The sequence below is a fragment of the Agromyces chromiiresistens genome, assembly GCF_029167465.1.
In the GTDB taxonomy this organism is placed as follows: domain Bacteria; phylum Actinomycetota; class Actinomycetes; order Actinomycetales; family Microbacteriaceae; genus Agromyces; species Agromyces chromiiresistens.
In genome coordinates this window covers 631141-855614 of the sequence record NZ_JARFNL010000004.1, presented here as the reverse complement: position 1 = coordinate 855614, position 224474 = coordinate 631141, and the positions used below count along the sequence as shown (strand labels likewise).

Genomic DNA, 224474 nt, shown 5'->3' with positions numbered 1-224474 from the left:
CGCCCGTGTCGGGGTCGACGACCGCGAGCGTCAGGTGCTCGACGTTCAGCATCAGCGCGTCCTTCCCGCCGCCCGGCGTCCGCCGAGCTGCTCTCCCACGTAACCGAGCGCGGCCACGGTGATCACGATCGCGAGGCCCGCGAAGACGCTCTGCTCCCAGTACCCCTGCAGCAGCGAGGCCTGGCCGTTCGAGACCATGAGGCCCCAGTCGGGCGTCGGCGGCTGCACGCCGAGCCCCAGGAACGAGAGCGCGGCGAGGTCGATCATCGCGTAGCCGAAGTTGATGGTCATGCCCGTGAAGATCTGGGTGCGCACGTTCGGCAGGATGTGGCGCCCCGTGATGACGAGTCCCGAGATGCCCTGCAGTTGCGCAGACGACACGTACGGCAGGTTGCGCTCGCGCAGCGCCACCGACCGGATGACGCGGGCCGAGTACGGCGTGAAGCCGATGGCGAGCGCGATCGAGGCGGTGAGCAGCGACGGCCCGAAGATCGCGACCGCGAGGATGGCGAGCAGCATGTTCGGGAACGCGAACAGCACGTCGAGGACGCGACCGATGAACGCGTCGACCCGGCCGCCGAACCACACCGCGGTCAGCGCGAGGAGCGAGGCCGAGACGGCGGCCACGAGCACGACGACCGTGGGGCCGATGAGGCTCGTGCGCGCTCCCCACACGATGCGCGAGAAGATGTCGCGACCCGACTGGTCGGTGCCGAACCAGTGCTCGAGGCTCGGCGGGAGGTGCCGGTCGACGATCGATCCGACGTACGGGTCGTACGGTGCGATGTACGGCGCGAAGACGGCCGTGAGCACGACGACGGCGAGGATGCCGGCGCAGACGAGCCCGAGGGTGCCGAGCCGCAGGCGCAGCCGCCGCCAGCCCGTGACCGGGCCGTCGAGTCGTTGCCGGCGGATCGCCTGCACCGCGACGGTGTCCTGGCCGACGGTGTTCGCCGGCGGCTCCGTGGTGATCTGCCGACTCGTCATGCCGACACCTCCCTGGCGAGTCGTACCCGCGGATCGATGACGGCATAGAGCAGGTCGACGATGAGGTTGATGAGGCCGAACGCGAGCACCATGATGAGTGCGATCGCCTGGACGACGGCGAAGTCCTTCTTCTGCACGGAGTTGACGAGCAGCGATCCGATGCCGTCGAGCGTGAACGCGTACTCGATCACGAATGCACTCGCGAGCAGGCCCGCGATGTTCGTGCCGATGACCGTGGTCACGGGCAGCATCGAGTTGCGGATCGTGTGCCGACCGAGCACGATGCGCTTCGGCACCCCGCGCGCGACCGCCATCACGACGTGCTCGGAGCCCTGCTCCTCACGCACCGCCGTGCGGGTGATCCGGGCGACGACCGCGATCGCCGGGAACGCGAGGGCGATCGCCGGCAGCGTCAGGTGCCAGACGCGGTCGGCGAACCCCTCCCCCGATCCCGACACCGGGAACCAGCCGAGGTTCGCACCGAACAGCGCCATCAGCACGAGCGCGGCGAAGAAGGTCGGCACGGCGAACCCGAGGTTCGAGCCGAACACGACGACCTTCTCGAAGGCGCCCGAGCGCGTGGCCGCGAGGATGCCCAGCCCGACGCCGAGGAGCACGATCAGGATCGCCGCGTATGCCGCGAGGAAGAGCGTGGTGGGCAGGCGCGACTCGATGAGGGTCGAGACATCCTGCTGCGTCAGCAGGGACCGGCCGAAGTCGCCGTGGAGCACGTCGATGAGCCAGTTCCAGTAGCGCACGAGGAAGGGATCATCCAGCCCGTACTGCGCCCGGATCGCGTCGAGCACCTCGGGGCTGACCGTGCGCCCCTGCACGAGGAACTGCTCGGGACTTCCCGGAGCGAGGTACATCCCGCTGAACACGATGAAGCTGGAGACGAGCAGCACCAGCGCCAGTGCGACGAGGCGTTTCAGTACGTAGAGCATGGACGATCCCTTCCCGCGCGCACCCGGCTACTCGGCCGAGCCGAGGTCGGCGGCCCAGGGGTAGTACAGGTAGATGAAGGAGGCGGGAACCCCGGTCACCGACTGGTCGAGGTAGAGCCGGACCGCGAGGTCGTTGATCGGCACCCAGGGCTGCTGCTGCATGACGAGCGCCTCCGCGTCGACCGTGAGCTCTGCCCGCTTGGCGGGGTCGCTCTCCGCGTAGGCGGCGTCGATCGCCGCGTCGATCTCGGGGTCGGAGAAGCCCGCGTAGTTCTGCTGGCTGCCCGTGTAGGCGACGTTGTCGAGGTGCGCGAGCGGCGACGGGCTCGAGAGGTAGTTGGTGGTGACGAAGCCGTCGTAGCCCTTGCGCGCCTCGGGGTCGGAGAAGAACGCTCCGAACTGGGCGCTCGGCACGCCGGTCGGCTCGAGGGTGAGGCCGAGCTCCTTGGCACCGTTCGCCATCTCGTTGAGGATGTCGGCGTAGAACGAGCGCTCGCTCGGATAGGCGATCTTGATCGGCTGCGAGAGGTCGACGGTCGCGGCCTCGAGCTCCTGCTTCGCGGCGTCCAGGTCGTAGCTCAGGTCGGGCAGCTCGGCGTCGCGCTGCTCGGCGACGTCGGGGTAGTGGTTCCACGGTCCCTGCGGCACGATCGAGCGCGACGGCGTGCCCGTGCCCTCGTAGACGGTGTCGGCGATGGCCTGGCGGTCGGTCGCCCGGGTGAGGGCGCGCCGCACTGCAGGGTCGCCGAAGGTGCCGTTGCCGGTCGAGATGATCGCCATGATCTGCATGCCCTCGCCGTACGAGAGTGCGCCCGTGCTGCTCGTCGAGAGCTGTCCGAGTGCCGGCAGCGGAACGTCGTAGGAGCCCTGGATCTCACCGGTCGAGAGCCCCGTCGCGATGGCGGTGGGGTCGACGACGAAGCCGATCTCGACCTCCTTCGCCTTGGCGCGCTTCTCGGCGTTCCAGTAGTCGTCGTAGCGGTCGAGCGAGATCGACTGGCCCTGCTTCCATTCGCCCACCTGGAACGGCCCGGTGCACATGACGCCGGCCTCGGGGTTGCCGTAGTCCTCTCCCGCGGCCTCGCGCTGCTGCTGCTGCACGACCGCGCCGAGGTTCGTGGCAAGTTCCTCGTCGAGGATGGTGTTCGGCTCCGAAAGGGTGAGCGTGACCTCCCACTCGCCGGTCTTCTCGATGCCCGTGACATCGGCGAAGCTCGATGCGAGGTAGCTGCCCTCGGAGGGGTCGAGGTGGCGGTTCAGGCTGAACACCACGTCATCGGCGGTCATCGGCGTGCCGTCCCAGAAGGTGACGTCGTCACGGATCTGGAAGACGTAGGTCTGTGCGTCGTCGGAGACCTCGAAGCTCGAGGCGAGGTTCGGCTCGACCGAGAAGTCCGGCTGCATCTGGAACAGGGACTCGCAGAGGTTGGAGAGGATCGTGTTCTCCGGGTAGTTGAACGCCTTGACCGGGTCGAGCGTCGCGAGTTCGCCGTAGGTCGAGTTCCACGTGACCTTGTCGACCTCGCCGGTCGCGGCCGGCGTGAGCTGCAGGAGCTCGCCCTCGTCGAGCGTCGAGCCGGAATCGCCGCCTCGATCCGCCGTGCATCCCGCGAGCCCCAGGCTCGCGACCGCGAGGAGCGCGATCGATGCTCTTGTCATTGCGGTTTTCACTGTGTCCTCCTGAGCTTCTCCGTCGAATCTCACGCCGTCGAGTGCGATGAGCTACGGCGAAGCTACTAGAAGAATCGATTCTTGTAAATCGATTCCGTAAATCGATTCTCTTTGTGAGGATCCCTGCTGCGATCAGCGCAGTCCGCTTGCTACGCTGGCCGGGTGTCCATCGATGCGGCGAGACCGACGATCAACGACGTCGCCGAGCGCGCCGGCGTCTCGCGAACGACGGTCTCGAACGCGCTGAACGGCAAGGGCACGATCGGCGCCGAGACCATCGAGCGGGTCAAGCGCGTCGCAGACGAACTCGGCTACGAGCCCAACGCCATGGCCCGCGGACTCCGGCAGTCGAAGCTCGGGGTCATCTCGCTGCTGATCCGGCCGCTCGAGTCGCTCGACACCGCGATGCCCGAGGGGGTCGACTACTTCCTCCGGTTCGCCGGCTCCGCCGCCCTGGCCGCGATGGACCACGGGTACTCGCTCATGCTCATCTCCGACCCGACGAAGCCCGGCGCGCCGCCCTCGTCGCTCGCCGCCGACGGCTGCCTCGTCGAAGCGCCGATCCGCAACGATCCCGCGCTCACCCTGCTCGACCGCAAGCGCATCCCGTTCGTCGCGGTCGGCGTCGACCCCGCGCGCCCCGACGCCTTCCCTGCGATCGCGCAGCAGACCGAGCGCGACACGCGGCTCGCCCTCGACCACCTCCTCGACGCCGGGGCGCGACGGGTCGCGCTCGTGACCGGCACCGACGAGAACTCGTGGAACGCGCACGCACGGCGCGGCTACGAGCAGTGGGCCGCCGAGCACGGCATCGAGCCGATGATTCGCGCACGCGACGAGACGAGCGGAGTCGACGGCGGTCGCACGGTCGCGCATGAACTCCTCACGGGCGACGCCCCGCCCGACGGCGTGTACTGCCTGACCGGTCGTCATGCGGCGGGATTCGTCGCAGGGGCCCGCGAACTCGGCGTCGGCGTCCCCGACGACCTGCTCGTCGTCGCCGGCTCGGACGCGGTCATGAACCGCACCTCGACCCCCACCATCACCGCGCTCGACCTCCGCCCCGTCGAGACCGCGCGGCTCGCCGTCGACGCGTTGATCCGCCTGCTCGACGGAGAGCCCGTCGACTGGTCGAGCCTCGATCCGGCCAGTGAGCTCGTCGTCCGCGACTCGACGTCGCGGCGCAACGGCGACGCCGCCGTGACGGCCTGATCCCCGGGCAGACCCCCCGGGCGGCCGCTCGCAGCCGACTCACCGTTCGAGGCCGTAGGCTCGATGCACCGCAAAACCCTGATCTGCAGAGGAGTCCGCCTGCCATGAGCGACGCCGCGAACCTTGACGTCTTCAACCGCCGCGAGTCCGAGGTGCGCGGCTACGTGCGCTCGTTCCCGACGGTGTTCGACCGGGCGACCGGTTCGACCCTCGTCGACGCCGACGGCCGCGAGTACCTCGACTTCTTCGCCGGGGCCGGCGTCTTGAACTACGGGCACAACAACCCGGCGTTCACCCGCGCGATCATCGAGTACCTCGAGCGCGACGGCATCATCCACGGGCTCGACATGGCGACCTCGGCCAAGCGCGCCTTCATCGAGGCGTTCGAGCGCCTCATCCTCGAGCCGCGCGGGCTCGACCACAAGCTGCAGTTCACGGGTCCGACCGGTGCGAACGCCGTCGAGGCCGCACTCAAGGTCGCCCGCCAGGCGACCGGCCGCCCGACCGTCGTCGCGTTCACGAACGCGTTCCACGGCCTGAGCATGGGCGCCCTCGCGGCCACCGGCAACAGCCACTACCGCGAGGCCGCTGGCGTCACCCTCGACGACGTCGTGCGCCTGCCCTACGACGGCTACCTCGGCGAGAACGTCGACACCCTCGACCTCTTCGAGAAGATGCTCGACGACCCGGGATCGGGCCTCGACCTGCCTGCGGCGGTCATCGTCGAGGCGGTGCAGGGCGAGGGCGGCATCAACGTCGCGAGCGTGCCGTGGCTGCAGCGCCTGCGCGCGATCACCGCCGAGCGCGGCATCCTGCTCATCCTCGACGAGATCCAGGCGGGCGTCGGCCGCACCGGTGCCTTCTTCGCCTTCGAGGCCGCGGGCATCGTGCCCGACCTCGTGACGGTGTCGAAGTCGATCTCGGGCTCCGGCCTGCCGATGTCGCTGGTGCTGCTGCGCCCCGAGGTCGACGTGTGGAAGCCGGGCGCCCACACGGGCACCTTCCGCGGCAACAACCTCGCGTTCGTCTCCGCCCGTGTCGCCCTCGAGGCGTACTGGGCCGACACGGCGTTCGTCGACGAGGTCGCCCGCAAGTCGGCGCTCCTCGCCGGCGAGCTCGAGCTGATCGCCGCCGAGAACCCGTCGCTCGGACTCACCGTGCGCGGGCGCGGCCTCATGTACGGCCTCGTCTCCGACGGCGACCGCGGCCTCGCGGGGCGCATCTCGAAGGAGGCCTTCACGCGCGGGCTCGTCATCGAGACCTCTGGCGCGTTCGACGAGGTGCTGAAGTTCCTGCCGGCGCTCACGATCACCGACGACGAGCTGCTGCGCGGCCTCGCGATCGTGCGCGAGAGCCTCGCCGCGGTGACGGCGACCGCGGTCGCGGCGAGCTGACCGGCCGGCTCGAGCGGCCCCTCGGCCCGCGGGAACAACCCGACTCATGACCGACGACGCGGCACGGCCGCCCCGCCGCGGGGCCGGCCGGCCGCGCGTCGCGGTGCTGAACCGCGAGCGCATCACCGACGAGGCGCTGCGCCTCGTCGACCGCAAGGGCGCCGGCGCACTCACGATCCAGGCGCTCGCCGACCGTCTGGGCGTCGTCCCGAGCGCCATCTACAACCACGCCGCATCGCGAGCCGTCATCCTCGGGTGGATCCAGGAGCGCCTCGTGCGCGAGGTGGATGTCTCGGGCTTCGGCCCGCTTCCGTGGCGAGCGGCGACCGAACGCTGGGCGTGGAGCTACCTTCGCGTGCTGCGCGCGCACCGGGAGTGCGTCGCGATCTACGCGCACCTGCCGATCCGCGACACCCCTGAGGCGACGCAGATGTACCAGCGCGTCATCGTCGGGTTCCAGGCTGCCGGTTTCCCGCCGCCCGAGGTGTTCGCGTCGATCTCGGCGATCGAGCAGCTCGTGTTCGGCGGCGCCATCGACTCGCTCGGCCCCGAGGACGTCTACGCCCCCGAAGCGCCCGGGATCGTCGCCCAGGCGTACGCACTGCACCGCCGGCGACTCGTCGAGGAGCGCGTGCTGGTCGCCGACCGCGCGTTCGAGCTCGCACTCGGACTGCTGCTCGACGGGCTCGCGGCGCGATACCGCATCGCGCCCGCACGCTGACGGCGATGCAGCACACTGCGCGCCCGCGCCCGCGCAGGCGCGCGCGGGCGCGGATGCATCGCGCGAGTTCGGCACGCGGCCGAGCCATCCGCGCCGTCGCCGCCCTACCCCGCGGCCAAGATGCGCTTCGCCGTGTCGGCGCCGATGCGGATCGCGCCGTCGACGTGCAGGTAGCCGACGCCCTGGATGTCGCTCGACGCGAAGAAGATCGGGCCGACCGGCTCGTTCTGCAGGTGACCCCAGCGGCTGAGCCCGCCCAGGTCGTAGCTGCACGCATAGGCGCCGCGCGTCCACTCCTCGTCGCCCCAGTCCGACATCGCGACCGCGACCGGGTTTCGCGCCTCGTCGCCGAAGTACGCGGCGAACGAGTCGAGCACCGCGGCCCGGCGCTCGGCCTCGGGCATCGCCCAGAGCCGCTCGGCCTCGACATCGACGACGAACCCGACGAGCATGCCCTGCGACGAGTCGTGCGTCGAGTTGTCGTAGACCTCGCACACGAACTCGTCGCGCCCGAAGCCCGTACCCGCGAGGCCCCGCTCGCGCCAGAACGGCGTCTCGTACGCGGCCTGCACCTTGACGACGAGGCCCATCGACTGGTGCTGCTGCGCGACCATGCGCTCGCGCGGCAGGTGCGGCTCGTAGCGGATGAGCGAGTACAGGTTCGGGGGCACGGCGACGACCGCGAAGCGCGCGCTGACCCGCAGCTCGTCGCTCTCGGCGACGACGGATGCCGCGCGGCCCGGCCCCTCGTCGGTCCAGTCGAGCCTCCGCACGGGCGACGACAGGAACACGACGTCGTCGCCGAGCTCGTCGGCGAGCTGGGTCGACACCGACTGCATGCCGCCCACGACGCGCCGGTCGAGCAGCAGGCCGTCGTCGACGAGCTCGTGCAGCGAGCCCGCCGACGCGGCCATGAGCATCGCCTGCAGCACCGAGAAGGTGTGCGCCGGCTTCGTCAGCATGCCGCCGGCGATGAAGTGGTCGAACGAGCGGATCGCCTCCTCGTCGTCGCTGAGGGTGCGCAGCCACGCGCTGAAGCTGATCGCGTCGAGCTCGGCGGCGCGCGGGTGCTCCCACGGCGCGGCGGGGTCGAGCTCGGCGGCGAGCGCATCGAGCGCGGCGATGAGGGTGTTCATCGCCGCGACCGTCTCGGACGCGGTCGGGAAGTCGTCGCCCTCGAACTCGGTGCGGCGCCCGTCGGGCGCGAGGTAGACCGAGCGGCCCTCGCGGTAGCGCGGATAGCTCTCCTTGCCGAGCTCGCCGAGCAGCGACTCGAGGGCGTCCTGGCCGGCCGAGATCCACTGGCCGCCGAGCTCGAACCACTCGCCGTCGACCGTGTCCGACCAGGTGCGGCCGCCGACGCGGTCGCGGGCCTCGAGCAGCGCGACCGATGCGCCTCCCTCGACCAGTCGGCGGGCGGTCACCAGACCGCTGACGCCGCCGCCGATCACGACGACGTCCCGGGTGATCTCTCTCACGTTCATGCTCCTCATCGAGTCCTCGAACCGCTCGGTCGTCGAGCCGTCGACGGCGGCATCGATGCGGCCGTCGCGAGGGAGCCTACGAGCATGGGGCGCCCGCGGGTGAGCCGCCGGCGCGGCGGATTCATTTACGCACGCCCCCGCACGCCGCCCGGGCGGGGCGCGAGGATGCGGCCGTTCATTTTCGCGCCCCCGTGCGAGGGTCGGGACGTCCACCCCGAGGCCGTCGCGGGGCGGGTCGGAATCTGGCAGGGTGAACGCTCGAAACCGAGAAGTTCGAGGCCCGCGTGTGACCTTCGAGTGTTTCCGCGACATTCCTGCAGTGAGGAGGTACTCCGTGGAGGACGATGAACCCGGGGACGCCGAACTGCTCCGCAGCATCGGCGCCGGCGACCAGCGAGCCCTGTCGAAGGCGTTCGACCGGCATTCGAACACGGTCGCCCGCTATGCGTGGGCGCTCGCGCCGAGCCGCATGGATGTCGAGGAGATCGTCCAGGACACGTTCCTGGCACTGTGGCGACGAGGCCCGGAGATCGCGCTGCTTGATCGGTCGCTGCTGCCCTGGTTGCTCGTGACCTGCCGCAACATCGCCGCGAACGCGGGCCGCAAGCGTGCACGCGCCGCCACCGACGCGTTGCCCGACGAATGGATGCCGGCGCACTTGTCGATCGTCAGGGCGGACCAGGCGCGCGAGTCCGCCCGCGAGGAGTTGCGATGGGTGCTCGACGCGATCGAGCGGCTCGAGCCGGTCGACCGCCGCGTCTGCGAACTGTGCCTCCTCGACGGCCTGCCGTACGCGCAGGCCGCCACCGAGCTCGGCCTCAGCGTCGGCGCGGTGAAGCAGCGGGTCTCCCGCAGTCGGATTCGCTTGAGGAAGGCGGTGACCGTCGATGAGAACTGAACCACCGAACGGCGACGAGATGGCGCGCCTGCTGGCGTCCGCCAAGGGCGGACTCATGGCCGAGGCCCGACGAACGCCCCGACGGCGACCCCGCACCGAACTGCTCGTCGGCAGCCTCGTCGCGGCGGTGCTGCTCATCGTGCTCGTCACGGGCGGCGCGCTCGTGGCCTTCACCGGAGGCCCGGCGCCGTTCGCGGGCCCGGGGCCCACCCCGGCGACCTCCGCACCGCCGACCGACACGACGCCCGCACCCGACGAGCCCGGGCCCACGCCGACCGAGTCGGCCACCGAGCCGCCGGATCGGCTCGCGGCGGTGACGACGATCGTCGTGCGCGCCGAGGGCCTCGACTTCGAAGACGCCGCCGGCGAGGTCGTGACCTCGACCTCGTACGACGACGACACCGGCCTGATCGTCGGGACGCTCACGGCGGTGCTCGGCGAGGTGCCGACCGTCGAGGAGGAGGGTGCGGAAGAGTACCTCGCCTATGTCTGGCCGGGCATCCGCGTCAGCGACGATCTCGGCGAAGGACCGGGTCGCATGCCGACGAACGTCGCGGTGAAGTTCACCCTTCCGGTCGTCGGTGACGGCGTCGCCGTGACCACGCAGCGCGGGGTCGCGCCCGGCGACGAGCTCGCCGCCTCCCTCGCCGACGAACCGATCTACCCGGGGTACCCCGAGACCATCGGCATCGTCGCGCTCGAGACGGGACCCGAGCTCGGGCCGCCGTCATCTGAAGGGGTGCCGAACGCGTACGCGGTCGTGGCGTCCGACTCCGTGGAGGAGGACGGCATCCCCTCGGTGGTGAGCGCTCCCGTCAATCTCGGGACCGCCCAGCAGTTCGGTTTCTGAGCGGCGATCTTCGGGCACCGATGCGGGCCGTGCGCACGACGCTCGTGCCCGCATCGCGGCCGCGCGGATGCCCGGTGCCGATCAGTCGAGCCCGGTGCTCGCGAGGTGCCGCGCCCCGTGGCTCAGCACCTTGACGACGACCCCGCGCCGGCGAAGCTCGGCGAGCGTGCGCAACTCTTCTTCGACGTCGCGGCCGAGCGCGTGCACGTTCGCGACGACGAGCACGTCGCCGCCGTGCAGGGTGCCGAAGAACCGGGCGAGTCGTTGCTCCCACGACTCGCCGACGTTCTCGGGCGCCGGGTAGCGGAAGTCGAGGATCGCGACCCCGAACGCGAGCAGGTCTTCGCGCTGCTCGAGGATGGGGGGCATGTCGGCCCTGGCCACGACCAGGCCCACCAGACGCGACCCCTCGGGCCGCGCCATCCACCAGTCGCCGTCGCGTCGCAACTCGACGAAGCACTCGGGGCACTCAGTGGCGGCGTGGGCGTGCGTCGCCGACGACCCGCCCACCGTGGGGTGCTCGTCAGTCATCCGGTCGCCTCGCTCCTACCCGTTCCGTCCGGCATTCATCGTACGCGCTCGCGCCGACACCGGGGGTGGGGCCGGTACGGGGCCGGATGCCCCGGCGTGCGCTCAGCGCGGACCCGACGCGGCGCGCCGATCGCGAGACCGGCCGAGCGCGTACGCGCCGGCGCCGGCCAGCAGCAGCGCGATCGCGGCGAGCATCGGCTGCAGCGCCTCGAAACCCGAGGCGGGCAGGGCCCCGGCGTCCGGCGGCTCGGGCGCGGGCGGCTCGGGCGGCTCGGGGGGTTCGGGCGGCAGCACCTGCGAGTTCGCGAACGTGCACACGACCGTCTCGCCGAGCCCGAGCGCGATCACTGCGTTCGCGCCGTCGATCGTCGGCTCCGACGCGCCGCCGGTGCACGTGACCCCGTCGAGCGCCCACCCGGCGGTCTCGAGCTCGGTCACCCGATAGTCGCCGGACGCGAGCGGCGCGGTGGTGAACGGCTCCGAGGCATCCGACAGAGCGAAGCCCGCTTCGTCGCCGCCGTCCGGCCCCCATTCGAAGCCGAACTCCTGCGACGAGCCGGGCGGTGTCGTCGACTTGTCGACGACGATGACGCCCCATTCGGTGTTCGTGAACGTGCAGGTGACGGTCTCGCCGGGGTCGAGCCCGATCGAGCCGACGAGGTCTGCCGTCGTCGACGGGGTGCCGTCGGCGGCGCCGTCGACGCAGGCGAGCCCGGTCGTCTCATAGCCGTCGCGCGCGAGCTCCTCGACGGTGTAGCTGCCGGGAACGACCCCGTCGAACGCTGCCGCCCCCGTGCCGTCGCTCGTCGTGATCGTGAACTCGGGCGGTGACCGCCAGTCGCCGGTGAAGCCGAACTCGCCGTCGGCCCCGTCGACGGCCTTCACCACGACGATGCGGCCGTAGGCGGAGTTCACCGCACTGCAGGCGCCCACGTCGCCGGGGTTCACCGAGAAGTCGCTGAGATCGTCGAGCACGAACGGGGGGCCGCCGTCGCCCGGCGTGATCGTGCAGGTGAGCGCGCCCTCGATCCAGTCGGGGCGGTCGACCTCGACGAACGAATAGCGCACGCCCGGGATGATCTGCGGCAGCTCGACCTCCGCGCCGCCGCCCGCGGTCGTGACGCCCACGGTGATCGGGTCGATCGCGTGGTCGAGGTCGGTGAGCACGAACTCGAACTCGCCGTCGCCGCCGAGCGAGGTCTTGGTGAGCGCGCCCGTGCCGGCCGTCGCCCGGTTCGTCATCGTGCACTCGAGGTCCAGACCGACGGGCGCCGTGAACTGCAGCCCGGGCGCCTCGAGGTCCTCGTCCGCGAGCCCCGTGCAGGCGACGTCGCTCGACCAGCCCGACGCACCCGACTCGGTGATCGAGTAGCTGCGGCCGGGCATCAGCGCACCCCAGGTCACGATCTCGCCCGACTGCCCGACACCGCTGACGACCTTCGGGCTCGACTCGCCCGTCGGCACCGGATCGATGCCGAGGTCGAACGACCACGCGAAGTCGTCGCCGATGCCCGCGGCCACCTTCGCGACGCTGATCGAGGATGCCTCGGCGGTGTTCTCGACCGTGCACTCGACGGCCTGTCCCGGCGTCGGTGAGAACTGCAGTCCCGCCGTCGCGGGATCGAGGTCCTCGAGGCCGCAGACGGGTGCACCGCGGGACCACCCCGCCTGGGCGGCGCCCGATTCGCGCAGAGTGTACGTCGCACCCGGCACGAGCTCGTCCCACTGCACGGTCGGCGCTGCCTGGGTCGCGGTCCGACCGATGGTGGTGCCGTCGGGTCCGACGAGGTCGAACGCGAACGACCACGCGAGATCCGCATCGGCGCCCGCGACCGTCTTCGTCAGGGTGAGCGAGGCCGTGTCGGCACGGTTGGTGAAGAAGCAGACCGCCGCGTCGGTGTCGGCGAGGTCGACGACGACGCCGCGGCCGTCCGCGCTCGGCTGCCATTCGGCGCCGTTGCAGTCGAGTCCTTCGAGCGTCCAGCCGTCGACGTCCGCAGGCTCCGTGACGGTGTACGACCCGGGCTCGAGCGACCCGAACGACCGGAGCGCGACGTTCGGCGGAGTCGAGTCGCCGTTGAGCTGGAATCCCGTCGGCGCCGCGTCGGGCGGCGTGAACACGAAGTCGAACAGCTGGTCGTACTCGACCGGCACGGTGCGCTTGATGACGGCGATCGAGCCCGGAAGGCTGTTCGTGAAGAAGCAGCGCACGGTCTCGCCCGGCAGCACGGTGAAGTCGATGCTGCGCGCAGCGGTGTCGCCCGTGTGATCGGTGCCGCCGTAGGTGCACGAGAGGTCGGCGAGCCGGGTCGGCGGATCGGCCGCGTCCGAGTCCTCGCTGAGCGTGTACTCGCCGGGCGGCACGCCCGTGAACGTCTCCTCGTAGAGTGTCCCGTCGCCGTTCGGCACCTCGATGTCGAAGGCCTCGCCACCGGGCAGGTCGCTGGCGAACGAGAACGTCCGCCCGTCGACCCCGTGCGCCTCCTTCGACACGATGACCGTGCCGAGCTGCGTGTTCGTGAACGTGCACGTGATGTTCTCGCCCGCCGCCGGCGTCACGGTCGCCGAGCGACCGTCGACCTCGGCGCCGCCGCCGTCGCACGCGATGTCGGGCGCGAGCCAGCCGTCGGCCGCCGCCTCGGTGATGGTCACGTCCTCGCCGACGGGCACGGCGAACGAGCGGCGATCGCCGTCGCCGAGCGTGACGTCGTCCTGGCCGGTCACCTCGAACCCGAAGGCACCGGCCGCCCCGTCGGGCAGCGTCTGCTTCTCGACCGTGACGACGGCCGCGGCATTCGTGATGACGCAGTCGGTCGTGTTCTCGGGTGAGACGAGGAACGCGTCGGACGGGTCGTCGATGACGAACTCCTGCGGCGGACCGCCGCCGAGCGGGATCGCCGTGCAGACGATCGACTGGAGCGACCACGGCGGTGGGATCGACGTCTCGGTGAGGTGGTACTGCGAGCTCACGAGCACGTCCTCGTACGTCTTCGTCTCGCCGGCCGCGAGCGTGTCGACGATCGAGTCGACGGGCGGCGGCCCCGGGATCACCGGTCCGCCCTCGCGGGTGATGGTGAACCCGAAGTCGTCGGTCGGCTCCACGTCGTCGGGCACGGTCGCCTTCGTGACCGTGAGCGCGCCGCAGTTCGAGAGGCTCATGGCGTCGGGTGCGTGGTCGGCGAAGTCCTGGATGTTCGCCTGGGCGGAGTTGCCCGTGCGGGTGAACATCTCCGACACCTCGAAGGTGCGGCACTCGGTCGGGGCGAAGATGCCGGAGGTGTTGAGGTCGATCGCGAACTCGCCGAACGTGTCGAGCGGCTGGTTCGTGAGCGGCGGCCCCTCCTGCCGGATGCCCGTCGCCCAGGTGAAGTCGGCCGTGCCGGGCTGTGCCACCCACGTGCCGGCGCCGAGTGGGTTCGCACAGGCGTCTCCCGCGGTCGGCGCCCAGCGCAGCACTCGCGCCGTGGTGCCCGACGACTCGTAGTCGAACTCGATCAGCACGTCGTTGCAGCGCCCGTTGCCGGGCCCTTCGAGGTGCTGGAAGATGCTGACCTCGCCGTTGCCGACGTAGCGGGTCCAGTACCCGTAGAGGATGGTGTGGCGGGTGCCCGCCGCATCGGTGACCACCTCGAGCCCGTACGCCGTCGAGCAGAGGTCGCCCTTCTCGTTCGGCTTCGCCGTGCCCGGCAGCCACGGGTTGGTGTTCGGGCTCTGGCTCGGCGGGGCGCCGGTCGGCTCGGCGCCCGCGGCGCAGGCAGCGGCCAGCGAGCTGTTGTCCCAGTCGAAGGCACCCTCGATAATGCCGGTCGACGCCAGGCCCTGGGTCGTCGTGTACGGGCCGGTCGGGGTGAACGTGAAGCTGCTGTCGGGCTGCACGCCGGTGATGAAGTCGCCCCAGTTGAAGGTGTTCGGCGGAGTGCCGGGGTCGACGGTGCCGTCGACGATCATGCCCGTCGCGAGGCCCGACGGCTGGAGGGTCGCGGCCGTCGCCGAGGTGGCCGCCCCGAACGGGGCGAACAGCGCGGCGATCAGCGCGCCGACGGCAACGGCCGCCCGCGCTCGCCCACCGCCGGATCGCCGCCGCGAGCGACTCGCCGCCACGTTCGACCTGCCCGTTCCCCCCGGACTGCGCACGCACTCACCGTATCGAAGTCGACCCGGCGACGGCACCCCTCCGACGATCGCGCGGCGCGGGGATCGGATCGGCGCCGCTCCCGGCCGCGATCAGCCGACCGCGAGGAACTCCGCCGCCGCCTGCCGGAACACCCGCGATCCGGGCGTGTTGAAGTGGTGCCGCCGCGGCACCTCGACGAAGGTGCCGTTCGGCGTCGCCGCCGCCAGGCTGCGCGACTGCTCGACGATGGCGTCCTCCGTGCCGGTCGCGAAAAGCACCGGCTGGCGCGGCGGGTCGGCCGGGTCGGGGTCGGCGTCGCCGAGTCGCATGCCCTCGGCGAGCGCGATGAGCGCGCGCAGGTCGTTGCCGGGCACGCGCTCGGCGAGGGTCACGTAGTTGCGGGTGACCTGGTCGTCGACGGGCGCGCCCTCGTCGACGTAGGCGCGCGCCTGGTCGATCTGCAGGCGGGCGAGCGGCCGCCCGTCGGGGATGCCGCCGAGCACCGCGCGTGACACGTGCTCGGGCGCCTGCACCGCGAGCTGCCAGCCCACGCGCCCGCCGAGCGAGTACCCGAGATAGCGCACCCCCTCGACCAGCAGGTACGTGTCGAGCACGGTCACGAGGTCGTCGACGAACGCCGACATGCGGTAGGCGGATGCCTCGTGCGGCGTGCCGCTCGCACCGTGGCCGCGCTGATCGACGCCGATCACCCTGAAGCCGGCCGCCGTGAGGTCGCGCACCATGCCGGTGTCGACCCAGTTGTCCTTGCAGCTCGAGGCGAACCCGTGCACGCACAGCACGGTCGGCGCGTCGTCGTCGCCCCAGGTGTAGGTCGCGATGCGGGTGCCGTCGGCGGCCATCACGTACTGCGGCTTCGGCATCACGGTTCGCGCCGGCAACGAGGCATCCATGCCTGCCATTCTGCCGCGCCGTCGCGCGCATCGCGCGGCGCGGCGCTCAGCCCTCGAAGTCCTCGGGGTCGACGTCGTCGAGGAACCGCTTGAACTCCTCGAGCTTCGACTCGTCGATCGGCATGGCGGCTCCGCCCGAGGCATCCCCGTGGTGCGACGACCCGGAGGGCTCGGACGCCGCCTCGCCGGCGAGCTCCGCCGGGATTCCGGCGTCCTCGAGCACCTGCTCGGCGATCCAGATCGACGCCTCGGACCGCACGGCGAGCGCGATCGCGTCGGACGGCCTGGCATCGACGATGCGCGGCCCCTGCCGGGTGACGAGCGTGAGCTCGGCGTAGAACGTGCCCTCGTCGAGCTTCGTCACCTCGACCCGCTCGAGGCGGGCGCCCAGGGTGCCGAGCAGCGTCGTCATGAGGTCGTGCGTGAGCGGGCGCGGGGTCGACTCGCTGCTGAGTGCGATGAGGATCGAGTTCGCCTCGTTCCGGCCGATCCAGATGGGCACGACGACCGGCCCGTCCGGGTCGTCGGCGAGCGGGCGCAGCAGCACGAGATGCTGCCCCGACTGGTCGAGCGCGATGCCGAGCACCCGCACCTGGATCATGCCGTCCTCCGTCCCGCGACCTCCTTCGAGCGTAGGCTCGTTCACCTGCCGGCACATCATCCGAGACCGAAGGAGCCGCCGATGACCGACTGGACCGCCGACGAGCTCGACCGCGTCGGCGCCGCCGAAGAGCTGCAGCTCGCGTCTCGGCGCGCCGACGGGTCGCTGCGCCCGTACGTCACCATGTGGGTCGCCCGCGTCGGCGACGACCTCTTCGTGCGCTCGGCGTACGGCCCCGAGGCCGGCTGGTACCGCCGCGCCGTCGCGAGCGGCACGGGCCGTGTCAGGGCCGGCGGTGTCGAACGCGACGTGAGCTTCGCGGGCGCCTCGGCCGAGGTGCAGCGCGACCTCGACGCTGCGTACCGCGCCAAGTACGCCCACCATGCCGAGCGCATCGTCGCCACGGTGGTGGGCGAGCGCCGCTACGACGTCACGATCCGGCTCGTCCCCGAGGCCGACGCCGGCTGATGCCCGATCTCGAGATGGTGCGCCTGCCCGCGGGCATGGTGGGCCTCCACGACGCGCGCCGGAAGGTGCGGTGGACGGTCGAGCTCGAATCGTTCGAGATCGGCCGCTTCGCCGTCACCCAGGAGCAGCTCGCCGAGGCGATCGGCGAGACCGCGAGCCATCCGCTTCGCCCGGCGGCCGATGTGAGCTGGCTGCGGGCGATCCGCTTCTGCAACGCCGCTTCCGAGTGGGAGGGGCTCGACCCGGCGTACGCGTTCGACGGGCTCGACGTCCACTGGGACGCGACGAGCGACGGCTATCGCCTGCCGACCGAGGCCGAGTGGGAGTACGCGTGCCGTGCCGGGTCGACGGGGCCCCACTACGGCCCGCTCGCCGAGGTCGCGTGGACGGCGGCCGACGGCGTCTCCGCGCCGCAGCGGGTCGGGCTCAAGCTGCCGAACCTCAACGGGCTGTTCGACACGCTCGGCAACACGTGGGAGTGGTGCTGGGACCTGCTCGACCCGGCGCGCTACGACGACTACCGCGTGTTCCGCGGCGGCGGCTTCGCCGACGACGCGTGGAGCGTGCGCGCGTCGACCCGGCGCGGCGGTGCGCCCGGCATGCACCACGAGGACGTCGGCTTCCGCGTCGCTCGGGGTGGCTTCGACGAAGCGGATGCCGCGCAGGGGTGGTCGCTCGCGGCCGACCTCGAGCGGGCGACGATCGACGAGCCGCTGCCGCCGGGGTGGACGCCTCGGCGCTGAACGGCGCCGCGCCGCGTCGGCTCGGCGCGGCGCCGCACGTGTCGGCGGCGCATGGCAGACTCGCGGCATGGCGCAGCAGATCGGCACCCCGGGCGGCACGCCCGAACGCCCCGCGGTGTTCTTCTCCGGGCCCGACGAGTTCCGTGCGTGGCTCGAGGCGAACCACGACACCGAGACAGAGCTGTGGATGGGCCTCTACAAGAAGCACGTCGCCGATCGCCCGCTGACGTGGGAGCAGGCCGTGCCGGTCGCCCTCTGCTACGGCTGGATCGACTCGGTCGCCCAGCGCATCGACGACGATGCGACGCGCCAGCGCTGGTCGCCGCGAAAGCCCTCCAGCATCTGGTCGAAGGTCAACATCGCACTCGTCGAAGAGCTCACCGCGCAGGGCCTCATGACCGAAGCCGGCCTCGCCGCATACGCCCGCCGGCGCGAAGATCGCACGGGCGTGTACTCGCACGAGAACCCCGACCAAGAGCTGCCGCCCGAGTGGGCCGCCCGAGTCGAGGCGAACCCCGCGGCATCCGCCTTCCTCGAGGCGGCGACGCCGACGTACCGCCGGCAGGTGACGCACTGGGTGCTGCAGGCGAAGCAGCAGGCGACCCGCGAACGCCGGCTCGCCCAGCTCATCGACGACAGCGCGGCGGGCGAGCTCGTGCCGTTCCAGCGCTACGGCGAGACGCCGAAGTGGGTCCTGCGCGCCGCCGAGGCGGCGCGCGCGGCCGGCGGGTCGAGCTGACGTGACGAAGGGGCCGATGCCTGGGCCCAGGCATCCACCCCTTCGTCGCTCGGTCGTCGCGGCACGATGAGCCGCTCACCGGCGTCAGGCCCGCGCGAGTCCGTAGATCGGGCTCTTCTCCTGCTCGGCCTCGTGGTCGGGGCCGAGCGGAATGCCCGAGCGGTCGCGCAGCAGCAGGGTCGCCACGAGGCCGATCAGCGTCATGCCCGCCAGGTACCACGTGACGGCGTCGGTGGAACCGGTCGTCTGCACGAGCCACTGGGCGATGGTCGGGGCGAACGCGCCGCCGAGGATCGCACCGATCGCGTACGAGATCGAGACGCCTGAGAAGCGGATCGAGGCCGGGAACAGCTCGGAGTACAGCGCCGCCTGGGGCCCGTACGTGAAACCGAGGCCGATCGTGAGCGTCACGAGCCCGAGCGTCAGCAGTGCGAGGTTCGCGGTGTTCACGAGCGGGAACAGCAGGAAGACGCCGACGAGCTGCAGGATCCAGCCGATGATGTACGTCGTGCGACGGCCGATGCGGTCGCTGAGCCAGCCCGCCACCCAGGTGAAGACGAGCCACGAGACGGCCGAGACCGTCACGGCGCCGAGCACGTCGGCGGTGGCGAGCCCGATCGGGCCCTTCTCGTCGGTCGCGTAGCGCTGGATGTACCCGCCCGTCGTCATGTAGCCGACGGCGTTGTTGCCGGCGAAGACGAGCGCGGCGATGAGCACGAGCAGCGCGTGCCTGCGGAAGAGCTGCACGATCGGCATGCGCGTCTGCTCCTTGCGCTCGGCGATCTCGGTGAAGACCGGGCTCTCCTCGACCTTTCGACGCACGTAGTAGCCGATGAGGATGAGCACGACGCTCAACAGGAACGGCACGCGCCAGCCCCACGCGAGGAAGGCGTCGCCTGGGGCGATGACCGCCATGAGCGCCATGGTTCCCGAGGCGAGCAGGAGCCCGAGCGGCACGCCGATCTGCGGCGAGGCCCCGAACATGCCGCGTTTCTGCTTCGGCGCGTGCTCGACGGCCATGAGCACCGCGCCGCCCCACTCGCCACCCGCCGAGATGCCCTGCAGGATGCGCAGGAGGATCAGCAGGATCGGGGCCGCGATGCCGATCGCCTCGTAGGTCGGCAGCACGCCGACGAGCGTCGTCGCCGCACCCATCAGGATGAGGGTCAGCATCAGCACGAGCCGGCGGCCGTACTTGTCGCCGAGGTGACCGGCCAGGAACGCGCCGAGGGGGCGGAACAGGAAGCTGATTCCGACGGTGATGAACGCCAGGATCTGCGCGAACTGCTCGCCGGCCGGAGCGAAGAACAGCTGTGCGAAGACCGTGCCGGCCGCTGTCGCGTAGATGAAGAAGTCGTACCACTCGACGGTCGTGCCGACGACCGTCGCGAAGACGACCCGTCTTCGGTCGCCCACCGCTGAGATCGTGCCGGTGGGGGTGAATCCGGGCTGGTCGGGTGCGCTCATCGTGCGACTCCTTCGTCTGGTGAGGGGCCCGGTGACGCGCGCGGCGCCTCACCGAGGAGGCCGCCGTGAAGGGTCGACGACGACCTGCGCTCGATCATATACGATTTCAGATCTGATTGGGAGATCCACGTGCAGGCCGATATCCGTCCACTCGCAGCAGGCACGGGCAGCGCCCGGCAGCCCCGTATCCTTGCCGAGTGACGACGACGGCTTCCCGGTTCTCAGCGGTGCTCTTCGACTGCGACGGCGTGCTCGTCGACTCGGAGCGGATCACGCTTCGGGTACTGCGCGAGATGCTGGGCGAACTCGGCTGGCGGGCGACCGAGGCCGACGTCGTCCGACACTTCCTCGGGCGCTCGCTGCGTGACGAGTGGCGCGTCATCCTCGAGCACACCGGCTTCCGCATCGACGACGCCTGGGTGCTCGGGTTCCGGGCCCGGCGCGACGCCGCCCTCGCGGCGGAGGTCGCACCGATCCCGCGGGTCGCCGACGCCCTGTCGGCGATCGCGGGCCTCGTCGGCGAGCGCATGGCGTGCGTCTCGGGGGCAGACCGCGGCAAGGTCGAGCTGCAGCTCGACACGACCGGGCTGCGTCCGTTCTTCGGCGAGCGCATCTTCAGCGGCATGGAGCAGGCGCGCACGAAGCCCGCGCCCGACGTCTACCTCGCCGCCGCCCGCTCGCTCGAGGTCGACCCGACCACGGCGCTCGTCATCGAGGACTCCGTCGCCGGCGTCACCGCGGGCGTCGCCGCAGGCGCGACGGTCTACGGCTTCGCCCCGCTCGGGCCGACGCGCACCGACCCCGCGGCCCTGTCGGCCGCCGGCGCCGGGCTCGTGTTCACCGACATGGGAGAGCTCGCGGCGCTCGTCGCCGCCTGAATCAGCTCGAGCCGGCGAGTGAGCCGCAGCACGATCAGGAGCGGCACGATGCCGATCACGCCGAACGAGATGTCGATCAGCTGCCAGCCGAGCGGGATGCCTCGGATCGAGCCCGCGATCAGCGCGAGCGGCACGACGCCGAGGCAGGCGAGCATCCCCCACTGGGTGACCCAGACGTTGCGCACCGGATCGCGGTAGGGACCGATGAATGCCGCCGCGATGACGAGGTGCGCGAACGCGAGCCAGTCGGTGCCGTACGCGAGGAATGGGTGCGCACGGTAGCTCTCGCGCAACCCCTCGTCGACGCGCTGCACCCACTCGACGACGCCCGGCGCCCAGTCCGCGGCACCGAGGCGTTGCAGCACCTCGGCACCGAACGCGAGCTCGACGTCGAGCGGGAAGGCGGTGACCCCGCTCACCACGAGCCCCGCGATCATGACGACCAGCCAGATCCGGATCCACCGCAGGAGGTGCCGCGATCCGGTCGGCGGAGCGAGGCGGCCATCGGTGAGGGCGGGCTGTTCCATGGGCGCGAGCCTAGTGCCGCCGGGGTCAGACCCGGGCGACCGGTGCGAGTTCGTCGATCGCGGTCAGGAGCGCCCGTCGGTCGTAACCGGCGGTCGGCAGCGTCGACCCGTGCGCGTGTCGCACGAGCCCCGCGGCGTCGACGAGCACGGTGCCCGACTGCTGCATCGACCCGAAGACGCGCTTCGTGAGGCCGACCGCCTGGTGAGCCGTGCCGTCGGCGCCCGTGACGACGGGGAACGGCACGCGGCGGCGATCCTTCCAGGCCGCCGCCTCGTCGCGATCCTCGGGCACGGCGATCAGCACCGAGATGCCGCGCGCCGAGAGCTCGCCGGCCCGGCCGACCAGGTCGCGCACGTGCGCGTTGCAGACCGGGCACGTCGTCGTTCGCATGAAGAACGCGACCATCCCGCGCTCGCCCAGGTGATCGAGCAGTCGAACGGACTCGCCGGTGCTGCTCTGCAGTTCGAGGTTCGGCATCCGAGTACCTGCCGTGATCATGTCGTCTCCTCCGCTATTTATTCAGGTTACCTGATCAACAGGCTACTTGAAGATTTACGTCTCGGCTACCGTTGAGCCATGGCCAACTCGCCGGCGTTGCCCCTCGGGATGCTCGCCGCCCGCCTGGCGAAGGAGTTCGAGGGCGAGGTCTTCGAGCAGCTCACGCGGGCCGGCTACCCCGATCTGCGCGTGCGCCACTCGGTGCTGCTCGGCGCGCTCGACAGCACCGGCCTGCGCCTGACCCAGCTCGCCGCCCAGGCGGGCATGACCCCGCAGGCGATGGGCGAACTGGTCGACGACCTCGAGCAGGGCGGTTACCTCTCGCGGCGCGCCGACCCTGCCGACCGGCGGGCGCGACTCATCGTCGCGACCCCGAAGGGCGAACGCGCGCTGGCCGACTGCCTGCGCATCGTCGCGTCGATCGAAGCGTCCTACGCGCGCAGGCTGGGCGCGGAACGCTTCGAGGCCGTGCAGGGGGCGCTCGCCGAGCTCCTCGAGCCCTGATCGGTCAGTCGCCGGCCTTCCCGTCGCCGAGCCGGGCGGTGAGCCGGTCGACCTTCGCGTTGAGCTCCTCCACGGCGGCGAACAGCTCGGCCCGCGTCGGGCCGTCGTGCTCGACGACGTGGACGAGCAACTGCCCGTTGGGCTCGAGCCGCGCTCGCTTCACGTCCTTCAGGCGTGGCACGCCGGCATCCTGCAGCGCGATCTTCAGGTCGGAATGCGTGAAGCGCTGCCGGCGGAGGGCCGCTTCGTCGGGCTTGCCGTCGCGCACCACGACCACGGCATCGCCGGCGACGAGCTTCTGCGCGCGCGGACTGCGGAACATGACGTAGGCGAGCGCGGCGTTCAGTGCGAAGAGCGCGACGGCCCCGATGATGGCGCCGCTCACGGTGTTGTCGTCGCCGATCAGCCCGTTCTGCACGGTGTTCGAGACGAGCAGCAGCAGGATGAAGTCGAACGTCGTCAACTGCGCCATGAGCCGCTTGCCGCTGAGCCTGAGGGCGACGATCAGGAACGCGTACAGCAGGGCCGTGCGGATGAGCTTCTCCCAGACCGACACGTCCAGTTCGAACATCGAGCTCCACATGCGACCATCATCGCCCCGACCGGGCGCTGCGGCTCGCAGCCCCCGCCCGGCAGCGTGGACCGGCGGCCTCGCGGGCCACGAGGCGTCCGTCGCCCCGTTCGGCCTACTCGACGGCCGCCGCCGCGTACTCGTTGGCGACGGTCGCGACCTTGTCGACGTAGTCGTTGTCGTGGTTGTACGAGTACACCGCGGCGCGCCAGCCCTCGGGGTCGGTCATCGCCCCCGAGGCGCAGAGGTACCGCGCGGTCGTCAACGCGGCGTCGTCGATCTGGTGCGGGTCGGCGACGTCGTCGCCGTTGCCGTCGCTCGCCCATTTCGACCAGGTCGTGGGGATGAACTGCATCGGGCCGACCGCGCGGTCCCAGGTGGTGTCGCCGTCGAGCCGGCCGCCGTCGGTGTCGGCGATGGCGGCCACGCCCTTGCCGTCGAGCGCAGGACCGATGATCGGCGGGTCGGCGTACCCGCTCGCGTCGAGCGAGCTCGCGCCGTGTCTGCCGTGATCCGATTCGATGTCGCCGATCGCGGCGAGCGTCGCCCAGTCGACTCCGCAGTCGGGCGCCTCCTCGGCGAGCACGATGTGCGCGGCCGCGTAGGCCGCGAGCGCCCGCTCGGGGATGCCGGCGTTGGCAGCGATGCGGGAGATCCACTCGGTGTCGACCGTCGGAAGCGGCACGACCTCGGATTCCGAGAGCACGGTGGGCCCCTCGGGGGTCTCGCCGTCGGTCGCCTCGGGCGTCCCGGGCTCGGAGTCGGGCTCGGAGGCGACCGGGGGCAGCGCCACCCTCGCGCCGTACGCGGCCGGTGCGGCGAACCCGCCCGGATTGGCCGCCGTGCCCATCACGTTGACCGCGAACACGACGCCGACCACCAGCGCGACGGCACCGACGACGCCCCCGACGGCGAACCCGGCGATGACGGCGACGCGACGGACGAGCCGCCATCCGGTCGCCCGCTCGCGCGGCGGCCGGTACTCGCTGCGGTCGTCGACGTCGGACTCGTCGCTCCAGGACATCAGGTGGTTCGCTCCGTTCGGGCGCTGGTTCAGAGGTGCCCGCCGGATCGGTCGTCGTTGCCTCGAGGCTCGGCGATCACGACCCGTCCTCCCACGGTACGCGCCTCAGCCGGCTCCCGCACGAATTCATCCACAGGAGGCACCGCCGCGAGCGGTGCCGGCGGTGCCGAGCCGCGTCGACGCGCGGGTGACCGATCAGTAGCCGACCGTGAACCGCTCGCGCCGGTGGTCGCCGTTCTCGACCTCGTCGACGACGGCGATCGCGAAGTCGGCGCCCGAGATGAACGACGAGCCGTCCTCGGCGACGACGACGACCTCGCCGCCCGTGCGGTAGGCACCCGTGCGCTCGCCGGGCTGCCACGAGCCGAAGACCTTCGGAGGGTGCACGAGGAACCAGTCGAGCCCGGACTCGCTCGCCTCGAGCAGGTCGAGCGACTCGATGCCGACGGTGGCCTCGTGCAGGTACTGCTCGGGCACGCCGAGGTCGTAGAGGCGCGGTCCGCCCGGGGCGGAGAGGCTGCCCATCGCTCCCCCGACGACGCCGAGGCGGGTGGGCGTGCCGGTGAGCCGGTCGGCGAGGGCGCGCAGCGCACCGGGCACCTCGTCGGTCATGTCGCCGCGCGGGGCGACCGCCGAGATCACGGCATCGGCACCGTCGAACTGCGCCGCGAGTCCGTCGAGGTCGAGGATCGACTCGCGCACGTACTCGACGCCGGCGACCTTCTCGCTCGGCTCGTTGCGCGACACCGACACGACCTCGTGTCCTCGTGACGCGGCTTCGGTCGCGATGTGTCCGCCGGCGTAGCCGGTGCCTCCGATGACGACGATGCGTGCCATGCTGCTCTCCTCCTGCCGCCCCGATGGCGGCACACGATGAAATGCAACGCTCTGGTGCACCGGGCATTCCGGACTAGGCTCGGCCTCGGCACGTGGAAGGGCTGAGATGGCCGGGTCGAACGCATTCTCCGAAGATCAGCTGGCGATCGTCGACGCCGTGCGCGAGTTCACGGCGACCGAGCTCGCGCCCTTCGCGAACGAGCGCGACCGCACGAAGCACTTCCCGCTCGACACGCTCGAGCGGGCGGGCCTGCTGGGCCTGGGCGGCATCTACGTCGGCGAGGATGTCGGGGGCTCGGCGCTCGATCGATTGACCGCGACGCTCGTCTTCGAAGAGCTCGCCAAGGGCGACACGACGATCGCCGCGTACCTGTCGATCCACAACATGGTGGCGTGGATGATCGATCGGTACGGCGACGACGCGCAGCGGGAGCGCTGGCTGCCCGGGCTGACGTCACTCGTCGACCGCGCCAGCTACTGCCTCACCGAGCCGTCGGCGGGCTCCGACGCCGCGGCGATCACCACGACGGCACGGCGCGAGGGTGACGAGTACGTGCTGAACGGGGTGAAGCAGTTCATCTCGGGCGCCGGCGTCTCGGCCGTCTACCTCGTCTTCGCCCGCACCGGCGAGCCGGGTGCACGCGGAATCAGCGCGATCGTCGTTCCGGCCGAGGCTTCCGGCCTGTCCTTCGGTCCCGACGAGCAGAAGATGGGCTGGCGCGCCCAGCCCACCCGGCAGGTCGTGCTCGACGGCGTCCGGGTGCCGGTCGGCCACCGCCTGGGCGATGAGGGCGACGGGTTCCCGATCGCCCTGTCGGGACTCGACGGCGGACGGGTGAACATCGCGGCGTGCTCGCTCGGCGGCGCGCAGTGGGCGCTCGATCGTGCCCTGCGGCACGTGCGGGAGCGCGAGACGTTCGGGCGCCCCCTCGCCGAGCACCAGACGGTGCGCTTCACGCTCGCCGACATGGCGACCGAACTCCACGCCGCGCGACTGCTCGTGCACGACGCCGCCGCCGCGATCGACGACGGCGTGCCCGACGCGACGGCGAGGTGCGCGATGGCGAAGCGCTTCGCGACCGATGCCGCATTCACCGTGGCGAACGCCGCGCTGCAACTCCACGGCGGGTACGGCTACCTCTCGGAGTTCGGCATCGAGCGCGTCGTGCGGGACCTGCGCGTGCACCAGATCCTCGAGGGCACGAACGAGGTCATGCGCATGATCGTCGCCCGACGCCTGCTCGGCGGCCGATGACTCGGAGCGGTCGCCGGCGCGGCCGCCGTGACGGTCAGTCGGCGAGCAGTCCCGCGTGCAGCAGCTCGAGGTAGTTCTCGCTGACGCTCGCCGCGGTGTGGCTGCCACCCGGCCGGTACCAGAACACCGTCGACCAGACCGCGTCGCGGATGAACCGGAACGCGAGCCGCGGATCGACCGAGTCGCGGAAGGCGCCGTCGGCCTGGCCGGCCGTGATCTGCTCGAGCCAGAGCTCCTCGATGCGCGCGGCCCCGTCGGCGAGGAACTCGAAGCCGGGCTGGGTCATCATGAACCCGGTCTCGTTCTGGTAGATGCGCACCTCGTCGGGGCGCTGTTCGATCGTGAGGAATGCGTGCTCGATGAGCTGGTCGAGGTGCTCGCGGTAGCTGCCCTCGCTCGCGACGATGCGCTCGAAGTGCGCGAGCGTGTCGTCCATGAACGCGCGCAGGATCTCCTGCAGCACCGCCTCCTTCGAGGAGAAGTGGTGGTACAGGCTGCCCGAGAGGATGCCCGCCTCGTCGGCGATGTCGCGCACCGTCGTCGACGAGTATCCGCGCGAGGCGATCAGCCTCGTCGCGATCGCGATGATCTCGTCGCGCCGCCCCGAACCGTCGCCCACGTCAGCGCCCGCTGACCTTGCCGAACAGGCGGGCGATGGGAGCGAGCACGAGCGGCCGCGCTGCGATCCAGGCGACCGCGATCACGACGAGCGAGGCGACGAAGATCCAGAAGCCGACCCAGTTCACGGCGTCCTGGCTGGCGTACATGTGGTTGAGGTTGCGCAAGATCCCAGTCGCGAACACGAGCCCGACGTGCACGATGATGAAGGCGACGAAGTACAGCATCACCGGGAAGTGCACGGCACGAGCCCACTCGACCGGGTAGATGCGGTTCAGCGTCTTCGCGTTCTTCGGCCAGATCCCCGACATGCGCACGCCCGTGATCACCGCGAGCGGGGCTGCGACGAAGACGGTCATGAAGTAGGCGATCTGCTGCAGGCTGTTGTAGTTCACCCAGCCGTTCTCGGTCGGCCAGTCGAGCGAGAGGTACTGCAGCAGCGCCGAGATCGCGTTCGGGAAGACCTCCCAGCTCGTCGGCACGATGCGCATCCACTGGCCGGTCGCGAAGAGCAGCACGACGAACACGACGCCGTTGACGAGCCACAGGATGTCGAGCGACTGGTGGAACCACAGCGCGAGGCTGATCTTGCGCTTCGCGTTCCAGCGCGGCGACCAGAACGCGGTCGGGCGCTTCTGCGTCCGCACCTGCAGGCCCGACCGGATGATGAGCACGATCAGGAACACGTTGAAGAAGTGCTGCCAGCCGAGCCACGCCGGAATGCCGACGGGCGCCGACTCGGGCAGGTGGTACTCGCCCGGGTAGCTCGCGATGAAGTCCTGCATCGGCGCGGTGGCGAGCAGCCAGTTGACGACGACGACGACCCCGGTGCCCGCGAGCAGCAGCCCGAACCCGCCGATGACGAGCACGGCGGCCCACTCGGCGCGCGAGTACGGTCCGTACAGCTTCGGCCATGGTTCGGCGACGGGCGGGGTGGATGCCGCGACGGAAGTCGCTCGTCGAGGCTGCGGCATCGGGGCGCGCCGGGGCGCGGCACCGGGCGCGGCGACGGGAGTGGGCGCGGGCGCGACGGTGGGCGTGGGCGCGACGACGGCAGCGGCCTCGACCGTCGGGGCGACCTCGGCGACCGGCGTCTCGACGACGCGCTCGGGCCGGGCGGGCGCAGTGCCGGCCGGGGGCCAGGGGTCGCCGTCGGGCGTGCGCGGCAGCCCGCGTCGCAGGGCGACCGCCCCGGCGACGGTGCTCGCGCCGGCGGGGGTCGCTGCCGGAGCCACCTTCGCGGCGGGCGGGGCCGTGGCGGCGGGGGCCGCCGTAGCGGGGGGCGCGGGCGCGACATCCGTCGGCGGCGTCGAGTCGAGCGCCGCGGCCGGAGCGAACGACGCGGGGGGCCATGGCTCGCCGCCGGGAACGCGCGGGAGACCGCGCCGCACGGGCCGCGGCGACGGCGCAGCGGGGACGACGACCGCCGTCGCGGGGGCTGCCGCGGTCGCCGCGACCGCGGTCGCCGGGGCGGCAGCCGCCGCGACCGCCGGAGACGCCTCAGCGGTATCGGTCGCCGCCACGACACCCGCGGGCATCGTCGCCGCCTCCGCGACCTCGGACACCGGAGGCCAGGGGTCGCCGCCCGCGAAGCGGGGCAGGCCCTGCCGTGTCGTTCGCCCGTACGTCGCCATCGGGCGCTACGCCTTCCGCGCCTCGAGCGCGGCGATCAGCTGCGGCACGACCGTGAACAGGTCGCCGACGATGCCGAAGTCGGCGATCTCGAAGATGGGGGCGTCGCCGTCCTTGTTGATCGCGACGATCGTCTTCGCCGTCTGCATGCCGGCCCGGTGCTGGATCGCGCCCGAGATGCCGAGTGCGATGTAGAGCTGCGGCGACACCGAGACACCGGTCTGGCCGACCTGGTACGACTGCGGCACGTAACCGGCGTCGACCGCCGCGCGCGAGGCGCCGACCGCGGCGCCGAGCACGTCGGCGAGCTGCTCGACGAGCGCGAACTGCGCCTCCGAGCCGAGACCGCGGCCGCCCGACACGACCTTCGCCGCGCCGCGCAGTTCGGGACGCGACGACGTGACGACCGCCTCGTCGACGCGCCCGATGGCGGCGGCCCGACGACCGGATGCCTCGACCGCGAGCTGCTCGGTCGAGACCGGCTGCGCCTCGGCGCGGGCATCGACCGCGCCCTCGCGTACGGTGATCACCGGGGCGCCCCACGTGACCGCGGAGTCGACGTTGTAGGCGCCGCCGTAGACCGAGTGATGGGCGACGACCCCCTCGGCGTCGCGCGAGACCGCGACGGCGTCGACCGCGAGACCCGAGCGCGAGCGGGCCGCGTAGCGGCCGGCGACCTCGCGCCCCTCGATCGAGTTCGGGACGAGGATCGCGTCGGGTCGCACGAGCTCGGCGGCCGCGGCGAGCGCGTCGGCCCCGGGCACCGTCACCTGCGCACCGGCCTCGGCGCCCTCGGCGACGAGCACATGGGTCGCCCCGAGTGCCGCGGCATCGGCCGCGGCCTGCTCACCGGCGCCGGCCGCGCCGACGATGAGAGCGACCGGAGTGCCGACCCCGGCGGCGGCGCCGAGCAGTCCTGCGGCGCTCTTGGTGAGCTCGCCAGAGGGGGTGAGGTCGAGGAGGACGAGGATCGAGTCGGCCTGGAAGTCAGTCATGTCGATCCCCTTACGCGAGCCGGTTCTGGACGAGGTACTCGGCGAGCCGCTCGCCGGCGTCGCCCTCGTCGACGATCTTGGTGCCCGCCGTGCGGGGCGGCTTCTCGGCGAGCGAGATCATGATCGAGCGCGACGCCTCGGTCGTCTCGGCATCGACGCCGAGGTCGGCGAGCGAGAGCGTCTCGAACGGCTTCTTCTTCGCGGCCATGATGCCCTTGAAGTTCGGGAACCGGGCGTCCGGCAGCCGTTCGGTGATCGAGATGACCGCGGGCAGCGCCGCCGTGACCTGCATCGTGCCGTGGTCGCTCGCGCGCTCGCCGCGCACCTCGCCGTCGGCGATCTCGACCGAGTTCAGGCTCGTCGCGTTCGGCACGTCGAGGAGCTCGGCGATCATCGCCGGCACCACGCCGCCGGAGCCGTCGGTCGACTCGTTGCCGGCGATCACGAGGTCGTACCCGATGCGCTGCACCGCGGCGGCGAGCACCTCGGCGGTGAGCCCGAGGTCGGCCCCGGCGAGCGCGTCGTCGACGACCTGCACGGCCGACGACGCCCCCATCGCGAGGCCCTTGCGCACGGTCGCCGCAGCGGACCCGGGCGACATCGAGAGCACGACCACCTCGGTGCCGGCGTTCGCGTCGGCGTACGAGAGCGCGACCTCCAGGGCGCGCTCGCCGATCTCGTCGAGCACCGTGTCACTCGCGGCGCGATCGGCGAGGCCGGTCTGCAGGTTCAGCTTGCGGTCCCCGTAGGTGTCGGGGACCTCCTTGACCAGGACGACGATCTTCATTCCGCTCCCTCTGTGCACGAGTCGCTCCATCCTAACCAAGCACTTGCTTGCCTCGACAGGGCACTCTTTTGTGGGATGCCGCCAACCCGGTGCGGCGCTCGACCGAGCACCTTCGTCGAACGTGCACAGTTCCCGGCTGCCGCGCGGGATGCCGGGGTTACGCTGCGGGCATGAGCGGATTCCGACCCCCTGTTGCAGATATCGCCTTCGCCCTCGAGCACGTCGTCGACTACGACGCCGTCGCGCAGCTGCCCGGTTTCGAGCACGCCGACCTCGAGACCGTCTCCGAGATCCTCGACGAGGTCGGCAGCTTCATGGCCGAGGTCGTGGCGCCCACCAACCGCGCCGGCGACCTCGAGGGTTCGACGCTGAACCCCGACGGCAGCGTGACGACGGCGACCGGCTTCAAGGAGGCGTACGCCGCCTACGTCGACGCGGGCTGGGGCTCGGTTCCGCTGCCCGAGGAGTACGGCGGCGGCAACTTCCCGCGCACGGTCGGCCTCGCCGTGCAGGAGCTCATGATGACGGCGAACATGGCGTTCTCGCTGGCTCCGCTGCTCACTCAGGGCGCGATCGAGGCACTGCTGCACTACGGCAGCGACGAGCAGAAGCAGCAGTGGCTGCCCAAGATGGTCTCCGGCGAGTGGGCCGGCACCATGAACCTCACCGAGCCGCACGCCGGCTCCGACGTCGGCGCGCTGACCACGAAGGCGGTCAAGCGCGAGGACGGCACCTACGGCATCACCGGCCAGAAGATCTTCATCACCTTCGGCGACCACGACCTCAGCGAGCAGATCGTGCACCTCGTGCTCGCACGCACGCCCGACGCCCCGGCCGGCACGAAGGGCATCTCGATCTTCATCGTGCCGAAGTTCCTCGTGAACGAGGACGGCTCGCTCGGCGAGCGCAACGGCGTGCACACCGTCGGCGTCGAGCACAAGATGGGCATCCACGGTTCGCCCACCTGCGTGCTGTCGTACGAGGACGCGACCGGCTACCTCGTCGGCGACGAGAACATCGGCATGCGCATCATGTTCGTCATGATGAACAGCGCTCGCCTCTCGGTCGGCACGCAAGGCCTCGCCGTCGCCGAGCGCGCCTACCAGCAGTCGCTCGACTACGCGCGCGAGCGCATCCAGGGCCGCGCGATCGGCGCGACGCAGGACAGCCCGATCATCGACTTCCCCGACGTGCGCCGCATGCTCATGACGCAGAAGGCATATATCGCCGCGATGCGTCGCATGATGCTCCTGAACGCGACCTACGTCGACGTGTCGACCCACCACCCCGACCCCGCGACCCGGGCTCGCGCGAACGAGATCGTCGGCCTGCTCACCCCGATCTGCAAGTCGTTCGGCACCGACCTCGGCAACTAGCTCACCTCGCTCGCACTGCAGATCCACGGCGGCATGGGCTTCATCGAGGAGACCGGGGCCGCCCAGCACTACCGCGACGTGCGCATCGCGGCGATCTACGAGGGCACGAACGGCATCCAGGCCGCCGACCTCGTCGGTCGCAAGCTCCCGGTCCGCGACGGCGCGTCCGCGCTCGAGTTCATCGCCACCATGCGCGAGCTCGACACCGAGCTGGCCGCGGCGGGCGAGGAGTTCGCCTCGATCCGCTCGCACCTGAGCGCACAGCTCGACACCCTCGAGCAGACGACGGCGTGGATGCTGCGCACCGGTGCCACCGACCCGAACGCGGTGCTCTCGGGGTCGTCCCCGTACCAGCGCATCTGGGGCCTCGTCGTCGGCGGGTGGCTCATGGCGAAGTCGGCGCTCGGTGCACGCGGCGTCGACGCCGACGGCGTCGCCGAGACGCAGCTGCCGCTCGCCCGCTTCTACGCCGAGCAGCTGCTGCCGCAGGCCGCCGGCCTGGCCAGCTCCGCGACGGCCGGCTCGCGCGACCTGTTCGCACTCGACGCCGCCGCCCTCGGCGACCCCGCAGCTCGCGGGGCCCGCGTCTGAGCCGACCCGAGGCCTGACGATGCGCTCGCCCTCCGGGGCGGGCGCATCGTCGTCTCGCCCGAGTCCGTCAGGCGTTCGCCGGAGCTAGGCGCATGGTCTCGCCGGCCCGGTCTGCGAACGCCGTCGCCGTGGTCGCGATCGTGCGCTGCATCACCTCGACGGCGGCGGCGGGCGCGACATCGGCGGGCCGGGCCAGGCTGATCGTTCGGGTGAGCGTCGGTGCCTCGAGCCGCACCGATCGCAGGCCCGGGCGGTCGATGAGCACCATCGCCGGCACGATCGCGACGCCGAGGCCGCGCTCGACGAAGCGCAACACGGCATCCATCTCGGCACCTTCGAGCACGATCTCGGGCGTGAGGCCGGCCGCCGCGAACGCCGCGTCGGTCGTGCCGCGCAGGTCGTAGGTCGCGCTGAACACGATCTGCGGCAGCGCCGCGACCTCGGCGAGCGAGACGGCCTCGCCCGTCGCGACCGGAGGCATCCCCGCCGATGAGATCACGACGAGCTCCTCGACGAGCAGCGGGGCCAGCGTGAACCGCTCGGCCGAACGGCCGTCGGAGGTCGTGATGAGCGCCAGGTCGAGCTCGCCGCTCGCGAGTTCGTCGAGCAGGCGCCGCGACCCCTGCTCCGAGAGGTGCAGTTCGATGCCGGGATGCTCCGCGTGGAACGCGCTGAGCACCTCGGCGACGAGGCTGATGCAGAGGGTCGGGGTCGCGCCGAGCCGCACCCGGCCGCGTTCGAGGCCGGCGAGCTCGGCGAGGTCGCGGCGCACCGACTCGGCGTCGGCGAGCATGCGGCGCGCGAGCGGCAGCAGCGACTCGCCGGCGGGGGTGAGCGTCGAGCCGCCTCGGGCCCGGCGGAACAGCTCGGCGCCGAGGTCGTGCTCGAGCGCGGTGATCTGGCGGCTGAGCGTGGATTGCGCGAGGTAGAGCTCTTCGGCGGCGCGGGTGAAGTTGCCGAAGCGGGCGACCGTGACGAAGCTCTGCAGCTGTTCGAGGTTCACATGCATACTCTATGCGCATCGTGGCGACACGATATATGCATTGGAGTAATCATCCAGACGCGCCTACCGTGGCTGCCATGACCACCCCCACGTTCAACGCTCCGACCACCGCCGAACGACAGATCTCCACGACCGTGCTCGTGATCGGCACCGGCGGCTCGGGGCTGCGCGCCGCCATCGAGCTCGCCGAGGCGGGTGTCGACGTGCTCGCGCTCGGCAAGCGCCCGAAGTCCGATGCCCACACCTCGCTCGCGGCCGGCGGCATCAACGCCGCCCTGGCGACCATGGACGCCGACGACAGCTGGCAGCAGCACGCCGCCGACACGCTCAAGGAGAGCTACCTGCTCGCCGACCCGCGCACCGTCGAGACCGTGACGAAGGGCGCGGCACGAGGCATCCAGGATCTCGAACGCTACGGAATGCCGTTCGCCCGCGAGGCCGACGGCCGCATCTCGCAGCGCTTCTTCGGCGCGCACACGTACCGCCGCACGGCGTTCGCGGGCGACTACACGGGGCTCGAGATCCAGCGCACGCTCGTGAACCGCGCGGCGCAGCTCGAGGTGCCGATCCTCGACACCGTGTACGTCACCCGCATCCTCGTGAACGACGACGGCGCGGTGTTCGGCGCGTACGGCTTCGACCTCGAGAACGGGACCCGCTACCTCATCCACGCCGACGCCGTCATCCTCGCGGCGGGCGGGCACAACCGCATCTGGCGGCGCACCTCGTCGCGGCGCGACGAGAACACGGGCGACTCGTGGCGGCTCGCCGTCGAGGCGGGCGGACGCGTGCGCGACCCGGAGCTCGTGCAGTTCCACCCGTCCGGCATCATCGAGCCCGAGAGCGCGGCAGGCACCCTCATCAGCGAGGCGGCGCGCGGCGAGGGCGGCATCCTCACCAACGGCCTCGGTGAGCGCTTCATGCACGAGTACGACCCCGAGCGCCTCGAGCTGTCGACCCGCGACCGCGTCGCGCTGGCCTGCTACACCGAGATCAAGGAGGGCCGCGGCACCCCCAACGGCGGTGTCTGGCTGGATGTCTCGCACCTGCCCCGCGAGACGATCATGCAGCGGCTGCCGCGGGTGTACCAGACCATGCTCGAGCTGCAGATGCTCGACATCACGAAGCAGCCCATCGAGATCGCGCCGACCGCGCACTACTCGATGGGCGGGGTCTGGGTTCGGCCCGACGACCACGGCACCGACGTGCCCGGGCTCTACGCCATCGGCGAGGCATCCAGCGGCCTGCACGGAGCCAACCGGCTGGGCGGCAACTCGCTCATCGAGCTGCTCGTCTTCGGACGCATCGTGGGGCAGGCCGCCGCCGCGTACTCGCGGTCGCTTCCGGCGCAGCAGCGCTCGGCCGCCGCGGTCGAGACCGCCCGCGACGAGATCTCCGCACTGCTGGGGTCGGACGGCGCCGAGAACGTGCGCGCCCTGCAGCGCGCCATCCGCGACACGATGACCGAGCATGCCGGCGTCGTGCGCGACGAGGAGGGCCTGCGCGCCGGCCTCGCCGAGCTCGACGGGATCGAGGCGCGCATGGCCGACATCGGCGTGCACCCCGACATCGCGGGCTACCAGGACCTCGCGCACGCGTTCGACCTCAAGTCCGCCGCGCTCGCGGCCCGCGCGACGCTCGAAGCCGCGCTCGAGCGTCGCGAGACCCGCGGCTGCCACAACCGCAGCGACTACCCCGCCACGGATGCCTCGCTGCAGGTGAACCTCGTGTGGTCGCCCCAGACCGGGGTGACGCGCGAGGCGATCCCGCCGATCCCGGAGGAGATCGCGGGGCTCATGCGCGAGGTGTCGACGGTCGGCAAGCTCGTCGAGTAGGCGCGTCTCGACCGGCACGACGAAGGGCCGGATGCCCGAGGCATCCGGCCCTTCGCTCGATCAGTACGACGAGACGGCTCAGTACTTCGAGATGGTGATGTAGCCGGGCGAACCCGAGGCCGGCTTCTCGACGTAGCAGCCGGCGTCGTACGCCGCCTGCCACGCCGTGCGCTTCGCCGCGCTCGAGCTCGCGTACGCGAAGTTGACCTGGCCAGCGTACGAGCAGAGCGTGTTCCACGTGTTGCGTCCGACGATGCCGTCGGAGGTGATGTAGACCCAGCTCTGGAACTTGCGCACCTGCGACTCGGTCGCGGGACCGAACGAGTTGTCGACGGCGAGCGCGCTGCCGAGGCCGTAGGCCGACTGGACCCCGTTCAGCATGCGCTGGATCTGCCCGACGCACGTCGAGTACCCGCCGCGCGAGTAGACGTAGGCGGTGCAGCCCTTGCCCGAGGTTCCGCTGTACGCGTTCGCCGCGGTTGCCGGTGCGATCGCGCAGAGCCCTGCGACCGCGAGCGCGACCGCTCCCCCGGCGATCCCTCTCCTGAGCTTCTTGATCATCTGCGTGCGTCCCCAATCGTTGTCGGCGGGTGGCTCGACGCCCCCCGGTCTGGTCGGCGCATCCGCGCACGGACCGATCAGACCACGGCCGGGGATGCCTGCAGAATGGGCAGCACTCCCCATCGCCGGGTTCGGCCGGTCGAGACGTCGGCCCATACGATGATCGGATGGGCCTCTTCGATCACATCGGCATCTCCGTCGACGACCTGACCCGTTCGACCGCGCAGTTCGACCCGGTGATGCAGGCGCTCGGCTGCACGCGGCAGGACGCCGACAACGGGGTGTCGTGGTACCTGGGCGAGGAGGAGCTGATCCTCTTCCCCGCCCTCGAGCCGGGCACCGGACCGCACCGCCACGGCCGGGTCGGCTGGCAGCACCTCGCCTTCCCCGTCGAATCGCGCACCGAGGTCGATCGGCTGCACGAGATCGCCGTCGGCGCGGGGTGGACGGCGGTGCGCGACCCGAAGCCGTACCCGCGCTTCAACGAGCGCTACTACGCCTCGTTCGTCGAGGACGACAACGGCATCCGCCTCGAGTTCATGCACAACCCGCCGCGCGAGCCGGTCACGGACTAGCTGCCGCCGCGCCATCGCTCCGGGCGTGGCGAGAGCGGCTGGCAGCGCTTCGCGCCGATGAACGCGGCGAGATCATCAACTGACGGCGTCGGGCGCGCATCATGGCCGAACGTGCATGCCGCACCCGCGTGCGCTGACGACCTCGGCGCTGCTCAAGCGCTCAGCGCCGCCGCGACCGCAGCACGCAGCGCGGGAACCGTCTCGGCCTCGAACCACGGGTTGCGCTGCTGCCAGGCGATGTTGCGCGGCGACGGGTGGACGACGGGGAGGACCTCGGGCCCGTAGTCGCGCCAGTGGCGAACGGTCTCGGTGAGCGTCATCCGCCGGTCGGGCAGGTAGGCCCGCTGGGCGTACGCGCCGACGAGGACGGTCAGCCGCACGCTCGCGAGCTGCTCGAGAAGCGGCGGATGCCACGTCGCCGCGAATCCTCGGCGGGGCGGAAGGTCGCCCGAGGCGGCCTTGCCCGGGAAGTAGAAGTCCATCGGCACGATCGCGAACGCCGCCGGGTCGTGGAACGTCTCTCGGTCGACGCCGAGCCAACGAACGAGGGTGTCGCCGCTGGCGTCGTTCCACGGGATCCCCGACTCTTGCGCCCGGCGGCCGGGAGCCTGGCCGATGAGCAGGATGCGCGAATCGGGCGCAGCGGCGAAGACGGGCTGCCAGCCGCGGGCGGTGAACGGCGCGTTCTGCTCGTCGGCGATGATCGCGTCGCGGATCCGCTGGATCTCGTCGGTCATGGTCGCACCAGACTATGACGTGACCTGAAAATAATCATTGACTTATATAAGTGATGATGCAATCATTGCCCCATGCACGCGCTCGATGTCCTCGGAGATCCGGTCAGGCGCCGCATCCTCGAGCTGATCGCCGACGGTGAGGCGTCGGCCGGCGACGTCGGCCGTGTCATCCAGGCCGAGTTCGGCATCTCGCAGCCGGCGGTCTCCCAGCACCTGCGCGTGCTTCGCGAGTCGGGGTTCGTGACCGTGCGCCCCGAGGGGGCGCGGCGGTTGTACGCGGTCGACCCCGCGCCGCTCGCTCAGGCCGACGCCTGGTTCGACGCGTTCCGCCGGTTCTGGGAGCCCAAGCTCGACGCCCTCGGCACCGAGCTCGCGCGCGGTCGGCTCGCGCAGCGGAAGGCGGCAGAGAAGCAGCGCCCTGCTGGGGCATCCCCGCCCGCCCGGCCTGACGACGACACCCGCACCGATCCGCACGACGACTGAACGAAGGAGTACCGACATGGTTGACGTGAACGCCCAGCTCGACGCCGTCACGCGCAGCATCGAGACGAAGGAGGTCGACGGCGAGCGCACGTACGTGCAATTGCTCACCCAGACCTACCCCTCCCCCATCGACGACGTGTGGGACGCGGTGACGAGCGCCGAGCGCATTCCGCGTTGGTTCCTGCCGATCTCGGGCGACCTGCGACTCGGCGGCACGTACCAGTTCGAGGGCAACGCGGGCGGCGAGATCAGGAGCTGCGAGCCGCCGCGCGACGGCACGGCCGGCTACTCGGTCACGTGGGGCATGGGCGTCGGCGAGCCGGCCATCGTGAGCGTTCGCCTCATCGAGGTGGATGCCTCGCACACCCGTTTCGAGCTCGAGAACGTCGCCACGGCGACGAGCCTGCCCGACGGCATGTGGGAGCAGTTCGGGCCGTCGGCGACCGGCATCGGCTGGGACCAGGGGCTCCTCGGCCTCGCGCTGCACTTCTCGGGCGGCGACGACGGCATCTCGCCCGAAGAGGCCCCGGCCTGGGTCGCGTCGGATGAGGGGAAGGCGTTCATGCGCCGCTCAGCCGACGCATGGGCCGCGGCTCACGAGCGCGACGGGGTCAGCGCAGAGGTCGCGAAGGGTGCGTCCGATCGCACGTATGCGGCGTACACCGGTGATGCCGCGGGGGCCGAGATGGGGTGACGGCGGCGGGGCCACCGGCTCGAACGCGATGAGGGGTGGATGCCTCACGGCTTCCACCCCTCACGGAGCCCCTCAGACGTGCTACTTCTCGACGACCGTCAGCGGGATACGCCCCTCGCTCCCGAGTCCGGAGGTGAGGACGACGTCGTAGGCCCCGGGCTCGACCGACTTTGGCACGCGCCACTTCACCATCGCGGTGCCGTTCCCATCGGCCACGAGCCTGTCGATCTCGACCTCCGACCCGTTGCCGCGAAGGGTCAGGGCGATCTGCGCGCCGACAGGCAGCTCTGTCGCCGTGATGGTCACCTTCTTGCCGGCCCGCACCTCGTCGTCCGACAGCTGCAGGGCTCCGACGGCGACGGGGGGCTCGTAGACGTCGACTCGGAACGGCACCGTCTGCGAGAGGCCTTCAGGACCGGTCACGGTCACGGTCGCCGAGGCGCCGGTATCAGCACCGAGAACGTGGGTGCCGGTCACGTCGAAGACCGTCGCAGCGTCTGCACCTGCCGCATCGGCCCCGCTGATCACACCGTCGGTGACGGCACCGTCGGGCCAGGTGATCGTCGCCTGGAGCTGCGCCAGCGGTACGCTCGGGCTCGCGATCCGTGCGACCACGCCGGCGACCTCGCCGCTCTCCACCTGCGGGACTTCGCGCCCGACGACCGCGGTCTGCCACGGGATCTCAGGATCAGCCCAGAAGTTGCCCCCGAGCAGCTGGAGCCGAGCGCCATGCGAGCCGGCTCGCTGCGCGAACGTCTCGAACGAGGAGCTGTCGAACTGCGTCGCCCACCCCTTGTCGGCGATGCCGAGCGTGCGGGGCCACGCCATGTACTCGAGGTCCTCGCCGCCTCGACGGAATGTCTCGCCCCATGCGGCAGCCTCCACACCCTGCACGTCGGCCTCGGTCAGCCCGAACGAGGCGTTCAGATTCTTGCGCGTGGTGGCATCGATCACCGCGGTCGGGTCCCACGCGTACTGGTACTTGGTCGAGTAGATCGGTTCACGGAATCCGAGCGGCGCGCCGGGGAACTTGTAGTCCATGTACGCGTGGTTGACCGGAGAGAGGATGACCGGGCGCCCCTCGAACCAACCCTTTGCGAGATGGTTCTTCCGGTCCGCCCAGTACTGGTGCACGGCGTCCTTCGACGTGCCGGCCTGGGGCATCGGCGTCCAGCCGATGATCTTCTTGCCGTTGTCGGCGGCGACCTGCTCGACCATTCGGATGAATTCGCCGTACTGCGTCGTCGTGATGCCCTCGACTTCGTCGGCGCCGACGTGAATGTACTCACCGGGTGTGAGCTCGGCGACCTCGCGGATGACGTCGGAGATGAATCGGGTCACCTCGGGCTTGCCGACGCACAGCGAATTGGTCGAGATGCCGCCGGTCGTGCGGATCGGGATGATTCGCTCCTGGCAGTCGAGCACGGGGTACGACGAAAGTGCGGCATCGGAGTGGCCGGGAACGTCGATCTCGGGAACGACGTCGATCTGACGGGCGGACGCGTACGCGACGATGTCCCGGAAGTCGTCCTTCGTGTAGAACCCGGACTGGCCGCCCGCCATCGACGACGACGCGCCGTGCGCGGTGAGGTTCGGCCAGGAGTCGATCTGGATGCGCCAGCCCTGGTCGTCGGTCAGATGGATGTGCAGGCGGTTCATCTTCACCAGCGACATCTGGTCGACGAGGGCTTTCACGGCGTCGACGGTGAGGAAGTTGCGGGCCGGATCGATCATCAGGCCACGCTGAGCGAAGCGGGGATAGTCCACGATCTCAGTGGCGGCGACGCTCCACGCCTGGACGACGTCGCTGTCGTCGCCGAGCGCCCAGACCGGCAGCAGTTGCAGCAGCGTGCGGGTTCCGTTCCACGCGCCGCGCAACTCGCTCGCGGTGATCTGCACGCCCGTCGGCGCCGACACGAGGCGGTACGCCTCGGCCTTCTGATACTGCTGCTCCGCGCCGGACGCGGGGTCGCCCTGGACCAGCACGATGTCGCCGTCCGCGGCGCCCGCCTCCACGATCGGCAACTCGAAGCCGGTGCTCGCGCGCAGCGTGTCGGCGAGGAGCCCCGCCGCCTCGGAGAAGGCCGCCGGGCTCACGATGCGGCTGTCCTCGGTGATCTCGTACGGCGCGCCCTCGGCGTCGGCCCGTGACACGGGCTGCGGGGTGATGTCACCGGTGGGCGGCAGCTCCGGGGCGGGCTTCTGGGCTCCCCAGACCTCGAAGGCGAACAGCGAGTAGCCGTAGATGCCCGCCGTCTCGACGCCCTGCATACGCACGAACTTCCACGCCTCTGCGGTGTCGACGACGATGCTCTGCGCGCCCGCCCCTGTTGCGGCGCCATCGTGCACCGTGGTCCACGAGGTGCCGTCGTTCGACACCTGCAGGAGGTACTTCTTGCCGTAGGCCGCCTCCCAGTTGAGGACGACCGTGTGGATGCGCGATGCCTCGGCGAGCTCGACCTGAATCCAGTCGGCCGTGTTGTCGTAGATCGGCGCCGTGCGCGTGTACTTCGATCCCCAGCGAGTGGTCGAGTCTCCGTCGATCGCGTTCGCGGCGACGAAGCGGTCGTCGTAGAACGACTTCGCCGTCGCCCTGCCGTCGCGGGCCAGGTCGCGCGCCTCTCCGGGGGGCGTGTCCGAAGGCTGGTTCCAGACCTGGAACGAGTACAGCGAGAGACCGTACTTCGTCGCCGTGGCCTGCGACACGACGCGCACGAACGACCATGCGTCGGAGGTGTCGACCACCTCCTCCTGCACGAGGTGGCCGCCGGCTGCCTGACCGGTCGGCGTGGTCACCCGGCGGAGACTCGTCCACGTCGCCCCGTCGTTCGACACCTGGATCTCGTAGTCGGTCGAGTAGGCCGCCTCCCAGTCGAGCACGACCTTCAGGATGTAGGTCGGCTCGGCGAGCTCGATCTGAGCCCACTCCCCCGTCACGTCGTACGTGTCACTGGGGCTGGTACGGGTGTACCGCGAGCCCCAGCGCGTCGTGGAGTCGCCGTCATTCATTCGAGCAGGCTCGAAGCTGCCGCTCAGCGTGTACGTCGAACGGGCCGTCGCCGTGCCCTCGCGGGCGACATCCCGGCTCGCCGCCGCGGAGGCGGGACCAGCGGCGAAGACCAACCCGCTCACGGTGACGACCAACGCGATCAGCGCGGCGATGCCACGACGGAGGGCGGGCGGGCGGCGGCGGCGGTCTCGGAGGCGGGCGTCGTTGCTCATCTTCATCTCCGTCGAGAAAGTTTGTTGACCATCTAAAGAAAGTAATTGAGAGGACACTAGCGCCCCGCGCGTCATTCGACAAGGCCCATGCCGCCGCCGCTCGCCGGACCGAGACACATCTCGGCGACGATGGTGGCGCACGCACACGCCTCGAGCTCTGCATGATCGCCGGAGGAGGGTGCGGAGCCATCGCCGGAGGCACGATCATCGGCCTGGCAATGGAGGAGATCGCCGGTCGCATTCTGCGAGTCGACGTGTGTGTCGGTTGCTGTGCGTAGGCTCGCATCGTGCCCGACCTCGACGATGTGCGCCGCGCCGCCGCCCGGCTGCCGGGCAGCGAAGAGCGGGCGACGACCGGCGGCGCGGCCTGGTTCGTGCGCGGCAAGCTCTACGCGTGGGAGTGCCACCCGTGGCCGAGCATTCCCGACGACCTGCGCGAGATCATCGCGGCCGAGCTCGTGGTCGGGGTGAAGGTCGCCGATCCGGTCGATGCGCTGGCCCTCCGCGAGATGGCGCCAGACGTCTTCCTCGGCCCGACCACCCGGTGGGGCGAGCCGAAGATCGCGTTCCGCATGGCGCACATCGACGCCGACCACCTCGCCGAGCTCGTGACCGAGGCGTGGCGCGTGCAGGCTCCGAAGTACCTGCGGCGCGAGTTCTTCGGCGACGACGCGTAGTCGAGCCCCGCGGGGAGCTGACTCCTCCGAGAGCTCCAGTCGTTGTCTTGGGTGAACTCCGTGCGGGATCGATCAGCCGAGCGGGACGCGGAAGTAGAGATCCCAGTGCAGTTTGCATCCGGGGTTGAACGGCGCCGCGCAGGACGGACATGCGTGCGCGTCCGCATACTCGGCGATGGTCAGCAATGTTCCGCACACCCCGCAGAGCACCGCCCGTTCCTGAAATTCCTCGGTCCGCCACTGGGCAGCCGGATGATCAACGGCCTCGCTGTGACAGAGATGACAGGGATAGAAGTCGCCGCAGCACGCGAACTCGATGGCGATGACGTCGAGATCGGTTCGGTAGTGAACGCAGCGGGTTTCAGCATCGACGACCGCCCCGCGCACCAGCGGCCTCACGGCGACCCCGAACCGTGTTCGAGCTCGTCGGCGTCTGGCCGCACGTCCTCGATGTAGCGTCCGCCGATCGTGGCGATTCCGAAGGTGGCGGGCTTGCCTCGCAATCGGAGGATCACTTCGACGATCATCATGGTGCACATCGTCAGGGTGCCGAGGATCCATACGACGACCGTCACCCACATCGGCGGGTACACCCAGTCGGGTGCGCCGAAGATGACGCCGAAGACGATGATCTCGAGCAGGATGAGCGCAAGTCCGATGAGGAACACCGCGCCCGACACCAGATAGATCGACCGCGCGGGGTCGCCCTTGTAGATGAGTTGGAAGCGGGGGCGCCTCACGGGCGCGCGGTTGACCGCGGCTGCGGCTCGCTTCGTCCGCTTCTTGCGACGACGAGCATTCGATCTCCCCACAACTCCCTCTCCTCGATCGGCGTGCGGCCGTCGGACTCGACCCGAGTCCCGCGTCGAACCTACCGTGGCGAGCCTCCTCGAACGTACGCCGACGTTGAATCCCCCTGCGTCCGTCGCCGTGCGCCAGAAGAGGTGGATGCCTCGCGGCATCCACCTCTCATGCGAACGCTGGACGGCCTAGAAGTCCCAGTCCTCGTCTTCGGTGACCACGGCCTTGCCGATCACGTACGACGACCCCGACCCGCTGAAGAAGTCGTGGTTCTCGTCGGCGTTCGGCGAGAGCGCCGAGAGGATCGCCGGGTTCACGTCGGTGACGGTCTTCGGGAACATCGGCTCGTAGCCGAGGTTCATGAGGGCCTTGTTGGCGTTGTAGTGCAGGAACTTCTTGACGTCTTCGGTCAGGCCGACGCCGTCGTAGAGGTCTTGCGTGTACTGCACCTCGTTGTCGTAGAGCTCGTAGAGCAGCGAGAACGTGTAGTCCTTGAGGTCGTCGCGCGTGGCCTGGTCGACCAGCTCGAGGCCCTTCTGGAACTTGTAGCCGATGTAGTACCCGTGCACGGCCTCGTCGCGGATGATGAGGCGGATGAGGTCGGCCGTGTTGGTGAGCTTCGCACGGCTCGACCAGTACATCGGCAGGTAGAAGCCCGAGTAGAACAGGAAGCTCTCGAGCAGCGTCGAGGCGACCTTGCGCTTCAGGGGTTCGTCGCCACGGTAGTACTCCATGACGATCGCGGCCTTCTTCTGCAGGTTCTCGTTGTCGACCGACCAGCGGAAGGCATCGTCGATCTCCTTCGTCGAGCACAGCGTCGAGAAGATCGACGAGTAGCTCTTCGCGTGCACCGACTCCATGAACGCGATGTTCGTGTAGACCGCCTCTTCGTGCGGGGTGATCGCGTCGGGGATGAGCGAGACCGCACCGACCGTGCCCTGGATCGTGTCGAGCAGCGTGAGGCCGGTGAACACCCGCATCGTCAGCGTCTGCTCGTCGGGCGTCAGCGTGTTCCACGACTGGATGTCGTTCGACAGCGGCACCTTCTCGGGCAGCCAGAAGTTGTTCACCAGGCGGTTCCAGACCTCGAGGTCCTTGTCGTCCTGGATGCGGTTCCAGTTGATGGCGTTGACGTGGTCGACGAGCTTGAGCTTGCCGCCGGTGTGCGCCGGGTCGTTGCCGGCCGCGTTGACCGGATCGGTGAGGGTCATGTCGGTTCCTTCGAGAAGAGGGGTTGGATGTCGCGGGGCCGGTGGTCTCGATACGCTTCGCTACTCGACCGACCGAGCAATGCTCAGAGCATGCAGCTGACGCACTCGTCCAGGTTCGTGCCCTCGAGCGCGAGCTGACGCAGGCGGATGTAGTAGATCGTCTTGATCCCCTTCTTCCATGCGTAGATCTGCGCCTTGTTGATGTCGCGGGTCGTCGCCGTGTCCTTGAAGAAGAGCGTGAGCGAGAGGCCCTGGTCGACGTGCTGCGTCGCCGCGGCGTAGGTGTCGATGACCTTCTCGTAGCCGATCTCGTACGCGTCCTGGTAGTACTCGAGGTTGTCGTTCGTCATGAACGCCGCCGGGTAGTAGACGCGCCCGAGCTTGCCCTCTTTCCGGATCTCGATCTTCGAGGCGATCGGGTGGATCGACGCCGTCGAGTTGTTGATGTACGAGATCGAGCCGGTCGGCGGCACCGCCTGCAGGTTCTGGTTGTAGATGCCGTGCTCCTGGATCGAGGCCTTGAGCTCGAGCCAGTCCTGCTGCGTCGGGATGTGCACGCCGGCGTCGGCGAAGAGCTGCGTGACCTTCGCCGTCTCGGGCACCCACGCGGCATCCGTGTACTTGTCGAAGAACTCGCCCGATGCGTACTTCGAGTCGGCGAAGCCGTCGAAGACCTCACCGCGCTCGATCGCGATCCGGTTCGACGCGCGCAGCGCGTGGAACAGCACCGTGTAGAAGTAGATGTTCGTGAAGTCGATGCCCTCTTCGGAGCCGTAGAAGATGCGCTCACGGGCGAGGTAGCCGTGCAGGTTCATCTGGCCGAGGCCGATGGCGTGGGACTTGTCGTTGCCGTCCTCGACCGAGCGCACCGAGGTGATGTGGCTCTGGTTCGACACCGACGTCAGGCCGCGGATCGCGGTCTCGACGGTCTTGCCGAAGTCGGGCGAGTCCATCGTGAGCGCGATGTTCAGCGAACCCAGGTTGCAGGAGATGTCCTTGCCGATCTCCTTGTACGAGAGGTCCTCGTTGTAGGTCGTCGGCGTGTTCACCTGCAGGATCTCGCTGCAGAGGTTCGACATGTTGATGCGGCCCTTGATCGGGTTCGCCTTGTTCACCGTGTCTTCGAACACGATGTACGGGTAGCCCGACTCGAACTGGATCTCGGCGATCGTCTGGAAGAAGTCGCGCGCGTTGATCTTCGTCTTCTTGATGCGCGGGTTGTCGACCATCTCGCGGTAGTGCTCGGTGATCGGCACATCGCCGAACGGCTTGCCGTAGACCTTCTCGACGTCGTAGGGCGAGAAGAGGTACATGTCCTCGTTGTTCTTCGCGAGCTCGAACGTGATGTCGGGCACGACGACGCCGAGCGACAGCGTCTTGATGCGGATCTTCTCGTCGGCGTTCTCGCGCTTCGTGTCGAGGAACCGCATGATGTCGGGGTGGTGCGCGCTGAGGTACACCGCACCGGCGCCCTGGCGGGCACCGAGCTGGTTCGCGTAGCTGAACGAGTCCTCGAGCAGCTTCATGACGGGGATGATGCCCGACGACTGGTTCTCGATCTGCTTGATCGGGGCGCCCGACTCGCGGATGTTCGAGAGCAGCAGTGCCACGCCGCCGCCGCGCTTCGACAGCTGCAGGGCCGAGTTGATGCCGCGGGCGATCGACTCCATGTTGTCTTCGATGCGCAGCAGGAAGCACGAGACGAGCTCGCCGCGCTGCGCCTTGCCCGTGTTGAGGAAGGTCGGCGTGGCCGGCTGGAAGCGGCCGCCGATGATCTCTTCCACCAGGTCGATCGCGAGCTGCTCGTCGCCCTGCGCGAGCCCGAGCGCGGTCATGACGACGCGGTCCTCGAAGCGCTCGAGGTAGCGCTTGCCGTCGAACGTCTTGAGCGTGTAGCTCGTGTAGTACTTGAACGCCCCGAGGAACGTCTCGAAGCGGAACTTCTTCGAGTAGGCGAGGTCGTTGAGCTTCTGGATGAACTCGAACGAGTACTGCTCGAGCACCTGGGGCTCGTAGTACTCCTTCTCGACGAGGTAGTCGAGCCGTTCCTTCAGCGAGTGGAAGAAGACCGTGTTCTGGTTGACGTGCTGCAGGAAGTACTCGCGCGCCGCCTCGCGGTCTTTGTCGAACTGGATCTCGCCGTTCGGACCGTACAGGTTCAGCATCGCGTTGAGCGAGTGATAGTCCATCGCCGTGCGCGGGGCCTCCATGAGCGCTACGCCGTCTGCTGCAGTTGACTTGACCAAAATGCGTCCAATCCATCGTCGACGGCGCGAACGTCGTCAGGGGTTCCGAATACTTCGAAGCGGTAGAGGTGCGGCACCTTGCACTTCGCGGCGATGATGTCGCCGGCGAGGCAGTAGGCCGACCCGAAATTGGTGTTGCCGGCGCTGATCACGCCGCGGATGAGCGCGCGATTGCGCTCGTCGTTGAGGAACTTGATGACCTGCTTCGGCACGGCGCCCTTGCCGTCGCCTCCGCCGTAGGTCGGGACGACGAGCACGAACGGCTCGTCGGCGTGCAGTGCCTCGTCGCGGGCGTGCAGCGGAATGCGCTCGGCCGGGCGGCCGAGCTTCTCGATGAAGCGCTTCGTGTTGCCCGAGACGCTCGAGAAGTAGACCAGGTTCGTCATGATCGTCTCCCTTCGCGGTTCCGGTTCACTCCCCCGAGCTCACCGGACGCGACTAGGCGAGACGGGCGGCGAGCTCGTCGATCTTGTCGGGGCGGAAGCCCGACCAGTGGTCTTCGTCGGTGATGACGACCGGGGCCTGCAGGTAGCCGAGCTCCTTGACCTGCGCGAGCGCGCTCTCGTCGACAGAAAGGTCGAGCACTTCGTACTCGATGCCCTTGCTGTCGAGGGCGCGATACGTCGCGTTGCACTGGACGCAAGAAGGCTTGGTGTAGACCGTGACCGTCATTGTTTTCCCCTCGTTCTCGGGCCCTGGAGGAGCCCGTCCCCCGTGTTGCTATTTGGTACTTCAATACTACATCTAGTGTCTGCCGAACTGAACCGCCACAACATGCTGTAGTTACATTCGTGTAGTTATCCACGGGGTTTTCCACCGGTTGTGAACAACCGAAGTCGCGATGATCGGCCTGTTTCCGGGCTTCGGCGCGAGGTTCTCCACAGCTGTGCCGAATCGAGATTTCTCGACTGTGGATGAATCCCCGGCGTGTCGCGCTGCACGACACTTTGGGGCCTTTCGGCACCGATACCCCTACATATGGTGTTGTGCCTCCACCATGCCACCGACCACCGACATCGGGCCGGCGACGCGCGCGCGTCTCGAGCCCGACTCATGAATTCCGTCGACCGGCGTCATGATCCGGCCGCGGGCGCATCTCTTCAGTAGGGACGGTACTCGGCGTCCCCCCAAGCGACGAGCCGGGTACCGTCCCGCCTTCATCGCCCGCGTCGGCGCATCGTCGCCGCGACCGGTGGAGTCGACCGGCCCCGCGGCGTAGCCTGTGCGCGAGCATGGGAGGCCGCATGACCGAGTTCGTGACCTCAGCCGACGGCACGCGCATCGCCTTCGACCGAGCAGGCTACGGGCCGCCCGTGATCCTCGTCGGCGGAGCGATGCAGTATCGCGCATTCGACCCGACGACGGTCGCAATGGCCGCGGCCCTCGCCGCCCACGGCTTCGACGTCGTGAACTTCGACCGGCGCGGGCGCGGTGAGAGTCCCGCCGCTCCCCCGATCACCCTCGCCCAGACCGTCGACGACCTGCGGGCGATCACCGACGAACTGCGACGCGATGCCATCGCCGACGACGTCGCACTGTTCGGCAACTCCTCCGGCGGCGCGATCGCGTTGGCCGCGGCCGCGGCGGGCCTGCCCGTCTCGAAGCTCGTGCTGTTCGAGGTGCCGCTCGACGAGGAGCTCGGCGGTCAGGGCGACGAGTTCCTCGCGGGCCTCCGCGAGCGGATCGCGGCCGGCGACCCCGCCGCCGTCATCGAGCACTACATGGCGGACATGCCGCCCGAATGGCTCGCCGGCGCGAAGCAGAGCCCCGCATGGCCGCTCATGCTCGAGCTCGGTCCGAGCCTCGAACCCGACGCCGAGTCGCTCGCCTGGAGCCAGTCGGCACCGCGCGCCGAACTGTGGCGGGGCGTCACCGCGCCCACGCTCGCCCTCGTCGGCGAGGAGACCCTGCCGATCATGACCGCCGCTGCCGCCTCGATCGTCGCGTCGATGCCGAACGCCGAGTCGCGCAGCATGCCCGCCGTGAACCACGCGTGGGAGCCGTCGACGATGGCGCTCGCGATCGCCGGGTTCCTCGTCGGCTGACCCGCATCGCGGATGCCTCGGGGCCGGCCCCGAGGCATCCGCCGTGTTCGATGGTTCAGGCCCTGGCGGCCTTCGCCGCCGCCTTCATCGCCTGCTTGTGGGCGCGCACCTTCGCCAGCGACTCGGGGCTCACGATGTCGGCGACCGACGAGAACGAGCCCTCGTCGCCGTAGGCGCCCGCCGCCTCGCGCCAGCCCGGCGCCTCGAGGCCGCACTGCTTGCCGAGGAGGGCCAGGAAGATCTTCGCCTTCTGCTCGCCGAAGCCCGGCAGCGCCTTCAGGCGCTTCAGCACCTCGGCGCCCGACGGGTCGCCCTGCGTCCAGACGGCGGCGGCGTCGCCGCCCCACTCGTCGCGCACCGCGGCGGCGAGCGCCTGCACCCGCCCGGCCATCGAGCCGGGGTACCGGTGCACCGCGGGAGTCTGCCGGAACACCTCGACGAGCGCATCGGGGTCGGTCGCGGCGATCGCCGCGGGCTCGATCGTGCCGAGCCGCTCGCGGATCTTGGCCGGGCCCGAGAACGCCGTCTCCATCGCGACCTGCTGGTCGAGCAGCATGCCCGTGAGCAGCGCGAACGCGTCGGTCGAGAGCAGTTCGTCGGCGGCCGGGTCGTCGGTGATGTGCAGAGCCATGCGATCCATCCTCGCACCGGGGGCCACGAGCGGCCACCGGGATGCGGATGTCGGCGCCCGGTGCTGGAATGGGGGTCGAGCCCGCAGCCCGCGTCGCGAGACCCGAGATCCTTCAACGATTCAGCATCACCGACGATCAACGGAGAAGAGCCATGGCCATCGAGATGGACGTCAAGATCGAACTCATCCACGTGCCCGTCACCGACGTCGACCGCGCGAAGGCGTTCTACGCCGACCGGTGCGGCTTCAACGTCGACTACGACCAGCGCGTGAGCGAGACCCTGCGCTTCGTGCAGATCACCCCACCCGGTTCGGCGTGCTCGATCGCCATCGGCGAGGGCATGGGCGCGACGATCGAGCCCGGCAGGCTCGACGTGATCCAGGCGGTGATCCCCGACGCCGACGCCGCCCTCGCCCAGCTGCGCGCCGCCGGCGTCGACGCGCAGGGCGTCGACGAGCAGCCGTGGGGCCGGTTCGTCACGTTCGCCGACCCCGACGGCAACAAGTGGACGCTGCAGCAGCTGCCCGAGTGGTCGCAGCAGGCGCGGGCCGAGTGACCCCGGCGCGGCCGGGTCGCCGCCGACGGCCCGCCGCCCGCGCATGACGACGGCCCCCGCTCCCGAAGGAGCGAGGGCCGCCGTCAGTGCGTCGTCGTCCGGAGCGGTCAGCCCGCCTGGTTGACGATGTCGAGGAGGTTCGGGTTGTTGGCGTACGCCTCGGCCGCGTTCTCCTTGGTCACGATGACCGGGTCGAGCAGGTACGCGGGAACGACCTTCACGCCGTTGTCGTACTGCTCGGTGTCGTTGACGTCGACCTCTTCGCCGGCCTGGAGCTGCTTGATCATGTTGATCGTCTGCTCCACGAGGAGGGTCGTGTCCTTGTTGATGGTCGAGTACTGCTCACCGGCCATGATCGACTTCACCGACTCGACCTCGGAGTCCTGACCGGTGACGGTCACCTTCGAGACGTCCTTGCCGGCCTGCTTGATCGAGGTGAGGATCGCGCGGGCGAGGTTGTCGTTCGGCGAGAGCACGCCGTCGATGTTCGCCGACGCGTAGTTCGCCGCGAGCAGCGAGTCCATGCGGCTCTGCGCGTTCTCGGCCTCCCAGCCCTGCGTCGCGGTCTGCGCGATGTCGGTCTGGCCCGAGGTCACCACGAGGGTGCCGTCGTCGATCTTCGGCTGCAGCACCTCCATCGCGCCGTTGAAGAACACGGCCGAGTTCGCGTCGTCGGGCGAGCCGCTGAAGAGCTCGATGTTGTACGGCGCCTCGTGGCCCGAACGTGCGGCGAGACCGTCGAGCAGGGCCTGGCCCTGCAGCTGGCCGACCTTGAAGTTGTCGAACGCGACGTAGTAGTCGACGTTCGGCGTGTTCTCGATGAGCCGGTCGTAGGCGATGATCTTGACGCCCGCGTCGGCGGCCTGCTGCAGCTGCGTGCCGAGCTGCTTGCCGTCCTTCGCGCCGATGACGATGACCTTCGCGCCGTTGGTGACCATGGCCGAGATCTGGTTCTGCTGCTCGGCGACGGTGTTCGAGGCCGGGGCGTACTGCACGTCGCCCTTGAAGCCGGCCTCCTTCAGGCCGTCCTCGAAGAGGCCGCCCGCGAGCACCCAGTTCTCACTGGTCTTGTCGGGCAGGGCCACGCCGATGGTCGAGTCGGCGGCGAAACCGGCCGAGGTGGTCTCGTCGCCGCCGCCCGACGAACCGCCGCGGTCGCCGGAGCAACCCGTCAGCGCGAGGGCTGCGATCGCGGCCACGGCGGTGGCTGCGAGAGTGAGCTTCTTCATTGATCAATCACTTTCTGGTTGGGATATTCGGACTTCTCTTGGAGGGGAAGGTCTCTGGGGCGGGCGAGGGTGCCCGTGGATGCCTCGGCGCGGCGCCGAGGCATCCGTTTCGTCACCGCGGCAGGTCGGCCGGCTGGGACGACTCGTTCGACACGTTGGTGGGGGCGACCGCAGGGGGTTCGGTGGGACCCTGCGACTCGAGCCTCGCCTTGCGGCGGTTCGACCAGATGCCGAAGATCGAGGCACCGCCCTGGCGCTTCGACCAGACGTCGACCGCGACCGCCAGCAGCAGCACGAGGCCCTTGATGATCTGCACGACGTCGGCGCCGGCGCCGATGAGCTGCAGGCCGTTGTTGAGGAAGGCCATGACGAGGCCACCGACGATCGACCCGATCACGGTGCCGATGCCGCCCGAGACCGCCGCGCCGCCGATGAACACGGCCGCGATCGCGTCGAGCTCCCAGCCGTTGCCGTCCTGCGGACCGGAGGCGGTCGAGCGGGCGACGAAGATCATGCCCGCGAGGGCGGCGAGCACCGACATGTTCATCATGACGAAGAAGTCGACTCTGCGGTCCTTCACGCCCGAGAGGGTCGCCGCGAGGCGGTTGCCGCCGACTGCGTAGATGTGGCGGCCGAAGATCGTGTTGTTCGTGATGAACGAGTACACGATCACGAGGACGACGAGGATGATGCCCGAGATCGGGAAGCTCGTGCCGGGGCGACCGGTCGCGAACAGCCACGCGGCCCAGAGGATGACGCCCGCGAGCACGACGACCTTGACGACGCTCACCCAGACGGGCGCCATCTCGGAGCCCAGCTTCTTCTGCGTACGGCGCAGGTGGATCTCGTTCCAGACGATCCAGGCGGCGCCCGCGAGGCCGAGCAGCATCGTGAGCACGTTGAAGTCGAGCGGCACCGAGAGCTCGGGCAGGTAGCCGGCGCCGATGAAGCTGAACTCCTGCGGCACCGGCGTCGTCGTCGACTGGCCGATGAACTGGTTGCCGCCTCGGAACACGAGCATGCCCGCCAATGTCACGATGAACGCCGGTACCCCGACGAACGCGACCCAGAAGCCCTGCCACGCACCGATCGCGATGCCGACGGCGAGGCCGAGCAGGATGGCGAGCGGCCACGGCATGTTCCATTCGGCCATCGCCTTCGCCACGACGATGCCGGTGAACGCCGCGACCGAGCCGACCGACAGGTCGATGTGGCCCATGATGATGACCATCACCATGCCGATCGACAGGATCAGGATGTAGGAGTACTGGTTGACGACGTTGATCAGGTTCGTCGGCGAGAGCGTCAGCCCGTCGGTCCAGATCTGGAAGATCAGGATGATGACGATCAGGCTGCCGAGGATGCCGAACTGGCGCAGGCTCGACTGGCCGCCTCCGAAGACCTTCCGGATGTCGGAGAGGCCGCCCTTCTTCTGGGGGCTCGCAGGGGTGCTCGCGGTGCTCATGCGTTCGCCTTCTTCTTGGCCGAGGTCATGCTGCGCATGAGCGCCTCGGGGTTCGCCTCTGATGCGGGGATGTTGTCGGTGATCTGGCCTTCGAAGACCGTGTAGATGCGGTCGGCTATGCCGAGCAGTTCGGGCAGCTCGCTCGAGATGAGGATGACGCCCTTGCCCTGCGCCGCGAGCGCCTGGATGATCGTGTAGATCTCGTACTTGGCGCCGACGTCGATGCCGCGGGTCGGCTCGTCGAGGATGAGCAGGTCGGGGTCGGTGAACATCCACTTCGCCAGCACGACCTTCTGCTGGTTGCCGCCCGAGAGCTTCGAGACGCCGACGTCGACGCTCGGGGTCTTGATGCGCAGCTGCTTGCGGTACTCCTCCGCGATGCCGAACTCCTGCGAGTCGTCGACGACGCCGCGCTTCGAGATTTTGGAGAGCTTCGCCGCGACGATCGACCGCTTGATCGTGTCGAGCAGGTTGAGGCCGAGCTGCTTGCGGTCCTCACTCACGTAGGCCAGGCCGTGCTCGATCGCCGACTCGACGTCCTTCAGGACGATCTCCTTGCCGTCCTTCACGATCGTGCCGGCGAGGTAGTTGCCGTACGAGCGGCCGAAGATGCTCATCGCGAGCTCGGTCCGGCCGGCGCCCATGAGGCCCGCGAGGCCGACGATCTCGCCGCGGCGCACGTTGAAGCTCGAGCCCTTCGCGACGAGGCGCTCGGGCACCTGCGGGTGCTGGATCGTCCAGTCCTTCACCTCGAAGAACACGTCGCCGATGTGCGGGGTGCGGTCGGGGAACCGGCTCTCGAGGGAGCGGCCGACCATGCCGCGGATGATGCGGTCCTCATCGACGCCGCCGGCCTTCACGTCGAGAGTCTCGATCGTGTGGCCGTCTCGGATGATCGTGATCTCGTCGGCGATCTCCTCGATCTCGTTGAGCTTGTGGGAGATCATGATCGAGGTGATCCCCTTGCCCTTGAGGCCGCGGATCAGGTCGAGCAGGTGCTCGGAGTCGTCCTCGTTGAGCGCCGCCGTCGGCTCGTCGAGGATGAGGAGCTTCACGTCCTTCGCGAGCGCCTTCGCGATCTCGACGAGCTGCTGCTTGCCGACGCCGAGGTGCTTGATCTGGGTGTCGGGGTCCTCCTCGAGGCCGACGCGGGCGAGCAGGTCGAGGGCGCGGATCTTGGCCTCGGCCCAGTCGATGCGGCCGCGCTTGGCGATCTCGTTGCCGAGGAAGATGTTCTCGGTGATCGACAGCTCGGGGATGAGCGCGAGCTCCTGGTGGATGATCGCGATGCCGGCCGCCTCGCTGGCGCGGATGTCCTTGAACTGCACCTCCTCGCCACGGAAGTAGATCTCGCCCGTGTAGGTGCCGTGCGGGTAGACGCCTGAGAGCACCTTCATGAGCGTCGACTTGCCGGCGCCGTTCTCACCGCAGATCGCGTGGATCTCGGCCGGCATCACGGTGAGGGTGACCTCGGAGAGCGCCTTGACGCCGGGGAATTCCTTCGTGATGGAGCGCATCTCGAGGATCGGCTGCGCGCTCATCGGCGGCCTGCCGGTGCTGCGGTCATCGTCGACGGGTTCATCACGACCTCTGTGTCAGGATCCAGGACTCGATGTGACTCGTGTGACCGTTCACATCGGAACCAATGGTGCATCCGAGATCGGCCGGTGTCAAGCGGGGCCCCGGACGGGGGTCAGACCCGCGACCGTCGGCCCGGCGCGCCCCCCGTGGCGTCCCCCGCCGCGCGGACGACGGGCGCCTCGGCCGTCGAGCCCCGGACGACGAGCCGGGGCACGACCTGCTCGACCTCGAGCACCCGCTCGCCGTGCACCTGGTTCAGGAGCAGCGCCACCGCGCGCCGGCCGGTCTCGCGGTAGTCCTGGTAGACCGTGGTCAGCGGCGGCCACACGTGCTGCGCGACCGGGATGTCGTCGAACCCGACGACGCTGATGTCGCCCGGCACGTCGAGGCCCATGTCGCGCACGGCATGCATGAAGCCGATCGCCATCTGGTCGTTGGCCGCGAACACCGCGGTGAAGTCGCGATGCCGCAGCAGCTCGCGCCCCGCGAAGTAGCCGAAGTCCGCGCTCCAGTCGCCGAGGATCGGCGGGCGCAGGTCGAGGTCGGCGTCGCCGATGGCGTCGAGGAACCCGCGCATCCGCGCCTCGGCCTCGATCCAGTCCTGCGGGCCCGCGAGGTGCACGATCTGGCGGTGGCCGAGGTTGATCAGGTGCTGCGTCGCGCGACGGGCGCCGGTGACCTGGTCGACCGACAGCGCGAGGTGGTCGCTGCGCCCCGTGGACTGCAGGCTCACGAACGGCACGCCCACCGGCGAGGCGGCCAGCACCTCGAAGACGCGCACCTGCGGCGCGATCACGACGAGCCCCTCGATCGCCTGCAGCATCAGGTGCTCGAGCGCGTCGGCGATGCCCTCGGCGGACTGGTCGGCGATGTTCGCGGTGTTGACGTAGTAGCCGTGCTCGCGCGCCGCGTCCTCGATCGCGGCGATGCTCGTCGCCGGGCCGTACTCGGTGCTCGTCGAGGCGAGCACGCCGATCGTGTGCGAGCGGCTCGTGACGAGCGCGCGGGCCGCCCGATTCGGCCGGTACTGCAGCGTCTCCATCGCGGCGAGCACGCGCTCGCGGGTCTCGGGCCGGATGCTCGGGTGATCGTTCAGCACCCGCGAGACCGTCTGGTGCGAGACCTCGGCCAGGCGCGCGACATCGCGGATGCTGGGCGCCCGCCCCTTGGGTGTCTCAGGATTCACTGCCAGACCGTTCTGGAACCGATGTGCACGGTCACATCGAAGCTGGTTCCATTATGCACACCCGGCCGCGTCGCGGACAGGCGAATCATGTGACAGTCACATGGCGGGGTCGAATCGTATCGACTTCCGGTGGTCGTCGCGCCGCGGCATCCTCGTCGCCGGGGTCGCGCTCTCATGGCCCCGTGGCACCCGGGGCAGGAGGACGCTTACGAGGCCCCGGATGCCTCGGGTCGGACCCTCGGCGCGAGCAGCAGCGCGACGACGGCGATGACGAGCGTGACGGCGAAGTCGGCCGAGAAGCCGCCGACGACGACCGCGCTCGAGACGAGCGCGGTGACCGCGAGCGCGACCGACGCGCCGAGCGATTCGGCGATCGAGAGGGCCGCGCTGTTGAAGCCCTGCTCCGACACCTTCGACATGCCGAGCACCGAGACCGAGTGACGCGGGTACATGAAGCCCATCGCGCCGCCCGCGAGCGTCCACGCGACGAAGGCGACCGCGGGCGGCAGGTGGAACGCGGCCACGGCGAGCACGACGGCGAGCGCCACCACGAGCAGGCCCGAGCCGATCAGGACGGCCCGGGCGTTCGAGACGCGGTCGCCGAGGCGGCCCTGCAGCCACGAGGCGGCGGCCCAGCTGATGCCGGCACCGGTGAGCACGGCTCCGGCCGCGCTCGCACTGAACTCGTAGTCCTCCATCAGCAGGTAGGGCAGGTAGATCTCGCTGCCGAAGAACGCACCGGCGACGACGAAGCGCGACAGCACGGTCGCGGGAAGCCCGCGAGCGGCGCGGACCGCGCCGGCCGGCAGCAGCGGCCGCACCGCCACGACGACGAGCACGATCGCGACGGCGGCGACGATCCAGCGCCACGGGTCGCCGAACTCCTTCGCGAGCGAGATCCCGAGGGCGCCGACCGCGGTGAGCACGGCCCAGCCCACGCGGCCGAGGCTCCACGGCACCGACGGGTCGCCGGCGATCTCGCCGCGCACCCGGAGGATCGGCGGGAGGATCATGGCCGCCGCCGGGACGAGCAGGCCGATCACTCCGAGGAAGACCCAGTGCCAGCTCCAGGTCTCGGCGATCACGCCCGCGACCGCCGGCCCGACCATCGACGGGATGACCCACGCCGCCGCGAATCCGGCGAAGACGCGGGCGCGCAGCGCCTCGGGATACACCCGCGCGACGATGACGTAGAGCGGCACGATCACGGCGGCGCCCGACAGGCCGTGCACGAACCGGCCCACGATGAGCACGTTCATGTCGGTCGCGGTGCCCGCGATGACGAGTCCGACGACGAAGAGCCCCGCGGCCGTCACGAGCGACGGCAGCGGGCCCGAGCGGTCGGTCCAGTTGCCGGCGATGACCATGCCGATGATGCCCGCGGCGAGCGGCACCGCGAATGCGAGCGCGTAGAGCGCCTCGCCGTGCAGGTCGCTCGCGACGAGCGGCATGATCGTCGTGACCGCCATGGCCTCGAACGCCGCGAGGAAGATGAGCGCGAACATGCCGATCGACAGCCACCGGTACGGCGGGGACAGCGGGCTGCGGGCCTCGATCGGCGTGGCCGCCGGTGCGTCGATCTCCCCGTTCTCGCGGGTCGGCATCGGGGTCTCGGCGGTCGGATCACTCACCCGGTCGAGCCTACGACCTCAAGGGCACTTGAACTCAAGCCGCGGCGTGCCGACGCGCCGGGGACGGCACGCCCATGCCCGTGCGGCGGGCGGTCACCAGGTCGACGGCGCCCGGACCACGAGGCGCATCGGCAGCGACACGCGCTCGGGGGCGCGGGACCGATCGATCAGCCGCGTCATCGCGAGCCCGGCGGCTCGCCGGCCGAGGGCGTCGACATCCCCCGCGACCACCGTGATGCCGAGCACGCGAGCCCACTCGACGTCGTCGAATCCGACCAGCGTCGGGCGGGCGGCACGGTCGCGGGTGGCGAGTTCCTCGACCGCGCCGAGCAGGATGCGGTTGTTGCCGGCGACGATCGCCGTGGGCGGCTCGCGGAGTGCGAGCAGCTCGGCGGTCTGGGCGCGTGCCGATGCCACGTCGTGCGCGTCGGTGCGCAGCAGTGCGCGCCAGTGCGACACCGCGCCCTCGTCGAGGACGTCGCCCATGCCGGCCAGGCGCTCGACGTGGGTGGGCAGCCAGCTGTAGTCGCCGATGAACGCGATCCGCCGATGGCCCGCCCCACGGAGATGCTGTGCGGCGATCCGGCCGCCCGCCCGGTTGTCGAACACGACCGAGTCGGCGTCGAGGTGCTCTGCCGGGCGGTCGACGAACACGACCGGGATGCCGCGGGCCTGCAGGCGCGCGTACTCGGAGTGGTCGGGCATGGCGGACACGACGATCAGCGCCTTCGTCTTGCGATCGGCGAGATCCTGCACCGTCCGTCGTTCCTGCTCGGCCGACTCGCGCGAGTTCGCGACCGCGAGGTGGATCCCGTGCGGCCGCAGCTCGTCCTCGACGGCCTGCGCGAGTGCCGAGTAGAACGGGTTGCTGAAGTCGCCGGTGACCAGCCCGATCGAGTCGGCCAGGCGTCCGCTCGCGAGCAGGCTCGCCGCGGTGTTGCGCTGGTAGTCGAGCTCGCGCGCGGCCGCGAGCACCCGGGCGAGCGTCGCCTCGCTGACGTAGGACTCTCCCCCGAGGGCCCGCGACGCCGTCTTCAGGCTGACGCCGGCGCGCTCCGCGACCTGCGCGAGCGTCGCGCGAGCCGCGGGCGACGCGGGCGGCCCCGCTGGTGATTCCATGGCGCTCCTCGTGACCGATCGGTAGGCCCATTCTCCCGGTCCGGAGCGATCCGTCCACTCGTGGCACTCGGGTGCACCACGGTCTTCCGGACGGGACGGCAACCGTGGTAGCTTCCATCAGTGTATGACAGCGGTGTCATAACTTCGCAGTGCAGCGAGAGGGAGCGACGGTGAAGCAATTCATCCGGTCGGGCAACGCCCGCCGAACGCGGGCGACCGCAACAGCAGTGATCACGTTGGCGATGGCCGCGGCGGCGTTGACGCCGATCTCGGCCGCAGCGGCGCCCGGGGAGGTGACGTTCCAGTCCTCCTTCGAGGCGGGCGACGCCGTTCCGGCCCTCGCCGGAACCGGCGAGTCGGTGAACGTCAGCGGCGATCGCAACGTGCCCGGCAGCCTGCTGCCGCAGGTGGCGGCGGTCACCGCCTCGGGCGAGAACCCGCCCAACGAGACCGCCGGCAACCTCGCCGACGGCAATCCCGGATCGAAGTGGCTGGTCTTCAGCGCCACCGGCTGGGCGCAGTACGAACTGGCCGAGGCGCAGCCGATGGAGGCCTACACGCTCACCTCCGGCAACGACGCGCCCGAGCGAGATCCCCGCGACTTCCGCGTCCTCGGCTCGAACGACGGGTCCGACTGGACCGTCGTCGACACGCGCAGCGGCGAGTCGTTCTCCGCGCGCGGGCAGACCCGGAGTTTCGCGCTCGCCGCCCCGAGCGCCCCGTATCGCTACTACCGCCTCGACATCACCGCGAACCACTCGGGCGGCCTCATCCAGCTCGCCGGCTGGGAGCCGATCTCCGACGCCGACGCCGAGCCCGTCGCCTCCGACCTCGCACTCGAGGTCGACTCGGGCCCGACGAGCTCGTACACCGCGAAGACCAACGTCGGCTTCTCGGGCACGCACGCCCTCCGCTACGCCGGCAGCCACCTCGGCGCCGGGCCCGCGGCGTCGACGTCGGTGCTCTACGACGACCTCGACATCGCCATCCAGGCCGACAGCCGACTCTCGTACACCGTCTTCCCCGTGCTCGACTCGGGGCAGACGTACGCATCGACGTTCGTCGCCGTCGACCTCGTGCTCGACGACGGCACGACCCTCGCCGCCGCCGACCTGACCGACACGTACGGCTACGGCGCCGACGCGCGCTCGCAGGGTCTCGCGAACGTGCTCTGGCCCGACCAGTGGAACAAGGTGACCGTCGACCTCGGCTCGCTCGCCGGACGCACCGTCACCGGCGTCCTGCTCGACTACGACCACCCGGGCGACGGCGTCACCGGCGTCGAGACGCCTGCCGCCGGCACGACCGTCCTCGGATGGCTCGACGACATCAGCATCGAGGAGGCCGAGCCGCTCGACACCGCAGCCGGTCTCGTCTCCTACGTCGACACGCGCCGCGGCACGAACTCCACCGGCGGGTTCTCACGCGGCAACAACATCCCGGCGGTCGGCTGGCCGAACGGCTTCAACTTCATCACCCCGATGACGAACGCCGACAACACCGGCACGATCTACCAGTACCAGGGCGCCAACACCGCGCAGAACCTCCCGGCACTGGAGGGCATCGGCTTCTCGCACCAGCCGAGCATCTGGATGGGCGACCGCAACCAGCTCGCCGTCCTGCCCGCGGTGGGTGCGAACCCCACCTCGACGCTCGACGACCGGCGCCTCACGTTCCACCACGAGAACGAGCTCGCGCGGCCCGACGTCTACGGGGTCGAGTTCGACAACGGGATCACGACCGAGGTCACCGCGACCGATCACGGCGCCATCTACCGGTTCGGCTTCACCGGGGACCGGAACTCGGTGATCGTCGACCAGCTGGTGAACTCCTCCAAGCTCACGATCACCGGCGACACGGTCACCGGCTGGGTCGACGGCGGCTCCGGCTGGCCGGGCCGCACCCGCATGTTCGTGTACGGCACCTTCGACGCCCGGCCGACGACGGCCGGGCCGACGACGCAGGGCAATCGCAACGGCAGCGCACGCTTCGCCGCCTTCGACACCTCGGGCGACCGCACCGTCGAGCTGCGCATCGCATCGTCGTTCATCTCGCAGGAGCAGGCGCAGCGCAACCACGGGCTCGAGCTCGACGGTGTCTCGTTCGAAGACGCCCACTCCGCCGTGCAGCAGGCCTGGAACGACCGCCTCGGCGTCATCCACGACGTCGAGGGGGCGACCGAGACGCAGCTCGTGACCCTGTACTCGAGCCTCTACCGCCTGAACCTCTACCCGAACTCGCAGTTCGAGAACGTCGGCACGGCCGGCGACCCCGAGTACCGGTACGCGAGCCCCGTGTCGGCCACGACCGGCTCGGCGACCGACACCACGACCAACGCGAAGATCGTCGACGGAAAGATCTTCGTCAACAACGGGTTCTGGGACACGTACCGGACGGCGTGGCCGCTCTACTCGCTGCTCTACCCCGACGTCACCGAGGACCTCGTCGACGGCTTCGTTCAGCAGTACCGCGACGGCGGATGGATCGCCCGCTGGTCGTCGCCCGGCTACGCCGACCTCATGACCGGCACGAGCTCGGACGTCGCCTTCGCCGAGGCCTACCTCGCGGGCGCCCTCGACACCGAGACCGCGCTCGAGGCCTACGACGCCGCGGTGAAGAACGCCACGGTGCTCCCCGTGTCGAACGCCGTCGGCCGCAAGGGCCTCGCGCAGTCGATCTTCCTCGGCTACACCGAGGAGAGCACCCACGAGAGTGCGTCGTGGGGCCTCGAGGGCTTCATCAACGACTTCGGCATCGGCGAGATGGCGGCGGCGCTCGCCGACGACCCGAACACGCCGGCCGACCGCGTCGAGCGGCTCCTCGAGGAGGCCGACTACTTCGCGGCACGTGCCGGCCACTACGCCGAGATGTTCAACCCGGAGGCCGGAACCTTCACCGCCCGCAACGCCGACGGCACCTGGCCGGTCGGCGCCGACTTCGACCAGAAGGCCTGGGGCGGCGCGTTCACCGAGGCGAGCGCGAAGACCTTCGGCTTCCACGCGCCGCACGACGTCGCGGGGCTCGCCGCGCTGTACGGCGGGCGGCAGGGGCTGATCGACGAGCTCGACGAGTTCCTCACGGTCCGCGAGAAGGCCGACTACTCCGGCATCCACGAGGCGCGGGAGGCGCGCGACGTGCGGCTCGGCATGCTCGGCATGTCGAACCAGGTCGCCCACCACATCCCGTACGTGCTCGCCGAGGCGGGCGACCCCGCCGAGGCGCAGGCGCTGATCCGCGACATCCAGCAGCGGCTCTTCGTCGGCTCCGACATCGGCCAGGGCTACCCCGGCGACGAGGACAACGGCGAATTCTCGGCCTGGTACGTCTTCTCGGCCCTCGGCCTCTACCCGCTCGAGGTGGGATCGGGCGACTACACGATCGGCACGCCGCTGTTCGATCGCGCCACGCTCCGCATCGGCGACCGCGACCTCGTGATCTCGGCCCCCGGCGCCTCCGCGGGCAAGACGTACGTCTCCGGGGTCTCGCTCAACGGCGCGCCGATCGACGAGACCACCCTCGACGGCGACCTGCTGCGCGACGGGGGCGAGCTCGAGTTCGCGATGAGCGACGAGCCGAGCGACTGGGCGGCGAAGGACCTCGGCGAGGAGCTCGACGTTCCGCGCACCCTGGTCGACGCCACCAAGGTCGGCCGCGGCACGCTCTCGGCGGGCGACGCGACCTCGACCGCCGCGCTCGTCGACGACAGCATGAACACGACGACGACCTTCGACTCGGGCAGCGCCGAACTGACCTGGACGTCGCAGTCCGGGCCGGTCACGGTCGGCCAGTACACGCTGACGGGCGCCGCGCTCGACACCGCACCCGCGGCGTGGACCCTCTCGGGCTCGACCGACGGGGAGAACTGGACCGAGCTCGACCACCGCGACGGCGAGGCCTTCGACTGGCCGACCCAGACGCGCCCGTTCTCCACCGACGCCGATGGCGTGTTCACGAGCCTCCGGCTCGACGTGGAGTCCGGCGGCGGCCCGCTGACCCTCTCGGAGGTCGAGCTGTTCGCCTCGGCCGGCACGGCCGAGGGCCTGACGGTCAGTCCGGCGGCGGCGCAGTCGGTCGCGGTCGGCACCGAGTTCACGGGCGCCGTCGCGACGATCGTCGGCACCGAGACCTCCGCCTCCGGGTACCAGGTCACCGTCGACTACGGCGACGGCACCGGCCCGGTCGAGTCGACGCTCACCCGCGACGACCTCGGCGGCTGGCGCGTCTCGGCACCGCACACCTTCGCGGCCCCCGGCGTGTACACGGCCGCGGTGATCGTGCAGGACTCGACCGGGGCCGTCGCCTCGGCGGCCTCGAACGTCGCGGTCGCCCGTGACGAGTCCCTGGTCGGCTCGTTCGGCTCCGTCTGCATCGGCGACCTCGGCACGACGGCCGCGAACTGCGACGGCCAGGGCTTCGGGTACTTCCGCGACAAGCTCGCCGCCGACGGCTTCGTGCAGGGCTCGACCCTCGCGATCCCCGGCACCGAGCTGACCTACGACCTCCCCGCGGTGGCGGCCGGCGAGGCCGACAACATCACGGGCGAGGGGCAGACCGTGCGCATCGACCTCGGCACCGGCGCGACGCAGCTCGCGTTCGTCGGCACGGCGACCGAGAGCGCGCGCCAGCCCGAGGCGGTGCTGCACTTCACCGACGGCACGTCGCAGACCGTGCAGATCTCGTTCGGCGACTGGGTCGGTGCCTCCGGCAACCCGGCCTTCGGCAACACCGTGCTCGCGATCTCGGAGGGCCGGCTCTCCGGTACCGCGGCGGAGTCGCAGGTCAAGAACACCGCGATCTACGCGACGGCGCCGATCACGATCGACACCGATGCCGATGGTGCCCCGAAGTTGGTCGAGTCGCTGACGATGCCCACCGAGGAGGGCACGCTCAGGGACGGCCGGGTGCACGTGTTCGCCGTCGCCTCCGACGGCGACCGCTCCGCAGCGACGCCGCTCGAGGTGCAGCCGCAGGCGGTCGACGCGCAGGTCGCGGGCGAGCCGTTCGAGGCGACGCTCGCGACCACGACGGGCGGTGCGCCCGACCAGACGGCCATCGTCAACTGGGGCGACGGCACCTCGGTGTCGTCGGTGCCGGTGGTCGGGGGCGACGTCGTCGGCGAGCACACCTACGCCGTCGCCGGCGAGTACACGGTCTCCGTGACGGTGGACGACGGCATCCGATCAGCGACGACCACGCTCGAGATCGTCGTGGAAGAGCCCGCGCCCGTGTACACGCCAGAGATCGCGGTCGAACCGACCCAGTCGGCTCCGGGCGGCACGATCCGCATCACCGGCGACGGGTTCGCCCCCGGCGAGTCCGTCGAACTCCGGTTCGCCGACGGTGCGCCGGTGCAGACGACCGCGAGCGGCGAGGGCGCGATCGATGCCGAGCTCACCGTCCCGGGCGACGTCGTCGACGGCGAGTACCCGGTGACGGCCGTCGGAGCCGTTTCGGCGGTCGAGGCGTCGGCCACGCTCACCGTGCTCACGCCCGCGGTGGCCACCACCGTGACGCTCGGCTCCGATGCCGCCGAGCCGGTGGCGGGCGACCTCGTGCCGTTCACCGCCACCGTCGCGCCGGCCGAGGCCGGGGGGTTGGTGGAGCTGCTCGAGGGCGACGTCGTCGTCGGCACCGCGACCGTCACGGCGGGCACGGCGACCGTGGACGTGCGTGTGGAGACCTCGGGCACCCACACCTACACGGCGCGCTTCACCCCGGACAACCCGGGAGCCTACCTCGGGTCGGTCTCGGAGCCGTTCTCGATCGAGGTCGGCGACGCCCCGGTGGCCGAGGCCGAGCTCGTGCTGGGCGACGACCACGTCGTCCAGGGCGGAACGCTCCAGATCACCGGCCGCGGCTTCGGCCCGGGAGAACTCGTGACGGTCAGGCTGCACTCGGAGCCGATCCGGATCGCTGAGATCACCGCCGACGAGGAGGGCGCATTCGAGGCCGTGGTCACCATCCCGGCGACCGCGGAGCTCGGCGACCACACCCTCATCGCCGAGGGCGCCACCTCGGGCCTGAGCGCCCAGGCGACGCTGACGGTCACGCGCGCGACCGTCGAGGTCCCGACCATCGCCGTCGGTGCACCGAACAAGCTGCTCGCGAAGTCGGGGTCGACGATCCGGTTCGTGGCGAAGGTCGTCGCGCTCGACGGCAGCTCGCCGCTGGGCACGTTCACGGTGTACGACGGCGACGACGTGATCGCCGAGGTCCCGGTGACCGCGGCGGCCGACGGCAGCGTGAGCGTGAAGCTGCCGAAGCTGGGTGCCGGGCTCCATCTCGTGCACGGCGAGTTCACGGGCGACGGCGGATTCGGCGATTCGGGGACCGTGACGGTGCCGCTGATCCTCTGGTGACGCTTCGGCCCGGTGGCCCCGTCGGGGTCACCGGGCCGGACACCGTCGAGCACCTGCGGGATGCCGCGGCCGGGCGCCGGTCGCGGCATCCCGCTTCGCTGCCCGAGTCTGCGGAGGCCGCGGCAACCGGCGGACCCCGCCCTAGAACTCCTCGTGCGTCGCCGGGTCGGCGCCCCAGATGCGCCCCCGCTCGAGCGCCGACATGGCGTCGACCTGGTCGGCGCTGAGCGAGAAGCCGAAGATGTCGAGGTTCGCGCGGCGCCGTTCGGGATCGGACGACTTCGGGATCGGCACGGTCTCGAGCTCGACGTGCCAGCGCAGCACGACCTGCGCCGGCTCGACGCCGTGCGCGGCGGCGATGTCGACGATCACCGGCTCGCGCAGCAGGTCGGTGCGGCGGGCGAGCGGGCTCCAGCTCTCGGTGCGGATCTCGTGCTCGTCATGGAACGCGCGGAGCTCGGCCTGCGGGAAGTACGGGTGCAGCTCGACCTGGTTGACGACGGGGGTGACCCCCGTCTCGTCGATGAGCCGGCTGAGCATCTCGGGCGTGAAGTTCGAGACCCCGATCGAGCGCACGAGCCCCTTCTCGCGCAACGAGATCATCGCCCGCCAGCTCTCGACGTACTTGTCGATGCGCGGCAGCGGCCAGTGGATCAGGTAGAGGTCGACCCACTCGAGCCCGAGCCGCTTCCGCGACTCCTCGAAGCTCGCGATCGTCTCGTCGTAGCCGTGGTGGCGGCCGGGCAGCTTCGTCGTGATCACGAGGTCGCTGCGGTCGACCGCGGTGCGTTGGATCGCCTCGCCCACCGCGTCTTCGTTGCCGTAGTTGTAGGCGGTGTCGATGAGGCGGTAGCCGTCGGCGATCGCCGAGACGATCGCGTCGATGCCGAGCTGGTCGTTGAGGCCGTACGTGCCCAAACCGATCGCGGGAATCGTGTTGCCGTCGCGAAGGGAGTAGGCCGGTGCGCTCATCCCCCAATACTCACGCACACCGGGCGCGTGCGCCACAACCCGCGCGGCTCAATCGGCGGAAGCGATGGGCAGTTCCGCGAACGCGCGCACCGGGAAGGTGCCGAACCCCTCGACGCGGGGCGGCACGGCGGTGAACCGCGCCCCGCGCGGCGGCACCTGCTCGAGGCCGGTGAGATGCTCGACGACGTGCACCCCCGCTTCGAGCAGGATCGAGTGCGCCGGCCGCTCGCCGCCCGACTCGGTGTCGTCGATGTTCAGCGCGTCGATGCCGACGATCGCGACCCCGGCGTCGGCGAGGTGCCGCGCGCCCGCCTCGGTGAGGAACGGCGACCCGTTCGCGTACTCGGGTCGGCCGAAGTGGCGGCTCCATCCGGTGTGCAGCAGCACCGCGGAGCCCGCGAGGTCGCGGTCGAAGAACACCTCGGCCGGGATGCCTCGCTCCGAGGCATCCGCCAGCCTGAAGACCTCGGCGGGGACGCCGGCCAGGGTGTCGAGCGACAGGCTCGCGAGATCGCCGCCCTCGGCGTACCGGTGGAACGGGCTGTCGAGATAGGTGCCGGTGTTGCCGATCATCGAGATCACGTCCATCGCGAACTCGGTGCCGGGCGCGTAGCGCTCGCGCGAGGCCTCGCGCGTGAGGAACGGCGTGATGGCGGGCGCCGGCAGCCCCGGGTAGGTCACCAGCCCCGCCGAGATCGTGTGGCTGAGGTCGACGAGGCGGCCGCGAGCGGCCCCGGCCGACCGACCGCCGTCGCCCTCGCCGACGCCGCGCGACCCGCGGTGCGGCTCTTCGACGACGGCGAGGTTCGACAGCTTCACGCTCGCGACGAGCGCGAGGCCCAGGTGCCGCACGAGCAGTTCGGCGATCTCGGCCTCGGTCACCTCGTTCGACGGCAGGTCGAGGCGGAAGCCCGTCGTGCGGAGATCGCCCCCGTTGGCGAAGGCGATCTCGGCGTCGAAGTGGGCGCGGTACTCGGTCATGCGGGTTGCTCCTCGGGGATCGTCGGGTGGTCGGTGGCGGTCTCGGTGCTCGACTCGGACGCCCGGCCTGCGCGCCGGTCGCGGACACGGCGCACGACGGTGACGGCGACCGCGGCGAGCGCGAGCAGCGCGGGAACGAGCAGGTTCGACCACGCGAGCACGAGCAGGGCGACCGTCATGATCGTGGCGACGACCGCGAGCCACCACCCGAACGACCAGGTGCGCAGCAGCAACGTCGCCGCGAGCATGCCGGCGGCGTAGATCGCGACCATGTTGCTCGTGTGGATGAGGATGAACCCCGTGAGGTCGAGGTCGTTGAGCAGCATGAGCCCGTAGTAGGCAAGGATGAGCACGCCCGTGAGCGCGAGGGCGCGACGCGGCACCTCGCCGTCGGCGGCGCCCTTGGCGAGGAAGCGCGGCAGGTCGCCGTCGCGGCCGAGCGCGGCGCCGAGCTTGCCGAAGGCGGGCAGGTAGGCGTTCATGACGCCGACGGTGACGATCGCCGCGATGATCGCGACGAGCACTGGCCCGATGCCGGGAGCGGTCGTCTCGACGAGGTCGAGCAGCGGCACCTGGCCGTCGCCCGCGCGGTCGCCGAGCACGGCGACCGTGACGAACTGCAGCGCCAGGTACCCGATGCCGACGACGACGACCGCGATCGCCGTGGCGATCGGGATGGTGCGCCGGGGGTTCTTGAACTCGCCGGCGATGTGGGTGCCGACCTCCCACCCGGCGAAGGCCCACACGAAGAGGCTGATCGCAACGCCCACGCCCGCCCAGCCGTGCGGCAGGAACGGCTGGAAGTTCGCCGCGTCGGCCGCCGGGAAGGTGACCGCGACGACGCCGACCACGACCGCGATGAGGAGCCCGGTGAGCACGAACTGCACCCAGCCCGCGACGCGCACGCCGAACCAGTTGGCGACGAACGGCGGCACGAACACCGCGAGGCCGATGATCGGCACGGCCGACCGGTCGACGCCGAGCACGGCGACGACGTACTCGCCGCCGAGCACGGCGAGCACCGGCGCCCCGATGCACACGCCGAAGTAGAACCAGTAGCCGGCCATGCGCGCAGCCGTGTCGCCGAGCGCGCGCCGCACGTAGCTCGCCACGCCGCCCGCGTCGGGGTAGCGGGCTGCGAGCGCGGCGAACGTGCCGGCGAGCGGGATCGAGAGCACGAGCACCGCGGCGACCGCGACGATCGAGGCCGGGCCGGCCGCCTCGGCGGCGAGGCCCGGCAGCACGAGGATGCCGGTGCCGAGCACGCTCGCGATGTAGAGCGCAGTGCCCTGGCCGAGGCCGAGCGTGCCGTGCGGCTGTTCGGTCTCGGGTACGAGCGCGGGAGTCGGGGTCGAAGTCACCCGCTCATTCTGCTGGATGCCTCGGACACCCGCCGCTGGCAGTCAGGACACCGTTCGTCGATATCCTGCCGCATCGCGCGTCACCGCATTCGGGCGAGCGCCGCCTCGCGCTCGATGAAGGTCGTGAGGTCGCCGATCGATCCCATGAGCGGCGCCGGGAACAGCACGAGCGTGTTCTTGTCGACGCCCACCTCCACGAGGGTCTGCAGCGTGCGCAGTTGCAGCGCGAGCGGGTGCGCCATCATCGTGTCGCTCGCCACGCCGAGCTGCGTCGCGGCGAGCGACTCGCCCTCGGCGGCGATGATCTTGGCCCGCTTCTCCCGCTCGGCCTCGGCCTGCTTCGCCATCGCGCGCTTCATCGAGTCGGGCAGGAGGATGTCCTTCAGCTCGACGAGCGTGACCTCGACGCCCCAGTCGAGCGTCGTGACATCGAGGATCTCGCGGATGTTCGCGTTGAGCGCGGCCGTGTCGGCGAGCGTCTCGTCGAGATGGTGCTGTCCGACGACCCGGCGCAGCGTGGTCTGCGCGATCTGCTCGATCGCCGCCTTCACGTTCTCGATCGCGATCACCGACTTCACCGCGTCGGCCACCCGGTAGTAGGCCACGGCGGACACCCCGACGGTGACGTTGTCCTTCGTGATGATGCCCTGCGACTGGATCGGCAGGGTCACGATGCGCAGCGAGACCTTCGTCATCACGTCGACGATCGGGATGATGAAGCGGAGCCCGGGGTCGCGCACGCTGTGCAGCCGGCCGAATCGCAGCACCACGCCGCGCTCGTACTGCTTCACGATCTTCACCGACATGAAGAAGAGGACGATCGCGAGGATGGCGACGACGATCAGGGTGATCCAGAGCCAGACCATGGGAATCATCTCCTGCGGCGCCGGTGACGTGCCGTGCGTCACCTCCATTGTCCCACCGCGGGGACGTCGACGGCCGTGCTCGCGATCCGCGTCACCCGACGGGCGTCGGGGTCACAACCGGTCGAGCGTCTGATCGATGTCGGCGAGCAGGTCGTCGACGTCCTCGATGCCGACCGAGAGCCGCACGACCGACTCGGGCACCTCGGCCTCGGTGCCGCGCACCGAGGCGTGCGTCATCTCCGAGGGGTAGTTGACGAGCGACTCGACCCCGCCGAGCGACTCGGCGAGCTGGAACAGGGTGGTCGACTCCGCGAAGCGGCGTGCCGCCTCGCCGCCGCCGGCGAGCGCGATCGACAGCATGCCGCCGAACCCCGACATCTGGCGCGCGGCGAGCTCGTGGCCCGGGTGCGACTCGAGCCCCGGGTAGTAGACCTGCTCGATCGCCGCATGCTCCTCGAGACGCCGGGCGATGGCGAGGGCGTTCTGGCTGTGCCGCTGCATCCTGACCCCCAGCGTCTTGATGCCGCGCGAGGTGAGGAACGCGTCGAACGGCCCCGACACGGCACCCGCCGCGAACTGGGTGAACTTCACGCGGTCGTGCAGCTCGTCGCGGCCGGCCGCGAACACGAGCGCACCGCCCACGACGTCGGAGTGCCCGCCGAGGTACTTCGTCGTCGAGTGCACGACGACGTCGGCGCCGAGCGCGAGCGGCTGCTGCAGCGCGGGCGAGGCGAACGTGTTGTCGACGACGACCACGAGTCCTGCCTCGTGGCCGAGCTCGGCGAGCGCCGCGACATCCGAGATCTTCATCAGCGGGTTCGAGGGGGTCTCGATCCAGAGCACCCCGGTGGCCGGCTCGATCGCTGCGCGAACGGCGTCGAGGTCGCTCGTGTCGACCGTGGTGTCGCGCACGTCCCATGCGCCGAAGACGCGGCGGATGAGGCGGTGCGTGCCGCCGTAGACGTCGTTGCCGATGATGACGTGGTCGCCAGGCGCGAGCACCGTGCGCAGCAGCGCGTCCTCCGCGGCGAGGCCCGAGGCGAACGAGAGGCCGTGGGCGCCGCCCTCGAGCGCCGCGAGCTGCGCCTCGAGCGCATCGCGGGTCGGGTTGCCGCCGCGCGAGTACTCGTAGCCGCCGCGGAGCCCGCCGATGCCGTCCTGCACGTAGGTCGAGGTCTGGTAGATCGGCGGGATCACGGCCCCCGTCGTCGGGTCGAAGGCCTGGCCGGCGTGGATCGCGCGGGTGTCGAAGCGGGCGTGGTCGGTGTTCATGGGGTGGTGCCTTACGTGAGGGGAGGTCAGTGGGAGAGGTAGGTGAGCAGGTCGGTGCGCGTGATCACGCCGAGCGCCTTGCCCCCGTCGGTCACGAGCATCGCGGGCGCGTCGGTGAAGGCGGTGCGCGCGGCGGCGACCGGCTCCTGCACGCCGATGAGCGGCAGCGGCTCGCCGACCACGCTGCCGACCTCGTCGGTCAGCTTCGCGACGCCCGTGAAGACCTGCTCGAGCAGCACCTCTTCGTGGAGCGCCCCGAGCACCTCGCCCAGCACGACGGGCGGCTCGTGCCCGACGACCACGAGCTGCGAGACGCCAGTCTCGGTCATGCGGTCGATCGCCTCGCGCACGGTGTCGTTCGGGTGCACGTACACGAGCGGCGCCGTGCGGTCGGCCTTCGCCGCGAGCAGGTCGGCGATCGTGTGACCGGAGGGCGCGTTGCCGAAGCCGTACGCGCGCATCCATTTGTCGTTGAAGATCTTTCCGAGGTAGCCGCGGCCGCCGTCGGGCAGCAGCACGACGAACACGTCGTCGGCCGTGACCCCCGGCGCGGAGGCCGCGCGCAGGGCTGCGACGACGGCCATGCCGCTCGACCCGCCGACGAGGATGCCCTCCTCGCGCGCGAGGCGACGGGTCATCGCGAACGAGTCGGCATCGCTCACGGCGATGATCTCGTGCGGCACCGCCGGGTCGTAGGCGTCGGGCCAGAAGTCCTCGCCCACACCCTCGACGAAGTACGGGCGCCCGGTGCCGCCCGAGTACACCGATCCCTCGGGGTCGGCGCCGATGATGCGCACCCGGTCGCCCGAGACCTCGCGCAGGTACCGTCCGGTGCCGGTGATCGTGCCGCCCGTGCCGACGCCCGCGACGAAGTGCGTGACCCGTCCATCGGTGTCGCGCCAGATCTCGGGCCCCGTCGTCTCGTAGTGCGACCGCGGCCCGTTCGGGTTGGCGTACTGGTTCGGCTTGAACGCACCCGGGATCTCGCGGGCGAGCCGGTCGGAGACGCCGTAGTACGACTCGGGGCTGTCGGGCGCGACCGCGGTGGGCGTGACGACGACCTCGGCGCCGTAGGCGGTGAGCACGTTGCGCTTGTCTTCGCCCACCTTGTCGGGGCAGACGAAGACGCAGCGGTAGCCGCGCTGCTGCGCGACGAGGGCGAGGCCGACCCCGGTGTTGCCGCTCGTCGGCTCGACGATCGTGCCGCCCGGCTTCAGCAGGCCGTCGCGCTCGGCGGCGTCGATGATGCGTCCGGCGATGCGGTCCTTCGACGATCCGCCCGGGTTGAAGTACTCGAGCTTCACGAGCACGGTCGCCTCGGTCACCCCGGCGGTGACGCGGTTGAGCTTGACGAGCGGGGTGTCGCCGACGAGGTCGACGATCGATTCTGCGTACTTCATGCGGTGTCCTTGCGAGTCGGCCACGGCTCGGCCGGGGTGCGGCGAACGATCGGGCGTGCGTGCGGGGTCGGTGGAGGACGTCAGCGACAACACAGCGAGAGGAGCACGGCTCAACTCTAGCCCGCCGGCGCGCGGCATGTCACGGCGGCAGGGTGCATGTGACCTTGGTCCCGGTGGTCTCCGACGGATCGCCCGAGAGTCGGAGCATGCAGGAACGACGAAGCAGTGATCGCATCCTCGTCGGCGTCGACGGCTCGGCCTCGTCGGTCGAGGCGCTCCGGTATGCGGCGCGCATCGCGGACGCGTTCGGCGCACCGCTCGAGGTTCTGACCACTTGGACCTTCCCGCCGATCGCCGGCGCGTACGTCATCGACGGCTGGTCCCCCGAGGAGGATGCCCGGAGCGCCCAGGACGCCGCGATCGAGGAGGCGTTCGACGGCGAGCCTCCCGCCGGACTGCGGCGCGCCGTGCTCGCGGGACCGGCCGCTCGCACGCTCATCGAGGAGAGCCGTCGCGCGGGCATGCTCGTGCTCGGCAGCAGGGGGCACGGCGGCTTCGTGGGTCTCCTCCTCGGCTCGGTGAGCGCGACCTGCGCCGAGCACGCGCGCTGCCCCGTGCTCGTGGTGCGCTCCGGCGGCGACCGACCGGAGGGCGCCTGAACCGGCGGACACCACCCCATCTCCCAGATCGGAGCACGCATGCTGGCATGGAGGACGGGCGCTCCAGGTGAGCTGGTCCGCGTGGACGCACCCGCGCCCGAGCCGCTCGACGACGAGGTGGTCGTGCGGGTCGAGGCATGCGGCGTCTGCCGGACGGACCTGCACGTCATCGACCGCGAACTGCCGGTGCACCGCCCCGGCGTGATCCCCGGACACCAGGTCGTGGGTGTCGTGACCGGCACGGGTGCCTCGGTCCGCCGGCTCAGGCCAGGCGACCGGGTCGGCATCGCATGGCTGCGACGCACGTGCGGCGCCTGCCGATGGTGCCGCGAAGGGCGGGAGAACCTCTGCCCGGCTTCCGAGTACACCGGCTGGGACGCCGACGGCGGGTTCGCCGAGTCCGCCACGGTTCCCGAGTCGTTCGCGTACCCCCTCCCCGCGGGTGCCGACCCCGTCACCACGGCGCCGCTGCTCTGCGCGGGCATCATCGGCTACCGTGCGCTGACCCGCGCGAACCTGCCGGCGGGAGGCAGGCTCGGGATCTACGGGTTCGGATCGAGCGCGCACCTCACGGCGAAGCTGGCACTCGCCGGCGGCGCCGAACTGCACGTCATGAGCCGAGGGCGCGAGAATCGCGCCCTCGCCACCCGACTGGGCGCCGTCTTCGTCGGCGACGCCACCGCGACCCCGCCGCAACCGCTCGACTCGGCCATCGTCTTCGCACCCGCGGGCGAGCTCGTCCCGCTCGCGCTGCGGGCGACCGCGCCCGGCGGCACCGTCGTGCTCGCGGGCATCCACATGACCGACGTTCCGGCCATGAGCTACGGCGAGCACCTGTTCGGCGAGCGGGACCTGCGCACCGTCACCGCCAACACCCGCGCAGACGGCGCCGCGTTCCTCCGGCTGAGCGGAGCGCTCGACCTCGTGCCGAGCGTCACCCGCTACGACCTCGCGCGAGCCGACGCCGCCGTCGACGCGTTGCGTGCCGGCGAGGCATCCGGATCGATCGTGCTGGTGCCGTGACGCGACGGCGCACGATGTGACCTATGGCCCAAGCGGCGAAGCCCGGCACGACGAGGCTGTCGGCATGAACGCGACGCTGCGATTCCTCGGTGCTGCCGACACCGTCACCGGCTCCCGCTACCTCATCGACACCGGGGCGGCCCGCGTCCTCGTGGACTGCGGGCTCTTCCAGGGCTACAAGGTGCTGCGCGAACGCAACCGCGCCCCGTTCCCGGTGCCGCCCGAGTCGATCGACGCCGTCGTCCTCAGCCATGCGCACCTCGACCACACCGGGTACTTGCCGGCGCTCGTTCGCGACGGGTTCGCCGGCCGGGTCTATGCGACCTCGGGCACTGCCGACCTCAGCGAGATCATGCTGCGCGACAGCGCCCACCTGCTGGAGGAGGAGGCGCGACACGCCGCGCACGGGCACTGGTCGAGGCATACCGACCCGAGGCCCCTGTACACCGTCGCCGATGTCGAGCGAGCCCTCGACCGGCTCCGGCCGGTGGGCTTCGACGAGGAGATCGACCTCGGCGATCGGTTGTCGGCGACGCTCGCACCCGCCGGGCACATTCTCGGTGCCTCATCCGTGCGGATCGCCGTGGGAGGTCGCATCACCCATTTCACCGGCGACCTCGGTCGCGACGACGACCCGCTCATGCGACCGCCGCGCCGGTTCGCCGGCGCCGCGGTGCTCGTCACCGAGTCGACGTACGGCAACCGACGACACGCGCCGATCGATCCCGAGGCGCCGCTCGGCGAGATCATCCGCCGGGTGAGCGCCCGGGGCGGGGTCACGCTCATTCCGGCCTTCGCCGTCGGACGGACGGAGAGCATCCTCCTGCACCTCTCCCGCCTTCGCGATCGAGGCGAGCTCCCCGACGTGCCGATCTACCTCAACAGCCCGATGGCGGTCGACGTCAGCGCGGTCTACCAGCGCCATGCAGAGGAGCACCGGATGCCGCCCGACGAACTCGCGAGGATGTACGCGATCGCCACGCCGGTGCACGAGGTCGACGACTCGAAGCTGCTCAACCTGCGCGGCGGCCCGATGGTCATCATCTCGGCGAGCGGCATGCTGACCGGCGGCCGGATCCTGCACCACCTCGTCGCGTACGGCCCGGACCCCCGCAACGCCGTCGTGCTGACCGGCTTCCAGGCCGGCGGCACGCGCGGCGCCGCACTCGTCGCCGGCGAACGCTCGCTGCGGATCTTCGGCGAGGACGTCCCGATCCGGGCCGAGGTCGTGAACATCGACACGATGTCGGCCCACGCCGACGCCGATGGTGTGATCGCGTGGATGCGCCGGGGGCCGGCGGCCCCCGAGCAGGTGTACGTCACCCACGGCGAGCCGGCTGCGGCCGATGCACTGCGAGTGCGCATCGAGCGCGAACTCGGGTGGCCCGCCCGTGTGCCGGAGCACGGCGAGCTCGTCGGGCTCTGATCCGTGCGCCGACCGGTTCACCGTAACGGGGGCGCCGTGGCCGTTCACTCGACGCGGTGCGTCGTCTCGCCGCGCGCGAGCTGGTAGACGGCGGCCTGGGTGCGTCGCTCGAAGCCGAGCTTGCGCAGCAGCCCCGAGACGTAGTTCTTCACCGTCTTCTCGGCGAGCGACAGCCGGTCGCCGATCTGCCGGTTGGTGAGGCCCTCGGCGATGAGGCCCAGGACCTGGCGCTCGCGGAGGTTGAGCGAGCCGAATCGGGGGTCGTTCCGGTCGTCGGCTTCGACGGGAGGGCGCAGCCGGGCGGCGACGGTCGGGTGGATGAGCGACCTGCCGGCGGCGACCGCCCGGACGGCATCGACGAGGCCGGAGCCGGCGATCGTCTTCAGCACGTAGCCCGAGGCACCGGCCATCACGGCCGCCGCCGCCGCGGCGTCGTCGTCGTACGCCGTCAGCATGAGGCACTGGACCTCGGGATGCCTCGACCGGATCTCGCGGCAGAGCGCGATCCCGTCGTCGTCCTGGAGGCGCACGTCGAGGACTGCGACGTCGGGCAGGAGCGCGGCGATCCGCACGAGCGCCCGGTCCGCGCTCGGCGCTTCGCCCACCACTTCGAGGTCGTGCTCGCGCTCGAGCAGCTGCGCCACCCCTCGGCGGACGATCTCGTGGTCGTCGACGAGGAACACCCGGGTCATGGGGCCTCCCGTTCGAAGGGCGCCCGCCAGGCGGCCGTCGTCCGTCCGGCGATCGAATCGATCGCGAATGTGCCCCCGCGTGCCCTCGCCCGGGCCGCGATGTTCTCGATGCCGCTTCGACGCCCGCCTTCCGGCAGGCCCACCCCGTCGTCCTCCACCTTCACGCCGACCCCGAGGTCGTCGGCCGCGACGGCGACGCTCACGCGATGGGCGGACGCGTGCCTGACCGCGTTCGTGAGCAGCTCGCGCACCGTGGCGGTGACGTCGTCGGCGAGGGCCCCGTCGACCGTCAGGTCGACCGGCCCGTCGAAACTCACGGTGATCGGCTGCGACAGCCCGGGCGAGCACTCGGAGGCGATGTCGAGGACTCGGTGCCGCAGCGACTCGTCCTGCCCGGGCCGCGGGGTCATCGCGAAGACGATCGTCCGGATCTGCATGATGTCCTCGTCGAGCGTCGCCACCGCCTTGCGGATGCGCTCGGAGAGACGGGCGTCGTTGATGGTCTCGGCGATCGACTGGAGTTCGAGCCCGGTGCCGAACAGCTGCTGGATCACGTGGTCGTGCAGGTCGCGCGCGATCCGCGAACGGTCCTCGACGAGGAGGGCGCGCTGCTGCCGCTCGCGAGCCCTGGCGAGTTCGAGCGCGAGGGCGACCCGGTCGACGAGGTCGGCGGCGATGTCGAGTTCCGCGGCGCTGAACGCCGGGCGGCTCGGATGCCTCGCGACCGCGAGCACGCCCCAGGTGCCGGAATCGCTGCGGAGCGGCAGGAACATGACGGCGCCCGCGCTCGAGCCGTCGAGGATGGCGAGCGCGTCGGGGGCGGGATCGTGCCGGCCGCCCGGTCGGACCGCCGGCTCGCCGCGTTCGAACACCTCGCCGGCGCCGGTGGTCGCGGCGGGGACGACCCGCCCGGTGACCTCCGCTGCGCCGTCGCCCCGTGCCTCCGCGACCCGAACCGTCGGCGGCTCGTCTCCATCGGGCAGGATGACGCAGACGCGGTTCGCCGTGGTGCGCGTGATGAGCTCGTCGGCGAGCATCGCCGGCGCCGACCCGTCGACGGACTCGAGGAGTGCAGCGGTGATGTGCGCCGACGCGGCCATCCACCGCTGCCGCTGGCGGGTCTCCTCGAGCAGGCGGGCATTCGCGATGACGAAGCCCGCTGTGGCTGCGAGCGCGGTCACGAGCTGCTCGTCCTCCTCGGTGAAGAGTCCGCGCCGCGGGTTCGAGAGATAGAGGTTGCCGTACACCTCCGCACGCACGCGGATCGGCACACCGAGGAAGGCGTCCATGCTCGGATGCCCCGCCGGGAACCCGACCGACCGCGGGTGATCGGAGATGTGCTGCAGGCGGATCGGGCGCGGGTCGTCGATCAGGGCCCCGAGCACGCCCCGGCCTTCGGGGAGGTGCCCGATGGCCGCCGCCGCGTCGTCCGAGATCCCGACATGGATGAACGCCTCGAGCCCGTCGCCGTCGGCGGCGATCACGCCGAGCGCGCCGTACTCCGCGTCGACCAGCTCGACGGCCGACTGGGCGATGCGCTCGAGCACCACCGGGAGCTCGGCATGTTCGACGACGGCCTGCGTGGCACGGAGCAGCGCTTGGAGACGGCCCTGGGTGTGGACCATGGCGTCGGCCCGCTCGGCCAACTCGCGCATGGCGCGATCCAACTCCGACCGCGGCCGGTCGGCGAAGGGCAACGACGACCGGTCCGACATGGCTCCTCCGTACGGATGGCGGCAGGTTACCACTCGGGCCCGACGACGGACACCGCGCGACGGGACCAATGGCCCGGTCGCGTACGACTCCCGTCCGCGAACCTGAGAGGGCCGGTCCCGGATGTGCGGGGCCGAGGAAGGGGCGGAGCGGGTGAAGCCGGTACTGGTCGGAGTCGACGGCTCGATCGCGAGCCGGGCGGCCGTGAGCTGGGCCGTCGAACGCGCCCGCGCGGACGGCCGCGAGGTGGAGTTGCGCTTCGTCGTCGACGACGAATGGGGCGTCGTCGGGGCTCCTGCGCGCGATGAGCTGCGTGCGGGCGCCGAGGCCCTGGTCCAGCGCGAGCTGGCGTCCGCACGCGGCCCCGCCGGCGCGGTCCCCGTGCGGGCCGGATTCTCCGTCGGGCCGCCCATCCTCACCCTCGCCGATGCCGCTCGCGACGCCGACGTCGTCGTCGTCGGCACGCACAAGGTCGGTGTCTTCCACGGAATGGCGCTCGGATCCCGCTCACTGCAGCTCGCCGCGATCTCACCGGTGCCGGTCGCCATCGTGCCCGCACCGTCCGGCGAGTCCCGGAGCGGCATCGTCATGGGCGTCGGCGGCGGCATCGACGAAGACGTGGTCGTTCGAGCGGCGGTCGCCGAGTCGAATCGGTCGGGCGAGCCGTTGGTGCTCGTGCGCTCCTTCACCGACCGCGTGGCCCTCGGCGAGCAGGCGCTCGACCACGCGACGCGGCTCGCCGAGACGCTCGCACCGTCGGCGGGAGTGTCCCGGCGACGGTCGAGCACATCGGCCGGGGAAGCCCTCGCGGTCATGTCCGGCCAGGCGGTGCTCACGGTGGTCGGGCGGCCGACCGCACCGGGCCAGCACGGGTACCGGCCGCTCGGACGCGCCGTCTCCGACCTGCTCATGAACCTCCGCGGCCCCGCCCTCGTCGTCCCGTTCCCGCACACCGACGAACGGCGCGAGCGATCGACTTTCTCAGCGCACCACGATGAACGGAGACCCCATGCGATCCCTGGTCCTGTATGAATCGATGTTCGGCGTCACCCGTCGCGTCGGAGAGGCCATCGCCGACGGGCTGCGGGCCTTCGGCGACGCCGACGCCATGCCCGTGTCGACGGGCGCCGGCGAGGCGGACGACGCGGATCTGGTCGTGATCGGGGTGCCGACCCATGCGCACTCCATCCCCGGGCCGAGATCGCGCGCGGAAGCCGCCGAGTGGGCGGCAGATCCCGAACGCGGTCTCGCACTCGAGCCCGGTGCGACCGGGCCGGGCGTCCGCGAATGGATCAAGGCGCTGGACGCACCGCCGCGGCACTGGGCCGCGTTCGCCACGCGCGCCGATCTCCCGCGGATCCTGGCCGGCGACGGTGCGGTCGGGATCGAGCGGCGCATGCGGCGCTTGGGCGTTCCCCCGCTGCACGACGGCGAGTGCTTCATCGTGTCCGTCGACAACGCGCTGCTGCCGGGCGAACTCGACCGCGCCCGAGCGTGGGGCGGCACCCTCGGTCGCGCGGCGGCCGAGGCGGATCGTGATCGCCGGACCGACGCCGGCTGAGCGGAAGGAAGAACGACATGTTCGAACGAATCGTGGTCGGTGCCGACGGCTCCCCCGCCTCGGCGGCGGCGGTCGACTGGGCGGCCGCCCGAGCCGGCGAGGCCCAGCTCGTCCTCGTCCACGTCGAACGCGACCGCGAGCGGGGCAGCGAGTACCTGAGCGCCACCTCGGAGCGCGCGGGAGCGAGAGTCCGGCTGATCGACGAGGCGGAACGCGTGCGCGAGGCCCACCCGGGCCTGCACGTCGTGACGTCGACCGAGACCGGACCGGTCGTCGACGTGCTGCGATCGTTCCTGCGACGAGGAACCCTCGTCGTGGTCGGCCGCGACTCCGATCGGCCCGGGCGCTGGTCGGCCGGCGTCCGACTCGCGGGCTCGCACGGCGGCGGCGGCGTCGCCGTCATCCCGCCCGGAGGTCGGCCCGGCGGCGGCGAGCTCGGCGTGGTCGTCGGCATCGACGGCTCCGCGCTCGGCGACGCGGTCGTCCGCGTCGCCGCCGACCTCGCGGCGATGACCGGCGAGCCGTTGACGCTCCTGCACGCGTGGACTGCACCGGCGATGTGGGAGGCGGACCTGAAGCAGTTCGCCGGCGAGTTCGGCGAGTACGAGCAGATGCATCGCGACACGCTCGCGGCCGCGATCGATGCGAGCATCGCCTCGGGCGCACAGCCGCATGGCCGGCTCGTGCACGGACGTCCCACCGACGAACTGCTCGAGGCGGCCGAGCGCGCATCACTGCTCGTCGTGGGCAGCCACAGCGGATCTTCGGTGGCCCGCTTCCTCCTGGGGTCGGTCAGTCACGAGCTCCTGCTCCGAGCCACGATCCCCGTGCTCGTCGTGCTCCCCGAATGACGTCTGCGCCACGCGCTCACGTGATGCATGCATCACGTGAGCGCACCGTCATGCGTCGTGCTCCGTTGCGGCAGTCGGCTCCGACTCCGCCGACGGAACGACCTCCGTCACGACGAGGACCGGGCACGGCGGGTCCAGCAGCAGCATCACGCTCACGGACCCGAGGAAGAAGCGCCGGATGCGTCCATAGCCGTGGCTCGCGACGACGACGGCCGATGCAGAAGCCCCGAGTTCGTCGAGCAGCTGCGCCGCATCGGCGCGGTGCAGGCGACCGCTGCACTCCGCACCGAGTTCTCGGGCGCGCCCGACCGCCTCGTCGAGCGCACGCCGATGCATCGACTCGAAGACCTCGAGGTCGTCGGTGACCTCGCCGAAGACCGGCGTCCACGTCGACGGCGGGTGCCAGGCATGGACGATCTCGAGGGGCGCTCCGCGCAGACGGGCCTCATCGGCGGCGACCTCGACCGCGGCGAGCGCCGCTGCCGACCCGTCGATGCCGATCACGACCGGTCGCCCGTCCTCGGGCGGCGGTCCGGGCGGCACGACCGCCACCGTCCCTCCCCCATGACGGCCCGCCAGTCGGGCGGCGAGGCTCCAGCGCGATCCGCGCTTGTGCGCAGGCGCTCCGACGACGACGAGCGACCCGGGTCGCACCTGTTCGGCGAGCACCTGCTCGGGCGCCCCTTCGACGACCCGCGTCTCGACGTTCCAGCGCTCGCGGGAGCCATGGCGGGCGAGGACCGCTTCGACGCGCTCCTCGTTGAATCGCGAGTCGGGGTCTTCGAGCACGTGGAGGAGCACGATCGGAAGCCGATCTCCACGACGCAGCGCCCAGTCCAATGCCGCTTCGGCCTCGGGCGCCCCGTTCCAGCCGACGATGATCCTGGTGAACATGTGCCACAGCTTCGCGCGTCGCCGCGAGCGACGGCGGGTCGAAAGTCACATCGGATCAGGGACCGTTCCTCGCCGCGGGCGGTGCGGCGTGCTTTGATTCGGCTCATGGACGACATCGAGGGTGGCGGCCCCGCTCGGGCCGAACGCCCGCTCACGAACTGGCACGAAGAGAACGCCCGAGGGCTGTCGCGCGGGCAGCGGTCGGCCGACCTCCTCCGCAACGGCATGGGAAGCTGGCCGTTCGTCGCCGGCTTCCTGGCGTTCATGGGGGTGTGGGCGCTGCTCAACATCACGGCAGCGGCCTGGGATCCGTACCCCTACATCCTGCTCAACCTCTTCCTCAGCATGCTCGCCGGCCTGCAGGGCGCGATCCTGCTCATCGCCGCGAAACGGCAGGACGCCGTGGCGGCCGCGCTCGCCCAGCACGACTACGAGACCAATCTCGCCGCGAAGACCGAGATCGAGGAGCTCATGGCCCTCAACCGCACCCAGCTCGCGCTGATCGAGGAACTGCGCGAGCTCTCGCAGGAGCGCGTGGTGCCGGCGTCCCCCCGCCGTCGTCTCCGCCGGTCGCGCGGCTGATCCCGCGGGACCAAGGTCCCCGCGGTCGCCGGTCGGGCCGCCGCACGCTGGGCTCATGGAAGACCACCCTCGGATCCGTCTCGCTCTGGTGTGGACGCAGGTGTTCGTCGCCGTGACCGCGGTCGCGGGCGGCGTCGCCCTCGCGATCGGTTCGCTCTCCACCGAGCTCATGACGTTGTTGAGCCCACCCGCCGAGTACCTCGCCGGCTCGCCCTTCGGCAGCTATCTCGTCCCCGGTCTGATCCTCGCCGTCGTCCTGGGCGGCGTTCACGTCGCCGCATTCGTCGCCGTGCTGCGGCGCAGCGGCTCGGCGCTCGTGCTGTCGGCCGCCGCAGGCTACGCGACGCTCATCTGGATCTTCGTGCAGATGATGTTCATCCCGTTCAGCCCGTTGCAGCTCCTGTATTTCGCGGTCGGTTCGTTCGAGCTCGGCCTGGTGATGCTCCTGCTCGGCCTCCTCCCCACCCGTGGGACCCTCCATCGCGCGGCGGATGCCCGGGCGGACCGCGGACTCGGAGGGTCGGCCGCGTTCGAGCGGTAGGAACCGCGGGTCCGGCGTGTCGCCGCGACGATGCGGCGTTCTCCCAGCCGCATGCATTCGTATTGGTATCGGCGCCGGCGCACGGCACCGCCCCCGACGTCCCCATCGAGAGAGGCCCCGCGTGAGCGCGACCCCGCCCGTTCCCCCGAAGGCGAAGCAGCAGGCACAGCAGCAGAGCACGAAGCAGCAGCGCGCGGCCGAGCGGCAACGGCAGCTCGAGGAGTTCAAGAAGCGCGAGGCGCGCTCGAAGCGCAACCGCCGCATCCTCACCTGGGCGGGCGTCGCCGTCGGCGTCGCCGCGGTCGCGCTGCTCATCACCGCGATCGTGGTCGCCCCGAAGGACACGTCGCCCGCGGCGGGCGGTGAGGGCGGCTCCGGCACGGGCGCGATCGAAGGCGTGCAGACCTTCTCGTACCAGGGCGGCGGGCACGTCGAGGGCGAGGTCGACTACGCCGAGACGCCGCCGGCGGGCGGCGACCACAACGCGGTGTGGCTCAACTGCGGCGTGTACGGCCAGCCGGTGCCGAACGAGAACGCCGTGCACTCGCTCGAGCACGGCGCCGTGTGGGTGACGGTCGACCCCGACCTGCCGGCCGACGAGCTCGGCAAGCTCACCGCCGAACTTCCGACGTCGTACGTCGTGCTGTCGCCGTACGACGGCCTGCCCTCCCCCATCGTGCTCAGCGCCTGGAACGCGCAGCTGCAGGTCGACGACGCCGCCGACCCGCGCATCGCGCAGTTCATCGAGCAGTACTGGCAGAGCTCGGCGGCCCCCGAACCGGGCGCTCCCTGCTCGGGCGCCTACGACGCGCCCGGCAAGCTGTCGTGAGCGCGCCGGCCGACGCTCCCGCCGGCGCGGTCGCGTCGGCCGACGCCTTTCCCTCGGCCGACCCTGCCGGGCTCGACGGCGAGCGACGCGGCAGCCGGGTCGCGGCGGTGGTCGCGGCATCCGTCGCCGTCGTGGTGGTCGCGATCGCCGCGTTCTCGATCGGGCGGCTCTCGGCCCTCGGCGACCCGACGCCGACCGGCACGAGCGCCGAAGCCGGCTTCGCGCGCGACATGCAGGTGCACCACCAGCAGGGCGTCGAGCTCGCGATGATCGTTCGCGACGCGACCGACGACGACGAGGTGCGCCTGCTCGCGTACGACATGGCGACGACGCAGGCGCAGCAGGCCGGCCAGATGTACGGCTGGCTGAGCGCGTGGGGCCTCCCGCAGGCGGGCGACGAGCCGTCGATGACGTGGATGACGCGTGCCGCGCCCGGCGGCGTGCACGACGGGCACTCGGCCGGGGCGGACCACGAGCCGGGCGCGCCGATGCCCGGCCTCGCGACGAGCGAGCAGGTGGCCGAACTCCGTACGCTGTCCGGCGCGGCGGCGGAGCGGCGGTTCCTCGAACTCATGATCGCGCACCATCAGGGCGCCGTCGAGATGGCCGACGCGCTGCTCGAGCGATCGTCGAACGAGGCGGCGACCGCACTCGCGCGCTCGATCGTCACGAGCCAGACGAGCGAGATCGAACTCATGCAGCAGATGCTCGCCGACCGCTCCTGACCCTCAACCCGCTCGCGTCGCGCGGCGCTTCGCCGAACCCTTCGGCGGGAACAGGGTCTCGGACTGCTCGAGCGACATGCCGTTCGTCTCGGGCACCTTCGCGAGCACGAAGAAGAACGAGAGCGCGGCGAACGTCGCGTACATGCCGTAGGTGAACACGAGCGAGTAGTCGCTCAGCACGGGGAACGTGACCGTCACGAGGAAGTTCGCGATCCACTGCGCGGCCGCGGCCAGCCCGAGGGCGCGCGCCCGGATGCTGTTCGGGAAGATCTCGCCGAGCAGCACCCACACGAGCGGACCCCACGAGAACCCGAAGGCGACGACGAACACGTTCGCCGCGACGAGCGCCGTCGGACCCCACCCGCCCGGCAGCGACAACGCCCCGTCGACCGTCACGGCGTTGCCGAACGCGACGGCCATGACTGCGAGCGCGACCGTCATGCCGACCGAGCCGACGAGCAGCAGCGGCCGCCGCCCCACCCGGTCGACGAGCGCGATCGCCACGAACGTGACGGCGATGTTCGTCACCGAGGTGAGCACGCTGATCAGCAGCGAGTTCGACTCGTCGAAGCCGACGGCGCTCCACAGCGTCGTCGAGTAGTAGAAGATCACGTTGATGCCGACGAACTGCTGGAACACCGACAGCAGGATGCCTATCCACACGATCGGCCGGAGCCCGAGCACGGGGCCGCGGAGCGCGCCCTTGCGGGTCGAGAGCTTGTCGTTCGCGATCGAGTCGTGGATCTCGCGAACCGACCGGTCGATCTCATCGGCGGGCTGGATCTGCGCGAGCACGCCGCGCGCGACCTCCTCCTTGCCCTGCTTCACCAGGAACCGGGGCGACTCGGGCAATCGCAGCGCGAGCAGTCCGTAGACGACCGACGGCACGATGCACGCGAGGAACATCCAGCGCCACGCCTCGAGCCCGAACCAGAACGGCTCGCTCGCTCCGCCCGCGGCGGTCGCGAAGAGCGCGTCCGACAGCAGCGCCGCGAAGATGCCGAAGACGATCGCGAGCTGCTGCAGGGAGGCGAGCCGCCCGCGCACCTTGCGCGGCGAGATCTCGGCGATGTAGGCGGGCGCCACGACCGAGGCGATGCCGATGCCGACACCGCCGATGATCCGCCAGATCGTGAGGTCCCAGCCCGAGAACGCGAAGCCCGAGCCGATCGACGAGATGAAGAACAGCGCCGCCCCGAGCAGCATCACGGGGATACGGCCGAACCGGTCGGCGAGCCGACCGGCGAGCTCCGACCCGAGCGCGCAGCCGAGCAGCGCGCTCGCGATCGCGAAGCCGGTCGCCGCCGCCGAGAGCCCGAACTGCTGCTCGATCGCGTCCACCGCGCCGTTGACGACCGACGAGTCGAATCCGAAGAGGAACCCGCCGACGGCTCCCGACGCCGCGAGTGCGACGACCCTGCGGTTCAGGGCCCGTGCGGTCGGAGAGGTCGCGGTCGCCGACCCCGTCGCGGTGCTCGCCGCGGCATCCATGCCCGTGCTCTCGGCCCCGGTCGGCTGGCGCCCTCCGGTGCCCGAATTCTGCTCCGCCCGATCGTCCATGATCTCCCCCTCGGCGTCGTGCGACCACGCTACTGCGCGGGTCGACCGACGGTCGAGAGGCGGTGAGGTCAGTCGGCGGCCTCGCCGACCTGCACCGGCCGCTCCTCCTGCTGCCGGTAGAGCGATGCGTAGACGCCGCCCGCCTCGACGAGCTCGGCGTGCGTCCCGCGCTCGACGACGCGGCCCGCGACGACGACGAAGATGACGTCGGCGGCGACCACGGTCGAGAGCCGGTGCGCGATCGCGATCGTCGTGCGGCCGCGCGCGGCATCGTCGAGCGCCTGCTGCACGACCCGCTCGGAGATCGTGTCGAGCGCGCTCGTCGCCTCGTCGAGCACGAGCACCGCCGGGTCCTTCAGCAGCACCCGCGCGATGGCGATGCGCTGCTTCTCGCCGCCCGAGAGCCGGTACCCCCGCTCGCCGACGACGGTGTCGTACCCCTCGGGGAAGGAGGCGATCGTCTCGTGGATGTTCGCGGCCCGGGCCGCGGCCTCGAGCTCGGCGTCCGAGGCATCGGGGTTCGCGTACCGCAGGTTGTCGGCGATGGAGGCGTGGAAGAGGTAGGTCTCCTGGCTGACGATGCCGATGTGCGACATCAGCGAGTCGCGGCGGAGGTCGCGCACGTCGACGCCCGCGAACCGCACCGCACCGCTCGTCGCCTCGTAGAGCCGTGGCACGAGGTACGACACCGTCGTCTTGCCGGCGCCGCTCGGCCCGACGAACGCCGCGAACTGGCCCGGCTCGATCGTGAAGCTCACTCCGTCGAGCGTGGGACGGGGCTCGTCGCCCTCCGCGCGCACGGCATCGGGGTAGTGGAACGAGACGTCGTCGAACTCGACCCGGCCGAGCGCCCCGTCGGTCGGCACGTCGCGCGCATCGGGCGCGTCGGTGATCGCCGGTCGCAGGTCGAGGTACTCGAAGATGCGGGCGAACAGTGCGCTCGAGGTCTGCAGGTCGAGCGCGACGCGCATGAGCCCCATGAGCGGGAACAGGAGGCGAGCCTGCACCGTCGTGAAGGCGACGATCGTGCCCGCGGTGACGTCGGTGTCGCCGCCCGCGATGAGCCAGCCCGAGACGAGGTAGACGATCGCGGGGATCGACGACATGAAGATGTTCACCATCGCGAAGAACCACTGGCCGGTCATCTGCTGCCTGACCTGCAGGCCGATCTGGTTGCGGTTCTCGTCGGAGTACCGCTCGATCTCGCTCTGCTGGCGGCTGAAGCTCTTCGACAGCAGGATGCCCGAGACCGAGAGCGTCTCCTGCGTGATCGCCGTCATCTCCGACAGCGACTCCTGCGTCCGCCCGGCCAGCCGCGCCCGCACCTGGCCGACCCGCCGCTGCGCGATGACCATGAACGGCATGAGCACGAGGGCGACCACCGTGAGCTGCCAGTTGAGCAGCAGCATCGCGACGAACGCGCTGATCACGGTGACCGTGTTGCCGAGCACGCTCGACACCGTGTTCGTCAGCACGCCGGCGACGCCGCCGACGTCGTTCTGCAGGCGCGACTGGATGATGCCCGTCTTCGTGCGGGTGAAGAAGCTCAGCTCCATCGCCTGCAGGTGGCTGAACAGCCGCACCCGCAGCGCGCCCATGACCTTGTTGCCGATGGTCGAGGTGAGCCAGGTCTGCCAGACGCCGAGCAGGGCGGCGACGACGAAGACCGCGATCATGGCGAGCACGAGGGTCGTCAGCACGGGCAGGTTCGGCGGGGATGCCTCGCCGCCGGCGCCCGTCGGGAAGAGGCCGTCGTCGAAGGCCCGCTGGGTGAGCAGCGGGGGGATGACGCTGAGCGCGGCGCCGATGAGCACGAGTACGACCGTCGTCACGAGGGCCGCCTTGTGCGGGGCGAACAGTTCGGAGATGCGGCGCAGGAGGTGCGGGATCTTCGGAGCGTCGGCGTTCTCGGCCCGCTGGGCCGCCTCGTCGGCCGAGGCGATGCGCGTGCGCGCCTTGCCGTAGCGGCCGACCTGCGCGCCGCCGCCTCCCCCGCCGTGCATGCTCATGGGTTCACCCTACGGCGGCGCGCCGACGAGCCCGCGGGCGTTCGCCCCGGGCGCATCGGGTACTGCGCGCCGGTCAGCCCTTCGTCGAGCCGGCGAGCAGGCCGCGAACGAAGTACCGCTGCAGGCTGAAGAAGACGATCAACGGGACGATGAGCGAGATGAACGCGGCCGCGGTCAGCCGCTGCCACGTCTGTCCGCGCTGGCCCGCGAGTTCTGCGAGGCGCTGCGTGAGCGGCGCGACGTCGGCGGTGCCGCCCGAGAACACGAGGGCGACGAGCAGGTCGTTCCACACCCAGAGGAACTCGAAGATCGCGAACGAGGCGAGGATCGGCACCGAGAGCGGCACGACGATGCGCATGAAGATCTGCCCGTGCGTCGCCCCGTCGACGCGCGCCGCCTCCATGAGCTCACGCGGAATCTCGGAGATGAAGTTGTGCAGCAGGAAGATCGCGAGCGGCAGGCCGAAGATCACGTGGGCGATCCAGACCTGCACGTACGTCTCGTCGGGGATGATCGGCACGAGGCCGTGGACCCATTCCTGCGCCGGCTTGAGGGTCGAGGTGAAGATCTGCAGCAGCGGGATGAGCGCCATCTGCAGCGGCACGATCTGCAGCGCGAAGATGCCGATGAACACCCAGTCGACGAAGGGGAACTTGATCCACGCGAGCGCGTAGGCCGCCATGGCCGCGAGCACCGTGCAGAACACGACGACGGGGATGGTGATCGCGAGGGAGTTCACGAAGTACGACCCGAGCTGCGGTGCGCTGGACGACGCCGAGAGCAGCACCTCGCTGTAGTTGTCGAGGGTCCAGCCCCAGTTCTGGAAGACCGTCCACCAGCCGGTGGTGTTGATGAGCTCGGCCGGCCGGAACGAGGAGATGAGCAGCCCGAAGGTCGGGAGCGTCCACAACACGGCGATGAGCAGCGCGAAGACCGTCGCCGGGCGCGAGGTCAGGCGCCGTTTGACCCTCATCGCCTTGGTGCCGTCGAGGTTGTAGCCGCGACGCGCGGCCGCGTCGAGCTCTTTCACGATCGCCTTGTCGGTCGAGCCGGTGGCCTGGCTCATCGGATCTCCCTCTGCTTGCGGAGCACGCGGATGTTGTAGACCACGATCGGCACGACGAGCAGGAACAGCACGAGCGCGAGCGCGGCGCCGCGCCCCGCCTCGGCGGCTCGGAAGGCCTGCGTGTACATCTCGTTGGCGATCACGCTCGTGTTGAAGTTGCCGCCGGTCATGACGCGCACGATGTCGAACACCTTGAGCGTCGCGATCGTGATCGTCGTGACGACGACGACCAGACCGCCTCGGATGCCGGGCAGCGTCACGTTGCGGAACCGCTGCCAGTTCGTCGCGCCGTCGAGCTCGGCGGCCTCGAGCTGCTCGGACGGGATGCCCTTGATCGACGCGGAGAGCACGACGACGGCGAACCCGACCTGCACCCAGATCATCACGACGATGAGCAGCAGGGTGTTGATGAACGGCTCCTGCAGCCAGAGCACGGGCTCGCCGCCGAACCAGACCACGATCTGGTTGAGCAGGCCGATCTGGGGGCGGCTCGCCGGGCGGTACTCGTAGATGAACTTCCAGATGATGCCGGCCCCGACGAACGAGATCGCGACGGGCATGAAGACGAGCGACTTGTAGATGCGTTCACCGCGCGAGCGGTCGATGAACACCGCGTACGCGAGCCCGATGCCGGTCGAGATCGTCGGCACGAGCACGACCCAGAGGATGGTGTTGCCGAGCGTCAGCAGCGCCTCGGGCTGGGTGAACATCCAGACGTAGTTGTCGATTCCGACGAACTCGCCCGCCCGGTTGGTGAACGAGGTGAAGGCGGTGCGCACCGCCGGGTAGAGCAGCCCCACCGCCAGCAGGATGCAGGCGGGCGCGAGGAACAGCACGAGCTGGTACCACTCTCGGCCGCGCTTCGGCGCGCGGTCGATGAGGAACAGGATCAACCCGATCACGGCCGCGAAGATCGCGAGCCCGAGCAGGATCTGGAAGATCTTGCCGATGAGGTCGGCGGTGGTCACGTCGATGGCCTCCGATCGCAGGGGATACAGACGGGCCGGCGCACGGCGCGGCAGGGGTGGGGAGCGGGAAGCCTCGGGGCCGCGCGCGGCGCGGCCCCGAGGCATCCATCACTCCTGCGGCCAGCTCGCCTCGATGAAGTCGAGCGTGTCAGCCGTGCTCTTGCCGCCGATCCAGTCGACCATCCCCGTCCAGAACGTGCCCGAGCCCACCGCGGCGGGCATCACGTCGGAACCGTCGAAACGGAACGTCGTGTTCGGGTCCTGCAGCAGGGCGACCGACGCCTTCAGCAGTTCGCTGCCGGCGTTCTCGGGGTCGAGCCCGGTGTTGGCGCTGATGACGCCGCCGAGGCTGACGCGCGAGTTCGCCCACTCGGGGCTCGACAGGTACGTCTGCGTGGCCACGACCTCGTCGCTGTCGGCGAACGCGGCGACGATCTCACCGCCGCCCGTGACCGCGTTGGCCCCGGCCTCGGTGCCCGGCAGCATGAACGCCCAGACGTCGCCGTCCTCTGCGACCGTCGTGCCCTCGGGCCAGAAGCCCTCGTAGAACGAGGCCTGGTGGTGCAGCGCGCACGCGCCGTCGAGGATCGGCAGGCCCGCGTCACCGAAGTCGGTCGTCGCGATCGAGCGCACGTCGCCGAGCCCGCCGTTGACGTTGTCGTCGGCGCGGATGTAGTCGCCGACCGAGTCGAACGCCTCGGCGATCTTCGGGTCGTTGAACGGGATGTCGTGCGCGACCCACTCGTCGTACACGTCGGCGCCCTGCTGGCGGAGCACGAAGTCCTCCACCCAGTCGGTGCCGGGCCATCCGGTTGCGACGCCCGAGGCGAAGCCGACGCACCAGGGCTTGTCGACCGCGCCCGATTCGCGGATGTCGTCGGTCAGCGTCGCCAGCTCGTCGAGCGTCGTCGGCACCTCCCAGCCGTTCTCCTCGAACATCGACGGCGAGTACCAGACCCAGCCCTTGATGTTCGCCATCAGTGGCGCACCGTAGAGCGTGTCGTCGACGGTGCCGTAGGCGGCCCAGTCTTCGGACCAGTACTCGGCGACGTTGTCGGCCACCGCCTTCGGCGCCGGCAGCAGGTCGCCCTGCTGGGCGAGACGGGCGATGAGGCCCGGCTGCGGCGTGATGCCGAGGTCGGGCGGGTTGCCGCCCTCGATGCGCACGTTCAGCTGTTCTTCGTACTGGTCGGAGCCCTCGTAGACGATGTCGATGCCGGTGCAGTTCTCGAAGTCGACCCACGACTCGTTCAGGAGGTCGGCCTCGGCGTCGAGGATCGTGCCGTAGACGTTGACCTCGGTGCCGTCGTCGAAGGTGCCGTAGGTCTCGTACGGGCCGCAGTCGCCCGTGGCGGAGTCGTCGTTCGCGATGTCGCCCGTGCAGGCCGTGAGCGTGAGGCCGACCGCCGCGGCCACCACGACGGGGGCCATCAAACGGCGATGCCGTGTGAATCTCATGTCTTCTCCTCGTTGAGTGTGGTGCAGGGCGGAGCCGGAACCGGTTCCAGATTCCACGCTATGGCAGGGCGAGCGGCTCCCACAAGGGGGCGGCCGGTCACGATCCGGCACCGATCGCACGGCCTGCGAACATTGCGAGAGAGCGCTCCCCTGCGCATCGAGACGGATGCCTCGGGGCGGGCGCCGAGGCATCCGCAATCGGTTCCAATCACGGGTCGGCCCGCAGTATGCTCGGCACCGGGACTGCCCGACGGAGGGGGTTGCTGATGGCGGCGATCGGCGATGTCGCCCGCCTGGCCGGAGTGTCGAAGGCGACCGCGTCGCGAGCACTCTCGGGCCGCGGTCACGTCGCGGTCGCCACGCGCCGGCGGGTCGAGGCGGCTGCAGCCGAGATCGGCTATATCGCCTCGCCCGATGCGGCGAGCCTCGTCACCGGCCGCACGAAGAACGTCGGCGTCGTCATCCCGTTCGTCAACCGCTGGTTCTTCGGCGAGGTGCTCGAGGGCATCGAGCGGGCGCTCCTGGCCGCCGGCTACGACCTCACGCTCTACAACGTCGGCGACACGGGGCCGGTGCGCGACCGCGTGTTCGAGTTCTTCCTCGCGCGCAAGCGCGTCGACGCGGTCATCGCCGTCGGCGTCGACCTCACGAGTCGCGAGGCGGAAGGGCTCGAGCAGCGGGGCAAGCCGCTCGTGCGCCTCGGCGGCGGCGAGCCGGGCGGCGCCAGGCTCTCGATCGACGACCGGGCGGTCGGCGCGCTCGCGACCGAGCACCTGCTGCACCTCGGCCACACCCGCGTCGCGCATCTCGCCGGCGCGGGCGCGGCCGCAGCGCCGTGGAGCGTGCACGGCCAGCGTCGGCTGGGCTATCTCGACGCCATCGCGGCGGCCGGGCTCGGCGATGCAGTCGCCGGGAGCGCCGCGTCGGGCGCCGCGGCGACGCTCCTCGAAGGCGAGATGACCATGCCGGGGGGTTACACGGCCGCGCTGCAGCTGCTCGGCAGGCCCGGGCCGCGCGCGACGGCGGTGTTCGCCGCCTCCGACGAGATGGCGTTCGGGGTGATCCGCGCCGCCGAGCGGCTCGGCCTCTCGGTGCCGCGCGACCTCTCGGTGATCGGCGTCGACGGCCACGAGTACGGCGAGATGTTCGGTCTCACGACGATCTCGCAGTCGCCGGGCGACCAGGGCCGGCTGGCCGTCGACGTCGTGCTGCGGCTGCTCGGCGAGGGCGAGCACGCCGACCCGCTGCCCGATTCGGGTGCCCCGCTGCCGACGCGCCTCGTCGTGCGCGCGAGCACGACCGCCCCGGGGCGCTGACACCGGCCGGCTCTCCGCGCCTCGTCACGGACGGGATCGGGTCGTGGCGCGGTTCACGCCGCGTCGCCGACCGAGATCGCCTCGGCCTCGACGAGGGATGACTCGGGTTCGGACTCGACCCGGTCGACCCGGCGCAGCGCGCGGTGCCCGGCGACGACGATCACGAGCGCGACGCCGACCGAGATCGCCGCCGCGTAGTACGGCGCGTCGGGCGAGATGAGGTGGGCGAGCTCGGCCGCCGCGGGCGGGGCGACCGCACCGCCCAGGAACCGCACCGCCGAGTAGGCGCTCGACGCGACCGAGCGCTGCAGGTCGGTCGCCTCCATGACGCACTCGGTGAGCACGGTGTTGAGCACGCCGAGCACGAGACCGCCGACGACGATGCAGACGACGAGCGCCGCGGGGTCGGAGATGAACAGGCCCGCCGCGACGAGGTCGAGCGAGAGCAGCGGCAACGCGATCCAGAGCACGCGGGTGCGCGGCATCCTCGCCGTGAGCAGGGGCGCCACGAAGACCGAGGTGATCGCGAGCGCGAGGCCCCAGCCGAAGAACGTGAAGCCGAGGCCGAGCGCGTCGAAGCCGAGCGGGAACGGCGAGTACGCGAGCAGCACGAAGAAGCCGATGTTGTAGAACAGCGCGGCGGCGGCGAGCACGGCCAGTGCGGGCTGGCGCAGCGCCCGGATGGGCGCCGACAGCCTGGTGGGCTCGGGCCCGGCGGTGGCACCCGCGTCGTCCTTCAGGAACGCGACGATCGCGATGAAGCCGACCGCCATCAGCGCGGCGGTGCCGAAGAACGGGCCCCGCCAGCTGACGTGCCCGAGCAGTCCGCCGAGCAGCGGGCCGATCGCGATGCCGAGACCGAGCGCCGCCTCGTAGAGGATGATCGCCGAGCCGGTGCCGCCCGCTGCGGCGCCGACGATCGTCGCGAGCGCCGTCGAGATGAACAGTGCGTTGCCGAGTCCCCACCCGGCGCGGAACCCGATGACCTCCTCGACGTTCTGCGAGAGGCCGGCCGCCGCGGCGAACACGATGATGAGGCCGAGCCCGATGAGCAGCGTCTTCTTCGCGCCGATGCGGCTCGACAGCCAGCTCGTGCCGAGCATCGCGAGCCCCGTGATGAGCAGGTAGCTCGTGAAGAGCATCTCGGTCTCGGTCGGGGTCGCCTTGAGGCTCTCGGCGATCGCGGGCAGGATCGGGTCGACGAGGCCGATGCCCATGAACGCGATCACGCACGCGAACGCGACGGCCCAGACGGCCTTCGGCTGCTTCAGGATCGATGCGGATGTCTCGTGGCTGGCGTGGCTGGTCACGCGGTCGCTGCTCCATTCCGCGCGGTGTCGTCCGCGCGCTCGATGCGGGTACGGATGACGGCGACCGCTCGGGCGAGCGTCTCGCGCTCGTCGATCGAGAGGTCGTCGAAGTAGGGGGCCATCGCGCCGACGAGCTCGTCGCGCCACGCGTCGAGCGCCTCGAGGCCCGACGGGTCGGCCGAGATGAGCCACGCGCGAGCGTCGTTCGCGTCGGCGATACGGCGAATCCACCCCCGGTCGTCGAGGGTGTGCACGAGCTTCGTCATGGTCGGCTGGCTGACCCGGCTGACGCGGGCGAGTTCGCCGAGGCGCATGGGGCCGAGGTCGCGCAGCACCGCGATGGTGCGCCAGACGGCGGGTGACTCGGCGGACGCCGTCGACGCGGCGGCGAGGCGGGTGAGGCGGTGGTTCACCGAGACGAGATCGCCGATGAGCGCGGTCAGGCTCGACGTGTCGGTGGAAGAATGCATAGCCCAACTATATAGCTAGGCTAAGCAATTGTCGAATGGGTTGCTCCCCCGATTGGGCCCGAGAACGACGGATGCCCCGTGGTCGATGATCGACCACGGGGCATCCGTGTGTTCAGGTGACGCGGTCACCTCAAGCAGCGCGCCCGAAGCGGGCGCCCTGATTACTTGAGGGTGACGGTTGCGCCGGCTTCCTCGAGGGCAGCCTTCGCCTTCTCGGCGGTCTCCTTGTTCGCGCCCTCGAGCACGGCCTTGGGAGCACCGTCGACGACGGCCTTGGCCTCGCCGAGACCGAGCGAGGTGAGCTCGCGGACGGTCTTGATGACCTGGATCTTCTTGTCGCCGGCAGCCTCGAGGATGACGTCGAACGAGTCCTTCTCCTCCTCGGCCTCAGCGGCACCGGCGCCACCGGCAGCGCCGGCGACGGCGACCGGGGCGGCCGCGGTGACTTCGAACTTCTCCTCGAACGCCTTCACGAACTCGCTGAGCTCGACAAGCGTGAGACCAGCGAACTGCTCGAGCAGCTCTTCGGTGGTGAGCTTCGCCATGATGTTTCTCCTAATGGGTGGGGTTTGTAGAACGAGATCGTCGGGCGCTTACGCGGCCTCGGCGGTCTCCAGCTTTTCGCGAAGCGCGTCGATGGTGGCGGCAGCCTTGCCCATCGTCGCCTTCATCATTCCCGCAGCCTTCGCAAGCAGAACCTCACGGCTCTCGAGCGAGGCGTACTTGTTGACCTCGTCGGCGCTGAGGGTCTTGCCCTCGAAGACGCCGCTCTTGATCACGAGATGCGGGTTCGCCTTGGCGAAGTCACGCACGGCCTTGGCGGTGGCGACGAAGTCGCCGTGCACGAAGGCGACGGCGGACGGACCGTTGAGGTCGTCGTCCAGCGTCGTGATCCCCGCGTTGTTGGCGGCGATCTTGGTCAGCGTGTTCTTCACCACGGCGTAGTTCGCGTCCTGACGGATGCTGTTGCGCAGCTCCTTGAGCTGTGCAACCGTCAGGCCGCGGTATTCGGTCAGCAGAACGGCAGTCGAGCTCTCGAACAGGTTCGTGAGTTCGGCAACCGAGGCTTCCTTGTTCGCCATGGCCACTCCTTGTGTACTCAACGCGCATCGCGGAGGCGATGCACGGCCTGGGAGCGCTGGAAGCATGGGGAGAAAGAAAAAAGCTCCGGCGCAGTTGCGCGGAGCTCGGCCGATCACTCGGAAGTCTTCGTCACACCTGCGCGGGCCCTTGCTTTCGCAAGACTTCGGTCGCATGCGCCCGCTTTCACGAGCGCGCACGACAACCAGCGGTCTTCGGCTCCGTCAAGATTAGCGGATGCCTCGGCCCTCGCCAAATCGGGGGGCGCACCGGCGCACGCGGAAGGGGCACCCGGGGCCCTTCGGCCCCGGGTGCCCCTTCGCGATCATCCGGACGAGGATGCGCCGATGCGGCGCGTCAGCCCGTTCAGGGGCGCACCTCGACGGTGAACGCCTCGACCGGACCGATGTTGCCCGCGGCATCCGTCGACCGGTACTCGACGCGGTGCTCGCCGTAACCCGGCTCGCGCGCCTGGAACGGCGAGAGCGACATGCCGCCCGTGCCGAGGTTGCCGTAGATGAGGTCGTCGACGTTCGTGCCGGTCGGCGTGAACAGGAACGGCGCATCCGCGTCGGTCGGCCAGCCGTAGTAGTTGTGCCACCCGTCTCCGTCGAGGCGGAACTCGGTCACGAGCGCGCCGGCCTGGTCGTCGCTCGCCGTCAGCTTCATCGTGAACGACTCGTCGACGACGTAGTGCGGCTCGCCGTTCGCGCCGGTCGAGGTCTCGACCGGGGTTCCGACGACCGCCTCGACGGTCGGACCGGTCGCGTCGACCGTCCAGGCGCGGGTCTCGGTCGCCGCGGCGGCCCGCTTCGAGTCGCCGACGGACGCGGTGACCGTGTGCGTACCGGCGGAGAGGTCGAGGTCTGCGAGCTCGAGGGTGCGCGCGTTGTGCGGATTCGGCTGACGCTCGCCGTCGACCGTCCAGATCACGTCGAACACCCGGTCGGGGCGATGCGTGGTCTCGACGTAGAGCACGTCGTCGGAGCCGACGGGGCGCTCGGTCTGTGTCGACTCGGTGAACGCCGGCTCGACGTCGGTCGCCGCTGCGCGGCCGGTGCCCACGGTCCACGAACGCGTCTGGGTCATCGACGCCGAGTCGCGCAGCGCGGGGTCGCGCACGAACGGCGTGTTGTCGACGACGGTGACGGTCACCGTGTCGCCGGGCTTCGCCCTGGTCTTCGCGAGCTCGAGCTGCGTCGTGTTGTGCGGGTTCGGCACCGCCTTGCCGTTGATCGCCCAGGCGACGTCGAGCTCGTGGTAGACGGGGTGGGCGACATCGATCGAGATCACTTCGTCGGCCGCGACCGGCGTCGCCTCGTCGGGCGCGTCCGCGATGAGCGGGATCTTCGACGAGATGCGCTCGGTCATGATCTCGCGGGAGACCTGGTCCATCTGGTATCCGAGGGTCTTCATCATCGAGTGGCGGCTCGGACGGAAGATGCCGGTCGAGTAGTACTGGCCGCCCTCGTAGGCGCCGATGATGCCGCCGGCCTCGCTCGGCTCGCCGAGCCACCGCCACCACTTGGCCTGCTGCGCGGCCATCTCCTCGACGGTCATGATCGTGTGGTGCTTCGAGCGGGGCTCGCCGCCCGTGTAGTCGCCGGTCGTGATGCCGCGCGTGTAGTAATCGTACTCGTCGGCGAGGCCGCCGAGCGAGTGCCCGATCTCGTGCGGCGAGATGAGGGCCGAGAGCGAGTTGCCGCCGCTCGCCGTCGCGTAGCTGCCGCCCGCGCCGCCGTAGGTGTCGCTGTTCGCGAGGGCGAGCACCTGGTCGACCTTGGGCGCGGCCTTCGCGTACTCGCGGGCCTTCGCGCCGTCCATCGTGATCAGCCGCTGCACGCTGTTCGGGTTGCAGCCGCCCCAGAACGACATCTTGAGCGGAGTGTTCCGTCGGGGCGAGTCGAGCGATGAGTCGCAGCTGATGCCGGACTCGCCCGAGATGATCTCGACCGCGTAGACGTTGAAGTAGTTGCGGTAGCTCTTGTACGGTTCGATGCTCCACATCGTCTCGAGGTGCTTCTCGACCTGCTCGCGGAAGAGCGGCTGCTCGTCGGCGGTGTAGCCGTCGCCGAGGATCACGAGCGAGAACCGCTCGGAGGGGTCGCCCGTCACCTGGATCGGGACGAGCGTCGAGCTGCCGACGGCGGGCTCGTCGGCGTTCGCGGACTGGGCCGTGGCGACGGTCAGGCCGGTGGCGAGCACTGCGGCGAGCGCGAGGGCGCCGGCGCGACGACGCGCCGGGCGCGACGTGACGGCTCGCGGCACGGCCGGCGGGGCGAGCGGTTGGGCGTTCATGCGATGGTTCCCTTCATCTGGATGTCCCGCGGCGCGACGTTGCGTCGCGGTCGGAAGATCGGCGCATGGGTGGCGCGACGAACCGCTCCCCCGCCGCGGTGACGGCGGGTGGTGCTCTCCTCGTCGGGCGACGCGGCCGGCCTTCAGCCCGTGCTGGATCCGCCGCGTGCCCGTTCTTGCCCGTGTCAGGTGACTCACAGCCTAGGAACCCCTCGGCGCCCGGTCATCGATCAACTGTCGAGCAACCACGAGCTCCGGTGCGACGATCGTCGTACGAGACCGGAGACGGATCCCGTCAGGCCGTGAGGTTCGGCTCGATGGCCGCCGCGACCTCGATGCGGCGCAGGAGCAGCGCGAGATGGAGCCCGAGGTGCTCGAGCCCGTCGTGCAGGTCGATGCCGAGGATGCGCTCGACGCGGGCGAGCCGGTGGTAGACCGTCGCCCGGTGCACGTTCAGCCGTCCCGCGACGTCGCGGAGCCGACCTCCGTGCCGGAAGTACGCCTCGAGCGTCTCGAGGAGCACGTCTCCGTCGCGCTCATCGAGAAGGCTCGCGAGCCCGGTCGAGAAGTCCGCCGAGCGCACGCCCAGCGCGGCCGCGGACTGCAGGCCGCGGTACACGCCGAGCTCGTCCCAGGCGACGGCGGGCCCCCGCAGTCGGAAGGCCGTGGCGATCGCGAGCGCGCGCTGCGCCTCGCGGTGGCTCCGGGCCGAGTCGGGCAGGTGCACGACGGCGCCGCCGATCGCGACGAGCGGGTCGCCCAGGGGGCCGCCGCCGCGCGCAGCGGCCGACCGCAGTCGCTCGACGACGGCGTCCACGGCCGGGTGCAGCCGCCCGCCGTCGTCCGGCACGATGAGCACCACGCCGCCGGCGGTCACGAGGGTGAGCGGGCCGAGGTCCGCGAGCGCCCGGCGGATGCGGCGCTCGGCAGCCTCGAGGTCCTCGCGGCTGAGCGCGCCGGGATCGCGGGTGGTCAGGAGGTAGGCGCGGAGGGCGCCCGAGGCGTCGATGTCGCCCGACGCGACCAGCTCGTCGGCCGCGAGGAGGCGCTCGCGCGCCTCGCCCATGAGAAGCACGCGAGTGCGCTCCGCCCTGCGGGCCGACTCGTCGTCGCGCAACGAGAGCACGCGGGCCCATTCCTCGGCCAGGCGCACGGCGAGCTCACCGGCTCGAGCGACCTCCTCCGGCGACATCGCGTCGGGCTCCTCGATGAGCCAGAGATGCGCGCGCGCACCGTCCTGGGTGCGGATCGGGACGTAGAGCCGCTGCAGCATGCCGAGGCCGGGATTGCGCGGCACGTGCATGGCCTCCTCGGAGCGGTAGACCCCGAGTCCCGCGAGCCAGGAATGCACGCCCGGACCGGCGTGGTGCTCGAGGATCGAGCGGCGCCGCACCTCGTCGATGACCTCGGACTGCGGGCTGAAGGCGACGACGCGATACCGGCCGTCCTCGAGGAGCGCCGGCCGGCCGAGTTCGCGGGCGATGAGATTGACGAGCTGACTGACGGTCACCGGCTGCCTCCGAGGTGCACCGCGCAGGGGGATTCCCACGGGGGTACGCGACGCATCTGGGATCTCAGGATACCGGCCGGATCCTGAGGAATAGTTGACCTGAGTCGATAGTTGATAACGATCAACGAAATGTATATAGTTGACCGTGATCAACTTTCTGTGAGGATCTCCCCTTGACTGCAACACTCCCGAACGACACCGAGGCGCAGCGCTCGCCGCGCGAGGTGTTCACGGCCCTCTCGGGCCTCATCATGGGCATGTTCGTCGCCGTGCTCTCGGGCACGGTCGTCTCGACCTCGATGCCCGTCATCATCGCCGACCTCGGCGGCGACCAGGCTGCCTACACCTGGGTCATCACGGCGAGCCTGCTCGCCACCGCCGTCTCGACCCCGATCTGGGGCAAGCTCGCCGACCTCGTCGACCGCAAGATGCTGCTGCAGCTCGCGCTCGGCCTCTTCGTCGCGGGCACCGTCATCGCCGGCTTCTCGCAGGACACGGGCATGCTCATCGCCGTGCGCGTCGTACAGGGCCTCGGCGCCGGCGGCCTGATGTCGCTCGTCATGATCGCCGTCGCGCTCATCATCTCGCCGCGCGAGCGCGGCAAGTACATGGGTGTCGTCGGCGGCATCATGGCGCTCGCCACGATCGGCGGGCCGCTGCTCGGCGGCGTCATCACCGACGCGTTCGGCTGGCGCGCCAACTTCTTCATCGGCGTGCCCTTCGCCGTGCTCGCGATCATCCTCATCCAGCGCACGCTGCACCTGCCGAAGCCGAACCGCGAGCGGGTCAAGATCGACTACCTCGGCGCCATCCTGCTCACCGTCGGCGTCTCGCTGCTGCTCATCTGGGTGTCGATGGGCGGCAACCAGTTCGACTGGGACTCGGTCGAGAGCTTCGTCGTCATCGGCATCTCCGCCGCCGCGATCATCGGCTTCGTCATCGCCGAGTTCTTCGTCGAGGAGCCCATCGTGCCGATGAGCCTCTTCGCGAACCGCACCTTCACCCTCGCCGTGATCGCGTCGATCTCGGTCGGCGTCGCGATGTTCGCGACGAGCGTCTTCCTCGCGCAGTACTTCCAGCTGGCGCGCGGCGCCACCCCGACCGAGTCGGGCCTCATGACCATCCCGATGATCGTCGGCCAGATGGGCGCCTCGATCGGCATCGGCGCGCTCGTGAGCCGCTTCGGCAAGTGGAAGGGCTGGATGCTGCTCGGCTCCGTGCTCGTGACCGCCGGCGTGACCGCCATGGCGACCCTGCAGTACGACACCGAGTTCGCGCTCGTCTCGGTCTACATGTTCGTGCTCGGCGCCGGCCTCGGCATGGTCATGCAGAACCTGACCCTGATCGTGCAGAACGACACGCCCGCCTCGCAGCTCGGCGCCGCGAGCTCGAACGTGAACTTCTTCCGCTCGATCGCCGGCACCATCGGCGTGACGGTCATGGGCTCGGTGCTCGCCACCCAGGTGACGACGCACATCACGAGCAGCCTCGCGAAGTTCACGCCGACCTCGCCCGACGAGATCGATGCGCTCAAGTCGCTCGCGACCGGCGACCTGCCCAAGGTCTCGGAGCTGCCCGACACGATCCGCGTGATCGTGGAGAGCTCGTACGGCCAGGGCATCGCCGACGTGTTCATCATCGCGATCCCCCTCGCCGTGCTGAGCCTCATCGCGATCGCGTTCCTGCCGAACAAGCCGCTGTCGACGAAGAATGCCGCGCAGACCCTCGCCGAGGAGGCGGAGCAGGTCGCCATCGACCTCGCCGAGGCCGAGATCGGCGCGCCGGTCACCTCGTCGCTGCAGGTCGTCGAGGGCTCGGATGCCGCGACCGGCGCCGACCGCGAGGCATCCGCCCGCTCGTCGGCGACGGCCACAGCGCAGGAGGCGCGCAAGTAGCATGATCGCCATGACCTCCCCCTCCCTCGACGAGGCCATCGCCCGCGTCGAAGAGCAACTCGGCCTCGTCTTCAACCGTGCCCGCACGGTCTGGAAGGAGGCGGCGCAGCAGATCCACCCCGAGCTGAACCCGGCCGGGTACAAGCTGCTCTCGACGATCGTGCGACTGGGCTCGTCGAACGCGCATCAGCTCGCGGAGCTCTTCGACATGGACAAGAGCGTCGTGAGCCGCCAGGTGCGCATCCTCGAGGAGGACGGGCTGGTCGTGAGCCGCCCCGACGAGCGAGACGGCCGGGTGCGGGTGCTCGAGCCCACCCCGTTCGCGGTCGAGCGGGTCGCGGCCCTGCGGGTGAAGAACCAGGCACGGCTCCACGAAGCGCTCAGCGAGCGCTCCGTGTCCGAGCTCGAGACCTTCGCCGAGATGCTGAAGGTGCTGTCGGAGGCCTGAGCCTCCGGGCGGACCTCCCCCCGCCGCCCGGACCGCGCCGGACGGACTCCCCCGCCGTTCCGGCCGCGACGAAGGAGCGTATCGAGACCCGCCGGGGTCCCGATACGCTCCTTCTGCGTCTCCGTCGCGCTCAGCCCGCGTGCAGCGACGCCTGCAGGGCCTCCATGCCGCCGACGAGCGGCAGGTGCACGGTCGACTTCGACGGGTCGAGCGTGAGCGTCGTGCCCGGCGCCGGGCGCACCGTGTACTCCTGGTCGCTCGAGAGCACGACGACGCCGATCTGCGAGCCCGCCGAGAACACGTAGTCCTTCGGCTGCAGGTCGAACGCGAAGTCGTACGCCACCCCGGGAGCGACGGGCGTCGTCACCGCGTCGGAGTCGCGGTTCTCGACGTCCATCCAGCCCCGCGTGATGATCTTCGGGGCTCCCGTCAGCGGGTACTCGACGAGGAGGGCGGTGAGGTTCGCCTTCGGCCGGTCGACCGCGATCCGCAGCGAGACCGTCGGCGTGCCCGAGAGCCGCAGCGGCTCGCCGAGCGCCGCCGTGCGGTACGCGAGCCGGTTCGGCGACGATGCGGCGGCGGCCAGGTCGGCGGCGCGGATGCCCGCGTCGTCGACGAGGTCCTCGGTCGCCTTCGATCCGTTGCGCGACGCGGCGAGCGCGCCGACGCCGTCGGCCTCGACGGCGGGCGCGAGCTTGAGCTTCACGTCCTCCGTCGCCGGGTCGGGCCACTCGGGGTACTCGGTGAGGGTGCGGTCCTCGCGTACGACGTACGCCTTCGGCAACTGCTCGACGCCGTTCTCGACGTCGTACAGGTACCGCGTGAACCAGCGGTTGAGCAGCGTGTCGTTCGGGTTGCCGCCGTGGCCGCCCTGGTGCAGGTAGATCTGGTGCGGCACGCCGTTCGCCTTGAGCTCCTCGTAGAGCGCGGAGGCGTTCTTCGTCATGACGTTCCAGTCGTTGAGCCCGTGCGCGACGAGGGTCGCCGCGCTGATGCGGTCGGCGTTCGCGAGGTAGTTCCGCTCCTCCCAGAACGCGCTGCGGTCGCCGGTCGCGCGGTCCTGGTTCGCCCGCAGCTCGTCGATGACCGGCTGGCAGATCTCCTGGTCGAACCGGGTGTACACATAGTCGGCGAGCACGTCGAGGTCCTCGCCCTGGTATCCGCCCGGTGCGCGGACCGCGCCGTTCGCGCGGTAGTAGTCGTACCAGTCGGAGATCGCCGAGACGGGCACGATCGCGTCGAGTCCCTCGACGCCCGTCGACGCGACGCCGATCGGCAGCGTGCCGTTGTACGACGTTCCGATCATGCCGACGCTGCCGGTCGTCCAGTCGGCCGCGACCTCGGTTGCGCGGTCGGGCTTCGTGTACGCCTTCGCGCGGCCGTTCAGCCAGTCGACGACGGCCTTGCCGGCGAGCGACTCGTTCACCCCGCCCGAGGTGGGGCAGCCCTCCGACCAGCCGCTGCCGAAGCCCTCGGCGTGCACGACGGCGAAGCCGCGGGGCACCCACGTGTTCTCGAGCGAGCGAGAGATGGTCGGGCTCGTGCGGTTCGTCGGCTGGTACGCGGGCCACGGGTCCTTCGTCGAGGGCGGGTCTCCGATCTCGTGGTCGACCGACCAGTTCGTCACCTGCGAGCCGCCTGCGTAGTACGGGCTCAGCTCCATGATGACCGGCACGTCGAGGCCGTCGGTCTCGGTCTCGGGCACTCGGCTGACGTCGATGTGCACGAGGTCGGGCCGCCCGTCGCGGTCTGAGTCGACCTCGCTCTCGACCCAGGCCTCCTCGTTGACCCACTCGGCCGAGTTCTTCGTGAAGACGGCTTGCGAGAGTCCGTCGACGAAGGTCGGATCAGTCGGGTCGGGGCTCGCGTACGCGGGCGAGGCGGCCGCGAGGCCGGCGCCGGCGATCACGGCGGTGAGCAGGGCTGCGGTGCGGATGGTGCGTCGTCGTGCGGTGGTGGGTACCGCTGAAGACATGCGGATGCTCCTTCGGTCATGCCGGGGCCACGGCCTCCACCCGCGTCTCTGCGCGGTGCCACGACCCCGTGGCTCCTCCACACGCTAGGGGTGGGGGCGCGCGACACGCCAGAGATGGTCGGATGTCTGTCCGGCGGCCGCACCCGTCGCCTCCGGTCCTCGTGTCGCGACGGGCGCGTTCGCACGACACCCGTCGCACGGCGCCCGCACGCCGTGTTCCGGTGAGGACTGCGGTCGTTCGATCGGGCTACGACGCGGGCGTCGCCCCGGCGAGCGGCAGATCGACCGTGAAGACCGTGCGGCCGGGCTTCGACTCGACCGACACCGTGCCGTGCTGCGCCTCGACCACCGCGCGCACGATCGCGAGCCCGAGGCCGGTCGACCCGGCGCGGCGCGAGCGCGAGGCATCCCCTCGTGCGAAGCGCTCGAACAGGCGGTCGCGCAGCCCCTCGTCGATGCCTGGGCCGTCGTCGGCGATCTGGAGCCTCGCGCGCCCGTCGACCTCGGTGAGGGTCGCCGACACGGCGGTGCCGGCGGGCGTGTGCACGCGCGCGTTCGCGAGCAGGTTGGCCAGCACCTGGCGCAGTCGTGCGTCGTCGCCCGAGACCTCGACGGGCGACTCCCCCGCGTCGACCGACCAGTCGTGATCGGGTCCTGCGGCCTGGGCGTCGCCGACGGCGTCGACGACGATCGCCCGCAGGTCGACGGTCGAGTGCACGAGTTCGCGCCCCTCGTCGAGCCGGGCGAGCAGCAGCAGGTCCTCGACGAGCTCGGTCATGCGCACCGACTCCGACTCGATGCGCGAGAGCGCATGCATCACGTCCTCGGGCAGCTGGCCGCCGTGCAGCCGCGTGAGCTCGGCGTACCCGCGGATCGATGCGAGCGGCGTGCGCAGCTCGTGCGAGGCGTCGGCGACGAAGCGGCGCACCTTCTGCTCGCTCTGCTCGCGCGCCGTCAGGGCGGATGCCACGTGCCCCAGCATGCGGTTGAAGGCGGCGCCGAGCCGGCCGACCTCGGTGCGCTCGTCGCCGACGTCGACCCGCTCGGCGAGCGCGACGTCGCCGCGGTCGAGCGGCAGTTCCGACACTCGCTGGGCGGTCTCGGTGACGCGCGCGAGCGGGCTGAGGGCACGGGTGACGATGAGCGAGCCGAGCGCGAGCGCGGCGGCGAGCCCCGCGAGCGCGACGATCGTGATCGTGATCGCGAGCTGCGAGGTCGCGGCGCCGACCTCGGCGAGGGGCAGTGCGAGGACGATCGAGACGCCGTCCCACTCGGCCTCCTCGACGGCGAGCGCACGGTAGTCGCCGTACTCGCCGACCTTGATCGAATGGGGCTGCCCGTCGGCCGGCACCGCCGCGAGGGCGTTCGCCACGTGGTCGGGAAGGTCGAGCACGCGACCGCCCTCGGTGATGTAGCCGGCCCGTGCCTCGCCCTCGCGCGGCACGAGGGCGGCGAGCGTGCCGGCCTCCTGGCCGGGAACGTTCAGCACGAGTCCCGGTGCGGCGTCGGGGTCGCCGGGGAACCCGGGCGGCTGCCCGGCGATGGCGACGTTCGCGCGCGAGATCGCCGAGTCGAGGTTCGCGTCGAGCCGGGCGACCGACGAGCTGTGGAACACCGCGACGCTCACGACGCCGACGACGGCGCTCACCGCGACGAGCAGCGATGCGACGATGACGAGGAGCCGGCGACGCAGGGTCCAGGGGCGGCGGTGCGCGGCATCCGCGTCGTTCGTCGCCGTGTCGTCGCCCTGGCCGGCCGACCCGCCGGCGCCGTGGTCGCGGGCGGTGGCCTCCCGGCGAGCCGCCGCCGCGTATCCGGGATCGCCGGGGCGCGTCATCCCGCCGCCTTCAGCATGTAGCCGGCGCCGCGAACCGTGTGGATCATGGGTGCCCGGCCCGCGTCGATCTTCTTGCGCAGGTACGAGATGTAGAGCTCGACCACCGTCTCCTTGCCGCCGAAGTCGTACGACCACACGCGATCGAGGATCTGCGCCTTCGAGAGCACGCGGCGGGGATTGCGCATGAGGTAGCGCAGCAGCTCGAACTCGGTCGCGGTGAGCTCGATCGGCTCTCCCGCGCGGGCGACCTCGTAGGAGTCCTCGTCGAGGGTGAGGTCGCCGACGGTCAGCACCGGGTCCTTCGCCTGCGCGAGGGTGAGCGTCGAGCGGCGGATGAGCCCGCGCAGCCGGGCGACGACCTCTTCGAGGCTGAACGGCTTCGTGACGTAGTCGTCGCCGCCCGCGGTGAGCCCGGCGATGCGGTCGTCGAGCGAGTCCTTCGCGGTGAGGAACAGCACGGGGGTCTCGGTGCCGTCGGCGCGCACCCGCTGCAGCACCTCGAGCCCGTCGATGTCGGGCAGCATGATGTCGAGCACGATCGCATCGGGACGGAACTCGCGCGCGATCCGCACGGCGCTCTGGCCGTCGGCGGCGGTGCGCACGTCCCAGCCCTCGTACTTGAGCGCCATCCTGAGCAGCTCGGTGAGCGAGTGCTCGTCGTCGACGACGAGCACCCGCACCATCGACCCGTCGCCCTTGGCGATCGCGGGGGCACGGTGCGGGGCGGCGGGCGTCGAGCTCATGGTTCCAGTATCCGCACCGAGCTATGCGATTCCTATGGCTCGCCTGTGCGATTCCGGATGCCTCGGCCCCGGCCGATGCATGGCCGACGCATAGCGGCGCCAAAGCGACGCCACAGCGCGCGCTCCTAGCGTCGGTCCCGACCCCATCGACGAGAGGACCCCCATGTTCTTCACCTACCTCCGGCGCGAGCTCGCGGGCCGCCGCAGGCAGACCGCGATCATCGCGATCGGCATGGCGCTCGCCATCGCCCTCGTCATGATCGTGAACGCCGTCTCGACGGGCGTGCGCGATGCGCAGGCCCAGGTGCTGCAGTCGGTCTACGGCGTCGGCACCGACCTCACGGTGACGGCGACCCCCGCCGCACCCGGCGAGGGCGACGGGCCGCAGCGCTTCGAGTTCGGCGCCGACGACGGCGAGACCGCCGACGGCTCGACCTCGATCAGCCAGTCGCGCCTCACCTCGGGCCCGGGCTCGCAGACATTCGACGCGTCGTCGCTCGACACCGTGCAGGGCCTCGGCGGCGTCTCGGCGGCCGCGGCGACGCTCGCGCTCGAGAACGTCACGTTCTCGGGCGAGCTGCCCGACTTCTCGGCGCAGCAGGACGGCACCGACCGGGTGGCACCGGGCGACGGCACCGGCGAGCAGCCCCCGCAGGGCGGGTTCGACGGCGCCGGCGGCAGCGCCTTCGACGTCGACCGGGTCAGCGTGCTCGGCGTCGATCCGGCCGGCGCCGCGGTCGGCCCGCTGTCGTCGGTCGAACTGGCCGACGGCCGCGGCCTCGAGTCGGGCGACACCGGTCAGGCCGTCGTCGTGCTCGACGCGACCTACGCGACGAGCGCCGAACTCGCGGTCGGCGACACGATCGACCTCGGGGGCACGGACTTCGAGGTGGTCGGCACGGTCGCCTCGACGTCGGCCGACGCGACGACCGCGTCGAACGCGTACATCCCGCTCGACCTCGCCCAGTCGATCTCGGGCCAGGACGGCATGATCAGCGACCTCTACGTGCAGGCGGACTCGTCGGATCGGATCGACGCCGTGCAGGCCGAGATCGAGGAGGCGCTGCCCGACGCCACGGTGTCGACGCAGGCCGACCTCGCCTCGCAGGTCTCGGGATCGCTGTCGACCGCGTCGAGCCTCATCTCGAACCTCGGCCTGTGGGTCTCGCTCGCCGTGCTGGTCGCCGCGTTCCTCATCGCGATCCTCTTCACGATCCAGGGGGTCACCCGGCGCACCCGCGAGTTCGGCACGCTCAAGGCGATCGGCTGGCGAAACGGCCGGATCGTCGGGCAGGTCGCGGGCGAGTCGCTCGTGCAGGGCCTCATCGGCGGGGCCGCGGGCCTCGTCATCGGCCTCGCCGGCATCTGGATCGTGAACCTCATGGGGCTCACGCTCGGGGGCAGCGCCGGCGGCATCACGGCCGGCGGCCCGGGCGGTGCGGCGATGCAGGGGGCGGATGCCTCGGGCGCGATGCCCGGCGGCATGGCCGGCGGCCCGTTCGGCGCCGCCGCGGCGACCCAGACGACCACCGAGGTCGTGCTGAACGCGCCGGTGACGGTGGGCGTCATCGCGATCGCGATCGGCCTCGCCGTGCTCGGGGGCCTCGCCGCCGGCGCGATCGGCGGCTGGCGGGCCTCGCGCCTGCGCCCGGCGGAAGCGCTGCGGAGCGTCGCATGACCGCCGTCGAGACCGGGGCCGTGCACGCCGCCGGCGCCGAGGCATCCACCGAAACCGGGCCGGCGACGCCCGCCCGACCGAAGGGAACCCACATGTACGTGCTCGAGAACGTCACGAAGCAGTACGCCGGCAAGCGCACGGTCACCGCGCTGAAGGACGTCAGCCTCGAGATCGCGGCCGGCCAGATGGTCGCGATCCAGGGGCCGACGGGCGGCGGCAAGTCCACGCTGCTGCAGATGCTCGGCGCGCTCGACCGGCCGACCTCCGGCCGGGTGCGGCTCGGCGAGTCCGACATCTCGCACCTGCCCGACGCGAAGCTCGCCCGGGTTCGCGCGAAGGAGGTGGGCTTCGTCTTCCAGGGGTTCAACCTCATTCCGACGCTCACGGCGCAGGAGAACGTCGAGACCGCCCTCGAGCCGCTCGGCGTGCCGGGGCCGGAGCGGCGCCGGCGCGCCGCCGAGGCGCTCGCCGCCGTGGGGCTCGCCGACCGCGCGACGCACGTGCCCGGTGAGCTCTCGGGCGGGCAGCAGCAGCGGGTCGCGATCGCCCGCGCCCTGGTGAAGGAGCCCGACGTGCTGCTCGCCGACGAGCCGACGGGCGCGCTCGACGAGGAGACCCGCGACGAGATCCTGGGCCTGCTCGAGGGGCTGTGGCGCGACCGCGGGCTCACGCTCGTCATCGTCACGCACGACTCGGCCGTCGCGCGGCGGGCCGAGCGGCGCCTGCACATCAAGCACGGCACGGTCACCGAGCGCTGATGCGACGTCCGTCGAAGCGCGGATGCCTCGCCGGGAGCACTCCCGGCGAGGCGTCCGCGCACTCGTCCGTTCGGATGGAACGCGGAGGAAGACCGCCTACGGTCGAATCGATGTCGCAGCCACCGCACCCCCGCGCCCTCCCCCGCCGAGCCGTGCTGATCGGCGGCGGCGTCGCCGCCGTCGCGGCCACCGGCGGCGCCCTCGCCTGGCTCTTCGGGCAGTCGCCCGCCCCCTCGGCCGCGTCGGCCGACTCGATCGACGCCGCGACCGCCCGGCCGACGCCGGGCGCCGACGCGAGGGCCGACTCGACGGTCGCCGCGGCCGCGGTGAGCCCCGCGGTCGCGGCCCAGCTCGCCTACCTGCGCGCCCACTGGCAGGACACGTCGAGCGAGGAGTTCGGCTACATCGACGAGAACGACTGCGTGAACTTCGCGAGCCAGGGGCTGCTCGCCCGCGGCTGGACCGAGGACGACGAGTGGTGGTACTCGGCCGACGGCGACCCGTGGGCCTCGAGCGACGCCTGGATCAGCTCGACCGTGCTGCGCGACTACCTCGAGCTGCACCCCGAGCGGGCGACCGCCCTCGACGACACGCAACGTTCCCTCGTGAAGCCCGGCGACCTCGTGCAGTTCGACTGGGACGGCACCGGCGACCGCGATCACACGGGCACCGTGACGGCCGTCGTCGTCGGCGCCGACGGCGCGGTCTCGATCGAGTACGCCGGCCACACCGACGCCACCTGGGACCGCACGGTCGACGAGGCGATCACCGAGATCCATCCCGGCGGCGTCGCGTACTACTGGAGCATCCCCGAGTAGCGCCCGACGATGCGCGTGCCCTCCGGCCGACCGTCGACGCACGACGTAGCGTGGAACCGATGAGCCAGCCGACCCCGCGACCCTCTCCCGGCGTGTACCTGCGCCGGCGCCTCGTCGTGGGCGGCGCGCTGCTCGTCGCCGTCGGGCTCGTCGTGTGGCTCGTCGTGGCGATCGTGACCGCGGCGGTCGCCGCCGCCACGCCGCCCGGCCCGACCGGGCCGGGAACGCAGGGCGGCCACGGCAGCCGTCCGAACGCGGCGGCGCTCGAGCTCGACCCCGAGCTGCCGGCCCCCGTGCTGCGCCAGCTCGAGTACGTGCGCGAGCACTGGGACGGCGCGAACGAGCAGTACGGCGTGCTCGGCGACGACGACTGCGTGAACTTCGCCTCGCAGTCGCTCGTCGAGCGCGGCTGGCAGCCCGACGTCGAGTGGTGGTACTCGGCGGACGGCGACCCGTACGCCTCGAGCGACGCGTGGCGATCGTCGACCGTGTTCCGCGACTACCTCGCGGCGCACCCCGAGCGGGCGACGCCGCTCTCCGACGCGCAGCGAGCGAAGGTGAAGCCCGGCGACATCGTGCAGTTCGACTGGGACGCCTCGGGCGATCGCGACCACACCGCCATCGTCACGGCCGTCATCGAGGACGAGGACGGCGACGTGCACGTCTACTACGCGGGGCACACCGACGCGACGTGGGATCGGTCGGTCGACGACCACCCGAAGCACCCCGAGACGAAGGTGTACTTCTGGAGCGTGACGGGCTGACGCCCGCCGGCGGTCGCGACCGCCGGTCAGGCCGGTTCGAAATCGAACTCCTGGAAGTCGGCGACCTCGGGCACCCAGCGCTCCTCCACGAAGCCGACGTGAGCGGGATGGCGGTTGTAGGCGTCATACGCCGCGGCATCCGCGAACACCATGCGGAACTGGTGGGTGAACGGGCTCCCGGGGCTGACCTGACGCATGACCGCGAAGCCCGTCACCCCGGGGATCGCCGTCAGCGTGTCGCGGCCGGCGCGCAGGAACGCCGACTCCTCGTCGGAGCCGGCCTCGTGCACGAGGCGGAAGACGACGGTGTGCTCGATCGGCATGCGAGCCCCTACTGGTTCGAGAACGCCGCGTCGAACGAGGCGGTCGGGCGCGGGAAGAGCTTCGAGCGGATGAACCCGACCGCCTCGGCGGCACCGTGCAGCCGGTCCATGCCGGCGTCCTCCCACTCGACCGAGATCGGGCCCGTGTAGCCGATCGCGTCGAGCGCGCGGAACGCGTCCTCCCACGGCACGTCGCCGTGCCCCGTCGAGACGAAGTCCCAGCCGCGCCGCGGGTCGCCCCACGGCAGGTGCGAGCCGAGGATTCCCGGCCGGCCGGTCGCGGGCCGCATCCTCGTGTCCTTGCAGTCGACGTGGTAGATCCGGTCCTGGAAGTCCCAGATGAAGCCGACGGGGTCGATGCCCTGCCACATCATGTGCGAGGGGTCCCAGTTGAAGCCGAACGCGGCGCGGCGGTCGATCGCCTCGAGCGTGCGCACGCTCGTCCAGTAGTCGTAGGCGATCTCGGAGGGGTGGACCTCGTGGGCGAAGCGCACGCCCTCGGCGTCGAACACGTCGAGGATGGGGTTCCAGCGGTTCGCGAAGTCCTCGTAGCCGGCGTCGATGACGCTCGCCGGCACGGGCGGGAACATGGCCACGTACGGCCAGATCGCCGAGCCCGTGAACCCGACGACGGTGTCGACGCCGAGCGCGCGGGCGACCCGCGCCGCCCGCTTCATGTCGTCGGCGGCACGCTGCCGCACCCCCTCGGGGTCGCCGTCGCCCCACGTGTACGGGCGCACGATCGCCTCGTGGCGGAAGTCGATCGGATCGTCGCAGACGGCCTGGCCCGTCAGGTGGTTCGAGATCGCGTGGACCTCGAGCCCGTGCCGCTTCAGGATCTCCTGCCGCTCGGCGAGGTAACCCGGCTCCTCCTCCGCCAGCTTCAGGTCGAGGTGGTCGCCCGAGCAGGCGATCTCGAGCCCGTCGTAGCCCCAATCGGCGGCGAGGCGCGCCACCTCGGCGAACGGCAGGTCGGCCCACTGGCCGGTGAACAGCGTGACGGGATGGGTTGCGGCGGTCATGCGGGGTACCTTTCGTCGTTCAGGGCGGTCAGGTAGCGGATGCTTCGTGCCGCCAGCTCGTCCTGCGAGGGCGCGAGCGGCCGCCAGACCGAGGCGGCCACCGCGATCGTGGCGTTCTCGCCCGTGAAGCTCTCGAGCCCGAGCGCCCCGGCGTACCCGACCTCGTCGAGTGCGTCGAGGAACGCCGGCCAGTCGAGGTGGTCGTCGCCGACGGCGCCGCGGTCGTTGCCGCAGACCTGCACGTAGGCGAGGTTCGGGCCGGCCGCACGGATCGCGTCGCCGATCGACTTCTCCTCGATGTTGAGGTGGTAGCTGTCGAGCGCGAGCCCGAGGCCGGGGCCGAGCAGCGGCCCGAGCGCCTCGAGCGCCTGCTCGACCGTGTTCACGAGGCTCGTCTCGTACCGGTTGAGCGGTTCGATCGCGAGCCGGATGCCACGAGCCTCGGCCTGTCGCACGAGCGGCGCGAGCGCCGTGCGGAGCTCGCGGTACCGGGCCTCGCGCTCCTCGGCGTCCATGCGCCAGGCGCGGCCGGTGGCCGCGGTGAAGGGGCCGGCCACGACCGGGGAGCCGAGGCGCTCGGCGACGCCGAGGCAGTGCACGAGGTAGTTCTGGGTCGCCACGATCTCGGAGCCGGGCGCGGCGACGAGGTTGCGGCCGGGGCCCATCGCCCCGATCACGATCGGGGCGAGGCGGTGCTCGCGCAGGATCTCCACCGCGGCATCCGCCGACCAGTCGCCGGGGTTCTCGACCGGCAGCTCGATCGCCCCGAAGCCGAGCGCCGCCGCCTTCGCGGCGAGCGCGGGCAGGTTCTCGTCGGTGAGGGGCGAAGCCCACACCCAGGTGTTCACGCCGATGGTGCGGCGCATGCTGCCTCCTTGCAGAACTCCGTCGGTCGAGTAGGGAGCGAAGCGAGCGTATCGAGACCCGCCGCCGGTCGACGAGCGCAGCGTATCGAGACCACGATCGTGCGTGTGGTCCCGATACGCGCTCCGCGCTCCTCGACCGACGGATCAGGGTTTACGGGATGATCCGGTCCTCCCAGACCTGCGGGTAGCCGGGCAGGTCCTCGCCGCCGAACTTGGCGTAGTGGCCGTCGGGCATGTTCTCGTTGAGCGCGAGGTACTCGTCGACCTCCTCCGCGGTGATCGGCGACTGCGGCAGCACCCACTCCTGGGGCACCTCCTCGCCGGCGAAGATCTTCTGCGCGGCGAGCAGCGGCGTGCGCCACTGGAAGTTCGAGTACACCGGCGCGAGGCCCGTGAGCCCGGTCTCCTTCCACTTGCGGAGGAAGCTCATCTCGTCCTCGCCCGTCATCACCGGGTAGTCGGCGCCGGCGTCCTCGAACGCCTCGATGGCGGCGACGGCGCCGTCGCCGGCGTCCATCCAGATGCCCTGGACGTCGCCCTTGGCGAGCTCGTCGGAGATGATCTTCTTGATCTCGGCGGGGTCGGCGCCCGTGAAGTAGTCGACGGCCTCGATGCCGGCCTCGTCGAACAGCTTCTCGGCCGCGGCCCAGCGCTGCTCGAGCACGTCGACGCCCGGCAGGATGCGGAGCGCCACGACCTTGTCGCCCTCGTCGAGCTCGTCGATGAGGAACTCGGCCGTGTCGATGCCCCACGCGAATCCGCCGATGGGGTGGATGAACGTGACGGGGCAGTCGGTCTGCACGCCGCGGTCGAACACGACGACGGGCTTGCCCGTGTCGCAGGCGCGCTCGACGGCCGGGGTCATCGCCGCCGTCGAGTTCGGCGAGATGAGGAAGATGTCGCAGTTGCCCTCGTTGATGAAGTAGTCGATGTCGGCGATCTGCGTGTCGTCGGAGTCCTGCGCGTCGCGGGTCTCCATCTCGCTGATCACACCGGCGTCCTGCAGCACCTTCAGCTGCTGGTTCATCGTGATCCAGCCGGTCTGGCGCCACGGGTTCGAGATCGAGGCGTTGGCGAAGCACGCCTTCTTCGCTCCCTCGCTCGCGAATTCCGAGGTGTCGACCATCTCGGCGTTGATGTACTGCAGCCACGGCTGCCCTTCGGGGCCCTCGGGCACGACGTCGCGTTCGGCGTCCTGCTTGTCGAAGAGCTCCTGGTCGAACCACTCGACCGCTTCCTCCGTGGCGCCGGCGTCTTCCGTCGGCGCGGCCACGTTGGGGTCGGTGGTACAGCCGGCCATCGTCAGCAGCGCGAGGGCGCCGACCATTGCGGATGCCACCGCATACTTGCGTCGCATCACGAACCTCCCTTGGTTTCGTTGTCAGCCCTCGACGTCGAGGGAATGGATGCAGGGCGAGCGGATGCCTCGGCATCGCGCTCCTCCGCCGGTGCCGGCGAAGTCTGGGTCGCCGTGTCCGGCGAGGTCTGGGTGGCGGTCCCGGGCGAGCCGCCCGATGCCGCGTCGGATGCCTCGGCCGAGGCATCCGGAATCGTCGTCGATGCCGCGGGTGCCGGGTCGATGCCCTTGCCGCGGCGTCGTGCGCGGAAGGTGGTCGCCGAGTAGGCGACCGCGATGATGATGATCGCGCCCTGCACCGCGTCGCGGTAGGTCGAGGGCACGCCGGCGAAGTTGAGCAGGGTGAACAGGGCCTCGAGCGCGAACGCGCCCGCCGCCGCCGCGACGACCCAGCCGCGCCCGCCGCCGAGCACCACGCCGCCGAGCACGACCGCGGTGATCGCGATGAACTCGTAGCCGCGACCGACCGACGGGTGGACACCGGCGTAGCCCACGAGCAGCACGCCCGCGATCGTCGCGGAGAGCGAGGAGATCATGAAGGTCGACGTCTTCACCCACCAGCTGCGGGCGCCCGCGAACCGCGCGGTCGTCGGGTTGTCGCCGAGCGCGATGATCGTGCGGCCGAACGGGCGCTTCGAGAACCAGATCGCGACGGCGAGCACGACGGCGAGCACGAGGACCGACCACGGCAGGATGTCGATGACGGGGATGCCGCGGATGCCGCCGCGCCCGATCTCGCGGAACCCGTCGGCGGGGTTGCCGGTCGCGGCGCCGCCCGTCCAGTAGAGGGTGCCGCCGAGCAGCGCGAGCATCATGCCGAGGGTGACGATGAAGCTCGGCACCTTGAGGAACGAGACGATGAGTCCGTTGACCAGCCCGATGAGGGCGCCGAACGCGAGCATGAGCGCGAGCACGGGCAGCGACTTCGCCTCGTCCTGGCCGATGAGGTTGCCGGCGATCACGACCTGGGCCGTGACGACCGATCCCATCGACAGGTCGAACTCGCCGCCGACGATGACGAAGTACTGGCCGATCGCGACGATCGCGATGGGCGCCACGCGCTGGATGAAGCGGATGAACTGGCTCGGTTCGGCGAACGACGGGTTCAGGACGGTGATCGCGACCAGCAGCACGATGAGCAGCAGGAACACGGCGCCGCGCGGGCTCACGAGGGTGCGTCCGAGGTCGGCCAGGCGGCTGCCCAGGTCGCGGCGGTCGGTGCTGACGGCGGTCATGCGCGGGCCTCCTCTCGTGCGTCGTTCCCGTCGGCGTCGCCTCCGGCGCCGTCGGGGCCGGGCGGCGGTGCCGAGGCGTTCGCGAACCTCGGCCTGCGCCGGTCGACCGACCGGCTCGTGTAGACCGCGACGGCCGCGACGATGACGACGCCGCGCACGACGTCCTTCAGGAAGGGGTTCACCTGCATGACGCTCATCACGTTGTCGACGACGGCGAAGATCGCGACGCCGCCGATCGTGCCCCAGATCGAGCCGCGGCCGCCCATGAGCAGGGTGCCGCCGAGCACGACCGCGGCGATCGAGAGCAGGTCGTAGCCGCCCTGGGTGCCGACGACCGGACTGCCGACGCCGAGCCGGCTCGCGAGCAGCAGCCCGGCGAGCGCCGCCGTGATCGAGCACAGCATGTGCGCGACGATGAGCGGTCGTGCGGTGCGGATGCCCGACAGGCGCGCGACCTGCTCGTTGCCGCCGACCGCGAACATGTGGTTGCCGGTGCGCGTGCGGGCGAGGAAGAACGCCCCGGCGAGCGCGACGAGCAGCATGAGCAGCGTCGAGACGGGGATCGGTCCGATGCCCGTGGCGCCGATGAGCTGGAACTCCCACGGCACCTGGCCGCTCGTGCCCTTGTAGTTCGTGTCGAGGTAGCCCTTGATGATGAGGCCGGTGCCGAGCGTCGCGATGAAGCCGTTGACCTTGAGCTTCGTGACGATGAGCCCGTTCGCGAGCCCGATGACCGCGGCGACGACGATCACGGCGACGACGGCCATCGGGATGTTCGCGGGGTTGCCGGCCATGAGGTCGGCCGCGATGAGGCTCGACAGGCTCACGACGTAGGGCACCGACAGGTCGAGGGACGCGCACAGGATGACGAGGGTCTGGCCGATGGCGACGAAGCCGAGCACGCTCATTCCGGTGAGGATGTCGCGGATGTTGCCGGCGCTGAAGAAGTTGCGGCCGACGGAGGCGACGAGGACGGCGCCGATCGCGATGACCGCGACCAGCGCGATGCCGACGATGAGGCTCGAGTCGAGCCGGCGACGGCGCGGTGTCGCGCGCCGGGCGGTGGGGGTCGTCGCGCTCATCGCAGCTCCTCCCCGCCGACGCGCAGGGTTCCCGTCGCGGCGCCGAGGATCGTCGCCTCGTCGCTGCGAGCCGGCAGTTCGGCCGAGGCCCGGCCGTCGTGCATGACGATGATGCGATCGGACATGCCGATCACCTCGGGCAGTTCGGACGAGATCATCAGGATGGCGACCCCTTCTTTCGCGAGTCGGCGCATGAGCGTGTAGACGGCGACCTTCGCGCCGACGTCGATGCCGCGGGTCGGTTCGTCGAGGAGTACGACGCGGGGCTTGGTCGCGAGCCATTTCGCGAGGACGACCTTCTGCTGGTTGCCGCCCGAGAGGAACTGCACCTCCTGGTCGAGGCCGCGCGACGACAGCTCGAGCGAGGAGAGCACGCCCGGCAGCTCTCGCCGCGTCTCGCGGGTGCGCCGCGAGAACACCGAGCGGATCACGAGGAGCGCGTTGTCGGCGATCGACTGGTTGAGCGCGAGGCCCTGGGCCTTGCGGTCCTCGGTGATGAGGGCGACGCCCCGCCTCACCGCCTGCCGGGCCGAGGAGATCTGCACCGGCCGGCCGTCGAGGCGCAGCTCGCCGCGCGTGAACGGCGCGATGCCGAACACGGCCTCGACGAGTTCGGTGCGACCCGAGCCCTGCAGGCCCGCGACACCGACGATCTCACCGGCGCGCAGCTCGAGGTCGACCCCGTCGACGTAGGCGTTGCCGGCGGCGCGGAGCTCGAGCCGGGGCTCGCCCCTCACGGTGCCCGGCTCGGGGTCGGGGAAGTACGCGGAGATCGGCCGGCCGACCATCCGCCGCACGAGCTCGTCGGTGTCGAGCTCGGACGCGGGCCCGCTCGAGACGAGCGCACCGTCTTTCAGCACCGTGATCGTGTCGCAGAGGTCGAAGATCTCCTTCAGCCGGTGCGAGACGTAGATGATCGCGACGCCGCGCGCCTGCAGGCGCCGGACGATCGCGTAGAGCAGCTCGACCTCGTGATCGGCGAGCGCGGCGGTCGGCTCGTCCATCTGGATGACCCGGGCGTCGACCGAGAGCGCCTTGACGATCTCGACGATCTGCTGCTCGGCGACGGTCAGGGTGCGGACCGGCGCGTCGGCGTCGATCGAGTCGATGCCGAGCTCGGCGAGCAGCGCCCGCGTCTCGGCGAGCATCGCCTTGCGGTCGACGAGGCCGCGCCGCTTCGGCTCGCGACCGAGGAAGACGTTCTGCGCGACCGTGCGCTCGGGCAGCAGGTTGAACTCCTGGAAGACCGTCGCGAGGCCGGCCCGCGCGGCCTGCACGGGGTGGCTGAACGCGACCTCCTCGCCGCCGAGTCGCACACTGCCCGCGTCGCGCTCGTAGACGCCCGCGAGGATCTTCATGAAGGTCGACTTGCCGGCGCCGTTCTCGCCGACCAGGCCGTGGACCTCGCCGGCGCGCAGGGTCAGCCCCACGCCGCGCAGCACGGTCACGCCGAAGAACGACTTCTCGAGCCCCTCGGCGACGAGCACCGGCTCGCCAGCCGCGGCGACTGCGCCGGGCGACGACGATGCGGGGGTCGCGGCGCTCATGCGGGCACCTCCGTCCAGTCGCGGCGTTCGGCCGAGGCGAGCACGGCCTCGGTGACCTGTGCGGCGCGCAGCCCGTCGGCGAAGACCGGGAGCCCGTCGGGCCGCGCGCCGTCGATCGCCGCGTAGGCGTCGGCGACGAAGGCGTTGAACGCGTCCTGGTAGCCCATCGGGTGCCCGGCGGGCACGAGCGAGAGCCGGGCCGCGTCGGCGTCGAGCCGCGCCGGATCGCGCTCGATGATGCTCGAGGCCGCGGTGCGGCCCACCCAGAGGGTGTCGGGGCGCTCCTGCTCGAACCGGATGCTCGCCTCGGTGCCCGCGAGCTCGATCGAGAGGGCGTTCTTGCGACCCGGAGCGACCTGCGAGACGAGTAGCGTGCCGAGTGCGCCGGAGGCGAACTCGACGACGAGCGCCACGAGGTCTTCGGTCTCGACGGCGACGTGGTCGACGCGCTCGGCGTACGCGGTGCTGGTCGAGGCGGTGAGCCTCGCGATGCGCTCGCCCGCGACGAACTCGACGAGGTCGACGAGGTGGGAGCCGATGTCGGCGAACGCCCGCGACGGCCCTCCGAGCGCGGGGTCGACGCGCCAGTCGTCGTCACCCGGCGTCGAGAGCCAGTCCTGCAGGTAGGCCCCGTGCACGCTGAGCAGCCGGCCGGTCTCCCCGGCGGCGACACGGGCCCGCGCCTCGCGGACCATCGGGTGGAAGCGGTAGACGAACGGCACCGCGGCGACGAGGCCGCGCTCGTCGGCGAGCCGCACGAGTTCGACGGCGTCGGCCGCGGTCGTCGCGAGCGGCTTCTCGCAGACGACGTGCTTGCCGGCCTCGAGCGCGGCCCTCGCGAAGCGGGCGTGCGTCGTGTTCGGCGTGCAGATGTGCACCACGTCGATGTCGGGGTCGGCGAGCAGGGCTTCGAACGAGTCGTAGGCGGCACCGAGACCGAGGCGCTCGGCCGCCGCGGCGGCACGACCCGAGGTCGACGAGGCGGCGCCGACGAGCTCGGCTCGGGCGGCGCGGGCGGCACGCGAGTGCACCGCGGCCATGAAGCCGCCACCGATGAAGCCGGCACGTCGTGTGCGGGTCGGGGCGATGACGTCCGTTGTCATGGGGACATCGTGACACACTCATGGCAACTTTTGCTAGCACTCCGTCAAAAGTTGTTCTCCGGACAACAGGTAGTGGCTGTGCCATACGTCGAAGACCTTGTGCTTTACTCAGTTGCATGGTGGACATCAGCCGAGGATCCGCGCTCGGCACATCGGGTGCCAGTGAGCTGTTCCAGCTCCTGCGCGACGGCGTGCCGCGCACGCGCGCGTCGCTCGCGCAATCGACCGGGCTCGCCCGTTCGACGATCGCGGCGCGGGTCGACGAGCTCATGCGGCTCGGACTCGTCACACCGGTCGCCGACGCCGCCTCGACCGGGGGGCGCCCGCCGTCGCAGTTCGCGCTCAACCCCGCCGCGCGCATCGTGCTCGCGGCCGACCTCGGCGCGTCGCACGCGACGCTCGCCGTCACCGACCTCTCCGGCACGGTGCTCGTCGAGCGCTCCGAGCCGAAGGACATCGCCCTCGGCCCCGAGGCCGTGCTCGGCTGGATGGTCGAGCAGGGACTCGCACTCATCGAGGGGCTCGGCCGCGACCGCCGCGAGCTCGTCGCCATCGGCATCGGCGTTCCCGGCCCGGTCGAGCACTCGACGGGGCGGCCGGTGAACCCGCCGATCATGCCCGGCTGGGACCGCTTCGACGTGCCCGGCTGGGTGCAGCAGCACCTCGAGGTGCCGGTGCTGGTCGACAACGACGTGAACATCATGGCCCTCGGCGAGCAGGCGCTCGCCTGGCCGCAGATCGAGCACCTCATGTTCGTGAAGGTCGCGACCGGCATCGGCTCGGGCATCATCTCGGGCGGGCGGCTGCAGCGCGGCGCGCAGGGCATCGCGGGCGACATCGGCCACGTGCGGGTGGCGCGCGGCAGCGACGTGCCCTGCCACTGCGGCAACCGCGGATGCCTCGAGGCGCTCGCCTCGGGGCCGGCGATCGCCCGCGCGCTGCGCGAGCAGGGCGTCGACGCGGCGTCCGGCGGCGATGTCGTCGAGCTCGTGAAGCGCGGCGACATCGACGCCATCCAGGCGGTGCGCCAGGCCGGTCGCGACATCGGCGAGGTGCTGACCGCGTGCGTCAGCCTCGTGAATCCCTCGGTCATCGCCATCGGCGGCTCGATGGCGCGAGCCGGCGAGCACCTCATCGCCGGCGTGCGCGAGGTCGTCTACACGCGCTCGATGCCGCTCGCGACCGAGCACCTCGCGATCGTGCAGTCGGCCGCGGCCGAGAACGCGGCCGTGCTCGGCGCGAGCATGCTCGCGATCCACCACGTGCTCTCGCCCGAGGGCATCGACGCGCTCGCCGCGCGCTGACCGCGAGGCATCCCCGGCGGTACCGGTGTCCCGGAGGTGCGGCAGCCGGGGGCGCGCCTGCCACGACGCGCCCCCGACCGCGACACCGTCAGAACCGCAGCTCGCGGAGGTAGTCGTACCCGACCTCCGCGGTCTGCAGCGGGGTGACGTCGGGAGTGTCGTTCTCGACGATGTACTCCTCTACGGCGTGCGCCCGGAAGATCCGCGCGAAGTCGATCGTGCCGGTGCCGAGGTCGGCCATGTCGCCTCCCACGTGACGGTCCTTGACGTGGAACTGCCGCACCCGCTGCGGCGCCGCGTCGATCACGTCGATCGCGAACTGCTCGGGGTCGGCGGCGCCGTCACCGCTCTGGATACCGCCGGTGACGGCCCAGTAGAGGTCGACCTCGAGGTGCACGAGGGCAGGGTCGAGCCGCTCGGTGAGCACCTGCCACGGGGTGAGCCCGCCGCCCAGATCGGTCGTGAACTCGTGCGCGTGGTTGTGGTAGCCGTAGGCGATGCCGTACGAGGCCGCGGCCTGCGCCTCGGCGTTCATCGTGTCGGCGAGCTGCTGCCACTCGGCGAGCGCACCCGAGGCGAAGTACGGCACGTTGAGATAGCGCTGGCCGAGCGTCGCCGCGTTCTCGAGCTTCTGCTCGAGGGCGGCCGCGTCGGACGAGGGGCCGTCGTGCGACGACGACGCCCAGACGCCGATCTCGTCGTAGAACGCGCGCAGTCCGGCGGCGGTGCGGCCGAAGTAGCCGAGCGCCTGCTCGACGCGCGGGTAGCCCATGTCCGCGATCGCGCCCAGCGTCGTGTCGTAGTCGCCGGGACCCCATGGTGCTCCGAGCGCCTCGCGCACCGTCCACAGCTGGATGCTGATCTTGCCGGGCGGCACCCGCTTCCACGGCTTCGTCGCGACGTCCGCCGCGGCGGGGATCGCCCCGGCGGAGAACGTCGCGGCCGCGGCCGTCGCGCCCAGTGCTCCGAGGAGGAGGCCGCGTCGGCTCACCCCGCGCCCGGCGAGCGATTCGCGCAGCGCCCCTCGTCCGTCATGTCCGTAACACATGCTGGTTCCTTCCGTCTCATCGTCGAGAGTCCGTGCGGAACACTGTCGCCTACTTTTGTCGTCGCGTCAATCGAAAGTTGTTTGTGATGGTCACAGAAGTCGCAACCACGTCACCTGAACGGTGCGGCGCCGGTCATACGGCGGCCGTGCGGACGGGGCGACCGCCCGCACCCGTCAGACGAGTGCGATCGTCGCGCACAGCAGCAGGATCGACAGGCCGAGCAGCACCGCACGGAGCACGATGATCGACTCCCATCGCGACTGCAGCGCGCGAGCGTCGGCCGGCACGTCGCCGGCCAGGGCCGCTGCGGTGAGCACCTTGTTGATCGGCGCCGAGATGCGGGCGAAGAGTCCGAGCCAGGCGAGCAGCAGGGCGAGCGCGATCGCCGAGAGCGTCGTGGTGACGGCCGTTCCCCAGCCGACCGCGAGCGCGACCGTGATCGCCGCCAGCACCGTGCCGAGGATGCCGACGACCGGCAGACGCCGATCGCCGTAGTAGTGGCCCCGGCCGACCACCTGCACCATGGTGCGGTCGTCGACCTCGGCATAGACGGGACGCAGCACGACCGCCGCGACCACGTCGGTGCCGAAGATCACGGCGAGGTTCAGCACTGCAAGGGCCGCGGCTGCGGCGATGACGATCGACATCTCGACTCCTTCGATTGGTGTTAGCGCTGCTAACTGTTACCGCTGCTAACATAGCGACATGGCACGCACCCCGCAAGAGGCGGAACGCTTCCGCGAACGCGAACGCCTCATCCTCGACACCACGCGTCGGATCGCCGAGGACGAGGGCTGGGCCGCAGTCACGGTGCGCCGGCTCGCCGACGAGATCGGGTTCAGCCAGCCGATCCTCTACCGTCACTTCCCCGGGGGGCGCGACGAGATCGTCGAGCGACTCGTCGTCACCGGCTATACCGAACTCGCCACCCGGATGGCGTCGCCCGACGACGACCTGCGCCACCTGATCACGGCGTACCTCGACTACGCACGCACGAATCCCGCCCTCTACGAGGCGATGGCGTCAGCACGCACGAGCTTCGCCTTCGCCTCCGGCGATACGCCCGAGGTCCTCGTCTCGGGCTTCGCCGTCGTCGAACGCGCCGCGGGCGGACGCGACGCGCACGATCGAACGGTCAGGGCCGAACTGCTCTGGAGCCTGCTGCACGGGGTCAGCGGGCTCTCGGCCGGCGGGCGACTCGACGACGCGCTCGGCGCCGACCGCGAACGGCTCATCGCGACGCTCTTCGCGACGCCAGTCGACGGGTGACGCCTACCGCGCGAGCCAGGCGAGGAGCGCGCCGAGCGCGAGCACGTTGACGACGACGCCGACCCAGAACACGCGGCGGAAGCTGCGCTTGCGCGTCTTGTGCCGCAGCCGCTGCTGCGCGACGATCGCACCGGGCCAGCCGCCGACGACGTCGAGGAGGTGCAGCGTGCGTTCGGGCACCCGCTGCGAGCCGCGCCTCGCGGCGAGCTTGTCGAGCCCGTAGGCCGCGAACGCGACGAGCGACACCGCGCCGTACCACGCTGCGATCCACCACGGCGCGACCCCGGCCACCACCGTCGCGGCGACGAGCAGTGCGAAGGCCGCGAGGACGCCCCAGCTCAGCGCGGCGGGCAGCGGGCGCGACAGGTCCCTCCCGGCGGGCGACGTCGGCGCGGTGGCGGGGCGACCGTTCGGACGGGATGCCGCGGGGCGGGCGCCGCGCGCGGCGGTCGTCGAATCACGGGCCATGCCGTCGATCGTACGATGCGCGGGTCTCGAGACGCTCGCTCCCCAACCCGCTCGACGACCGCACGCCGCGCCGCATCCGACGGTGGCGGCGGGTACGCTCGGAACGTGCCAGAACCGTTCGCCCTCTTCGACCTCGAGGGCGACACGTGGGCTCCTCCGCCCGAACCCCGGCCGAGGCATCCGCACGAGACCCGCGTCGTCGCCGACTCGAGCGACCGCGTCGCCTGGCTGCGCGCCCGGTCGCAGGGCATCACGGCGACCGACGCGGCGAAGCTCGCGACGCGCGAGTCGGTGCGCACCGCCGCCCACGAGAAGCTGCACGGGTCGCGGCACAGCTTCGGCGGCAGTCGCTACACCGACCACGGCCGCGCCCGTGAGCCCGTCATCGCCGAGTGGGCGAAGCAGACGCACGGCCTCGAAGGCTCGACGCTGCTGTTCCACGCCGAGACCGAGCGGCGGCACCTCGCGACGCCCGACGGGCTGCGTGTGGCGCCGAACGGCGCACTCGAGCTGTGCGAGATCAAGACGACGTCGAAGCCCTGGCGCGGCATCCCGCGCGGGTACCTCAGACAGGTCTGGTGGCAGCAGTACGTGCTCGGCGCCGAGCGCACCCTCGTCGTGTGGGAGGAGCACGCCGACTTCGTGCCCGTCGACGACGAGCCGAAGTGCCGCTGGGTCGACCGCGACGACGACCAGATCGCGATCCTCGTCGGGCTCGCGAACGAGCTGCTGGCCGCGATCCGGCCGAACCCGCGCGCCGCCGACCCGCGCGCGTTCTACCGTCCGGGCGCCCTCGCGTGACCACGCTCCTGCTGCACGGGCTCGGCGCCGACCGCCGCCAGCCGCTCGAGCTGTTCGCCCCGGCGGTGCGCGCCGCCGCCGGCGACGACGAGCTCGTCATCGCCCCCGACGTCCGCGCCCACGGCGGCTACCTCACCGTCGGCGAGCCGGCCGACTTCGCGATCGACCGACTGGCTGCCGAGATCGCGACGACGACGCGGGCGCAGGTCGAGAAGACGACCGGGCGACCGGTCGACGACGACGGGCCGCTGACGGTCATCGGGCTCTCGATGGGCGCCGCGATCGCGATGCGGCTCCTGCTCGGCGGCATGCTGCCCATCGACCGGGCCGTGTTCGTGCGCCCGGCCTTCGACGACCGCTCGCTGCCCGACAACCTGCGGGCGTTCCCCGTGATCGGACAGCTCCTCATCGACGCCGGCCCGGCGGGCGCCCAGGAGTTCCGCGAGCGGGAGCTCTACCAGCGGGTCGCCGACGAGTCGCCCGCCGCGGCGAAGGGGCTGCTCTCGCAGTTCACCTCCCCCGACGCGGCGCGGCGGGCCATGCGCCTCGTCGAGATCCCCCGCAACCGGGCGTTCGCGAACGACGCCGAGCTCGCCGCCCTCGGCGGACGCGGCGTCAGCACCTTCGTCATCGCGGCGCCCCGCGACCCGGTGCACCCCGTGCCCACCGCCGAGCACTGGGCCGGAGCGCTCGGCGCACCGCTGGCGATGCTCACCGAGCGCGACGCCGGCCAGGCCCGGCAGAACGCGGTGCTCGCCGAGCACCTCGCGCGGTGGCTCGAACGCGCGCCCCGCACCTGACCGGCACGAGCCCCGCTCAGCGTGCGTCGACGCGGTCTGCGTCGGAGGCGGCCTCCGGCGCCACGACCGGGGATGCCTCGGCTGCGCCGCCGCGGTACGGCCACGCCATTCGGCTGATCGCGATGACCCCGGCACCGACGAGCAGGATGAAGGCGGCGATCGCGACGACGTACACGAGCACGCCGTCGTAGCCGACGCCGGGCTTCACGGCGGGGTCGAGGAACGGGTACGGGTACCAGCCGACGATCGCGCCGCGGAGCATCGTGTACGCGGCCCAGGCGAGCGGGAAGAGCGCGACGGTCCAGAGGCGCCGCCACGGCACCGGACGACGACCGGGCGCGAGCACCCAGTCGGCGAGCAGGTAGAGCGGAGCCCAGACGTGCAGGATCTCGTTCGACCAGGGCACCGTCGTCGCCTGGTCGAGCGAGATGTCGCGCAGCAGCGTGTTGTAGACCACGAGGGTGGTGGTCATGTAGGCCGTGGCGCAGACCCGCACGACCGTGAACCCGGGGCTGTCGGTCTCGCTCCGGAACGCGAACCACGCGGCCGCGAGCAGCACGACGGCCGCGAGCGCGTTCGAGAGGATCGTGAAGAAGCTGAAGAAGTTCACCACGAAGGACCCCGGGTCCTCGACCATCGAGAGGCTCTTCACGAACTGGCCGACGATCGCGGTGATGATCAGCGCGGCGGCCAGCACCCGCAGTACCCCGAAGACCCGTCGCATCGCGCTCCCCTCGTGCCGTCGTGCGGCGCAGTCGGGCCGAGCCCGTCGCGACGCTGAGTGCAGCCTAGCGATGACGGCATGATGGAGGTGGGAGGACGACGCATGACGCAGACGACGCAGGCCCCGACGATGCACGCACTCGTGATCGACCGCACGGGCGGCCCCGACGAGTTCCACCTCGCCGAGGTGCCGCGGCCACTGCGGGTGAGCGACGAGGTGCTCGTGCGGGTCGTCGCCGCGAGCCTCAACCCGATCGACGTGAAGACGCGTGCCGGCCGCGGCACCGCGGCGGCGATCACGGGCTTCCCCGTCGTGCTCGGCCACGACTTCGCGGGAATCGTCGAGCAGGTTCCCTACGCGGCGCATCCGCTGCAGCCGGGAGACCGGGTCTACGGCATGGGCCGGGTGCCCCGCACCGGCGGCAGCTTCGCCGAGCTCATCAGCGTGAGCTCGATGAGCGTCGCGCGGATGCCCGCCTCACTCGACTTCGCGCACGCCGCCGCCGTCCCGCTCGCCGCGCTCACGGCGTGGGGCGCGGTGGTCGACACGGCGCGGGTGCACGACGGCCAGCGCATGCTCGTGCATGCGGGCGCCGGCGGCGTCGGCCATTTCGCCGTACAGTTCGCGGCGTATTTCGGCGCGAACGTCACCGCGACCGCATCGGCCCGCAACGCCGAGTTCGTCCGCGACCTCGGCGCCCGCCGCGTCGTGGACTACACGACCGAGCGCTTCGAGGAGGTCGCCCGCGACCAGGACGTCGTGATCGACCTGATCGGCAACGTGAAGGACGACACGGGCGTGCGCTCGCTCGACGCGCTGCGCCCGGGCGGACTGGTCGTGAACGTGCCGACCGGCTCGTGGCCGACCATGCGGGAGGACGCGGAGGCCCGCGGCCTGCGCGCCACCGGGTACTCGGTGTCGCCCGACGCCCGCACGCTCGCGGTCATCACCCGCCTCATCGACGACGGGGCCGTGCGCGTGCACGTCGACCGCGAGCTGCCGCTCGCCGACGGCGCCGAGGCGAGCCGGCTCGTCGAAGCCGGGCACGTGCGCGGCAAGATCGTGCTGCGGGTCGCGCCCGATCCCGCCTGACCGGCGGGAGGTCGCTCACCGCCCGGCGGCGAGCAGCGACGAGCCGAGTTCGCTGCGCAGGTAGAGCATGCTGTGACCGTACCGGGTCGAGACGACGAGCCCCGCGTCGCGGAGCACCCGCAGGTGCTGGTTCACCGCCGACGCGGTGACGCCGAACCGCACCCCGAGCTCGGTCGACGAGGCGGGGTCGCCGAGCGCCGAGAGCAGGCGGGCGCGCGTCTCGCCGAGCACCGCGGCGACGGCCGCCGGGTTCGCGACGTCCTCGGCCTCCCACAGGGCGCCCTGGCCGCGGGCCGGGTACATGAGCATCGGCGGGCCGTCGCCGACCGGCGCCGAGGCGCGACGCGTGAACATCGTCGGCACGAGTGTGAGCCCCGAGCCGCCGACGGCCCGGGTGCGCTCGATCGGATGCCGCAGTCGCACCGCGAGCACCCCGTCGGCGAACTCGACCGTGCTGGTCAGGCCGTTCAGCATCGTCGCGACGCCCGACTGCGCGATCTGACGGCCCCGGTGCACGACGTCGGCCTCGAGCACCGCGCGCATGCGCGGCCAGTACGGTGCGAACGACGACTCCCAGAGTTCGTCGAGCGCGGCGACGATGCGCCGCAGCGCCGCCCGGTGCGAGCCCGCGAACACCGCGGGCACCGCGCCGTGCACCGCTTCGAGGTCGCGGCGGAACACCTCGGCCGGCGTCTCGAGCAGCGCCTCGAGCTCGTCGTCGAGGCGGGTGAGCGGCGACTCCGGCCTCGGGTTCAGGAAGTCGGGCGTCCACAGGCGATCGTCGATGAGCGCCGCGAGCACGGCGTGGTCGAGATCCGCCCGTGCCGTCTCGGTGCGGGCGACCCAGGGCAGCTGCAGCGGAAACCGCGACGGGTCGCGCACGGCGCGCAACGAGAGGCCGAGCTCCGAGAGCGGCGAGATGCCGAAGCGCACGGCTGCGACATCGTTCTCGTTCAGCACGTAGCGCAACATGAAGGCATACGCTACATCAATTTCGTGGCGCCTCGGCCTCTGCCAGAACTGAACCGTGAGCCCTACCTCCCCGACCGACACCGACCCCGCTCCCGGCACCGGCTCGACGCCGGCCGTCGGCTCCGAGGCATCCCCGCCTCTCGAGACGCCGGGCGCACGCCCCACCTGGCGCGCCCGCCTCGCCGCCTCGGTCGCCGACCCGGTGCTGCGCATCCTCGTCGGCGCGACCCTCATCTCGCGGATCGGCCGCGGCATCTTCCTCGCCGTCACGGTGCTGTACTTCACCCTGATCGTCGGCCTCGCGCCGGGAGAGGTCGCGATCGTGCTCGCCTCGGCGAGCGCGGCCGGGGTCGTCGCGTCGTTCGCCGGCGGATGGCTCGCCGACCGGTTCAGCGCGAAGCGGCTGCTCATCCTCTTCACCGCGGTCGAGGGCGTGGCGCTCATCGCGTACGTCTTCGCGGGCGACTTCGCGACGGCACTCGTGATCGCCGTGGTCTGCGGGTTCTTCGAGCAGGGCGCGAACTCGACCCGCTCCGCGATCATCGCGCGCGCCTTCGAGGGCGAGTCGCGCGTGCACGCCAGGGCGGTGCTGCGCACCGTCACGAACGTCTCGATCGCGGTCGGCTCGGGCCTCGGCGCCCTCGCCCTCGCGCTCGGCACCGCCGAGGCGTACCGGGGGCTCATCATCGGCGCGGGCGTGCTCTACCTGCTCGGCCTGTTCCAGCTCGTGCGGCTGCCCGCGCACGTCGATGCACCGGCACGGCCGACGGTCGCCGACGTGGTCACCGCCACGGGTTCCGTGGATGCCGCGGCCACCGCCGACGCGATCGCCGAGGAGCGCCGCAACTGGCGCGCCCACTCGCCGTGGCGCGACCCGCGCTACCTCGCCCTCACGGTGCTCAGCGCGATCTTCGGCATGCAGTTCGGCGTCGGCGAGCTCGGCGTGCCGTTGTGGATCACCCGCGACACGTCCGCGCCCGAGGTGCTCATCGCCGCCCTGCTCATCCTCAACACGGCGATCGTCGTCGTCTTCCAGGTGCCGATGTCGCGCGGCACGCACGACCTGCGGGTCGCGGGTCGCGTCTCGGCGATCGCCGCGTGGCTCATGGCCGGGGCGTGCCTCGTGTACGCCGCGGCCGCAGGGCTGCCGACCGGGTTCGCCGTCACCGTGCTCGTGATCGCCGCACTGGCGCACGCCTTCGCGGAGGTGCTCTCGCAGGCGGGCGGCTGGGGCCTCAGCTTCGAGCTCGCCGACCCCGTGCGCGCCGGCACCTACCAGGGCGTGTTCGGCATGGGCTACTCGGTCGGTGCGCTCGCGGCACCCCTCGTGGTGAACGCCACCGCGATCTCGAACGGGCTCTGGGGCTGGACGGTGCTCGCTGTGATCTTCCTCGTCTCGGGCCTCGGCACGGCCTGGATCGCCCGGCGCGCGGCTCGCGCCGCGGCATCCCCCTCGCCCGCCTGAACTCCCGGTGACCGCTCGCGGCGCGGCGGCTCAGCCGAGCGGCTGCGCGAGCACCCAGTCGTTCTCGAGGCGGCCGCCGACGGTGAAGTGCTTGCGGCCGGCCTTCGCGAAGCCGTGCTTCTCGTAGAAGCGGATCGCCCGGGCGTTCTGCTCGTTCACGCCGAGCCAGCACGCGATCGCACCGGTCGCCCCGGCGGCGTCGAGGGTCGCCGCCATGAGCGGCGCGGCGATGCCGCCGCCGTGCTCGTCGGCACGCGTGTAGAACTTGCTGAGCTCGATCGCCGGGCGGGCGGCGACCGCGGCGGCGGCATCCGCGTCGCCTGGCTCGCCGCCCACGAGCATGCTGTATCCGACGAGCCGGGCCGACGTCCCGTCGCTGCGCTCGGCCACGAGCACGATGCGATCGGGGTCGGCCAGGTGGCTCGCGAAGTGCTCGGGCAGGAAGTTGCGCGCGACGAAGTCGGCGACGGCCTCCGCCGTCGTGTGCGGCGGGCACGCGAGCGGGAAGGTCTCGGCGGCGAGCTCCGCGAGCGGCTCGACATCGGTCGCGGCCGCAGGACGGATGAGGAGTTCGGTCACGGCGCTCACGCCGCGATTCTGCCAGAGCACGACCCGCAGCGCGCCGAACGTGACGTCGGCGATCGCCCGCAGCGCGCCGAACGTGACGTCGGCGATCGCCCGCGACGCCGCGGTGCGCGCGACGGCCATGCCGGCGCGTCGCCGGGAAGTCCTGTCGCCGGTCGGACCCGCCGTGCCATGATCGGCGCATGGCCGACCGCAGCTCGCCGCTCCTCGCCCGCTCCGACGACGGGCGATCGTTCACGATCGCGGATGCCTCCGGCACGCCGTTCACCGCCGGCACCCTGCTGCTCGTCACGGCCGACGACCGGCGGCACCTCGCGATCGTCGAGGAGCGCGGAGCGGCCGGCGGCGAGCCCGACGCCGTGCTCGGTCGCCTGATCGGCATCATCGACGGCACCCGGTTCGACCCTCGGGGCGGCTCGCCGTTCTCCGACGCCGTGGTCGAGATCGCCGACGCCGACACCATCGACCTCGTGCACGCGGCGATGGGCGCGACGCTCGAGATCGGCGTGAACCTCAGCCCGCCGATCCGCCCGGCGCGACTGCTCAGCCATCGCTTCAACCGGCACACCTTCTGGTGCGGGCAGAGCGGGTCGGGCAAGACGTACGCCCTCGGCGTCGTGCTCGAGCAGCTCATCGCGCACACCGCGCTGCCCGTCGTGGTCTTCGACCCGAACTCCGACTTCGTGCGGCTCGGCGAGCTCAACCCCGGCGCGAGCGGGCCAACGGCCGAACTGCTGGGCCGACGCGACATCCGCGTGCTGCGCCCGAGCACGCCGGGCGCCGAGCCGTTGCGCGCCCGCTTCCCCGCCCTGAGCCTCGAGGCGAAGGCCGCGGTGCTCCGCCTCGACCCGGTCGCCGACCGCGAGGAGTTCAACGCGGTCGTGCATCTCGGCGACACGCTCAGCGCCGACGAGCCCGACGAGGTGCTGCCCGAGCTGCTCGGCTCCGACGATTCCGTGCGTCGTGCGCTCGGCCTTCGCATCGAGAACATGGGCCTCCTGAACTGGGAGGTGTGGGCGGGCCACGACCGCGAGGCGACGCTCGTCATCGACGAACGCGCCGACGCGACCGTGCTCGACCTGGGCGGGTTCTCGACGCCCGACCAGCACCTCGTCGTCGCGCTGTCGGTGCTCGAGGAGCTCTGGGAGCGGCGCGAGGAGCGGCGGCCCACCCTGCTCGTGATCGACGAGGCGCACAACCTCTGCTCCCCCGCGCTCACGTCGCCCCTCGCGATCGCGGTGCGCGACCGCATCGAGCAGATCGCCGCAGAGGGCCGCAAGTACGGCCTCTGGCTGCTCATCTCGACGCAGCGCCCGTCGAAGGTGCACCCCGGCATCGTCTCCCAGTGCGACAACCTCGCCCTCATGAAGATGAGCTCGCCGATCGATCTCGCGGGCATCGCCGAGTACTTCGGGTATGCGCCGGCCGCACTCGTCGCGCGCTCACCGTGGTTCCGCCAGGGCGAGGCGCTCTTCGCCGGCGGTTTCGCCCCCGCGCCGACCCTGCTCGCGATGAACCGGCGCCTCACGCCCGAGGGCGGAAGCGACGTGGGCGTGCCCCTGCGCTGACCGCGGTCGCTCGGTGATCGGCGTCGGGAACACGAGCGGTCGAGCGGTCGAGCGGTCGAGCGGTCGAGTGCGGCGTCTCGAGACCACCGCGGCACAGCAGGATGCCTCGGCGGGATCGTGTCCCGCCGAGGCATCCCCTCGATCAGCCCGTCACAGGAACCGGGCGTAGGCCCCCAGCGTGAGGAACGTGGGGAACTCGGGCTCGAGCGCGACCGAGCGGAACACCTGGATGGCGTCGTCGAAGCGGTCGCCCTCGAATCGGGGCAGGCTGCGCACCGCCTCGCCCATCGCCCCGACGATGTACGTCTGGTCGATGCGGGTGCCCTCTGCGGTGACGGTGTTGTCGTGCAGCCACTGCCAGATCTGCGACCGCGAGATCTCGGCCGTCGCCGCGTCCTCCATGAGGTTCTCGATCGCCGCGGCGCCGATGCCGCGCAGCCACGACTCGATGTAGCGGATCGCGATCTGGATGTTGTCGATCACTCCCGCCTCGGTGACGGCGCCGCCCACCGACGGGATGTCGAGCAGCTGGGCACCGGTCACCTCGACGTCCTCGCGCAGGCGGTCGAGCTGGTTCGGCCGCTCGCCGAGCACCGCGTCGAACTCGGCCCGTGCCGTCGGGATGAGGTCGGGGTGCGCCACCCAGGTGCCGTCGAACCCGTCGCCGGCCTCTCGGCGCTTGTCGGCCGACACCGCGGCGAGCGCACGCTCGGTCACCTCGGGGTCTCGGCGGTTCGGGATGAACGCGCTCATGCCGCCGATGGCATACGCACCGCGCTGGTGCGCCGTCGAGACGAGCAGCTCGGTGTAGGCCCGCATGAACGGCACCGTCATCGTGATCTGCGTGCGGTCGGGGAACACCCAGCGGCGGCCCCGGCTGCGGAACGTCTTCACGATCGAGAAGATGTAGTCCCAGCGACCGGCGTTGAGGCCCGCGCAGTGGTCGCGCAGCTCGAAGAGGATCTCCTCCATCTGGAAGGCGGCCTGGATGGTCTCGATGAGCACCGTCGCCCGGACGGTGCCCTGCGGGATGCCGACGTAGTCCTGCGCGAACACGAAGATGTCGTTCCAGAGCTTCGCCTCGCGGTGCGACTCGAGCTTCGGCAGGTAGAAGTACGGACCCCGGCCGAGCTCGATGAGCCGGCGTGCGTTGTGGAAGAAGTAGAGCCCGAAGTCGACGAGCGAGCCCGAGGCGTGCATGGCGCGGCCCGAGCGGTCGTGGAACTTCAGGTGCTTCTCGGTCAGGTGCCAGCCGCGCGGGCGGAACACGATCGTCGGGGTCTCCGTGATCGGGCGCTCGAGACGGTACTGCCGGCCCTCGGGGCTCGTGAACTCGAGCCGGTCGCGCAGGGCGTCGAACAGGCTCAGCTGGCCCTCGACGACGTTGCGCCAGGTGGGGCTCGTCGCGTCCTCCTGGTCGGCGAGCCAGACCTTCGCGTCGCTGTTGAGCGCGTTGATCGCCATCTTGCGGTCGGTCGGGCCGGTGATCTCGACGCGGCGGTCCTCGAGGCCGGGGCCGGCGCCGGCGACGCGCCAGCTGCGGTCCTCGCGGATGCGGGCGGTCTCGGGCAGGAACTTCGGGTCGCGCCCGTTCGCGGCGTCGACCCGGGTCTGCAGCCGGGCGGCGAGCAGCTCGTGCCGGGTGTGCGCGAACCGGTCGTGCAGCTCGGCGATGAACTCGAGCGCCTCGGGCGTGAGGATCTCGTCGTACCGCTCGCCGAGCTGGGCGGTGATCTCGATGCGCGGGTCGACGACGGCGAAGCTGCCCGTCGCGGTGCGCGGTTCGGTCTCGGCGCGTTCGAGGGTGATGGTGCTCATGGTTTCGTCTCCTTGCGACGTGCCGGCCGAGGAGCGCGGAGCGGGTGTCGAGACCGGTGTGGTGGTCTCGACACGGCGCTTCGCGCCTCCTCGACCGACGGATGCGTCAGTGGTTGAACTGGTCTTCCTCGGTCGATCCGACGAGGGCGAGCGTGGCGCTCTGCGGGTTCAGCGCGGTGGCGATCTGGTCGAAGTAGCCGGTGCCGACCTCGCGCTGGTGGCGCGTGGCGGTGTAGCCGGCGGCCTCCGAGGCGAATTCCGCCTCCTGGAGCTCGACGTAGGCCGACATGTGACGCTCGTTGTAGTCCTTGGCGAGCGTGAACATGGAGTGGTTGAGGGCGTGGAAGCCCGCGAGGGTGATGAACTGGAACGCGTAGCCCATCGACGCGAGCTCCCGCTGGAACTTCGCGATCTGGTCGTCGTCGAGGTGGCGCTTCCAGTTGAACGACGGCGAGCAGTTGTACGAGAGGCGCTTGCCGGGGAACTTCGCGTGCACGGCCTCGGCGAACCGGCGGGCGAGCTCGAGGTCGGGCTCGGCCGACTCGACCCAGAGCAGGTCGGCGTACTCGGCGTAGGCGAGGCCGCGGGCGATGACCGGCTCGATGCCGTTCTGCACCTCGTAGAAGCCCTCGGCGGTGCGCTCGCCCGTCACGAACGGGCGGTCGCGCTCGTCGTGGTCGCTCGTCAGCAGCGTCGCGGCGAGCGCGTCGGTACGGGCGATGATGATCGACGGCACGCCCGCGACGTCGGCCGCGAGGCGGGCCGCGTTGATCGTGCGGATGTGCTGCGAGGTGGGGATGAGCACCTTGCCGCCCATGTGCCCGCACTTCTTCTCGCTCGCGAGCTGGTCCTCCCAGTGCACGCCCGCGGCTCCGGCCTCGATCATCTGGTGCATGAGCTCGTAGGCGTTGAGCGGTCCGCCGAAGCCCGCCTCGGCGTCGGCGACGATCGGCGCCATCCAGTCGGCGATGCCCGTGGCCGAGGCATCCGTCTCGATCTGGCCGGCCCGGAGGAGCGCGTTGTTGATGCGGCGCACGACGGCCGGCACCGAGTTCGCGGGGTAGAGCGACTGGTCGGGGTAGGTCTGGCCCGAGAGGTTCGCGTCGGCGGCGACCTGCCAGCCGCTCAGGTAGATCGCCTTGAGGCCCGCGCGAACCTGCTGCACGGCCTGGTTGCCGGTGAGGGCGCCGAGCGCGGCCGACCACTCGGGGTCCTCCATGCGCTCGAACGCGTTCCCGGTGTTCTTCTGGATGTTCTCCCAGAGCTTCTCGGCGCCGCGCTTGGCGAGCGTGCGCTCCTCCCGCACGGGGCCGCGGAGCGCGATGACGTCTTCGGCGGTGTAGTCGCGCTTGACGCCCTCCCAGCGCGGGTCGGCGTCCCACTCGAGCTGCAGCTCGGCAGCGGTCTGGGTCTGGTCGCCGGGGCGGGTGGGGGTGCTCATCGTCGTGCTCCTTCGGTCGTGCGGGGTCGTGATGCGGGATGCCTCATGGCGGGGCGTCCGCTCGTCGTGAAACCCATGCTGCGCCCGCCGGGACGGGCCGCATCGACGATCCGGGGGGTGAACTTCTGCGGTATTTCTGCGGCACGGAAGAAGCGCCACCGGTTGGCCGCCGCTCGCCTCCACCGGCGCCGTCGTGGTACCTTGCAGTTCTAGGTATCTAGCAGCTCAAGGTATGGAGACGGTCATGCGCATCGGCAAAGACCTGGTCGCGGCGGCCGCGACCCCCGTCGTGCTCGGCATCCTCGCCGAGGGCGAGTCGTACGGGTACGCGATCCTGCAGCGGATCACCGCCCTGTCGGGCGGTGAGCTCGAGTGGAGCGACGGCATGCTCTACCCCCTCCTGCACCGGCTCGAGCGACTCGGGCACGTGCACTCCGAGTGGCGTCAGAGCGACTCGGGCCGGCCGCGCAAGCACTACCGCCTGAGCGAGCAGGGTGAGGCGGTGCTCGCCGAGCAGCGCCGGCAGTGGTCGGTCGTCGGCGACGTGCTGAGCAAGGTGTGGCCCGACGACCGCCCCCGGCTGCGCCTCGCGCTCGGGGAGGTCTGACGTGCCGATCGACGCGCCCCACGACCTGCCGACCGACCTCGACGCGCTCGTCGCCTCGTGGCGGCGATGGATGCAGCGGCACGATGCGATGAGCGCGACCGACCTCGCCGAGCTCGAGAGCCACCTCTACGACACCGTCGACCACTTCGTCGCCGCCGGGCTCACCCCCGACGAGGCGTTCCTGGTCGCGGTGAAGCGCCTCGGCGCGACCGACGATCTCTCCCGCGAGTACGCACGAGAGCACTCCGAGCGGCTCTGGAAGCAGCTCGTGCTGACGGGCGACGGCGGCACCGACGCCGTCGATGAGGAGGACGCCGCCCGTCCCCTCCCGTTCCACCGCCGGGCGAACGGGCTCGCCGTCGCGCTGGCACTCGGCGCCGGCGCCGGCCTCGCCGTGAAGGCCGTGGACCTCGCGACCGACGACCCCGCCCAGGTCGTGCTGAACAGTGCCGTGATCGTGCTGCCGTTCCTCGCGCTCTGGTTCGCGTGGCGCCGCCGGCCCTCCCTCGGGGTGCTCGCGACCGTGGGCGCCGTCTTCCTCGTCACCGGGCTCGCGCTCAACCTCTACCCGTTCGCGGTCCCCGACACGGCCACCGCCGGAACCGAGGTCGCCGGGATCACCGCGGCGACGGAGATCATCGCGATGATCGGCTCGTTCGTCGTGCTCTGGCTCGCGGTCGGCATCGCCTACGCCGGCAGCGGCTGGCGCGACGAGCGCACCCGCATGGACGTCGTGCGCTTCAGCGGCGAGTGGTTCGTGTACTACCTGCTCATCGCCCTCGGCGGTGGCGCGCTCTCGGCGCTGACGGTCGCGGTGTTCGCCTCGATCGGCGTCGACGTGATGCAGTTCGTGGGCGAGTGGGTGCTGCCGCTCGGCGCGGCGGGAGCGGTGCTCGTCGCGGCGTGGCTCGTCGGGGCGAAGCAGCGCGTGATCGAGAACATCGCCCCCGTGCTCACGAAGGTCTTCACGCCCCTGTTCACCCTCTTGCTGCTCGCGCTCGTCGTCGCGGCGCTCGTGCAGTGGAACCTCGTCGACGCGAGCCGCGACCTGCTCATCGCCTTCGACGCCGTGCTCGTCGTGGTGGTCGGCCTCCTCGTCTACTCGATCTCGGCGCGCGACCCGCTGCTGCCGCCCGGGTGGTTCGACCGACTGCAGGCCCTGATGCTCGCGAGCGCCCTCGTGCTCGACGTGGTCGTCCTCATCGCGATGCTCGGGCGCACCGGCGAGTTCGGCTTCAGCGCGAACAAGACCGCGTCGCTCGGCCTCAACCTCATCCTGCTCGTCAACCTCGCCTGGGCGATGCGTCTGCAGGTCGGCTTCCTGCGGCGTCGCACGGGCTTCGGCGCGCTCGAGCGCTGGCAGACCGCGATGCTCCCGGTGTACTTCGCGTGGGCCGCGATCCTCGTCGTGGTCTTCCCGCCGCTGTTCGGCTTCGCCTGAGCTATCCGCCTGCCGCGTGTTCGCCGGGTCGCACGAGCCCCGACTCGTAGGCGGCGACGACGGCCTGCACCCGGTCGCGCACGCCGAGCTTCACGAACAGGCGGGTGATGTGCGCCTTGACCGTGGCCTCGCTGAGGAACAGCTCAGCGCCGATCTCGTGGTTCGAGAGCCCGCGCGCGATGAGCGACCACACCTCGCGCTCGCGTGGGGTGAGGTCGACGGATGCCGTCGCGCGCGCGTCGGGCGGCGGCGCCGCGAGGTAGCGCTCGATCAGCCGCCGGGTGAGCGAGGGCGCCAGCAGCGACTCGCCCGCGGCGATCGTGCGCACGGCGTCGACGAGCCGGTCGGGCGGTGCGTCCTTCAGCAGGAATCCCGAGGCGCCGGCCTGCAGTGCGCGGTACACGTACTCGTCGAGGTCGAAGGTCGTGAGCACGAGCACCCGCGGCGCTCCCGGCGCCCCGGCGATCCGACGCGTGGCCTCGATGCCGTCGAGGCCGGGCATGCGGATGTCCATGAGCACGACGTCGGGGCGGAGCCGGCGCACGAGCTCCACGGCCTCGATGCCGTCGCCCGCCTCGCCGACCACCTCGAGATCGGCCGCCTCGAGCAGACCGACGATGCCCGAGCGTACGAGCGCGTGGTCGTCGACGACGAGGAGCCGGGGGCCGCTCACGCGTGCGATCCGATCGGCAGGGGGCCGAGCGGAAGGCTCGCGGCGACGCGCCAGCCCGCCCCGGATGGGCCCGCCTCCAGCGACCCGCCGTACACCCGCACGCGCTCGCCCATGCCCGGCAGTCCACGCCCGCTGCCGGGGGCACCGGGGCGGACGACCGTCGGCGCCCCGTTCACGACCGCCACCACGACCGCCCGCTCGTCGCGCGAGACCCGCACCTCGACGGGCGCTCCAGCGGCGTGGGTGCGGACGTTGGTGAGCGACTCCTGGACGATGCGGTGCACCGCCAGGGCGTGGCCGTCGGGGATGTCGCGCGCCGGCTCGTCGACATGGAGGCGGCACTCGTGCCCGGCGGCCTCGGTCTCCGCGATGAGCTCGGGCAGGCCCGAGAGACCCGGCTGCGGCGCGTAGACCGCCCCGTCCTCGCGCAGCACGCCGAGGAGGTGCCGCATCTCGTCGAGGGCCGACTGCGCGGTGCCTCGCGTGAGGGTGAGATGGCGTCGCGCACGGTCGAGGTCCTTGTCGAGGAACTGCTCGGCGGCCCCGGCCTGCAACGCGACGATCGAGAGCGCGTGCGCGACGATGTCGTGGAGCTCTCGTGCGATGCGCACGCGCTCGGCGGCGACCGCGTCGGCGGCCAGGCGATCGGAGCTGTCGCGCGTGCGTTGCAGGGTGAGCGCGCGATGGCGGACCACGCGACCCGCCGTCCAGGTCGCGCCGACGAAGAACACCAGGAAGACGGTGCCGGCCGTCTCGATGCCGGGCGAGCCGAAGTAGCCGAGGACGTGGGCGCCGAGCATCGCCGCGATCGGCACGAGGCCGAGCAGCGCGGCCCGCCACCACGCCGCGATGCGCTCGGCGACCGTGAAGGTGGCGACGAGCAGGCTCGGGAACGGGTTGAAGGTCGCGTCCGGCCCGCTCGTCGCGGCGTGCAGCAGCAGCGCGCAGGCGACCGCGAGCATCACGAGCGCCGGAAACCGGCGCCGCACCACGAGCGGCAGCGAGACGGCGAGCGCGAAGCCGAGCTGGGCGATGACGTTCGCCGAGGGAACGAGCAGCGCCTCCAGCACCGCCCAGAGCGCGATACCGCCCGCGAGCGCGAGGTCGAACGGCGTGGTCCACGCGCGCCAGCCGCGGGCGCCGGGCGCGATCGGGCGGAGCACCTCGTGCTCGTCTCGCGCGCGCTCACTCGTGGGGTGCCGGCTCGTCACGCTCCGATGCTAGGCCGAGGAACGGCACCCACGACAGCGACGAAGGTCGGCATTCGGCCCCGATCCGAGTCGTATCCGGGGCCGCCCGCGAGTCGAGCCGCCCGTCGACCCTCGGACGATGCCGGCGCCTGCTGGCCGTCCGTAGCGTCGCATCGCCGGCCGATCGTGCCGGCCTCGAACTCGAACGGAAGGCCGACCATGGCACCCCTCACCGAATCCGGATCAGCGCCCGACCGGGAGCTCCGCCCATCGCCGCGTCCCACGGCCGGCACGCGGCCCGCCGGCGCCGCCTACCCCCGGCCCGGCCGCGTCGGCCACCGCCTCGCGGGCGCCGCGGCCCTCACCGCCGGAGCCCTGTCGATCGTGATCGGCACGTTGCAGATCCTCTTCCCGCAGGACGAGGATCCGACGATCGATCCGCGGACCCGGGTCATCCTCGCGATGTTCACGGTCAGCCTCTGGGCGCTCGCGGTGCTCTTCCTCGGACTGGCCCGGTACGCCGGATCGAGCTGGGGCGCGATCGTCGCCGCCGTCGGCACGGTCCTGCTCACCGTCGGCACCATCACGAGCGCCGTGAACGGCGTCGACCTCGAGTTCTTCCCGATCGTGGCGATGGCGGCCAATGCGCTGTGGCTCATCGGCTCGATCGCACTGTGCGTCTCGCTCGTACGCGCACGCCGGGTCGGCCTCTGGCTCGCGATCGCCCTGCCCTTCGTCCAGGTGCCGCTGCTCTTCCTCTCGCAGCTCGGCGGCGGCACGGTCGCGGGCGCCTACCTCGTGGCGGTGGGCTGCGTGCTCCTCGCGGGCCGCGTCCAGCAGCGTGCGCGCCGGCGCGAGCTCGAGGAACGCAGCGCGACACCCGGCGCCTGAACCGACGGCCCGGGCGGCACGGTGCGCGGATCACCGCGAGCCCCGACGCCGCCCGGGCATTCCGCACCACCGACCGTCCGGGCACCGACCGGACGGTCTGTCCGATGCCGGTCGCGGGTTCGTCTGGTTCGTCCAGTTCGGGCGTCGCGCGTTTGCGTCCGGTCGGGTGCGCGGATTGAATGGCGACGAACGCGACGAGGCGTCCGAGTGAAAGAGGTGCCGCACCGTGACCAGCGCAGCCACGATCGAGTCCAAGCCGACCACTTCCACGACCGGCGAGGCGCCCGGCACGGTCGTCGTCGATGCCGTCACGAAGCGCTACGGCAACGCGACCGCGGTCGACGGCATGTCGCTCACGATCGAACCGGGCGAGTTCATCTCGCTGCTCGGCCCCTCGGGCTGCGGCAAGACCACGACGCTGCGCATGATCGCCGGGTTCGAGCAGCCCGACGCCGGCGACATCCGCGTCTCGGGCCGTTCGGTGCTCGGCGTGCCGCCCTACCGCCGCGACGTGAACACGGTGTTCCAGGCCTACGCGCTCTTCCCGCACATGTCGGTCGCGGAGAACGTCGCCTACGGCCTGCAGCAGCGCCGCACGCCGAGGTCGGAGGTGCGCGACCGCGTGGTCGAGGCGCTCGACCTCGTGCAGATGCGCCGATTCGCCGACCGCAAGCCGACCCAGCTCTCGGGCGGACAGCAGCAGCGCATCGCGCTCGCGCGCGCACTCGTGAACCGTCCGTCGGTGCTGCTCCTCGACGAGCCGCTCGGTGCGCTCGACCGTCAGCTGCGCGAAGAGATGCAGCTCGAACTGAAGCTCCTGCAGTCGCGCCTCGGCATCACGTTCGTGTTCGTCACCCACGACCAGGGCGAGGCCCTCTCGATGAGCGACCGCATCGCGATCATGCGCGACGGCCGCATCGAGCAGCTCGCCGACGCCGACACCGTCTACGCGCGGCCCGCTTCGGCCTACGTCGCGGCGTTCGTCGGCCAGCAGAACTTCTTCCGCGGCGAGGTCGCCGAGGGCGGCGCGGCCGTCGCATCGACCCACGCGCTCGTGCGCGGTACGGCGTCCGAGCTCGCGGGGCTCGCGAACGGCCAGGCCGCGGTGCGGCCCGAGTTCGTCGAGATCGCCGCGGCCCGGTCGGATGCCTCGGCCGAGGTCAACCTCGCGCGCGGCACGCTGCTCGGGGTCTCGCACCTCGGCGAGACCATGCAGTACCTCGTGCGGCTCGGCGACGACCAGAGCCTCATCGTGCGCCGCCCCACCCCCGAGGCGCCGAACCTCACCGTCGGCGACCCCGTCGAGTGCTCGTGGCGCGCCGAGAGCGTGCTGCTGTTCCCCGCCGACGATGCGGCGAGCGCGGGCGGCTACGTCGCCCCGCCGACGGCCTGAGCCGGCCCGCAGCGCCGGCCACGGGGCATCCCGTCGCCGTGCGCACGTCTGCGACCTCCACCCCTGAACCGCGATCCCTTCCCATCACCAGGAGACTCCGATGACCGATTCCCTCCCCACCGTCCGCATCCTCGCTCACGAGAGCGCCGCGAAGGTCATCGGCCGCGAGCTCAACCGCCGCCGGTTCCTGAGCTTCGCCGCGGCCGCCGGCGCGACCGGCTTCCTCGCCGCGTGCTCGACGGGCGGCACCCAGGCCGCCCCCGTCGCGACCGGCGGCCCGCTCGAGTCGAAGCTCTCGATGTACACGTGGGGCGACTACGACGCGCCCGACGTGCTCGAGGCGTTCACCTCGGAGCTCGGACCGAAGATCACGCTGAGCTCGTTCAACTCGAACGAGGAGATGATCTCGAAGCTCGTCGCCGCGAAGGGCACGAGCGGCTTCGACATCGTCGTGCCGACCGGCACGTTCATCCCGCAGATGGTCGAGAACGGCCTGCTGCAGAAGCTCAACCACGACCTCATCCCGAACCTCGAGCACATGGACGCCGCCTTCGTCGGCCGCGCATGGGACCCCGAGAACGACTACTCGATCTGCAAGGCGTGGGGCACGACCGGCTTCGTCTACGACAAGACCGTCATCACGCGCGAGCTCAAGGACTGGAACGACTTCCTCGACGCCGCGCAGAACGAGGCGAGCGGCAAGACGTCGCTCCTCGACGACCCCGCCGAGCTCACCGGCCTCTACTTCTGGGCGAACGGCGTCGACTGGAACACGACCGACCCCGCCGAGCTCGACGCCGCCGAGGACTACCTCGTCAACACCCTCGCCCCGCACGTGTCGGCCTTCGACTCCTACCCGGGCGGTGCGGCCATCCCGCAGGCGACGCACGCACTGCTGCAGGCGTGGAACGGCGACGCCCGCATCGGCATCCTCGAGTCGGGCGACCCCGACCGCTGGCAGTGGGTGCTCGGTTCGCCCGACACCGAGATCTGGATGGACAACTGGGCGATCCCGACCGGTGCGCCGAACCCCGAGGCCGCGCACGCGTTCATCAACTACGTGCTCGACCCCGAGAACTCGCTCGCCGAGCTCGACTACATCGGCTACCACACGGGCGTCGCCGGCATCGAGGAGGCGGCGCAGGCCGCTGAGCTGCCGATGCTCGACCTCGTGTTCTTCACGCCCGAGCAGATCGAGACCATGAACGAGGGCGCGGTCACCGAGGCGCAGGCCCGCATCGTCGAGATCTGGAACGCGACGAAGGCGGCGGCGGGTGAGTAAGAGGTCCGGCGCCGCCCTCGCGATCCCCGCGTGGGCGTGGCTGCTGATCTTCTTCGTCGCGCCCGTCGCGATGGTGATCTGGTTCAGCTTCGGCTACAAGCCGGGCATCTTCGGCACGCACGCGAACGACGTGCTGTCGTTCGACCGCTACGCCGAGGCGATGTCGCCGACCTTCTTCGCGACGTTCCAGAACACGCTGTGGGTCGGCATCGCGGGCACGCTGCTGTGCCTCGTGGTCGGCCTGCCGGTCGCGTACTGGATGGCGGTCAAGGCGTCGCCCGCCCGGCGGGGCCTCCTCGTCGCGCTCGTGATGGTGCCGTTCTGGACCAACTTCCTCGTGCGCACGATCGGCTGGCAGGTCATCCTCGCACCCGAGGGGTGGCTGTCGACGACGCTGCAGCAGGTCGGGCTCATCGGCGGCCCGCTCGACATCCTGTACACCCGCGGGGCCGTGCTGCTCGGCGTGGTCTACAACTACCTGCCGCTCATGATCCTGCCGCTGTTCGTCGCGTTCGACCGGGTCGGCCCACCGCTGCGCGAGGCCTCGAAGGACCTCGGCGCCGGCAAGTGGACGACGTTCTTCCGGGTGACCCTGCCGCTCGCCCGGCCGGGCGTCGTCGCGGGCGTGCTGCTCGTGTTCATCCCGCTCATGGGCGACTACATCACCGCGACCGTGCTCGGCGGTGCGAAGGGCAACATGGTGGGCCAGCTCGTGGCGAGCCAGTTCCAGACCGCGCAGAACTGGGCGCTCGGCTCGGCGATGGCGGTGCTCCTGATCATCGTGATCATGCTGACCGTCGCCGTCGGCGCGCTCGTCGTGTGGCTCGTGACGCTGCCGTTCCGCTCGCGCAACCGGCTCGTGATCGGCGACGCGGCGAACGCCGCACCGGCTCGCCCGGTGACGACGGCGATCGCGGCGATCCGCTCCCGGCCCGCGCCGGCCGACGAGGAGGTCTCCGCATGACCGTCCAGCAGTCCCAGCCGCAGCAGCAGGCCCCGGCGCCGGAGCAGTCGAAAGGCCCGGGCACGACCCCGGCCGCGGTGCGGCAGCACCGGCGACGCCGCCCGTGGTCCGACATCGTGCTCAACGTGTGGGGCGTCGCGGTCTTCGCGTTCCTGTTCGCGCCGATCGTCGTCATCATCCTGTCGTCGTTCAACGTCGGCCGCCTCCTCGTGTCATGGCAGGCCTTCGGCTTCGACTCCTTCCTCGCGATCGCCTCGAAGCCCGCGATCCGCGACGCCGTCTGGATCTCGGTGCAGACGGGCTTCATCGCGGCGATCGTGGCGACGCTGCTCGGCACGCTCGCCGGCATCGCGATGGCGAGGCATCCCGGCAAGTGGGTCTGGTGGTTCCTCGGGTTGCTGCTGCTCGTCTCGGTGACCCCCGAGATCGTCGACGCCGTCGCCCTGCTGCCGTGGATGGTGTTCCTCGGCCAGGATCTCGGCCTCGCGATCTTCAACGACGGCATCGTGCGCCTCGTGGTCGGCCATTCGCTGTTCTCGGTCGCGGTCGTGTCATACCTCGTCCGGGCCCGCCTCGTCGGCCAGGACGCGCAGCTCGAGGAGGCCTCCGCCGACCTCTACGCGAAGCCGTTCAACACGTTCCGCCGCGTGACGCTGCCCCTCGCCATGCCCGCCGTGCTGGCCGGCTTCCTGCTGTCGTTCACGTTGAGCCTCGACAACACGGTCATCGCCGCGTTCGTGCAGGTGTCGGGCACGACGCCGTGGCCCGTCTACGTGCTGAGCGCGCTGCGCAGCGGCCTGCGGCCCGAGATCGCCGCGGTGTCGACGATCATGCTCGTGCTCACGCTCATCGCGCTCGGTCTCGTGGCGTACGTGCTGCGCCGGGCCGGCGACTCGGCCGCCGACATCGCACGCACCATGAGCGGCGGCTGATCCGCCGCACCGCACCGACGAGGGAGCGCGACGAGACCATCGCGGCTCGTCGCGCTCCCTCGGCGTCCGCCCCGATCACCCCACCGCCGCCACGAAAGGACTCGCCCATGCCCCACGCCGACCTCGTCTTCACCGGCGGCCCCGTCTTCACCGCGAACACGGTGCGTTCGCGCGCCACGGCCGTCGCCGTGCGGGCCGGCCGCATCGTCGCCGTCGGCACCGATCACGACGTGCGCGACCTCGTCGGCCCGGGCACCGAGGTCGTCGACCTCGGCGGGCGCCTGCTCGTGCCCGGCTTCCAGGACGCGCACGTGCACCCCGTGTGGGGCGGCCTCGACATGCTGCGCTGCGACCTGCGCGACGGCGAGAGCGAGGCCGACTACCTCGAGACGATCGCGGCGTACGCCGCGTCGCACCCGGATGCCTCGTGGGTGCAGGGCGGCGGATGGTCGATGTCGGCCTTCCCGGGCGGGACGCCGACCGCCGCGGCGCTCGACCGGGTGCTGCCCGACCGTCCGGCGTTCCTGCCCAACCGCGACGGCCACGGCGCCTGGGTGAACTCGGCGGCCCTGCGTCTCGCCGGCATCGACCGGGGCACGCCCGACCCCGCCGACGGCCGCATCGAGCGCGACGCCGCCGGCGAGCCGACCGGGACGCTGCACGAGGGCGCGATGGACCTCGTTCGCCGCCACCTCCCCGAGACGACGCCGGCCGAGCTCGTCGACGCCGTGCTCGAGGGGCAGCGCTACCTGCACTCGTTCGGCGTCACGGCCTGGCAGGATGCGATCGTCGGCGACTACGGGGTCGGCGACGACCCCGGGCTCGCCTACCTCGCCGCGGCCGCCGCGGGCACCCTCACCGGCCGCGTCGTCGGCGCCCTCTGGTGGGACCGCACGCGCGGCCTCGAGCAGATCGACTCGCTCGTCGAGCGCCGCGAGCGCTACCGGGGCGGGCGCTTCGCCGCGACGAGCATCAAGGTCATGCAGGACGGCGTCGCCGAGAACTTCACGGCCTCGATGCTCGAGCCGTACTGCGACGGCCACGGCCACGCGACCGACAACTCGGGCATCTCGTTCGTGCCGCCCGAGATCCTGAACGAGGCGGCCCCGCGGCTCGACGCCCTCGGCTTCCAGCTGCACTTCCACGCGATCGGCGACCGCGCGGTGCGCGAGTGCCTCGACGCCGTCGAGCACGCGATCGCGCGCAACGGCCGCAGCGACCACCGCCACCACATCGCGCACCTGCAGGTCGTGCACCCCGACGACGTGTCGCGATTCCGCGAGCTCGGCGTGGTCGCGAACATGCAGTCGCTGTGGGCGGCGCTCGAGCCGCAGATGGTCGATCTGACGCTGCCGTTCCTCGGCTCGCCGCGCGACGCGTGGCAGTACCCGTTCGGCGACCTGCTGCGCGCGGGCGCCGTGCTCGCGGCAGGCAGCGACTGGTCGGTCTCGACGCCGAACCCGCTCGCCGCGATCCACGTCGCGGTGAACCGGGTGTCGGCGCCGGGCGAGGAGGAGGGCGAGTACCCGCCGTTCCTCCCCGAGCAGGCGATCGACCTCGCGACCTCGCTCACCGCGTACACGGCGGGGTCGGCGTACGTGAACCACCTCGACGAGACCGGCACGATCGAGGTCGGCAAGCTCGCCGACCTCGCCCTGCTCGACCGAGACCCCTTCGCCGGGCCCGCCGACGCGATCGGCGCGACGCGCGTGCTGCAGACCTTCGTCGAGGGCGAGCGCGTCTACGCGGCAGGCGACGCCTGATCGGGATGCCGCGGGCGTGCGCTTCGTCGTCGTGGCATCGCCCGACGACAGGGGCCCGGCACGAGGCATCCCTGAGATGCGGGAAGCGGGGGCGCACCCGAAGGTGCGCCCCCGCTCCGCAATCCGTGCGTTACGCGCAGATCGTGGTGAGCTCCGTGATGCTCGTGGTGAGCGACTCGAGGTGGTCGCTCATCGCCGAGATGTCGGCGTTCGCCGGGTCGGCGAGCATGCCGTCGACGTACTCGACGTACTCGTTCATGGCGGTCGCGGCACCGTCGAGCGCGGGCTTGACGTCGGCGTTCGAGACCTGGTCGGCCGCGTCACCAACCTTGGCCTGGGCACCCTTGAACGCCTCGAGCGCGGCGGTCGGGTCGCTCGCGTCGACCGACGAGAGCGACTGCAGGTCGGTGAGGGTGCCCTCGACGATCTCGCACGCCTCCTCCTTGCTCTGGTCGGCGGCGGGTGCGGCCTCGGCGCTGTCGGCCTTCGAGTCGGACTTCGCGTCGTCGGCGGAGCCGGTGGCGGCACAACCCGTGAAGAGCAGCGCGAGCAGCGCGAACGAGGCGGCGGCGAGCGGACGTGATGCAGTCATCTGTGTGATTCCCCTGGATTTTCGGTACCGAGTCGTTCCCGGTCCCCCGCTCCATCCAAGCAGGAGGCACCGACAGCGCGAAATGGGGACCCGTCCCCATCGCCGGCCGACCGCCGTCGAGCGCCGCCGGGTCAGGGGTACCGCGCCGTGAGGGCGACGCCGACCTGGGCGAGTCGTCCACGGAGTCCGACGGGTGCGACGACCTCGATCTCCGCAGCCCAGCCCGCGAGTCGTCGAACGAGGACCGTCTCGCTCTGGGCGACGACGCGCACCCGCACCCGCCCGTCGCGCACGTCGCCGGGGCCGTCGACGTCGTCGTGGACCTCCTCGTCGACGAGGCCCCCGACCCAGCCGCGGAACTCGTCGGCCGCGGCCGGGTCGACGAGCACGACGGCCTCGACGCGGCGGCGAGCGCGCTGCGCGGCGGCGCGCAGGTCGGCCCAGGCGACATCGAGGTCGAAGCCCCCGGGCGGCTCGAACCGCTCGGCGAGCGCCTCGACGTCGGCCATGCGATCGACGCGGTAGCTCCGTCGATCGGCGACGTCGGGCGGCACGTCCGCCGAGTCGTGCGGCACCCGGTCGGCGATCAGGTACCACGTGCCGCGCGTGTCGATGAGACCGAGCGGGCGCACGGTGCGCGACGCCGGCTCGCCGCCCCAGCGCGTGTAGGTGAAGCGCACGACACGTCGCTCGACCACCGCCGCCTGCAGCACCTCGACCCGGTGCGACGGCCGGGTCGCCGGCGCATCCCACCCGCCGGAGTCGACGACGATCGACTCGGCGGCGGCCTCGGCCTCGGCGCGGAACGTCGCGGGCAGGGCCCGCAGCACCTTGCGCAGGGCCGAGCGCGCCTCCTCGCTCTCACCGGCGCGAGGTCCGAACAGGAGGAACAGCGCTCGCGCCTCGGCCGCCGTGAAGCCGCTGAGGTCGGTGCGGCCCTCGCCGAGGAGCTGCCAGCCGCCGCCCCGGCCCGGCTGCGGGTAGACGGGGATCCCGGCCGCCGACAGCGCCTCGAGGTCGCGGCGGGCCGTGGCGACCGAGATCTCGAGCTCCTCGGCGAGCTGCCTCGCGGTCACCCTGCCTCGCGCCTGCATGACGAGGAGGGTCGCGACGAGTCGGTCTGCACGCATGTTCCGATTCTCGTCGCAAAAGTAGTCAATAGGTGAGCACTTCTGCGTTCGATCATGGATTCATCAGGGCGACGACCGGTCGCCGAGGACGAGGAGAATCCCATGCTGCGAGGCATCGCCACCATCAACTGCTACGTCGACGACCCCGCCGCGGCCGCGGCCTGGTACACCGAGGTGCTCGGCATCGAGCCGTACTTCAGCCGTCCCGGCCCCGACGGGAGCCCGGCCTACGTCGAGTTCCGCATCGGCGACCACCAGCAGGAACTCGGGTTCATCGACCGGCGGTTCGCGCCGGCGGGGCTCGGCGCCGGCACCGGCGGCGCGCTCGTGCACTGGCACGTCGACGACCTGGAGCGGGCGGTCGCGCGGCTCGTCGAGCTCGGCGCGACGCCCCTCATGCCGATCACGGAGCACGGCCCCGGTTTCGTCACGGCCTCGGTCGTCGACCCGTTCGGCAACGTCCTCGGCGTGATGACCAACGTGCACTACCTCGACATGCTCGGCGGGCCGGCGCCCGTGCTCGCGCGCGAGGGCTGAGCCGGCCGGGGGCCGCAGGCGGGTGATCGGCCGCCCGGGTCCCCGACCCGGGCGGCCCGTCCGTCAGGCGACGGATGCCTCGTCGGCGACGATCTCGTCGATCACGCTCGTGCGCTCCGGAACCCAGCCGAGTGCGCGGGCCTTCGCGCCGAATGCACGCTGGTCGAGGAGCAGCGCATCGGCGAACGCCTCGCCGAGCCGCGAGCGCGAGCGCCCGGCGCCCTCAGCGACGACGCCCGTGGCACCTCCCCGACCGACGACCGCCTCGGCGACCTCGCGCACGGTCGTCGGCGATCCGTCGCTGCCGACGACCCGGCCGAGCCCTGACTCGTGCTCGACCGCGAGCCGGTACAGGCGCGCGAGGTCGTCGACGTGCACCCACGTCCAGTGCTGGTCCCCGTCGCCGATGAGCTCGAGGCGGCCGGCGGCGTCGCGCGGCGCCTCCACGACCAGCCCGGAGAGCCCGCGACCGCGCCCGTAGACGACGCCCGGTGCGATGACCGTCACCGCATCGGATGCCGCGAGCAGCCGCTCCTCGATCGGCACCCGCCACGCGACCAGTTCCGGCGGGTTGGGCACGGCGTCGTCGTCGAGGTCGTCGCCCGCGCCGTACGCCCAGATGCCGCCGGTGTGCACGTACCGGCGGCCGGTGCCCGCGAAGGCGTCGAGCACCGCCCCCGCGATCGCCCTGTCGAACGCGGCCGCATCGGCGGCGGGCGCCGCGGTGTGGATCGCCGCGTCGACGCCGTCGAGCCGACGCGCGAGCCACGAGGCATCCGTCAGTTCGCCGATCGCCGCGGTCGCGCCGCGCACGGTGACGTCGTCGGCCGCGCGCTCGCTGCGCACGGCCGCGACGACGTCGTGTCCCGCGCCGACGAGTTCATCGAGCACGGCCGATCCGATGTATCCGGTCGCCCCGGTCAGTAGAATCCTCATGCCTGAGACGCTACGGACGCGTCGCCGGTTACTTCAACGGAAGTTCCCTCGGGGGAACCGCACCTGCACGGGGGTCCGATGTCCGAGCCGAACGCCATCACCGCAGAGCCGTGGAGCGTGCTCGCGCCCGACTGCCCGAGCCGGGTCATCTTCGGGCGCATCGGCGAGCGCTGGACCATGTTCGTCATCCTCGCGCTCTCGCGCGCCGGCACCCTGCGATTCACCGAGCTGCGCGCCCGCGTCGGCGAGGTCACGCCGAAGGTGCTCACCGAGACGCTCCGGGCGCTCGAGGGCGACGGGCTCGTCGAGCGCCGCGCCTTCGCCGACTCGCCGCCCCGCGTCGAGTACTCGCTCACCCCGCTCGGCGAGTCGCTGCTCGAGCCGATCGGCGCGTTGCGCGACTGGGCCGAGCGGCACGTGCCCGAGGTGCTCGCGTCGCGCGAGCGCGCGCTCGGCTGACGCACGCCGCGCACACGCGAGCACCGCGTGTCGAGAGCACCCACCCGTCGCGCTACGGTGGGCGGGTGACCCGCGTGCTGCTCATCATCGACATCCAGCAGGACTACTTCCCGGGCGGGCGGCACCCGCTCGTCGACCCCGATGCCGCGGCCGCCGCAGCGGCGCGCCTGCTCGCCGCGTGGCGCGAGCGCGGCGAGCCGGTCGTGCACGTGCAGCACGTCTGGGACGCGCCCGACGCCGCGTTCTTCCAGCCGGGCACGCCGGGCGTCGAGATCCATCCGGTCGTCGCACCGCGCGCGGACGAAGCCCTCGTCACGAAGTCGAATCCGAACGCCTTCCTCGAGACCGACCTCGCCGAGCGCCTCGACGAGCTGGCCCGCAGCGCCGCGACGCCGGGCGACCCGATCAGCCCGGTCGACCTCGTCGTCGCGGGCATGATGTCGAGCATGTGCGTCGACGCGACCGTGCGCGCCGCCGCCGACCGCGGTCATGCCGTCGCCGTCGCGCACGACGCGTGCGCCGCACCCGACCTCGAGTTCGACGGCGTCGTCGTCCCGGGTGCCCAGGTGCACGCGGCGTTCATGGCGGCGCTCGCCGACGGCTACGCCGCGGTCGACCTCGCCGACGAGATCATGGCGCGCATAGCGTAGTTTCGAGGTTATTCCGGCGCGCGACATCCAAATTCAGCCCGAAGCGGGGCCGAAGTCCCGAATCTCGCAGAACTTCGCAATTTCTTCCGTTTGCGGGAACGCCGCGCGCGTGTGACCATCGATGGCATGATCACCGCCGATCGCGCGCACCTCGCCCCCGTCGAACCGGCGGGCGCGCCCGCCGCCGCGCCCGAAGGGGCCGGTGAGCTCGACGCCCTCACGCTCGGCCGCCGCATCCGGGAGCGCCGGGTCGCACGAGGGATGACGCTCGGCGAACTGGCCCGCGCGATCGACCGGGCGCCCAGCCAGGTGTCGGCGATCGAGAACGGCAAGCGCGAGCCGCGACTGTCGATGCTGCGCACGATCGCCCTCGCGCTCGGCACGAGCGTCGACGAGCTGCTGCGCACCGATGCGCCGAGCGAGCGGGCCGCCCTCGAGATCGCCGTCGAACGCGCTCAGCGGGGCCCGGTCTTCTCGGCGCTCGGACTCGACCCCTTCCGCGTGGCGAAGTCGATGAGCGACCAGACCCTGCAGACGATCCTCGCGCTGCACAACGAGATCGACCGCCTGCACCGCGAGCGCGCCGCGACCCCCGAGGAGGCGCGCCGGGCGAACGCCGAGCTGCGCGCCGAGATGCGCGCCCGCGACAACTTCTACCCCGAGCTCGAGCAGAAGGCGGCCGAGCTGCTCGAGGCCGTCGGCCACACCGGGGGCCCGGTCTCGCACCAGCTCGTCGCCGACATGGCGACCCACCTCGGCTACTCGCTGCACTACGTCGGCGACCTGCCGCACTCCACCCGCTCGGTGACCGACAAGCGCAACGGCCGCATCTACCTGCCGACCCAGCAGTCGCCGTCGCGCGACTCCCGCTCCCCCATCCTGCAGGCGCTCGCGAGCCACCTGCTGGGTCACGAGGAGCCTGCGAGCTACGGCGACTTCCTGCGCCAGCGCATCGAGACCAACTACCTGACCGCAGCGATCCTGCTGCCCGAGCAGGCCGCGGTGCGCTACCTCACCGAGGCGAAGAACCTGCGGCGCATCTCGATGGAGGAACTGCGCGACCACTTCGCGGTCTCGTACGAGACGGCGTCGCACCGGTTCACGAACCTCGCGACGGCCCGCCTCGACATCCCCGTGCACTTCATGAAGGTGCACGAGTCGGGCACGATCATCAAGGCGTACGAGAACGACCGGGTGCGGTTCCCCTCCGACGCGCTCGGCGCCGTCGAGGGCACCACCGTCTGCCGCAACTGGACCGCTCGCACGGTCTTCGACGTCGACGACCGCTTCAGCCCCTGGTACCAGTACACCGACACGCCGTCGGGCACGTTCTGGTGCACGTCGCGCATCGAGAAGGCCAAGGAGGGCGAGTACTCGGTCTCGGTCGGCGTGCCGTTCGAGCACGTCAAGTGGTTCCGCGGCCGGGAGACACCGCATCGTGCGGTTTCTCGCTGCCCCGATCCGTCGTGCTGCCAGGCTCCCGCGGGCCTCGCCGAGAAGTGGGCGGATGCCTCGTGGCCGGCCGCGCGCACTCCGACATCGCTGCTCGCGGCGCTGCCGACGGGCACGTTCCCCGGCGTCGACCAGACCGAGGTGTACGAGTTCCTCGAGCAGCACGCACCGGCGCTCGGCTGACGGCCGAACGACGAAGGAGCGCACCGGGACCCTCACGGGGTCCCCGATGCGCTCCTCCGGCCGGCGCCGGCGTCGACTCAGCGCGCGGCGGCCTTCAGCTCGCGTCCGTGCACCGTCAGCGCGTAGATCACGAGGATGTCGAGCACGATCAGGATGATCGACAGCCAGGGCTGCGCGGGAATCAGGAAGAGCTGCCCGATCGCGTTGACGATCGCGAGGATGATCGCGATGACCCGTGCCCAGGTGGCGCCTCCGAAGAGCGCGAGCGACGTGATGATCAGGAAGGCGCCGATGATCAGGTGCCACCAGCCCCACCCGGCGACGTTCATCATGAACAGGTTCTCGCTCGTGAGGAAGTAGGCGCTGTCGGGGCCGATGATGGCCATGAGTCCGTAGATCGCGTCGAAGATACCCGCGATCAGCAGCACGATCGCAGCGAAGTATCCCCAGCCGACCCAGCCGGTGGTTTCGGTGTCGCTCATTTCGGTTCCTCCCTGTGGGGTTGGACGGGCGCCCGGGAGTGAACCCGCGCGTCGCCTCGGTTGCCGTCACGGTACCGAGCCGCGACCCGCACAGGCATCACTCAGGTTGCGTGATTCGCAGCCCCGGCGAGGTCTCGCGGGGTCAGAGCCGCCCGATGCCCGAGACGATGACGAACACGCCGATCACGACGAGGATCAGGCCCGTGATCGACCGGCTGTTCCGCGACATCCAGTCGCGCATGCTCGTGAGGCGGGGGGCGGTGCGCCGGGGCGCGACCTTCGCCGAGACGATGGGCACGGCGACGGTCGAGGCCCCGATGACGACGAAGCACGCGATCACCACGACCGACTCCACGGCCGTGAGCCCGGCGCCGCGGATGGAGAGCGCCGCCGCGACGACGAGCAGCAGGCTCTTCGGCCGGATGTTGAGCACCGCGCCGAGCGTGAACGCCTCGCCCGGGCCGAGCCGGCTGATGCGCCCGAGCCACTTCGGCGGCTGGTCGGCGGGGGTGCGCGGAGCACGCAATCGTCCCACGATGGCGACGACGATGATGAGCGCGCCGACGATGATCTCGGCGATGCCGACGGCCTGCTCGGGCTCGCGCTGCGACCCCTGGCGCGGCAGCACCTGCGCGAGCGCCGTGCACCCGATGACGAGCGCGGTCATGCCGACGAGCCATCCCGCGAGGAACGGCCCGGCGACCCGGTCGCCGTTCGGCGACAGCAGGATGGAGAGCGTGACGAGGATCGGCACGGAGCTCGCCGCGACCGCGACCGCGATCGGCACGACATGCGCGAATGCCTGAAGCGTTCCGCTCATGCCGCGCCGATCGCGGACTCGTCAGTTCTCTGCGTGTTCAGTGGGACTCAAGCCTTCGCCGGCAGGTGGTACGCGACATGGACGCTGTCGATCGTACCGTCGAAGGCGAAGGGCATCTTGTCGAAGTACGCCCGCGAGACGGGTCCGCCGTACGCGCGGCCGATGTCGAGGCAGTCGTTCGCCGAGAACAGCAGCGGCGCGCTGACGGGCACCGTGCCCGAGCCGACCTCGGCGCCGTTCACCTTCAGCGAGACCGAGAGCGGTCCGCCGGGCCGGGGCTCGAGGTAGTCGGTCACGATCTCGATCGTCGCCTCGCCCGCCGCGAGCGGCTCGGCCGAGGCGATGATCGTGCGCTGCACCAGGAACAGGTTGTACTCGTAGTGCAGCACGCCGTCGACGAGGTAGGCCGTGAGCCCGCCGCCGGCGCCGCCGAGCTTGTAGAGCACGCCGTTCGCCTGCTCGGGCAGGTCGACCTGCATCGAGACCGTGTTCGGCTTGTTGCCGAGCGCCGGCGCGCAGAACTCGGGGATGCGGACGGTATCGCCCGACAGCTCCCACTCGGTGTAGGCCGGGCCGAGCCGGAACTCGGGGTGGTAGACCGGAACCCAGAGCCCGCCGCCGACCGGCAGCACTTCGTTCTTGGCCGCCTCGATCGCGAACAGCTCCTTCAACTGCGCGAGCTTCTCGGGATGCTCCGCGGCGAGGTCGCGCGCCTGGCTCCAGTCCTCGTCGAGGTGGTAGAGCTCCCACTTGTCGGCGTCGGGAGTCCAGGTCGCGATGCCGGGAGGCGCCCCGGGCACCCACGGCAGGCGCGGCCCCGTCGCAGACGCGATCCACCCGTCTGAGTAGATCGATCGGCTCGCCATGATCTCGAAGTACTGCACCCGGTGCCGTCCGTCGGCCGACGGGTCGTCGATCGCGTACGCGAAGCTCGTGCCGTCGATCGGGTCCTGCGGGATGCCGTTCACCATGTCGGGGTGCGAGATGCCGAGGATCTCGTAGATCGTCGGCACGACGTCGATGACGTGGTGGAACTGGGTGCGCGGCTCGGGGTCGTGCGCGATCCGGCCGGGCCACTGCACGAACATCGGGTTGCGGGTGCCGCCGAGGTGCGAGGCCATGAGCTTCATGCCCTGGTACGGCGTCGACCCCGCCCACGCCCACGCCGCGTGGTACTGGTTGTCGGTCGCAGGGGTGCCGAGCGCGTCGAGCCCGCCGAGCTCCTCGAGCGCGGCGATGTGCTGGTCGATCGTCGTGGGGATCATGTTCTGCGCCAGCAGCTCGCTGATCGTGCCGTTCTGGCCCTCGCCCGACGACCCGTTGTCGCCCCAGATGTAGACGATGATCGTGTTGTCGAGGTAGCCGAGGCGCTCGATCTCGTCGATGAGGCGGCCGGCCTGCACGTCGGCGTGCTCGCCGAAGCCGGCGCACACCTCCATCAGGCGCGCCTGGAACGGCTTCTGGTGATCGGGGATGTCGTCCCAGCCCTGCAGGCTCTCGGGTCGCGGGGTGAGCTCGGCCGAGTCGGGGATCCAGCCGGACTCCTTGGCCCCGGCGAACGCCGTCTCGCGGTAGGCGTCCCAGCCGTCGTCGAACTTGCCCTTGTACTTGTCGGCCCACTCCTTCATGATGTGGTGCGGCCCGTGGATGGCGCCCGTCGCCCAGTACATGTAGAAGGGCTTGTCGGGCGCGTTCGCCTTGTGGTCGCGCAGCCAGTGCATCGCGTCGTCGGCGAGGTCCTCACTCAGGTGGTAGCCCTCTTCGGGCGACTTGGGCGGCAGCACGCCGGTCGTGTTGCGCACGAGGTTCGGTTCGTACTGGGATGCCTCCCCCGCGAGGAACCCGTAGAAGTACTCGAACCCGTAGCCGGTGGGCCAGCGGTCGTACGGACCGGCCGACGTGGTCTCTTCAGCCGGCGTGTTGTGCCACTTGCCCCAAGCGCCGGTCGAGTACCCGTAGTTGCGGAGGACCTCCGCCATCGTCGCACTCGACTTCGGGATGTGGCCCGAGTAGCCGTCCCAGTCGTTCGCGAGCTCGGCGATCTGACCGCTGCCGACCCGGTGGTGGTTGCGGCCCGTGAGCAACGACGCACGGGTGGGCGAGCACATCGCCGTCGTGTGGAACCGGTTGAACCCGATGCCGCCGGAACGGATGCGGTCGAGGGTCGGCGTCTCGACGACGCCGCCGAGCGGCTTGGGCAGCGCGGGCCCCGCGTCGTCGATGAGCACGACGAGGACGTTGGGCGCCTGCTCGCCGAGATGGCGCTCGGCGGGCAGCGGCGCGTACGTCGATTCGCCGAGCGTGCGTCCGGCGATGCTGCCGGACGCCTTCGGCGCGAAGGGCAGCGTGCGAGCCGGTGGGAGCTGTGCCCCGATCACGGAACGAGATGCGGTATCGGTCATTTCAGCTTTCCTGTCTCTTCGTTCTCAGCCGAGCAGCTTGGCCTTGGCGGCCTCGAACTCGGCGTCGCTCAGCACGCCCTGCTCCTTGAGCGTCGCGAGCTGCTGCAGTTCGGCGACGACGTCGGTGCCGCCGGCCGCCGGTGCCGCGGCAGGCGCCGGGGCGGGCGGAGGCGGTGGCGGCGCCTGGTACATCGCGGCCTGCTGCTGCATCTCGTACTGCTGGGCCTCGTACTTCTCGTCGGCCTTGCGCTGCTGGTGCCGCATGACCCCGCCGCTCACGGCGGTCGCCGTTCCGGCGACGACCGCGGTGCGCGCGGCCATTCCGATCAGACCCGGTCGACCGAACCTTCTCAACAGTGGCATCGTCGTTTCTCCCCCTCTAGAGCGCGTCGCGCGCTTCCGCGACCACGGCATTGACCACCGGTGCGGGGATCCGCACCGAATCGACGACGACACCACCGGCCGCGAGCAACCTGCTCGCGAGGTGCCTCGCCCAGACCAGTTCGACGACGAGCAGGAGCGCCGATGCGCCGACCGGAAGGCGGCCGCCGAGCTCGTTCACGTCGTCTTCGCCGACGAGGCCCTCGCCGGCCAGTTCGATCTCGCCGAACTCGATGCCCGTCTCGTCGAGCTCGAGGAACTCGATGCCGTCGGCCGTGCGCGCGACGTGCACGAGGTCGAGGAGCCGCACGGTACCGGCCTCGACGAGGTCGAGCACCGCCTCCACGACGCCCGCATCCGGCGCATCGCCGTCATATGCGGCGAGCACCAGCTCGACCGGTCCGAATTCGAGATCTTCCATGGATCGCGCCCCCTCGGCAGTTCGGCTCGGAGCGCTTCGCTCCGGCGGTCGGGCACGCGGAACCGCACCCGCTCCCATCGTGCTGACGCCACCCATCACCTGCATCACGCAGATCGTGTGATGACCACCCGCCGACGCGATCGCGTGATCTGCGTGATGCGGGCGGAGCCGAATCGCGGTGGGATCGAAGGCATCGATTGGAGCACCCGCCATGGACCACATCGAAGCGCTGCGCCGACTCGCCATCGCCGACGAGCGGCTCTCGAGCGAGGTCTTCGGCGAGCCCGACACCAGCTCGCTCACGGCGAAGTCGCTCGCGCTCTCGCGCCTCGGTGCCCTGGCGGGCGTGGGGGGCACCGACGCCTCGTTCGCCGCAGTGGCCGACGCGGCCGTCCGGGCGGGGGCTTCGACGGCCGAGCTCGTGCACGTGGTCGTCGGCGTGGTCCCGATCGTCGGGGCGCCGCGAGCGGTCGCCGCCGCGCAGCACCTGGCGGTCGCGCTCGGGCTCGACCTCGAGACGTTCATCACGGGTGACGCGTGATCGTCGACCGCCGTCCCGACGCTCAACCGAGGAGGCCGAGTTCGCCGGCACGCTCGACGGCGGCGCCGCGTGTGGTGACCTGCAGCTTTCGGTAGATCGAGCCGACCTGCGAGCTCACCGTGTTGCGCGAGACGAACAGCCGCTCGCCGATCTCGGCGATCGTGAGGTGCGTCTGCAGGTAGGGCAGCAGTCGCAGCTCGGCCGGCGTGAGCGGCGAGCTGCCGAGCACCTCGCGCGAATGCTCGAGCGAGGAGCGGAGCTCGTCGACGGCGTCGACCAGGGTGCCGAGGTCGGGTCTCGCGCGCAGCAGTTCGTCGATCTCGTGCAGCAGGTGGGCGGCCGTCGGGTTCCGGCCCAGGGCGGCGAATGACCGGGCGAGCTCGAGCCGCACCTTGACGGCGAACACCGGCATGACATGCGTGCAGAGCCCGCGATCTCGCATTGCGCTCACGAGCAGGCGCTCGGCGGTCGCGAGGTCGCGCCGGCGGATCGCGATGCGGGCGCTGACCGCGAGCGCGAGCATCGTCGTCGCGTAGCCGTGCATGTTGCTGGACTCGATGACGTTCATCGCCCGGTCGGCATGGCCTGCGGCCTCATCGATCGCACCCCGATCGAACGCCATGACGGCGAGCTCGGCTTCGCTCAGCAGGATCGTGTCGGCGTTGCCGAACAGTTCGGCCTGAGCCGTCGCCTGCTCGAAGGCGCGCTTCGCCCCGCCGTCATCGCCGGCGAGCTGCTTCGTCCAGCCGAACAGGTGCAGCGCCTGGTCGCGCCACAGGCTCGACGGCGACTCGGCGCCGAGCGCGTAGGCGGCGTCGTCGGTGGCCGAGGCGAGTCCCTCGCGCCACATGATGACCCGCACCATCGCCCGCGCCGAGTGGTATTGCGGAAGCCCGAACTCGGGCGGAGCGTCGTACTCGATCGCGTCGAACATGCGCGCCCATCGATCGGCCTCGGCCGCCTGCCCCGCGAGGATGGCTCGGAGCCCTGCGTGCACGACGAGGGGAGGGAACGAGGCGATCGCCTCGTCGCCGAGCTCCTGCATCCAGCGCGTCAGGGCGGCGAGCTCGCCGGCCTGGTAGGCCGTGAGCCCGCGCTCGGCGACGAGCCGCACCGACTGCGCGCGGTCACCGGCAGCGAGCAGGTGCTCGATGGCGAGGTGCACGTGATCGTGCTCCTCGCACCAGCGCGCGGCCCGACGATGCAGCTCGGTGTCGGCGCCGGGCTCGACTCGGTCGAGTTCCGCGAGCAGGAACTCCCGGAAGAGCTGGTGATAGCGGTACTCGCCGCGGCGGCGGTCGATCGGCACGAGGAAGAGTCCGCGTCGTTCGAGATCCCGTAGTCGCGCACGCGAGTCGTGGCGTTCGAGCACCGCGTCGCAGCATCCGGCCGAGAGGTGCTCGAGCAGGGCGGTGCGCCGCAGGAAGGACTGGTCGTCTGGCTCGAGCCCGGCGTAGCAGGCGCGGTACAGGTAGTCGGCGACGAAACGGTCGTCGCCGCCGACGTCGACCGGGTCGCCGCCGTCGCGGGCGACCAGCGCGGCGAGCGTGATGCCCGTCGGCCAGCCCTCGGTGTGCTCGACGAGCCGTCGGAGCTCGGCGTCGTCGGTGCCGGCGTCGAGCAGCTCGAAGACCTGGCGGGCGTCGTCGACGTCGAGCCGCAGGTGGTCGGCGCCGATCTCGACGATGTCACCGCCGAGCCGGAGCCGCGAGAGGAACGGCGGAACGCGCCGGCTCGCCATCACGACCTGGGACCCCTCGGGCACGCGCGCGAGCGCGACCTCGAGCACGTCCTGGCAGTCCGGCGAGTCGGCCTCGTGCACGTCGTCCAGCACGAGGACGAACGGAACGCCGAGCCGCTCGATCGCCGAGGCGAGGAGCGGGGCCGCCCGGCCCAGCACTCCGGGACCGGTCATCGGCAGGGCGGCGACGCCCGCGATCCGCTCGTCGCCCGGCAGCGCATGGTCGAACGCCTCCGCCAGCACGTTGACGAGTGCCGCCGGGTCGTCGTCGAAACGGTCGAGCGAGACCCAGACGAGCAGGCGCTCGTCGAGCTCGGCCCACTCGCGCAACATCGTCGACTTCCCGTACCCCGCCGGGGCCACGAGGCTCACGAGCGCGGCCCGCGAGGTTCGCGCGCGCTCGATCAGTCGTCGACGGCTCACGGTGGCGCCGCGCGCTCTGGGCGGCGCGAACTTCCGCTCGTGCCCGTCTGGCACGGACAGCCCGTCGATCGTCGTGATCGGGTCTGCACCCGATCCCGACGACGCGTCCCCCCGCACGGCCGTCATACCGTCCATATGGTGGAGTTTATTCACGGATGAGGGATCCTCCGGCACGACATCTCGCACCAATCCGGGCCATGCCCCACGAACGGGGGGTACGTTCCAGGAGTGCGTTGCGACAGCGGCTGCAGCCGATCGGACAAGTCGTTCGGTCGCGAGCCCAGATCGCGACACCCGCCGCTGGCGACCTCGACCCGCCGCCGTCAGGATGGATGGCAACCAATCGCATCGGAGTGATACCCCGTGGGCACCACCGTCTTCGAACGACGCACCCCCCGTCCATCCGTCATCGAGCACTCGCTCGCCACCACCGATCACGCGGTGTTCTGGCGCGACGACCTGCCCGCAACCCTCACGCCGAACCGGCCGAAGCTCGCCGGCACGAAGGTCGCCGAGCTCGTCGTCGTCGGCGGCGGGTACACCGGCCTCTGGACGGCGCTGCTCGCGAAAGAGCGCAACCCCGACGCGCGCGTCGTGCTTGTCGAGGCGAAGCGCATCGGCTGGGCGGCCTCCGGCCGCAACGGCGGCTTCTGCGAGGCGAGCCTCACGCACGGCGACGAGAACGGCAAGGCCCGCTGGCCGAAGGAGATGGACCTGCTCCACCGCCTCGGCATGGAGAACCTCGACGCCATCGAGGCGAGCGAGGCGAAGTACGGCATGGACTTCCAGTTCGAGCGCACCGGGCAGCTCGCCCCCGCGATCGAGGAGCACCAGGTCGAGTGGCTGCGCGAGTGGGCCGACGAGGCGGCGTCGAACGGCGAGGCCGACGACGTCGTGTTCCTCGACGAGGCCGCGGTCCGGGCATCCGTCGATTCGCCGACCTTTCTCGCCGGAGTCTGGGAGAAGCGCACCAACGCCATGGTGCACCCGGCGCGCCTCGCGGCCGAGCTCGCCCGTGCGGCCGAGGAACGCGGCGTCGAGATCTTCGAGGGCTCGCCCGTGCGCAGGCTCGAGACTCCCGGGTCGACGGGCGCGGTGAGCATCGTCACCGATGGCGGCCGCGTCGACGCGAAGCACGCGGTGCTCGCCACGAACGTCTTCCCGTCGCTCCTGAAGCGCAACCGGCTCATGACGGTGCCGGTGTACGACTACGTGCTCATGACCGAGCCGCTGTCGGCCGAGCAGCTCGCCTCGATCGGCTGGAACGACCGCCAGGGCATCGGCGACATGGCGAACCAGTTCCACTACTACCGCCTCTCGAAGGACAACCGGATCCTGTTCGGCGGCTACGACGCGATCTACCACTACGGCCGCAAGGTGCGCGAGCAGTACGAGAACCGCCCCGAGACCTGGCAGAAGCTCGCGAGCCACTTCTTCACGACGTTCCCGCAGCTCGAGGGGCTGCGGTTCAGCCACCAGTGGGCCGGTGCGATCGACACCTCGACGCAGTTCACGGCGTTCTTCGGCACGGCGCGCGACGGCCGCGTCGCCTACGCACAGGGCTTCACGGGCCTCGGCGTCGGATCGACGCGGTTCGCCGGCGAGGTCATGCTCGACCTGCTCGAGGGGCGCGAGAACGAGCGCACCTCGCTCGAGATGGTGCGCAAGCGCCCCCTGCCCTTCCCGCCCGAGCCCGCAGCGGCGATGGGCATCAACGCCACGCGCTGGTCGCTCGACCGAGCCGACCACAACCGCGGCAAGCGCAACGTGCTGCTGAAGACGCTCGACGCGCTCGGCCTGGGGTTCGACTCGTGAGCGCCGACGGGCAGGGCGACGTGCTGCGGCTTCTCGCCGGTGCGGTGACGGATGCCGCGGGGCTGGCGCTCGAGCACGAGCCGGTGCCGGCCGACCAGGTCGTCGCGGGCAGCCCGACGACGGCGTACCTCCCCCTCGACGAGTCGGCGGTCGGCGAGATCGGCGTCTGGGAGATGTCGGTCGGCGCGATGCGCGACGTCGAGGTCGACGAGGTGTTCGTCGTGCTCGCGGGCGCCGCGACGGTCGAGTTCGAGCACGTGCCGTCGACGGGCCGCCCCGGCGACCCGATCGTGCTGGCGCCGGGAGCCGTCGTGCGACTCGAGGCCGGCATGAAGACCATCTGGACGGTCCGCGAACCGCTCCGCAAGGTGTTCATCTCGCGCTGAGGCGCGTTCTACGTTTCAGGATTCAGGTTTCAGGAGGAGCAGACATGGCCAAGTACCGGGTGCAGAACCCCGCGACGGGGGAGATCGTCGAGACGTTCGAGTCGGCGACCGACGCCGAGATCGAGCAGACGCTCGCGGCGGCCGACGCCGCCTACCGCGAGTGGCGCGAACGCAGCGTGCAGGAGCGCGCCGCCGTGGTCAAGCGCGTCGCCGAACTCTTCGACGAGCGTCGAGACGAGCTCGCCCGCCTCATCGCCGTCGAGATGGGCAAGTCGATCGCGGAGTCGCTCGACGAGGTCGAGTTCGCCCGCTCGATCATCGAGTACTACGCGGTGTACGGCCCGAGCCTCATCACCGACCACGAGATCCCGTCGACCATCCCCGGCAAGGCCGTCATCGAGCAGCTGCCCGTCGGCGCCCTGCTCGGCGTCATGCCGTGGAACTTCCCCTATTACCAGGTCGCCCGCTTCGCGGCGCCGAACCTCGTGCTCGGCAACACGATCATCCTGAAGCACGCCGACATCTGCGCGCGCTCGGCCCTGACCGTCCAGGAGATCATGGAGGAGGCCGGCGTTCCGGTCGGCGGCTACCAGAACGTGTTCGCCTCGCACGACCAGATCGCGACCATGATCGCCGACCCGCGCGTGCAGGGCGTCTCGCTCACGGGCTCCGAGCGCGCCGGCGCCATCATCGGCGAGCAGGCGGGCCGCCACCTCAAGAAGGCCGTGCTCGAGCTCGGCGGCATCGACCCGATGGTCGTGCTCGACGCCGACGACGTGGCCTCCGTGGCGAAGGCGGCGTGGGACTTCCGCGTCTACAACGGCGGCCAGGTCTGCAACTCGAACAAGCGCATGATCGTCATGGACGACATCTACGACGAGTTCGTCGCCGAGCTGACGAAGCTCGCGACGGGCCTCGAGCCGGGCGACCAGCTCGACCTCGGCGAGGGCCAGTACGCCCCGCTGTCGACGCGCACCGCCGCCGAGACGGTGCACGCGCAGGTGCAGAGGGCGATCGCCGAGGGTGCGAAGCTCCAGGCGGGCGGCGTCCTCGCCGACGGCCCCGGGGCGTACTACTCCCCCGCCGTGCTCACCGACGTTCCGCGCGACTCGGAGTCGTACCGCGAGGAGATCTTCGGACCGGTCGCGACGGTCTACCGGGTGCACAGCGACGAGGAGGCCCTCGAACTCGCCAACGACTGCGCGCTCGGCCTCGGCGGCTCGGTCTTCTCGACCGACGAGGCACGTGCCGCCCGCGTCGCCTCGCGTCTCGAGGTCGGCATGACGCACGTCAACACGATCGCCGCCGAGGCCGCCGAGCTGCCGTTCGGCGGGGTCAAGCGATCGGGCTTCGGCCGCGAGATGGGCCCCATCGGCATCGGCGAGTTCTCGAACAAGCGGCTCTCGTTCGTCGCGAAGTAGCCCGCCCGAGCGGGCCGGGTCCGGCGATGTCGTCTAGCCCCAGAGCGGCACGTCGCCGGGCCCGGCCCGCTCGATCTCGACCTCGATGCCGGATGCGGCTGCGAGCTGCTCGGCGAGCGCCGTCGCCGAGTCGAGGTCGGTGACCGTCACGAGGAGGCTGACCTCTCCCTCCCTGATCCGGCCCGCCTCGACCGGATACGAGGCCCGCACCTCGTCGAAGACGTCGAACTCGGCCTCGAGGGAGACGCCGGGGTCGGCGACGGCCTCGAACCGCGTCGGCATCCCGTATCGCCCCTGCATCAGGACCTGGTCATAGCCGTCGGCCGGTTCACCCTCGACGGGCACGAACGCGCCGACCTCCGCAGTTGAACGGACCTCGAGCGAGTCATGGGCCGCGAGCGCCTGGGAACGGCGTGCCGCCGGCTCGAGCCCGTCGGCGTCGACGGCCGACATCAACACCTCCGACGCGCTCAGCACGCCTTCGACGCCGCTCTCCCACATCGGACCCGCGATGGCGAGCCGCGTGTCGTTCAGGGCGCGATCGTCGGTGATCTCCACCGTGAAGCTCTCGTACTCGATCGCACCCTTCCACGACACGGCGCCGCCGCCGTCGTGCGCCATGAACGCACCGAGCTCGTGACCGAGCTCGACGGCGCGCTCGGGCGACGCTGCGTCGTCGACGCGGAGCACGACGTTCGCGGACCCCATGAACGGCAGGTTGTTCGAACCGCTGACTGCGACCTCGTCGACGTCGGCGACGCCGCTGAAGCGCTCGGACGCCCGCGAGGTCGCGGCGCCGCCCGCGTTGATCGCGCAGCCCGAGCAGGCGGCGAGCACGGCAGCGACCGCGAGCGCCGCGAGGACTCCTCTGGCTCGGCTCATGGTCGGCACGTTCAACCGCAGAACTCCTTCGGAATGCCGGCCCGGTCCTGGACCCCGATCATCACGACGACATCGTTCTCGACGAGGAAGTTGAGGTACCCGCTCGCCTCGTCGCCGGCGGCGTAACCGTACGACTCGGCACCCGTCTGGTTCGACGGCGCGAGGTCGGGGTAGGCGGCTGCGAGCTCGTCCATGGTCGACCCGAGCGCTACACCGGTCTCGGTCTTCGGCGACGCGGGCACCACTCCCTCGGCGTCGGCGCGGCCGTTGGCCCACACCCCGCCGATCGCGTCAGCGCCCTCGGGGTGGGTCAACAGCATCGAGGCCGAACCCTCCGTCGAGAGCTGCACGATCCCGGGGCAGTACTCCTCTGACTCGAAGGCCGTGAGCTCGGCGATGGCCGCCTCGGCCGAGGCTCCTCGCTGGATCGGCCCGATGCCGCTCGTCGTGATCGTCCAGGTCGACACATCAGCCGGATCGACGGCGACCGGCGCGACCGTCGGTGTGGCCGTCGGTGTCTCGACGGGTGTCGGCGCGGCCGTGACCGCGGCCGTCGGCTCGGGCTCGGTCGCGTCGCCCGACGTCGCGCACCCGACGAGCACGAGCGCTGTGCCCGCTGCGAGAACCGCTCCGGCCCACGATCCGACGAAAGATACGTTGCGAGGCATGGATCTCCTTCATGCACGTGGCCCCCGGCCGTGTCCGATCAACGTACCGGCCCGCTCCCGTCCGCAGGAAGGAGTTCTCCGTATCGCTTGGATAACGCCCGCCTCACGCGACCGCCGCGTCGGCCGCCCCCTGCGGCGGCCCCGCCGGCTCGATGCGGAACGTCTCGCTGAACCGCGCGAGCAGCTCGGCGTCACCTGCGAACGACTTCGACACGGATGCCTCGCCCGCCAGCAGTGCTCGCAGCCGGCCTGGTGCGAGCTCGAGTTCGAGCACGGCCTGCGGCACGGGCTCGAACGCCGATCGCCGGGGTTGCGGCAGGGCGCCGGGGCCGACGGGCGCGACGTCGAGCGTGCTGCCCACGACGATCGCCGACACCGAGACGACCACCGCGTCGGGAGCACTCTCGTCGGCCAGGTGCAGCACGTATTCCGTGGGCGGCATCGACGCCGCGGCATCCGGCCGGAATGCCGATCGCAGCGCGAAGGCGACGGAGTCGGCGCTCACCGTCTCGCCGTCTCCGGGGTCGCCGAGCACCGCCCAGCCCCAGCGTTCGAGCGCGGCGACGACGGGCGCGAGCTCACGCCCGAGGGGCGTGAGCTCGTAGCCGCCGCGCACCATCGGAACGCGCCGGATCACCCCCGACTCCCCGAGCTCGCGCAGCCGGTCGCTCAGGATGTTCGTCGGGATGCGCGGCAGCGACGCCTTGAGGTCGCTGTACCGCCGCGCGCCCCCGAGCAGGTCGCGGACGATGAGCAGCGCCCACCGTTCGCCGACCCGCTCGAGGGCCCGTGCCACGCCGCTGTACTGGCCGTAGCCGCGCGCGGCGCGCGTCGCCATGCGGGACGCCTCAGGCCGAGGCCGCGCCGCCGGCCGACGCCTGCTGCGCCAGGTACGCGTCGGGGCCCTGCTCGACGGCCGCCTGCTCCATGAAGAGGAACCCGAGGATGTTGCCGTCGGGGTCTTCGAGGTCGCGCGAGTACATGAACCCGTAGTCCTGCGCCTCGCGCGGCTCCGACCCGCCCGCTGCGAGGCCCTTGGCGAGCACCGCGTCGACTTCGTCGCGCGAGTCGCGGGTGAACGAGATGCTCGTCTGCGCCTGCGTCTTCGGGTCGATGATCTGCTTGTCGGTGAAGGTGCCGAGGTACTCGCGGGTGAGCACCATGAAGTAGATGTTCTCGTCGAGCACGACGCACGCGGCGTTCTCGTCGGTGAAGAGCGGGTTGATGCTGAAGCCGAGGGCCTCGTAGAACGCCTTCGAGCGGTCGAGGTCGGTCGTCGGCAGGTTCACGAAGATGCTGGTCGTGGTCATGATCTCCTCCATCGGGATCGTCGTTCGTTCGTGGGTTGCGAGACTCAGCTTGCTCTTAACAAGTTCACTTGTCAATAGCAAGTGAACACCGGTTCGCCGGTGCTCAGCGCGTCCCGCTGCGGCGCACGAGCAGGGCGAGATGCAGGGCCGTCAGCGTCTCGCCGTCGTCGAGGTCGACGTCGAGCAGGTCGCCGATGAGCGCGAGCCGCTGGTAGAAGACCGACCGCGACAGGTGCGAGGCCGACGCCGCCGCCGTGCGGTTGCCCGGGTGCGCGAGCGTCGCGCCCAGCACGTCGAGCAGGTCGCCGCCGCGGGCGAGGTCGTACTCGATGAGCGGGGCGAGCATCTGCTCGCTGTGCCGCTGCAACCGATGGTCGTCGCGCAGCGACGTCACGAGCCGCACGAGCGGACGGTTCTCGGCACGCCGCAGCACCGGCCCGCGACTCGGCCGGGCGCCCGGCGCCCGCGCCAGGTCGAGCGCCTCCTGCACCGAGCCCAGCAGGCCGTCGAGCCCGGTCGCGCGCGATCCGATGGCGATCACCATGCGTTCTGCGGATGCCTCGGAGCCGACGATCGCCCGCGCGAACCCGCGTGCCGCCTCGTCGTCGAGCACCGCCCGCCGGGGCAGGGAGACGAGCACGATCGTCGCGGGTGCAGCGCCGGTGGCCGTGCCGGCGAGCGCCCGCCCGCCGAGTTCGCGCGCCGCGGCGTCGACCGCGCGCGCCTCGATCGGGGCGCCGGTCGCGACGAGCCCGTAGAGTGCCGCCTGCTCGACGGGGAAGCCCGCCGCGACGAGCCGGCCGGCCGCGGCCGGCAATCCGGCGAACCGGCCGTCGAGCAGCGCGTCGATGAGCCGTTGGCGCCCCGCCCGCACCCACTCGTCGACCTCGATGCCGTCGGCGAGGCGACCGAGCGCGAGCGCGATCGCCCCCTGCTCGAGCACGCCCGTACGGCCGGCCGGATGCGGCGGGCCCGGCAGCGCGATGAGCCGCCCCCACCTGATGCCGCGCGCCTCGACCGGCACGATGAGCAGGGCGTCGTCGTCGTGGGCGTGCCGCGAACGGGTCTCCCAGTTCGCGAAGAGCTCGGCTTCGTCGCCGCCCGGCACCTCGGCGGCCACGACCTCGTGCGCGAGGTTCTCGAGCACGACGGGGGCGCCGAGGGTCTGCGCGAGCTGCTGCACGATGTAGTCGGCGGGCGAACCGCGAAGGCTCAGCGCCGTGAATCGCTCGCGCACCTCGTCGCGCGCGCGGAGTGCGGCGGTCTGCTCGGAGATGATGCGGCTGTGCACCGCCTCGGTGAGGGCGACGAACTTGACTTCGCGATGCAGCGCGACGAGCGCGAGGCCGTGCTCCTGCGCCGTCTCGACGACGACGGCCGGCACGTACCGGTAGTGCGCGCCCAGCTCGAGCACGAGGCCCGAGAGTCCCGCGTCGACGAGCCCGCGCACGAAGGCCGAGAGCTCGTCGGGCTCGGTGGGCCACCCGGAGCCCGTCGACAGGAGCAGCTCGCCGCCGTCGAGGAGTCGCGCCACTCCGGCGCTGTCGGAGACGTGCGCCCAGCGCACGGGGGCCTCGAGGGCCTCGCCGCCGACCAGCACCTCGGGCACCCCGTCGGCGAACGCCTGGAGCCCGACGATCTCGCGAACGGTCGGCATCGCCGCCCCGTCGCCGACCGCCGGCATCACCGGGCTCTGACCCGTCGGACGATCCGTTCGGATCGCCTCATCTTCGCGACGAACTGCCATCGCTCCGCTCACTTCGCCTCTGCAACACTTGGAAACAGAAGCTTAGCCGAGCATCGGGCATTCTGTCCGACCCGGCCCCGCACGACCAGCTGAAGGAGCTGCGATGAGCATCACGGAGACGGCCTCGTCACCCACCACGACCCCCGAATCGCGCGTGATCGGACACTGGATCGACGGCGCGCTGCGCACCTCGACCTCGGGCCGCACCGCACCGGTGTACAACCCCGCCACCGGTGCCGTGCAGGCCGAGGTCGCCCTCGCCGACCAGGCCGAGATCGACGCGGCGATCGCGTCGGCCGTCGCCGGCTTCAAGGTCTGGTCGGAGTACTCGATCGCGAAGCGCCAGGCGGTGCTGTTCTCGTTCCGCGAGCTGCTCAACTCGCGCAAGGGCGAGCTGGCCGCCATCATCACCGCCGAGCACGGCAAGGTCCTCTCCGACGCCGCGGGCGAGATCGCCCGTGGGCAGGAGGTGGTCGAGCTCGCGACCGGCTTCCCGAACCTCATCAAGGGCGCGTTCAGCGAGAACGCCTCGACCGGCATCGACGTGTACTCGATCAAGCAGCCGCTCGGCGTGGTCGGCATCATCAGCCCCTTCAACTTCCCGGCCATGGTGCCGATGTGGTTCTTCCCCATCGCGATCGCCGCGGGCAACGCCGTCGTGCTGAAGCCCTCCGAGAAGGACCCGTCGGCTGCGCTCTGGCTCGCCGAGCTGTGGAAGGAGGCCGGCCTGCCCGACGGCGTGTTCACCGTGCTGCAGGGCGACAAGGAGGCCGTCGACGGCCTGCTCACCTCCCCCGACGTGCAGTCGATCTCGTTCGTCGGGTCGACGCCGATCGCGCAGTACATCTACGAGACGGCCTCGAAGCACGGCAAGCGCGTGCAGGCGCTCGGCGGGGCGAAGAACCACATGCTCGTGCTGCCCGACGCCGACCTCGACCTCGCCGCCGACATGGCGATCAACGCGGGCTACGGCGCCGCGGGCGAGCGCTGCATGGCGATCTCGGTCGTGCTGGCCGTCGAGCCGGTCGCCGACGAGCTCATCGAGAAGATCACCGAGCGCATCGGCAAGCTGAAGATCGGCAACGGCGCGGGCGTCGACGGCGTCGAGCCCGACATGGGCCCGCTCATCACCGACGTGCACCGCGACAAGGTGTCGTCGTACGTCGACATCGCCGAGGCCGACGGTGCCGCGGTCGTCGTCGACGGCCGCGGATTCACCGTCGACGGCCACGAGGACGGCTTCTTCTTCGGCCCCACCCTGCTCGACCGCGTGCCGACCACGTCGCGCGCCTACACCGAGGAGATCTTCGGCCCGGTCCTGTCGATCGTGCGCGTCGAGACCTTCCAGGAGGGCGTCGACCTCATCAACTCGGGCCAGTTCGGCAACGGCACCGCGATCTTCACCAACGACGGCGGTGCGGCCCGTCGCTTCCAGAACGAGATCGAGGTCGGCATGATCGGCATCAACGTGCCGATCCCCGTGCCCGTCGCCTACCACTCGTTCGGCGGCTGGAAGCAGTCGCTCTTCGGCGACTCGAAGGCGTACGGCGCGCACGGCTTCGACTTCTTCACCCGCGAGAAGGCCATCACGAGCCGCTGGCTCGACCCGGCCACCCACGGCGGCATCAACCTGGGCTTCCCCCAGAACCACTGAGTCCCGGCGAACGACTGAACGAGGCATCCGAAATGACCGACACCCTCACCGACGGGCCCGCCTACACCGACCGCCAGGGGTCCGTGCACCAGCTCCCCGACCCCGCCGCCGACGCGCAGGTGCGCGCCGACGACCGGGCCCACGTGTTCCACTCGTGGAGCGCGCAGGCCCTCATCGACCCGCTGCCCGTCGCGGGTGGCGCCGGCGCCACCTTCTGGGACTACCAGGGCGACGAGTACCTCGACTTCTCGTCGCAGCTCGTGAACCTGAACCTCGGCCACCAGCACCCCGACCTCGTGACGGCGATCCAGCAGCAGGCGGCCCGCCTCGCGACGATCCAGCCGTCGATGGCGTCCGACGTGCGCGGCGAACTCGCGCGCCGCATCGCCGAGGTCGCCCCCGGCGACCTCGACAAGGTGTTCTTCACGAACGGCGGCGCCGACGCGAACGAGTACGCGGTGCGTCTCGCACGCGGCGTCACCGGTCGTCGCAAGGTGCTGTCGATGTACCGCAGCTACCACGGCGGCACCGCGACCGCGATCTCGCTCACGGGCGACCCGCGCCGCTGGGCGAACGAGCCGAGCGACGGCAGCGTCGCGCACTTCTTCGGCCCGTACGAGTACCGCTCGTCGTGGGGCGCGACGACCCCTGCCGAAGAGGCGCAGCGCGCGCTCGCGCACCTCGAGCAGGTCATCGTGCTCGAGGGCGCGTCGACGATCGCCGCGATCATCATGGAGACGATCGTCGGCACCAACGGCGTGCTCGTGCCGCCGCCCGGCTACCTCGAGGGCGTGCGCGCGCTGTGCGACAAGTACGGCATCGTGTACATCGCCGACGAGGTCATGGTCGGCTTCGGCCGCGTCGGCGAGTGGTTCGCCGTGAACCACTTCGGCGTCACTCCCGACCTCATCACCTTCGCGAAGGGCGTGAACTCGGGCTACGTGCCGCTCGGCGGCGTCGTGATCTCGCAGAAGATCGCCGCGCACTTCGACACGGTCGCGTTCCAGGGCGGGCTCACGTACTCGGGCCACCCGCTCGCGTGCGCCCCGGGCGTCGCGACGTTCGAGGTGTTCGAGCGCGACGGCATCCTCGAGCGCGTGCGCGACCTCGGCGAGCGCGTCGTCGGCCCGCGCCTGCGCGAGATCGCCGCGAAGCACCCGTCGGTCGGCGAGGTGCGCGGCCTGGGCCTCTTCTGGGCCATCGAGCTCGTGAAGGATGCCTCGACCCGCGAACCGCTCGTGCCGTTCAACGCCGCCGGCGCCGACGCGGCGCCCATGGGCGCCGTCGCAGCCGCGTGCAAGCAGGCCGGACTGTGGCCGTTCATCCACTTCAACCGCATGCACGTCGCACCGCCGCTCGTGATCAGCGAGGAGGAGCTGGTGCGCGGCCTCGACATCATCGACGAGGCGCTCACCGTCGCCGACGGCCACGTCACCGCGTGACCGAACCCGGTCGGTCGAGGAGCGAAGCGCATCGAGACCACCGCCCCGGATCGCCCGCATCTGCATGGATGCGGGCGATCCGTCGTTCTGCGGAAAGTTGCAGGACCATTCGGCCGGCACCGCCCACGAGCGGGGTGGTCGTCTCCTGATCCTGCAGCTTTTCGGCGAGCACGTCTCCGCACGCGTCCTCCTTCGTCGGGCGCTCCTCGATGAGCCGACACCCGGATAGCCTGAGAGCATGCGTGAGCGAGGCGGCGGGGGCGGCGTGAGCCGGCGCGGGTTCCTCGCCGCGGCGCTTTCCGGCACCGCCGCCGTCGTGCTCGCGAGCTGCACCGGGCCCGAGCCGAAGCCCTCCCCCACTCCCACTCCCACTCCGACGCCGACGACGCCCGCCCCGACCGCGACGCCCGGCGGCGTGCCGCTGCCGACGGCGATGCGCCGCTCGCGCTGGGCGGCCGACCCGTTCGCCCGCGGAGCATTCGGCTTCCGCGCCGTCGACACCACGCCCGGACTGCGCGAGGCGCTCGCCGAACCCGTCGGCGACCGGCTCTGGTTCGCCGGTGAGGCCTGTTCGCCCGATGCCCCCGGCACCCTGCACGGCGCACTGCGCTCGGGCGTGGATGCGGCAGCCTCCCTCATGGCCGTGTCCGAGCCCGGCGAACGCGTCGCCGTGATCGGCGCCGGCCTCGCCGGTCTCGCCGCCGCCCGCGAACTCGATCGCGGCGGTTTCGAGGTCATCGTGGTCGAGGCGCGCACGCGGATCGGCGGACGCATCGAGACCGTCGGCGACGACGCCTTCGGGCGGCCGGTCGAGCTCGGCCCGCTCTTCGTCGGCGACGACGCCGCGCTCGCGCGGCTCCTCGACGAGGCATCCGTCACGACCGTGCCGTTCACCGCACGCACCGAGACCCGCTCGCTCGACGGGCGCACCGTCGCGGTGCCCGCGACCGGCCCCGACGCGGTGGCCGCCGCGCACGCGTGGGCGGCTGAGCAGCCCGACGACGTCTCGCTCGCCGCCGCGCTCATGGGCGCCGGCGAACTCCCGCCGAAGGACGGCGACACCGACGGCGTCGACGCCGGCGAGTGGCTCAGCCACACGGTGCGCACCGGCGTCGAACCCTTCACCGGGGCCGGCTCGACGGTGGTCTCCGCGAACACCGATTTCGCCGCGCTCGCCGCGACCCCGCGCAGGCTCATCACCGGGCGGCTCTCCGACGTCGCCGACCTGCTCGCCGAGGGCCTCGACATCGCCGTCGGCAGCGCGGTCACCCGCCTCGCCGCGACCGATCGCCGCGTCTCGCTGCGGCTCGACTCGGGCGAGTCGGTGTCGGCCGACCGGGCCGTCGTCGCCGTGCCGCTCGGCGTGCTGCAGTCCGACGCGTTCGAGTTCGACCCGCCGCTGCCCGCGGGGCACCGCCGCGCGCTCGACGAGCTCCGCACGGGCGCGGTCGACCTCGTCTGGCTGCGCTTCGACGAGGCGTTCTGGCGACCCGAGCAGCCCGGATCGGGCGAGACGACGGGCGACGCCTCCGCCTCGGCGCCCGACCTCTACACCGTCGTCGGCGTCGGCACCCAGGTCTCCGCCTGGATCGACCTCGGTGCCGCGAACGGCTATCCGAAGCCCGACCCTGCCGAGGTCGACGGCGGCGAGGCGACCGGCCCCTTCGGCGGCGGCCCGCCCGTGCTCGTCGGCATCATCGCTGCCGCGCAGGCTCGCCTGCTCGACGACCTCGACGACCAGGCGTTCCAGTCCGCGGTGCTCGACGACCTCGCTCCCTTCGCGACCGCCCCGCCCGCTGCAGCCACCGGTTGACCGCGACGAGCCCCGCCGTGAGCGTCACGAAGATCACGAGCACGAGGGCGCAGTAGAGCGCGACCCCGACCGGTCCGCCGACCTGCGCCTCGTCGAGGAAGAAGTACGGGTACCAGCCGACGTCGGCGCCGCGGGCGAGCGTGTAGACGAGCCACGCCGACGGATACACCAGCACCCACCCCACCGTCGACCACGGCACGGGCGGGTTGACCGCGATGATGCTGTCGGCCGTCCATGCGATCACGGCGAGGGCGGGCACGACGAAGTGCAGCAGCGTGTCGGACCAGGGCACGTCGACCCGGTAGTCGTGCGTCGACGCCTGCGTCACGATGAGCGCGAACACGATGCCCGAGACGAGCACGTACACCGTCACCATCGTGCGGACGATGCCGAGCCACGGCGGGTCGCGCGGCGCGAGCAGGGCGAACGCCCCGGCCACGCCGAGCGTCGCGACCGCCGCGAACGCCGACTGCACGGTGAAGTAGCTGAAGAAGTTCGCCGTCGCGAAGAAGCGGAAGCCCAGCACGTACTGGAAGTTGCCGATGAGCGCGATCACCTCGAGCGCCGCGATGAGCAGCCGGAAGACGCCGAGCGCGCGACGCGCGCGCACCACCCCCAGTCCGTTCGGGGCGGGCGAGCCGGGCATGCCTCCACGCTAGCCCGCCGTCGCCCGACCGGCCGACGCCGGCTCAGTCGAGCGGCCGCAGGATGCGCTCGAGGAACCGCTTGGTGCGCGGCTCGCGCGGGTTCGAGAACAACTCCTTCGGGGCGCCGCGCTCGACGACGACGCCGCCGTCCATGAACATGACCTCGTCGGCGGCATGCCGCGCGAAGCCGAGCTCGTGCGTGACGACGACCATCGTCCAGCCCTCGTCGGCGAGCTCCTTGATGACCTGCAGCACCTCGCCCACCAGTTCGGGGTCGAGCGCGCTCGTCGGCTCGTCGAAGAGCAGCAGCTGCGGCTTCAGCGCGAGCGCGCGCACGATGCCGACCCGCTGCTGCTGCCCGCCCGACAGCTCGAACGGGTAGGCGTCGCGCTTCTCGGCGAGGCCGACGCGTTCGAGCAGTGCGGATGCCTCGGCCACCGCCTGCTCGCGCGGCACCTTCTGCACGCGCAGGGGCCCCTCGATGACGTTCTGCAGCACCGTCATGTGCGGGAACAGGTTGTGCTGCTGGAACACCATGGCCGAGCGGTCGCGCAGCGCGTACCGCTCGGACTTCGAGATCGGCTTCGAGAAGTCGAGCGAGGGTCCGCCGGCGATCGACACGGTACCGCCGTCGGGCGTCTCGAGGCCGTTGAGCGAGCGCAGCACGGTCGTCTTGCCCGAGCCGCTCGGGCCGATGAGCACCACGACCTCGCCGCGGCGCACCTCGAGGTCGATCGAGCGCAGCACCTCGTTGTCGCCGAACGACTTGCGGATGCCTCGGGCCTCGAGCAGCACGCTGTCGTCGGGCGTCTCGACGGGGGCGAGCGGGTCAGTGGGCGACATAGCGGTCCAGCCTCTTCTCGACGAGGTTCTGCGCGCCCGAGAGCACGAAGCAGAAGATCCAGTAGATGAGCGCCGCCTCCATGTAGATGAGGAGGAACTTCTGGCTGAACGCCGCGATCTCCTGGGCGACCCGGAACATCTCGGTCACGAGGATGGTCGAGGCGAGCGACGTGTCCTTCACGAGCGAGATGAAGGTGTTCGAGAGCGGCGGCACCGAGACGCGCGCCGCCTGCGGCAGGATGAGCCGCCGGAGCGTCGTGCCGGGCGACATGCCGATCGTGTACCCGGCCTCCCACTGCCCCTTCGGCACCGAGAGGATCGCCGCCCGGATCACCTCGGCAGCGTACCCGCCGACGTTGAGCGAGAACGCGATGATCGCGCTCGGCCACGGGTCGATCGTGATGCCGACCGACGGCATGCCGTAGAAGATCACGAAGAGCTGCACGAGCAGCGGAGTGCCGCGGATCGCCGAGATGTAGAACCGTGCGATGCCGTTCAGCACCCGGTTCTTCGAGATGCGCATGAGCGCCATGCCGAGCGCGATCACGAGACCGAGCGCGAACGACGCCAGCGCGAGTGGGATGGTGCCGGTCAGCCCTCCGAGCAGGAGTGGCCAGAACGAGTCGAGTACGAGCTGCCAGTCGGGCATCGCTTCACCGCCTTCGAAGTACGGCGGATGCCGCGTCACCCCATGATTCCACTCGGGAACCGGGGGCGGAACGCGACATCCGCCGGATCGTGCAGAGCGTCGTTACTGCGAGACGTCCTCGCCGAAGTACTTCTCGCCGAGCTCGGCGAGCACGCCCTCCTCGCGGAGCTCCGCGAGGGCGCCGTCGACGGCCTTCACGAGGGCGGCCTTGTCCTTGGTGAACGCCAGCGCGCTCTCACTCGGGTCGGTCTCGGCCGCGACGGCGAGCTTCGCGTCGGGGGTCTGCTTGACGTAGTCGAGGTAGGTGAGCTTGTCGTTCACGGTCGCGTCGACGCGGCCCTGCTGGAGGAGGGCGACGGCCTGCGCCCAGCCCTCGACGGCCTCGACGTTCGCGCCCGCGTCGACCGCGAGCTGGTAGAAGTTGCTCGTGAGCGACTGGGCGGTCGTCTTGCCCTTCAGGTCGTCGAAGCTCGTGATCGACGTGTCGCCCTCGTTCACGACGACGACGCTCGGCGAGACGGTGTACGGCGTCGAGAAGAGGTAGCTCTCCTCGCGCTCGGGGTTGATCGAGACCTGGTTCGCGATCACGTCGAAGCGGCCCGCGTCGAGGCCCGCGAAGATCGCGTCCCACTGGGTCTCCTGGAACTCGACCTTCAGGCCGAGCTTGTCGGCGACGGCCTCGGCCACCTCGACGTCGTAGCCGACGAGGTCGCCGGCACCGCCCTCGTGGTAGGTGAACGGCTTGTACGTGCCCTCGGTCGCGACCGTGAGCGTGCCCGGGGTCACGAGCCCGTACTCGTCGCCCTTGCCCGAGGCGTCGTCGCTCGACGCCGGGGCACCGCTCGAGCACGCTGCGAGCGCGACGACGGCGAGGGATGCGGCCGCGAGGCCGAGCAGGGTGCGGGCGCGAGGGGCGCGTGACATGTGGTGCTCCGTTCGTGGGGAGGGGTGCGACCGCGAGTCTGCGGCGTCGATGCGGTCGAGTCCATCACGACACCGACCGCAAGGTGAAACGGCGTTACCCCGCGTTGCATTCCCACCCGGCGTCGGGCGAGCAGCGTGCGACGAAGGCGGGCGCCACTCGGGACCACGCGCCCGGTGGTCTCGATGCGATCCTTCGTCGCTGGGTTCGATCGGGCGCTGCGCGCCTACTCGACCCGGCGCTCGACCGACGAGCTCGGAACGACGAGCGCACCGTCCTCGCGGCGGGGCACGCCGAGCGGGTTGCCGTCGGCGAGCTCGGGCGGCAGCACCGCGGCGGGGGCGTCCTGCCAGGTCGCCGGGGTCAGCCAGCGGCGGATCGCCGTCGCCCCGACCGACGTGTGCACCGACGCGGTCGTCGCGGGCCAGCCGCCTCCGTGGTGCTGACCCCACGCGATCGCGACGCCAGTCGGCCAGCCGTTGAAGACGAGGCGGCCTGCGACGCGCACGAGGCGGTCGGCGAGCGCGGCGACGTCTTCGCCGGGCGCGTGCTGGATCGATGCCGTGAGCGAGCCCTCGAGCACGTCGAGCGCGGCGGCGAGCTGCTCGTCGGAGCCGTACCGCACGAGCACGGTGTGCGGCCCGAAGCACTCCTCGAGGAACGTCTCGTGCGCGGCGACGAACGCACCCGCCGTGGTCGCGACGACGACCGGCGCCGCGATATCGGCGGCACGCTCCCCCGCGAACACGACCTCGGCGTCGTCGCGCTCCGCGAGCGCGCCCGAGCCCCGGTCGAACGCGGCGGCGATGCCGTCGGTGAGCAGGCGCTGCGGAGCGGCCGCGCCGAGCGCGTCGACGAGCGCCGCCTCGAACCCGGCGCCCTCGGGCACGAACACGAGGCCGGGCTTGGTGCAGTACTGCCCGCCGTCTCGCGTGAACGAACCCGCGAGGCCCGCCGCGACGCCCGCGACCTCGGCAGGCGTCGCAACCGCGGCGCGCGTCACGACGACGGGGTTGATCGAGCCGAGCTCGCCGTAGAACGGGATGGGCGCGGGCCGGCCGTTCGCGAGATCGAACAGCGCCCGACCGCCGCGCGTCGAGCCGGTGAAGCCGACCGCGGTCACCCGCGGGTGGGCGACGAGCTCGGTGCCCTGCTCCATGCCCTCGACGAGCTGCAGCGCGCCGACGGGCCCGCCCGCCGACGAGAGCGCCGAACGCGCGATCTCGGTGATCCGGCGCGAGAGCCGCGGGTGCCCGGGGTGCGCCTTCACGACGACGGGGCAGCCGGCCGCGAGCGCCGAGGCGGTGTCGCCGCCGAGCACCGAGAACGCGAACGGGAAGTTCGACGCCGCGAACACGGCGACGACGCCGAGCGGCCGCAGCATGCGCCGGAGCTCGGGCCGCGGCGGCACGAGCGACGGGTCGGGCGAATCGATCGTCGCCTCGAGGTACGACCCCTCGTCGACGACGTCGGCGAAGAAGCGCAGCTGCGTCGCCGTGCGGGTGACCTCGCCGTTCAGGCGCGCCGCCGAGAGGTGGGTCTCCTCCGCGGCGAGCGCGACGAGCTCGTCGCGGTGCGCCTCGACGCCGTCGGCGATCGCGCGCAGCCAGCGGCCTCGATCGGCGCGGGTCGCGACATCCAGCCCGGATGACGCGGCGAGCGTCACCGCCAGCTCGACCTCGTTCGCCGCCGTCAGTCCGACCCGGTCGTCACCGAGCGCCCGCTCGCCGCGCGGCGCGATGCCCGAGGCATCCGTGTTCGTCATCGCCGGCCCCTAGAACGCGTTGAGGCCCGTGAGGGCGCGACCGAGGATCAGCTGGTGGATCTCGTCGGTGCCCTCGTACGTGCGCACGGACTCGAGGTTGGCCGCGTGCCGCATGACCGGGAACGCGTTCGTGATGCCGTCGCCGCCGAGGATCGTGCGCGCCTGATGGGCGATCTCGAGCGCCTCGCGCACGCTGTTGAGCTTGCCGACCGAGATCTGCGCCGGCGTCAGCGTGCCGGCCTCCTTGAGGCGGCCGAGGTGCAGGGCGAGCAGGGTGCCCTTCTCGACCTCGAGGAACATGTCGGCGAGCTTCGCCTGCGTGAGTTGGTTGGCGCCGATCGGCTTGCCGAACACCTCGCGCGTGATCGACCGGTCGAGGGCGACCTCGAGACACGAACGCGCGGCGCCCATCGCACCCCAGACGATGCCGTAGCGGGCCTCGTTGAGGCAGCCGAACGGGCCCGACAGCCCGGCCGCGCCCGGCAGGATCGCGTCGGCCGGCAGGCGTACGCCGTCGAGATCGATGTCGCACTGCACGCTCGCACGCATCGAGAGCTTGCCGTCGATCGCAGTGGCGGTGAAGCCGGCGGTCGAGGTCGGCACGATGAAGCCGCGAACCGCGCGCGCGCCCTCGCCGTACTCGCCCGACGGGTCCTCGACGCGCGCCCACACGACGGCGACGTCGGCGAGCGCGGCGAGGCCGATCCAGCGCTTGGCGCCGTCGATGACCCACTCGTCGCCCTCGCGGCGGGCGACCGTCGACATCGCGGCGGGGTCGCTGCCGCCCTGCGGCTCGGTGAGCGCGAAGCATCCCACGAGCTCGCCGGCGGCCATGCCGGGCAGCCACTGCTGCTTCTGCTCCTCCGAGCCGTACTTGTAGATGGCGCTCATCGCGAGCGAGCCCTGCACCGACACGAAGGTGCGCCAGCCCGAGTCGGCGGCCTCGAGCTCGAGGCAGACCAGGCCGTACGCGACGGCGCCGGCCCCGGCGCATCCGTAGCCCTTCAGGTGCATGCCGAGGAAGCCGGCCGCGCCGAGCTCGGGGATGAGCTCCTTGCGGAAGTGCTTGTTCTCGAAGTCCTCCTCGATGATCGGCAGGATGCGCTCCTGCGCGAACCCGCGGGCCTTCTGCTGCCAGCCGCGCTCCTCTTCCGTGAGCAGCGCGTCGAAGTCGAAGACCTGGTCGATGCGGGGTGCGGTCGTCATGGGGGTTCCTCTCGGTGGGTCGCGGTGGTCGGGCAGCGCTCGCGCGCTGGGGCTATTCGGCGGGCCCGCGCCAGTCGGCACCGGAGTGCTCGTCGAGCGCGGGCGGCGGGGTCAGGTAGCGGGGGGATGACTCGGCGAGCCCGATCGGGTTCGCCACGGTGCGGCTGTGCCCGAGCTCGACGACGGGGTCGAGGCCGAGCGCGTCGGCGAAGGCGATCGCCTCGGCGACGTCGTTGACGAGCCCGGCGGGCACTCCGGCGGCGCTGAACGCCTCGACCCAGTGCGCGGCCGGCGCGGTCGCGAGGGCCGCCTCGAGCTCGGCGCGCAGGTGGTCGCGGTGGGCGACGCGCGCCTCGTTGGTCGCGTACCGCACGTCGGCGGCGAGCGACGCCGCCTGCGGGGATGCCTCGGCGAGCAGCCCTACGAGCGCGCCGAACTGCTTGTCGTTGCCGACGGCGATGACGAGGTCGCGATCGGCCGCCGGGAAGACGGCGTACGGCGCGATCGACGGATGCGCGTTGCCGAGCCGGCGCGGTGCCCGCCCGGTCGCGAGCGTCGAGCCCGCCTGGTTCGTGAGCGCGGACAGCAGGCTCTGCAGCAGGTTCACCTCGACGAGCTGGCCTCGGCCGGTGCGGTCGCGCTCGCGCAGCGCGAGCAGGATGCCGGCGAGCGCGTTCTGCGCGCACAGCACGTCGACGAGCGCGACACCGGCCTTCGCGGGCTCGCCGTCGGGCTCCCCCGTGATCGACATGAGGCCGCCGACTGCCTGCACGAGCAGGTCGTAGCCGGCGAGCGCCGCCCCCTCGCCCGCGCCGAAGCCGGTGATCGAGCAATAGACGACGCGGGGGTTCAGGGCGCGCACCTCGTCGTAGGAGAGCCCGAACCGCGCCATCACGCCGGGCCGGAAGTTCTCGATCACCACGTCGGCCGATGCCGCGAGCCGGCGCGCCTCCGCGGCATCCGCCTCATTCGTGAGGTCGAGCGCGACCGAGCGCTTGTTGCGATTGACGCTGCCGAAGTACGTGGCCATGCCGCTCGCGTCGACGGGCGGCCTCCAGTGCCGGGTGTCGTCGCCGGCCGGCGGTTCGATCTTCACGACGTCGGCGCCGAAGTCGGCGAGCATCATGGTCGCGTACGGGCCGGCGAGCACGCGGGAGAAGTCCGCGACGCGCAGCCCGTCGAGCACGCCTCGGGTCGTCGCCTCGGGTCGCTCGCTCATGATCCATCCGCCTTCGCATGTGCCCGGCCGGTCGGCCGCACGTTCATTCATCCTATAGTGAATCTTTTTTGCGCGCGCCGCCACTCGGCCGCCGCACCCTCGACTATCGTGAACCCCATGGAATCGAGGGTGGGCCCGGGCGCACGCGAAGCCGTGTTCGCCCAGCTCGCCGATGCGGGTCGTGCCGAGCAGGTCGCGCAGCGCCTCACCGACGGCATCGTGCTCGGAGTGCTCGACCCCGGTGAGCGCCTGCCGAGCGAGCCCGAGCTCGCCCGCCGCTTCGGCGTCGCCCTCATCACCGTGCGCGAGGGCCTCGGCATCCTCCGCGAGGCCGGGCTCGTCGAGACCCGCCGCGGCCGCGACGGCGGCAGCTTCGTCGTGCACGACGACGCCGAGCACCGCACGATCATCACCGCACGCCTGCGCGCGCTCGCTCAGGTCGAGCTCAGCGACATGACCGTGTACTTCGGCGCGATCCTCGCGGGCGTCGCCGAGCGGGCGGCCGAACGCGCCTCCGACGCCGACGCCGAGCGCCTCGCCGGCTGGCTCGACGCGGCCGACTTCGGGGCGGCCGCGTCGGCCCGCACCAATCAGGGCGGGTTCTTCCTCGAGCTCGCCGTGCTCAGCCAGTCGGCGCGGCTCGTGCGCGAGCAGATCCGCCTGCAGGCCGAGTTCGGCCCCCTGCTGCTGCTCGGTCTCGACGACGACCGGGAGCGCGTGGACGCCTCGGCGGCGAACCGCCGCATCGTCCGCGCGGTCGCCGCCCACCGGCCCGCGAAGGCGCGCGAGGCGGCCGGCGCCCTGGTCGGCTCGCTCGCGACCCACCTGCTGCAGGCGAAGGCCCGCGTCGAACGAGGAGGTGCCCTCGATGAGCGCTGACCACGACCGCTCGCCGAGCCCGTCGAGGCGCGGCGCCCGCGAGGCCGCCGACGCCGTCGCCCGGCTCTTCGACGGTGCCTTCGACCTGCTCGCCGAGTGGCGCTCGCCCATCGAGCAGGCGATCGCGCCCGGCATCCGCGCCGTCGCCGACCGCACCGCGCTGGAAGCCGAGCGCGTCGGCCGGCCGGGCGAGCGGCCCGCCGCCGACGCCGCCGTCGGCGAGGTGCGCCCCGCCGAGCTCGACCAGGTCGTGGCCGGACTCGTGCTGCCGCGCCTGACCGAGCCCGAGGCCCTCCTCGTCGGCGCCGGGTTCATCGCCGACGGCGAGATCGTGCGGGGGCGCGACGTGCACTTCGCGTGGTGGCTCGGGCCGCTCGACGACAACCCAGTGCTCGGCTCGACCGACGCCCCCACCCGCCTCGATCTGTCGACGCGCGGGTACACCGAGTACCTCCGCGACTTCCGCGCGCTCGAGTGGTACCGCATCCCGGCGACGACGCGGCACGCGCACGTGACCGGCCCCTACGTCGACCACCTGTGCACGTGCGACTACATCCTCACGCTCACGATGCCCGTGCACGCCCCCGACGGCGAGCGCATGGTCGGCGTCGTCGGCGCCGACATCTCGGTCCGCCGCCTCGAGCAGGAGCTGCTCCCCCGCTTCCTCGCGGTCGACGCCCCGCTCGCCCTCGTGAACGCCGACGGTCGCGTCGTGCTGTCGACCGACCCCGCACTGCAGGTCGGTCAGCTCGCGGATGCCTCCGCCGCGGCATCCCTCGAATGCCCGGGCACCCCGTTCCGGGTGCTCGTCGGCGACTAGCCCCGTCAGGCGCCCGATCGCGAGCCGTCGCCGACGGCGCCGTCGGGCGCGGCCGGCAGGCGCACGACGACCCGCAGGCCTCCGCCGGGTCGCGCCTCGATCGCGAGCGCTCCGTCGTGCGCCTGCACGATGCTCTTGACGATCGCGAGCCCCAGCCCGACGCCGGCGTGGTCGTCGCGGATGCGCTCGGTGCCGCGCTGGAACGGCTCGGTGAGGGTCGCCACCGACTGCGGGCTCAGGTGCGGGCCGGTGTTCTCGACCGTGAGCGCGACCGAGTCGGTCGCGGCGGCCGCGTCGATCCGCACGGTGCCGCCCTCGGGGACGTTGTGGACGATCCCGTTGTGCACGAGGTTCGTCGTCAGCTGCAAGAGGAGCGCCGGCGACCCGAGCGTCGGTGCGACGTCGCCCGCGGCCTCGATGCCGACGCCGCGCGCCTCGGCGATCGGGAGGAGCGTCTCGACGGCCTCCTCGGCGAGCAGCGACAGGTCGACCCGCTCGCGGCTGAACGAGCGGCGGTCGGCGCGGGTGAGCAGCAGCAGCGCCTCGGTGAGGTCGATCGCGCGGGCGTTCACGATGCGGAGGCGTTCGAGCAGCACGTCTCGGTCGGCCGCCGGATCGTCGGCGACGTCGAGCAGGGTCTGCGTGATCGCGAGCGGCGTGCGCAGCTCGTGCGAGGCGTTCGCGGCGAAGCGCTGCTGCTCGGCGACGTGCGCCTCGAGCCGGGCGAGCATGTCGTCGAAGCTGTCGGCGAGCTCGCGGAACTCGTCGCGGCGGCCCTCCATCTCGATGCGGTGGCCGAGCGCCCCGGTCGCGGTCTTGCGGGTCGCCCTCGTGATGCGCGTCAGCGGCGCGAGCATGCGGCCGGCGAGCACCCAGCCGCCGAGCAGCCCGAACACGAGCAGGAAGAGCAGTGCCCAGCTGACCGCGGGTGCGAACGCGCGCACGAGGTCGTCGCGACCCGGCATGAATCCCTCGCGCGTCGCGACCGCGTCGGCGGGCACGTACCGCAGCAGGTAGGCCCACACCACCGCGAGCAGCAGGGCACCGGCGACCATGAGGAAGCCCGCGTAGCTGAGGGCGAGCTTGAGCCGGACGCTCATGCCCGGTGCGCGCGTCACGATCGCCGCTCCCCCGCCCCGGTCCCGCCGGTATCGTCCGCACCGCCGCCGACGTCGATGCGGTAGCCGACGCCCGGCACCGTCGCGATGACCCACGGTTCGCCGAGCCGCTTGCGCAGCGCCGAGACGGTGATGCGCACGGCGTTCGTGAAGGGGTCGGCGTTCTCGTCCCACGCCCGCTCGAGCAGCGCCTCGGCACTGACGACGCCGCCCTCCGCGGCGACGAGCACCTCGAGCACCGCGAACTGCTTCCTCGTGAGTGCCACGTACCGTCCGTCGCGGTAGACCTCCCGGCGGAAGGGGTCGACGCGCAGGCCGGCGATCTCGCGCACCGGCGGCCTGGCGTGCGCGCGCCGCCGGTCGAGCGCCCGCAGCCTGAGCACGAGCTCCTTCAGCTCGAAGGGCTTCGTGAGGTAGTCGTCGGCGCCGAGCTCGAAGCCGGTGGCCTTGTCGTCGATGCGGTCGGCCGCGGTGAGCATCAGGATCGGCATGCCGCTGCCCGAGGCGACGATGCTCCGGGCGATCTCATCGCCCGAGGGCCCCGGAACGTCGCGGTCGAGCACGGCGATGTCGTAGGCGTTGACGCTCAGCAGCTCGAGCGCGGTGTCGCCGTCGCCCGCGAGGTCGGCGGCGATCGCCTCGCGGCGGAGCCCGTCGCGGATGGCCTCGGCCATGAAGGGCTCATCTTCGACGACCAGTACCCGCATGCCCCCATGCTAGGAGCGAGCGCATATCGCCGGCGTATCGGATTCCGCAGACGCTCTCGCAACACCGCGCCGCCTTGACTGGCCGCATGCACTCCCAGCGATCAGCTTCAGCGCGTCGGCGCCGCGTCCGGCGGGCCCGACGTGCCTTCGCGGCGCTCGTCGTCGCCCTCGCAGTCGTCGCCGCCGCAATGGCCGGCAGCCTCGTCATGCAGTCGATCTCCTCATCGGCCCAGCCCGTCGGCGGCGGGCACGACGCGGCATCCACGGGCGACGGCGGCGACGCGACGGGCGAAGCCGCCGGCGACCTCCCCGACGGCGCCACGCCCTTCGACGAGTACCCGGCGATCACCCGCCTCGACCCGGCGCTCCTCGACGCCCTGCGCCGGGCCGCGACGGATGCCGCGGCCGAGGGCATCGAGTTCCGCGTCAACAGCGGCTGGCGCTCACCGGCGCATCAGGACCGCCTGCTCGACGAGGCCGTCGCCGAGTACGGCTCGGAGACCGAGGCGGCGCGCTGGGTCGCGCCGCCCGAGAAGTCCGCCCACGTGTCGGGCGACGCCGTCGACCTCGGCGACTACGACGCCGTCGACTGGCTCGCCGAGCGCGGGGAGGCCTACGGACTGTGCCAGGTGTACGACAACGAGGCCTGGCATTTCGAGCTGTTCGCCGATGCGCCGGACGTCGGCTGCCCCGGCAAGTACTTCGACCCGACCGAGGATCCGCGCATGCAGTGAGCGCGAGGCTGGGCATCCCCTGCGACCGGGTCGAGAAGAATCATCCGTTGTTATATCTTTGACGACGAGCGTCTGCACCGCGGCATGCGCCCAGCCTTCGACAGGCCAGGACCCTCCGACAAGCTCAGGGAACATCCCGCGGTGCACCCGAGAAGGAGAAACCCCATGCCCTATGCCGTGACCAATCCCGCCACCGGCGAGGTCGTCAAGAGCTTCGACACCATCACCGACGACGGTCTGCAGGCCGCGATCGCCTCGGCCGCCGAGGCGCACCGCACCTGGTCGAAGAACTCGACGGTCGCCGAGCGCGCCGCCCTCATCCGCCGCGTCGCCGAACTGCACAACGAGCGCGCGCAGGAGCTCGCCGAGATCATCGTCCGCGAGATGGGCAAGCCCATCGAGCAGGCCGTCGGCGAGGTCGAGTTCGCCGCCGCGATCTACGAGTACTACGCCGACAACGCCGAGTCGCTGCTCGCCGACGAGAAGATCGACCTGCTCGCGGGCGAGGGCTCGGCCCTCATCCGCCGCTCGTCGCTCGGCGTGCTGCTCGGCATCATGCCGTGGAACTTCCCGTACTACCAGGTCGCCCGGTTCGCCGGCCCGAACCTCATCATCGGCAACACGATCCTGCTGAAGCACGCCGAGCAGTGCCCCGAGTCGGCCGCCGCGATGGAGCAGATCTTCCTCGACGCCGGCTTCCCCGAGGGCGCCTACGTCAACATCTACGCGTCGCACGCGCAGATCGAGACCGTCATCGCCGACCCGCGCGTGCAGGGCGTCTCGCTCACCGGCTCCGAGCGCGCCGGTGCGATCGTCGCCGAGATCGCCGGTCGCCACCTCAAGAAGGTCGTGCTCGAGCTCGGTGGTTCCGACCCCTTCATCCTGCTCTCGACCGACGACCTCGACGCGACCGTCGACGCCGCCGTGCTCGCCCGCGTCGACAACAACGGCCAGGCCTGCAACGCGGCCAAGCGCTTCATCGTCGTGGAGGACCTCTACGAGCCGTTCCTCGAGAAGTTCACCGCCAAGATGAACGAGGTCGAGGAGGGCGACCCCTCGAAGGAGGGCACCGCCCTCGGCCCGCTCTCGTCGGCCAAGGCCGCCGAGGGGCTCGCCGAGCAGGTCTCGCGCGCCGTCGCTCAGGGTGCGACCCTGCACTCGGGCGGCACCAAGAACGGCAACTACTACTCGGCGACGATCCTCACCGACGTCAAGCCGGGCTCCGACGCCTTCCACGAGGAGTTCTTCGGCCCGGTCGCGCAGGTCTTCAAGGTCGCCGACGAGAACGCCGCCGTCGAGCTCGCGAACAACACCCCGTTCGGCCTCGGCTCGTACGTGTTCACGACCGACCAGGACCAGGCGCTCCGCGTCGCCGACAAGATCGAAGCCGGCATGGTCTTCGTCAACCTCGTCGCGGCCGACGGCGCCGAGCTCCCCTTCGGCGGCGTGAAGCGCTCGGGTTCGGGCCGCGAGCTCGGCCGCTTCGGCGCCGACGAGTTCGTCAACAAGAAGATGATCCGCATCGGCTGATCACCCGATTCGCATGAAATCCGGATGCCTCGGGGCCACGCGCCCCGAGGCATCCGTCGTCTCCCGCCCGGGTGTCGCTAGGATGCCGAACGGCGGTCGCCTTTCGCGTCGCCGCAACGCTGCACGAACTGGGGGAACTGTGAGCATCGACGGCCTGGTCAACTTCCGCGACACGGGCGGCATGCCGCTGCAGGGCGGCGGCACGACGCGAAGCGGCGTGCTCTTCCGCTCCGCCGCACTCTCCGCGCTGAGCGCGCAGGGGCTCGACGAGCTCGCGGCGACGCAGGTCGGCGTGATCGTCGACTTCCGCACGCCCGCCGAGCGCGAGTCAGCACCCGACCTCGTGCCCGACTCGCGCCCGTTCTCGGTCGTCGACCTCTCGATCCTCGAGGGCGCCGTCGCCGATTCGATGCAGCAGCTCATGAAGGGCGGGGCCCCGTCGGCCGCCGAGACGACGGCCGCCATTCCGTCGCTCGGCGACCTGTACGTCGGCATGCTGCAGCACGGCGGCGCGGCGTTCGCGCGCGTCGCCCGGCTCATCGCGGCGTCGAACGACGCCGCACCCACGGGCGTGCTCGTGCACTGCACCGCCGGCAAGGACCGCACCGGCGTCGCGACGGCGCTCATGCTCGACGCCGTCGGGGTGGAGCGCGACGCGGTCGTCGCCGACTACGCGGCATCGCAGGCCAACCTGTCGGGCGCGTGGGCCGACGGCATGCTGCACATGGTGGCCTCGTTCGGCATTCCGCTGACCCCCGAGCTCGAGACGCTCGTCACCGGCACCCCGCCCGAGGCCATCGAGGCCGCCCTCGGCTGGATCGACCGCGAGCACGGCGGCGCAGCCGGATATCTCGGCGCCGCGGGCCTCGCCGACGACGAACTCGGCGCGCTGCGCGCCCGCCTCACCGCGGAGGTCGCCGAGGCCGCGTAGACGAGGTCGACCGACCCCGCGGAGACGGGGTCGACCGACGGATGCCCGGGCGAGCGCCCGGGCATCCGTCGTCTCAGCCCCGCTTCTTGTCGAGCTGCGCGTCGATCTGCGCGATGCGCTCGCCCAGGATGCGGCGCAGCAGGTCGTCGGGCACGGGATGCTGCGCCGTGAACTGGAGCGCACCCGGCGACCAGTTCAGTCCGGCGGCGTCGAGTTCGGTCGCGAGGCCCGGCAGGATCTGCCCGCTGAACGGGTAGAGGCCCAGGTGCTTCTTGGCCTCGAGCGCCGCGACGAGCGCCTTGCCGCGGTGCAGCAGGGCCGGCATGCCGTAGCTCTCACCCTCGGTCGCGTCGGGCGAGAGCTCACGCGCGACGGCGATCACGTGCTCGAGCGCGACGCGGTTCTCACCGTCGATCGCGGCCAGGTAGTCGATGACGGTTCCCATGTCGGCATCCTGCCACGGCGCCCCGCCGGAGGCATCCCGATTAATCATCTAGTGCTATAGCTTTACTGCCGCAGGTATGGCTAAGCTGTCCCGGTACCGTGCGCCCGAGGGGGGCGGGCGCGAGATCAGCGTCGATCGAAAGGGCGACATGTCGCAAGAAACCACCCCGCCGAACCACCTCGGCGACGACGAGCACCTCGGGGTCCTCGGCTACGAGGGCTCCTTCAACCGCTCGATGAGCCTCTGGGCGAACTTCGCGCTCGGCTTCACCTATCTCTCTCCCCTCGTGGGCGTGTACTCGCTGTTCGCGCTCGCCCTCTCGGTCGGCGGTCCGCCCTCGATCTGGTGGATCGTCATCGTCGGCGCCGGGCAGCTGCTCGTGTCGCTCGTGTTCGGCGAGGTCGTCTCGCAGTACCCGATCCACGGCGGCATCTACCCGTGGGCCCGGCGGCTCTGGGGTCGTCGCTACGCCTGGATGGCCGCATGGGTCTACATCTGGGCCATGATCGTCACGATCACCGCGGTGTCGGAGTACGGCTCGGGCTTCCTCGCGAGCCTGCTCGGCATCGAGATCACGCCGATGTCGACGCTGCTGCTCACGCTCGGCCTGCTCGTGCTCGCCCTGGTCTTCAACTTCTCGGGCACGAAGACCCTCGCCCGGGTCGCGCAGATCGGCCTCGCCGCCGAGCTCGTCGGCGTCATCGGCGTGGGCCTGTACCTCCTGATCTTCCAGCGCAAGCAGGAGTTCGGCGTGTTCTTCGACACGATGGGCGTCGAGGGCGACGGCAGCTACGCGGCGGCGTTCCTCGGCGCCGCGCTCGCGGGCCTCTTCCTCTTCTACGGATTCGAGGCCTGCGGCGATGTCGCCGAAGAGGTCGCGAACCCGGCCCGCCGCATCCCCAAGGCGATGATCATGACGATCCTCGTCGGCGGCGTCTCGGCGCTCTTCTCCTTCGGCGGTTACGTGCTCGCCGCGCCCGACCTCGCGTCGATCGTCGCCGGCGACGACATGGACCCGATCCCGGGCATCCTCGAGGCGACCCTCGGCCCCGTCGGTGCGAAGGTCTTCCTCGTGGTCGCGGTCACCGCGTTCATCAGCTGCGTGCTGAGCCTGCAGGCCGCCGCGAGCCGTCTGCTCTACTCGTTCGCCCGTGACGGCATGATCCCGGGCCACCGCTGGCTCTCGAAGGTCTCGCCCCGCAGCAAGGTGCCGACGAACGCCCTCATCGTCGCGTGCACGATCCCGGTCATCCTCGCGGTGCTCATCTACTTCGAGGCGACACTGCTCACCGCCGTGACCTCGTTCGCGGTGCTCGGCATCTACGTCGCGTTCCAGATGGTCGTGCTCGCGGCCCTGCGCCAGCGACTCAAGGGGTGGAAGCCGGCCGGCCCGTTCTCGCTCGGCGGACTCGGCCTGATCGTGAACATCGTCGCCCTCGCCTACGGTGTCTTCGCGATGATCCTGCTCGCGACGCCGGGAACGAGCGGCACGTTCTTCACCGACTGGATCGTGCTCATCGGCCTCGGCGTCGTCGTCGTGAGCGGCCTGCTGTATCTCTTCATCGCCCGCCCCGACCGCAAGTCCGACGCCCCGGCGGGCGATGCGATCGCGGTCGCCGACGAGATCCGCGCCCGCACCGGCGCCGTCGCCGCGGTGAACGCCCCGACGGCGGGCTGACCTCCGCCCGCTCCTCCACTCCGGGGGTGCATCTCCGCCGTGCCCAGGCCGTTCGAGGGCTCGAATCAGCGGGAAGCACCCCCGGAGTGCGTTCGCTCACCGCGCGTGTATGGTGAGCGGGTGATCCGTCGGCACGTCATCGTGAGCGGCGCCGTGCAGGGCGTCGGCTACCGCTACCTCGCACGCAAGCACGCCGAGCGCCTCGCGATCACCGGCTGGGTCCGCAACCTGCCCGACGGCACCGTCGAGGCCGAGGTGCAGGGGCCGTCGCGCGCGGTCCGCGAGATGATCCGGCGGCTCGAGCAGGGCCCGCCCGGCTCGCAGGTGACCGGCGTCGCGGTCGACGAACTCGAGCCCCGCGACGACGACGATGGCTTCCTCATCGTGCGGTGACCCACGATCGAGCGGGCCGAGCCCGCTCGTCGAGGGCCCGACGCCGAGCCGGGGTGTCCTGCTCGCGGCCGGCGCCGCGCACGAGGCATCCCGGGGCGTCTCGACGCCGCTCGAGACATATTGACCGGACGATCGGTCGGGAATACCGTTGAATCGACCCCCTGATCGGGAGCCACCACCTTGAGGAGGCTGGTTTCTATGAAGAAGTGGACTCGCTGGGAGGACTGGGTCGCGATCGCCGCGGGTGCAGCCGCGATGATCTCGACGCTGTTCGTTCCCCCGATGGGCGCCTCGGTCGCCCTGATGCTCGTGCTGGGCGCCCTGCTGGTCGTCTCCGGAGTCGTGAACCTCGCCGCACCCGGCCTCGTCGCGATGGAGTACATCCAGGCGGCACTCGGCGCGCTGCTCCTCATCTCGCCGTGGATGGGCGGCTACGCCGACCCCATGACGTTCGGGGCCGCCTGGATGTCGTGGATCTGCGGTGCGGTCGCGCTCGTCGCCGCCGTGCTCGCCATCCGGCCCAGCATGCAGGCGCACCACGACGCGCTCCCGCACTGACCCGACCGCTCCCGAGAGGGAACGACGAAGGCCCCGCCGGCGAACCGGCGGGGCCTTCGTGGATCTCGAGACGCGCCGTGCGCTCCTCGATCACCGAGTGGGTCAGATGGCGTTGACGTCCAGCGGGATGCCGGGGCCGAACGTGGTCGACACGGCGCCCTTCTGGATGTAGCGGCCCTTCGAGCTCGACGGCTTGAGACGCATGACCTCTTCGAGGGCGGCCTTGAGGTTGTCGTCGAGCTGCTCGGCCGAGAACGACGACTTGCCGACGACGAAGTGCACGTTGGCGTGCTTGTCGACGCGGAACTCGATCTTGCCGCCCTTGATGTCGGAGACGGCCTGGCCGACGTTCGGGGTGACCGTGCCGGTCTTCGGGTTCGGCATCAGGCCGCGCGGGCCGAGCACCTTGCCGAGACGGCCGACCTGGCCCATGAGCTCGGGGGTCGAGACGGCCGAGTCGAACGCGGTGTAGCCCGCGGCGACCTTCTCGATGAGCTCGGCGCCGCCGACCTCGTCGGCGCCGGCCGCGATGGCGGCCTCGGCCGCGGGGCCCGTCGCGAAGACGATGACGCGGGCGGTCTTACCGGTGCCGTGCGGGAGGATGACGGTGCCGCGCACCATCTGGTCGGCCTTGCGGGGGTCGACGCCGAGCTTCAGCGCGACCTCGACGGTCGAGTCGAACTTCGCCGAGCCGGTCTGCTTCGCGAGCGCAACCGCGTCGGTCGGGGTGTAGTACTTGCCGGCCTCGATCTTCTCGGCCGCGGCCCGGTAGGCCTTGGACTTCTGTGCCATGTTGGTTCTCCTTGCGAGAGTGTGGTCATCGCGCCTGGCGGGCGCTGCCACGAATGAGAGTTCTGAAGACGGATGCCTCGGCCGAGGCATCCTGCCCCGGTGGTCGAGTCGCGCGAAGCGCGGAACGAGACCCCGGGACGACCGGCCTTATTCGACCGTGATGCCCATCGAGCGAGCGGTGCCCGCGATGATCTTCGACGCGGCGTCGAGGTCGTTCGCGTTGAGGTCGACCATCTTCTGCTCGGCGATCGCGCGGACCTGGTCCTGCGTGAGCTTGCCGACCTTGGTCGTGTGCGGGACGCCCGAGCCCTTGGCGACGCCGGCGGCCTTCTTGATGAGCTCGGCGGCGGGCGGGGTCTTCAGGACGAAGGTGAAGGAGCGGTCCTCGTAGACCGTGATCTCGACGGGGATCACGTTGCCGCGCTGCGACTCGGTCGCCGCGTTGTAGGCCTTGCAGAACTCCATGATGTTCACGCCGTGCTGACCCAGCGCCGGACCGATGGGCGGTGCGGGGTTGGCGGCGCCGGCGTTGATCTGAAGCTTGATCAGACCAGTGACCTTCTTCTTCGGTGCCATGATTTCTCTCTTTCTGTTCGAACGCCCTGGCGGGCACTCTCCCGTCGCTCCGGCGGTTCCGGAGGGCGGTGGTTCGTGCGGGTTCGGCGGGGCCGAACGCAGCACAACCCTCCGAGTATACCGGAGGGTCGGCTGTGGAGCTTCTGGGGATCTTAGAGCTTGGTGACCTGGTCGAAGCTGAGCTCGACGGGGGTCTCGCGCTCGAAGAGCGAGACGAGCACGGTGAGCTTGCCGCTCTCGGGCTTGATCTCGCTGATCGTGCCGGGCAGGCCCGCGAACGAGCCGTCCTTGATGGTGATCGTCTCGCCGATCTCGAAGTCGACCTCGGCGGGGATCTGACGGGCTGCGCCGGACGCGGCACCGGCCTTCGCACCCTTGGCGGGCGCGACGTCCTTGGGCTCGACGAGGCTCTTCAGCATGCCGAAGGCCTCTTCGAAGCGCAGCGGGGTCGGGTTGTGCGCGTTGCCCACGAAGCCGGTGACGCCCGGAGTGTGGCGGATGACCGACCAGCTCTCCTCGTTCAGCTCCATGCGGACGAGCACGTAGCTCGGGATGCGCACGCGGGTGACCATCTTGCGCTGGCCGTTCTTGATCTCGACCACGTCTTCCATCGGCACTTCGACCTGGTAGATGTAGTCGGCCATCGCCATCGACTCGCGGCGCTGCTCGATGTTCGCCTTCACGCGGCGCTCGAAGCCCGCGTACGAGTGGATGACGTACCACTTGCCCGGGAGGAAGCGCAGCTCGTTGCGGAACTCCTCGTACGGGTCGAACTCGCTGTCGGCCTCTTCTTCGACCGCCTCGAGTGCGGCCTCGGCCTCTTCGGGCGAGTCGATGTCGAGGGCGTCGTCGACGACGGCGTCGGCCTCGGGGTCGCCCGCCTCGGCGATCGCGTCGAGGACCGCCTCGAGGTCGATGTCGTTGCCCTCGTCGTCGACGAGGTGCACGGCACGGTGCTCGGCCGGCTCCGAGGACTGCTCCTCGTGCTCGTTGACGCTGCCCGTCTGCGCCTCGTCGTCTTCAGCCGACTGCTCGGCAGCCGTAGCCCAGTCGACGTCGTCGCGCTCAGTCCTTGACACTTCTCGATCCTTCTCTTCGTGCGCCCCCGGCGCCCAGCGGGTCGTGCGGCCGAAGGCCCGATCAGACCCCGGTCGTTCCGAAGACGTACAGCACCAGCCATCCGAACAGCTGGTCGAGGCCCCAGACGAGCGCCATCATGATGATGACGAACACGAGCACCACGACCGTGAAGCTGACAAGCTCCCTCCGCGTGGGGGTGACGACCTTCTTCAGCTCAGCGATGACCTGCCGGATGAACAGGGCGATGCGCGAAAAGGGGTTCCGACGCGCTGCGCGATCGCGCTTCGCGTTGGCGACGACGTCCTCACTGGGTTCGTCGATAACTTTTCGTGCCACCTCGTACACCTTTCGTGGGCCGGCAATCACTGCCGGCTCGCAGGGCGGACAGGACTCGAACCTGCAACCTGCGGTTTTGGAGACCGCTGCTCTACCAATTGAGCCACCGCCCTAGGGCCCCGCTTGCACGGGACGCCTCGGAATCGCCAGCCCGGCTCCGCTTCACACGACCGCAACGAAACTCGATTCGATCGAGTCGCGATTTCGGGCGCAGTGAATCTTTGCCGAGGCGAGCAACCTCCATCAGTGTAGGCGACGCGAGCGCCTCGCGCGAACCGACGCCTACATTGGGACCATGAGCCCCGACCGCGCCGCCCGCCGCACCCCCGAGCCGAGCTCGAGCGTCGAGGTCGTCGGCGAGCACTCGCAGTTCCGTCTCGACCTCGAGCGCATCCGGTTCTCCCCCTACTTCTCGCGGCTGTCGGCGGTCACGCAGGTCATCGCGCAACCGGGCGCCGGCCCCCTCATCCACAACCGGCTCACCCACTCCATCAAGGTCACCGCGGTCGCACGCGCGATCGCGGTCGGCTTCGCGGACGCCTCGTCGCCGGCGCACGCGCTCGCGACGGAGCACGGCTGCGACGCCGTCGTCGTCCAGGCGGCGGCGAGCGCGCACGACCTCGGGCACCCGCCGTTCGGGCACCTCGGCGAGCGCGTGCTCGACCGCCTCGCCCGCGAGACGCTCGACCTCCCCGACGGATTCGAGGGCAACGCGCAGAGCTACCGCATCATCGCCACCCTCGACGTGTGCGCGGCCGCGCCGCACGGCCTCAACCTCACGTCGGCGGTGCGGGCGGCCGTCGCGAAGTACCCGTGGACCCGGTTCGCCTCGCCGGCGCCGTTCGCCGACGGCGGGCTGCCGCGCGGTTGGCGCCGGAGCGGGGAGAGCGTCGAGGCGGCGAAGTTCTCGGCGTACGACCTCGACGCGGCCGACCTCGCCGAGGCGCGCAGGGGCCTCGCGCCGATGGTGCAGTCGCTCGAGTGCTCGATCATGGACACCGCCGACGACATCGCCTACTCGATCCACGACGTCGACGACTTCTACCGCGCCGGCCTGCTCAGCCAGGGCGCGGTCGCCCGCGAGTTCCGCGGGTGGATGGAGGACTCGAGCGCCCTGCGCGAGCTCGACGACGAGGCCCTCCTGCAGCGCAGCGCGCCGGCGGGCGCCGCCCTCGAGGCACTGCGGCGCAAGCTGCGTCGCTCCGACGCGTGGATCGCCGACGACGACGCGTTCGCGGCCGCGGTCGACGTCGTCGCCGACGACCTCGTCGACGGCCTGCTCGCGACGCCCTTCGACGGCTCGATCGCCTCGGAACGGGCGCTGTCGTCGTTCACGAACCGCTGGATCGGTCACCTCCAGACCTCGGTCGTGCCCGCACCCGACGGCGTCGCCCGCACGGGCCTCGTGACGCTCGACCGGGGCGCCTGGCACGAGGTCGAGATCCTGAAGTTCGTGCACCGGCACTTCATCCTCGACCGCGCCGACATCGCCATGTACCAGCGGGGCCTCAGCCGCGTGCTCACGCGTGCCGTGAAGGGGCTGACCGCCTGGGCGACCGACGAGTACGACCGGCACCGGGTGCCCCAGCGGCTGCGCGAGCTCATCGAGATCGCGACCGACGGCTACGCGCAACTGCGCCGCACGCGCCCCGAGGGAGTGCCGGTGCCCGAGTCGGCCGACCTGCTGCGGCTCGGCGTCGGCCGCGGTGTCGTCGACTACGTCGCGTCGCTCTCCGACGACCAGGCGCTCGCCGTCTCCGAGGCGATCGACGGGCGACCCGACCGGCTCTGGGACATCGGCCAGAACCTCTAGCCCGAGATCTCCGCCACCGCCAGAGCCACGGACGCGAGGCCGCGGCACGGGGCATCCATTCAGACGAGGCATCCGTTCACCGGGTCGTCGCCGAACGGTCGCCTGGCCGACACGGGGTCGCAGACCGGGGCCGATTGGCTCGCGGCATGAGCCGAAACCTCACGCGACGCGCCCTGCCGCGCGCCATCGCCGTCACCGCCGCGACCGCCACGGCGGCCGCCCTGCTGCTCGCCGCCCCGGCCGCCCAGGCCGTCGGCAACGGGCAGACCACCCCGACCTCGCCCATGCAGTCGTTCGAGCCCACGCTCGTCGCCCGGGCCACCCTGTCGGCCGACTTCCTCGCCGAAGGTCCTGCCTCGGGCGCGCTCGCCTCCGCCGCGAACGGCCGTCAGGGCCCGTGGGACGGCCAGGTCATCCCCGGATTCTCCGCCGTGATCGAGAACGGCGACGGCACGTTCTGGGCCCAGCCCGACAACGGGTTCGGCTCGAAGGGCAACTCCGCCGACTTCCTGCTGCGCAACTACCTCGTGCGACCGGCCTGGCAGACCGCCGAGGGCGGCGACGGCGCGCTCGAGGTGGAGCGCTTCATCTCGTACAACGACCGCAACGGCGTGCTCGACTTCCCGATCGTCAACGGCGACACCGACGAGCGGCTGCTCACGGGGGCCGACTTCGACATCGAGTCGGTCGTGCGCGCGAAGGACGGCAGCTTCTGGGTCGGCGAGGAGTTCGGGCCCTTCCTGCTGCACTTCGACGCCGAGGGCACCCTCCTCGAGAAGCCCTTCTCGCTCGACGGCGCGAAGTCGCCGCAGAACCCGTACCTCGCCGCAGGAGAGACGCCGCGGGTGCGCGCGAGCCGCGGCTTCGAGGCGCTCGCGGGCTCGGTGAACGGGCGCTACCTCTACCCGATCGTCGAGGGCTCGTACACCGACGACGCCGACCTGCGCCGGCGCGAGGTGCACGAGTTCGACACCAAGCGCGGCGCCTACACCGGGCGCACGTGGAACTACCAGACCGACCAGGAGGCGAACGTCGTCGGCGACGCGTTCACGGTCAGGAACGGCGTGCTGCTCGTCGTCGAGCGCGACGACTTCGAGGGCGAGCAGTCGGTCACGAAGCGCGTCTACCAGGTCGACCTGAAGCGCGCCGACGCCGAGGGCCACCTCGAGAAGACGCTCGTGCTCGACGCCCTCCGCATCGCGAACCCCGACGGCATCGGCGCCGGCGACGGCTACGGCACGGGCGAGGTGTTCTCGCTGCCCGTGCAGTCGTTCGAGACGATCGTGCAGCTGAAGGACGGACGCCTGCTCATCGGCAACGACAACAACTACCCCGGCAACGACGCCCGCGTGCCGGGCACGCCCGACGACACCGAGTTCGCCGTGATCGACCTCGGCCGCACGAAGATCGAGCCCGAGCAGGTGACCGTCATCGGCCACCGGGGCGCGAGCGGCCACCGCCCCGAGCACACGCTCGCCTCGTACGAGCAGGCGATCGTGCAGTGCGCCGACTACATCGAGCCCGACGTGGTCTCGACGAAGGACGGCGTGCTCGTCGCCCGCCACGAGAACGAGATCAGCGGCACCACGAACGTCGCCGCCCGCCCGGAGTTCGCGGGCCGGAAGGCCACGAAGACCATCGACGGCGCGAAGGTCACCGGCTGGTTCACCGAGGACTTCACGCTCGCGGAGCTCCGCAGCCTGCGGGCGAAGGAGCGGCTGCCGCAGACCCGCCCCGCCAACACCGCGTTCGACGGGCTCTACCAGGTGCCGACCCTCGACGAGGTCATCGACCTCGCCCGCCACTCGATCAGCTGCGACGGCCGGCAGGTCGGCGTCTACCCCGAGACGAAGCACCCGACCTACTTCGACTCGATCGGCCTCTCGCTCGAGGAGCCCCTCGTCGCCGCCCTGCAGGCGAACGGCGTCGACGACGCCGACGCACCCGTGATCGTGCAGAGCTTCGAGGTCTCGAACCTGCAGGAGCTCGACGGCATGACCGAGGTCGCCCTCGCCCAGCTCGTGAGCGCCTCGGGCCGCCCGTACGACTTCACGGCCGCGGGCGACCCGCGCACGTACGCCGACCTCGTCACGCCCGCCGGGCTCGCCGAGATCGCCGGCTACGCCGACGGCGTCGGCCTCGAGAAGTCGGTCATGATCCCGCGCACGGCGGCGGGCACGCTCGGTGCGCCGAAGCCGGTCATCGCCGATGCCCACGCGGCCGGGCTCGCGGTGCACGGCTGGACCTTCCGCCTCGAGAACCAGTTCCTCCCGGCGGAGTTCCGCTCGTCGGCCGACCCGATCGCGCCGGGCGACCTCGCGGGCGAGATCGCGGTGTTCGTCGGTGCCGGCATGGACGGCATCTTCAGCGACCAGCCCGACATCGCCGCCACCGTCGGCTGACGTCGAGGAGCACGGGCGGATGCCTCGGCACGGCGCCGAGGCATCCGCTCGCCCGTGCCCGGGCAGACCGTCCGGAGGGCCGGACGACACCGATCGAAACGCCCCTCACGGCCACGCGGCCACGCGATTAGACTCACCCCTGTGACCGAGAAGCCGCGCCTGTCCGCCCGTATCGCCGCCATCGCCGAGTCCGCGACCCTGAAGGTCGATGCGAAGGCGAAGGCGCTCCAGGCCGAGGGCCGCCCGGTCATCTCGTACGCCGCCGGCGAGCCCGACTTCGCGACCCCCGAGCACATCGTCGAGGCCGCCCTCGCGGCCACGCGCGACCCCAAGAACTACCGCTACACGCCTGCCGCGGGACTGCCCGACCTGCGCGAGGCGATCGCGGCGAAGACCGCGCGCGACTCGGGCCTCGAGGCATCCGCATCGCAGGTGGTCGTGACCAACGGCGGCAAGCAGGCCGTCTACCAGGCCTTCCAGGTGCTGCTCGACGAGGGCGACGAGGTGCTCGTGCCCACCCCGTACTGGACCACCTACCCCGAGGCGATCAAGCTCGCGGGCGGCCGCCAGGTCGACGTGTTCGCGGGCAGCGACCAGGGCTACCTCGTCACGGTCGAGCAGCTCGAGGCCGCGCGCACCGAGCGTACGAAGGTGCTGCTGTTCGTCTCGCCGTCGAACCCGACCGGCGCGGTGTACGCGCCCGAGCAGGTGAAGGCGATCGGCGAGTGGGCGCTCGAGCACGGCATCTGGGTCATCGCCGACGAGATCTACCAGAACCTGACCTACGGCTCGCTCGACTCCGAGGTCGGCAGCCCCGCCCCGCGCGCCGTCTCGATCGTCGAGGCCGTGCCGGGGCTCGCGAACCAGGCGATCCTCGTCAACGGCGTCGCCAAGACCTACGCCATGACGGGGTGGCGCCTCGGCTGGATGGTCGGCCCCGCCGACGTGATCAAGGGCGCCGCGAACCTCCAGTCGCACCTCTCGTCGAACGTCTCGAACATCTCGCAGCGCGCCGCGATCGCCGCCCTCACCGGCCCGCAGGAGCCGGTGGAGGAGATGCGCCGCGCCTTCGACCGCCGACGCCGCCTGATCGTCGCCGAGCTCTCGAAGATCGACGGCATGACGGTGCCGGTGCCCGAGGGCGCGTTCTACGTCTACCCCGACGTGACCGGCCTCCTCGGCCGCGAGTGGGGCGGCGTCACGCCGACCTCGTCGCTGGAGCTCGCCGACCTCATCCTCGACCAGGCCGAGGTCGCCGCCGTTCCCGGCGAGGCGTTCGGGCCGTCCGGGTTCCTCCGCCTCAGCTACGCGCTCGGTGACGAGCCGCTGCTCGAGGGCGTGCAGCGCCTGCAGCGACTGTTCGGCTAGGCGGGATGCCTCGCGGCGACGCCCGGCTCGCACGCCTCGCAGCACGCAACAACGCGGAGTGGTGCCGAGCGGTCGCCGCGAGCCACGGGATCGCATCGGGCTTCGCCCTCGGCGGCGCCCTGTGGGTGGCGGAGGCGCCGACGCCGCTCGGCTATCCCGAGGCGGTGACCGTCGAACCCGGGCTCGACACGGCGACCGTGCTCGCGATGCTCGCGCCCGACGCGACGAGCCTGAAGGACTCGTTCGCCGACCTCGATCCGGGCGCCGCCGGCTGGGCGCCGCTGTTCGACGCGACCTGGATCGTCGCCGACGCGCACGACTCGTCGTCGAACGGCACCGATCCCGGCGACCCCGCACTCGTCACAGTGACGACGGCCGCCGGGCTCGCGCGGTGGGCGGGCGCCCACGGCCTCCCCGACGCGTTCGCCGAGCCGTTGCTCGGGGCAGCCGAGGTGGTGGTGCTCGGGTCGGCCGGGCCCGGGTCGAGTCGGGCGTCGGTGCAGGCCGCGGTCACCGCGGGCGGCGTGCTCAACCGCACGGGCGAGGTCGTCGGGCTCTCGAACGCCTTCGGCGGTGGCCAGGGACTGTACCGTGCGCTCCGACGCGAGGCCGGAGCACGGTGGCCGGGGCTGCCGGTCGTCGGCTACGAGTCGGATGGCGCCCTCGACGATGCGCTCGATGCGGGCTTCCGGCGCGTCGGCCCGCTGCGCGTCTGGGCGCGCCCGGCTCAACCCGGCCCGAGCACGACGTCGACGTTGCGCAGGTAGATGGCCCGCTCGAGGCCCACGACTCCCGCGGGGCCGGCGACACCGGCATGCAGGCCCGGCGGCTCCCGCCCGATCGGAGCCGCACCCGACGCTCCGGCCTGCACGCCGGCGAGCATGCCGACGCCGTAGGCGGCTGCGATCGCGGCGAGGGTCGCCGCTGCCACCAGGGCGGCGACCTCCCAGGTCTTCATGGGCCCCTCCCAGCCCCCGGTCGCACGCGACGCTAGCGGAGCCGCCGCCCCGGCCGCATGCGTGCCAGCACTGGAGAACGCCCGGGCGGCTCAGCCGAGCGCACGCCGCGCCTCGACGGCGAGCGCGTCGGCGACGGCGTCGAGCAGGGGCGAACTGAGGTTCCACTGCTGCCAGTGCAGCGGCACGTCGACGGGCGCCCCGCCGAGTCGCACGAGCTCGCCGCGGTCGAGTTCGGCGGACGACTGGAACTCGGGCAGCATGCCCCAGCCGAGCCCGAGCTTCACGGCGTTCGCGAAGTCGTTCGAGGCCGGAACGTAGTGGCGCGGGGCGCGCTCGGGGTCGAGGCCGGCCGCGCGCAGCGCGTCGTGCTGCAGGTGGTCGCGCCGGTCGAAGTCGACGAGTGGCGCACGGGCGATCCAGTCGGGCAGGGCGGATGCCTCGTGGCGGGCTCGGTCGCTCCAGCGGCCGACGAACCCCGGCGTGGCCACGGCCTCGTATCGCATGACGCCGAGCGGGCGCACGAGGCATCCCGCCACCGGGGTGGCCTGCGAGGTCACCGCCCCCATGACGGTGCCGGACTCGAGCAGCCCGGCGGTGAAGTCCTGGTCGTCGCGGTGCAGGTCGAAGACCACGGGATGCGTCTCGGCGACGCGCGCGAGCGCGGGCAGGAACCACGTGGCGAGCGAGTCGGCGTTGACCGCGAGCGGGATCGGAACGGGACGGAACGCCGTCGCGCCCGCCTCCCCGTCGGCCGTGGCGACGTCATCGGCGTCGAGCCCGAACTCGGCGAGCGCGTCGTGCTCGAGCAGGGCGAGCTGGCGCGCGAGCCGCACGACGGCCGCCCCGGCACCGGTCGCACGGGCCGGCTTCGAGCGCACGACGAGCACACGACCGAGCTGCTGCTCGAGCGTCTTCACGCGCTGCGACACGGCCGAGGGCGTGAGCCGCAGCCGACGGGCGGCCGCGTCGAAGGTGCCCTCGTCGATCACGGCGGCGAGGGTGCGGGCGAGGTCGAGTGGAATGTGCATCTGAAGCGATGCTAATGGTTCTGAAGGATCTTGAGCTGGATTACAGCCTGACGCCGACGTACCGTCGAAAGGTGATCGCCTCCTCAGTGCTCGCGGGCCTCGGCCTCGGCCTCTCGCTCATCGTCGCCATCGGCGCGCAGAACGTGTTCGTGCTGCGCCAGGGCATCCGGCGCGAGCACGTGTTCGCCGTCGCCGCGATCTGCGCCGTGAGCGACCTCGTGCTCATCGTCGTCGGGGTCTCCGGCATCGGCCTCGTCATCGGCCAGGTGCCGTGGCTCATCGACGTGGTCCGGTGGGCGGGCGCGGCATTCCTCGTCGGCTACGGCGTGCTCGCCGCCCGCCGCGCGCTGCGCCCGACGGGCGAGGTGCTCGTCACGGGCGACGGCTGCGACTCGGCGGCGGACGTGCCGGGGCCGTCGGCGGACGGTGTGGGGACGCCCTCCGCCGACGGCCGCGGTGCGCCCGTCGCCGTCGAAGCACGACCGGCGATCGCCACGCGTACCACCCTCGCGAGCGCCGTGCTCACGTGCCTGGCCCTCACCTGGCTCAATCCGCACGTGTACCTCGACACCGTCTTCCTGCTGGGATCGGTGGCGAACAGCCACGGCCCCGAGGGCCGCTGGTGGTTCGCGCTGGGCGCCGGCGCGGCATCCCTCATCTGGTTCTTCGCCCTCGCCTACGGGGCGCGCCTGCTGGGCCGCGTGCTCTCGACCCCGCGCGCCTGGCGGGTGCTCGACGGCGTCATCGCCGTCGTCATGCTCGCCATCGCGGCCTCGCTCGTGCTGCCCCACTGATGGGGAATAGCCGGTCGCCGGCGACCGTGCTACCGTTTCGGACATCGTGAGCACCCTCACCTGTCGCTGCTGTCGCCGCTAGGCGGTCGTCTCCCCGACGACCCCAGGGCGCGATTCCCCGCGCCGCCGACCGCAGCCCCGTGCTCACGCCGCATCCGACGCGTCCGCGTCAGCTCCGCGGCATCCGCCTCGAACCGATCTCGAATCGATCTCGAACACCGGATGCCACGCAGCCGACGTCAACGGATGCCGGGGCCGCCGCGTCGTCGGCGCACCACCCGGCACTCGAAAGGACCATCCCATGTCCGGCATCCCCGTTCTCGACCTCTCACTGCTCAACGGCACGACCGAGCAGCAGGCGCAGTTCCGCGACGACCTCCGCCGCGCGACGCACGAGGTCGGCTTCTTCTCGCTCATCGGCCACGGCGTGCCGACCGAGCTCGTCGATCGCGCGTATGCGGCGGCGCGGGCGTTCTTCGCCCTGCCCGAGTCGCACAAGCTCGCGATCGAGAACGTCACGAGCCCGCACTTCCGCGGGTACACCCGCATGGGCGGCGAGCGCACGCTCGGTCGCGTCGACATCCGCGAGCAGATCGACCTCGGCGCCGAGCGCCCGGCCGTGACCATGACGGCCGACACCCCGGACTACTGGATCCTCGAGGGGCCGAACCTGTGGCCCGAGGCGCTGCCCGAGTTCCGCGCGGTCGCCGAGGAGTGGATCGCCCGGCTCGACGAGGTCGGCACACGCCTCCTTCGCAGCTGGGCCGAGGCGCTCGGGGCCGCGCCCGACACCTTCGACGCCGCCTTCGAGCGCCCGTCGCCGTACCTCAAGGTCGTGCGCTACCCCGGCGTCTCGGCCGAGCAGCCCGCGCAGGGCGTCGGCGCCCACAAGGACCTGGGCGTGCTCACCCTGCTCTCGGTCGAGGACGGCAAGGCCGGCCTGCAGGTCGAGAAGGACGGCGAGTGGATCGACGTCGTCGCCCCGTCGGGCGCGTTCATCGTGAACATCGGCGAACTGCTCGAGATCGCGACCGACGGCTACCTCAAGGCGACGAAGCACCGAGTGGTCTCCCCCGCACCCGGCACCGAGCGCATCTCGATCCCGTACTTCCACGGGCCGGCACTCGACGCCGTGATCCCGACGATCGAGCTCGCACCCGAGCTCGCCGCCGAGGCGCCCGGCATCACCAGGGACCCCGCGAACCCGCTGCACGCCGTGTTCGGCGAGAACTGGCTGAAGAGCCGGCTCCGCGCCCACCCGAACGTGGTCGAGGCGCAGTACCCGAGGCTGCTCGTCGGCGCCTGACCGAGGGGCGGGTGCGCATCGAGCACGCCCGAGTCGGCGTGACCTGTCGAAAACGGTTGTCGCCGTTCGTCGTACCTGCGTAGCGTGACCGAGAGAGAGGATTCCGCCATGGAATACGCGCTGTTCTACGCCGCGGGCGACGACCCGATCGCCCCCGACCCCGCCGCCGACGACATCGGAGACTGGGTCGACGACCTCGAGGCGCGCGGCGTCTCCGAGTACGGCGAGCGGCTCCGCCCCGATCCCGATGCCACGGTGGTGCGCGTGCGCGGCGGGGAGCTGCTCGTGAGCGACGGGCCGTTCACCGAGGCGAAGGAGTCGATCGGCGGCTTCGACATCATCGACGTCGACGACCTCGACGCCGCGATCGAGATCGCGTCGCGGCATCCCGCCGCGTCATTCGGCCGCGTCGAGGTGCGCCCGTTCGTGCGGTGGCCCGACGCCGAGCCGGGCTCGCGCATCGTGCCGGCCGGCTTCGCCGAACGCGACGCGTCGGGGCGCCGCTACCTCATGCTCGTGGCGGTCGAGCCCGGCGGCGAGCGCGACGCCGATGCCGGCCCCGACGCGTGGGTGCGCGAGATGGACGGTCGCGGCACCCGGCTGTTCGGCGAGGTGCTGCGCGGGCCGGATGATGCGACCCATGTGCGCCGACGCGGCGGCGAGGTGCTCGTCGCCGACGGGCCGTTCGCCGAGGCGAAGGAGTGGATCGCCGGGTTCGACCTCATCGAGGTGGCCGGGCTCGCCGAGGCGATCGAGGTCGCGGCCGCGCACCCGATGGCGCGCGGCGGGGCGATCGAACTGCGCCCGCTGTGGCCGTTCGACGTGCACGACGACCACGTCGCGCGCGCCGAGCGCGAGGCCGACGAGTACGGGCGTCGAACGGAACCGCCGGCCGCCGAGGCCGCCGCCGCCGCCCGCGCCGGAGTCGCGGGGGCCGCGCACTGAGCCCGCGCGGGGCGTCGCCGTCGGCGAGCGGGCCGATCGGTCCGGTCGCCGATGCGGCGGCGTCCCGCCGCCCGGACACGCCGAGCGGAACCGACGCGGTCGCCGCGGCGCCCCGTCATGCGGTCACGCCGAGCGGAACCGACGCGGTCGCCGCGGCGCTGCGGGATGCGGCAGGCGAGTGGGCGCGCATCGTCGCGACACTCATCCGCACGACGGGCGACTGGGACGTCGCCGAGGAGTCGGCGGCCGGCGCGTTCGAGCGTGCGGCCGAGACGTGGCCGCGCGACGGCGTGCCCCGCAATCCCGGCGCCTGGCTCACGACCGCCGCCCGCAACCTCGCGCTCGACCGGCTGCGTCGGCGCGGTGTCGAGGCCGAGAAGCTGCGCGAGTGGGCCGACGCCGAACGCGACGCCGGCCGCACCGCGGGCCCACCCGACCCGGCCGAACTCGTCGCGCGCGACGAACCCTCGTGGGACGACCGACTGCGGCTCGTCTTCACGTGCGCCCACCCGGCGCTGCCGATGGAGGCGCGCGTGGCCCTCACGCTCCGCACCGTCGGCGGCCTCGAGACGCCCGAGATCGCGCGGGCCTTCCTCGTGCCCGAGTCGACGATGGCGCAGCGTCTCGTGCGGGCGAAGCGCAAGATCCGGCATGCGGCGATCCCGTACCGGGTGCCGCCTGCGGAGGCACTGTCCGAGCGGCTCGACGGGGTGCTCGCGGTGCTCTACCTCATCGCGAACGAGGGCTACCTCGCGTCGTCGGGAGATCACCTGCAGCGGCTCGACCTCGCGGCCGAGGCGATCAGGCTCGCGCGACTCGTCGTGTCGCTCATTCCCGACTCCGACGAGGCCCGGGCCCTGCTTGCACTGCTCCTGCTGCAGCACGCGCGTTCGGCCGCTCGGGTGGACGCCGCGGGCGACCTCGTGCCGCTCGCGGACCAGGACCGGACCCGGTGGGACGCCCGGGAGGTCGCCGAGGGCCTCGCGCTCCTCACGAGCCCGGGCAGCCGCTCGAGCCGGGCGGACGACGCGATCGCGGGCCCGTATCGGCTCCAGGCCGAGATCCAGGCGGTGCACGCTCGCGCGGCGACCGCCGTCGCGACCGAGTGGCCCGCGATCGTCGCCCGCTACGACGCGCTCGCGGCGCTCACCGATTCGCCGTTCGTGCGGTTCAACCGCGCGATCGCGGTCGGCGAGGCCGACGGACCCGCGGCCGGACTCGCCGCCCTCGCAGAGGTCGAGGCCGGCGGCCGCCTCGCCGGCTATCACCTCCTGCCTGCGGCGCAGGCCGAGTTCCTGCGCCGCGAGGGGCGGACCGCCGAAGCATCCGACCGCTATCGCGAGGCGATGGTCCTCGCGCCGACGGCGCCCGAGGTGCGATTCCTCGAGCGCCGACTGGCCGACCTCGACCGAGGGTGACGGCCTGCCGACCGGCGGGCCCATCCACCGATCGGTGGATGCCGGAATCGAACGGCCGGGGGCTGCCGCCGGCGCCCGGCCTCCGACACGCTCGGACTATGAAGACGACACGAACCGATGCCGCAGGCGGGCGCGAACCCGACGTCGCGGTGCGGGTGCGGGGACTCCGCAAGCAGTACGGCCACCGGGTCGCCGTCGACGGCATCGACCTCGACATCGCCCACGGCGAGACGTTCGCCCTGCTCGGCCCGAACGGCGCCGGGAAGTCGACGACCGTCGAGATCCTCGAGGGGTACCGCTCGCGCACGGCGGGCGAGGTGTCGGTGCTCGGCGTCGATCCGGCCCGCGGCGGCCTCGACTGGAAGGCGCGGCTCGGCATCGTGCTGCAGTCGAGCGGCGAGACCGGCCAGTACACCGTGCGCGAACAGCTGCGTCAGTTCGCCGGGTACTACCCGAACCCGCGCGACGTCGACGAGGTGATCGCGGCGGTCGGGCTCGAGGCCCAGGCCGGCACGCGCCTGCAGAAGCTCTCGGGCGGCCAGCGCAGGCGGGTCGACGTGGCGCTCGGCATCGTCGGCCGCCCCGAGCTGCTCTTCCTCGACGAACCGACGACGGGCTTCGATCCGGCGGCGAGGCGCGAGTTCTGGGGGCTCGTCCGCGGGCTCAAGGCCGAGGGCACGACGATCGTGCTCACGACGCACTACCTCGACGAGGCGGCGCAGCTCGGCGACCGGGCCGGGGTCATCATCGGCGGCCGGCTCGTCGACGTCGCCCCCATCGACGTGCTCGGCGGCGAGGCCGCCCGGGTGCCGATCGTGCGGTGGCGCGACGCCCGGGGGCTCGTCCGGGAGACGCGCACCGACGCGCCGGCCCGGCTCGTGGCCTCCCTCGTCGCAGAACTCGGCGGCGAGCCCAGGGAGCTCGAGGTCATCCGCCCGAGCCTGGAGGACATCTACCTCGACCTCGTCGGCGACGCCGACGCGGCCGACGCCGACGGCGCGGCCGGCCCGGCGACCGAGACCGCGCCCGAGGAGGCACTGGCATGATCACCGTCACCACCCGTCCGATCGGCATCGCCCGCGTCGGCGGCTCGCGCGTCGCGTACGAGACGCGGGGTTACTTCCGCTCGCTCGACACGGTGTTCTTCACGTTCCTGTTCCCGCTCATCATGCTCGGCATCTTCACGACGGCCTTCAGCGCGTCGGGCGACGTCGGGCCCGTGGGCTCGCAGATCAGCGTCGGCGCGTTCTACCTGCCCGGCATGCTCGCCGCGGGCCTGCTGCTGTCGGGCCTGCAGAACCTCGCCGTCGACATCGCGACCGAGAAGGGCGACGGCACGCTCAAGCGGCTGGGCGGCACCCCGCTGTCGCCCGTCTCGTACTTCCTCGGCAAGATCGGGCAGGTGTTCGTCACGGGCGCGCTGCAGGCCGGGCTCATGCTCGTCGCCGCGGCGACCGTGTTCGGCATCGCCCTGCCGACCGACCCCGCGCAGTGGTTCACGTTCGCGTGGGTGTTCGTGCTCGGCCTCACGGCCTCGGCGCTGCTCGGCATCGCCCTGTCGTCGGTGCCGCGCAGCGGCCGGTCGGCGACGGCCGTCGTCATCCCGATCGTGCTCGTGCTGCAGTTCATCTCGGGCGTCTACCTCTCGTTCAACCAGCTGCCCGAGTGGATGCAGAACGTCGCGAGCCTCTTCCCGCTGAAGTGGATGGCGCAGGGCATGCGCGCCGCGTTCCTGCCCGAGGAGTTCGCCGCGCTCGAGCAGCACGGCGCCTGGGACCTCGGCTGGGTCGCGGTGGCGCTCGGCATCTGGCTCGTGGTCGGGCTCGTGCTCAGCCGGCTGACGTTCCGCTGGATCCGCCGCGATGCGTGACGTCGCAGCGTACGCGTCGCCCACGACCGGTGCGTGAGAGCATGGCGGCATGCTGAACCGCCGGTGGTGGGATGCCGCGGCGATCGCGGTCGCGGTCGTCACCGTGCTGTTCGGCCTGACCGATCCGCCGTACGGCCCGCCCGACTACGGGGCGTGGGCGGTCGCGGGGGTCTTCCTCGTCGTCTACTTCGCCTACCTGCGCGGCCGCCTCGACCGCGAGGATCCGACGCAGCACGTCGTCATCACGATCGTGCTCTCGGCCGTCGTCGGCGTCGGCGTCGCGTTCGACCCGGGCGCCTCGATCCTGCAGGCCTTCGCGTACCCGTTCCTCTGGGTCACCGCACCGTCGACCCGGCGCGCGATCGTCGCCAACGTCGGGCTCGCCATCGCACTGCTCGTCGGCTACGTCGTGCACTTCGGGTGGGGCGGGGTCGTCGCGGGCGTCGCGGTCGCCGGGCTCTCGCTCGGGTTCAGCCTCGCGCTCGGGCTCTGGATCACCCACATCGCCGCGATCGGCGAGGAGCGGGCCCGGCTGCTCGTGGAGCTGCAGTCGGCGCAGGGCCAGCTCGCCGCGCTGCACCGCGACGCCGGCGTCAGCGACGAACGCGCCCGGCTCGCCCGCGAGATCCACGACACGATCGCGCAGAGCCTCACCGGGCTCGTCATGGTCGCGCAGCGCGCGGGCAACCGGCTCGACGGGTCGGACGACGCATCGCAGGGCACCGCCGCCGCCCGCGCCGACATCGAGCTCATCGAGCAGATGGCGCGCGAGGCGCTCACCGAGGCGCGAGGGCTCGTCGCGACGCTCGCACCGGTCTCGGCCGACGGCGGCCTCACCGCCGCCCTCGGCCGGCTCGGCGCCGCGTTCGAACGCGAGACGGGCGTGCGGGTCGCCGTCGACGCGGATGCCTCGGGGCTCGACCGCGAACTCGAGGTCGTGCTGCTGCGGAGCGCCCAGGAGGGGCTCGCCAACGTGCGCAAGCACGCCGGTGCGAGCCGGGTGGCGATCACGGTCGCCGACCGCGGAGCGCACGAGGTCGTGCTGACCGTGTGCGACGACGGGGCGGGACCGTCGCCCGCCGCCCCGGGCGTGTCGTCGCCGGCCCCGGCCGGCTTCGGGCTCGCGGGCCTGCGCGACCGGGCGGCGCTCGTCGGCGGCACCCTGGAGTTCGGCCCCGCGAACGGCGGCGGCTCGCTGCTGCGCGTCACGGTGCCCAGGAAGGAGACCGCATGAACCCGATCCGCGTCGTCGTCGCCGACGACCACCCCATCGTGCGCGCCGGCATCGTCGGGCTCCTCGACACGGCGGCGGGCATCGAAGTCGTCGGCGAGGCGGCGAACGGCGCCGAGGCGATCGAGCTGGCCCGGTCGCGGCATCCCGATCTCGTGCTCATGGACCTGCGCATGCCGGGCATCGACGGCGCGGCCGCGACGGCCGAGATCGTCGCGACGGTGCCGGGCACGCGCGTGCTCGTGCTGACGACGTACGAGACCGACGAGCACATCCTCGCCGCGATCGAGGCGGGCGCCGGCGGTTACCTGCTGAAGGCTGCGCCGCAGGACGAGATCGTGGCCGGCATCACGGCGGTCGCAGGCGGCGAGACCGTGCTCGCCCCGTCGATCGCTGCGAAGCTCGTGTCGCGGGTGCGGGCCGAGGCCGCGGCGTCGGCCGCCCCGCCGTCGCCCGCGCCGTCGCCGCGCGAACTGGAGGTGCTGCGGCTCGTCGCGGCGGGCCGGTCGAATCCCGAGATCGCCGCAGAGCTCTTCATCGGCGAGGCGACCGTGAAGACCCACCTGCTGCACGTGTTCGAGAAGCTCGAGGTCAACGACCGCACGCGCGCGGTCACGCGCGCGATGGAGCTCGGGCTGCTGTAGCGAACCCGCCCGCACGACGATTCGCAACCGGTCGACGGTACGGCCGCCCGCGCCTACGATGACGGCGTGGGAGTTCGCGACGTGCGGGTCGCCGTGCAGCGCACGAGGATTCTGCCCGCCTGGGTGCGGCGAGCGGATGCTTCGGCGACGCGTCGCGTGAACGCCCGCCGCACTCACCCGCTCGTCGACCGCTTCTGGTCGCGCGTCTCCGGCTTCGCCGACCGCGGCGTGCTGTGGTGGACGATCGCCGGCGTGCTGGCCGTGACCGGGCGACGGCGGATCGCCGCGCGCGGGCTCGGATCACTGCTCGTCGCGAGCGCGCTCACGAACGTGATCGCGAAACGCGTGTTCGGCGGCGACCGGCCGCTGCTCGCGGACGTGCCGATCGCCCGGCGACTGCCGAAGCCGCCGATCACCCCCTCGTTCCCGTCGGGGCATTCGGCGAGCGCCGCGGCGTTCGTCACCGGCGTCGCGATCGAGTCGCCCCGACTCGGCGCCGCGCTGGCTCCGGCCGCCCTCGGCGTCGGCTACTCGCGTCTCCACACCGGGGCGCACTGGCTCTCCGACGTCGTCGGCGGGCTCGCCCTCGGTGCCGCCGTCGGCGGGCTCGGCGCGGTCGTCGTGCACCCGCATCGCCGGGCGGCAGGCGAGTCCACCGCCGCGAGCGGCACCGACCGCCGTCTTCCCGCGTCTCCCGACGGCGAGGGCGTCTTCATCGTGGTCAACCGGTCGTCGGGGACGAGCGTGCTCCGGAGCGATCCCGTGCGCGTGCTCGAGCGCCGGCTGCCGCGCGCCGAGCTGCACGTGCTCGAGGACGCCGCCGGCGACGATCCCGGCGCCGCCGCCCGCAGGGCACTCGCCCGCGCCGAGCCGCCGCGAATCCTCGGCGTCTGCGGCGGCGACGGCTCGGTCGCGGCGGTGGCCCACGAGGCGCGGGCCGCGGGCGTGCCGCTCCTCGTCGTGCCGGGCGGCACCTTCAACCACTTCGCGCGGGCCGCCGGCGCCGCCACGGTCGACCTCGCCGTCGACGGCCTGCAGCGCGGCGAAGGGGTGCGCGCCGATGTCGCCGAGCTCAGCTTCGCGGGCGGCCCGCCGATCACGGTGCTGAACACCGCGTCGGTCGGGCTCTACCCGGACTTCGTCGCCGAGCGCGAGCGCCGCGAGCACCGGTACGGCAAGTGGCTCGCCGCGGTCATCGCGGCGAACCGGGTGCTGCGCCGTTCCGCCCCCGTGAACGTCGTCGTCGGCGCCCGTCGCGCCCGCGTCTGGAGCCTCTACATCGGCGTCGGGCCGAACGACCCGGGCATACCCGCGCCGATGCGCCGGAGCAGGCTCGACGGCGGCGTGCTCGACGTGCGCGTCCTGCACGCGGGCTCGCGGTTCCGTGCAGCGGGCACGCTCGCCTTCGGCCGGCGCACGAGCGCGGTGCTCCGGCGAATGCGGCTGCTGCCGAAGCGCTTCGAGTCGTACACGACCGAGTCGATCGACGTGCTCGTGCGGCCCCGCCACGGACAGCCGCCGGGCTTCGCGCACGACGGGGAGGTCGCGATCGAGGCGACCGCCGACGCATCCGCCCGCACCGCCGCGCCAGGCTACCGCACGACGGTACGGATCGTCCCGGAGGCGCTCGACGTCTACCGCCCCGGCCGCGCGCACGAGAGCTGACGCCGGCTGCTCGGCGCAGGCGGCGGCCTCAGAGCAGGCGGCGGGCGTTCGCCCAGGCGGTGAGCTCGTGCCGGCTCGAGAGTTGCAGCTTGCGCAGCACGGCCGAGACGTGGGTCTCGACGGTCTTCGTCGAGATGTAGAGCTCGGCCGCCACCTCCTTGTAGGCGTAGCCGCGGGCGATGAGGCGCATGACCTCCTGCTCGCGCGCCGACAGCCGGTCGAGCTCGTCGCTCGCCTGCGCCGTCTCGCCGACGGCTGCGCCGAAGGCGTCGAGCACGAACCCCGCGAGCTTCGGCGAGAACACGGCATCGCCGCTCGCGACCGCGTGCACGGCACGGCTCACGTCGGCGCCCGACGAGCCCTTCGTGATGTAGCCCCGCGCGCCCGCGCGGATCACGCCGACCACGTCCTCGGCCTTGTCGGAGACCGAGAGCGCGAGGAACCGCGTGCCCGGCACCGCGGGCGCCGACCGCCGGATCACCTCGGCACCGCCGGTGGACCCCGCCGGCACGGCGGTTCCGGGCAGGTGCACGTCGAGGAGCACCACCTCGGGCGCGGCATCCGTGACGATCGCGACGGCGCTCTCGACGTCGTGGGCCTCGCCCACGACCTCGACGCTGTCGTCGAGGTCGGCCTTCAGGCCCGACCTGAAGATCGAGTGGTCGTCGACCACGACGACCCGCACCCGTTCAGCCATGCAGCGCCTCCGCTCCGTTGCGCTCGCCCGCGAAGCCGCGTTCGCCGGGGAACCGCAGTCGCACCTCGGTGCCGACGCCGCCCGCACCCGGGACGACCGTCGCCGAGCCGCCCGCCCGGCGCATGCGCCCGATGATCGACTGCCGCACGCCGAGCCGGTCGTCCGGCACCTCGGCGAGCGCGAACCCCGGTCCGCGGTCGCGAACGAACACCTCGACGGCCGCGGGCGTCGACTCGACGTAGACCGAGATCTCGCCGCCGGCGTGCCGGGCAGCGTTGAGCATCGCCTCGCGCGCGGCCGCGGCGAGCTCGCCGCTCGCCCGCTCGCGCTGCTCGCCGACCACCACGACGTCGACGGTCACGGGGAAGTCGATCTCGAGGTCGGCGGCGAACCCGCGCAGGTCGGTGCCGAGGTCGCTGTCGGCCGGCGCGTCGCCGGCGAACAGCCAGTCGCGCAGCTCCCGCTCCTGCGCACGGGCGATGCGGGCGACCTCGCTCGTCGCGCCGGCCCGGTTCTGGATGAGTGCGAGGGTCTGCAGCACCGAGTCGTGGAGGTGCGCGGCGATCTCGCTGCGCTGCTCCTCGCGGATGCGCTTGGTGCGCTCGTCGGTGAGCTCGCGCCACTTGGCGATGAGCGTCGGCACGTAGACGAGCAGGATGCCGAGCACGGCGGCGAGCGCCGCGACGAAGACGGCGACGGTGCTCATGCGTCCGTTCGCCTCGGGGTTCACCACGAAGACCAGCTCGAGCGCGGTCGCGGCGAGCACGACCGTGGCGATGCTGCGGATGACGAGTTCGTGGCGGGGGCCGCGTGCCGGGTCGGGACGATCGATGAGGGTCGCCCACGCCGACGCCGCGACCGCGAGCCCGATGCCGACGTAGGTGGCGGCGTACCACTGCCACCAGCTCGCCGCCGCGGTGAAGTACCACTGGCCGCTCTGCGTCCAGACCGCGACGAGCACCACCGTCGACGCGACCACGAGCAGCCATGCGACGGGCGCGCGGCGGGTCGGCCGGGCGTCGCCCTCGTCCCACGTGGTCAGCGCCCACAGCCAGAGGTAGAGCAGCAGCCCCGCGCCCCATGCGAAGCTCGTCACGACGAACGCGGCGCGCACGAGGGCCACGGGCCAGCCGAGGTGCGCCGCGAGCCCCGCCGCGACCCCGGTCGCCGCGCAGGCGCGCGGGCGGGTCATCCGGGGCGTCTCCATGCCAGCCATCAAACCAGACGAGGATGCCTCGGCCACGGGCCGAGGGACCGGCTCAGGGTCGAATCAGGGATCCACCCCATGGCGGGCGCCCCCGGCCGACTGCCAGCATCGAAGCCATGGAGACGAATCAGACCGCCCCTGAGGCGGACTCGGAGACATCCGGGTCCGGCCCAGTGCCGGAGGACGCGATGGGCCCGGAGAACGCTGCGGGGGCGGCGGACTCGACGGGTCGGAGCGCGGCCGCCGGCCCGCACGCCGACGGGGCGGTCGGTTCTGCTCCTGACCCTTCGAGAGATGCGCACGGCGGCGACCCCGCCGATCGGGCTGCGGGGCCGGGCTTCTACGCCTGGCTCCGCCGGCTCGGCGTGCCGCGTCGGGCCGGATGGCTCGGCGGCGTGTGCGCCGGCGTCGGCGCGAGGCTCGGCATCGACCCGATCGTCGTTCGCGGCATCGTGGTCGTGATCGCCGTGCTCGGCGCCCCGTTCGTGCTCGTCTACGCCGTCGCGTGGCTGCTGCTGCCCGACACCGAGGGCGAGATCCACTTCGAGCGGCTCACCCGCGGAATCGTCGACCCCGCCGTCGTGGGCATCGCGGTGATGGGCGTCATCGGCTTCATCCCGCTCGTGCAGGGCGGATGGCTCGGCTGGCGCTGGTGGCCCGAGTGGCCGGCGTACTCGTGGGCCGGCATCGACCTCGGCGGAGTGTTCCGCACGATCTGGGGCCTCATGATCGCAGCTGCGATCGTCGTCCTCGTCATCTGGCTCGTTCGCCGGGCCTCCCAGAACGCCCCGGCCGGCGGCGCGTCGCGCGAGGCTTCCGCGCCCGTCGCCGGCCCGCGGTATCCATCACCCGAACCGGACGGCGCGGCGAGTGCCGCGGGGTCCGCCGGCGCGACCGGTGCCGCCGGCGCCGCCGCGTTCACCGCCCTGGCTTCGACCCCGGTGTCCCCGGCTCCGGCTTCCGCCACGGCATCCCCGGCGCCCGCCGGTGAACCGCCGGTGCCCGCCGAGGGCGCCGACGCGGCGACGATCGCCGAGTGGCGCGCCCAGCACGAGGCGTGGCGCGAGTCGCACGCCGAATGGAAGGCCGGCCAGGCGGAGGCCCAGCGCGCCGCGCGCCAGCAGGCCGCCGAGGAGACGCGGGCGCGGGCGCTCGAGTTCCAGGCCGCCGCGGCGGCGGCACGTGAGGCACGGCGTGCGGCGCGCCCGCGGGCGAGCGCGGCGTTCGTGTTCACGATGCTCGGCCTCGCGCTCGTCGCCGGCGCGGGCGCCGCGATCTGGGCGCTCGGCGTTCCAGATGCGGCGCAGTACGCCGTCGCGATCGCCTTCGCCACGGCGACCCTCGTGCTCTCGGCGGCCATGATCGTGGCCGCCCTCTGGCGGCGACGCAGCGGCGCGCTCGCGACGCTCGCCTCGGTGAGCGTCGTCGCGATGCTGATCGCCACCAGCTCATCGGCGATGGCCCCGTTCGGCACGCTGCTCGCCCCCAGCGCGAGCGTGTCGCTCGGATACCCGCAGCAGCTCGTGCAGCCGGTCGGCGACGCGTGGATCTCGATCGGTGCGTACGACGGCTATCCGGACGAGGCCCAGACCGTCACCTTGACCCAGGTCCTCGGGAACGCCTATGTGACGATCGACCCGCACACGTCGATCGTGCTCGACGCGACCGACGCCGGCGACGTCACCGTCTTCACCTACGATGCCGACGGCTACGGGAGCGCCGAGGAGCTCACCGACTCCGACTCGCGGGTCTACACGATCACCTCCGAGGGGATCACCCGATCGGAGAGCGATGACGCCGATGCGCGCCTCGTGCTGCGGCAGACCTCCGGCTACGTGGAGGTCAACGTCTGGGAGGGACAGGAATGACCGGGAACGACGAGAACGTCGGCGCGCTGCCCGAGCGTGCCGGTGCGCCCGCCATCGACACCGAGGTCGTCGAGGCCGAGCTGCTCGACACCGAGGTGGCCCGGAGGGAGCCGGCCACCGGCCTCGAGCCGCCCGCACCCACCGAGGTGCTCACCCCGATCGCCGGGCCGGGCGACGACGACCGGCCCGCCGCCGGTCCGACGGCGCCGGCGGCCGCCGCGACCGCACCGCGTCCGACCATCCGCTGGGGCGCACTCGTCTGGGCGTTGATCTTCGGCGCCGTCGCCGGGCTCACCCTCTGGGTGCTCTCGAATCTGCAGCACCGCGACGACGCGCTCGCCTGGCTCGAGTCGATCCCGCTCGGGCTGCTGCCGCTCTACGGCCTGCTCGTGGTCGGCGTCATCGTCGCGCTCTTCGGAGGGGTCGGGCTCATCCGTCGCGGCGAGCGCAGGCGCCGAGCCGCCCGCGGGTGACGCGCCGAGGCATCCGCCCGTTCCGCCCCCTCACCAGGCGGGCAGCTCGCGATCGCCGAGCGGCGTGAGCTCGGGCGGCATCGGCCACCCGAGCTCGAACCGCATGAGCGGCACGTCGATCGCGCCGAAGTCGTCCTTCTTCACGACGATGCGGTCGGCGCTCACCTCGGTGATGCGCACCCGCAGCTCGGTGCCGTCGCCGAGCAGCAGCACGTACGGGTCGGCGAGATAGGCCAGACCACGCGCTTCGAGCTGCTCCTCGCCCGTGAGCCAGTCGACAGAGTCGCCGAGCTCGCGGCCGAGCAGGTCGACGGGCACGAAGCCCTCGCCCTCGGGGCGCAGCCAGCCGACGAGCTCGCCGTCGGGGCGGCGGTGTTCGATCAGGTCGGGGCGGTTCACCCGTCCGACCCTAGCGCGGCGAGCTGTCACCGGCCCAGTACGATCCGGCGCGCGGAATGCAGGAAGTTCCTCCGCTTGCACGGCGCGTCGCGGAGCGGTCGGCGGCGTGTCGGGCGGTTCTTCCTACATTGCGTGAACGTCACCGAACGCGCACAGCCGGCTGCTCGACCACGCGGCGGACTCCGGGTTCGTCGATGCCCGCAACCCGGCTACAGCTCGACGCCGACGAGCACCGGCTCGGGGTGCAGCACGATGCCGAACTCGGCCTGCACCCGCTGCTGCACGAAGCGCGCGAGCTGCACGAGCTCCTCGGCGCTCGCTCCCCCGCGGTTCGTGAGCGCGAGCGTGTGCTTCGACGAGATCGCCGCGCGCGAGCCCGGCAGCGCGAAGCCTCGCCGGATGCCCGCCTGCTCGATCAGCCACGCCGCCGAGAGCTTCACGAGCGGGCCCGGCACCGAGGCCTCCGCCGGGTTCTCGACCTCGGATGCCTCGAGCGAGGCCTGCAGCTCGAGGAACGCGTCGAGCGGGGTGCCCGAGGCGAGCGTCGACAGCGGCGTCACCTCGTCGGGCTCGTCGGGCTCGACGTACCAGCGCGGGGCGGCGGCGGGCATCGTGCGCGCCACCCGCTCGGTCACGATCGGGTTGGTGAAGAACGAGCCCGCGCTCACCGAGTCGGCGTCGTCGGGGTCGAGCACCATGCCCTTCGACGCGCGCAGCGCGAGCACCGTCTCGCGCACTCGCGCGATCGGCACGCGGTCGCCGAGCTGCACGCCGAGCGCGCCGGCGAGCTGGGCGTACGCGATGGGCTGCCCGATCGACTCGCCGAGCACCGCGTGCTCGGCCGACGTGTCGTGCAGGTCGAGCTCGACCGAGACGACGATGCCGCGAAGGCCCTGCTTCAGCACGGAGGTGCGGTAGCCGAGCTCGAGCTCGTCGGCCGCCATGCGGCGCGGGGCGTCGGCGCCCTCGTCGAGGAACTCGATCGCGACGAGCACGGCCTCGAGCTCCTGGCCGTAGGCGCCGATGTTCTGCACGGGCGCCGCCCCGACCGAGCCGGGGATGCCGGACAGCGCCTCGATGCCCGAGTAGCCCTGCTCGACCGTCCACGCGACGAGGTCGTCCCACGTCTCGCCGGCCTGCACGCGCAGGCGCACCGATCCCTCGGCGGGCGGGTGGTCTCGATACGCCCCTTCGTCGCTCCTCGACCCGAGCCTCGACCGACCGGTCGGCAGCACCTCGATGCCGCGCGTCGCGACGCGGATGACCGTGCCTTCGAACCCGCCGTCGCCGACGAGCAGGTTCGATCCGCCGCCGAGCGCGAGCCACGGGTCATCCGACTGCCAGGCTTCGCGCGCGAGGTCGACGAGGTCGCGCTGGGTCGTCGCGGTGACGAGGCGGGCGATCGGCCCGCCGACCCGCAGGGTCGTGAGCTCGGAGAAGCGGGGAGCGTCGGTCATGTCAGCCGAGCGCGACGCGGACCTGGGCCTTGCCGAGCACCGTCGCGCCGTCGTACGTCACGATGAGATCGATGCGAGCAGCGGATGCCTCGGCGTCGAGCTGCCCGACCTTCGCGACCACCGACACGGCGGCGCCGTGCTCGGGGTCGACGACGACGGGGCGCGTGAAGCGCACCTGGTAGTCGACGACGCGGGCGGGGTCGCCGACCCAGTCGACGACCGGCTGCACGGCGAGGCCCATGGTCAGCATGCCGTGCGCGAGCACGCCCGGCAGGCCGACCGACGCGGCGACGTCGTCGCGGTAGTGGATCGGGTTGAAGTCGCCCGAGGCGCCGGCGTAGCGCACGAGCGAGTCGCGCGTGAGGTCGAAGGTCCGCTCGGCGACGACGTCGCCGACGGCGAGGGACGCGAGGTCGGGGGTCGGCATCAGTCTTCTCCTCGGATGACGAGCGTCGAGATCGCGGTGACGACGTGCGCGCCGCCTTCGTCGGTGATGACCGACTCGGCCGTGACCATCGAGTGGGCGCCGAGCGTCTTCACGCTCGAGACGGTGAGGGTCGCGGTGAGCAGGTCGCCCGCGACGATGGCGCGGGTCGACGTGAAGCGCTGGTCGCCGTGCACGACGCGCGAGAAGTCGATGCCCGCGTCGGGGTCGGCGAGCAGCTGGGCGAGGGTGTGCTCCTGCACGACGACGGCGAAGGTCGGCGGGGCGACCACGTCGGCGTGGCCCGCGGCGCGCGCAGCCTCGGGGTCGAGGTTGATCGGGTTCGTCGCGAACACGGCGCGGGCGAACTCGCGCACCTTCTCACGACCGACGAGGTACGGCTCGGTGGGCGGGAAGACCCGCCCCTGCAGCTCGGGGTTCACAGACACCCCGTCAGTCTATTCGGCGTGCGCGGTCGGGCTCGGCGGCGTCAGTCGTCGCGCAGGCGGGCCAGCCGCAGGCGCAGGGCGTCGAGCAGGAGCTCGAGGCCGAGCTCGAAGACCCGGTCGGAGCGCGCGTCGCCGCGTTCGGCCGAGGCGATGAGTCGGCCGAGGCTCTTCGTCGGCACGCCGGGCTGCCAGATGTCGTCGGGCGAGGCGTAGTCGAGCCCGAAGCCGAGGGCGAACGAGTCGAGCACGGCGACGACCGGCAGCACCTCGTCGTCGGGGAATCCGCCCTCGACGAGCGCCGTCGCGAGCGAGTCGTAGCCCGCGATGACGGTGTCGTCGGTGATCGTCTTGCCGACGAGCAGCGGCACGATCGCCGGGTGCTCGGCGTAGAGCCGTCGCATGCGCTGCATCGTGGCGACGACGACCTCGTCCCAGGTGCCGCCCGGCGTCTCGAGCAGGTAGCGGCGGCCGAGCCGACCGCGCATGAGCTCGATGATGCCGTCGCGCCCGTCGACGTGGTTGTACAGCGACGACGGCGTCACCCCGAGGCTGCGGGCGAGCGCGTTGACCCCGAACGGGGCGCCCGAGTCGACGAGGTCGATCGCCGCATCGGCGATGCGGTCGGCCGACAGGAGGGGCACCTTGGGCCTCGCCATGTGCTCCTCCTCGGGTCGGTCGTCCGTGATCGGACGTCATCGGGCAATCAGGTCAGCCTACGCGGATGCCTCGGGCCGAGGGTTGCGGATCGGGCCGCCCCGTGCATAATAAACGAACACCATTCATTTAAGCGGCTGCCCCCGGCCGCGTCATCCCCGGCACGCCGAAGTGCCCCGATCCCCCACCGGAGCCCCGATGTCGCACTCCGACCTCAGCGCACGCGTTCCGCTGCGCCCGCCCACCGCGACCGCGACCTTCGCGATCGCCATCGCCGGCTACCTCGGCGTCAACCTCTCGCCCTACATGATCACGGCGCTGCAGTCGGCGCTCGACGCCGACGTGCTCACCGCGAGCTGGATCGTCACGGGCGCCCTGCTGGCGACCGCGATCGTCGGCCTCGCTGCGGCGCCGCTCTGCGCCGGACCGCGCCGGCTGCTCGTCGCCCGCGCCGGGCTCGTGCTGGGCGTCGTCGGCTTCGGTGCAGCGGCGCTCGTGCCCGAGCCCGGCGTCGTCGTCGGCGGACTGCTCGTCGGCGGCGCCGGCGCCGGCGGCGCGGTCGCCGCGGCGGGCGCGGCCATCGCGGCCTTCCGCAACCCCGACCGGGTCGCGGGCTTCAACGGCCTCGCGAACCGCGGCGTCATCACGATCGTGCTCCTCGTCATCCCGCTCGTCGGGCTCGCCCCGATCGACGTGTTCGGCGCGCTCGCGCTCTTCAGCCTCGCCGCACTCGCGGTGAGCGGCTGGCTGCCCGCCGCGCCCGTGCACGCGCCGCAGGCCGGCGCCGCGGTCGCCGAGGCGGTGCCCGTCGAGGTGCCGCCGACCGGCGTCGTGCGCGCCCTGCCCGAGCGGAGCCCCGCGACGACGCGCCTCGTCACGATCGCCGGGTTCGTGCTGCTCGTGACGTTCGCGCTCTGGGCGGCGAGCGAGGACTCGCTCTGGGCGATGGCCGGCGTCATGGGCGCCGAGCAGGCCGGGCTCACCGACGCCGGTCTCGGCCTCGCACTCAGCGGCGCGACCGCGGGCGGGCTCGTCGGGTCGGTGCTGCTCATGATCGTCGGCGACCGCTTCGGACGCGCGCTCCCGCTCGGCATCCTGCTCGCACTCGGTGGCATCCTGAAGATCGTGGAGGGCTTCACGACCGACGAGACGTCGTTCATCGTCGTGTTCATCGCCTGGAACACGGTCTACGCCCTCGCCTTCATGTACTTCGTCTCGACCTCGGCCGCGCTCGACGCCGACGGCCGGTGGTCGGGACCCCTGCTCGCCGTCTACCTCGTCGGCTCGAGCCTGACCCCGGTCATCGGGGCCGCGCTCGTCGAGGCGCTCGGCTACCAGGGCTTCGTCGTCGCACTCGGCGTCGCGAGCTTCGTGCTCGCGGTTCCGGCGGTCGCCGTCGCCCGCCTGTCCACCCGCCTCCAGCGCGCAGAGGCCGGCCCGCCGGCCGGCGCGTCGCCCGAGGCATCCGCCCAGACCCAGGAGGTCACCGCGTGAGTCGCACGCTCGTCACCAATGCCCGCATCTTCACCGCGAACCGCCCCGGCGACGGGGCCGAGTGGGCCGAGGCGCTCGTCGTCGACGGCGAGTCGCTCGCCTTCGTCGGGGATGCCGCGACCGCCGCCTCGGCGGCGGGCCCCGACGCGGAGGTGCTCGACCTCGGCGGCCGGCTCGTCGTGCCCGGCTTCCTCGACGTGCACACCCACCTGCACATGCTCGGCGACGCACTCGGCCGGGTGCAGCTGCGCGACGCCCGCGACCTCGGCGAGATCCAGGCGCGGCTGCGGGCTGCACGGGATGCCGCGCCCGACGCGCCCCGCCTGCTCGGCGTCTCGTGGCTGTTCGACTCGGTGCCCGGCGGCTCGCCCACCCGGCAGATGATCGACGAGGTCGTCGACGACGTGCCCGTCTACCTCGACGCGAACGACCTGCACTCGACCTGGGTCAACTCGGCCGCCCTCGCCGAGCTCGGCATCACGCGCGACACCCCCGATCCGCTCGGCGGCCGCATCGGCCGCGACGCCGACGGCGAGCCCGACGGCATGCTGTACGAGACGGCCTCGCAGTACTACGTCTGGGCCCACCTCGCCGAGGTCGCCACCGACGCCGACCGCGACGACGCCGTCGAGCGCGCGCTCGACGCCTACCTCGCGACGGGCGTCACCGGAGCGGCCGACATGGCGTTCGGGGAGCGCGAGCTCGCGTCGTTCGAACGCGTCGTCGCCCGCCGCGGCGGGCTGCCGTTCCACCTCGTCGGGTACTGGCTCATCGACAACACGGGCGACGACGCCGAGAACCTCGCGCAGGTCGCCCGCGCCGTGGAGCTCGCGCAGGGCGGCGGCACCCCGTGGCTCCGCATCGCCGGCATCAAGCTCATCACCGACGGCGTGATCGACGCCTGCACAGCCGCCATGCAGTCGCCGTACGCCGACGGATCGAACGCCGACCCGATCTGGCCCTACGAGCAGATGGCCCCCGTGGTCGCCGCGGCCGACGCCGCGGGCCTGCAGGTCGCACTGCACGCCATCGGGGATGCCGCGAGCTCGTCGGCGCTCGACGCGATCGAGCACGCGATCGAGGTCAACGGCGACCGGCCCGGCGACCGCCCGCGCCGGCACCGCGTCGAGCACCTCGAGTACGCGGCGCCCGGCACGGCCGAGCGGATGGCGCGGCTCGGCGTCACCGCATCGATGCAGCCCGTGCACTGCGACCCGTCGATCATGGACAACTGGATGGCCCGCCTCGGCGACGACCGCGTCGACCGCGGCTTCGCGTGGCCCGAGTACCGCGACGCGGGCGCCCTGCTCGCGTTCTCGACCGACGCGCCGACCGCGCCGCACCTCGCGCTGCCGAACCTCTACATCGCGACGACCCGCAAGTCGGCGCTCGACCCGTCGCTGCCCGCGTACGCGCCCGAGTTCGCGCTGCCGCTCGCCGAGGCCCTCGGCCACGCGACGCGCGACGCCGCCGCGTCGATCCGCGAGGAGGACGAACGCGGCCGGCTCGCCGCAGGGCTCGCCGCCGACTTCGCCGTGCTCGACCTCGACCCGTTCGAGGCCGGCGCGCCCGCGCTGCTCGACGCCCGAGTCATCCGCACCGTCGTCGCCGGCCGCACCGCCTACGAGGCGTAGGGCGAACAGAACGAGGCCGCACCCTGGTGTCGCAGGGTGCGGCCTCGTCGTGCGCTCGGAGGAACCGGCTCGAGGGCGAGTCGAGTCAGTCCTCCGCGACCGCGCGCGAGAGCGTCTCGCCGCGGAAGTAGGCCGGGCGCTTCCAGCGCTGCCAGAACATGACGACGACGCCCGACAGCAGGATCACCATGCCGAGCACGAACACGAGGCCGAGGCCGAAGATGTTCGAGCCCGAGCCGTAGGCCGGGTCCATGCTGTCGATGAGCGTCGTGAAGAAGAGCACCGCGAGGATCGTGCCGCCGACGAGCGGGGCGATCAGCCGGAAGAACACGTTGCGCGCACTCGCGAAGAGCGTCCTGCGGAAGAACCACACGCACGCGAACGCCGTGATGCCGTAGTAGAAGCAGATCATCATGCCGAGCGTCTGGATCGTGTCCCACAGCACCTCGTCGCTGACGAACCGCATGATCGTGTAGAACACCGCCGCGACGATCGCCGCGACCACGGTCGCGTAGCCGGGTGTGAAGAAGCGGGGGCTGACGGTCGCGAACTTCTGCGGCAGTGCGCCGTAGTGGCCCATCGCGAGCAGCGTGCGCGCGGGCGAAACGAAGGTCGACTGCAGCGAGGCCGCCGAGCTCGACAGCACGGCGATCGACATGAAGATCGCGAGCGGGCCGAGGACGGGCCCCGCGAGGTAGAAGAACGCGTTCTCCTGGATCTCCTCGTTGCCGAGGCCGACGCCCGAGGTGCCGACACCGGCGAACGCGAGCGCGCCCATCGCGACGAACAGATAGATCGCGACGACGATCGAGACCGTGAGGGTCGCCGCCTTGCCCGGCGTCGTTCGCGAGCCCTTCGTCTCCTCGTTCATCGTGAGCGTGACGTCCCAGCCCCAGAACACGAACAGCGAGACCGAGAGGCCCGCGACGACGGCCGAGAACGACCCGACCTCGAACGGGTTGAACCAGCTGAGCTCGACCGGGGTCGCATCGAACGCGGTGCCGTTCGCGACATGCCAGAACGCGGCGACGCCGAAGGCGATCATCACGAGCAGCTGGAAGCCGACGAGCCAGTACTGCACCTTCTGCGTCGTCTGCATGTCGCGGTACGAGATGAGCGTGGCGCCGAGGATGAACACGAGGCAGGTCGCGACGTTGACGAACGGGTTGCCGACGAGGTCGGCGACCGCCGCGGCGTCCCCGCCGAAGAAGCCGACCACCTGCGAGACCGCGAGGTAGAAGAACTCGACCGCGATGCCCGCGAGGTTCGAGAGCACCACCACCGTTGCGGCGATGAGGCCCCAGCCGCCCATCCAGCCGAGCCACGGCCCGAAGGCCCGGGTCGCCCAGGTGAACGAGGTGCCCGAGTCGGGCATCGCGCTGTTGAGCTCGCGGTAGCCGAACGCGACGAGCAGCATCGGGATGAACCCGAGCAGGAAGATCGCGGGCAGCTGCGTGCCGACCTCCGCGACGGTCGGACCGAGCGCGCCGGTCAGCGTGTACGCCGGGGCGATGCACGAGATGCCGATGACGATCGCGCCGATGAGGCCCACCGAGCCGGCCGACAGGCCCTTCTTCGTGAGGCCCGGGTCGGTGCCGTCGACCATCGCGCTCGCGGTCGTGAGCGGCGCGTGCGGTTCGGTATGGTGCTCGTGCGGGTGGGTGCTCGCGTGTGCGGGCGTGGCCGCCTGCGCTGCGCGCTCGTGCTGTTGGTGTTGCGACATACGGGGTCTCTCAGTCGGTGGGGCGCGGCACGACGATCATCGGCACCGGCAGTTCGCGGAGCATCTTCGAGCCGGTCGACCCGAGGAAGAGGCGGCTCGGGGTCGCGAGCCGGCTGGATCCGACGAGCACGATCTCGCCGGCGTGCCACTCGAGCGCGCGCACCGACTCCTCGATGCTCGAGCCCGTCGCGGTCGAGACGGTCGCGTCGACGCCGGCGGGCAGCGCCCGCTTCGCGGCGAGCAGCACCTCCTCGGCGTGGGCGGTCGACGTGAGGTCGGCGAGCTCCTCGTCCATGCCCGAGGGCAGGTCGATCGGCACGAGCGACACGAGGCGCAGCGGCGCGTGCGCGGCACGGCCCAGGCGAACGGATGCCTCGAGCACGGCGCTCGCCCCGGCGCGCAGTCCGATCGCGGCGGTGATGCGGGTGATGCCCTGGGCGGTCGCGACCTCGCGCGAGCCCGAGGGTGCGAGCGCGACGGGCACGTCGGAGGAGTGCAGCAGGGCGCTCGCGACCGAGCCGATGCGCGAGCGGCCGAGGAGGCCCCCGCGCGCGGCCCCGACGACGATGAGCGCCGCGCCGAACTCGTGCGCCGCGGCGAGCAGGCCCTCGGCGAACGAGTCCGCGTAGCGGATGTGCAGCGACTGGGCGATGTCGTCGCCGAGCCGCGCACTCGCCTCGGCGAGCCAGCCCTGCGACCGCTCCTTGACGTGGCGCTCGTACCCGGGGTCGCGGGGCACGACGCCGCCGCGGGCCTCGATCGGCAGCACCATGACGACCTCGAGGAACGCCTCGGTCGCCGCGGCGATGCGTGCGCCGAGCGCGAGCGCGTCGGCGCCCGAGTCGTCGGCCGTGTAGCCGACGACGATGCGCAGGGATTCGGTCATGCGGGTCTCCGCTTCAGTGTTGCTGTGCTCCGGGGCCTCGCGGCCCCGGAGCACGGGACGGCTCGGCGCTCAGGCCGCGAGGATCTGCTCGGCGACGAGGCGGCCCATGCGGATCGCGCCGTCGACGTGCTGGTAGCCCTTGCCGGCCAGGTCGGAGCACGCGAAGTGGATCGGCCCGACGTTCTTGCGGAGGTCGGCGCCGTAGCGGGCGAGACCGCCCATGTCGAAGCTCGCCGCGTAGGCGCCGCGGGTCCACTCCTCGCTGCCCCAGTCGCTCTCGTAGTAGACGACGGGGTTCAGGGCCTCTGGGCCGTAGTAGTGCGACAGCGACTCGAGGATCGCGGCCTTGCGCTCGTCGGCGCCGAGCTTGAACACGGCGTCGGCCTCCTCGTCGGAGACGAAGCCGACGAGCGTGCCGCGGGGGTCGCCGTGGTTCGTGTTGTCGTACGCCTCGTGGCACAGCTCGTAGGGGCTGAACGCGGTGCCCGACAGGCCCTGCTCGCGCCAGAACGGGCGGTCGTAGACGGCGTGCACCTTGATGACGAAGCCCATCGAGATGTGCTGGTGCAGCTGGTGCTGGCGACGGGGCAGCGGCGGCTCGTACGAGATGCGGCTGTAGAGGATCGGCGGCACGGCGAGGATGACGCGCTTCGCGTGCACCTCGAGCGAGTCGGTCACGGCGACGACGCCCTGGTCGGGGTGCTCGGGGTTCCAGCGCAGCGTGCGCACGGCCTGGTTCAGGCGAACCCGGTCGCCGAGCTTCGCGGCGAGGCCGATCGGCACCTGCTGCAGGCCGCCCACGACGCGCTGGTCGAGGATGAAGTCGGCGTCGACGAGGTGCGAGAACGAGCCGGCCGAGGCGGCCATGAGGAGGGCCTGGAGCGCGGAGAACGCGTGCGCGGGCTTCGTGAGCATCGCACCGGCGATGAACATGCCGATGTTGAGCTTCGCCTCCTCGTCGTCGGTCTGGGTGCCGAGCCACTCGGCGAACGAGACCTCGTCGAGCTCCTTGGCGCGCGGGTGCGCCCACGGGGCGTCGGGGTCGATCTCGGCGACGAGCTCGTCGAGCTTCTCGATGAGGCCGACGATCTCGCCCTCGGTCTTCGCCGGCACGGGGAAGATCTCGCCCTCGAAGAGGCGGCGCTCGCCGTCCTCCGCGATGTAGACGTTCTCACCCTCGCGGTAGCGCGAGTAGGTCTCGAGGCCGAGTTCCTCGATCGTCTCGATCAGGGCGTCCTGGTCGGGCGAGACCCACTGGCCGCCGATCTCGAGCATGGCGCCGTCGATGTCGTCGGTCCAGAGGCGGCCGCCGATGCGATCGCGGGCCTCGAGCACGACGACCGACTCGCCGGCGTCCTTGAGCCTGTTCGCGGCGGTGAGGCCGGCCGCGCCGGCGCCCACGATGACCACGTCGGTATCGATGCGTTCCATGATGCTTCTTTCTTGCTCGCGCGAGACTCGCGCTGTGATCGCTGTTCAGAAGGAGGTGCGGGCACGCAGGGGCGGAGACGCCCGTTTCCGGGCGCGGCTACGCCCACCTTCCCACACACGTCGCTGAAAAGTGAGGAAAATACGAAGGCGGATGCCGCAGCGCGAGGCCGCGGCATCCGCCCGCGTCGCTCAGCCCACCGGGATGAGCGTGTACTTCGTGTCGAGGTACTCGTGGATGCCCTCGAGGCCGCCCTCGCGGCCGATGCCCGACTGCTTGATGCCGCCGAAGGGGGCGGCCGCGTTCGACACGAGGCCCGTGTTGAGGCCCATCATGCCGGTCGCCAGGCGGTCGATCATGCGGTGGCCGCGTGCGAGGTCCTGCGTGAACACGTAGGAGACGAGGCCGTACTCGGTGTTGTTGGCGAGGTGCACCGCCTCGTCCTCGGTCGAGAACGTCGTGATGCCGAGCACCGGCCCGAAGATCTCCTCGCGCAGCAGTCGCGCGTCGGCCGACACGTCGCCGAGCACGGTGGGCGCGTAGAACGAGCCCGCACCGTCGATGACGGTGCCGCCGGTGAGGACCTTCGCGCCCTTGCCGACCGCGTCCTGGACGAGCTCGTCGGTCGAGGCGACCGCCTTGTCGTCGATGAGCGGGCCGATGCCCACGCCGTCCTCGGTGCCGCGGCCGACCTTGAAGGCGGCCACGCGCTCGGCGACGCGCTTCGAGAACTCGGCGGCGACCGACTCGTGCACGATGAAGCGGTTCGCCGCGGTGCAGGCCTGGCCGATGTTGCGGAACTTCGCGAGCATCGCGCCGTCGACCGCCTTGTCGAGGTCGGCGTCCTCGAAGACGACGAACGGCGCGTTGCCGCCGAGCTCCATCGAGGTGCGGAGGATGCCCTGGGCGGCCTCCTTCATGAGGCTGCGGCCGACCTCGGTCGACCCCGTGAAGGAGAGCTTGCGCAGGCGCGGGTCGGCGATGATCGGGCCCGAGACCTTCGACGAGGTCGACGTCGCGATGACGTTGACGACGCCGGCCGGCAGGCCGACCTCTTCGAGCAGTTGCACGAACGCGATGGTCGTGAGCGGCGTGAGTGCCGGGGGCTTGATCACGACGGTGCAGCCGGCCGCGAGCGCGGGCGCGATCTTGCGGGTCGCCATCGCGAGCGGGAAGTTCCACGGCGTGATGAAGAACGACGGTCCGACCGGGCGCTGCGAGACGATCATGCGACCGGTGCCCTCGGGGTTCAGGCCGTAGCGGCCCGAGATGCGCACGGCCTCCTCGCTGAACCAGCGGAGGAACTCGCCGCCGTAGGCGACCTCGCCGCGCGCCTCGGCGAGCGGCTTGCCCATCTCGAGCGTCATGAGGAGCGCGAACTCCTCCTTGCGCTCCTGGAGCAGGTCGAAGGCGCGGCGCAGCAGCTCGCCGCGCTCGCGGGGGGCGGTCGCCGCCCACGCGTCCTGCGCGGCGACGGCCGCGTCGAGGGCCTTCTTGCCGTCGGCGACCGAGGCGTCGGCGATCTCCTTGATGGTCTCACCGGTGGCCGGGTCGGCGACCGCGAGGGTCTTGCCGCCCTCGGCCTCGACCCACTGGCCGCCGATGAAGAGCCGGGCCTCGACCTTGTCGAGCACCGAGGCTTCGAGCGTTGCGTTCGTCATGTGTGTGCTTTCCGTTCGATGATTGCGTGGCGTGGGCGACGCATCGATCAGGGGTAGAGGCCGCGCAGCTTGTGCGCTTCGGCGACGCGCTCGACCGCGAGGGCGGTGGCGGCGGTGCGAAGCGACAGGCCCCGCGAGGTCGCGTAGCCGAGCACGTGCTGCCACGCGCTGAGCATCCGCTCCTCCAGTCTGGCCTCGACCTCGTCGACGCGCCACCAGTACGCCTGGTTGGCCTGCACCCACTCGAAGTACGAGACGATGACGCCGCCCGCGTTCGCGAGGATGTCGGGGACGACGAGGATGCCGCGCTCGCGCATGATGCGGTCGGCCGCCGGGGTGGTGGGGCCGTTGGCGCCCTCGACGATGACCTTCGCCCGGACGTCGGCGGCGTTGTTCTCGTGCAGCACGCCCTCGACCGCGGCGGGCACGAGCAGGTCGACCTCGAGCTGCAGCAGCGCCGAGCCGTCGAGCTCCTCGGCGCCGGCGAAGCCGACGACCGCACCGGTCTCGCGCACGTGGGCGCTGAGCGCCTCGATGTCGAGGCCGGCCGCGTTGAAGACCGCGCCGTACTGGTCGCTCACGGCCTGCACCTTGACGCCCGCCTCGGCGAGGAAGCGCGCCGCGTCGGCGCCGACCTTGCCGAAGCCCTGCACGGCGCCGGTCGCCTGCGACGGCGTGATGCCGGCGTGACGGAGGGCGGCGAGCGCGATGTGCGTGACACCACGGCTGGTCGCGCTCGCACGCCCCTGGGAACCGCCGAGCGCGATGGGCTTGCCGGTCACGATGCCGGGCACCGTGTAGCCGCTGTTCACGGAGTAGGTGTCCATGATCCAGGCCATCGTCTGCTCGTCGGTTCCGATGTCGGGCGCGGGGATGTCGCGCTCCGGGCCGATGATCGGCAGGATCTCGCTCGTGTAGCGACGGGTCACGCGCTCGAGCTCGGCCTTGGAGTGCTCGCGGGGGTCGATCGCGATGCCGCCCTTCGCGCCGCCGTACGGCACGTCGAGCAGGGCGCACTTCCAGGTCATCCACATGGCGAGCGCGCGCACCTCGTCGATGTCGACGTTCGGCGCGTAGCGCAGGCCGCCCTTGGCGGGGCCGCGGCTGAAGTTGTGCTGCACGCGGTAGCCCGTGAAGAGCACGGTCTCGCCCGAGTCGCGGCGCAGCGGCACGCTCACCGTGAGCTCGCGACGCGGGGTCGCGAGCATCTGGTGGGTGCCTTCCGAGAACCCGAGCAGCGCGATGGCCTCGGCCAGCTGCGAGCGCGCGTCGGTGAGGGGCGTCGCGATGGGGGCGGATGCCTCGTGCGAGACGGGGTGGGCGACGGCGCTGTCGATCAAGGTGCTCATGCCTGCTTGAGCCCCTCGGCCACGACGCCCAGGCCCTCGACGAGCAGCTCGTCGGAGATGGTGAGCGGCGGCAGGAAGCGGATCACGTTGCCGTAGGT

General features: G+C 71.5%; 208 protein-coding genes, 1 tRNA gene and 1 pseudogene (2 of these 210 only partly in view). 89 read left to right on the top strand and 121 right to left on the bottom strand.

The genetic code is table 11. The annotated features are described in order from the left end of the window. The 4 genes in view from PX701_RS11315 to PX701_RS11300 are tightly spaced (at most 27 nt apart) and all read right to left on the bottom strand, a layout consistent with a single transcriptional unit that may run on beyond the window. Positions 1-52, bottom strand: the 5' end (the start) of a protein-coding gene (locus PX701_RS11315) for an ABC transporter ATP-binding protein (protein WP_275506321.1). The gene continues 779 nt to the left of window position 1, outside the view; only the first 52 of its 831 coding nucleotides appear in the window; its start codon is at positions 50-52; the stop codon falls past the left edge of the window. Further along, entirely contained in the window at positions 52-987 is a 936-nt protein-coding gene (locus tag PX701_RS11310; protein WP_275506320.1) for an ABC transporter permease, read from the bottom strand. The genes PX701_RS11315 and PX701_RS11310 overlap by 1 nt, the downstream gene beginning before the upstream one ends. Next, positions 984-1931 (bottom strand): ABC transporter permease, encoded by a 948-nt coding sequence (locus tag PX701_RS11305; RefSeq protein ID WP_231431988.1) that lies wholly within the window; start codon positions 1929-1931, stop codon positions 984-986. The genes PX701_RS11310 and PX701_RS11305 overlap by 4 nt, the downstream gene beginning before the upstream one ends. A gap of 27 nt (positions 1932-1958) precedes the next feature. Continuing rightward, a complete protein-coding gene (locus PX701_RS11300) occupies positions 1959-3590 on the bottom strand; it encodes an ABC transporter substrate-binding protein (RefSeq protein WP_231431989.1) in 1632 nt (543 codons plus the stop codon). A gap of 174 nt (positions 3591-3764) precedes the next feature. Here PX701_RS11300 and PX701_RS11295 point away from each other — a divergent pair, with 174 nt between their 5' ends. From PX701_RS11295 to PX701_RS11285, 3 genes are all read left to right on the top strand, one after another. Further along, positions 3765-4814: a LacI family DNA-binding transcriptional regulator gene (locus PX701_RS11295; protein ID WP_275506319.1), complete on the top strand. Its 1050-nt coding sequence runs from the start codon at positions 3765-3767 to the stop codon at positions 4812-4814. A gap of 104 nt (positions 4815-4918) precedes the next feature. Further along, entirely contained in the window at positions 4919-6208 is a 1290-nt protein-coding gene (gene ectB / locus PX701_RS11290; protein WP_231431991.1) for a diaminobutyrate--2-oxoglutarate transaminase, read from the top strand. Positions 6209-6254: 46 nt separating this feature from the next. Next, a complete protein-coding gene (locus tag PX701_RS11285) occupies positions 6255-6929 on the top strand; it encodes a TetR/AcrR family transcriptional regulator (protein ID WP_275506318.1) in 675 nt (224 codons plus the stop codon). Between the two features lie 104 nt (positions 6930-7033). On the opposite strand, the gene PX701_RS11280 is transcribed toward PX701_RS11285, so the two are convergent. Next, positions 7034-8407 (bottom strand): flavin monoamine oxidase family protein, encoded by a 1374-nt coding sequence (locus PX701_RS11280; RefSeq protein WP_275506317.1) that lies wholly within the window; start codon positions 8405-8407, stop codon positions 7034-7036. A gap of 340 nt (positions 8408-8747) precedes the next feature. Between PX701_RS11280 and PX701_RS11275 the strand changes: the two genes are divergently transcribed. Together PX701_RS11275 and PX701_RS11270 are read left to right on the top strand one after the other, a co-directional pair. Continuing rightward, positions 8748-9311: an RNA polymerase sigma factor gene (locus PX701_RS11275; protein WP_275506316.1), complete on the top strand. Its 564-nt coding sequence runs from the start codon at positions 8748-8750 to the stop codon at positions 9309-9311. Beyond that, positions 9301-10161, top strand: a complete 861-nt coding sequence (locus PX701_RS11270; protein WP_275506315.1) for a hypothetical protein — start codon at positions 9301-9303, stop codon at positions 10159-10161. Before PX701_RS11275 ends, PX701_RS11270 begins: the two co-directional genes overlap by 11 nt. Positions 10162-10242: 81 nt before the next feature. On the opposite strand, the gene PX701_RS11265 is transcribed toward PX701_RS11270, so the two are convergent. The 4 genes from PX701_RS11265 to PX701_RS11250 form a co-directional block, all read right to left on the bottom strand. Then, a complete protein-coding gene (locus PX701_RS11265; protein WP_231431996.1) occupies positions 10243-10692 on the bottom strand; it encodes a recombinase family protein in 450 nt (149 codons plus the stop codon). A gap of 102 nt (positions 10693-10794) precedes the next feature. Further along, entirely contained in the window at positions 10795-14793 is a 3999-nt protein-coding gene (locus tag PX701_RS11260; protein ID WP_275506314.1) for a prealbumin-like fold domain-containing protein, read from the bottom strand. Between the two features lie 123 nt (positions 14794-14916). Beyond that, positions 14917-15717 (bottom strand): alpha/beta fold hydrolase, encoded by an 801-nt coding sequence (locus tag PX701_RS11255; RefSeq protein WP_231431998.1) that lies wholly within the window; start codon positions 15715-15717, stop codon positions 14917-14919. A 46-nt stretch (positions 15718-15763) separates the two neighbouring features. Further along, the gene (locus tag PX701_RS11250; RefSeq protein ID WP_231431999.1) at positions 15764-16318 is read right to left on the bottom strand and encodes a bifunctional nuclease family protein; all 555 of its coding nucleotides are present in this window, start codon (positions 16316-16318) and stop codon (positions 15764-15766) included. Between the two features lie 81 nt (positions 16319-16399). Here PX701_RS11250 and PX701_RS11245 point away from each other — a divergent pair, with 81 nt between their 5' ends. The 3 genes from PX701_RS11245 to PX701_RS11235 all read left to right on the top strand — a co-directional run bounded on the left by PX701_RS11245 (position 16400) and on the right by PX701_RS11235 (position 18268). Continuing rightward, a complete protein-coding gene (locus PX701_RS11245; RefSeq protein ID WP_231432000.1) occupies positions 16400-16786 on the top strand; it encodes a DUF2255 family protein in 387 nt (128 codons plus the stop codon). Further along, on the top strand, positions 16786-17529 hold the full coding sequence (locus PX701_RS11240; protein WP_231432001.1) for a formylglycine-generating enzyme family protein: 744 nt from the start codon (positions 16786-16788) through the stop codon (positions 17527-17529). Before PX701_RS11245 ends, PX701_RS11240 begins: the two co-directional genes overlap by 1 nt. Before the next feature lie 67 nt (positions 17530-17596). Further along, on the top strand, positions 17597-18268 hold the full coding sequence (locus tag PX701_RS11235; protein ID WP_231432002.1) for a YdeI/OmpD-associated family protein: 672 nt from the start codon (positions 17597-17599) through the stop codon (positions 18266-18268). A gap of 84 nt (positions 18269-18352) precedes the next feature. Here the strand turns inward: PX701_RS11235 and PX701_RS11230 are convergent, their stop codons facing one another. Continuing rightward, positions 18353-19735 carry an MFS transporter gene (locus PX701_RS11230; protein WP_231432003.1) on the bottom strand — a complete coding sequence of 461 codons (1383 nt, stop codon included), beginning with the start codon at positions 19733-19735 and terminating at the stop codon, positions 18353-18355. Positions 19736-19932: 197 nt separating this feature from the next. Between PX701_RS11230 and PX701_RS11225 the strand changes: the two genes are divergently transcribed. After that, positions 19933-20613, top strand: coding sequence for an HAD family hydrolase (locus PX701_RS11225; RefSeq protein WP_231432004.1), 681 nt, complete (start codon positions 19933-19935; stop codon positions 20611-20613). Here the strand turns inward: PX701_RS11225 and PX701_RS11220 are convergent. Both PX701_RS11220 and PX701_RS11215 read right to left on the bottom strand, forming a co-directional pair. Then, positions 20499-21140 (bottom strand): hypothetical protein, encoded by a 642-nt coding sequence (locus tag PX701_RS11220; protein ID WP_275506313.1) that lies wholly within the window; start codon positions 21138-21140, stop codon positions 20499-20501. The two genes, PX701_RS11225 and PX701_RS11220, sit on opposite strands and share 115 nt — an antisense overlap. Positions 21141-21165: 25 nt before the next feature. Then, positions 21166-21639 (bottom strand): peroxiredoxin family protein, encoded by a 474-nt coding sequence (locus tag PX701_RS11215; protein ID WP_275506312.1) that lies wholly within the window; start codon positions 21637-21639, stop codon positions 21166-21168. 78 nt (positions 21640-21717) lie between these two features. On the opposite strand from PX701_RS11215, the gene PX701_RS11210 reads away from it, so the two are divergent. Further along, complete coding sequence (locus PX701_RS11210) at positions 21718-22143, top strand: MarR family winged helix-turn-helix transcriptional regulator (protein ID WP_275506311.1); 426 nt, start codon at positions 21718-21720, stop codon at positions 22141-22143. Between the two features lie 4 nt (positions 22144-22147). Here PX701_RS11210 and PX701_RS11205 read toward each other — a convergent pair whose 3' ends face one another. The 3 genes from PX701_RS11205 to PX701_RS11195 all read right to left on the bottom strand — a co-directional run bounded on the left by PX701_RS11205 (position 22148) and on the right by PX701_RS11195 (position 24575). Continuing rightward, entirely contained in the window at positions 22148-22726 is a 579-nt protein-coding gene (locus PX701_RS11205) for a DUF421 domain-containing protein (RefSeq protein ID WP_275506310.1), read from the bottom strand. A gap of 103 nt (positions 22727-22829) precedes the next feature. Beyond that, positions 22830-23738, bottom strand: coding sequence for a lytic transglycosylase domain-containing protein (locus tag PX701_RS11200; protein WP_231432009.1), 909 nt, complete (start codon positions 23736-23738; stop codon positions 22830-22832). 195 nt (positions 23739-23933) lie between these two features. Further along, a complete protein-coding gene (locus tag PX701_RS11195; protein ID WP_275506309.1) occupies positions 23934-24575 on the bottom strand; it encodes an NAD(P)-dependent oxidoreductase in 642 nt (213 codons plus the stop codon). 106 nt (positions 24576-24681) lie between these two features. Between PX701_RS11195 and PX701_RS11190 the strand changes: the two genes are divergently transcribed. Beyond that, positions 24682-25830 (top strand): acyl-CoA dehydrogenase family protein, encoded by a 1149-nt coding sequence (locus PX701_RS11190; protein WP_231432011.1) that lies wholly within the window; start codon positions 24682-24684, stop codon positions 25828-25830. 34 nt (positions 25831-25864) lie between these two features. Here the strand turns inward: PX701_RS11190 and PX701_RS11185 are convergent, their stop codons facing one another. Genes PX701_RS11185 through PX701_RS11170 form a run of 4 tightly spaced genes read right to left on the bottom strand, consistent with a single transcriptional unit; the run spans position 25865 to position 29862 of the window. Next, the gene (locus PX701_RS11185; protein WP_275506308.1) at positions 25865-26449 is read right to left on the bottom strand and encodes a TetR/AcrR family transcriptional regulator; all 585 of its coding nucleotides are present in this window, start codon (positions 26447-26449) and stop codon (positions 25865-25867) included. Between the two features lies 1 nt (position 26450). Continuing rightward, positions 26451-28082: a cytochrome b/b6 domain-containing protein gene (locus PX701_RS11180; protein WP_275506307.1), complete on the bottom strand. Its 1632-nt coding sequence runs from the start codon at positions 28080-28082 to the stop codon at positions 26451-26453. 6 nt (positions 28083-28088) lie between these two features. Then, positions 28089-29075, bottom strand: a complete 987-nt coding sequence (locus PX701_RS11175) for an electron transfer flavoprotein subunit alpha/FixB family protein (protein ID WP_231432014.1) — start codon at positions 29073-29075, stop codon at positions 28089-28091. Between the two features lie 10 nt (positions 29076-29085). After that, on the bottom strand, positions 29086-29862 hold the full coding sequence (locus PX701_RS11170) for an electron transfer flavoprotein subunit beta/FixA family protein (protein ID WP_275506306.1): 777 nt from the start codon (positions 29860-29862) through the stop codon (positions 29086-29088). A 170-nt stretch (positions 29863-30032) separates the two neighbouring features. Between PX701_RS11170 and PX701_RS11165 the strand changes: the two are divergent. Both PX701_RS11165 and PX701_RS11160 read left to right on the top strand, forming a co-directional pair. After that, positions 30033-31358: pseudogene (locus PX701_RS11165) on the top strand (acyl-CoA dehydrogenase family protein); the annotation flags it as partial. Between the two features lie 69 nt (positions 31359-31427). Next, a complete protein-coding gene (locus PX701_RS11160; protein ID WP_275506789.1) occupies positions 31428-31829 on the top strand; it encodes an acyl-CoA dehydrogenase C-terminal domain-containing protein in 402 nt (133 codons plus the stop codon). Between the two features lie 67 nt (positions 31830-31896). On the opposite strand, the gene PX701_RS11155 is transcribed toward PX701_RS11160, so the two are convergent. Then, positions 31897-32838, bottom strand: a complete 942-nt coding sequence (locus PX701_RS11155; RefSeq protein ID WP_275506305.1) for a LysR family transcriptional regulator — start codon at positions 32836-32838, stop codon at positions 31897-31899. 71 nt (positions 32839-32909) lie between these two features. Here PX701_RS11155 and PX701_RS11150 point away from each other — a divergent pair, with 71 nt between their 5' ends. Next, the gene (locus PX701_RS11150) at positions 32910-34667 is read left to right on the top strand and encodes an L-aspartate oxidase (RefSeq protein ID WP_275506304.1); all 1758 of its coding nucleotides are present in this window, start codon (positions 32910-32912) and stop codon (positions 34665-34667) included. A 78-nt stretch (positions 34668-34745) separates the two neighbouring features. Here the strand turns inward: PX701_RS11150 and PX701_RS11145 are convergent, their stop codons facing one another. Next, positions 34746-35228 carry a peptidoglycan-binding domain-containing protein gene (locus tag PX701_RS11145; protein ID WP_275506303.1) on the bottom strand — a complete coding sequence of 161 codons (483 nt, stop codon included), beginning with the start codon at positions 35226-35228 and terminating at the stop codon, positions 34746-34748. A gap of 167 nt (positions 35229-35395) precedes the next feature. On the opposite strand from PX701_RS11145, the gene PX701_RS11140 reads away from it, so the two are divergent. Continuing rightward, a complete protein-coding gene (locus PX701_RS11140) occupies positions 35396-35803 on the top strand; it encodes a VOC family protein (RefSeq protein WP_275506302.1) in 408 nt (135 codons plus the stop codon). 152 nt (positions 35804-35955) lie between these two features. Here the strand turns inward: PX701_RS11140 and PX701_RS11135 are convergent, their stop codons facing one another. After that, entirely contained in the window at positions 35956-36540 is a 585-nt protein-coding gene (locus PX701_RS11135; RefSeq protein ID WP_231432021.1) for a uracil-DNA glycosylase family protein, read from the bottom strand. A 72-nt stretch (positions 36541-36612) separates the two neighbouring features. On the opposite strand from PX701_RS11135, the gene PX701_RS11130 reads away from it, so the two are divergent. Both PX701_RS11130 and PX701_RS11125 read left to right on the top strand, forming a co-directional pair. Continuing rightward, positions 36613-37023 (top strand): ArsR/SmtB family transcription factor, encoded by a 411-nt coding sequence (locus PX701_RS11130; RefSeq protein WP_275506301.1) that lies wholly within the window; start codon positions 36613-36615, stop codon positions 37021-37023. A gap of 16 nt (positions 37024-37039) precedes the next feature. After that, complete coding sequence (locus PX701_RS11125) at positions 37040-37717, top strand: SRPBCC domain-containing protein (protein WP_275506300.1); 678 nt, start codon at positions 37040-37042, stop codon at positions 37715-37717. Positions 37718-37798: 81 nt separating this feature from the next. On the opposite strand, the gene PX701_RS11120 is transcribed toward PX701_RS11125, so the two are convergent. Beyond that, positions 37799-40939, bottom strand: coding sequence for a family 20 glycosylhydrolase (locus tag PX701_RS11120; RefSeq protein WP_275506299.1), 3141 nt, complete (start codon positions 40937-40939; stop codon positions 37799-37801). A 287-nt stretch (positions 40940-41226) separates the two neighbouring features. On the opposite strand from PX701_RS11120, the gene PX701_RS11115 reads away from it, so the two are divergent. Next, the gene (locus PX701_RS11115; protein ID WP_275506298.1) at positions 41227-41616 is read left to right on the top strand and encodes an MmcQ/YjbR family DNA-binding protein; all 390 of its coding nucleotides are present in this window, start codon (positions 41227-41229) and stop codon (positions 41614-41616) included. Between the two features lie 72 nt (positions 41617-41688). Here PX701_RS11115 and PX701_RS11110 read toward each other — a convergent pair whose 3' ends face one another. From PX701_RS11110 to nrdH, 6 genes are all read right to left on the bottom strand, one after another. Further along, complete coding sequence (locus tag PX701_RS11110; RefSeq protein WP_231432026.1) at positions 41689-42015, bottom strand: CHY zinc finger protein; 327 nt, start codon at positions 42013-42015, stop codon at positions 41689-41691. After that, complete coding sequence (locus tag PX701_RS11105) at positions 42012-42356, bottom strand: hypothetical protein (protein ID WP_231432027.1); 345 nt, start codon at positions 42354-42356, stop codon at positions 42012-42014. The genes PX701_RS11110 and PX701_RS11105 overlap by 4 nt, the downstream gene beginning before the upstream one ends. Before the next feature lie 249 nt (positions 42357-42605). Beyond that, positions 42606-43628: a class 1b ribonucleoside-diphosphate reductase subunit beta gene (gene nrdF / locus PX701_RS11100; protein ID WP_231432028.1), complete on the bottom strand. Its 1023-nt coding sequence runs from the start codon at positions 43626-43628 to the stop codon at positions 42606-42608. A gap of 83 nt (positions 43629-43711) precedes the next feature. Then, entirely contained in the window at positions 43712-45838 is a 2127-nt protein-coding gene (gene nrdE, locus PX701_RS11095; protein WP_231432029.1) for a class 1b ribonucleoside-diphosphate reductase subunit alpha, read from the bottom strand. Between the two features lie 5 nt (positions 45839-45843). After that, entirely contained in the window at positions 45844-46260 is a 417-nt protein-coding gene (nrdI, locus tag PX701_RS11090) for a class Ib ribonucleoside-diphosphate reductase assembly flavoprotein NrdI (RefSeq protein ID WP_231432030.1), read from the bottom strand. Between the two features lie 52 nt (positions 46261-46312). Next, complete coding sequence (gene nrdH / locus PX701_RS11085; RefSeq protein WP_231432031.1) at positions 46313-46546, bottom strand: glutaredoxin-like protein NrdH; 234 nt, start codon at positions 46544-46546, stop codon at positions 46313-46315. 572 nt (positions 46547-47118) lie between these two features. Here nrdH and PX701_RS11080 point away from each other — a divergent pair. Then, positions 47119-47919, top strand: a complete 801-nt coding sequence (locus tag PX701_RS11080; RefSeq protein ID WP_275506297.1) for an alpha/beta fold hydrolase — start codon at positions 47119-47121, stop codon at positions 47917-47919. A 55-nt stretch (positions 47920-47974) separates the two neighbouring features. Here the strand turns inward: PX701_RS11080 and PX701_RS11075 are convergent, their stop codons facing one another. Further along, positions 47975-48559: an HhH-GPD-type base excision DNA repair protein gene (locus tag PX701_RS11075; protein WP_231432033.1), complete on the bottom strand. Its 585-nt coding sequence runs from the start codon at positions 48557-48559 to the stop codon at positions 47975-47977. 155 nt (positions 48560-48714) lie between these two features. Between PX701_RS11075 and PX701_RS11070 the strand changes: the two genes are divergently transcribed. Beyond that, complete coding sequence (locus tag PX701_RS11070; protein WP_231432391.1) at positions 48715-49107, top strand: glyoxalase superfamily protein; 393 nt, start codon at positions 48715-48717, stop codon at positions 49105-49107. Between the two features lie 107 nt (positions 49108-49214). Here PX701_RS11070 and PX701_RS11065 read toward each other — a convergent pair whose 3' ends face one another. From PX701_RS11065 to PX701_RS11040, 6 genes are all read right to left on the bottom strand, one after another. Then, positions 49215-50336, bottom strand: a complete 1122-nt coding sequence (locus PX701_RS11065) for a substrate-binding domain-containing protein (protein WP_231432034.1) — start codon at positions 50334-50336, stop codon at positions 49215-49217. A gap of 112 nt (positions 50337-50448) precedes the next feature. Next, positions 50449-51801: a multiple monosaccharide ABC transporter permease gene (mmsB, locus tag PX701_RS11060; RefSeq protein WP_231432035.1), complete on the bottom strand. Its 1353-nt coding sequence runs from the start codon at positions 51799-51801 to the stop codon at positions 50449-50451. After that, positions 51798-53342, bottom strand: coding sequence for a multiple monosaccharide ABC transporter ATP-binding protein (mmsA, locus tag PX701_RS11055; protein ID WP_231432036.1), 1545 nt, complete (start codon positions 53340-53342; stop codon positions 51798-51800). Before mmsA ends, mmsB begins: the two co-directional genes overlap by 4 nt. Positions 53343-53494: 152 nt before the next feature. After that, on the bottom strand, positions 53495-54568 hold the full coding sequence (locus PX701_RS11050) for a LacI family DNA-binding transcriptional regulator (RefSeq protein WP_231432037.1): 1074 nt from the start codon (positions 54566-54568) through the stop codon (positions 53495-53497). Between the two features lie 206 nt (positions 54569-54774). Next, entirely contained in the window at positions 54775-56199 is a 1425-nt protein-coding gene (locus tag PX701_RS11045) for an MFS transporter (RefSeq protein WP_275506296.1), read from the bottom strand. Between the two features lie 93 nt (positions 56200-56292). Then, complete coding sequence (locus PX701_RS11040) at positions 56293-57318, bottom strand: LacI family DNA-binding transcriptional regulator (protein ID WP_275506295.1); 1026 nt, start codon at positions 57316-57318, stop codon at positions 56293-56295. 170 nt (positions 57319-57488) lie between these two features. On the opposite strand from PX701_RS11040, the gene PX701_RS11035 reads away from it, so the two are divergent. Further along, positions 57489-63677, top strand: coding sequence for a GH92 family glycosyl hydrolase (locus PX701_RS11035; RefSeq protein ID WP_275506294.1), 6189 nt, complete (start codon positions 57489-57491; stop codon positions 63675-63677). 141 nt (positions 63678-63818) lie between these two features. On the opposite strand, the gene PX701_RS11030 is transcribed toward PX701_RS11035, so the two are convergent. The 6 genes from PX701_RS11030 to PX701_RS11005 all read right to left on the bottom strand — a co-directional run bounded on the left by PX701_RS11030 (position 63819) and on the right by PX701_RS11005 (position 70529). After that, positions 63819-64649, bottom strand: a complete 831-nt coding sequence (locus tag PX701_RS11030) for an aldo/keto reductase (RefSeq protein ID WP_275506293.1) — start codon at positions 64647-64649, stop codon at positions 63819-63821. 48 nt (positions 64650-64697) lie between these two features. After that, positions 64698-65630, bottom strand: a complete 933-nt coding sequence (locus tag PX701_RS11025; RefSeq protein WP_275506292.1) for a cyclase family protein — start codon at positions 65628-65630, stop codon at positions 64698-64700. Next, positions 65627-66991, bottom strand: coding sequence for an APC family permease (locus PX701_RS11020; RefSeq protein WP_275506291.1), 1365 nt, complete (start codon positions 66989-66991; stop codon positions 65627-65629). The genes PX701_RS11025 and PX701_RS11020 overlap by 4 nt, the downstream gene beginning before the upstream one ends. A gap of 80 nt (positions 66992-67071) precedes the next feature. Beyond that, on the bottom strand, positions 67072-67857 hold the full coding sequence (locus PX701_RS11015; protein WP_275506290.1) for a slipin family protein: 786 nt from the start codon (positions 67855-67857) through the stop codon (positions 67072-67074). 111 nt (positions 67858-67968) lie between these two features. Continuing rightward, positions 67969-69129 carry a cystathionine gamma-synthase gene (locus PX701_RS11010; RefSeq protein ID WP_231432045.1) on the bottom strand — a complete coding sequence of 387 codons (1161 nt, stop codon included), beginning with the start codon at positions 69127-69129 and terminating at the stop codon, positions 67969-67971. Between the two features lie 26 nt (positions 69130-69155). Further along, positions 69156-70529 carry a cystathionine beta-synthase gene (locus PX701_RS11005; RefSeq protein WP_231432046.1) on the bottom strand — a complete coding sequence of 458 codons (1374 nt, stop codon included), beginning with the start codon at positions 70527-70529 and terminating at the stop codon, positions 69156-69158. A gap of 206 nt (positions 70530-70735) precedes the next feature. Here PX701_RS11005 and PX701_RS11000 point away from each other — a divergent pair, with 206 nt between their 5' ends. From PX701_RS11000 to PX701_RS10990, 3 genes are all read left to right on the top strand, one after another. Next, the gene (locus tag PX701_RS11000; RefSeq protein ID WP_275506289.1) at positions 70736-71188 is read left to right on the top strand and encodes a universal stress protein; all 453 of its coding nucleotides are present in this window, start codon (positions 70736-70738) and stop codon (positions 71186-71188) included. Positions 71189-71227: 39 nt separating this feature from the next. Beyond that, entirely contained in the window at positions 71228-72211 is a 984-nt protein-coding gene (locus tag PX701_RS10995) for a zinc-binding alcohol dehydrogenase family protein (protein WP_255680016.1), read from the top strand. Between the two features lie 64 nt (positions 72212-72275). After that, positions 72276-73637, top strand: coding sequence for an MBL fold metallo-hydrolase RNA specificity domain-containing protein (locus tag PX701_RS10990; RefSeq protein ID WP_275506288.1), 1362 nt, complete (start codon positions 72276-72278; stop codon positions 73635-73637). 44 nt (positions 73638-73681) lie between these two features. Here PX701_RS10990 and PX701_RS10985 read toward each other — a convergent pair whose 3' ends face one another. After that, positions 73682-74329: a response regulator gene (locus tag PX701_RS10985; RefSeq protein ID WP_231432050.1), complete on the bottom strand. Its 648-nt coding sequence runs from the start codon at positions 74327-74329 to the stop codon at positions 73682-73684. Continuing rightward, entirely contained in the window at positions 74326-75984 is a 1659-nt protein-coding gene (locus tag PX701_RS10980) for a sensor histidine kinase (protein ID WP_275506287.1), read from the bottom strand. Before PX701_RS10980 ends, PX701_RS10985 begins: the two co-directional genes overlap by 4 nt. Positions 75985-76195: 211 nt before the next feature. Between PX701_RS10980 and PX701_RS10975 the strand changes: the two genes are divergently transcribed. From PX701_RS10975 to PX701_RS10965, 3 genes are read left to right on the top strand one after another with little or no spacing between them, the layout of a single operon-like run. After that, complete coding sequence (locus tag PX701_RS10975; RefSeq protein ID WP_275506286.1) at positions 76196-77074, top strand: universal stress protein; 879 nt, start codon at positions 76196-76198, stop codon at positions 77072-77074. Next, positions 77052-77603, top strand: coding sequence for a flavodoxin family protein (locus PX701_RS10970; RefSeq protein WP_275506285.1), 552 nt, complete (start codon positions 77052-77054; stop codon positions 77601-77603). Before PX701_RS10975 ends, PX701_RS10970 begins: the two co-directional genes overlap by 23 nt. A 17-nt stretch (positions 77604-77620) precedes the next feature. Continuing rightward, positions 77621-78454, top strand: coding sequence for a universal stress protein (locus tag PX701_RS10965; RefSeq protein ID WP_231432054.1), 834 nt, complete (start codon positions 77621-77623; stop codon positions 78452-78454). Positions 78455-78502: 48 nt separating this feature from the next. Here the strand turns inward: PX701_RS10965 and PX701_RS10960 are convergent, their stop codons facing one another. Continuing rightward, positions 78503-79348, bottom strand: a complete 846-nt coding sequence (locus tag PX701_RS10960) for a universal stress protein (RefSeq protein WP_231432055.1) — start codon at positions 79346-79348, stop codon at positions 78503-78505. 105 nt (positions 79349-79453) lie between these two features. Between PX701_RS10960 and PX701_RS10955 the strand changes: the two genes are divergently transcribed. The 4 genes from PX701_RS10955 (at position 79454) to PX701_RS10940 (ending at position 82025) form a co-directional block, all read left to right on the top strand. Beyond that, positions 79454-79930: a DUF1003 domain-containing protein gene (locus tag PX701_RS10955; RefSeq protein ID WP_231432056.1), complete on the top strand. Its 477-nt coding sequence runs from the start codon at positions 79454-79456 to the stop codon at positions 79928-79930. Positions 79931-79985: 55 nt separating this feature from the next. Continuing rightward, entirely contained in the window at positions 79986-80471 is a 486-nt protein-coding gene (locus PX701_RS10950) for a hypothetical protein (protein WP_275506284.1), read from the top strand. A 121-nt stretch (positions 80472-80592) separates the two neighbouring features. After that, complete coding sequence (locus PX701_RS10945; protein ID WP_275506283.1) at positions 80593-81300, top strand: DUF3105 domain-containing protein; 708 nt, start codon at positions 80593-80595, stop codon at positions 81298-81300. Next, positions 81297-82025, top strand: coding sequence for a DUF305 domain-containing protein (locus PX701_RS10940; RefSeq protein ID WP_275506282.1), 729 nt, complete (start codon positions 81297-81299; stop codon positions 82023-82025). Before PX701_RS10945 ends, PX701_RS10940 begins: the two co-directional genes overlap by 4 nt. A 3-nt stretch (positions 82026-82028) precedes the next feature. Here the strand turns inward: PX701_RS10940 and PX701_RS10935 are convergent, their stop codons facing one another. The 5 genes from PX701_RS10935 to PX701_RS10915 all read right to left on the bottom strand — a co-directional run bounded on the left by PX701_RS10935 (position 82029) and on the right by PX701_RS10915 (position 89086). Further along, positions 82029-83516 (bottom strand): sugar porter family MFS transporter, encoded by a 1488-nt coding sequence (locus PX701_RS10935; RefSeq protein WP_231432392.1) that lies wholly within the window; start codon positions 83514-83516, stop codon positions 82029-82031. Positions 83517-83653: 137 nt separating this feature from the next. Further along, a complete protein-coding gene (locus PX701_RS10930) occupies positions 83654-85594 on the bottom strand; it encodes an ABC transporter ATP-binding protein (protein WP_420831073.1) in 1941 nt (646 codons plus the stop codon). Positions 85595-85667: 73 nt separating this feature from the next. Next, positions 85668-86567, bottom strand: a complete 900-nt coding sequence (locus PX701_RS10925; protein ID WP_231432394.1) for a carbohydrate ABC transporter permease — start codon at positions 86565-86567, stop codon at positions 85668-85670. A gap of 89 nt (positions 86568-86656) precedes the next feature. Further along, entirely contained in the window at positions 86657-87628 is a 972-nt protein-coding gene (locus PX701_RS10920) for a carbohydrate ABC transporter permease (protein WP_231432060.1), read from the bottom strand. A 108-nt stretch (positions 87629-87736) separates the two neighbouring features. Next, positions 87737-89086, bottom strand: a complete 1350-nt coding sequence (locus tag PX701_RS10915) for an ABC transporter substrate-binding protein (RefSeq protein WP_231432061.1) — start codon at positions 89084-89086, stop codon at positions 87737-87739. Positions 89087-89352: 266 nt separating this feature from the next. On the opposite strand from PX701_RS10915, the gene PX701_RS10910 reads away from it, so the two are divergent. Further along, a complete protein-coding gene (locus PX701_RS10910) occupies positions 89353-90402 on the top strand; it encodes a LacI family DNA-binding transcriptional regulator (protein WP_275506281.1) in 1050 nt (349 codons plus the stop codon). 53 nt (positions 90403-90455) lie between these two features. Here PX701_RS10910 and PX701_RS10905 read toward each other — a convergent pair whose 3' ends face one another. The 6 genes from PX701_RS10905 to PX701_RS10880 form a co-directional block, all read right to left on the bottom strand. Next, the gene (locus PX701_RS10905; protein ID WP_275506280.1) at positions 90456-91712 is read right to left on the bottom strand and encodes an MFS transporter; all 1257 of its coding nucleotides are present in this window, start codon (positions 91710-91712) and stop codon (positions 90456-90458) included. Then, positions 91709-92182, bottom strand: a complete 474-nt coding sequence (locus PX701_RS10900; protein WP_231432064.1) for a MarR family winged helix-turn-helix transcriptional regulator — start codon at positions 92180-92182, stop codon at positions 91709-91711. Before PX701_RS10900 ends, PX701_RS10905 begins: the two co-directional genes overlap by 4 nt. Positions 92183-92343: 161 nt before the next feature. Further along, on the bottom strand, positions 92344-92727 hold the full coding sequence (rplL, locus tag PX701_RS10895; protein WP_231432065.1) for a 50S ribosomal protein L7/L12: 384 nt from the start codon (positions 92725-92727) through the stop codon (positions 92344-92346). Positions 92728-92775: 48 nt separating this feature from the next. Then, positions 92776-93264 (bottom strand): 50S ribosomal protein L10, encoded by a 489-nt coding sequence (rplJ, locus tag PX701_RS10890; protein WP_231432066.1) that lies wholly within the window; start codon positions 93262-93264, stop codon positions 92776-92778. A 364-nt stretch (positions 93265-93628) separates the two neighbouring features. After that, positions 93629-95560: a M64 family metallopeptidase gene (locus PX701_RS10885; protein WP_275506279.1), complete on the bottom strand. Its 1932-nt coding sequence runs from the start codon at positions 95558-95560 to the stop codon at positions 93629-93631. Positions 95561-95855: 295 nt separating this feature from the next. Continuing rightward, on the bottom strand, positions 95856-97070 hold the full coding sequence (locus PX701_RS10880; RefSeq protein WP_231432068.1) for a PucR family transcriptional regulator: 1215 nt from the start codon (positions 97068-97070) through the stop codon (positions 95856-95858). 173 nt (positions 97071-97243) lie between these two features. Here PX701_RS10880 and PX701_RS10875 point away from each other — a divergent pair, with 173 nt between their 5' ends. Together PX701_RS10875 and PX701_RS10870 are read left to right on the top strand one after the other, a co-directional pair. Beyond that, positions 97244-98965: an MDR family MFS transporter gene (locus tag PX701_RS10875; protein WP_255680021.1), complete on the top strand. Its 1722-nt coding sequence runs from the start codon at positions 97244-97246 to the stop codon at positions 98963-98965. Between the two features lie 10 nt (positions 98966-98975). Further along, entirely contained in the window at positions 98976-99413 is a 438-nt protein-coding gene (locus tag PX701_RS10870; RefSeq protein ID WP_231432069.1) for a MarR family winged helix-turn-helix transcriptional regulator, read from the top strand. A gap of 130 nt (positions 99414-99543) precedes the next feature. Here PX701_RS10870 and PX701_RS10865 read toward each other — a convergent pair whose 3' ends face one another. The 3 genes from PX701_RS10865 to PX701_RS10855 all read right to left on the bottom strand — a co-directional run bounded on the left by PX701_RS10865 (position 99544) and on the right by PX701_RS10855 (position 103968). Next, complete coding sequence (locus PX701_RS10865; RefSeq protein WP_275506278.1) at positions 99544-101388, bottom strand: Xaa-Pro dipeptidyl-peptidase; 1845 nt, start codon at positions 101386-101388, stop codon at positions 99544-99546. Between the two features lie 247 nt (positions 101389-101635). Further along, on the bottom strand, positions 101636-103225 hold the full coding sequence (locus PX701_RS10860) for a sensor histidine kinase (protein WP_231432071.1): 1590 nt from the start codon (positions 103223-103225) through the stop codon (positions 101636-101638). Continuing rightward, positions 103222-103968, bottom strand: a complete 747-nt coding sequence (locus tag PX701_RS10855; protein ID WP_231432072.1) for a response regulator transcription factor — start codon at positions 103966-103968, stop codon at positions 103222-103224. The genes PX701_RS10860 and PX701_RS10855 overlap by 4 nt, the downstream gene beginning before the upstream one ends. Positions 103969-104131: 163 nt before the next feature. Here PX701_RS10855 and PX701_RS10850 point away from each other — a divergent pair, with 163 nt between their 5' ends. The 4 genes from PX701_RS10850 to PX701_RS10835 all read left to right on the top strand — a co-directional run bounded on the left by PX701_RS10850 (position 104132) and on the right by PX701_RS10835 (position 107986). Continuing rightward, entirely contained in the window at positions 104132-105646 is a 1515-nt protein-coding gene (locus tag PX701_RS10850; RefSeq protein WP_231432073.1) for an ABC transporter permease, read from the top strand. A gap of 92 nt (positions 105647-105738) precedes the next feature. After that, the gene (locus PX701_RS10845) at positions 105739-106404 is read left to right on the top strand and encodes an ABC transporter ATP-binding protein (protein ID WP_231432396.1); all 666 of its coding nucleotides are present in this window, start codon (positions 105739-105741) and stop codon (positions 106402-106404) included. Between the two features lie 110 nt (positions 106405-106514). Then, positions 106515-107222, top strand: coding sequence for an amidase domain-containing protein (locus tag PX701_RS10840; protein WP_231432074.1), 708 nt, complete (start codon positions 106515-106517; stop codon positions 107220-107222). Positions 107223-107281: 59 nt separating this feature from the next. Beyond that, positions 107282-107986 carry an amidase domain-containing protein gene (locus PX701_RS10835; protein WP_275506277.1) on the top strand — a complete coding sequence of 235 codons (705 nt, stop codon included), beginning with the start codon at positions 107282-107284 and terminating at the stop codon, positions 107984-107986. Between the two features lie 26 nt (positions 107987-108012). Here the strand turns inward: PX701_RS10835 and PX701_RS10830 are convergent, their stop codons facing one another. The 8 genes from PX701_RS10830 to PX701_RS10795 form a co-directional block, all read right to left on the bottom strand. Continuing rightward, positions 108013-108309, bottom strand: a complete 297-nt coding sequence (locus tag PX701_RS10830) for a Dabb family protein (RefSeq protein ID WP_231432076.1) — start codon at positions 108307-108309, stop codon at positions 108013-108015. A gap of 8 nt (positions 108310-108317) precedes the next feature. Further along, positions 108318-109331, bottom strand: coding sequence for a sugar phosphate isomerase/epimerase family protein (locus PX701_RS10825; protein WP_231432077.1), 1014 nt, complete (start codon positions 109329-109331; stop codon positions 108318-108320). Further along, positions 109328-110197, bottom strand: coding sequence for a sugar phosphate isomerase/epimerase family protein (locus PX701_RS10820; protein ID WP_275506276.1), 870 nt, complete (start codon positions 110195-110197; stop codon positions 109328-109330). Before PX701_RS10820 ends, PX701_RS10825 begins: the two co-directional genes overlap by 4 nt. A gap of 151 nt (positions 110198-110348) precedes the next feature. Beyond that, positions 110349-111554, bottom strand: a complete 1206-nt coding sequence (locus PX701_RS10815) for a substrate-binding domain-containing protein (protein ID WP_275506275.1) — start codon at positions 111552-111554, stop codon at positions 110349-110351. Continuing rightward, complete coding sequence (locus PX701_RS10810; protein ID WP_231432080.1) at positions 111554-112789, bottom strand: ABC transporter permease; 1236 nt, start codon at positions 112787-112789, stop codon at positions 111554-111556. The genes PX701_RS10815 and PX701_RS10810 overlap by 1 nt, the downstream gene beginning before the upstream one ends. Next, positions 112786-113871, bottom strand: a complete 1086-nt coding sequence (locus PX701_RS10805; RefSeq protein ID WP_275506274.1) for an ABC transporter permease — start codon at positions 113869-113871, stop codon at positions 112786-112788. Before PX701_RS10805 ends, PX701_RS10810 begins: the two co-directional genes overlap by 4 nt. Then, entirely contained in the window at positions 113868-115418 is a 1551-nt protein-coding gene (locus PX701_RS10800; protein WP_231432082.1) for a sugar ABC transporter ATP-binding protein, read from the bottom strand. The genes PX701_RS10805 and PX701_RS10800 overlap by 4 nt, the downstream gene beginning before the upstream one ends. Next, positions 115415-116521 (bottom strand): Gfo/Idh/MocA family protein, encoded by a 1107-nt coding sequence (locus tag PX701_RS10795; RefSeq protein ID WP_231432083.1) that lies wholly within the window; start codon positions 116519-116521, stop codon positions 115415-115417. The genes PX701_RS10800 and PX701_RS10795 overlap by 4 nt, the downstream gene beginning before the upstream one ends. A 116-nt stretch (positions 116522-116637) precedes the next feature. On the opposite strand from PX701_RS10795, the gene PX701_RS10790 reads away from it, so the two are divergent. Beyond that, positions 116638-117825 carry an ROK family transcriptional regulator gene (locus tag PX701_RS10790; protein WP_231432084.1) on the top strand — a complete coding sequence of 396 codons (1188 nt, stop codon included), beginning with the start codon at positions 116638-116640 and terminating at the stop codon, positions 117823-117825. Between the two features lie 88 nt (positions 117826-117913). Here the strand turns inward: PX701_RS10790 and PX701_RS10785 are convergent, their stop codons facing one another. Together PX701_RS10785 and PX701_RS10780 are read right to left on the bottom strand one after the other, a co-directional pair. Beyond that, the gene (locus PX701_RS10785) at positions 117914-118873 is read right to left on the bottom strand and encodes a sugar phosphate isomerase/epimerase family protein (RefSeq protein ID WP_231432085.1); all 960 of its coding nucleotides are present in this window, start codon (positions 118871-118873) and stop codon (positions 117914-117916) included. A 174-nt stretch (positions 118874-119047) separates the two neighbouring features. Continuing rightward, complete coding sequence (locus PX701_RS10780) at positions 119048-119521, bottom strand: DUF1772 domain-containing protein (protein WP_231432086.1); 474 nt, start codon at positions 119519-119521, stop codon at positions 119048-119050. Positions 119522-119579: 58 nt separating this feature from the next. Between PX701_RS10780 and PX701_RS10775 the strand changes: the two genes are divergently transcribed. After that, the gene (locus tag PX701_RS10775; protein ID WP_275506273.1) at positions 119580-120143 is read left to right on the top strand and encodes a TetR/AcrR family transcriptional regulator; all 564 of its coding nucleotides are present in this window, start codon (positions 119580-119582) and stop codon (positions 120141-120143) included. A gap of 3 nt (positions 120144-120146) precedes the next feature. On the opposite strand, the gene PX701_RS10770 is transcribed toward PX701_RS10775, so the two are convergent. Then, entirely contained in the window at positions 120147-120611 is a 465-nt protein-coding gene (locus tag PX701_RS10770; protein WP_275506272.1) for a DUF1294 domain-containing protein, read from the bottom strand. Between the two features lie 105 nt (positions 120612-120716). On the opposite strand from PX701_RS10770, the gene PX701_RS10765 reads away from it, so the two are divergent. Both PX701_RS10765 and PX701_RS10760 read left to right on the top strand, forming a co-directional pair. Continuing rightward, entirely contained in the window at positions 120717-121412 is a 696-nt protein-coding gene (locus PX701_RS10765) for a YqaJ viral recombinase family protein (protein WP_374201150.1), read from the top strand. Beyond that, a complete protein-coding gene (locus PX701_RS10760; RefSeq protein WP_275506271.1) occupies positions 121409-122212 on the top strand; it encodes an alpha/beta fold hydrolase in 804 nt (267 codons plus the stop codon). Before PX701_RS10765 ends, PX701_RS10760 begins: the two co-directional genes overlap by 4 nt. Before the next feature lie 16 nt (positions 122213-122228). On the opposite strand, the gene PX701_RS10755 is transcribed toward PX701_RS10760, so the two are convergent. After that, the gene (locus PX701_RS10755; RefSeq protein WP_275506270.1) at positions 122229-122936 is read right to left on the bottom strand and encodes a Pr6Pr family membrane protein; all 708 of its coding nucleotides are present in this window, start codon (positions 122934-122936) and stop codon (positions 122229-122231) included. Between the two features lie 102 nt (positions 122937-123038). On the opposite strand from PX701_RS10755, the gene PX701_RS10750 reads away from it, so the two are divergent. Continuing rightward, positions 123039-124028 carry an NADP-dependent oxidoreductase gene (locus tag PX701_RS10750; protein ID WP_275506269.1) on the top strand — a complete coding sequence of 330 codons (990 nt, stop codon included), beginning with the start codon at positions 123039-123041 and terminating at the stop codon, positions 124026-124028. Between the two features lie 15 nt (positions 124029-124043). Here PX701_RS10750 and PX701_RS10745 read toward each other — a convergent pair whose 3' ends face one another. Beyond that, entirely contained in the window at positions 124044-125000 is a 957-nt protein-coding gene (locus PX701_RS10745) for an ArsR/SmtB family transcription factor (RefSeq protein ID WP_275506268.1), read from the bottom strand. Positions 125001-125055: 55 nt separating this feature from the next. On the opposite strand from PX701_RS10745, the gene PX701_RS10740 reads away from it, so the two are divergent. After that, positions 125056-126465, top strand: coding sequence for an MFS transporter (locus PX701_RS10740; RefSeq protein WP_275506267.1), 1410 nt, complete (start codon positions 125056-125058; stop codon positions 126463-126465). A 30-nt stretch (positions 126466-126495) separates the two neighbouring features. On the opposite strand, the gene PX701_RS10735 is transcribed toward PX701_RS10740, so the two are convergent. After that, positions 126496-127173, bottom strand: coding sequence for a GNAT family N-acetyltransferase (locus tag PX701_RS10735; protein WP_275506266.1), 678 nt, complete (start codon positions 127171-127173; stop codon positions 126496-126498). A 59-nt stretch (positions 127174-127232) separates the two neighbouring features. Here PX701_RS10735 and PX701_RS10730 point away from each other — a divergent pair, with 59 nt between their 5' ends. Then, entirely contained in the window at positions 127233-128618 is a 1386-nt protein-coding gene (locus PX701_RS10730; protein WP_275506265.1) for an ATP-binding protein, read from the top strand. Positions 128619-128768: 150 nt separating this feature from the next. On the opposite strand, the gene aceB is transcribed toward PX701_RS10730, so the two are convergent. Together aceB and aceA are read right to left on the bottom strand one after the other, a co-directional pair. Further along, positions 128769-130436, bottom strand: coding sequence for a malate synthase A (gene aceB, locus PX701_RS10725; RefSeq protein WP_231432096.1), 1668 nt, complete (start codon positions 130434-130436; stop codon positions 128769-128771). A 106-nt stretch (positions 130437-130542) separates the two neighbouring features. Further along, the gene (aceA, locus tag PX701_RS10720) at positions 130543-131877 is read right to left on the bottom strand and encodes an isocitrate lyase (RefSeq protein WP_231432097.1); all 1335 of its coding nucleotides are present in this window, start codon (positions 131875-131877) and stop codon (positions 130543-130545) included. 244 nt (positions 131878-132121) lie between these two features. On the opposite strand from aceA, the gene PX701_RS10715 reads away from it, so the two are divergent. After that, positions 132122-132484: a PadR family transcriptional regulator gene (locus tag PX701_RS10715; RefSeq protein WP_231432098.1), complete on the top strand. Its 363-nt coding sequence runs from the start codon at positions 132122-132124 to the stop codon at positions 132482-132484. Position 132485: 1 nt separating this feature from the next. Continuing rightward, positions 132486-133925, top strand: a complete 1440-nt coding sequence (locus PX701_RS10710) for a permease prefix domain 1-containing protein (protein WP_275506264.1) — start codon at positions 132486-132488, stop codon at positions 133923-133925. A 1-nt stretch (position 133926) separates the two neighbouring features. On the opposite strand, the gene PX701_RS10705 is transcribed toward PX701_RS10710, so the two are convergent. Further along, a complete protein-coding gene (locus tag PX701_RS10705) occupies positions 133927-134598 on the bottom strand; it encodes a response regulator (protein ID WP_275506263.1) in 672 nt (223 codons plus the stop codon). Continuing rightward, positions 134595-135809, bottom strand: coding sequence for a sensor histidine kinase (locus PX701_RS10700; RefSeq protein ID WP_275506262.1), 1215 nt, complete (start codon positions 135807-135809; stop codon positions 134595-134597). Before PX701_RS10700 ends, PX701_RS10705 begins: the two co-directional genes overlap by 4 nt. A gap of 198 nt (positions 135810-136007) precedes the next feature. On the opposite strand from PX701_RS10700, the gene PX701_RS10695 reads away from it, so the two are divergent. From PX701_RS10695 to PX701_RS10670, 6 genes are all read left to right on the top strand, one after another. Further along, positions 136008-136679: a hypothetical protein gene (locus PX701_RS10695; RefSeq protein WP_231432102.1), complete on the top strand. Its 672-nt coding sequence runs from the start codon at positions 136008-136010 to the stop codon at positions 136677-136679. A 226-nt stretch (positions 136680-136905) separates the two neighbouring features. Beyond that, positions 136906-138072: an ABC transporter ATP-binding protein gene (locus tag PX701_RS10690; protein ID WP_275506261.1), complete on the top strand. Its 1167-nt coding sequence runs from the start codon at positions 136906-136908 to the stop codon at positions 138070-138072. Positions 138073-138172: 100 nt separating this feature from the next. Further along, positions 138173-139354, top strand: coding sequence for a polyamine ABC transporter substrate-binding protein (locus tag PX701_RS10685; RefSeq protein WP_231432104.1), 1182 nt, complete (start codon positions 138173-138175; stop codon positions 139352-139354). After that, a complete protein-coding gene (locus PX701_RS10680; RefSeq protein ID WP_231432105.1) occupies positions 139347-140318 on the top strand; it encodes an ABC transporter permease in 972 nt (323 codons plus the stop codon). The genes PX701_RS10685 and PX701_RS10680 overlap by 8 nt, the downstream gene beginning before the upstream one ends. Further along, positions 140315-141250, top strand: a complete 936-nt coding sequence (locus tag PX701_RS10675) for an ABC transporter permease (protein WP_231432106.1) — start codon at positions 140315-140317, stop codon at positions 141248-141250. Before PX701_RS10680 ends, PX701_RS10675 begins: the two co-directional genes overlap by 4 nt. 107 nt (positions 141251-141357) lie before the next feature. Further along, the gene (locus tag PX701_RS10670) at positions 141358-143013 is read left to right on the top strand and encodes an amidohydrolase (RefSeq protein WP_231432107.1); all 1656 of its coding nucleotides are present in this window, start codon (positions 141358-141360) and stop codon (positions 143011-143013) included. 130 nt (positions 143014-143143) lie between these two features. Here the strand turns inward: PX701_RS10670 and PX701_RS10665 are convergent, their stop codons facing one another. Together PX701_RS10665 and PX701_RS10660 are read right to left on the bottom strand one after the other, a co-directional pair. Beyond that, positions 143144-143605, bottom strand: a complete 462-nt coding sequence (locus PX701_RS10665; RefSeq protein ID WP_231432108.1) for a hypothetical protein — start codon at positions 143603-143605, stop codon at positions 143144-143146. Positions 143606-143736: 131 nt separating this feature from the next. Further along, positions 143737-144735, bottom strand: coding sequence for a helix-turn-helix transcriptional regulator (locus PX701_RS10660; RefSeq protein WP_275506260.1), 999 nt, complete (start codon positions 144733-144735; stop codon positions 143737-143739). Between the two features lie 102 nt (positions 144736-144837). Here PX701_RS10660 and PX701_RS10655 point away from each other — a divergent pair, with 102 nt between their 5' ends. Next, positions 144838-145272 carry a VOC family protein gene (locus tag PX701_RS10655; RefSeq protein WP_231432110.1) on the top strand — a complete coding sequence of 145 codons (435 nt, stop codon included), beginning with the start codon at positions 144838-144840 and terminating at the stop codon, positions 145270-145272. 63 nt (positions 145273-145335) lie between these two features. Here PX701_RS10655 and PX701_RS10650 read toward each other — a convergent pair whose 3' ends face one another. Next, on the bottom strand, positions 145336-146208 hold the full coding sequence (locus tag PX701_RS10650; protein WP_275506259.1) for an NAD-dependent epimerase/dehydratase family protein: 873 nt from the start codon (positions 146206-146208) through the stop codon (positions 145336-145338). 78 nt (positions 146209-146286) lie between these two features. On the opposite strand from PX701_RS10650, the gene PX701_RS10645 reads away from it, so the two are divergent. The 3 genes from PX701_RS10645 to PX701_RS10635 all read left to right on the top strand — a co-directional run bounded on the left by PX701_RS10645 (position 146287) and on the right by PX701_RS10635 (position 148952). Next, complete coding sequence (locus tag PX701_RS10645) at positions 146287-146667, top strand: winged helix-turn-helix transcriptional regulator (protein ID WP_231432112.1); 381 nt, start codon at positions 146287-146289, stop codon at positions 146665-146667. 65 nt (positions 146668-146732) lie between these two features. Then, the gene (locus PX701_RS10640; RefSeq protein ID WP_275506258.1) at positions 146733-147317 is read left to right on the top strand and encodes a cysteine hydrolase family protein; all 585 of its coding nucleotides are present in this window, start codon (positions 146733-146735) and stop codon (positions 147315-147317) included. Between the two features lie 126 nt (positions 147318-147443). Next, complete coding sequence (locus tag PX701_RS10635; RefSeq protein WP_231432114.1) at positions 147444-148952, top strand: XRE family transcriptional regulator; 1509 nt, start codon at positions 147444-147446, stop codon at positions 148950-148952. 77 nt (positions 148953-149029) lie between these two features. Here PX701_RS10635 and PX701_RS10630 read toward each other — a convergent pair whose 3' ends face one another. The 5 genes from PX701_RS10630 to PX701_RS10610 all read right to left on the bottom strand — a co-directional run bounded on the left by PX701_RS10630 (position 149030) and on the right by PX701_RS10610 (position 153458). Continuing rightward, positions 149030-149434 (bottom strand): DUF7144 family membrane protein, encoded by a 405-nt coding sequence (locus tag PX701_RS10630; RefSeq protein WP_231432115.1) that lies wholly within the window; start codon positions 149432-149434, stop codon positions 149030-149032. 142 nt (positions 149435-149576) lie between these two features. Beyond that, positions 149577-150254, bottom strand: a complete 678-nt coding sequence (locus tag PX701_RS10625; RefSeq protein ID WP_231432116.1) for a GAP family protein — start codon at positions 150252-150254, stop codon at positions 149577-149579. 47 nt (positions 150255-150301) lie between these two features. Then, positions 150302-152656 carry an arylsulfatase gene (locus tag PX701_RS10620; RefSeq protein ID WP_231432117.1) on the bottom strand — a complete coding sequence of 785 codons (2355 nt, stop codon included), beginning with the start codon at positions 152654-152656 and terminating at the stop codon, positions 150302-150304. A 24-nt stretch (positions 152657-152680) separates the two neighbouring features. After that, on the bottom strand, positions 152681-152977 hold the full coding sequence (locus tag PX701_RS10615) for an SHOCT domain-containing protein (protein ID WP_231432118.1): 297 nt from the start codon (positions 152975-152977) through the stop codon (positions 152681-152683). A gap of 58 nt (positions 152978-153035) precedes the next feature. After that, positions 153036-153458: a DUF6325 family protein gene (locus PX701_RS10610; protein ID WP_231432119.1), complete on the bottom strand. Its 423-nt coding sequence runs from the start codon at positions 153456-153458 to the stop codon at positions 153036-153038. A gap of 211 nt (positions 153459-153669) precedes the next feature. Between PX701_RS10610 and PX701_RS10605 the strand changes: the two genes are divergently transcribed. After that, positions 153670-153999 (top strand): hypothetical protein, encoded by a 330-nt coding sequence (locus PX701_RS10605; protein WP_231432120.1) that lies wholly within the window; start codon positions 153670-153672, stop codon positions 153997-153999. Between the two features lie 22 nt (positions 154000-154021). Here PX701_RS10605 and PX701_RS10600 read toward each other — a convergent pair whose 3' ends face one another. Then, on the bottom strand, positions 154022-156163 hold the full coding sequence (locus PX701_RS10600; RefSeq protein ID WP_275506257.1) for a winged helix-turn-helix domain-containing protein: 2142 nt from the start codon (positions 156161-156163) through the stop codon (positions 154022-154024). Between the two features lie 363 nt (positions 156164-156526). Here PX701_RS10600 and PX701_RS10595 point away from each other — a divergent pair, with 363 nt between their 5' ends. Genes PX701_RS10595 through PX701_RS10585 form a run of 3 tightly spaced genes read left to right on the top strand, consistent with a single transcriptional unit; the run spans position 156527 to position 159785 of the window. Further along, positions 156527-157978, top strand: a complete 1452-nt coding sequence (locus tag PX701_RS10595; RefSeq protein WP_275506256.1) for an NAD(P)/FAD-dependent oxidoreductase — start codon at positions 156527-156529, stop codon at positions 157976-157978. Continuing rightward, complete coding sequence (locus tag PX701_RS10590; protein ID WP_231432123.1) at positions 157975-158364, top strand: cupin domain-containing protein; 390 nt, start codon at positions 157975-157977, stop codon at positions 158362-158364. The genes PX701_RS10595 and PX701_RS10590 overlap by 4 nt, the downstream gene beginning before the upstream one ends. Before the next feature lie 44 nt (positions 158365-158408). Beyond that, positions 158409-159785, top strand: a complete 1377-nt coding sequence (locus tag PX701_RS10585; protein ID WP_231432124.1) for an NAD-dependent succinate-semialdehyde dehydrogenase — start codon at positions 158409-158411, stop codon at positions 159783-159785. Between the two features lie 33 nt (positions 159786-159818). Here PX701_RS10585 and PX701_RS10580 read toward each other — a convergent pair whose 3' ends face one another. From PX701_RS10580 to PX701_RS10560, 5 genes are all read right to left on the bottom strand, one after another. Beyond that, complete coding sequence (locus tag PX701_RS10580; RefSeq protein ID WP_231432125.1) at positions 159819-160667, bottom strand: hypothetical protein; 849 nt, start codon at positions 160665-160667, stop codon at positions 159819-159821. Between the two features lie 11 nt (positions 160668-160678). After that, complete coding sequence (locus PX701_RS10575; protein ID WP_231432126.1) at positions 160679-161335, bottom strand: hypothetical protein; 657 nt, start codon at positions 161333-161335, stop codon at positions 160679-160681. A gap of 103 nt (positions 161336-161438) precedes the next feature. Beyond that, positions 161439-162173 (bottom strand): winged helix-turn-helix transcriptional regulator, encoded by a 735-nt coding sequence (locus PX701_RS10570; RefSeq protein ID WP_231432127.1) that lies wholly within the window; start codon positions 162171-162173, stop codon positions 161439-161441. 10 nt (positions 162174-162183) lie between these two features. Next, positions 162184-162645 carry a VOC family protein gene (locus PX701_RS10565; RefSeq protein ID WP_231432128.1) on the bottom strand — a complete coding sequence of 154 codons (462 nt, stop codon included), beginning with the start codon at positions 162643-162645 and terminating at the stop codon, positions 162184-162186. Between the two features lie 103 nt (positions 162646-162748). Beyond that, positions 162749-164392, bottom strand: a complete 1644-nt coding sequence (locus tag PX701_RS10560) for a PucR family transcriptional regulator (protein WP_275506255.1) — start codon at positions 164390-164392, stop codon at positions 162749-162751. A 103-nt stretch (positions 164393-164495) separates the two neighbouring features. Here PX701_RS10560 and PX701_RS10555 point away from each other — a divergent pair, with 103 nt between their 5' ends. The 3 genes from PX701_RS10555 to PX701_RS10545 all read left to right on the top strand — a co-directional run bounded on the left by PX701_RS10555 (position 164496) and on the right by PX701_RS10545 (position 169301). Further along, positions 164496-166046: a CoA-acylating methylmalonate-semialdehyde dehydrogenase gene (locus PX701_RS10555; protein WP_231432130.1), complete on the top strand. Its 1551-nt coding sequence runs from the start codon at positions 164496-164498 to the stop codon at positions 166044-166046. Between the two features lie 32 nt (positions 166047-166078). Further along, positions 166079-167488 (top strand): aspartate aminotransferase family protein, encoded by a 1410-nt coding sequence (locus PX701_RS10550; protein WP_231432131.1) that lies wholly within the window; start codon positions 166079-166081, stop codon positions 167486-167488. A 238-nt stretch (positions 167489-167726) separates the two neighbouring features. Further along, complete coding sequence (locus tag PX701_RS10545; protein WP_275506254.1) at positions 167727-169301, top strand: flavin monoamine oxidase family protein; 1575 nt, start codon at positions 167727-167729, stop codon at positions 169299-169301. Here the strand turns inward: PX701_RS10545 and PX701_RS10540 are convergent. From PX701_RS10540 to PX701_RS10510, 7 genes are all read right to left on the bottom strand, one after another. Further along, positions 169183-169947 (bottom strand): Pr6Pr family membrane protein, encoded by a 765-nt coding sequence (locus PX701_RS10540; protein ID WP_275506253.1) that lies wholly within the window; start codon positions 169945-169947, stop codon positions 169183-169185. The two genes, PX701_RS10545 and PX701_RS10540, sit on opposite strands and share 119 nt — an antisense overlap. A 43-nt stretch (positions 169948-169990) precedes the next feature. Next, entirely contained in the window at positions 169991-170791 is an 801-nt protein-coding gene (locus tag PX701_RS10535) for an amino acid ABC transporter ATP-binding protein (RefSeq protein WP_275506252.1), read from the bottom strand. Continuing rightward, entirely contained in the window at positions 170778-171440 is a 663-nt protein-coding gene (locus PX701_RS10530) for an amino acid ABC transporter permease (protein WP_231432133.1), read from the bottom strand. The genes PX701_RS10535 and PX701_RS10530 overlap by 14 nt, the downstream gene beginning before the upstream one ends. Positions 171441-171542: 102 nt before the next feature. Continuing rightward, entirely contained in the window at positions 171543-172364 is an 822-nt protein-coding gene (locus tag PX701_RS10525; RefSeq protein ID WP_231432134.1) for an amino acid ABC transporter substrate-binding protein, read from the bottom strand. A gap of 224 nt (positions 172365-172588) precedes the next feature. After that, entirely contained in the window at positions 172589-174127 is a 1539-nt protein-coding gene (locus tag PX701_RS10520) for an aldehyde dehydrogenase (NADP(+)) (RefSeq protein WP_275506251.1), read from the bottom strand. A 9-nt stretch (positions 174128-174136) separates the two neighbouring features. After that, the gene (locus PX701_RS10515) at positions 174137-175333 is read right to left on the bottom strand and encodes an acyl-CoA dehydrogenase family protein (RefSeq protein WP_231432136.1); all 1197 of its coding nucleotides are present in this window, start codon (positions 175331-175333) and stop codon (positions 174137-174139) included. A gap of 52 nt (positions 175334-175385) precedes the next feature. Then, on the bottom strand, positions 175386-176552 hold the full coding sequence (locus tag PX701_RS10510) for a CaiB/BaiF CoA transferase family protein (RefSeq protein ID WP_231432137.1): 1167 nt from the start codon (positions 176550-176552) through the stop codon (positions 175386-175388). 117 nt (positions 176553-176669) lie between these two features. Here PX701_RS10510 and PX701_RS10505 point away from each other — a divergent pair, with 117 nt between their 5' ends. Further along, a complete protein-coding gene (locus PX701_RS10505) occupies positions 176670-177431 on the top strand; it encodes a FadR/GntR family transcriptional regulator (protein WP_231432138.1) in 762 nt (253 codons plus the stop codon). Continuing rightward, entirely contained in the window at positions 177421-178251 is an 831-nt protein-coding gene (locus tag PX701_RS10500) for a cache domain-containing protein (RefSeq protein WP_275506250.1), read from the top strand. Before PX701_RS10505 ends, PX701_RS10500 begins: the two co-directional genes overlap by 11 nt. 5 nt (positions 178252-178256) lie before the next feature. Here the strand turns inward: PX701_RS10500 and PX701_RS10495 are convergent, their stop codons facing one another. Then, the gene (locus tag PX701_RS10495) at positions 178257-179351 is read right to left on the bottom strand and encodes a sensor histidine kinase (RefSeq protein WP_275506787.1); all 1095 of its coding nucleotides are present in this window, start codon (positions 179349-179351) and stop codon (positions 178257-178259) included. Between the two features lie 14 nt (positions 179352-179365). Next, positions 179366-180076, bottom strand: a complete 711-nt coding sequence (locus PX701_RS10490; RefSeq protein WP_231432141.1) for a response regulator transcription factor — start codon at positions 180074-180076, stop codon at positions 179366-179368. A gap of 86 nt (positions 180077-180162) precedes the next feature. On the opposite strand from PX701_RS10490, the gene PX701_RS10485 reads away from it, so the two are divergent. The 3 genes from PX701_RS10485 (at position 180163) to PX701_RS10475 (ending at position 183271) form a co-directional block, all read left to right on the top strand. Further along, entirely contained in the window at positions 180163-180810 is a 648-nt protein-coding gene (locus PX701_RS10485; RefSeq protein ID WP_275506249.1) for a M15 family metallopeptidase, read from the top strand. A 165-nt stretch (positions 180811-180975) separates the two neighbouring features. Then, positions 180976-182340 (top strand): NAD-dependent succinate-semialdehyde dehydrogenase, encoded by a 1365-nt coding sequence (locus PX701_RS10480; RefSeq protein ID WP_231432143.1) that lies wholly within the window; start codon positions 180976-180978, stop codon positions 182338-182340. A gap of 139 nt (positions 182341-182479) precedes the next feature. Further along, the gene (locus PX701_RS10475) at positions 182480-183271 is read left to right on the top strand and encodes a tyrosine-protein phosphatase (protein ID WP_231432144.1); all 792 of its coding nucleotides are present in this window, start codon (positions 182480-182482) and stop codon (positions 183269-183271) included. A gap of 73 nt (positions 183272-183344) precedes the next feature. Here PX701_RS10475 and PX701_RS10470 read toward each other — a convergent pair whose 3' ends face one another. Continuing rightward, positions 183345-183716 carry an iron chaperone gene (locus PX701_RS10470; RefSeq protein ID WP_275506248.1) on the bottom strand — a complete coding sequence of 124 codons (372 nt, stop codon included), beginning with the start codon at positions 183714-183716 and terminating at the stop codon, positions 183345-183347. Between the two features lie 148 nt (positions 183717-183864). Between PX701_RS10470 and PX701_RS10465 the strand changes: the two genes are divergently transcribed. The 3 genes from PX701_RS10465 (at position 183865) to PX701_RS10455 (ending at position 186345) form a co-directional block, all read left to right on the top strand. After that, entirely contained in the window at positions 183865-185394 is a 1530-nt protein-coding gene (locus PX701_RS10465) for an APC family permease (protein WP_275506247.1), read from the top strand. Positions 185395-185514: 120 nt separating this feature from the next. Next, a complete protein-coding gene (locus tag PX701_RS10460; protein ID WP_231432147.1) occupies positions 185515-185787 on the top strand; it encodes an acylphosphatase in 273 nt (90 codons plus the stop codon). Between the two features lie 198 nt (positions 185788-185985). Continuing rightward, positions 185986-186345, top strand: coding sequence for an SPW repeat domain-containing protein (locus PX701_RS10455; protein ID WP_231432149.1), 360 nt, complete (start codon positions 185986-185988; stop codon positions 186343-186345). A 102-nt stretch (positions 186346-186447) separates the two neighbouring features. Here PX701_RS10455 and rplA read toward each other — a convergent pair whose 3' ends face one another. The 5 genes from rplA to PX701_RS10430 form a co-directional block, all read right to left on the bottom strand. Beyond that, positions 186448-187137: a 50S ribosomal protein L1 gene (gene rplA / locus PX701_RS10450; RefSeq protein ID WP_231432150.1), complete on the bottom strand. Its 690-nt coding sequence runs from the start codon at positions 187135-187137 to the stop codon at positions 186448-186450. A 147-nt stretch (positions 187138-187284) separates the two neighbouring features. After that, positions 187285-187713 carry a 50S ribosomal protein L11 gene (gene rplK / locus PX701_RS10445; RefSeq protein ID WP_149160049.1) on the bottom strand — a complete coding sequence of 143 codons (429 nt, stop codon included), beginning with the start codon at positions 187711-187713 and terminating at the stop codon, positions 187285-187287. A 152-nt stretch (positions 187714-187865) separates the two neighbouring features. Further along, the gene (gene nusG / locus PX701_RS10440) at positions 187866-188792 is read right to left on the bottom strand and encodes a transcription termination/antitermination protein NusG (protein ID WP_231432152.1); all 927 of its coding nucleotides are present in this window, start codon (positions 188790-188792) and stop codon (positions 187866-187868) included. 61 nt (positions 188793-188853) lie between these two features. After that, the gene (gene secE / locus PX701_RS10435; protein WP_231432154.1) at positions 188854-189129 is read right to left on the bottom strand and encodes a preprotein translocase subunit SecE; all 276 of its coding nucleotides are present in this window, start codon (positions 189127-189129) and stop codon (positions 188854-188856) included. Between the two features lie 40 nt (positions 189130-189169). Beyond that, positions 189170-189242: transfer RNA gene (locus tag PX701_RS10430), tRNA-Trp, on the bottom strand. Between the two features lie 182 nt (positions 189243-189424). Between PX701_RS10430 and dgt the strand changes: the two genes are divergently transcribed. From dgt to PX701_RS10410, 4 genes are all read left to right on the top strand, one after another. Then, the gene (gene dgt, locus PX701_RS10425; protein WP_231432155.1) at positions 189425-190942 is read left to right on the top strand and encodes a dGTP triphosphohydrolase; all 1518 of its coding nucleotides are present in this window, start codon (positions 189425-189427) and stop codon (positions 190940-190942) included. Positions 190943-191088: 146 nt separating this feature from the next. Beyond that, complete coding sequence (locus tag PX701_RS10420; protein WP_275506246.1) at positions 191089-193344, top strand: esterase-like activity of phytase family protein; 2256 nt, start codon at positions 191089-191091, stop codon at positions 193342-193344. Positions 193345-193485: 141 nt separating this feature from the next. Continuing rightward, a complete protein-coding gene (locus PX701_RS10415) occupies positions 193486-194712 on the top strand; it encodes a pyridoxal phosphate-dependent aminotransferase (protein WP_231432158.1) in 1227 nt (408 codons plus the stop codon). 5 nt (positions 194713-194717) lie between these two features. Further along, the gene (locus PX701_RS10410) at positions 194718-195479 is read left to right on the top strand and encodes a hypothetical protein (RefSeq protein WP_231432159.1); all 762 of its coding nucleotides are present in this window, start codon (positions 194718-194720) and stop codon (positions 195477-195479) included. Here PX701_RS10410 and PX701_RS10405 read toward each other — a convergent pair. Continuing rightward, entirely contained in the window at positions 195440-195670 is a 231-nt protein-coding gene (locus PX701_RS10405; RefSeq protein WP_275506245.1) for a hypothetical protein, read from the bottom strand. The genes PX701_RS10410 and PX701_RS10405 overlap by 40 nt on opposite strands. 90 nt (positions 195671-195760) lie before the next feature. Next, positions 195761-196699, bottom strand: coding sequence for a LysR family transcriptional regulator ArgP (locus PX701_RS10400; RefSeq protein WP_275506244.1), 939 nt, complete (start codon positions 196697-196699; stop codon positions 195761-195763). 74 nt (positions 196700-196773) lie between these two features. Here PX701_RS10400 and lysE point away from each other — a divergent pair, with 74 nt between their 5' ends. The 9 genes from lysE to PX701_RS10350 all read left to right on the top strand — a co-directional run bounded on the left by lysE (position 196774) and on the right by PX701_RS10350 (position 206572). Beyond that, a complete protein-coding gene (gene lysE / locus PX701_RS10395) occupies positions 196774-197493 on the top strand; it encodes an L-lysine exporter (protein ID WP_275506786.1) in 720 nt (239 codons plus the stop codon). Positions 197494-197794: 301 nt separating this feature from the next. Beyond that, positions 197795-198799 carry an isopenicillin N synthase family dioxygenase gene (locus PX701_RS10390; protein ID WP_275506243.1) on the top strand — a complete coding sequence of 335 codons (1005 nt, stop codon included), beginning with the start codon at positions 197795-197797 and terminating at the stop codon, positions 198797-198799. A gap of 108 nt (positions 198800-198907) precedes the next feature. After that, entirely contained in the window at positions 198908-199744 is an 837-nt protein-coding gene (locus PX701_RS18540; RefSeq protein ID WP_338029116.1) for a YciI family protein, read from the top strand. Between the two features lie 158 nt (positions 199745-199902). Further along, positions 199903-201162: an RNA polymerase sigma factor gene (locus PX701_RS10375; protein WP_275506784.1), complete on the top strand. Its 1260-nt coding sequence runs from the start codon at positions 199903-199905 to the stop codon at positions 201160-201162. Positions 201163-201260: 98 nt separating this feature from the next. Next, positions 201261-202208, top strand: coding sequence for an ABC transporter ATP-binding protein (locus tag PX701_RS10370; RefSeq protein WP_275506242.1), 948 nt, complete (start codon positions 201261-201263; stop codon positions 202206-202208). Further along, on the top strand, positions 202205-203032 hold the full coding sequence (locus PX701_RS10365; protein ID WP_275506241.1) for an ABC transporter permease: 828 nt from the start codon (positions 202205-202207) through the stop codon (positions 203030-203032). The genes PX701_RS10370 and PX701_RS10365 overlap by 4 nt, the downstream gene beginning before the upstream one ends. A 49-nt stretch (positions 203033-203081) precedes the next feature. Further along, complete coding sequence (locus tag PX701_RS10360; protein ID WP_275506240.1) at positions 203082-204266, top strand: sensor histidine kinase; 1185 nt, start codon at positions 203082-203084, stop codon at positions 204264-204266. Beyond that, entirely contained in the window at positions 204263-204907 is a 645-nt protein-coding gene (locus PX701_RS10355; RefSeq protein WP_231432168.1) for a response regulator, read from the top strand. Before PX701_RS10360 ends, PX701_RS10355 begins: the two co-directional genes overlap by 4 nt. A 66-nt stretch (positions 204908-204973) precedes the next feature. Then, the gene (locus PX701_RS10350; protein WP_275506239.1) at positions 204974-206572 is read left to right on the top strand and encodes a bifunctional phosphatase PAP2/diacylglycerol kinase family protein; all 1599 of its coding nucleotides are present in this window, start codon (positions 204974-204976) and stop codon (positions 206570-206572) included. A gap of 28 nt (positions 206573-206600) precedes the next feature. Here PX701_RS10350 and PX701_RS10345 read toward each other — a convergent pair whose 3' ends face one another. Both PX701_RS10345 and PX701_RS10340 read right to left on the bottom strand, forming a co-directional pair. Then, positions 206601-207269 carry a LuxR C-terminal-related transcriptional regulator gene (locus PX701_RS10345; protein WP_231432171.1) on the bottom strand — a complete coding sequence of 223 codons (669 nt, stop codon included), beginning with the start codon at positions 207267-207269 and terminating at the stop codon, positions 206601-206603. Continuing rightward, complete coding sequence (locus tag PX701_RS10340; RefSeq protein WP_275506238.1) at positions 207262-208461, bottom strand: ATP-binding protein; 1200 nt, start codon at positions 208459-208461, stop codon at positions 207262-207264. The genes PX701_RS10345 and PX701_RS10340 overlap by 8 nt, the downstream gene beginning before the upstream one ends. Before the next feature lie 131 nt (positions 208462-208592). Here PX701_RS10340 and PX701_RS10335 point away from each other — a divergent pair, with 131 nt between their 5' ends. Together PX701_RS10335 and PX701_RS10330 are read left to right on the top strand one after the other, a co-directional pair. Further along, the gene (locus PX701_RS10335) at positions 208593-210344 is read left to right on the top strand and encodes a PspC domain-containing protein (RefSeq protein WP_275506237.1); all 1752 of its coding nucleotides are present in this window, start codon (positions 208593-208595) and stop codon (positions 210342-210344) included. After that, positions 210341-210817, top strand: coding sequence for a hypothetical protein (locus PX701_RS10330; protein ID WP_275506236.1), 477 nt, complete (start codon positions 210341-210343; stop codon positions 210815-210817). The genes PX701_RS10335 and PX701_RS10330 overlap by 4 nt, the downstream gene beginning before the upstream one ends. 30 nt (positions 210818-210847) lie before the next feature. Here PX701_RS10330 and PX701_RS10325 read toward each other — a convergent pair whose 3' ends face one another. The 5 genes from PX701_RS10325 to PX701_RS10305 all read right to left on the bottom strand — a co-directional run bounded on the left by PX701_RS10325 (position 210848) and on the right by PX701_RS10305 (position 214202). Beyond that, positions 210848-211216, bottom strand: a complete 369-nt coding sequence (locus PX701_RS10325; protein ID WP_231432175.1) for a hypothetical protein — start codon at positions 211214-211216, stop codon at positions 210848-210850. Between the two features lie 209 nt (positions 211217-211425). Next, entirely contained in the window at positions 211426-212673 is a 1248-nt protein-coding gene (locus PX701_RS10320; protein WP_275506235.1) for a UDP-N-acetylmuramate dehydrogenase, read from the bottom strand. Position 212674: 1 nt separating this feature from the next. Further along, complete coding sequence (locus PX701_RS10315; RefSeq protein ID WP_275506234.1) at positions 212675-213100, bottom strand: MaoC family dehydratase; 426 nt, start codon at positions 213098-213100, stop codon at positions 212675-212677. Then, positions 213100-213546 carry an FAS1-like dehydratase domain-containing protein gene (locus PX701_RS10310; protein ID WP_231432178.1) on the bottom strand — a complete coding sequence of 149 codons (447 nt, stop codon included), beginning with the start codon at positions 213544-213546 and terminating at the stop codon, positions 213100-213102. Before PX701_RS10310 ends, PX701_RS10315 begins: the two co-directional genes overlap by 1 nt. Before the next feature lie 41 nt (positions 213547-213587). Beyond that, on the bottom strand, positions 213588-214202 hold the full coding sequence (locus tag PX701_RS10305; RefSeq protein WP_231432179.1) for a TetR/AcrR family transcriptional regulator: 615 nt from the start codon (positions 214200-214202) through the stop codon (positions 213588-213590). 196 nt (positions 214203-214398) lie between these two features. On the opposite strand from PX701_RS10305, the gene PX701_RS10300 reads away from it, so the two are divergent. Both PX701_RS10300 and PX701_RS10295 read left to right on the top strand, forming a co-directional pair. Further along, the gene (locus PX701_RS10300) at positions 214399-215694 is read left to right on the top strand and encodes an MFS transporter (RefSeq protein WP_275506233.1); all 1296 of its coding nucleotides are present in this window, start codon (positions 214399-214401) and stop codon (positions 215692-215694) included. After that, positions 215691-217328, top strand: a complete 1638-nt coding sequence (locus tag PX701_RS10295; RefSeq protein ID WP_275506232.1) for an amidohydrolase — start codon at positions 215691-215693, stop codon at positions 217326-217328. Before PX701_RS10300 ends, PX701_RS10295 begins: the two co-directional genes overlap by 4 nt. 85 nt (positions 217329-217413) lie before the next feature. Here the strand turns inward: PX701_RS10295 and PX701_RS10290 are convergent, their stop codons facing one another. From PX701_RS10290 to gabT, 6 genes are all read right to left on the bottom strand, one after another. Next, positions 217414-218934, bottom strand: coding sequence for an APC family permease (locus PX701_RS10290; RefSeq protein WP_275506783.1), 1521 nt, complete (start codon positions 218932-218934; stop codon positions 217414-217416). Between the two features lie 127 nt (positions 218935-219061). Next, on the bottom strand, positions 219062-219937 hold the full coding sequence (locus tag PX701_RS10285; RefSeq protein WP_231428667.1) for a universal stress protein: 876 nt from the start codon (positions 219935-219937) through the stop codon (positions 219062-219064). A 69-nt stretch (positions 219938-220006) separates the two neighbouring features. Then, complete coding sequence (locus tag PX701_RS10280; RefSeq protein WP_231428668.1) at positions 220007-221368, bottom strand: flavin monoamine oxidase family protein; 1362 nt, start codon at positions 221366-221368, stop codon at positions 220007-220009. Between the two features lie 189 nt (positions 221369-221557). Next, complete coding sequence (locus PX701_RS10275; RefSeq protein WP_231428669.1) at positions 221558-223027, bottom strand: NAD-dependent succinate-semialdehyde dehydrogenase; 1470 nt, start codon at positions 223025-223027, stop codon at positions 221558-221560. A 47-nt stretch (positions 223028-223074) separates the two neighbouring features. Further along, positions 223075-224376 (bottom strand): Glu/Leu/Phe/Val family dehydrogenase, encoded by a 1302-nt coding sequence (locus tag PX701_RS10270; RefSeq protein ID WP_275506231.1) that lies wholly within the window; start codon positions 224374-224376, stop codon positions 223075-223077. Continuing rightward, positions 224373-224474: the 3' end of a 4-aminobutyrate--2-oxoglutarate transaminase gene (gabT, locus tag PX701_RS10265; RefSeq protein ID WP_275506230.1), read on the bottom strand. Its footprint extends 1257 nt past the window's final position; the window shows 102 of its 1359 coding nt (coding positions 1258-1359); its start codon lies off the right edge, out of view — the gene reads right to left on this strand; its stop codon occupies positions 224373-224375. The genes PX701_RS10270 and gabT overlap by 4 nt, the downstream gene beginning before the upstream one ends.

What these genes read in the sequence shown, in the direction of transcription:
- PX701_RS10935 (WP_231432392.1), bottom strand. Translation starts at nt 83,516, where the DNA reads ATGGATGCCGCGGCGAGCACCGCGACGGGGTCGGCGACCGCGACCTCT.
- PX701_RS10695 (WP_231432102.1), top strand. Translation starts at nt 136,008, where the DNA reads ATGGCACCCCTCACCGAATCCGGATCAGCGCCCGACCGGGAGCTCCGC.
- PX701_RS10360 (WP_275506240.1), top strand. Translation starts at nt 203,082, where the DNA reads ATGCTGAACCGCCGGTGGTGGGATGCCGCGGCGATCGCGGTCGCGGTC.
- PX701_RS10645 (WP_231432112.1), top strand. Translation starts at nt 146,287, where the DNA reads ATGTCCGAGCCGAACGCCATCACCGCAGAGCCGTGGAGCGTGCTCGCG.
- PX701_RS11065 (WP_231432034.1), bottom strand. Translation starts at nt 50,336, where the DNA reads ATGAAGAAGCTCACTCTCGCAGCCACCGCCGTGGCCGCGATCGCAGCC.
- PX701_RS10485 (WP_275506249.1), top strand. Translation starts at nt 180,163, where the DNA reads ATGCACTCCCAGCGATCAGCTTCAGCGCGTCGGCGCCGCGTCCGGCGG.
- PX701_RS10315 (WP_275506234.1), bottom strand. Translation starts at nt 213,100, where the DNA reads ATGCCGACCCCCGACCTCGCGTCCCTCGCCGTCGGCGACGTCGTCGCC.
- PX701_RS10970 (WP_275506285.1), top strand. Translation starts at nt 77,052, where the DNA reads ATGCGATCCCTGGTCCTGTATGAATCGATGTTCGGCGTCACCCGTCGC.
- PX701_RS10810 (WP_231432080.1), bottom strand. Translation starts at nt 112,789, where the DNA reads ATGACCGCCGTCAGCACCGACCGCCGCGACCTGGGCAGCCGCCTGGCC.
- PX701_RS10330 (WP_275506236.1), top strand. Translation starts at nt 210,341, where the DNA reads ATGACCGGGAACGACGAGAACGTCGGCGCGCTGCCCGAGCGTGCCGGT.
- PX701_RS10490 (WP_231432141.1), bottom strand. Translation starts at nt 180,076, where the DNA reads ATGCGGGTACTGGTCGTCGAAGATGAGCCCTTCATGGCCGAGGCCATC.
- nrdI (WP_231432030.1), bottom strand. Translation starts at nt 46,260, where the DNA reads ATGACGAACCTGGTCTACTTCTCGAGCGTCTCGGGCAACACGAAGCGC.
- PX701_RS10575 (WP_231432126.1), bottom strand. Translation starts at nt 161,335, where the DNA reads ATGCCTCGCAACGTATCTTTCGTCGGATCGTGGGCCGGAGCGGTTCTC.
- PX701_RS10930 (WP_420831073.1), bottom strand. Translation starts at nt 85,594, where the DNA reads ATGAGCATGCACGGCGGGGGAGGCGGCGGCGCGCAGGTCGGCCGCTAC.
- PX701_RS10910 (WP_275506281.1), top strand. Translation starts at nt 89,353, where the DNA reads ATGGCGGCGATCGGCGATGTCGCCCGCCTGGCCGGAGTGTCGAAGGCG.
- PX701_RS10800 (WP_231432082.1), bottom strand. Translation starts at nt 115,418, where the DNA reads ATGAGCGCCGCGACCCCCGCATCGTCGTCGCCCGGCGCAGTCGCCGCG.
- PX701_RS11140 (WP_275506302.1), top strand. Translation starts at nt 35,396, where the DNA reads ATGGGCCTCTTCGATCACATCGGCATCTCCGTCGACGACCTGACCCGT.
- PX701_RS11240 (WP_231432001.1), top strand. Translation starts at nt 16,786, where the DNA reads ATGCCCGATCTCGAGATGGTGCGCCTGCCCGCGGGCATGGTGGGCCTC.
- PX701_RS10565 (WP_231432128.1), bottom strand. Translation starts at nt 162,645, where the DNA reads ATGACCACGACCAGCATCTTCGTGAACCTGCCGACGACCGACCTCGAC.
- PX701_RS11125 (WP_275506300.1), top strand. Translation starts at nt 37,040, where the DNA reads ATGGTTGACGTGAACGCCCAGCTCGACGCCGTCACGCGCAGCATCGAG.
- PX701_RS10855 (WP_231432072.1), bottom strand. Translation starts at nt 103,968, where the DNA reads ATGAGCTCGACGCCCGCCGCCCCGCACCGTGCCCCCGCGATCGCCAAG.
- PX701_RS10405 (WP_275506245.1), bottom strand. Translation starts at nt 195,670, where the DNA reads ATGAAGACCTGGGAGGTCGCCGCCCTGGTGGCAGCGGCGACCCTCGCC.
- PX701_RS10320 (WP_275506235.1), bottom strand. Translation starts at nt 212,673, where the DNA reads ATGACCGACGCTCCCCGCTTCTCCGAGCTCACGACCCTGCGGGTCGGC.
- ectB (WP_231431991.1), top strand. Translation starts at nt 4,919, where the DNA reads ATGAGCGACGCCGCGAACCTTGACGTCTTCAACCGCCGCGAGTCCGAG.
- PX701_RS10840 (WP_231432074.1), top strand. Translation starts at nt 106,515, where the DNA reads ATGTCGCAGCCACCGCACCCCCGCGCCCTCCCCCGCCGAGCCGTGCTG.
- PX701_RS10995 (WP_255680016.1), top strand. Translation starts at nt 71,228, where the DNA reads ATGCTGGCATGGAGGACGGGCGCTCCAGGTGAGCTGGTCCGCGTGGAC.
- PX701_RS10750 (WP_275506269.1), top strand. Translation starts at nt 123,039, where the DNA reads ATGACGCAGACGACGCAGGCCCCGACGATGCACGCACTCGTGATCGAC.
- PX701_RS10545 (WP_275506254.1), top strand. Translation starts at nt 167,727, where the DNA reads ATGCGTGAGCGAGGCGGCGGGGGCGGCGTGAGCCGGCGCGGGTTCCTC.
- dgt (WP_231432155.1), top strand. Translation starts at nt 189,425, where the DNA reads ATGAGCCCCGACCGCGCCGCCCGCCGCACCCCCGAGCCGAGCTCGAGC.
- PX701_RS10960 (WP_231432055.1), bottom strand. Translation starts at nt 79,348, where the DNA reads ATGTTCACCAGGATCATCGTCGGCTGGAACGGGGCGCCCGAGGCCGAA.
- PX701_RS11285 (WP_275506318.1), top strand. Translation starts at nt 6,255, where the DNA reads ATGACCGACGACGCGGCACGGCCGCCCCGCCGCGGGGCCGGCCGGCCG.
- PX701_RS11025 (WP_275506292.1), bottom strand. Translation starts at nt 65,630, where the DNA reads ATGACCGAGTACCGCGCCCACTTCGACGCCGAGATCGCCTTCGCCAAC.
- PX701_RS11160 (WP_275506789.1), top strand. Translation starts at nt 31,428, where the DNA reads ATGCGCGAGCTCGACACCGAGCTGGCCGCGGCGGGCGAGGAGTTCGCC.
- mmsB (WP_231432035.1), bottom strand. Translation starts at nt 51,801, where the DNA reads ATGAGCACCGCGAGCACCCCTGCGAGCCCCCAGAAGAAGGGCGGCCTC.
- rplA (WP_231432150.1), bottom strand. Translation starts at nt 187,137, where the DNA reads ATGGCACAGAAGTCCAAGGCCTACCGGGCCGCGGCCGAGAAGATCGAG.
- PX701_RS10775 (WP_275506273.1), top strand. Translation starts at nt 119,580, where the DNA reads ATGGCACGCACCCCGCAAGAGGCGGAACGCTTCCGCGAACGCGAACGC.
- PX701_RS11000 (WP_275506289.1), top strand. Translation starts at nt 70,736, where the DNA reads ATGCAGGAACGACGAAGCAGTGATCGCATCCTCGTCGGCGTCGACGGC.
- rplK (WP_149160049.1), bottom strand. Translation starts at nt 187,713, where the DNA reads ATGGCACCGAAGAAGAAGGTCACTGGTCTGATCAAGCTTCAGATCAAC.
- PX701_RS10465 (WP_275506247.1), top strand. Translation starts at nt 183,865, where the DNA reads ATGTCGCAAGAAACCACCCCGCCGAACCACCTCGGCGACGACGAGCAC.
- PX701_RS10675 (WP_231432106.1), top strand. Translation starts at nt 140,315, where the DNA reads ATGACCGTCCAGCAGTCCCAGCCGCAGCAGCAGGCCCCGGCGCCGGAG.
- PX701_RS10455 (WP_231432149.1), top strand. Translation starts at nt 185,986, where the DNA reads ATGAAGAAGTGGACTCGCTGGGAGGACTGGGTCGCGATCGCCGCGGGT.
- PX701_RS10655 (WP_231432110.1), top strand. Translation starts at nt 144,838, where the DNA reads ATGCTGCGAGGCATCGCCACCATCAACTGCTACGTCGACGACCCCGCC.
- PX701_RS11200 (WP_231432009.1), bottom strand. Translation starts at nt 23,738, where the DNA reads ATGTCCTGGAGCGACGAGTCCGACGTCGACGACCGCAGCGAGTACCGG.
- PX701_RS18540 (WP_338029116.1), top strand. Translation starts at nt 198,908, where the DNA reads ATGGAATACGCGCTGTTCTACGCCGCGGGCGACGACCCGATCGCCCCC.
- PX701_RS10625 (WP_231432116.1), bottom strand. Translation starts at nt 150,254, where the DNA reads ATGAGCGGAACGCTTCAGGCATTCGCGCATGTCGTGCCGATCGCGGTC.
- PX701_RS10285 (WP_231428667.1), bottom strand. Translation starts at nt 219,937, where the DNA reads ATGACCGAATCCCTGCGCATCGTCGTCGGCTACACGGCCGACGACTCG.
- PX701_RS10850 (WP_231432073.1), top strand. Translation starts at nt 104,132, where the DNA reads ATGTTCTTCACCTACCTCCGGCGCGAGCTCGCGGGCCGCCGCAGGCAG.
- PX701_RS10480 (WP_231432143.1), top strand. Translation starts at nt 180,976, where the DNA reads ATGCCCTATGCCGTGACCAATCCCGCCACCGGCGAGGTCGTCAAGAGC.
- PX701_RS11130 (WP_275506301.1), top strand. Translation starts at nt 36,613, where the DNA reads ATGCACGCGCTCGATGTCCTCGGAGATCCGGTCAGGCGCCGCATCCTC.
- PX701_RS10515 (WP_231432136.1), bottom strand. Translation starts at nt 175,333, where the DNA reads ATGACGACCGCACCCCGCATCGACCAGGTCTTCGACTTCGACGCGCTG.
- PX701_RS10355 (WP_231432168.1), top strand. Translation starts at nt 204,263, where the DNA reads ATGAACCCGATCCGCGTCGTCGTCGCCGACGACCACCCCATCGTGCGC.
- PX701_RS10900 (WP_231432064.1), bottom strand. Translation starts at nt 92,182, where the DNA reads ATGCATTCTTCCACCGACACGTCGAGCCTGACCGCGCTCATCGGCGAT.
- PX701_RS11070 (WP_231432391.1), top strand. Translation starts at nt 48,715, where the DNA reads ATGGACGTCAAGATCGAACTCATCCACGTGCCCGTCACCGACGTCGAC.
- PX701_RS11150 (WP_275506304.1), top strand. Translation starts at nt 32,910, where the DNA reads ATGACCACCCCCACGTTCAACGCTCCGACCACCGCCGAACGACAGATC.
- PX701_RS11205 (WP_275506310.1), bottom strand. Translation starts at nt 22,726, where the DNA reads ATGTGGAGCTCGATGTTCGAACTGGACGTGTCGGTCTGGGAGAAGCTC.
- PX701_RS11175 (WP_231432014.1), bottom strand. Translation starts at nt 29,075, where the DNA reads ATGACTGACTTCCAGGCCGACTCGATCCTCGTCCTCCTCGACCTCACC.
- PX701_RS10785 (WP_231432085.1), bottom strand. Translation starts at nt 118,873, where the DNA reads ATGTGTTACGGACATGACGGACGAGGGGCGCTGCGCGAATCGCTCGCC.
- PX701_RS11005 (WP_231432046.1), bottom strand. Translation starts at nt 70,529, where the DNA reads ATGAAGTACGCAGAATCGATCGTCGACCTCGTCGGCGACACCCCGCTC.
- PX701_RS10370 (WP_275506242.1), top strand. Translation starts at nt 201,261, where the DNA reads ATGAAGACGACACGAACCGATGCCGCAGGCGGGCGCGAACCCGACGTC.
- rplL (WP_231432065.1), bottom strand. Translation starts at nt 92,727, where the DNA reads ATGGCGAAGCTCACCACCGAAGAGCTGCTCGAGCAGTTCGCTGGTCTC.
- PX701_RS10825 (WP_231432077.1), bottom strand. Translation starts at nt 109,331, where the DNA reads ATGACCGCCGCAACCCATCCCGTCACGCTGTTCACCGGCCAGTGGGCC.
- PX701_RS10605 (WP_231432120.1), top strand. Translation starts at nt 153,670, where the DNA reads ATGGACCACATCGAAGCGCTGCGCCGACTCGCCATCGCCGACGAGCGG.
- PX701_RS10860 (WP_231432071.1), bottom strand. Translation starts at nt 103,225, where the DNA reads ATGACGCGCCCCGGCGATCCCGGATACGCGGCGGCGGCTCGCCGGGAG.
- PX701_RS11030 (WP_275506293.1), bottom strand. Translation starts at nt 64,649, where the DNA reads ATGAGCGCACCGGCCTACTCCCTTCGCGACGGCAACACGATTCCCGCG.
- aceB (WP_231432096.1), bottom strand. Translation starts at nt 130,436, where the DNA reads ATGAGCACCATCACCCTCGAACGCGCCGAGACCGAACCGCGCACCGCG.
- PX701_RS10955 (WP_231432056.1), top strand. Translation starts at nt 79,454, where the DNA reads ATGGACGACATCGAGGGTGGCGGCCCCGCTCGGGCCGAACGCCCGCTC.
- PX701_RS11015 (WP_275506290.1), bottom strand. Translation starts at nt 67,857, where the DNA reads ATGGTCTGGCTCTGGATCACCCTGATCGTCGTCGCCATCCTCGCGATC.
- PX701_RS11235 (WP_231432002.1), top strand. Translation starts at nt 17,597, where the DNA reads ATGGCGCAGCAGATCGGCACCCCGGGCGGCACGCCCGAACGCCCCGCG.
- PX701_RS10570 (WP_231432127.1), bottom strand. Translation starts at nt 162,173, where the DNA reads ATGGCGACGCGCGCCGCGCGCGGCTACGGCCAGTACAGCGGCGTGGCA.
- PX701_RS10340 (WP_275506238.1), bottom strand. Translation starts at nt 208,461, where the DNA reads ATGACCCGCCCGCGCGCCTGCGCGGCGACCGGGGTCGCGGCGGGGCTC.
- PX701_RS10530 (WP_231432133.1), bottom strand. Translation starts at nt 171,440, where the DNA reads ATGCCCGACTGGCAGCTCGTACTCGACTCGTTCTGGCCACTCCTGCTC.
- PX701_RS10805 (WP_275506274.1), bottom strand. Translation starts at nt 113,871, where the DNA reads ATGAGCGCGACGACCCCCACCGCCCGGCGCGCGACACCGCGCCGTCGC.
- PX701_RS11230 (WP_231432003.1), bottom strand. Translation starts at nt 19,735, where the DNA reads ATGAGCGCACCCGACCAGCCCGGATTCACCCCCACCGGCACGATCTCA.
- PX701_RS10540 (WP_275506253.1), bottom strand. Translation starts at nt 169,947, where the DNA reads ATGCCCGGCTCGCCCGCCCCGAACGGACTGGGGGTGGTGCGCGCGCGT.
- PX701_RS10555 (WP_231432130.1), top strand. Translation starts at nt 164,496, where the DNA reads ATGAGCATCACGGAGACGGCCTCGTCACCCACCACGACCCCCGAATCG.
- PX701_RS10510 (WP_231432137.1), bottom strand. Translation starts at nt 176,552, where the DNA reads ATGAGCGAGCGACCCGAGGCGACGACCCGAGGCGTGCTCGACGGGCTG.
- PX701_RS10520 (WP_275506251.1), bottom strand. Translation starts at nt 174,127, where the DNA reads ATGACGAACACGGATGCCTCGGGCATCGCGCCGCGCGGCGAGCGGGCG.
- PX701_RS10365 (WP_275506241.1), top strand. Translation starts at nt 202,205, where the DNA reads ATGATCACCGTCACCACCCGTCCGATCGGCATCGCCCGCGTCGGCGGC.
- PX701_RS10950 (WP_275506284.1), top strand. Translation starts at nt 79,986, where the DNA reads ATGGAAGACCACCCTCGGATCCGTCTCGCTCTGGTGTGGACGCAGGTG.
- PX701_RS10985 (WP_231432050.1), bottom strand. Translation starts at nt 74,329, where the DNA reads ATGACCCGGGTGTTCCTCGTCGACGACCACGAGATCGTCCGCCGAGGG.
- PX701_RS11190 (WP_231432011.1), top strand. Translation starts at nt 24,682, where the DNA reads ATGGCCGGGTCGAACGCATTCTCCGAAGATCAGCTGGCGATCGTCGAC.
- PX701_RS10495 (WP_275506787.1), bottom strand. Translation starts at nt 179,351, where the DNA reads ATGAGCGTCCGGCTCAAGCTCGCCCTCAGCTACGCGGGCTTCCTCATG.
- PX701_RS10965 (WP_231432054.1), top strand. Translation starts at nt 77,621, where the DNA reads ATGTTCGAACGAATCGTGGTCGGTGCCGACGGCTCCCCCGCCTCGGCG.
- PX701_RS10585 (WP_231432124.1), top strand. Translation starts at nt 158,409, where the DNA reads ATGGCCAAGTACCGGGTGCAGAACCCCGCGACGGGGGAGATCGTCGAG.
- PX701_RS11245 (WP_231432000.1), top strand. Translation starts at nt 16,400, where the DNA reads ATGACCGACTGGACCGCCGACGAGCTCGACCGCGTCGGCGCCGCCGAA.
- PX701_RS10650 (WP_275506259.1), bottom strand. Translation starts at nt 146,208, where the DNA reads ATGAGGATTCTACTGACCGGGGCGACCGGATACATCGGATCGGCCGTG.
- PX701_RS11010 (WP_231432045.1), bottom strand. Translation starts at nt 69,129, where the DNA reads ATGAACACCGACCACGCCCGCTTCGACACCCGCGCGATCCACGCCGGC.
- PX701_RS10665 (WP_231432108.1), bottom strand. Translation starts at nt 143,605, where the DNA reads ATGACTGCATCACGTCCGCTCGCCGCCGCCTCGTTCGCGCTGCTCGCG.
- PX701_RS10500 (WP_275506250.1), top strand. Translation starts at nt 177,421, where the DNA reads ATGAGCGCTGACCACGACCGCTCGCCGAGCCCGTCGAGGCGCGGCGCC.
- PX701_RS10420 (WP_275506246.1), top strand. Translation starts at nt 191,089, where the DNA reads ATGAGCCGAAACCTCACGCGACGCGCCCTGCCGCGCGCCATCGCCGTC.
- PX701_RS10290 (WP_275506783.1), bottom strand. Translation starts at nt 218,934, where the DNA reads ATGGTCGACGGCACCGACCCGGGCCTCACGAAGAAGGGCCTGTCGGCC.
- PX701_RS10790 (WP_231432084.1), top strand. Translation starts at nt 116,638, where the DNA reads ATGGTGGACATCAGCCGAGGATCCGCGCTCGGCACATCGGGTGCCAGT.
- PX701_RS10685 (WP_231432104.1), top strand. Translation starts at nt 138,173, where the DNA reads ATGACCGATTCCCTCCCCACCGTCCGCATCCTCGCTCACGAGAGCGCC.
- PX701_RS11210 (WP_275506311.1), top strand. Translation starts at nt 21,718, where the DNA reads ATGGCCAACTCGCCGGCGTTGCCCCTCGGGATGCTCGCCGCCCGCCTG.
- PX701_RS10335 (WP_275506237.1), top strand. Translation starts at nt 208,593, where the DNA reads ATGGAGACGAATCAGACCGCCCCTGAGGCGGACTCGGAGACATCCGGG.
- PX701_RS10845 (WP_231432396.1), top strand. Translation starts at nt 105,739, where the DNA reads ATGTACGTGCTCGAGAACGTCACGAAGCAGTACGCCGGCAAGCGCACG.
- PX701_RS10830 (WP_231432076.1), bottom strand. Translation starts at nt 108,309, where the DNA reads ATGCCGATCGAGCACACCGTCGTCTTCCGCCTCGTGCACGAGGCCGGC.
- PX701_RS10345 (WP_231432171.1), bottom strand. Translation starts at nt 207,269, where the DNA reads ATGGCTGAACGGGTGCGGGTCGTCGTGGTCGACGACCACTCGATCTTC.
- PX701_RS10305 (WP_231432179.1), bottom strand. Translation starts at nt 214,202, where the DNA reads ATGGCGAGGCCCAAGGTGCCCCTCCTGTCGGCCGACCGCATCGCCGAT.
- PX701_RS10755 (WP_275506270.1), bottom strand. Translation starts at nt 122,936, where the DNA reads ATGCGACGGGTCTTCGGGGTACTGCGGGTGCTGGCCGCCGCGCTGATC.
- PX701_RS10735 (WP_275506266.1), bottom strand. Translation starts at nt 127,173, where the DNA reads ATGGCCGTCGCGCGCACCGCGGCGTCGCGGGCGATCGCCGACGTCACG.
- PX701_RS10635 (WP_231432114.1), top strand. Translation starts at nt 147,444, where the DNA reads ATGATCACCGCCGATCGCGCGCACCTCGCCCCCGTCGAACCGGCGGGC.
- PX701_RS11170 (WP_275506306.1), bottom strand. Translation starts at nt 29,862, where the DNA reads ATGAAGATCGTCGTCCTGGTCAAGGAGGTCCCCGACACCTACGGGGAC.
- PX701_RS10660 (WP_275506260.1), bottom strand. Translation starts at nt 144,735, where the DNA reads ATGCGTGCAGACCGACTCGTCGCGACCCTCCTCGTCATGCAGGCGCGA.
- PX701_RS10550 (WP_231432131.1), top strand. Translation starts at nt 166,079, where the DNA reads ATGACCGACACCCTCACCGACGGGCCCGCCTACACCGACCGCCAGGGG.
- PX701_RS10780 (WP_231432086.1), bottom strand. Translation starts at nt 119,521, where the DNA reads ATGTCGATCGTCATCGCCGCAGCCGCGGCCCTTGCAGTGCTGAACCTC.
- PX701_RS10390 (WP_275506243.1), top strand. Translation starts at nt 197,795, where the DNA reads ATGTCCGGCATCCCCGTTCTCGACCTCTCACTGCTCAACGGCACGACC.
- PX701_RS10400 (WP_275506244.1), bottom strand. Translation starts at nt 196,699, where the DNA reads ATGCACATTCCACTCGACCTCGCCCGCACCCTCGCCGCCGTGATCGAC.
- nrdE (WP_231432029.1), bottom strand. Translation starts at nt 45,838, where the DNA reads ATGGAGGCCCCGCGCACGGCGATGGACTATCACTCGCTCAACGCGATG.
- PX701_RS10870 (WP_231432069.1), top strand. Translation starts at nt 98,976, where the DNA reads ATGACCTCCCCCTCCCTCGACGAGGCCATCGCCCGCGTCGAAGAGCAA.
- PX701_RS11300 (WP_231431989.1), bottom strand. Translation starts at nt 3,590, where the DNA reads ATGACAAGAGCATCGATCGCGCTCCTCGCGGTCGCGAGCCTGGGGCTC.
- PX701_RS11155 (WP_275506305.1), bottom strand. Translation starts at nt 32,838, where the DNA reads ATGCATGTGAACCTCGAACAGCTGCAGAGCTTCGTCACGGTCGCCCGC.
- PX701_RS10410 (WP_231432159.1), top strand. Translation starts at nt 194,718, where the DNA reads ATGCCTCGCGGCGACGCCCGGCTCGCACGCCTCGCAGCACGCAACAAC.
- PX701_RS10470 (WP_275506248.1), bottom strand. Translation starts at nt 183,716, where the DNA reads ATGGGAACCGTCATCGACTACCTGGCCGCGATCGACGGTGAGAACCGC.
- PX701_RS10730 (WP_275506265.1), top strand. Translation starts at nt 127,233, where the DNA reads ATGGCCGACCGCAGCTCGCCGCTCCTCGCCCGCTCCGACGACGGGCGA.
- PX701_RS10770 (WP_275506272.1), bottom strand. Translation starts at nt 120,611, where the DNA reads ATGGCCCGTGATTCGACGACCGCCGCGCGCGGCGCCCGCCCCGCGGCA.
- PX701_RS11270 (WP_275506315.1), top strand. Translation starts at nt 9,301, where the DNA reads ATGAGAACTGAACCACCGAACGGCGACGAGATGGCGCGCCTGCTGGCG.
- mmsA (WP_231432036.1), bottom strand. Translation starts at nt 53,342, where the DNA reads ATGAGCGCGCAGCCGATCCTCGAGATGCGCTCCATCACGAAGGAATTC.
- PX701_RS10280 (WP_231428668.1), bottom strand. Translation starts at nt 221,368, where the DNA reads ATGGAACGCATCGATACCGACGTGGTCATCGTGGGCGCCGGCGCGGCC.
- PX701_RS10715 (WP_231432098.1), top strand. Translation starts at nt 132,122, where the DNA reads ATGCGCATCGGCAAAGACCTGGTCGCGGCGGCCGCGACCCCCGTCGTG.
- PX701_RS10990 (WP_275506288.1), top strand. Translation starts at nt 72,276, where the DNA reads ATGAACGCGACGCTGCGATTCCTCGGTGCTGCCGACACCGTCACCGGC.
- PX701_RS11135 (WP_231432021.1), bottom strand. Translation starts at nt 36,540, where the DNA reads ATGACCGACGAGATCCAGCGGATCCGCGACGCGATCATCGCCGACGAG.
- PX701_RS11120 (WP_275506299.1), bottom strand. Translation starts at nt 40,939, where the DNA reads ATGAGCAACGACGCCCGCCTCCGAGACCGCCGCCGCCGCCCGCCCGCC.
- PX701_RS10980 (WP_275506287.1), bottom strand. Translation starts at nt 75,984, where the DNA reads ATGCGCGAGTTGGCCGAGCGGGCCGACGCCATGGTCCACACCCAGGGC.
- PX701_RS11265 (WP_231431996.1), bottom strand. Translation starts at nt 10,692, where the DNA reads ATGACTGACGAGCACCCCACGGTGGGCGGGTCGTCGGCGACGCACGCC.
- PX701_RS10505 (WP_231432138.1), top strand. Translation starts at nt 176,670, where the DNA reads ATGGAATCGAGGGTGGGCCCGGGCGCACGCGAAGCCGTGTTCGCCCAG.
- PX701_RS11215 (WP_275506312.1), bottom strand. Translation starts at nt 21,639, where the DNA reads ATGATCACGGCAGGTACTCGGATGCCGAACCTCGAACTGCAGAGCAGC.
- PX701_RS11145 (WP_275506303.1), bottom strand. Translation starts at nt 35,228, where the DNA reads ATGATCAAGAAGCTCAGGAGAGGGATCGCCGGGGGAGCGGTCGCGCTC.
- PX701_RS11250 (WP_231431999.1), bottom strand. Translation starts at nt 16,318, where the DNA reads ATGATCCAGGTGCGGGTGCTCGGCATCGCGCTCGACCAGTCGGGGCAG.
- PX701_RS10535 (WP_275506252.1), bottom strand. Translation starts at nt 170,791, where the DNA reads ATGTCGCCCACTGACCCGCTCGCCCCCGTCGAGACGCCCGACGACAGC.
- nrdF (WP_231432028.1), bottom strand. Translation starts at nt 43,628, where the DNA reads ATGACCCTCACCGATCCGGTCAACGCGGCCGGCAACGACCCGGCGCAC.
- PX701_RS11195 (WP_275506309.1), bottom strand. Translation starts at nt 24,575, where the DNA reads ATGGCACGCATCGTCGTCATCGGAGGCACCGGCTACGCCGGCGGACAC.
- PX701_RS10820 (WP_275506276.1), bottom strand. Translation starts at nt 110,197, where the DNA reads ATGCGCCGCACCATCGGCGTGAACACCTGGGTGTGGGCTTCGCCCCTC.
- PX701_RS11220 (WP_275506313.1), bottom strand. Translation starts at nt 21,140, where the DNA reads ATGGAACAGCCCGCCCTCACCGATGGCCGCCTCGCTCCGCCGACCGGA.
- PX701_RS10615 (WP_231432118.1), bottom strand. Translation starts at nt 152,977, where the DNA reads ATGGCCGCGCGCACCGCGGTCGTCGCCGGAACGGCGACCGCCGTGAGC.
- PX701_RS11180 (WP_275506307.1), bottom strand. Translation starts at nt 28,082, where the DNA reads ATGGCGACGTACGGGCGAACGACACGGCAGGGCCTGCCCCGCTTCGCG.
- PX701_RS10610 (WP_231432119.1), bottom strand. Translation starts at nt 153,458, where the DNA reads ATGGAAGATCTCGAATTCGGACCGGTCGAGCTGGTGCTCGCCGCATAT.
- PX701_RS10745 (WP_275506268.1), bottom strand. Translation starts at nt 125,000, where the DNA reads ATGTTGCGCTACGTGCTGAACGAGAACGATGTCGCAGCCGTGCGCTTC.
- PX701_RS11310 (WP_275506320.1), bottom strand. Translation starts at nt 987, where the DNA reads ATGACGAGTCGGCAGATCACCACGGAGCCGCCGGCGAACACCGTCGGC.
- PX701_RS10300 (WP_275506233.1), top strand. Translation starts at nt 214,399, where the DNA reads ATGTCGCACTCCGACCTCAGCGCACGCGTTCCGCTGCGCCCGCCCACC.
- PX701_RS10835 (WP_275506277.1), top strand. Translation starts at nt 107,282, where the DNA reads ATGAGCCAGCCGACCCCGCGACCCTCTCCCGGCGTGTACCTGCGCCGG.
- PX701_RS10670 (WP_231432107.1), top strand. Translation starts at nt 141,358, where the DNA reads ATGCCCCACGCCGACCTCGTCTTCACCGGCGGCCCCGTCTTCACCGCG.
- PX701_RS10925 (WP_231432394.1), bottom strand. Translation starts at nt 86,567, where the DNA reads ATGAGGGTCAAACGGCGCCTGACCTCGCGCCCGGCGACGGTCTTCGCG.
- PX701_RS10560 (WP_275506255.1), bottom strand. Translation starts at nt 164,392, where the DNA reads ATGGCAGTTCGTCGCGAAGATGAGGCGATCCGAACGGATCGTCCGACG.
- PX701_RS10580 (WP_231432125.1), bottom strand. Translation starts at nt 160,667, where the DNA reads ATGAGCCGAGCCAGAGGAGTCCTCGCGGCGCTCGCGGTCGCTGCCGTG.
- nrdH (WP_231432031.1), bottom strand. Translation starts at nt 46,546, where the DNA reads ATGACGGTCACGGTCTACACCAAGCCTTCTTGCGTCCAGTGCAACGCG.
- PX701_RS11075 (WP_231432033.1), bottom strand. Translation starts at nt 48,559, where the DNA reads ATGGATCGCATGGCTCTGCACATCACCGACGACCCGGCCGCCGACGAA.
- PX701_RS10620 (WP_231432117.1), bottom strand. Translation starts at nt 152,656, where the DNA reads ATGACCGATACCGCATCTCGTTCCGTGATCGGGGCACAGCTCCCACCG.
- PX701_RS10915 (WP_231432061.1), bottom strand. Translation starts at nt 89,086, where the DNA reads ATGAGATTCACACGGCATCGCCGTTTGATGGCCCCCGTCGTGGTGGCC.
- PX701_RS10630 (WP_231432115.1), bottom strand. Translation starts at nt 149,434, where the DNA reads ATGAGCGACACCGAAACCACCGGCTGGGTCGGCTGGGGATACTTCGCT.
- rplJ (WP_231432066.1), bottom strand. Translation starts at nt 93,264, where the DNA reads ATGGCGAACAAGGAAGCCTCGGTTGCCGAACTCACGAACCTGTTCGAG.
- PX701_RS10885 (WP_275506279.1), bottom strand. Translation starts at nt 95,560, where the DNA reads ATGAACGCCCAACCGCTCGCCCCGCCGGCCGTGCCGCGAGCCGTCACG.
- PX701_RS10270 (WP_275506231.1), bottom strand. Translation starts at nt 224,376, where the DNA reads ATGAGCACCTTGATCGACAGCGCCGTCGCCCACCCCGTCTCGCACGAG.
- PX701_RS11080 (WP_275506297.1), top strand. Translation starts at nt 47,119, where the DNA reads ATGACCGAGTTCGTGACCTCAGCCGACGGCACGCGCATCGCCTTCGAC.
- aceA (WP_231432097.1), bottom strand. Translation starts at nt 131,877, where the DNA reads ATGAGCACCCCCACCCGCCCCGGCGACCAGACCCAGACCGCTGCCGAG.
- PX701_RS10525 (WP_231432134.1), bottom strand. Translation starts at nt 172,364, where the DNA reads ATGTCACGCGCCCCTCGCGCCCGCACCCTGCTCGGCCTCGCGGCCGCA.
- PX701_RS10815 (WP_275506275.1), bottom strand. Translation starts at nt 111,554, where the DNA reads ATGCGACGCAAGTATGCGGTGGCATCCGCAATGGTCGGCGCCCTCGCG.
- PX701_RS11305 (WP_231431988.1), bottom strand. Translation starts at nt 1,931, where the DNA reads ATGCTCTACGTACTGAAACGCCTCGTCGCACTGGCGCTGGTGCTGCTC.
- PX701_RS10275 (WP_231428669.1), bottom strand. Translation starts at nt 223,027, where the DNA reads ATGACGAACGCAACGCTCGAAGCCTCGGTGCTCGACAAGGTCGAGGCC.
- PX701_RS10865 (WP_275506278.1), bottom strand. Translation starts at nt 101,388, where the DNA reads ATGTCTTCAGCGGTACCCACCACCGCACGACGACGCACCATCCGCACC.
- PX701_RS10795 (WP_231432083.1), bottom strand. Translation starts at nt 116,521, where the DNA reads ATGACAACGGACGTCATCGCCCCGACCCGCACACGACGTGCCGGCTTC.
- PX701_RS11255 (WP_231431998.1), bottom strand. Translation starts at nt 15,717, where the DNA reads ATGGATGCCTCGTTGCCGGCGCGAACCGTGATGCCGAAGCCGCAGTAC.
- PX701_RS11040 (WP_275506295.1), bottom strand. Translation starts at nt 57,318, where the DNA reads ATGGAATCACCAGCGGGGCCGCCCGCGTCGCCCGCGGCTCGCGCGACG.